This is a genomic window from Dokdonella soli (genome assembly GCF_039523175.1).
Lineage (GTDB): Bacteria > Pseudomonadota > Gammaproteobacteria > Xanthomonadales > Rhodanobacteraceae > Dokdonella_A > Dokdonella_A soli.
Genome location: NZ_BAAAEU010000006.1, coordinates 172,397 through 359,541 on the forward strand (window position 1 = coordinate 172,397; position 187,145 = coordinate 359,541).

Annotated in this window: 151 protein-coding genes, 1 tRNA gene and 5 pseudogenes (1 of these 157 cut by a window edge); 75 read left to right on the forward strand and 82 right to left on the reverse strand. The window is 66.7% G+C overall.

Annotation, left to right across the window (positions count from 1 at the left end):
- Positions 1-680: the 3' end of a DUF885 domain-containing protein gene (locus tag ABD002_RS06480; RefSeq protein WP_343788361.1), read on the forward strand. 1,060 nt of this gene lie to the left of the window's left edge; 680 of the gene's 1,740 nt are visible here — the last part of the coding sequence; its start codon lies off the left edge, out of view; its stop codon occupies positions 678-680.
- Positions 681-728: 48 nt separating this feature from the next.
- Here ABD002_RS06480 and ABD002_RS06485 read toward each other — a convergent pair whose 3' ends face one another.
- The 4 genes from ABD002_RS06485 to ABD002_RS06500 form a co-directional block, all read right to left on the reverse strand.
- Positions 729-1,139, reverse strand: coding sequence for a VOC family protein (locus tag ABD002_RS06485; RefSeq protein ID WP_343789378.1), 411 nt, complete (start codon positions 1,137-1,139; stop codon positions 729-731).
- 2 nt (positions 1,140-1,141) lie between these two features.
- Positions 1,142-1,849: a hypothetical protein gene (locus ABD002_RS06490; RefSeq protein ID WP_343788363.1), complete on the reverse strand. Its 708-nt coding sequence runs from the start codon at positions 1,847-1,849 to the stop codon at positions 1,142-1,144.
- A gap of 243 nt (positions 1,850-2,092) precedes the next feature.
- Positions 2,093-2,986 carry a phenylalanine 4-monooxygenase gene (gene phhA, locus ABD002_RS06495; RefSeq protein ID WP_343788365.1) on the reverse strand — a complete coding sequence of 298 codons (894 nt, stop codon included), beginning with the start codon at positions 2,984-2,986 and terminating at the stop codon, positions 2,093-2,095.
- Between the two features lie 294 nt (positions 2,987-3,280).
- The gene (locus tag ABD002_RS06500; protein ID WP_343788367.1) at positions 3,281-4,069 is read right to left on the reverse strand and encodes a rhomboid family intramembrane serine protease; all 789 of its coding nucleotides are present in this window, start codon (positions 4,067-4,069) and stop codon (positions 3,281-3,283) included.
- 216 nt (positions 4,070-4,285) lie between these two features.
- Between ABD002_RS06500 and ABD002_RS06505 the strand changes: the two genes are divergently transcribed.
- Positions 4,286-5,494, forward strand: coding sequence for a GGDEF domain-containing protein (locus ABD002_RS06505; protein ID WP_343788369.1), 1,209 nt, complete (start codon positions 4,286-4,288; stop codon positions 5,492-5,494).
- A 39-nt stretch (positions 5,495-5,533) separates the two neighbouring features.
- Here the strand turns inward: ABD002_RS06505 and ABD002_RS06510 are convergent, their stop codons facing one another.
- Positions 5,534-6,493: a TerC family protein gene (locus tag ABD002_RS06510; RefSeq protein WP_343788371.1), complete on the reverse strand. Its 960-nt coding sequence runs from the start codon at positions 6,491-6,493 to the stop codon at positions 5,534-5,536.
- Between the two features lie 305 nt (positions 6,494-6,798).
- Between ABD002_RS06510 and ABD002_RS06515 the strand changes: the two genes are divergently transcribed.
- Positions 6,799-7,983 (forward strand): class I SAM-dependent rRNA methyltransferase, encoded by a 1,185-nt coding sequence (locus ABD002_RS06515; protein ID WP_343788373.1) that lies wholly within the window; start codon positions 6,799-6,801, stop codon positions 7,981-7,983.
- Positions 7,984-8,053: 70 nt separating this feature from the next.
- Here ABD002_RS06515 and ABD002_RS06520 read toward each other — a convergent pair whose 3' ends face one another.
- Positions 8,054-8,530, reverse strand: a complete 477-nt coding sequence (locus ABD002_RS06520) for a CocE/NonD family hydrolase C-terminal non-catalytic domain-containing protein (protein WP_343789381.1) — start codon at positions 8,528-8,530, stop codon at positions 8,054-8,056.
- 123 nt (positions 8,531-8,653) lie between these two features.
- A complete protein-coding gene (locus ABD002_RS06525) occupies positions 8,654-10,552 on the reverse strand; it encodes an aspartyl protease family protein (protein ID WP_343788375.1) in 1,899 nt (632 codons plus the stop codon).
- Positions 10,553-10,646: 94 nt separating this feature from the next.
- Between ABD002_RS06525 and ABD002_RS06530 the strand changes: the two genes are divergently transcribed.
- Together ABD002_RS06530 and folE are read left to right on the forward strand one after the other, a co-directional pair.
- Positions 10,647-11,291: a helix-turn-helix domain-containing protein gene (locus ABD002_RS06530; protein ID WP_343788377.1), complete on the forward strand. Its 645-nt coding sequence runs from the start codon at positions 10,647-10,649 to the stop codon at positions 11,289-11,291.
- A 45-nt stretch (positions 11,292-11,336) separates the two neighbouring features.
- Positions 11,337-11,951: a GTP cyclohydrolase I FolE gene (gene folE, locus ABD002_RS06535; protein ID WP_343788379.1), complete on the forward strand. Its 615-nt coding sequence runs from the start codon at positions 11,337-11,339 to the stop codon at positions 11,949-11,951.
- Between the two features lie 233 nt (positions 11,952-12,184).
- On the opposite strand, the gene ABD002_RS06540 is transcribed toward folE, so the two are convergent.
- The gene (locus tag ABD002_RS06540) at positions 12,185-14,320 is read right to left on the reverse strand and encodes a xanthine dehydrogenase family protein molybdopterin-binding subunit (RefSeq protein WP_343788381.1); all 2,136 of its coding nucleotides are present in this window, start codon (positions 14,318-14,320) and stop codon (positions 12,185-12,187) included.
- Positions 14,317-14,781 (reverse strand): (2Fe-2S)-binding protein, encoded by a 465-nt coding sequence (locus tag ABD002_RS06545; protein ID WP_343788383.1) that lies wholly within the window; start codon positions 14,779-14,781, stop codon positions 14,317-14,319. Before ABD002_RS06545 ends, ABD002_RS06540 begins: the two co-directional genes overlap by 4 nt.
- 273 nt (positions 14,782-15,054) lie before the next feature.
- Here ABD002_RS06545 and ABD002_RS06550 point away from each other — a divergent pair, with 273 nt between their 5' ends.
- Positions 15,055-16,362, forward strand: a complete 1,308-nt coding sequence (locus ABD002_RS06550; protein WP_343788385.1) for a TCR/Tet family MFS transporter — start codon at positions 15,055-15,057, stop codon at positions 16,360-16,362.
- Between the two features lie 12 nt (positions 16,363-16,374).
- Here ABD002_RS06550 and ABD002_RS06555 read toward each other — a convergent pair whose 3' ends face one another.
- The 3 genes from ABD002_RS06555 to ABD002_RS06565 all read right to left on the reverse strand — a co-directional run bounded on the left by ABD002_RS06555 (position 16,375) and on the right by ABD002_RS06565 (position 18,621).
- Positions 16,375-16,983, reverse strand: coding sequence for a redoxin domain-containing protein (locus ABD002_RS06555; RefSeq protein WP_343788387.1), 609 nt, complete (start codon positions 16,981-16,983; stop codon positions 16,375-16,377).
- Positions 16,984-17,008: 25 nt separating this feature from the next.
- Complete coding sequence (locus ABD002_RS06560) at positions 17,009-17,914, reverse strand: protein-disulfide reductase DsbD domain-containing protein (protein WP_343788389.1); 906 nt, start codon at positions 17,912-17,914, stop codon at positions 17,009-17,011.
- Positions 17,915-18,075: 161 nt separating this feature from the next.
- On the reverse strand, positions 18,076-18,621 hold the full coding sequence (locus tag ABD002_RS06565) for a DUF488 domain-containing protein (protein ID WP_343788391.1): 546 nt from the start codon (positions 18,619-18,621) through the stop codon (positions 18,076-18,078).
- Between the two features lie 123 nt (positions 18,622-18,744).
- Here ABD002_RS06565 and ABD002_RS06570 point away from each other — a divergent pair, with 123 nt between their 5' ends.
- Entirely contained in the window at positions 18,745-18,945 is a 201-nt protein-coding gene (locus ABD002_RS06570; protein WP_343788393.1) for a hypothetical protein, read from the forward strand.
- A gap of 153 nt (positions 18,946-19,098) precedes the next feature.
- Here the strand turns inward: ABD002_RS06570 and ABD002_RS06575 are convergent, their stop codons facing one another.
- The 5 genes from ABD002_RS06575 to ABD002_RS06595 form a co-directional block, all read right to left on the reverse strand.
- Entirely contained in the window at positions 19,099-19,842 is a 744-nt protein-coding gene (locus tag ABD002_RS06575) for an RES family NAD+ phosphorylase (RefSeq protein WP_343788395.1), read from the reverse strand.
- A gap of 96 nt (positions 19,843-19,938) precedes the next feature.
- The gene (locus ABD002_RS06580; RefSeq protein WP_343788397.1) at positions 19,939-20,325 is read right to left on the reverse strand and encodes an antitoxin Xre/MbcA/ParS toxin-binding domain-containing protein; all 387 of its coding nucleotides are present in this window, start codon (positions 20,323-20,325) and stop codon (positions 19,939-19,941) included.
- Between the two features lie 69 nt (positions 20,326-20,394).
- A complete protein-coding gene (ligB, locus tag ABD002_RS06585; protein ID WP_343788399.1) occupies positions 20,395-21,981 on the reverse strand; it encodes an NAD-dependent DNA ligase LigB in 1,587 nt (528 codons plus the stop codon).
- 116 nt (positions 21,982-22,097) lie between these two features.
- Positions 22,098-23,429, reverse strand: coding sequence for a Fic family protein (locus ABD002_RS06590; RefSeq protein ID WP_343788401.1), 1,332 nt, complete (start codon positions 23,427-23,429; stop codon positions 22,098-22,100).
- 102 nt (positions 23,430-23,531) lie between these two features.
- Positions 23,532-24,761 (reverse strand): nucleoside recognition domain-containing protein, encoded by a 1,230-nt coding sequence (locus ABD002_RS06595; protein WP_343788403.1) that lies wholly within the window; start codon positions 24,759-24,761, stop codon positions 23,532-23,534.
- Positions 24,762-24,962: 201 nt separating this feature from the next.
- Between ABD002_RS06595 and ABD002_RS06600 the strand changes: the two genes are divergently transcribed.
- Together ABD002_RS06600 and ABD002_RS06605 are read left to right on the forward strand one after the other, a co-directional pair.
- Positions 24,963-25,562: a DUF938 domain-containing protein gene (locus tag ABD002_RS06600; RefSeq protein ID WP_343788405.1), complete on the forward strand. Its 600-nt coding sequence runs from the start codon at positions 24,963-24,965 to the stop codon at positions 25,560-25,562.
- Complete coding sequence (locus ABD002_RS06605) at positions 25,559-26,233, forward strand: Dph6-related ATP pyrophosphatase (protein WP_343788407.1); 675 nt, start codon at positions 25,559-25,561, stop codon at positions 26,231-26,233. Before ABD002_RS06600 ends, ABD002_RS06605 begins: the two co-directional genes overlap by 4 nt.
- A 124-nt stretch (positions 26,234-26,357) precedes the next feature.
- Here ABD002_RS06605 and ABD002_RS06610 read toward each other — a convergent pair whose 3' ends face one another.
- Complete coding sequence (locus ABD002_RS06610; protein WP_343788409.1) at positions 26,358-27,128, reverse strand: alpha/beta hydrolase; 771 nt, start codon at positions 27,126-27,128, stop codon at positions 26,358-26,360.
- A 183-nt stretch (positions 27,129-27,311) separates the two neighbouring features.
- On the opposite strand from ABD002_RS06610, the gene ABD002_RS06615 reads away from it, so the two are divergent.
- The gene (locus ABD002_RS06615) at positions 27,312-28,775 is read left to right on the forward strand and encodes an HD domain-containing phosphohydrolase (RefSeq protein WP_343788412.1); all 1,464 of its coding nucleotides are present in this window, start codon (positions 27,312-27,314) and stop codon (positions 28,773-28,775) included.
- A 61-nt stretch (positions 28,776-28,836) separates the two neighbouring features.
- Here ABD002_RS06615 and ABD002_RS06620 read toward each other — a convergent pair whose 3' ends face one another.
- The 7 genes from ABD002_RS06620 to gltB all read right to left on the reverse strand — a co-directional run bounded on the left by ABD002_RS06620 (position 28,837) and on the right by gltB (position 46,510).
- A complete protein-coding gene (locus tag ABD002_RS06620) occupies positions 28,837-32,175 on the reverse strand; it encodes a DEAD/DEAH box helicase (protein ID WP_343789384.1) in 3,339 nt (1,112 codons plus the stop codon).
- A 166-nt stretch (positions 32,176-32,341) separates the two neighbouring features.
- The gene (locus ABD002_RS06625) at positions 32,342-34,927 is read right to left on the reverse strand and encodes a heavy metal translocating P-type ATPase (protein WP_343788415.1); all 2,586 of its coding nucleotides are present in this window, start codon (positions 34,925-34,927) and stop codon (positions 32,342-32,344) included.
- Positions 34,924-35,352 carry a heavy metal-responsive transcriptional regulator gene (locus ABD002_RS06630; protein WP_343788418.1) on the reverse strand — a complete coding sequence of 143 codons (429 nt, stop codon included), beginning with the start codon at positions 35,350-35,352 and terminating at the stop codon, positions 34,924-34,926. Before ABD002_RS06630 ends, ABD002_RS06625 begins: the two co-directional genes overlap by 4 nt.
- A 125-nt stretch (positions 35,353-35,477) precedes the next feature.
- Positions 35,478-39,050, reverse strand: a complete 3,573-nt coding sequence (locus ABD002_RS06635; RefSeq protein ID WP_343788421.1) for an indolepyruvate ferredoxin oxidoreductase family protein — start codon at positions 39,048-39,050, stop codon at positions 35,478-35,480.
- A gap of 146 nt (positions 39,051-39,196) precedes the next feature.
- The gene (locus ABD002_RS06640) at positions 39,197-40,411 is read right to left on the reverse strand and encodes a sterol desaturase family protein (protein WP_343788425.1); all 1,215 of its coding nucleotides are present in this window, start codon (positions 40,409-40,411) and stop codon (positions 39,197-39,199) included.
- Between the two features lie 178 nt (positions 40,412-40,589).
- On the reverse strand, positions 40,590-42,047 hold the full coding sequence (locus tag ABD002_RS06645) for an FAD-dependent oxidoreductase (protein WP_343788427.1): 1,458 nt from the start codon (positions 42,045-42,047) through the stop codon (positions 40,590-40,592).
- Positions 42,044-46,510 carry a glutamate synthase large subunit gene (gene gltB / locus ABD002_RS06650; protein ID WP_343788430.1) on the reverse strand — a complete coding sequence of 1,489 codons (4,467 nt, stop codon included), beginning with the start codon at positions 46,508-46,510 and terminating at the stop codon, positions 42,044-42,046. Before gltB ends, ABD002_RS06645 begins: the two co-directional genes overlap by 4 nt.
- Here gltB and ABD002_RS06655 point away from each other — a divergent pair.
- The 5 genes from ABD002_RS06655 (at position 46,503) to ABD002_RS06675 (ending at position 51,546) form a co-directional block, all read left to right on the forward strand.
- Positions 46,503-46,736, forward strand: coding sequence for a hypothetical protein (locus ABD002_RS06655; RefSeq protein WP_343788433.1), 234 nt, complete (start codon positions 46,503-46,505; stop codon positions 46,734-46,736). The genes gltB and ABD002_RS06655 overlap by 8 nt on opposite strands.
- An 80-nt stretch (positions 46,737-46,816) precedes the next feature.
- The gene (locus ABD002_RS06660) at positions 46,817-48,133 is read left to right on the forward strand and encodes a NupC/NupG family nucleoside CNT transporter (protein WP_343788436.1); all 1,317 of its coding nucleotides are present in this window, start codon (positions 46,817-46,819) and stop codon (positions 48,131-48,133) included.
- Between the two features lie 34 nt (positions 48,134-48,167).
- Positions 48,168-48,536 carry a four helix bundle protein gene (locus ABD002_RS06665; RefSeq protein ID WP_343788439.1) on the forward strand — a complete coding sequence of 123 codons (369 nt, stop codon included), beginning with the start codon at positions 48,168-48,170 and terminating at the stop codon, positions 48,534-48,536.
- Positions 48,533-49,537 carry a ribokinase gene (locus ABD002_RS06670; protein ID WP_343788443.1) on the forward strand — a complete coding sequence of 335 codons (1,005 nt, stop codon included), beginning with the start codon at positions 48,533-48,535 and terminating at the stop codon, positions 49,535-49,537. The genes ABD002_RS06665 and ABD002_RS06670 overlap by 4 nt, the downstream gene beginning before the upstream one ends.
- Before the next feature lie 137 nt (positions 49,538-49,674).
- Complete coding sequence (locus ABD002_RS06675) at positions 49,675-51,546, forward strand: winged helix-turn-helix domain-containing protein (RefSeq protein WP_343788446.1); 1,872 nt, start codon at positions 49,675-49,677, stop codon at positions 51,544-51,546.
- 91 nt (positions 51,547-51,637) lie between these two features.
- Here ABD002_RS06675 and ABD002_RS06680 read toward each other — a convergent pair whose 3' ends face one another.
- Together ABD002_RS06680 and ABD002_RS06685 are read right to left on the reverse strand one after the other, a co-directional pair.
- Positions 51,638-53,068: an NHL repeat-containing protein gene (locus tag ABD002_RS06680; protein ID WP_343788449.1), complete on the reverse strand. Its 1,431-nt coding sequence runs from the start codon at positions 53,066-53,068 to the stop codon at positions 51,638-51,640.
- Between the two features lie 347 nt (positions 53,069-53,415).
- Positions 53,416-54,084 (reverse strand): DedA family protein, encoded by a 669-nt coding sequence (locus ABD002_RS06685; protein WP_343788452.1) that lies wholly within the window; start codon positions 54,082-54,084, stop codon positions 53,416-53,418.
- Positions 54,085-54,267: 183 nt separating this feature from the next.
- On the opposite strand from ABD002_RS06685, the pseudogene ABD002_RS19650 reads away from it, so the two are divergent.
- The 3 genes and pseudogenes from ABD002_RS19650 to dusB form a co-directional block, all read left to right on the forward strand.
- A pseudogene (locus ABD002_RS19650) lies at positions 54,268-54,495 on the forward strand (hypothetical protein); the annotation flags it as partial.
- 59 nt (positions 54,496-54,554) lie between these two features.
- A complete protein-coding gene (locus ABD002_RS19655; protein WP_379988721.1) occupies positions 54,555-54,680 on the forward strand; it encodes a hypothetical protein in 126 nt (41 codons plus the stop codon).
- Between the two features lie 54 nt (positions 54,681-54,734).
- Positions 54,735-55,733, forward strand: a complete 999-nt coding sequence (gene dusB, locus ABD002_RS06695; protein WP_343788457.1) for a tRNA dihydrouridine synthase DusB — start codon at positions 54,735-54,737, stop codon at positions 55,731-55,733.
- A 24-nt stretch (positions 55,734-55,757) separates the two neighbouring features.
- On the opposite strand, the gene ABD002_RS06700 is transcribed toward dusB, so the two are convergent.
- The 6 genes and pseudogenes from ABD002_RS06700 to ABD002_RS06730 all read right to left on the reverse strand — a co-directional run bounded on the left by ABD002_RS06700 (position 55,758) and on the right by ABD002_RS06730 (position 62,060).
- Positions 55,758-56,900: a tetratricopeptide repeat protein gene (locus ABD002_RS06700; RefSeq protein ID WP_343789387.1), complete on the reverse strand. Its 1,143-nt coding sequence runs from the start codon at positions 56,898-56,900 to the stop codon at positions 55,758-55,760.
- A 24-nt stretch (positions 56,901-56,924) separates the two neighbouring features.
- Positions 56,925-59,051: pseudogene (locus ABD002_RS06710) on the reverse strand (tetratricopeptide repeat protein); the annotation flags it as partial.
- A gap of 81 nt (positions 59,052-59,132) precedes the next feature.
- Positions 59,133-60,074 (reverse strand): aspartyl/asparaginyl beta-hydroxylase domain-containing protein, encoded by a 942-nt coding sequence (locus ABD002_RS06715; RefSeq protein ID WP_343788463.1) that lies wholly within the window; start codon positions 60,072-60,074, stop codon positions 59,133-59,135.
- Positions 60,075-60,124: 50 nt separating this feature from the next.
- Positions 60,125-61,483: a tryptophan--tRNA ligase gene (locus tag ABD002_RS06720; protein WP_379988718.1), complete on the reverse strand. Its 1,359-nt coding sequence runs from the start codon at positions 61,481-61,483 to the stop codon at positions 60,125-60,127.
- 24 nt (positions 61,484-61,507) lie between these two features.
- The gene (locus ABD002_RS06725; protein WP_343788466.1) at positions 61,508-61,825 is read right to left on the reverse strand and encodes a CcdB family protein; all 318 of its coding nucleotides are present in this window, start codon (positions 61,823-61,825) and stop codon (positions 61,508-61,510) included.
- A gap of 4 nt (positions 61,826-61,829) precedes the next feature.
- Complete coding sequence (locus ABD002_RS06730; RefSeq protein ID WP_343788469.1) at positions 61,830-62,060, reverse strand: type II toxin-antitoxin system CcdA family antitoxin; 231 nt, start codon at positions 62,058-62,060, stop codon at positions 61,830-61,832.
- Between the two features lie 134 nt (positions 62,061-62,194).
- On the opposite strand from ABD002_RS06730, the gene ABD002_RS06735 reads away from it, so the two are divergent.
- Together ABD002_RS06735 and ABD002_RS06740 are read left to right on the forward strand one after the other, a co-directional pair.
- Entirely contained in the window at positions 62,195-63,019 is an 825-nt protein-coding gene (locus tag ABD002_RS06735) for a hypothetical protein (RefSeq protein ID WP_343788472.1), read from the forward strand.
- A 156-nt stretch (positions 63,020-63,175) separates the two neighbouring features.
- Positions 63,176-65,395, forward strand: a complete 2,220-nt coding sequence (locus tag ABD002_RS06740) for a TonB-dependent receptor family protein (protein WP_343788475.1) — start codon at positions 63,176-63,178, stop codon at positions 65,393-65,395.
- A 119-nt stretch (positions 65,396-65,514) separates the two neighbouring features.
- On the opposite strand, the gene ABD002_RS06745 is transcribed toward ABD002_RS06740, so the two are convergent.
- Positions 65,515-66,921, reverse strand: a complete 1,407-nt coding sequence (locus ABD002_RS06745) for a serine hydrolase domain-containing protein (RefSeq protein ID WP_343788478.1) — start codon at positions 66,919-66,921, stop codon at positions 65,515-65,517.
- Between the two features lie 215 nt (positions 66,922-67,136).
- Complete coding sequence (locus tag ABD002_RS06750) at positions 67,137-67,886, reverse strand: ArsR/SmtB family transcription factor (RefSeq protein WP_343788481.1); 750 nt, start codon at positions 67,884-67,886, stop codon at positions 67,137-67,139.
- A 28-nt stretch (positions 67,887-67,914) separates the two neighbouring features.
- Between ABD002_RS06750 and ABD002_RS06755 the strand changes: the two genes are divergently transcribed.
- Together ABD002_RS06755 and ABD002_RS06760 are read left to right on the forward strand one after the other, a co-directional pair.
- Positions 67,915-68,358, forward strand: a complete 444-nt coding sequence (locus tag ABD002_RS06755) for an NIPSNAP family protein (RefSeq protein WP_343788484.1) — start codon at positions 67,915-67,917, stop codon at positions 68,356-68,358.
- Positions 68,355-69,185, forward strand: coding sequence for an isocitrate lyase/PEP mutase family protein (locus tag ABD002_RS06760; RefSeq protein WP_343788487.1), 831 nt, complete (start codon positions 68,355-68,357; stop codon positions 69,183-69,185). The genes ABD002_RS06755 and ABD002_RS06760 overlap by 4 nt, the downstream gene beginning before the upstream one ends.
- Positions 69,186-69,977: 792 nt before the next feature.
- Here ABD002_RS06760 and ABD002_RS06765 read toward each other — a convergent pair.
- On the reverse strand, positions 69,978-72,623 hold the full coding sequence (locus tag ABD002_RS06765; RefSeq protein WP_343788489.1) for a PKD domain-containing protein: 2,646 nt from the start codon (positions 72,621-72,623) through the stop codon (positions 69,978-69,980).
- Positions 72,624-73,848: 1,225 nt separating this feature from the next.
- Here ABD002_RS06765 and ABD002_RS06770 point away from each other — a divergent pair.
- Genes ABD002_RS06770 through ABD002_RS06785 form a run of 4 tightly spaced genes read left to right on the forward strand, consistent with a single transcriptional unit; the run spans position 73,849 to position 77,600 of the window.
- A complete protein-coding gene (locus tag ABD002_RS06770; protein ID WP_343788492.1) occupies positions 73,849-74,853 on the forward strand; it encodes a sulfate ABC transporter substrate-binding protein in 1,005 nt (334 codons plus the stop codon).
- A 25-nt stretch (positions 74,854-74,878) separates the two neighbouring features.
- Positions 74,879-75,715: a sulfate ABC transporter permease subunit CysT gene (gene cysT / locus ABD002_RS06775; RefSeq protein WP_343788494.1), complete on the forward strand. Its 837-nt coding sequence runs from the start codon at positions 74,879-74,881 to the stop codon at positions 75,713-75,715.
- Positions 75,712-76,569 carry a sulfate ABC transporter permease subunit CysW gene (gene cysW / locus ABD002_RS06780; protein ID WP_343788497.1) on the forward strand — a complete coding sequence of 286 codons (858 nt, stop codon included), beginning with the start codon at positions 75,712-75,714 and terminating at the stop codon, positions 76,567-76,569. The genes cysT and cysW overlap by 4 nt, the downstream gene beginning before the upstream one ends.
- Positions 76,566-77,600: a sulfate/molybdate ABC transporter ATP-binding protein gene (locus ABD002_RS06785; protein WP_379988714.1), complete on the forward strand. Its 1,035-nt coding sequence runs from the start codon at positions 76,566-76,568 to the stop codon at positions 77,598-77,600. Before cysW ends, ABD002_RS06785 begins: the two co-directional genes overlap by 4 nt.
- A gap of 29 nt (positions 77,601-77,629) precedes the next feature.
- Here ABD002_RS06785 and ABD002_RS06790 read toward each other — a convergent pair whose 3' ends face one another.
- From ABD002_RS06790 to ABD002_RS06800, 3 genes are all read right to left on the reverse strand, one after another.
- Positions 77,630-79,087 (reverse strand): PA domain-containing protein, encoded by a 1,458-nt coding sequence (locus ABD002_RS06790; RefSeq protein WP_343788500.1) that lies wholly within the window; start codon positions 79,085-79,087, stop codon positions 77,630-77,632.
- Positions 79,077-79,499, reverse strand: coding sequence for a post-PEP-CTERM-1 domain-containing protein (locus ABD002_RS06795; protein WP_343788503.1), 423 nt, complete (start codon positions 79,497-79,499; stop codon positions 79,077-79,079). The genes ABD002_RS06790 and ABD002_RS06795 overlap by 11 nt, the downstream gene beginning before the upstream one ends.
- Positions 79,500-79,584: 85 nt before the next feature.
- Positions 79,585-79,731 (reverse strand): hypothetical protein, encoded by a 147-nt coding sequence (locus ABD002_RS06800; protein WP_343788506.1) that lies wholly within the window; start codon positions 79,729-79,731, stop codon positions 79,585-79,587.
- On the opposite strand from ABD002_RS06800, the gene ABD002_RS06805 reads away from it, so the two are divergent.
- Complete coding sequence (locus tag ABD002_RS06805) at positions 79,730-81,058, forward strand: M12 family metallo-peptidase (protein ID WP_343788509.1); 1,329 nt, start codon at positions 79,730-79,732, stop codon at positions 81,056-81,058. The two genes, ABD002_RS06800 and ABD002_RS06805, sit on opposite strands and share 2 nt — an antisense overlap.
- A gap of 18 nt (positions 81,059-81,076) precedes the next feature.
- Here the strand turns inward: ABD002_RS06805 and rocF are convergent, their stop codons facing one another.
- The gene (rocF, locus tag ABD002_RS06810) at positions 81,077-81,997 is read right to left on the reverse strand and encodes an arginase (RefSeq protein WP_343788512.1); all 921 of its coding nucleotides are present in this window, start codon (positions 81,995-81,997) and stop codon (positions 81,077-81,079) included.
- Positions 81,998-82,087: 90 nt separating this feature from the next.
- Positions 82,088-82,852 (reverse strand): response regulator, encoded by a 765-nt coding sequence (locus tag ABD002_RS06815; protein ID WP_343788515.1) that lies wholly within the window; start codon positions 82,850-82,852, stop codon positions 82,088-82,090.
- Positions 82,853-83,023: 171 nt separating this feature from the next.
- On the opposite strand from ABD002_RS06815, the gene ABD002_RS06820 reads away from it, so the two are divergent.
- The gene (locus ABD002_RS06820; protein ID WP_343788518.1) at positions 83,024-83,599 is read left to right on the forward strand and encodes a DUF937 domain-containing protein; all 576 of its coding nucleotides are present in this window, start codon (positions 83,024-83,026) and stop codon (positions 83,597-83,599) included.
- Positions 83,600-83,728: 129 nt separating this feature from the next.
- Here the strand turns inward: ABD002_RS06820 and ABD002_RS06825 are convergent, their stop codons facing one another.
- The 4 genes and pseudogenes from ABD002_RS06825 to msrA all read right to left on the reverse strand — a co-directional run bounded on the left by ABD002_RS06825 (position 83,729) and on the right by msrA (position 87,260).
- The gene (locus ABD002_RS06825; RefSeq protein ID WP_379988711.1) at positions 83,729-85,891 is read right to left on the reverse strand and encodes a TonB-dependent receptor family protein; all 2,163 of its coding nucleotides are present in this window, start codon (positions 85,889-85,891) and stop codon (positions 83,729-83,731) included.
- Positions 85,892-85,893: 2 nt separating this feature from the next.
- Positions 85,894-86,005: pseudogene (locus tag ABD002_RS19660) on the reverse strand (helix-turn-helix domain-containing protein); the annotation flags it as partial.
- Between the two features lie 43 nt (positions 86,006-86,048).
- Positions 86,049-86,510 carry a peptide-methionine (R)-S-oxide reductase MsrB gene (msrB, locus tag ABD002_RS06830; protein ID WP_379988709.1) on the reverse strand — a complete coding sequence of 154 codons (462 nt, stop codon included), beginning with the start codon at positions 86,508-86,510 and terminating at the stop codon, positions 86,049-86,051.
- 111 nt (positions 86,511-86,621) lie between these two features.
- A complete protein-coding gene (gene msrA, locus ABD002_RS06835; RefSeq protein ID WP_343788523.1) occupies positions 86,622-87,260 on the reverse strand; it encodes a peptide-methionine (S)-S-oxide reductase MsrA in 639 nt (212 codons plus the stop codon).
- 286 nt (positions 87,261-87,546) lie between these two features.
- Here msrA and ABD002_RS06840 point away from each other — a divergent pair, with 286 nt between their 5' ends.
- The 3 genes from ABD002_RS06840 to ABD002_RS06850 all read left to right on the forward strand — a co-directional run bounded on the left by ABD002_RS06840 (position 87,547) and on the right by ABD002_RS06850 (position 95,797).
- Positions 87,547-88,758, forward strand: coding sequence for an efflux RND transporter periplasmic adaptor subunit (locus ABD002_RS06840; RefSeq protein ID WP_343788526.1), 1,212 nt, complete (start codon positions 87,547-87,549; stop codon positions 88,756-88,758).
- A gap of 297 nt (positions 88,759-89,055) precedes the next feature.
- The gene (locus ABD002_RS06845) at positions 89,056-92,376 is read left to right on the forward strand and encodes an efflux RND transporter permease subunit (RefSeq protein WP_343788529.1); all 3,321 of its coding nucleotides are present in this window, start codon (positions 89,056-89,058) and stop codon (positions 92,374-92,376) included.
- A 301-nt stretch (positions 92,377-92,677) separates the two neighbouring features.
- The gene (locus ABD002_RS06850) at positions 92,678-95,797 is read left to right on the forward strand and encodes an efflux RND transporter permease subunit (protein ID WP_343788532.1); all 3,120 of its coding nucleotides are present in this window, start codon (positions 92,678-92,680) and stop codon (positions 95,795-95,797) included.
- A 272-nt stretch (positions 95,798-96,069) separates the two neighbouring features.
- Here the strand turns inward: ABD002_RS06850 and ABD002_RS06855 are convergent, their stop codons facing one another.
- Positions 96,070-97,902 (reverse strand): 3-hydroxybutyrate oligomer hydrolase family protein, encoded by a 1,833-nt coding sequence (locus tag ABD002_RS06855; RefSeq protein ID WP_343788535.1) that lies wholly within the window; start codon positions 97,900-97,902, stop codon positions 96,070-96,072.
- Positions 97,903-98,076: 174 nt separating this feature from the next.
- On the opposite strand from ABD002_RS06855, the gene chaB reads away from it, so the two are divergent.
- The 5 genes from chaB to ABD002_RS06880 all read left to right on the forward strand — a co-directional run bounded on the left by chaB (position 98,077) and on the right by ABD002_RS06880 (position 99,922).
- Positions 98,077-98,298 carry a cation transport regulator gene (chaB, locus tag ABD002_RS06860; protein WP_343788538.1) on the forward strand — a complete coding sequence of 74 codons (222 nt, stop codon included), beginning with the start codon at positions 98,077-98,079 and terminating at the stop codon, positions 98,296-98,298.
- 3 nt (positions 98,299-98,301) lie between these two features.
- Entirely contained in the window at positions 98,302-98,487 is a 186-nt protein-coding gene (locus tag ABD002_RS06865; RefSeq protein WP_343788541.1) for a hypothetical protein, read from the forward strand.
- A 72-nt stretch (positions 98,488-98,559) separates the two neighbouring features.
- Entirely contained in the window at positions 98,560-99,222 is a 663-nt protein-coding gene (locus ABD002_RS06870; protein ID WP_343788544.1) for a response regulator, read from the forward strand.
- Between the two features lie 131 nt (positions 99,223-99,353).
- Entirely contained in the window at positions 99,354-99,611 is a 258-nt protein-coding gene (locus tag ABD002_RS06875) for a type II toxin-antitoxin system Phd/YefM family antitoxin (RefSeq protein WP_343788547.1), read from the forward strand.
- Positions 99,599-99,922 (forward strand): type II toxin-antitoxin system RelE/ParE family toxin, encoded by a 324-nt coding sequence (locus ABD002_RS06880; RefSeq protein WP_343788550.1) that lies wholly within the window; start codon positions 99,599-99,601, stop codon positions 99,920-99,922. Before ABD002_RS06875 ends, ABD002_RS06880 begins: the two co-directional genes overlap by 13 nt.
- A 27-nt stretch (positions 99,923-99,949) precedes the next feature.
- On the opposite strand, the gene ABD002_RS06885 is transcribed toward ABD002_RS06880, so the two are convergent.
- The 3 genes from ABD002_RS06885 to ABD002_RS06895 form a co-directional block, all read right to left on the reverse strand.
- A complete protein-coding gene (locus ABD002_RS06885) occupies positions 99,950-103,270 on the reverse strand; it encodes a hybrid sensor histidine kinase/response regulator (RefSeq protein WP_343788553.1) in 3,321 nt (1,106 codons plus the stop codon).
- Positions 103,271-103,390: 120 nt separating this feature from the next.
- Positions 103,391-104,413, reverse strand: a complete 1,023-nt coding sequence (locus ABD002_RS06890; protein WP_343788556.1) for an extracellular catalytic domain type 2 short-chain-length polyhydroxyalkanoate depolymerase — start codon at positions 104,411-104,413, stop codon at positions 103,391-103,393.
- A gap of 4 nt (positions 104,414-104,417) precedes the next feature.
- Complete coding sequence (locus ABD002_RS06895) at positions 104,418-106,682, reverse strand: TonB-dependent receptor (protein ID WP_343788559.1); 2,265 nt, start codon at positions 106,680-106,682, stop codon at positions 104,418-104,420.
- Between the two features lie 202 nt (positions 106,683-106,884).
- Here ABD002_RS06895 and ABD002_RS06900 point away from each other — a divergent pair, with 202 nt between their 5' ends.
- Entirely contained in the window at positions 106,885-108,282 is a 1,398-nt protein-coding gene (locus tag ABD002_RS06900; protein WP_343788562.1) for a GntP family permease, read from the forward strand.
- Positions 108,283-108,294: 12 nt separating this feature from the next.
- Here the strand turns inward: ABD002_RS06900 and ABD002_RS06905 are convergent, their stop codons facing one another.
- The 3 genes from ABD002_RS06905 to ABD002_RS06915 form a co-directional block, all read right to left on the reverse strand.
- Complete coding sequence (locus tag ABD002_RS06905) at positions 108,295-110,151, reverse strand: putative bifunctional diguanylate cyclase/phosphodiesterase (RefSeq protein WP_343788565.1); 1,857 nt, start codon at positions 110,149-110,151, stop codon at positions 108,295-108,297.
- A 212-nt stretch (positions 110,152-110,363) separates the two neighbouring features.
- The gene (locus tag ABD002_RS06910; protein WP_343788568.1) at positions 110,364-111,425 is read right to left on the reverse strand and encodes a sterol desaturase family protein; all 1,062 of its coding nucleotides are present in this window, start codon (positions 111,423-111,425) and stop codon (positions 110,364-110,366) included.
- 133 nt (positions 111,426-111,558) lie between these two features.
- On the reverse strand, positions 111,559-112,071 hold the full coding sequence (locus ABD002_RS06915) for a DUF1993 domain-containing protein (protein ID WP_343788571.1): 513 nt from the start codon (positions 112,069-112,071) through the stop codon (positions 111,559-111,561).
- 229 nt (positions 112,072-112,300) lie between these two features.
- Here ABD002_RS06915 and ABD002_RS06920 point away from each other — a divergent pair, with 229 nt between their 5' ends.
- From ABD002_RS06920 to ABD002_RS06930, 3 genes are all read left to right on the forward strand, one after another.
- On the forward strand, positions 112,301-113,806 hold the full coding sequence (locus ABD002_RS06920; RefSeq protein ID WP_379988701.1) for a S10 family peptidase: 1,506 nt from the start codon (positions 112,301-112,303) through the stop codon (positions 113,804-113,806).
- Positions 113,807-113,948: 142 nt separating this feature from the next.
- A complete protein-coding gene (locus ABD002_RS06925; RefSeq protein ID WP_343788574.1) occupies positions 113,949-115,154 on the forward strand; it encodes an esterase/lipase family protein in 1,206 nt (401 codons plus the stop codon).
- A 377-nt stretch (positions 115,155-115,531) separates the two neighbouring features.
- On the forward strand, positions 115,532-115,915 hold the full coding sequence (locus tag ABD002_RS06930) for a YaiI/YqxD family protein (RefSeq protein WP_343788576.1): 384 nt from the start codon (positions 115,532-115,534) through the stop codon (positions 115,913-115,915).
- Position 115,916: 1 nt separating this feature from the next.
- Here the strand turns inward: ABD002_RS06930 and ABD002_RS06935 are convergent, their stop codons facing one another.
- Positions 115,917-116,615: a glutathione S-transferase family protein gene (locus ABD002_RS06935; protein WP_343788578.1), complete on the reverse strand. Its 699-nt coding sequence runs from the start codon at positions 116,613-116,615 to the stop codon at positions 115,917-115,919.
- Positions 116,616-116,792: 177 nt separating this feature from the next.
- On the opposite strand from ABD002_RS06935, the gene ada reads away from it, so the two are divergent.
- Positions 116,793-117,863, forward strand: coding sequence for a bifunctional DNA-binding transcriptional regulator/O6-methylguanine-DNA methyltransferase Ada (gene ada, locus ABD002_RS06940; RefSeq protein WP_343788580.1), 1,071 nt, complete (start codon positions 116,793-116,795; stop codon positions 117,861-117,863).
- Positions 117,864-117,918: 55 nt separating this feature from the next.
- On the opposite strand, the gene ABD002_RS06945 is transcribed toward ada, so the two are convergent.
- The gene (locus tag ABD002_RS06945; protein WP_343788583.1) at positions 117,919-118,650 is read right to left on the reverse strand and encodes an AAA family ATPase; all 732 of its coding nucleotides are present in this window, start codon (positions 118,648-118,650) and stop codon (positions 117,919-117,921) included.
- Positions 118,651-118,899: 249 nt separating this feature from the next.
- On the opposite strand from ABD002_RS06945, the gene ABD002_RS06950 reads away from it, so the two are divergent.
- A complete protein-coding gene (locus ABD002_RS06950; RefSeq protein WP_343788586.1) occupies positions 118,900-121,563 on the forward strand; it encodes a putative peptide modification system cyclase in 2,664 nt (887 codons plus the stop codon).
- Here the strand turns inward: ABD002_RS06950 and ABD002_RS06955 are convergent.
- Positions 121,537-121,776 (reverse strand): NHLP-related RiPP peptide, encoded by a 240-nt coding sequence (locus ABD002_RS06955; protein WP_343788588.1) that lies wholly within the window; start codon positions 121,774-121,776, stop codon positions 121,537-121,539. The genes ABD002_RS06950 and ABD002_RS06955 overlap by 27 nt on opposite strands.
- Before the next feature lie 164 nt (positions 121,777-121,940).
- Between ABD002_RS06955 and ABD002_RS06960 the strand changes: the two genes are divergently transcribed.
- The 4 genes from ABD002_RS06960 to ABD002_RS06975 all read left to right on the forward strand — a co-directional run bounded on the left by ABD002_RS06960 (position 121,941) and on the right by ABD002_RS06975 (position 125,289).
- A complete protein-coding gene (locus tag ABD002_RS06960) occupies positions 121,941-123,140 on the forward strand; it encodes a putative peptide maturation dehydrogenase (RefSeq protein WP_343788591.1) in 1,200 nt (399 codons plus the stop codon).
- 168 nt (positions 123,141-123,308) lie between these two features.
- A complete protein-coding gene (locus tag ABD002_RS06965; RefSeq protein WP_343788594.1) occupies positions 123,309-123,503 on the forward strand; it encodes a hypothetical protein in 195 nt (64 codons plus the stop codon).
- A gap of 98 nt (positions 123,504-123,601) precedes the next feature.
- On the forward strand, positions 123,602-124,471 hold the full coding sequence (locus ABD002_RS06970; RefSeq protein WP_343788597.1) for a hypothetical protein: 870 nt from the start codon (positions 123,602-123,604) through the stop codon (positions 124,469-124,471).
- 8 nt (positions 124,472-124,479) lie between these two features.
- The gene (locus ABD002_RS06975; RefSeq protein WP_343788600.1) at positions 124,480-125,289 is read left to right on the forward strand and encodes a hypothetical protein; all 810 of its coding nucleotides are present in this window, start codon (positions 124,480-124,482) and stop codon (positions 125,287-125,289) included.
- A gap of 46 nt (positions 125,290-125,335) precedes the next feature.
- Here the strand turns inward: ABD002_RS06975 and ABD002_RS06980 are convergent, their stop codons facing one another.
- From ABD002_RS06980 to ubiK, 7 genes are all read right to left on the reverse strand, one after another.
- The gene (locus ABD002_RS06980) at positions 125,336-125,791 is read right to left on the reverse strand and encodes a molybdopterin cofactor-binding domain-containing protein (RefSeq protein WP_343788603.1); all 456 of its coding nucleotides are present in this window, start codon (positions 125,789-125,791) and stop codon (positions 125,336-125,338) included.
- Positions 125,781-126,182 (reverse strand): (2Fe-2S)-binding protein, encoded by a 402-nt coding sequence (locus tag ABD002_RS06985; RefSeq protein ID WP_425545124.1) that lies wholly within the window; start codon positions 126,180-126,182, stop codon positions 125,781-125,783. The genes ABD002_RS06980 and ABD002_RS06985 overlap by 11 nt, the downstream gene beginning before the upstream one ends.
- A 466-nt stretch (positions 126,183-126,648) precedes the next feature.
- Positions 126,649-127,269 carry a nucleotidyltransferase family protein gene (locus ABD002_RS06990; protein WP_343788606.1) on the reverse strand — a complete coding sequence of 207 codons (621 nt, stop codon included), beginning with the start codon at positions 127,267-127,269 and terminating at the stop codon, positions 126,649-126,651.
- Complete coding sequence (locus ABD002_RS06995; RefSeq protein ID WP_343788609.1) at positions 127,256-128,305, reverse strand: XdhC family protein; 1,050 nt, start codon at positions 128,303-128,305, stop codon at positions 127,256-127,258. The genes ABD002_RS06990 and ABD002_RS06995 overlap by 14 nt, the downstream gene beginning before the upstream one ends.
- A gap of 222 nt (positions 128,306-128,527) precedes the next feature.
- Complete coding sequence (locus ABD002_RS07000; protein ID WP_343788612.1) at positions 128,528-130,306, reverse strand: potassium/proton antiporter; 1,779 nt, start codon at positions 130,304-130,306, stop codon at positions 128,528-128,530.
- Positions 130,307-130,460: 154 nt separating this feature from the next.
- Entirely contained in the window at positions 130,461-131,963 is a 1,503-nt protein-coding gene (locus ABD002_RS07005) for a YifB family Mg chelatase-like AAA ATPase (protein WP_343788615.1), read from the reverse strand.
- Positions 131,964-132,154: 191 nt separating this feature from the next.
- A complete protein-coding gene (gene ubiK / locus ABD002_RS07010; protein WP_343788618.1) occupies positions 132,155-132,427 on the reverse strand; it encodes a ubiquinone biosynthesis accessory factor UbiK in 273 nt (90 codons plus the stop codon).
- A gap of 335 nt (positions 132,428-132,762) precedes the next feature.
- On the opposite strand from ubiK, the gene ABD002_RS07015 reads away from it, so the two are divergent.
- Positions 132,763-133,101, forward strand: coding sequence for a P-II family nitrogen regulator (locus ABD002_RS07015; RefSeq protein ID WP_343788621.1), 339 nt, complete (start codon positions 132,763-132,765; stop codon positions 133,099-133,101).
- Positions 133,102-133,171: 70 nt separating this feature from the next.
- Here ABD002_RS07015 and ABD002_RS07020 read toward each other — a convergent pair whose 3' ends face one another.
- Positions 133,172-133,657 (reverse strand): TMEM165/GDT1 family protein, encoded by a 486-nt coding sequence (locus ABD002_RS07020; RefSeq protein ID WP_343789393.1) that lies wholly within the window; start codon positions 133,655-133,657, stop codon positions 133,172-133,174.
- A gap of 151 nt (positions 133,658-133,808) precedes the next feature.
- Here ABD002_RS07020 and ABD002_RS07025 point away from each other — a divergent pair, with 151 nt between their 5' ends.
- Complete coding sequence (locus tag ABD002_RS07025) at positions 133,809-135,296, forward strand: winged helix-turn-helix domain-containing protein (protein ID WP_343788624.1); 1,488 nt, start codon at positions 133,809-133,811, stop codon at positions 135,294-135,296.
- Between the two features lie 5 nt (positions 135,297-135,301).
- Here the strand turns inward: ABD002_RS07025 and ABD002_RS07030 are convergent, their stop codons facing one another.
- Both ABD002_RS07030 and ABD002_RS07035 read right to left on the reverse strand, forming a co-directional pair.
- A complete protein-coding gene (locus ABD002_RS07030; protein ID WP_343788627.1) occupies positions 135,302-135,709 on the reverse strand; it encodes a serine hydrolase domain-containing protein in 408 nt (135 codons plus the stop codon).
- Between the two features lie 54 nt (positions 135,710-135,763).
- Positions 135,764-136,441: a serine hydrolase domain-containing protein gene (locus tag ABD002_RS07035; RefSeq protein WP_343788630.1), complete on the reverse strand. Its 678-nt coding sequence runs from the start codon at positions 136,439-136,441 to the stop codon at positions 135,764-135,766.
- Between the two features lie 278 nt (positions 136,442-136,719).
- Between ABD002_RS07035 and hemP the strand changes: the two genes are divergently transcribed.
- The 4 genes and pseudogenes from hemP to ABD002_RS19665 all read left to right on the forward strand — a co-directional run.
- The gene (gene hemP / locus ABD002_RS07040; protein ID WP_343788633.1) at positions 136,720-136,932 is read left to right on the forward strand and encodes a hemin uptake protein HemP; all 213 of its coding nucleotides are present in this window, start codon (positions 136,720-136,722) and stop codon (positions 136,930-136,932) included.
- Between the two features lie 153 nt (positions 136,933-137,085).
- Complete coding sequence (locus tag ABD002_RS07045) at positions 137,086-139,359, forward strand: TonB-dependent hemoglobin/transferrin/lactoferrin family receptor (protein ID WP_343788636.1); 2,274 nt, start codon at positions 137,086-137,088, stop codon at positions 139,357-139,359.
- Between the two features lie 20 nt (positions 139,360-139,379).
- Complete coding sequence (locus ABD002_RS07050; RefSeq protein WP_343788639.1) at positions 139,380-140,048, forward strand: ChuX/HutX family heme-like substrate-binding protein; 669 nt, start codon at positions 139,380-139,382, stop codon at positions 140,046-140,048.
- A 125-nt stretch (positions 140,049-140,173) separates the two neighbouring features.
- A pseudogene (locus ABD002_RS19665) lies at positions 140,174-141,019 on the forward strand (DUF6607 family protein); the annotation flags it as partial.
- Positions 141,020-141,057: 38 nt separating this feature from the next.
- Here the strand turns inward: ABD002_RS19665 and ABD002_RS19670 are convergent.
- Complete coding sequence (locus ABD002_RS19670; RefSeq protein ID WP_425545125.1) at positions 141,058-141,453, reverse strand: PH domain-containing protein; 396 nt, start codon at positions 141,451-141,453, stop codon at positions 141,058-141,060.
- A gap of 176 nt (positions 141,454-141,629) precedes the next feature.
- Positions 141,630-142,622, reverse strand: coding sequence for a multidrug resistance efflux transporter family protein (locus ABD002_RS07060; RefSeq protein ID WP_343788645.1), 993 nt, complete (start codon positions 142,620-142,622; stop codon positions 141,630-141,632).
- A 469-nt stretch (positions 142,623-143,091) separates the two neighbouring features.
- Here ABD002_RS07060 and ABD002_RS07065 point away from each other — a divergent pair, with 469 nt between their 5' ends.
- Together ABD002_RS07065 and ABD002_RS07070 are read left to right on the forward strand one after the other, a co-directional pair.
- Positions 143,092-143,868 (forward strand): hypothetical protein, encoded by a 777-nt coding sequence (locus ABD002_RS07065; protein ID WP_343788648.1) that lies wholly within the window; start codon positions 143,092-143,094, stop codon positions 143,866-143,868.
- A 39-nt stretch (positions 143,869-143,907) separates the two neighbouring features.
- Entirely contained in the window at positions 143,908-144,657 is a 750-nt protein-coding gene (locus ABD002_RS07070; protein ID WP_343788651.1) for an MHYT domain-containing protein, read from the forward strand.
- Positions 144,658-144,709: 52 nt separating this feature from the next.
- On the opposite strand, the gene bioC is transcribed toward ABD002_RS07070, so the two are convergent.
- From bioC to bioB, 4 genes are all read right to left on the reverse strand, one after another.
- Positions 144,710-145,642, reverse strand: a complete 933-nt coding sequence (gene bioC / locus ABD002_RS07075) for a malonyl-ACP O-methyltransferase BioC (RefSeq protein WP_343788654.1) — start codon at positions 145,640-145,642, stop codon at positions 144,710-144,712.
- Positions 145,639-146,412 carry a pimeloyl-ACP methyl ester esterase BioH gene (bioH, locus tag ABD002_RS07080; RefSeq protein WP_343788657.1) on the reverse strand — a complete coding sequence of 258 codons (774 nt, stop codon included), beginning with the start codon at positions 146,410-146,412 and terminating at the stop codon, positions 145,639-145,641. Before bioH ends, bioC begins: the two co-directional genes overlap by 4 nt.
- A gap of 210 nt (positions 146,413-146,622) precedes the next feature.
- Positions 146,623-147,852 (reverse strand): 8-amino-7-oxononanoate synthase, encoded by a 1,230-nt coding sequence (bioF, locus tag ABD002_RS07085; RefSeq protein WP_343788660.1) that lies wholly within the window; start codon positions 147,850-147,852, stop codon positions 146,623-146,625.
- A gap of 132 nt (positions 147,853-147,984) precedes the next feature.
- Positions 147,985-148,995 carry a biotin synthase BioB gene (gene bioB / locus ABD002_RS07090; RefSeq protein WP_343788663.1) on the reverse strand — a complete coding sequence of 337 codons (1,011 nt, stop codon included), beginning with the start codon at positions 148,993-148,995 and terminating at the stop codon, positions 147,985-147,987.
- A 151-nt stretch (positions 148,996-149,146) separates the two neighbouring features.
- Between bioB and ABD002_RS07095 the strand changes: the two genes are divergently transcribed.
- Positions 149,147-149,869 (forward strand): ComF family protein, encoded by a 723-nt coding sequence (locus ABD002_RS07095; protein ID WP_343788666.1) that lies wholly within the window; start codon positions 149,147-149,149, stop codon positions 149,867-149,869.
- Between the two features lie 128 nt (positions 149,870-149,997).
- On the opposite strand, the gene ubiA is transcribed toward ABD002_RS07095, so the two are convergent.
- Entirely contained in the window at positions 149,998-150,984 is a 987-nt protein-coding gene (gene ubiA / locus ABD002_RS07100; RefSeq protein WP_343789396.1) for a 4-hydroxybenzoate octaprenyltransferase, read from the reverse strand.
- Between the two features lie 1,160 nt (positions 150,985-152,144).
- Between ubiA and ABD002_RS07105 the strand changes: the two genes are divergently transcribed.
- A complete protein-coding gene (locus ABD002_RS07105; RefSeq protein ID WP_343788669.1) occupies positions 152,145-153,785 on the forward strand; it encodes an FMN-binding glutamate synthase family protein in 1,641 nt (546 codons plus the stop codon).
- A 24-nt stretch (positions 153,786-153,809) separates the two neighbouring features.
- Here the strand turns inward: ABD002_RS07105 and ABD002_RS07110 are convergent, their stop codons facing one another.
- Both ABD002_RS07110 and ABD002_RS07115 read right to left on the reverse strand, forming a co-directional pair.
- Positions 153,810-154,217, reverse strand: coding sequence for a GFA family protein (locus tag ABD002_RS07110; RefSeq protein WP_343788672.1), 408 nt, complete (start codon positions 154,215-154,217; stop codon positions 153,810-153,812).
- 650 nt (positions 154,218-154,867) lie between these two features.
- Positions 154,868-155,368, reverse strand: a complete 501-nt coding sequence (locus tag ABD002_RS07115) for a hypothetical protein (protein ID WP_343788675.1) — start codon at positions 155,366-155,368, stop codon at positions 154,868-154,870.
- A 659-nt stretch (positions 155,369-156,027) separates the two neighbouring features.
- Here ABD002_RS07115 and ABD002_RS07120 point away from each other — a divergent pair.
- The 3 genes from ABD002_RS07120 (at position 156,028) to ABD002_RS07130 (ending at position 158,386) form a co-directional block, all read left to right on the forward strand.
- The gene (locus tag ABD002_RS07120) at positions 156,028-157,461 is read left to right on the forward strand and encodes an amino acid permease (RefSeq protein ID WP_343788678.1); all 1,434 of its coding nucleotides are present in this window, start codon (positions 156,028-156,030) and stop codon (positions 157,459-157,461) included.
- 54 nt (positions 157,462-157,515) lie between these two features.
- Positions 157,516-157,592, forward strand: a tRNA-Arg gene (locus ABD002_RS07125).
- Positions 157,593-157,855: 263 nt separating this feature from the next.
- The gene (locus ABD002_RS07130; RefSeq protein WP_343788680.1) at positions 157,856-158,386 is read left to right on the forward strand and encodes a c-type cytochrome; all 531 of its coding nucleotides are present in this window, start codon (positions 157,856-157,858) and stop codon (positions 158,384-158,386) included.
- A gap of 298 nt (positions 158,387-158,684) precedes the next feature.
- Here ABD002_RS07130 and ABD002_RS07135 read toward each other — a convergent pair whose 3' ends face one another.
- The gene (locus tag ABD002_RS07135) at positions 158,685-159,287 is read right to left on the reverse strand and encodes an acyl carrier protein phosphodiesterase (RefSeq protein WP_343788682.1); all 603 of its coding nucleotides are present in this window, start codon (positions 159,285-159,287) and stop codon (positions 158,685-158,687) included.
- Between the two features lie 68 nt (positions 159,288-159,355).
- Here ABD002_RS07135 and ABD002_RS07140 point away from each other — a divergent pair, with 68 nt between their 5' ends.
- From ABD002_RS07140 to ABD002_RS07175, 8 genes are all read left to right on the forward strand, one after another.
- Positions 159,356-160,030, forward strand: coding sequence for an alpha/beta hydrolase (locus ABD002_RS07140; protein WP_343789399.1), 675 nt, complete (start codon positions 159,356-159,358; stop codon positions 160,028-160,030).
- Positions 160,027-161,139: a cell division protein ZapE gene (zapE, locus tag ABD002_RS07145; protein ID WP_343788685.1), complete on the forward strand. Its 1,113-nt coding sequence runs from the start codon at positions 160,027-160,029 to the stop codon at positions 161,137-161,139. The genes ABD002_RS07140 and zapE overlap by 4 nt, the downstream gene beginning before the upstream one ends.
- A gap of 541 nt (positions 161,140-161,680) precedes the next feature.
- Complete coding sequence (locus tag ABD002_RS07150) at positions 161,681-163,222, forward strand: efflux transporter outer membrane subunit (protein ID WP_343788688.1); 1,542 nt, start codon at positions 161,681-161,683, stop codon at positions 163,220-163,222.
- Positions 163,223-163,234: 12 nt separating this feature from the next.
- Positions 163,235-164,467 (forward strand): efflux RND transporter periplasmic adaptor subunit, encoded by a 1,233-nt coding sequence (locus ABD002_RS07155; protein WP_343788692.1) that lies wholly within the window; start codon positions 163,235-163,237, stop codon positions 164,465-164,467.
- A gap of 258 nt (positions 164,468-164,725) precedes the next feature.
- Positions 164,726-167,785 (forward strand): efflux RND transporter permease subunit, encoded by a 3,060-nt coding sequence (locus ABD002_RS07160; RefSeq protein ID WP_343788695.1) that lies wholly within the window; start codon positions 164,726-164,728, stop codon positions 167,783-167,785.
- A 67-nt stretch (positions 167,786-167,852) separates the two neighbouring features.
- Positions 167,853-168,680, forward strand: coding sequence for an NADPH-dependent 7-cyano-7-deazaguanine reductase QueF (gene queF, locus ABD002_RS07165; protein WP_343788698.1), 828 nt, complete (start codon positions 167,853-167,855; stop codon positions 168,678-168,680).
- Positions 168,681-168,808: 128 nt separating this feature from the next.
- Complete coding sequence (locus ABD002_RS07170; protein ID WP_343788701.1) at positions 168,809-169,129, forward strand: LysM peptidoglycan-binding domain-containing protein; 321 nt, start codon at positions 168,809-168,811, stop codon at positions 169,127-169,129.
- Positions 169,130-169,149: 20 nt separating this feature from the next.
- Positions 169,150-169,644: a hypothetical protein gene (locus tag ABD002_RS07175; RefSeq protein ID WP_343788704.1), complete on the forward strand. Its 495-nt coding sequence runs from the start codon at positions 169,150-169,152 to the stop codon at positions 169,642-169,644.
- A gap of 176 nt (positions 169,645-169,820) precedes the next feature.
- On the opposite strand, the gene ABD002_RS07180 is transcribed toward ABD002_RS07175, so the two are convergent.
- Positions 169,821-170,183 (reverse strand): cupredoxin domain-containing protein, encoded by a 363-nt coding sequence (locus tag ABD002_RS07180; protein WP_343788707.1) that lies wholly within the window; start codon positions 170,181-170,183, stop codon positions 169,821-169,823.
- A 37-nt stretch (positions 170,184-170,220) separates the two neighbouring features.
- Positions 170,221-171,174 (reverse strand): annotated as a pseudogene (locus ABD002_RS07185) (metallophosphoesterase family protein).
- A gap of 161 nt (positions 171,175-171,335) precedes the next feature.
- Here ABD002_RS07185 and ABD002_RS07190 point away from each other — a divergent pair.
- The gene (locus ABD002_RS07190) at positions 171,336-171,866 is read left to right on the forward strand and encodes a sigma-70 family RNA polymerase sigma factor (RefSeq protein WP_343788710.1); all 531 of its coding nucleotides are present in this window, start codon (positions 171,336-171,338) and stop codon (positions 171,864-171,866) included.
- Complete coding sequence (locus ABD002_RS07195) at positions 171,856-172,641, forward strand: anti-sigma factor family protein (RefSeq protein ID WP_343788713.1); 786 nt, start codon at positions 171,856-171,858, stop codon at positions 172,639-172,641. The genes ABD002_RS07190 and ABD002_RS07195 overlap by 11 nt, the downstream gene beginning before the upstream one ends.
- 4 nt (positions 172,642-172,645) lie before the next feature.
- Here the strand turns inward: ABD002_RS07195 and ABD002_RS07200 are convergent, their stop codons facing one another.
- The gene (locus ABD002_RS07200) at positions 172,646-173,590 is read right to left on the reverse strand and encodes a DegV family protein (protein WP_343788716.1); all 945 of its coding nucleotides are present in this window, start codon (positions 173,588-173,590) and stop codon (positions 172,646-172,648) included.
- Between the two features lie 223 nt (positions 173,591-173,813).
- Here ABD002_RS07200 and icd point away from each other — a divergent pair, with 223 nt between their 5' ends.
- From icd to ABD002_RS07230, 6 genes are all read left to right on the forward strand, one after another.
- Positions 173,814-175,073, forward strand: coding sequence for an NADP-dependent isocitrate dehydrogenase (icd, locus tag ABD002_RS07205; protein ID WP_343788719.1), 1,260 nt, complete (start codon positions 173,814-173,816; stop codon positions 175,071-175,073).
- A 121-nt stretch (positions 175,074-175,194) separates the two neighbouring features.
- Positions 175,195-176,895: a bifunctional isocitrate dehydrogenase kinase/phosphatase gene (aceK, locus tag ABD002_RS07210; protein ID WP_343788722.1), complete on the forward strand. Its 1,701-nt coding sequence runs from the start codon at positions 175,195-175,197 to the stop codon at positions 176,893-176,895.
- 91 nt (positions 176,896-176,986) lie between these two features.
- Positions 176,987-177,940, forward strand: coding sequence for a class I SAM-dependent methyltransferase (locus tag ABD002_RS07215; RefSeq protein WP_343788725.1), 954 nt, complete (start codon positions 176,987-176,989; stop codon positions 177,938-177,940).
- 95 nt (positions 177,941-178,035) lie between these two features.
- Positions 178,036-178,599, forward strand: a complete 564-nt coding sequence (locus tag ABD002_RS07220) for a pseudouridine synthase (protein ID WP_343788728.1) — start codon at positions 178,036-178,038, stop codon at positions 178,597-178,599.
- Positions 178,596-179,339: a class I SAM-dependent methyltransferase gene (locus tag ABD002_RS07225; RefSeq protein WP_343788730.1), complete on the forward strand. Its 744-nt coding sequence runs from the start codon at positions 178,596-178,598 to the stop codon at positions 179,337-179,339. Before ABD002_RS07220 ends, ABD002_RS07225 begins: the two co-directional genes overlap by 4 nt.
- A gap of 287 nt (positions 179,340-179,626) precedes the next feature.
- Positions 179,627-180,448: a DMT family transporter gene (locus tag ABD002_RS07230; protein ID WP_343789402.1), complete on the forward strand. Its 822-nt coding sequence runs from the start codon at positions 179,627-179,629 to the stop codon at positions 180,446-180,448.
- A gap of 155 nt (positions 180,449-180,603) precedes the next feature.
- Here ABD002_RS07230 and ABD002_RS07235 read toward each other — a convergent pair whose 3' ends face one another.
- The 4 genes from ABD002_RS07235 to hrpB all read right to left on the reverse strand — a co-directional run bounded on the left by ABD002_RS07235 (position 180,604) and on the right by hrpB (position 187,116).
- Complete coding sequence (locus ABD002_RS07235) at positions 180,604-181,689, reverse strand: peptidoglycan -binding protein (RefSeq protein ID WP_343788733.1); 1,086 nt, start codon at positions 181,687-181,689, stop codon at positions 180,604-180,606.
- Positions 181,686-182,780 carry a flagellar motor protein MotA gene (locus ABD002_RS07240; RefSeq protein WP_343788736.1) on the reverse strand — a complete coding sequence of 365 codons (1,095 nt, stop codon included), beginning with the start codon at positions 182,778-182,780 and terminating at the stop codon, positions 181,686-181,688. Before ABD002_RS07240 ends, ABD002_RS07235 begins: the two co-directional genes overlap by 4 nt.
- Before the next feature lie 235 nt (positions 182,781-183,015).
- On the reverse strand, positions 183,016-184,059 hold the full coding sequence (locus tag ABD002_RS07245) for a sterol desaturase family protein (protein ID WP_343788739.1): 1,044 nt from the start codon (positions 184,057-184,059) through the stop codon (positions 183,016-183,018).
- Between the two features lie 351 nt (positions 184,060-184,410).
- Complete coding sequence (hrpB, locus tag ABD002_RS07250) at positions 184,411-187,116, reverse strand: ATP-dependent helicase HrpB (RefSeq protein ID WP_343788742.1); 2,706 nt, start codon at positions 187,114-187,116, stop codon at positions 184,411-184,413.
- Positions 187,117-187,145: the final 29 nt, after the last annotated feature.

The following is a 187,145-nucleotide window of genomic DNA, read 5'->3' on the forward strand; positions in this document are numbered from 1 at the left end:
GCCTGCTGCCGCGCGGCCGCTTCGGCATCGAGCCGGTGCCGGCGGCGATCGCACCGTTCTGGACCGCCGGCCGCGGCGGCGCGCATACCTACTGGGTCAATACCTACGACTTGCCCTCGCGGCCGCTCTACAACCTGCCGGCGCTGACCCTGCACGAGTCCGCGCCGGGCCACGCGCTGCAAGGTGAGCTGTCCGAGGAGCACAAGGACCTGCCGGACTTCCGCAGCAAGAGCTACATCTCCGCGTATGGCGAAGGTTGGGCGCTGTACTGCGAGAAGCTCGGCAAGGAGATGGGCGTCTACCACACGCCCTACGAGGAATTCGGCCGCGAAACGTACGAGATGTGGCGCGCCGCGCGGCTCGTGATCGACACCGGCATCCACCACAAGGGCTGGACGCGCGAGCAGGCGATCCAGTATCTCGCTTCGCATGCAGCGCTCAGCCAGCACGAGGTCGAAACCGAAGTCGACCGCTACATCTCGTGGCCGGGCCAGGCGCTCAGCTACAAGCTCGGCGAGATCAGGATCGTCGAGCTGCGTGCGCATGCCGAGAAGGAACTCGGGCCGAAGTTCGACCTGCGCGCGTTCCACGACGCAGTGCTCGCCGAAGGCTCGGTGCCGCTGCCGCTGCTCGAGCAGCGCGTCGACGCGTGGATCGCCGCACGCAAGGCGAAAGGCTGACGACCGCTGCAACGAAGGCCTTGCGACCTTCCTGAAAGGCGATACCGGCTACGACGAGATCGCGATCTCGTCGTAGCCGCGATTCAGGAATTCGAGCAGGCAGAAACCGTGGCCGAACGGGTCGGCGAGCACGGCGATGCGACCCCAGTTCGCGGTGCGCGGTTCGCTTTCCAGTGTCGCTCCCGCCGCCAGGGCGCGAGCAAGAGCCGCATCGAGATCGCTGACGACGAAATCCAGATGCACCGGCGTCCAGTGGCGCCGGTAGTCGCGCGTCTGCATGGTCGCATCGCCGGCCGCGCTGCCGGCGGCCTTGCGCAGCAGATAGACCGGTGACGATGCACCCAGCAGCTCGACACCATCCGCGCCGAAACGCCGGCTGACGGTCAGGCCGAGCGCGCTCACGTAGAACGCTTCGGCGCGCGCGAGGTCGTCGACGTCGATGTTCGCGAGCAGGGTCAGCGTCACGGCGTGGCCGGACTATCCGGCTTCGGCGGCTTCTTCTTCGTCACAGGCCGGTGCGGCGGAGCGGATGCCTTCGACGCGTCCGCGTTCGACTGCTCCGCGCTCTTTTTCCATTCCTCGAGTATCGTCGCACGCGAGGCCGCCTGCGCGTCGGTGTTCGCCGGCGCGGTCGGCGCCTCGGGATTGCCGGTGTCGATGTAGCGCACCAGGCGCGCGACCTGCGCGCCGAGCACCTCATCGACCTTCGGCGCGAACGCGTCGAGGCCGCTGCTGCCGGCGCCGTTGACGCGGTATTCGACATCGAGCCGCGTCGCGCCATCGTCGCCACTGCGGATCCAGAAATTCAGGATGCCTTTCAACGCGAATTCCTGCAGCGGCCCGAGCGCGCTGTCCAAGCGCAGCAATTTGTCCGGCAACGCCATGATCACGTGGCCGTGTTCGACGCTGCCGCCGGGCCAGCGTTCGCAGAAGCAGCCGCCGGCCTCGGCTTTCAGGCTCAGGTTCTCGGCCTTGCCGGACCAGGTGTGCTCGCTGCTCCACCAGTGCTGGACCTGCGCGATGCCTGTCCAGGCTTTCGCCGGCGTCGCGGTGATGGGTTCAGAGAAGGTGACGAGGAAGCTGTCGGCGGCGGATTGCTTGACCTCGGCGTGAGCGTTGTCGCCAACGATCATCGCCAATAGGGCCATGCTCAATCGGAATGCTGCCATCGTCGGCTCCATCGGAGGTTTTTGAAGCCCTCTCCCCCCAAGCTCGCTTGGGGGAGGGGGTTGGGTGAGGGGGCGGGGCGGCGCACCGGAACCACGCCGTGATTCCAGCGTGGACTTCGAGCCATCGCGCTTCGCTGGTCCGAATTCGCAAGCTGCAACGTAACGTACTCGTGAAGCCCTGCCCCCTCACCCCGGCCCTCTCCCCCAACGAAGAAGCCATCGGGGGAGAGGGAGAAGAAGCCGTCAGACGTCGCCGTCCTTTGCCCAGCCCTCACCGGTGCCTCGGTTGAACACGGCATCCGTGGCGAGCACGTCGCCGGCCGGAATCGACGGCTGCTCCGCCAGCTCCGCATAGATCGGCCGGAAGTCCGGACGCGTCGCGTCCATCAGCTGGTCGAAGCTATCGATCACGAAATAGGTTTTCTGGTAGGTGTCGATGCGGTAGCGCGTCTTCATGATGCGCTTGAGGTCGAAGCCGATCCGGTTCGGCGCCGGCGATTCGAGGCAGTGGATCGACTCGCCCTTCGAGCTGACGATGCCGGAACCGTAGATGCGCAGGCCGTCGTCCTGGCGGATCAGGCCGAACTCGACCGTGTACCAGTACAGGCGCGTCAGGTTGACCAGCGCCTCGGCGCCGATGCCGTGCGCCTTCACGCCGCCCTTGCCGTAGGCTTCCATGTAGTCGGCGAACACCGGGTTCAGCAGCAGCGGCACATGGCCGAACAGGTCGTGGAACAGGTCCGGTTCGGCGAGGTAGTCGAGTTGTTCGGGCTTGCGGATCCACCAGGTCACCGGAAAGCGCCGGTTCGCGAGGTGGTCGAAGAACACGAGTTCGGGCAGCAGGCCCTCGACGCCGACCAGCTGCCAGCCGGTCGCCTTGGCCAGCACCTCGTTGAGATCGTCGAAACGCGGGATCGCGTTCGGCGCCATCTGGAAGCGTTCCTGGTTCTCGATGAATTCGCGGCAGGCGCGGCCCTTGAGGACCTCGCGCTGGCGCTGGAACAGCGTTGCCCAGGTTTGGTGGTCGGTGCGCGAATAGCTCGCCCACGGCTGCTCGACGACTGCGGTGGTGTAGACCGGCACATAGCCCTTGTCGGTCTGCTGGCGTTCGACGCGTTGGGGTTCGGAAGCGGTCATGACACGGTCTCGTGATCGATGGCGGACAGCTTAGCGCGGTTCGCGCAGCCCGCGCTTAATACCGGCTCGCCCCTCCGCGCTGCGCGCTGCGGGGCCGGCCCTGCGGCCGTCCTGAATCGCTCCCGGCGATCGGTGCTCGCCCCATCCGTGGGGCTCACCCCTCGCTGCGCTCGGGGCCGGCCCTGCGGCCGTCCTGAATCGCTCCCGGCGATCGGTGCTCGCCCCATCCATGGGGCTCACCCCTCGCTGCGCTCGGGGCCGGCCCTGCGGCCGTCCTGAATCGCTCCCGGCGATTCAGTGCACGGTCGGTGGCGGAGAGTCGCCTGGATCGCGCGGACGGAACTTGATCACGCGCCCGTGGCGGTCATCGGCCGGCGTGCGCTGCCAGAGCACCGGCACGTCGTGGGCGTGCGGCAGCTCCAGTTCGTCGTCCACCATGGCCGCCGTGGCGTCGTCGTCTTCCCAGCTGTAGCGCTTGCGCGGCGGCAGCGGATCGCGCGCATGCAGCAGGAACGCCGCGAGCACGCCGGCCAGCGCGCCAGCGAGGTGATATTCGAAGCTGACGTTCTGCTCGCGCGGCAGCACGCTGAGCAACATGCCGCCGTACAGGAAAAACACGACCAGCGAGGTGACCACGGCCAGGCGGTCGCGCCGGATCAGGCCCATCACGAACAGGAACAGCATCAGCCCGTGCGCGATCCCGCTCGCGCCGACGTGCACGGAATCGCGTGCGAACAGCCAGACGCCGAGGCCGGAAAGCACCCAGATCAGAGGCAAAGCCAGGCGCGCCGCGCGCGGGTAGCAGTACAGCGTCAGCGTCGCCAGCAGGGCCAGCGGCAGGGTGTTCGACATCAGGTGCTCGAACGAGGCATGCGCGAACGGTGCGGTCAGCACGCCGATCAGGCCGTGCAGGCGGCGCGGCTCGATGCCAAGGTCGTCCAACGACCAGCCGAGCAGCCAGGCCGCGATCCAGGCGATCCAGACCCCTGCCAGCAGCGCGGCGGCGCCGAGCACCGCATAGCGCACGCGCTGGCGATCGTGCGCCACCGCGGTGCGGGTCGGTTCCGGGATCGGGCGCGCCATGTCCATGGACGGATTGTGGGGTCGGCGCCAGCCGCCACAACCCCGCGGCAGGAACGACCGGCGCAGGGCTCGCCTACCGGTGAGCCCTGCCAAGGCTTACCATGGCAACCGCCGCGCATTCCTTGAGAGGGGGTCTGCCGCGCAGCGATCCCGAGGATGGTCCAGCAACGACTCGGCCTGGCGCACGCCAGCGTCGCAACGTCCACGCGAAACCGCATGCATTTCGATATCACCACCGCCATGATGGTCACCTCGCTGCTGACGTTCTGCGTTGGCGCGAGTCTGGCGTTTGCGTCGTCGCGCTATCCGCCGGCACTGCGCAGCGCGATGCGCGTCTGGATCGGCGGCCTGTTCCTGCAGACGCTCCCGCTGTTCGCGGTCGCGGTGCTCGGGACATCGCCCGGCGCGGGTGCGATCATCGTGCTGAACACGGTCTATGCGCTCGCCTACGCCGAAATGGGCCGCGCGCTGCATCTGTTCACCGGCCAGCGCCATCACGGCAGCCTGTCGATGCTGCTGGTCGGCGCCGTCGCGCTGATCTCGATCCTTTTCACCTACGCATGGCCGCAACCGGGCTGGCGCGTGGCGCTCACCGAGATCCCGATCGCCGCGTTGCAATTCATGGTCGCGCGCTCGATCCTGCGTCAGCCCAGGGCGTTGCGACCGGCCGATTACCTGACCGGCGGACTGTTCCTCGCCTGCACCGTGATCGCAGTGTCGCGCGGCATCGTCGAATTCCTCGGCCCCACGCTGATCGCTCCGGATTTGCGCGTCGCGATGGCGAGCATCGTGTTCGTGTTCAGCGCGATCCTGCCGACGATCGGCACGATCGGCTTCATGCTGATGTGCAGCGACCACCTCAGCGACGATCTCTCGCGCCTGGCGATGATCGATCCGCTGACCGGCGTCTACAACCGCCGCACGCTGGTCGGGCTCGCCGAGAAGGCGATCGGCGACGCACAGCGCGACGGCACGTCGTTTTCGCTGCTCGCGATCGACGTCGATCATTTCAAGAGCATCAACGACGACTACGGCCACGACACCGGCGACGAGGCGCTGTGCGGCGTGGTCACGCTGATGCGCGACGCGCTGCGCGCCGACCACGTGCTGAGCCGCATCGGCGGCGAGGAATTCGCGATCCTGCTGCCCGGATCGGGCGAAGCCGAAGCCTGCCTGACCGCGGAACGCGTGCGCCGGCATGTCGCCAACTCGCCGCTCTCGATCAACGGCTACACACTGGGCCTGCGCGTCTCGATCGGCGTGGCGACATTCGGTGCAGCCGTGCCCGATCTGTCCTCGCTGCTGCGCGCGGCGGACCGCGCGCTGTATGCCGCCAAGCGCGCCGGCCGCGACCGCACCATGGTGATGTCGCGGTTTGCCTGCGCGCCGGAATGCGTTTCGCCGCTCGATCCCCAGAAGGGGTGATCGGCGCATGCGGCAGCGCAAGCCGCCCGCGATCGCGGCTCAGGCCTGGTCGCGATCGCGCCGCGGCACATAGAGGCTGGCGCCGATCGATGCGGCGATCAGCAATGCGACCACCACCAGCGCGATGCCGATCGGAATCTTGTAGATTCCGGCGAGCAGCATCTTCGTGCCGACGAACAGCAGCACGGCTGCCAGACCATAGCCGAGCAGGTGGAAACGCTCGACCATCCCGGCGAGCAGGAAGAACAACGCGCGCAGGCCGAGCACGGCGAACACGTTCGAGGTCAGCACGACGAACGGATCCTCGGTGACCGCGAAGATCGCCGGGATCGAATCGACCGCGAAGATCACGTCGGTGACCGCGATCAGCACCATCACGACGAACAACGGCGTGTACCAGCGCCGGCCTTGTTCGACGACGCTGAGCGCGCTGCCGCGGAAGCCGTCGGTCAAGGCCAGCCGCGCACGCATCCAGCGCAGGACCGGGTTGTCGTCGAGCGCAGGCGCCTGGTTCGTCGCGAGCAGCATCTTCACGCCGGTGACGATCAGGAACAGGCCGAACACGTACAGGATCCAGTGGAACTCCGCGACCAGTTCCGCACCGACCAGGATCAGGATCGCGCGCAGCACGATCGCGCCGAGCACGCCGAGCATCAACGCACGCTGGCGCTGCTCGGCCGGCACCGCGAAGGAATTGAACACCGTCAGGAACACGAAGATGTTGTCGACCGCGAGCGCCTTCTCGACCACGTAGCCGGTCAGGAACTCGAGGCCGACCTCGTTCGCGACCGTGCGCCCCGCGTGCACGTCGAGCCACCACCACAGGCCAAGATTGAACGCGAGTGCGAGTCCGATCCAGGCGAAGCTCCAGTACAACGCCTCGCGGAATCCGACCCGATGCGCACCATTGCTCCTCAGCACGAGGAAATCGATGGCGAGTGCCACCACCACGACGGCGAGGAACGCCGCCCACATGCCGCTGGTTCCGATTGTGTGCATCGCCGTGCTCCGAAAACGCAAAACCCCGTGAGCCGAGGGCACACGGGGCCTGTGTTTTCACTGGGCACACCTTCGCCGTCGACGGCGAAGGTCTTGCTCGCGGATGCACCGAAATCGGCGATCCACCCACCGGACCGGGGCCTTGCGGCCCGTGTTGACGATCACGGCAGCGGGAGCTACTCCCCTTCTGCTGCGGTGACCATAACCGCACCCGGGCGCGCATGGCAAGGGCGCCCGCAGTGCTTCCGATGGCGCTGCGCCCGGCCTGCAGCGATCCCATGCGGCCGCTTCGCTATCATGTGCAGATGAATCGTGAACCTAAGGGCGTGCTGCCCCTGATCCAGCTCAAGACCGAACGCCGCTCGAACCACCCCTGGATCTTCCAGAAGATGGTCGAGAAGCCGGAACCGAAACCGAAACCCGGAACGGTCGTCGATATCGTCGATCGCGAAGGACACTTTGCCGGCCGCGGTTTCTACAACGGCCATTCGCGCATCGCGCTGCGCGTGCTGACCCAGGATCCTGACGAGGCGGTCGACGAGACGTTCTTCGCGCGCAAGATCGCCGAGGCGGTCGCGTTGCGCCGCGACCTGCTCAAGCTCGACGCGGTCACCGACGCGTACCGGCTGATCCATTCCGAGGGTGACGGCCTCTCGGGCCTGGTCGTGGACCGCTTCGCGAACACGCTGGTCGTCGAATACTTCTCGGCCGGCATGTTCAAGCAGCGCGACCTGATCCGACGCTGCCTGCTTGAGCACTACCCGGACGCAACGCTGTACGCGTTCGCCGAGGAACACGTGCAGAAGCAGGAAAGCTTCGATTGTGCGGTGCCGCCCTCGCCCGCGCCGACCGTGATCCACGAACACGGCGTGAAGTTCCATGCCGCGCCCGGCACCAAGCACAAGACCGGCTTCTTCGCCGACCAGCGCGACAACCGCAAGCTGCTGTCGGAGTTCTGCGCCGGCAAGCGCGTGCTCGACCTGTGCTGCAACTCCGGCGGCTTCGGCATCTACGCGAAGACGATCGGCGGCGCCGAGGAGGTCGTCGGCGTCGATCTCGACGAGGAGATCCTGGAGATCGCCGAGAAGAACGCGCGTCTGAACAAGGCGAAGATCCGTTTCGTGCAGGCCGACATCTTCCATTGGCTGCGCGACGCGGCGGCCAACAACGCGAAGCAGTTCGAGGTGGTCATCCTCGACCCGGCCAAGATGACCCGTGATCGCGAACAGGTGATCCCGGCGCTGAAGAAGTACCTCGACATGAACAAGCTCGCGCTCGGCGCGGTCAAGCCGGGCGGGATCCTGCTGACCTGTTCGTGCACGGGACTCGTCAGCGAAGACCAGTTCCTCGACATGCTGCGCCGCGCCGCGTTCTACGCGAACCGCACGGTGCAGGTGCTGAAGGTCACCGGCGCCGGTCCGGACCATCCGTGGCAGGCGCATGTGCCGGAATCGCGCTATCTCAAGGCCGCGTTCTGTCGCGTGGAATGAAGAGCGCCGACGCAGGATGAATCGCGGCGAATCCGTTCGCTGCGACCAACAGTGAATTCCGATCCGTTCTTCAGTGACTTGCGCCTGCGGGTGATACGGCAATCGGCAAATAGACGGCGCTCGGATGCGCGCTGTCGTGGTAGAGCTTCACGTTCACCGTTCGCGCGTCTTTGCCGGATTCTTCGGCAACGATGCCTCCGGCGTTGTAATTCTTCTCCATGTACTTCGAATTCGCCGGCCCGATCGCGAGCCGGAGTCGGCTGCCTTTGGCGACGCGTCGCGCGATGAAGTTGAATCCGTCGAAGTCGTAGCGCTCGACGGCGCCCGGTTTCACGAGGATCGGCTCGCGCAAGCTCTTGCGATAGCGGGCGCGCAGCATGTCCTGCGTCAACAGCGCGCTGCTGCCGCCCGCCTTGATCTCGTAGATGAACACGGCGATATCGGTGTCCGGCTGATCGAGCGCGATCCACGCCGAGAACTTGAAGAATCCGGCCAGCTCGGCGTCCTGCTTGAAAGCCGGGGTGTGATAGACGAGCAGCGCCCGGATTCCTAGACGACCGCTTCCGCAGACAAGGGCGGGCGGACACGACGGAACTCGCTCGGCGTGTGGCCGGTCATGCGCTTGAACACGGTGTTGAAGGTGGACGCAGAACGGGTCTTGGGAAAGCCGCTATTCGACGACGCCTGACTTCCACGCCGGCGCAATACGATCGGCCAGCACCAGCTCGGCCTTGCCCGCCTTGCCCGCCTTGCCCGCACGCAGGTAGCGGATCGTGAGTTTCGCGCCGACCGGCAGTTCGCGCAGGCGTTGCCGCCATTCGGGCAGGCCGCGTTTCTCGATACCTTCATCGCCTATCGCCACGATGCGGTCGTCCTTGCGCAGCCCGGCGCGCTCCGCCGTGCTCGATCCGGCGACATCGGCGACCTTGAGAGCGTCGCCGTCCCCGAGCAACCAGAGTCCGCTGCGGTCGAATCCATCCGGCTTGCCAAACCGGTCGTTCGGTGCGAGATACATGCGCTTCGCGGCATAGTCGAACGCGACCGTGAAGCGGCCCAGCACGCCGCCGCCGAGGTTGCCGGCATGATCAGGATTGGCGAACGAGCCCTTGTCGCCGGTGAATAGCTCGCCGGCAATGCCGTCGATGGAGAGATCGCCGAGCTTGAGTGTGCCCAAGCGCACGGGGCGCCCACGAGACGGGCCGCCAACACCCCAGCCGATCACGGCCTCGGGCGCTGCACGGTATTTCGTGGCGAGATGGTGTGCGTGCACGAACGGCGAATGCAGGGTCAGCGACGAGCGCGAACCGGTGTCGACGGTGATGCTCGCCGGCACGCCGTCGAGCACGCCGTTGACGATCGGGATACGGTCATCGAGTTCGAATGCAATCGCACTCGCTCCCGCCGGCGGCGCGAATTTCTTCGGGTCGCTCAACGTCAGCACGTGCGCGGCATAGTCGATCGTGATGCCGAAACGGCGGAACATCTCGTAGCCGACCAAGCCGTCGGCGACGACACCCTCGACCTTGGGCAGGTCGCCGAGATCGATCACATAGAACACCGGATTCGCAAGCGACGCGTTGCCGACGCGCACTTCCTTCGCATGAGCGAACGCGAGATCCACCGACTGGTCGCCGACGCCACGCGCCGCCAGCTTGCCCTCGCCGGTAATCCCGAGCTTGCTCGCGGCAGCGGGTGTCAGCAGGTTCAGGCCGCCGGTATCGACCAGGAAGCGAGCCTTTTTGCCATCGATCGCGCCGTCGACATAGATGTGGTTGTTGACCAGATCGAACGGAATCCGTGTGATGCCGCTCGCGTCATCGATCTTGGCCGTCGCGGCCATCGCCGGCATCGCGAAATCCGCGTCGGCCAGCGCAACGTTCGATGTGATCTTCTGCAGGCGCACTTCGTTGCGCTGGCGCGGATCGGTGCGGCCGGCTGCATCGGTGAGATCGGTGATCGAGTGGAACGGAAGACGCAGCCCATCGACGTCGCGCCAGTCGTCGAACACCGTCGTCGCCGTGTCCTGGCCCTGGCGCTGCACGGTCCGTGCGAGCAGGCTCGTCTGCGCATCGAACCACAGCGTGAGCGGGTCGCCGCCATCCGCTGTGGCTTCGACTACGGCGTAACGCCGACCCTCCAGCTCGCGCGATGCCATCTTGCCGTAGCGTGCGCCGATTCGCGCCGGATACCAGTAGCCGCGCGCATCGAGCCAGGCCTGGCTGCGCGCGCGGCGCTTCGCCTCCGGGGCATCGAGCGCGGCGACTTCGCCACCCGGATCGCGTGACCAGCCGACCTTGCCGTCATAGCCATCGGCGCCTTCGACCGGGCCCAGCTGGTAGTGGTCCGACGAGCGCCCGGTGGAAAGATCCTGGAGTGCCTCGAACGCGCCGCTGAGGCCGCCGGCCGTCAACGTGCCGGTCATGCGCTGGCTCTTCACCGAATCCCAACGTTCGCCGCCGCTTGCCGCCTTGTAGCGCGCGAACAGATCCGTCGCCTCGTCGGCATGTACTCCGCTAAATACACAGAGCGCCAGCACTGCCAGCACGGTTGCGATTGCATGCTTCGACATCGTGATCTCCTTGGGGCGCAGATGGCGGCGCGCTTGCGCGGCGCTCGTGTAGTTTGAATAATCATTGTTAATTTCAAAGCAGGCAAGCCAACCAATGGCACAGAAGAACCGCGGAATCGTCGAAGACGCCGCTGAAATCGGCTTGCTCGCCTCGCCCACGCGGGTCGAGATCGTCGACACGCTGGAGGCGCTCGGCGTTGCAGTATCGGTAGCCGAGCTCGCGGCGCAGCTCGGCCGTCCCGCGGACGGGCTCTACTACCACCTGCGCCAGCTCGCCGACGGCGGCCTGATCGAGGAGGAAGCCGTGGCGGACGGTCGCCGCTATCGCACGCGCACACGTGTCGGCGATCGCCTGCGCCTGCGCTACCGCCCCGGCGCGACCGCGAATGCGAAGGCGGTCGATCGCGCCACTGCCAGCCTGCTGCGCGTCGCGGCGCGCGACTTCACGCGCGCGCTCGCCGATCCGGAGTCCGTGGTCGAAGGTCCGCAGCGCGAACTCTGGGCCGCACGCGGCAAGGGCTGGGTCGGCGCGGTCGAGCTTGCCGAGATCAACCGCCTGCTCGCGCGCCTGATGGACTTGCTGCAGCGTCCGCGCAAGGCGCGCGATGGCAAGCTCGTTGCGCTGTCCTGGGTGCTCGCGCCGCTCGATGCGAAGCCCGCGCGACGCGCGGGCGCTGTCTCCGCTGTGGCACGCCGACCGGCCCGGCCGAAAGGCACCGCGCAGCGGCGATCACGCTAGACTGCGCATCCACGACGCAACGCCATGCCCACGAAGAACAGATCCATGAAGAAGACGCCGAAGACCGCACCGGTAGACCAGCAAACCGTTGATCAAGACCGGGCCGAAGAAGCCATCCGCACGCTGCTGCGCTGGGCCGGCGAGGATCCCACCCGCGAAGGCCTGCTGGATACGCCCAAGCGCGTCGCCGAGGCGTACCGCGACTGGTTTTCCGGCTACGCGATCGATCCGGCCGAGTACCTCGGCCGCACCTTCGAGGAGGTCGCCGGCTACGACGAGATGGTCGTGTTGCGCGACATTCCGTTCGAGTCGTTCTGCGAGCACCACATGGCGCCGATCATCGGCCGCGCGCATATCGGCTACCTGCCGACCAACAAGGTCGTCGGCATCTCCAAGCTCGCGCGCGTCGTCGATGCGTACGCGCGGCGCTTCCAGGTGCAGGAGAAGATGACCGCGCAGATCGCGCACTGCATCGGCGTGGTGCTGAAGCCGCGCGGGGTCGGCGTCGTGATCGACGCCGTACATCAATGCATGACCACGCGTGGCGTGCACAAGCGCGGCGTGTCGATGATCACCAGCCAGATGCTCGGCACGTTCCGTGAGGACGCGCGCACGCGCGCCGAGTTCCTGCGCTTCATCGATATCGACAACGGGCACTGAGCGCCGCACTGCTTCAAGCCCTCTCCCCCAGGCCCTGCCTGGGGGAGAGGGTTGGGTGAGGGGGCGGGGCCACATCTCGCGCAAAGCCGCGAGCTTTTTCGCACAAGGCCCGAGCAAGAGCGCTTCGATGACCGCGTTGGCACCTGCGAGGTTTCGCTCTGCACGCAACCCGCCCCCTCACCCCGGCCCTCTCCCCCGACGATGAAACCGTCGGGGGAGAGGGAGTGAGCGGTTCAGGCAAACGCGATTCCTCCATCCGCCAGCGGCAGCGAGCGGATGCGCCTGCCGGTCAACGCGAACACCGCGTTCGCGATCGCCGGTGCGACCAGCGGCACGCCGACCTCGCCCATGCCACCGGGCTTGTCGCCGCCTTCGAGCAACGCGACCGAGATCGCCGGCATCTCCGGCATGCGCGGGATTGTGAAGTCGTGGAAGTTCGACTGCTCGACGCGGCCGTCCTTCAGCGTGATCTTGCTGCGCAGCGCATTGATCAGGCCGCTCACCGCGCCGCCCTGCAGCTGCGCGACAACCTGGTCCGGATGCACCGCGATGCCGGGGTCGACCGCAAACGCGAGCCTCTCGAGCCTGACCTTCTGCGCGCTGCCGGACACCTCGGCGACCAGCGCCAGATGCGTGTCGTAGCATTCCATCGACGCGACGCCGAACGCATGGCCTGACGGCGGCTTGTCGCTCCAGCCCGCGTCCTTCGCCGCGCGCTCGAGCACCGCACGTTGACGCGGCAGTGCGTCGAGCATCGCGAGACGGAATTCGAGCGGATTCTTGCCGGCCGCAACGCTGAGCTCATCGATGAAACACTCGATCGCGAACGCGTTCAGTGCATTGCTGACCGAACGCCAGTAGCCGACCTTGAGGCCGACCTCCTGGATCACCGTACGCAGGTCGAGGTTCGGGATCGCATAGGTGAGGTTCACTGCGCCTTCGGTCATGAAGCCGTCGATACCGTCCTTGACAACGCCCGGGAACATGCGGTTGGTGATCGACGGCGAGATCATTTTCTGCGTGAACGCGACGACGCGGCCATCGGCGACCGCACCGCGCATCAGGTGCAGCGACGGCGGCCGGTAGACGTCGTGATGCACGTCGTCCTCGCGTGTCCAGATCAGCTTGACCGGCGTGCCAGGCATCGCCTTCGCGATCGCAACGGCCTGACCGACGTAGTCGACGTCGAGGCGCCGGCCGAAGCCGCCGCCGATGAACTGCGAATGGATGTGTACCTGTTCCGGCTTCACCCCGGCCGCCTGCGCGGCGACGCCCTGCGCGCCCTGCGGGAACTGCGTGCTGGCCCAGACCTCGACGCCCTGGTTCGACACCCGCGCGGTACAGTTCTGCGGCTCCAGTGTCATGTGCGCGAGCATCTGCGAGGTGTAGCGCGCTTCGATCGGCTTGGTCTTCGCGAACGCGGCGTCGACATCGCCGGTGTGCTTGACGACTGCGCCGGGCTGGTCGCGCGCGCCGTCCAGCAACGCGAAGATCGCGGCACTGTCGAGCTTCGCGGCAGCGCCTTCGTCCCACTGGATCTTCACGTCGGCGAGTGCGGATTTCGCGGTCCACCAATGATCCGCGATCACCGCGACGCCCTCGCCGATCGACACGACCTTGCGCACGCCGGCGCGCTTCTCGACCGCGCTCGCATCGAACGAAGCGACTTTTCCGCCGAGCACCGGACACTGCGCGAGTGCGGCGTGGAGCATACCGGGTTGCTTCACGTCGATACCGAACACGGTGCGGCCGCGCGCCTTGTCGGCACCATCCAGGCGCGGCAGCGGCTTGCCGATCACGCTGAATTCGCTGCGCGGTTTCAGCGCGACATCCTTCGGCACCGGTTGCGTCGCGGCGGCCGTGGCGAGCGCGCCGAAGGCGAGTTTCCGGTCGCCGTGCACGACGTGGCCATCGGCGACGCGGCACTCGGCCGCGGGTACCTTCCACTGCGCGGCCGCCGCGCCGACCAGCATCGTGCGCGCCGCCGCGCCGGCCTGGCGCAGCGTATCCCAGCCATCGCGCACGCTGGTGCTGCCGCCGGTGATCTGCGCGCCGAGCAGCTTGTTCACATAGACCGGATCGACCGGCGCCTGCTCGACCTTGACGGCAGCGGGCGCAACGCCGAGTTCCTCGGCGATCAGCATGGTCAGCGCGGTGTGCACGTCCTGGCCCATCTCGTTGCGCTGGCAGAACAGGGTCACGCCGCCACCGGGCGCGATCTGCACCCATGCGTTCGCGCGCACGTCGGCCGCCGCAGCGACGGGTTTCGCGTGGCCGGCACCGAGGCGGAAGCCGAGCAGCAGCCCGCTGCCGATCACCGCAGAGGTAGCGACGAAGCGGCGACGCGAGAGATCGATCGAGGCGTTCATGCCGCGCCCTCCAGCTGGGCGGCGACGGCGTGGATCGCCGCGCGAATCCGCACATAGGTGCCGCAGCGGCACAGGTTGCCGGCCATCGCGATATCGATGTCGGCATCGCTCGGCTTCGGATTCTTCGACAACAACGCGGTCGCCGACATCACCTGGCCGGACTGGCAATAGCCGCATTGCGGCACCTGGATCCGGTCCCACGCGGCCTGCACCGCGTGCGCGACCTTGCCGTCGAGACCCTCGATCGTCGTGAGCTTCTTGCCGGCCGCCCCGGACAACGGGGTGACGCAGGAGCGGATCGGCTGGCCGTCCAGATACACGGTACAGGCGCCGCACAACGCCATGCCGCAACCGAACTTGGTGCCGGTCAAGCCAAGATGATCGCGCAGCACCCAGAGCAGTGGCGTATCGGGTGCGGCGTCCACGGACACGGTCTTGCCATTCAGTTGGAGCGAAGTCATCGGGAATTCCTCGAGGTCGACGCAAGGGGACGCTCACCACGGTGACGCGGCGCGCGGATCAGTACAGGCACAAGGAAAGGGGCGGCGAAGCGCCGCACGGTTGCTGCGATGGCAGGCAGCCCGGACATCCGGCAAGGATACGCCTGCGTCCGCGAGCCCGTCACGCCATCGGCTCGTCGACCGCCAACGGCGCGTTGCCGATTCGTGCAATCCCTCGGCACACGGATCCTGTATCGTGCGCGCCGCACTCTTCGAACTATCCAGGCCCATCGCGTGAACCCTTCCGTCACGAACGCACCGCGTCGCGCCGCGGTCCTGTTCATCTTCGTCACCGTGCTGATCGACATCCTGTCGTTCGGCATCATCATTCCGGTGCTGCCGCACCTGGTCGAGCAACTCGCCGGCGGCGGCATCGCCAAGGCCGCGATGTGGGTCGGCGTGTTCGGCACCTTGTTCGCGGCGATCCAGTTCGTCTGTGCGCCGATCCAGGGCGCGCTGTCGGACCGCTTCGGACGCCGGCCGGTCGTGCTGTTGTCGAACCTCGGTATCGGTGTCGACTTCCTGTTCATGGCGCTGGTCAACACGCTGCCGCTGCTGCTGATCGGGCGCTGCGTCTCCGGCGCCACCGCGGCCAGCTTCACGACCGCGAACGCATACATCGCGGACGTGACGCCGCCGGAAAGGCGCGCCGCCAGCTTCGGCCTGCTCGGCGCCGCGTTCGGCATCGGCTTCATCATCGGGCCGGCGCTCGGCGGCCTGCTCGGCGGCATCAACGTGCGACTGCCGTTCTTCGCCGCGGCCGTGCTCGCGCTGACGAACTTCTGCTACGGATATTTCATCCTGCCCGAATCGCTGCCGCCGGAGCGGCGCAGCGCGCGCTTCGACTGGAGCCACGCCAACCCGCTCGGCTCGCTGTTCCTGCTGCGCCGTTATCGCCAGGTGTTCGGGCTCGCCGCGGTGGTGCTGCTCAGCAATCTCGCACACTTCGTGCTGCAAAGCGTGTTCGTGCTGTACGCCGACTACCGCTACGGCTGGGGCGCGCAGAAGGTCGGCTACACGCTGGCGCTGGTCGGCCTTTGCAATGCGATCGTGCAAGCCTGGCTGGTGCGCAAGCTGGTGCCGCGGATCGGTGAACGGCAGACCCTGCTGGTCGGCCTCGTGTTCGGTGGGCTCGGCTTCGCGTGCATGGCGCTGGCCGGCAGCGGTCCGGTTTTCCTGATCGGCATTCCGCTGCTCGCGCTGTGGGGACTCGCCGGCCCGTCCACGCAGGCGCTGATGACGCACCAGGTCGATGCGCACGAACAGGGCCGCCTGCAGGGCGCGGTGGCGAGCCTCGCCAGCGTCGCCGGCATCTTCGGCCCCGCATTGTTCACGCAGGTGTTCGCGCTGTTCATCAGCGACCACGCGCCGGTGCATCTGCCCGGCGCGCCGTTCCTGCTGTCGGCGAGCCTGCTGGCCGCCGGCCTGATCGTCGCCGCGCGTGTGACCGCGTCGACGCCGAAGCATATCCACGCGCCGGCGCCGGATGCGCCGCCGGTCGGTGATGTGTCGTCAACACCAGCGGCCGATACGCAGTCCTGATCGGGGCGCCCTTCAGGGACCGTATTTGACGCTGCAGCCGTACGGCTCGGACGTCGGCACGCTGACCGGCTTGCCGGCTGCAAGTTCGGCGAGCGCCTGACGCACGTACTGCGTCGCCTTCGGGATGTCGTCGACATCGGTGCTCGCGATCGAGTCGATGCCGCCGATGTAGCGCAGCACGCCATCCTTGTCGATGACGACCATCTGAGGCGTGGTCTTCGCGTCGTAGGCATGCCCGAGCATACCGTCCGCGTCGAGCAGGTACGCGGTCTCCTTGCCCTGCACCTTGCCGACGTACGCGTTCGCGGCCGCGGCATCGAGATGGCCCTGCTTGCCGAACGCGCCGGAATTGATCGTCAGCCAGACTACGCCCGCGGCGGCGGCCTCGGCCTGCTGCTTTTGCATGTTGCCCGAGCCGTAGTGCTTGCCGACGAACGGGCACAGCGGGTTGTTCCATTCGAGCACGACGATCCTGCCCTTGTACGCGGCCAGCGTCTGCGTCTTGCCGTTGCTGTCGGTCGCGCTGAAGGCCGGCGCAGGCTGGCCGATCACCGGCTTCGCGAACGACGATACGGTGAACGCAGCGACGACGCCGGCGAGCAGCAACGCGGTGGCTTTCATGATGCTCTCCTTCGAAGGTTCGGTTTCAAGGTTGCGCCGGTGTTGCAATCGGAGTGACGAGGCGCACGCGCACGCGCCAGCCGCGCATGCCAGTCGCGGTCGGTGCGGTGAGCACCAGGTCGAGATCGCGCAGTGCCGGCGCGATCGAAAAGTACTCGCTCCTGCCGGCGTCGATGAGCAGAGCGTCTCCATCGCGCCGGATCGCCGGCGGCTTGTTGTCGAACAGCTTGCGCTGCGCCACGAACGCATCGAGACGATCGGCTTCCGGCAGGCCCGGGCCGCGCAGCGCGATCTCGATGCGCTCACCGGCCAGGCGTGCCGTGCCGGTCCAAGCGGACGCCTGCGGCTGCGCACGCTCGGCGTCGGTGAACTGATGCGTCCAACGCGGATCGGGTTGAGCCGGCGCGGTGGTGATCGGCAGGTCCAGCGTCAGCTCTGCCTTGCCGGGAATGCATTCCTCGCGGCAGACCAGCCATTTCGCGAGCACCGCGAGGTGCGCAGTGGTGCCGGGCTGCACGTCGGCCGGCACGTCGAGTGGTACCGGCAGCACGACCTCGCCGTCGTAGCCGAAGTTGTAGAGACCGCCGACCGTGAAGCGCTGGGGCAGCGGCCACGCGATGTCCTGCGCGTGGAAGCCGGGCGGCAGCGTCCAGGCCAGCGTGGTCGGCAAGCCCGAATCGCCGGGGTTGATCCAGTAGGTATGCCAGTGCGCGTCGTGACGCAGGCGCAGTCCGAGTTGCGCAGTCTGGCCCGGCACCAGCGCGAGACGTGCGCTGACGAGTTCGACCTGCAGGTGGTTGTCCGCGCCGGACACCGCCGCATTCACGCATGGCGCCAGCGCAACGAACACCGCAAACAGCAGATGGCGCAACGGCCCGGCCCGCACCTGGCGGTGGGCGGTTGGCCGTGCGGTCGCGATCGGGTCGTTCATCGGCGCAACTCCGGGCGCAGGATAGGCCGCTGGCAGTTATCCGTCCGTGACAAGACCGCACACGCCGAAGCCTGCTTACACGCTGGTGCGCCTGCATAAACGCGGCGCGGATTCGGGATAGGCATGCGGACTCCTTTCACGCGTTGGGCACGGGTCAGCCATCAAAGTAGCGCCGCCTGGCCAGCGCCATAGACCGGCACGTCGCCCACCAGCCGCGCCGGCTCGCGGAACGCATGCGGTGCTGTCTTGCCGGCGTCCATGACATGGGTGACACGCCAGCCGTGCAGGACCAGATCGTCGGCGATCATCGCGCGATGGCAGCGCCACCACAGGAGCTCGGCGCACATGATCGCGCTGCGCCACGTGGTGGCCAGTGTTGTCAACGCGGCGAACGCCTCGCGATAGTCGGGGCTTGCCATGTAGTCGGCGTAGCCGCGGAACGCCGCGTTGCGCCATGCGCCATTCGGCGAATCCACATGCGGCCTACGCCGACCGCCGAGCGCCACGAGATGACGGTAGTCGATGCCGGCATCGCGCAGGATCCCGGCGAGCGCCGCGCGGCCGAACTGCGGATGACGACGCGAACCTGGGAACCGGCGCACGTCGAGCAACAGCTCGATCCGTTGTTCGCGCAGCAGGCCGATGAACGCCACCGGCTCGCGTGTTGAATGCCCGACTGTCCAGATCGTTGGTGGATCAGTTCTCATCTCGTCTTCGTCCGGCCGCCACCAGCGCGAAGCTGGGAGCACTTTCGGCACGGGCACCCCGTCCCCATATCGGCCACGATGAAACCGTCGACCTGAACAGTAGGCCCAATGCGGGAGGCATCGATGCTCACCTTTGTGCTCTGGTTGCTGCTCTTCATATTCTGCTGGCCGCTGGCGCTGCTCGCGCTGGTGCTGTATCCGCTGGTCTGGCTGATATTGCTGCCGTTCCGCCTGGTCGGTGTCGCGGTCGAAGGCGTCTTCGAACTGCTGCGCGCGCTGATCCTGCTGCCGGCACGGGTATTGCGCGGCCGCTCGCCTGCCTGAGATCGAGGCGTGGCGCGCGACAGCCGCTTTCGCCAGATCACAAATCAATTTTGGTGATCGGTGCCGCAGGTTCGCCACGGCCGCACAGGCCCAGGACGCGGCTGCCCGCGCGACGGAATCGCTCACCGTCGCGCACGCGGATCCGGCACCCCGCTACTTCCTTTCCAACGCCATCGCCGGGAGGCCGAGCGCGGCCGGCTCGAACGCGATGCGCTGCGTACCGAGGTCCGTTTCCGCGAGCACGCGCGCGCGCGTGACCTTGATCAGCCAGGCGTGCTGTTCGAGCGGTGCCGTTCGGCGGAACGCCTTCGGTGTCAGCACCGCGACGCAGGCGCGATGCTCCGGATCGCGCACCGAGCGATAGCGGATCAGCGCGATGCCGGCATCGCGCGCGACGCGCGCGAGTGCCTGCGTCGCCTCGTAGCTCGCCGGGTCCTCCCACAGGTGACGCTGTCGCGTGAACGGAGGATCGCCGAGCACGATCGCACTGCCGCCGACACTCGCACGGAACGCGGTATGCGGCACCGGCGGCAGGTCCGGCGTCGCCGGCGAATCGGCGAGGAAGCGCAGGCGCCAGTACGCGACTTCGGCCAGTGCGGTGTGCACGGCCGCGGCGCCGTACCAGACGCCGGGATCGCCGATGCCGCGAAAGCGCGAGCCGGACGGCGGTGGCGCCGGATAGCGAAACGGCGTCGCCAGCAGATAGTGCAGATGCGCAGCCCCGACCGGCAGCGGCGGCTTGCTGGCCTCGATCAGATCCTCGAGCGTGCGCTGCTCATCGAGCGTATCGACCAGCCGCATCGTCGACGCGCGATGCTGCGCCTCGACGACCCGCCATGGCTTCGCGCCGATGCGCCGTGCGGCTTTCTGCAGAATGTCCGGAGTGAGCGTCGTCATGGCATCGTCCCTACGCCGCGAACGATCGCAGCGACGCGTCGCAGATCGTGCGATGACGATCGCGTTCGAGGGCTGCGTTTGCGAATAGCGCAGCGTTCAAAGCCGCGCGCGCGCGCTGTCGAGATAGTGCAGCACGTGGATCAGACCCTCGGCGCTGCGCAGACGATCCAGCGGTTTCGCACCACCGAAGGCGGCATTCGGCGCGGTCAGCCATGCGCGCGCCGCTACGTCGTTGGAGCCGACGATCGCATCCAGCGAACGGAACACGCGCAGCCAGAGCCTGGCCAGCTCACCGGCCTTGCTCTCGGGATCGAAGGGTGCGCGCGCACTGGCTGCGCGCGAGATCGTCGATGCGCTGACGCCGATGATCTCGGCCAACGTGCGCTGCGGGACTTCGAGAATCTCGGCCGCTCGCAGCACGGCCTTGGTCAGCACGGCAGCGGGATCGGCGACGGCGGGCTTGCGCAAGGTGGTCGGAGACATGGTGGCGACCCGGCTTGAATTTCATTTGCAATCATCCTCCATAAAGATTGCATATGCAAAATCGAGTGATCAGAACCCCGCGACGCCGGCGCGATGCAGTTGCTCGACGAGTGCACGCACGTCGGCATCAGACACAGCGGCCGCGTTGATCGGCTCGCGCAGGCCGAGCGCGCGCAGCCAGAGTGCATGCGGCTGTTGCCGCGCTTGCGCAAAGCGAGCCAGCAGCGAATCCGCGCGTACCGCGCCAAGGCCTGGAACCGCGGCGAGATCATCGCGGCCGAGGTCGAGCCAGTCGACGAGGCCCTCGACCAGGCCCGCGTCGATCAGACGCTGCCAGGTGCCCGCACCGACACCGTCGAGAGCGAGCCCGCGCTTGTCGCCGAGCCAGACGAGCCGAGCGAGGAACTGGCGCTCGCAACCCGGCACCGGATGCCAGCAGCTCAGTGCATCATGTGAATGCGGATCCGGCACCGCGACCGGCACGCGCTGCTGTGCGCGCCACACGACCGAGTCGAGGCGCGGAATCGTCAGGCCCGCCAGCGCGATCGCGACCTGGTCGCCGGGACGGATATCGAGTTTGCGCCAGCGTGCAAGCGAACCGACGCTGACGCGGCGCACCGTGCGATCGTCAAGCAACACTGGCGCGAGTTCGAGCACCGGCGTGATGCGTCCGCTGCGTCCGATCGTGAAGTCCACGCCGGTGACTTCGGCCAGCGCTGTCGCCAGCGGGTATTTCCAGGCAACCGCCCACTCCGGCGGTTTCGCGCCCCATGCAGACGCGAGCGGACGCAGGCCCTGCCGGACCACGATGCCGTCGGCAGCGAACGCCTGTGACGCGTGGAACCAGTGCTCGCGCCAGTCGCGCACTTCGTCGATGTTGTCGACCGCAACCGTGTACGCAACCGCATCGGCGAATCCGAAACCGCGCAGGCCGTCCAGCCGATCCTGCATGCCGACCGGACCATCCGGCCAGTCCCAGACGAACAGGCCGATCCGCCGCGCCGTGTCGGCATCGATCTGCTCCCTCGCAAGCGCGCCAACAACCTTCGAGCGCGCGCCGACGCTTCCATGTGCGGCCTGCATGTGATCGGCGAGCCGCCAATAGATCTCGCCCTGCAGCACCACGCGCGGCGGCGCATGTGCGAGCCGTTTCGGGATCGCGTCGATGCTCCACACCTTCGCTGTCCAGTCCTCACCGCGCTCGCCGTCGCCGCGGCTGATCGCCTGGCGCAACGCGCCGTCGACATAGAGCAGCGTGACCGCGACGCCGTCGATCTTCGGCTGCATCCAGAGATCTGCATTGCCGCGTACGCGCATCCACGCCGCCAGCGCCTCCGCATCGGGCAGCTTGCCGAGGCCGGTCTGCGCGACCGGATGGCGCGCCGTTGCGCGCGCGCCTTGCAGCGGATTGGCATCGGCCGGCGCCTGTCGTGGATAGCACTTGCGCCACTGCGCATAGCGAACGCGAGCCTGGTCATACAGCGTGTCATCGATCGGCGAGACCCCGTCGCGGTGATAGGCGAGATCCCAGGCCTGCAACTGCCGATCGAGCGCGCCAAGTTCGCGCTGCGCCTGCTCGGGTGCCCACACCGGACATTCGCCCGCAAACGCGCGCAGTGCGGCGACCATCAGCAGCAATGCAGCGAGAAGACGCATGCGACGCGTCCTTGCCTGATTCGGAAAGGACAGCCTGGGTCATCGACGTACCTGACACGATCGGCGTTTGTCGCGATGGCGCGTAGGAAGTCGGCGCGCGCGGACCCGTCGCCGCTTTATCGCTGCAAGCGCTTTGCCAGATCCGGCGGCGTGACAAACGCGAAAGCCTTGCCTTGTTTGCGCTGTCGCAATAACCCCTCGGCCACCAAGCCGAGCAAGTCGGTGCGCGCGGTCTGGTAGGTGACCTGATGCGTACTCCGGTGCTCAGCAATCCGGTATATCGCGCCCGCATGGCGCACCGCATGCAGCAGCAGTTCGCGCTGGCGATGGTTCAACCGAATGGCCAGAGCCGAGTCCGGACGCAGGAGACTCGCCGCCTGACGTTGCTCGGTCGCCTTGCGCGCAAGATAGCCTTGCAGTCCTTCGACAGCCTGACAGATGACACCGAGCTGATGGCTCACGAAATAACCGAGATCACTTTCGTCGGTCTCCGTATGCAGATACGCGCGAGCGTACTTCGCAGGCGCCCTCTTCAGCACGCTTGAAATCGACAGATATTCGGTGAGCCAATAGCCCGAGCGCAGCATCGACCAGTAGAACAGCGCACGCGCCGTGCGACCGTTGCCATCGACGAACGGATGGTCGTAACCGACCTGGAAATGCAACGCGATCGCGCGCAGGACCGGGTGCAGGAAATCTTCCTTGTCGGCTTCGTTCGCGAATGCGCACAGCGCATCGAGACGCGCGGGCAGCTCATCGGCGGGTGGCGGTTGATGCAGCACCTTGCCATCCGTATTGATGACCTGAATCTGTTCATCCGCGCGGCGGAAGCGCCCGGCGGCATCCGCTTCGTCGATTGCATCCGAGGTGAGCACGCGATGCATCTCGAAGATTGACTTGGGCGTCAGCGGCTGCTCTCGCCAGCGGCGCAGCTGCTGCATCACCTGAAAATTGTTGTAGATCATGCGCTCGCTGCGATCACGCGGCTGGCGCCCACTGTCAAGCATCTCCTTGGCGACCTGCCGCGTTGTCGATGCGCCTTCGAGCTGGGATGAAGTCATCGCTTCCTCGACGAGGGAGCGAAACAGATAGCGCTCGCGATCGCCTGGGCCATCGGCGCGATCCAGTCCCTTGATCGCACCAGCGGCCTCCCGATCAATGAAATGAAGGCGTCGCAGCATCGAATCGGTGACGGCGAGCAGGATCGGCCGGCCCAAACCATCCCGCAAGGGCAGATCTCGAAAGATCGGGATGCGCGCCAACTTGATCGCCAGCCACCATTGTTCGGTCAGCAGACCGCCCGGCGGCTCAAGATGGCGCAGATGGTCCCACGGCTCGTAGACGCCATCGACTTCCGGTCCGATCCTGCGCCCCAGAATGGTGTCGAGGCTGCCACTGAATTTCTTAAGCAAATGATCGAACGCAGGCGGAGCGACTGGCAACTTCATGCAGCAACGATACTGTCAATTTACTACTAATTTCAACAAAATTAGTATGTCTTTGGTAATTCCTCATATATATCTGATCCATAAGCACTTTATGCACCTCTCTCAGCCGAAGAACCAGTAGCACACCGCGATCGAGGCGAGCACGCCGGCCAGATCCGCCGCGAGCGCGCAGCCGACCGTGTGGCGCGCGCGCTGGATGCCGACCGCGCCGAAGTAGACCGCGAGCACGTAGAACGTGGTTTCGGTGCTGCCCTGCACGGTCGCGGCAAGCAGCGCCGGGAAGCTGTCGACACCGTGCGACTTCATCGTCTCGATCAGCATCGCGCGCGCGGCGCTGCCGGAGAACGGCTTGACCAGCGCGGTCGGCAGCGCATCGACGAAGCGTGCGTCGAGACCTGCCACATCCGCGAGCCAGCGGATGCCATCCAGCGCGAGATCGAGCGCGCCGGACGCGCGCAGCACGCCGACCGCGCACAACATCGCGACCAGGTACGGCAGTACGTCGCGTGCGACCTCGAAGCCCTGCTTCGCGCCATCGACGAAACTCTCGTACACCGGCACCTTGCGGATCGCGCCGGCGATGAGAAACAGCAAGACGATCGCGAACAGGGCGAGATTGCCGGCCAGCGACGAGAACGCCGCGAGCGTGGCCGGTGTCAGCGACGCCAGCAGCGTAGTGAACGTGGCGAACAGCAGCGCGAAGCCGCCGAGCCATGCGAGCACAACGCGATTGAACAGCGGCAGCTTCTGCATGAACGCGACACTGAGCAGGCCGGTTGCTGCCGAGGCGAACGTCGCGAACAGGATCGGCAGGAACACCACGGTCGGATCGTGCGCGCCCTGCTGCAAGCGATACATGAAAATCGTGACCGGCAGCAGCACCAGCGACGACGAATGCAGCACGATGAACAGGATCTGTGCATTGCTTGCGGTCGCTGGATCCGGATTCAGCGTCTGCAGTTCGCGCATCGCGCGCAGGCCGATCGGCGTCGCCGCGTTGTCCATGCCGAGCATGTTCGCTGCGAAATTCAGCGTGATCAGGCCGATCGCCGGATGCCCGCGCGGCACGCCGGGCATCAGCCGCTCGAACAAGGGTCCCAGCGCACGCGCGAGCAGGTCGATCAGCCCGGCCTGTTCGGCGATGCGCAGGAAACCGAGCCAGAGCGTCAACGTGCCAAACAGCAGGATCATCACTTCGACCGAGAGCCTGGCCATGTCGAACAGGCTCGCCATCATCGCCGCGAACACGCCGGCATTGCCGCCGACGAGCCACTGCGCGAGTGCGGCGAGCGCCGCGGTCAGGAAGAAGCCGAGCCAGAGCCGATTGAGCATGCGCGTCCATCACAAGCGGATCGCGCAAGCATCGCACAGCACGCCTGTCAAAGCCCTCTCCCCCAAGCTCGCTTGGGGGAGAGGTTGGGTGAGGGGGCGAGGCCCCGAACTCTGACGCGGCCACATTCCTGCGCTATTCCCACGCGCCGGCATCGACGCCCACGATTCGCATGCACCTCGTGTGTGCGGCACACTTCGGCAATGAACGAGAAGCCCTTCTCCGCCGCCTGTGAACGCAATCGCGAGCCGATCCTCGCGATGCTGCGCGATTTCTTCGCCGACCGTCGACACGTGCTCGAAGTCGGCAGCGGCACCGGCCAGCACGCAGTTCATTTCGCCGCCGCGCTGCCGCGACTCATCTGGCAGACCTCGGACCACGCGGAAAATCATCCAGGCATTCGCGCCTGGCTCGACGAGGCGTCACTGCCGAACACGCCGGCGCCGTTGATCCTCGACGTCACGGGCCCGTGGCCGAACGGTCCGTTCGACGCGGTGTTCAGCGCGAACACGCTGCACATCATGGGCTGGCCCGAAGTCGAGGCCTTCTTCGCCGCGCTGCCCGCTGCGACAACCATCGATGCGAAGCTCGCGATCTACGGTCCATTCAATATCGATGGCCGCTACACCAGCGACAGCAACGCCGCATTCGACGCCTCGCTGAAAACGCGCGCGCCGCATAGGGGCATCCGCGACACGGCCGCGGTCGATGCGCTCGCGCTCGCCGCCGGCTTCAACCTCATCGACGACGTCGCGATGCCGGCCAACAACCGACTGCGGCTGTGGCAGCGGAGCGCGCGGTGAACACGCCGCTGCTGCTCGCCTGGAGCGGCGGCAAGGATTCCGCGCTCGCGCTGCAGCGTCTGCTCGACGATCCGCGCTGGCGCGTCGAAGGCTTGCTGACCACGGTCACCATGGAATACGACCGCATCAGCATCCACGGCGTGCGCCGCTCGATCCTGCAGGCGCAGGCCGAGCGCCTTCGGTTGCCGTTGATCGAAGCACGGATTCCGCCGCAAGCCTCGAACGCGATCTACGAAACCGCGTTCGCGAACGCGTTGGACGAGGCGCGTGCACGAACACCCGGCATCGACACGATCGCGTTCGGCGACCTCTTCCTCGCCGACATTCGCGCGTATCGCGAGCAGCAATTGGCGCGCCACGGCTGGCGCGGACACTTCCCGCTGTGGGGCGAGGACACGACGCGACTCGCGCGCCGCTTCATCGCCGACGGCCACCGCGCGATCCTCTGCTGCGTCGACACGCAGCAACTCGATGCCGCATTCTGCGGACGCGAGTTCGACGCCGAACTGCTCGTCGACCTGCCGCCGTCCTGCGACCCCTGTGGCGAGAACGGCGAGTTTCATACCTGCGTCTATACCAGCCCCCTGTGGCGCGAGCCATTGGTCTTGGCGCGAGGTGAACGCGTGCTACGTGATGGACGATTCCAATATGTCGACTTGCTCGGAATCTGAAAAATGATGCTTCAACGGCTCTACCGATGCGAACGACTGAAGCCGATCCGAAAAGGACATTCGAGGTGAGCGACCTCGATGCGGAAGGGGCGGAGCGCGCATGGCGCTCCGCTCAATGGTCCGATTACTTCTTCCCGTGCGCTGCCTGCTCGATGATCTTGGCTACGACCTTCGGCTTCGAGACATAGATCGCATGGCTGCCGGGTACCTCGACAACCGTTGCGCCCGCACGCTTCGCCATCATCCGCTGCGCAGGGGGCGGGATCATGTGGTCTTCCGTGGAAACCAGATACCAGCTCGGCTTCGACTTCCAGGCAGGCACGGTCACTTCACCGGCCAGCGCCTGGACGCCCCAAGGCACCTGCGAGTCGGCCATGAAGCCGGCTTCGTCGGCGGAGACGTCGCCCGCGAAAGAGGCCGCGAACTTGGCGCGATCGAGGAACAGGAAGCCGTCCTGCGGCGGGAGGATCGGCGGCTGCGGCGCACCCGGCGGCGGATTGGCGATCAGTTTCTGCACCGACTCGCCCTTGTCGGGGGCAAATGCGGCGATGTAGACCAGGCTCTGGACCTTCGGGTCGGTACCGGCTTCCGAGATGACGACACCGCCATAAGAGTGGCCGACGAGGACGACGGGGCCATCCTGCTGGGCGATCGCGCGCTGGGTGACCGCAACGTCGTCGGCCAGCGTGATCGTCGGATTCTGCACGATGCTGACGTTGTAGCCGTCCTTCTTGAGGATGCTGTAGACCTTCTGCCAACCGGAGCCGTCGACGAACCCGCCGTGCACCAGCACGACGTTCCTGGCGCCCTCGTGGGCCTTCGGCGTTGCGGCATTGACGGTAGAGGCGAGGACCATCGCAGTGGCGGCGGCGAGGCCGAGAATCTTGGTCTTCATACGAATTCTCCAGTGGCAGTTGGCGAAGCGAGTCGGGTATACATCGTGTGAGGGATGTTGCGATCGACCTCGGGACGCAGCTTGCGCGCCGTATCCTACGCGCACCATCGGTTGAATGACCGAGGCCGGGATCGAAAGGGCGGCGCTAGACTTCCCAGCCTCTGCACAGGTACTCGATCCGACATGGATGCTTCCGACGTCGCCCTGCTGGATGTGGTCCGCTCGCTCGCGTTTGTGGGCGACTTGGCCATGGGGCAGCCTACCGACCACTCACCGCGTGCCGCCTGGATGGCCGGGCAATTGGCTGCGGCCGTCGGCGCCGATGACGCCCTCTGCACGGAAGCCACGACCGTCGCACTGCTGCGTTGGTCCGGCTGCACGGCCAACGCGCCCGAATTCGCGCATTTGTTCGGTGACGATGTCAGTGGGCGAAAGGCACTGCTCGCCATCCAGTCCTCCAGCAGCGGGTTTCGTTCCGGCACTCGCCGCGCAGGATCCGCGTTTCTCTCGTTGTCGCGCATCCACTGCGAGGTCTCGGGAGACATCGCAGTGCAACTGGGCCTGGACGCGGCGACGCAGTTCGCGTTGCGTCATCTGTTTGAGAGTCACGACGGCAGCGGAGCTCCGGATGGCCTGCGCGAGGAGCAGATTCCAGCCTCGGTCTACATGGCTTCGCTCGCCGGCGATCTCGACATCTTCCATCGCCTGTATGGTCTTGAGCAGGCATGCAAGCTCATCGGTCAGCGTGCGGACGTCCTGTACCCCATGAGCCTCGCCACATCAGTCATCGCAAATGCCTCGCGATGGCTGGCTGCGCTCGAGGGCGATCCGACGTTGTCTGGCCCGTGTTCGCTCGACGCCGCGTTCACCGGCCGCACGACTTCATTGGAAATCCTGGCCCATGTCATCGACCTCAAGCTGCCATGGATGACCGGCTACTCGCGCCAGGTGGCGCAATTGGCCAGGAACGCGGCGCTCGAGCTTGGGCTGGATGTGGCTTGCCAGCAAAAGGTGTATCGCGCCGCGCTCATCCATGGCATGGGGCGCGCTGCAGTGCCCAACATGATCTGGGATACCCCCGGCAAACTGGCGGAGTCGGCGTGGGAGAGAGTGCGGCTGGTTCCCTACTGGACCGGACGCGCTGCGCGACAGATCGGCTCGCTCGCGGGCGCGGCGGAAGTCGCGTCATATGCCTATGAACGGCCAGATGGGTCCGGTTACTACCGCGAGGCCAAGGCAGGAGGCATCCCCGTGGAAGGACGCATCCTTGCGGCCGCCGGAGCACTGGCCGCGTTGCGCCTCGCGCGTCCCTGGCGCGATGCATTTCCGGAAGATGCCGCAGGCTCGTTGCTGATGGCCGAAGCCACTGCCGGACGCTACGACGTCGACGTCGTCCGTGCCCTATTGAACAAGCCTCGACCGATCAAGACCAGGGCACCTGTCGCGCCATTGACCAGTCTCCTTACGGAACGCGAGCGGGACGTGCTGCACTGGATCAGCCTTGGGGCGAGCAACAAGGCGGTAGCGCAGAAACTGTCCATCAGCCCAAGCACCGTGCGTACGCATGTCGAGAGCGTGTTTCGCAAGCTGGAGTGCTCCACGCGTGCTGCGGCTACCTTGAAAGCGACGCAACTGGGTCTGCTATAGATCGTGAATGTCCGCTTGTGGCCCGATTCTGGGCATTGATAGTTTGACATTCCGAGCGGACTCACAACGGCGCAAACAACTCCGCCAGATCCGCCTCCTCGAACTTCGCACTCTGCGTGCTGCCACCATCGAGCACCGCGCGCGCGAGTTCGGCCTTGCGCTGCTGCAGCGCCTGGATCTTTTCCTCGACCGTGCCGGCGCAGATCAGCTTGTAGACGAACACCGGCTTGTCCTGGCCGATGCGGTGCGCGCGGTCGGTCGCCTGCGCCTCGACGGCGGGATTCCACCACGGGTCGTAGTGGATCACGGTGTCGGCCGCGGTCAGGTTCAGGCCGACGCCGCCGGCCTTGAGGCTGATCAGGAACAGCGGCACTTCACCGGACTGGAAGCGGTTCACCAGGGCTGCGCGCGCGGTGCCCGGCGTGTCGCCGGTGAGTAACTGGTGGTCGAGCTTGCGCGCATCGAGCGCTTCGGCGATCAGCGCGAGCATCTCGGCGAACTGGCTGAACACGAGCACGCGACGGCCTTCGTCGACGAGGCTCGCCAGCAGGTCGAGCAGGTAATCGAGCTTGGCCGATTCCTGCACATGCCTCGCGCCATCGAGCTTGACCAGGCGTGGATCGCAGCAGGCCTGGCGCAGCTTCAGCAGGGCGTCGAGCACGATGATGCCGCTCTGCGCGAGACCGCGCTTGCGCACTTCGTCGAGCACGCGCTCGTGCTGGGTCAGGCGCAGCGTCTCGTAGAGTTCGCGCTGCGCGCCTTCGAGTTCGATGCGGCGCGCGATCTCGGTCTTCGGCGGCAGCTCGGTCAGCACATCCTCCTTGCGTCGGCGCAGCAGCAATGGCGCGATGCGGCGGCTCAAACGCTCGCGTTTCTCGACATCGCCCTGTTTCTCGATCGGCGTGCGGAAGAACTTCGTGAAGCGCTTGTCGTCGCCGAGCAGGCCGGGCTCGACTGCATCGAACTGCGCCCACAGTTCACCGAGGTGGTTCTCCAGCGGCGTGCCGGTCATCGCGATGCGCTGGCGCGCGGCGAGCTCGCGCACGATCTGTGCGGCCTGGCTCCGTGCATTCTTGATCGCCTGCGCCTCGTCGAGAACGAGCACGGAGTACTCGTGTTCGATCAGCGCGTCGCGATCGCGCAGCAGCAGCGGATAGGTGGTGATCACCAGATCGTGGCGCGGAATCGCCTCGTGCAGGCCAGCGCGCTCGGGCCCGTGCACGACCAGCACGGACAGATCCGGCACGAAGCGCGTCGCTTCGTCATGCCAGTTCGCGACCAGGCTGGTCGGTGCGATCACGAGTGCCGGCTTGTCGAGGCGGCCGCGACGCTTCTCGGCGAGCAGATGCGCGAGCACCTGCACGGTTTTGCCGAGGCCCATGTCGTCGGCGAGGATGCCGCCGAGCCCCGCATCGGCGAGGAAACCGAGCCAGGCAAGGCCCTCACGCTGGTAACCGCGCAACGTCGCGCGAAATCCCTCCGGTTCGCTCGCCGGTGCACGCGGCGCGCGCTGGCGTTCGAGCTCGGCGCGCAGGCGCTCGCCGCCGAGCCACGGTCGCTGCATGCCCTTCGTGAGTTCGTCGAGCACGCCGGCCTGCGCGCGGCGCAGGCGCAGCGCGCCGTCGTGCTCGGCAAACGGACCCTGCAGCCATTCGAGCAGCGGCGTGATCAGTTCGCGCAGTTTCGCCAGCGGTAGCGGCACGCGCCGGCGCGCATCGATCGGCACCAGCCAGACCGCGTCATCGGCCTCGCCCTTGCGCGGCGTCAGCGAAAACGCGGGGTCGGACAGCAGCCGATGCAGCACCGGCAGCAGGTCGATGCGCTCGCCGCCGATGTCGATGCCGAGGCGCAGGTCGAACCATGGGTTGCCGGATTCCTCGACCTCGGCGTACCAGGCGTCCGCATCGGGTTCGTCGAGCAGGTCGAACGGGAAGCCGTCGGCGGATTCGAGACGGAAGCCGAGATCGCGCAGGCGCGGGGTCAGTGCGAACATCTGGTCGACGCCGGCGAGCGTGCCGCGACCGTGCTCGAGCACGAAGTCGTTGTCGTCGAACGCATCCGCGGGGACGCCGGGCAGGCGCCCGAACAATTCCGCCGGGACCAGGCCGACCTCCTCGAGGCGTTCGAACGCGACGATCTCGTTGGCGCGGTCGCGCACGATCTCGATCACGCGGCCGTTCTGGCGTCGGCGCTCCCTGGCGGGCGCCGGCGACGCAGGCAGGCGCGCACCGGCGTAATCGAAGGCAAGGCGCACGCAGCCGGCCTGGTAGCGCACTCCGCCCGTGGCCAGCGCGGGGAACGCGCGCAAGGTCAGTACAGGCGATGGCTTGACCTCACGGCGCTCGATCTCGCCGGCCGCCTCGGGCTTGGGCAACGCCGCGAGCAGCGGTGCGTCGTGCCACCGCTCCATCAGCAGCGGCACCTGTTCGGGCAGCAATGACGGCGCGCGCAGCACCGCCTCGGCGAGGCGAGGCTCACCATCGATGCGGCCGATCTCGCGCGCGAACGGATCGCAATACCAGAGCCCGCCGATGCGCAGCAGCAACGTCTTCGGTGACGCCGCGTCGACACTCAGCGCGAGCTTCTGCGTGCCGTCCTCGCGTGCATCCCAGCCGATGCGCAACGCGCGCCGCGACCCCTGCGCCAGCCGGCCCGAGGAGGGCTTTTCGAAGAAGCACGGCAGAGCGGCCAGCAGTTTTTCAAGCAGGATCTCGTCCGCGCTTCCATGCAGTTCGAACCAACCGCTGGCGCCGCCATTCGCCGGCGCGCGCATGCGCAGTTCTGCGATCAGGCGGAACTCGTCGGCGCTCAGCCCCTGCCACGGATCGGGGCCGCCGTGCGAGGGCAGCAGCGGCTGTGGCGACACGAAGCCACCACGCCTGCCGCGCTTGATCCGCACCGCCTGAGCATGGAGTCGCGGCAGGATGCCTTCGCCGGCGCGCAGGACGATGCCGCAAAGCGTTCCTGCCTGTTCGGCAACCGGCTTCTGCTCGCGCGCAAGAGGAGCGGACGGCTGCAGCGCGTCGAGCCAGTGCTTCCACGCGCCGAGCTGCGGCACCGGCGGTGGAGCGAGACCCACAACCGGCCGTTGCAAGTCGCCACGCATCGCGCTCAACGCGGTCGCGGCCACGTGCTTGCAGGCGGACGCCAGTGGGCAGGTGCAGTAGCTGTCGAGCTCGACCCGCTCGCCGTCCTGCTTGAGACGCACGCCAGCGACATAGGGGTCGATCGCGCCGTCGCGGACCATGCCGATCAACGCTCCGCCGTCGTCGCCGGCCTCGTAATGCGTGCCGAGCACGCGGCCATGACGCAGGTAATCGGCGCCCTTCGCCAGCGTACGCGCATCGAGCAGCCGGGCGACATGACGGGACAGCAATTGGCGGAACGTGGCTTCGTCCACAGGCAATGCGGGTCCGAATGGAACCCGTCATGGTGCCTCTCCGACCCGTGGTGCGTCCAGCGCGGACCATCGATCCTGGTGCGCCAGTTCAACAAATGGACGGCGGTCGGCTGCAATGTTCGGGAGTCCAGGACGGATGCACCCCAATCCGATCAGTCGCCTTGCGTCAGTTTCCTGAAAGTCCGGCCTTGCGCAGCCGCAACGCGTTGCCGACCACCGACACCGAAGACAGGCTCATCGCGAGCGCGGCGAGCATCGGCGACAACGTGACGCCGAGCAGCGGATACAGCACGCCGGCGGCCAGCGGCACGCCGATCGCGTTGTAGATGAACGCGAAGAACAGGTTCTGGCGGATGTTTGCCACCGTCGCGCGCGACAACGCGCGGGCGCGCACGATCGCGGTGAGCTCGCCCTTCACCAGGGTGATCTGCGCACTCTCCATCGCCACGTCGGTACCACTGCCCATCGCAATCCCGACATCCGCGGCAGCCAGCGCCGGCGCGTCGTTGATGCCGTCGCCGGCCATCGCGACGCGGTGGCCGGCGGCCCTGAGCGCGTTCATCACGTCAGCCTTGTCCGTAGGCGACACGTCCGCGCGCACTTCATCGATGCCGAGCTCGCGCGCCGCCGCCTGCGCAGTGGTCGCATTGTCGCCGGTGAGCATGACGATACGCAGGCCATCGCGATGCAGCGCCACGATCGCCTCCTGCGTGCTCGGCTTGATGCGGTCGGCGACCGCGACCAGGCCGGCCAGCGCGCCGTCGACAGCGAGGAACATCACCGTCGCGCCATCGCCGCGCAGGCGCTCGGCCGTCGCGTCGGCTTCCGCGCCGAGGGTGACCGCGGACTCCTGCAGCAGGCGCGCGTTGCCGAGCGCGACCTCGCTGCCCTCGATGCGCCCGCGCACGCCGCGGCCGGTCAGGGCGCGGAAGTTTTCGACATGCGGCAGCGTCGTGCCAGCCGCGGCCGCGACAATCGCTTTCGCCAGCGGATGTTCGCTCGGCCGTTCCAGCGCAGCGGCCAACACGAGCAGACGCTCGCGCGACAACGTGCCCAACGACACGAGCTCCTTCAGCGAGGGCTTGCCCTCAGTCAGCGTGCCGGTCTTGTCCACGACCAGCGTATCGACCTCGCGCAGCGCCTCGATCGCGGCAGCATCCTTGAACAGCACGCCGTTCTGCGCGCCGCGCCCGCTCGCGACCATGATCGAGATCGGCGTGGCGAGTCCGAGCGCGCACGGGCAGGCGATGATCAGCACCGACACCGCCGCGATCAGCGCATGCGCGAGGCGCGGCTCCGGCCCGAGCAGCGCCCAGCCGGCGAACGCGAGCGCGGCGACTGCGACCACCGCCGGCACGAACCACGCGGCGACACGATCGGCGATCCTTTGCAACGGCGCCTTGCTGCGCTGCGCCTGCGCGACCAGCGCCACGATCTGCGCGAGCATCGTCGCGGCGCCGACCTTTTGCGCGCGCATCGTCAGCGCGCCGTCCTGGTTCACGGTACCGCCGGTCAGCGTATCGCCGTTCGTCTTCGCGACCGGCAACGGTTCGCCGGTCAGCATCGACTCGTCGACGTGGCTGGCGCCGTCCAGCGCCACGCCGTCCACCGGCACCTTTTCGCCAGGCCGCACGCGCAGCGTGTCACCGGCGCGTACTTCGTCCAAAGGCACATCGCTTTCGCTGCCGTCCGCGCCGATGCGGCGCGCAGTCTTCGGCGCGAGGCCGAGCAGCGCCTTCAGCGCGGCGCCGGTGCGGCGGCGCGCGCGCAATTCCAGGAAATCGCCGAGCGTGACCAGGGTGACGATCACCGCGGCCGATTCGAAGTACACGCCGACCCGGCCGTGCGGGTCGCGGAAGCCGGCCGGAAACAGCGCCGGCGCGAGGAATGCGACCGCGCTGTAGGCCCAGGCCACGCCGGTGCCGAGCGCGATCAGCGTGTACATGTTCGGCGACCACGGCCGGCGGACTCTCCCTTCCGTCCCGACCGGGCCGCGTTGTTCCACAACCCCGAGGGCCGGGCCGGATTCGCGGCGGAGCGGCGTCATTGCTCGGTCGCGTATCGACATACGCTCCCTCGCGCTTGCTTGCTCCACCGCGAATCCGGCTCCGGCGCGACCCAGCCAGGACGGAAGGGAGAGTCCGAGCGACCGCCAGCCGCGCGTAAAGAACGGCGCGCCGCCCCACAGCACCACGAAGCTGGACAACACCGCCTCGACCCAGCCAGCGACGCGGCCCCACGGCGCCGGCAGATGCCAGCCGAACAGATGCGGACCCATCGCGAGCACGAACACCGGAAGGGTCAACGCAGCCAGCGTCCCCATGCGGCGCGCCATCGCGCGCAACTCGCCGCCATCGTCCACGTCTGCGCTCGGCAGCATCGGCTCCAGCGCCATGCCGCACTTCGGGCAGTCGCCGGGACCGGACTGCTGCACTTCCGGGTGCATCGGACAGGTGTAGAGCGTGCCGGAAGCCGGCGTGGCCACGTCGCCATGACGCGCAGGTGTGGCGCTGCGTTCCTGCTCGCGCTGGCGGGCCTTGGCGAGGATCGCGACCGGGTCGGCCTCGAACGTGCGCCGGCAGCCATCGCTGCAGAAGTAGTACGTCGTGCCGGCATGATCGGCATGGCGATGCGTTGTGGTGGCGACGCGCATGCCGCACACCGGGTCGATCGCGAAGTCGGCCTGCGCCGAGGCGTCGGGCGCTTTGTGCGCGCAGCAGGCGTGCTCGTTCGAACGCTCGTGACCGCTCATTTCGATGCCCCGTCGTCGCCCAGCGCACGCAGGATCGGGCACTGCTCCAGCGCACCGTGGCCTGGGCACGCCGCGATCAGCTGCTTCAGACCCCTCTGCACGAGCTTCAGCTCGCGGATGCGCTGCTCGACGACATCGAGACGCTGTTCGGCGCGCTGCTTCACGCCCTTCACGCCGCGTTCGCGATCCACCGACAGCGCGAGCAGGTCGCGGATCTCGTCGAGGCTGAAGCCGAGGTCCTTGGCACGGCGGATGAAGCGCAAGCGCGCGACGGCACCGGTGTCGTAGTCGCGGTAGCCGGACTCGCGCCGGTGTGGCGCGGGCAACAGGCCCTCGCGTTCGTAGTAGCGGACCGTGTCGATGCCGACGCCGGCTGCGCGGGCGACGGCGCCGATGGCGAGATGGGTGGCGGGGGTCGTGTTCATGGCGCCATCCTAAACCCTGGAGTTCGGTCCAGAGTCAAGACCTCGCGAGCCGGCGCGATGAGGCTACCTCGCGGCCCGGCGCTTCGCCGCCGGGCACGGGATGACGCGTGCGCTACGCGTCGCGGTTACGCAGCCGCGCGATCCGCCGAAGGATTCCGCCACGCGGAGAGCAGGTCGTCCTGACGCTTCATCGCGTCGGCGTGGTGGCGTTCCTTGACGTGGCCGTAGCCTCGGATGTGCTCGGGGATCGAAGCGATGTCGACCGCGAGCGCGTGGTTGCCGTTGTCGAGGCCGGCGAGCAGTTCGTCGAGCGTCTTCGTGTAATCGACGATCTGCTGGCGCTCCATCCGGCGCTCAGCGGTGTAGCCGAACACATCGAGCGCGCCACCGCGCAGGCTGCGCAGCTTCGCGAGGACCTTGAATGCCTTGAACACCCACGGGCCGTATTCGGCTTTCTTCAGGTGGCCATCGGCATCGCGCCTGGCGAACAGCGGCGGCGCGAGGTTGAAGTGCAGCTTGAAGTCGCCGTCGAACGTCTCTCGGATGCGTTGCTCGAAATCGCCGCTGGTGTACAGGCGCGCGACCTCGTACTCGTCCTTGTAGGCCATCAGTTTGAACGCGTAGCGCGCGACGGCTTCGGTCAGCGTGGTGAAGCCCGGCGTCTTCGCGCTTTCCGCCGATCGCACCTTGTCGACCAGCGCGCGGTATTTCGCGGCGTAGGCGGCGTTCTGGTAGTCGGTCAGGAACGCGACACGACGTGCGATCTGTTCGTCGAGATTCGCGCTGAGCGTAGCGTCGTCGAGCGGTGCGGCAGCCCGGGTCGACGCCGACGTCGTGCGCCGCACCGGCAGCGCGAGCGGAATCGCGCCGGACGGTAGATGCGGATTCGGCAAGCCGGCGGCCTTGCGCACCGCGACGATGTCGTGCGCAGCGAGGCGGCCCCAGTTGAACGCGGCCTTGTTCATCTCGATCGCAGCCGCGTTGAGCTCGATCGCGCGCATCAGCGCGCCGTGCGAGAGCGGCACCCAGCCCTTCTGCCAGGCGTAGCCGAGCATGAACAGGTTCGCCGCAATGGTGTCGCCGAGCAGCGCGGTCGCGAGTTCGGTCGCGTCGACGAGTTCCGGCGATTCGCCATCAAGCGCGGTCTTCACCGCATCGATGATCTGCTGCGCCGGAAACTGCATGTCCGGCTTCATCGTGAACGTGCCCGGCATCGCCTCGTAGGTGTTCAGCACGACGTGCGCACGACCGGCGCGAATCTTCGACAGTGCCCAGTAGTCGTTGACCACGACCATGTCGCAGCCGAGCACGAGGTCGGCTTCGCCGGCCGCGATGCGCACGGCGTGGATGTCGTCCGGTGTCTTCGCGATGCGCAGGTGGCAGGTCACCGCACCACCCTTCTGGGCGAGACCGGTCTGGTCGAGCACGGTGCTGCCCTTGCCTTCCAGGTGCGCGGCCATGCCGATCAGCGCGCCGATCGTGACCACGCCGGTGCCGCCGATGCCGGTGACCAGGATGTTCCACGGCTGCGCGAGGTCGGTCGCGATCACCGGCTGCGGCAACGTGGAGAAGTCGACATCGGCCTTGCCTTTCTTCTTCTTGAGTCCGCCGCCGATCACCGACACGAAGCTCGGGCAGAAGCCCTTCACGCAGGAGAAATCCTTGTTGCAATTGCTCTGGTCAATCTCGCGCTTGCGGCCATACTCGGTTTCCTTCGGCAGCACCGAGACGCAGAACGACTTCTCGCCGCAGTCGCCGCAACCCTCGCAGACCAGCGAGTTGATGAACAGGCGCTTCTTCGGATCTTCCAGCTTGCCGCGCTTGCGGCGGCGACGCTTCTCGGTCGCACAGGTCTGGTCGTAGATGAGCGCGGATACGCCAGGCACTTCGCGCATGCGTTTCTGCACCGCGTCGAGCTCGTCGCGGTGAATGAATTCGACGCCGGTGGGGAAGATCTCGGGCTGGCTCCACTTCGCGATGTCGTCGCTCATCACGATGATCGTCTGCACGCCTTCGCTGCGCACCTGATGCGCGATATCGGGCACGGTCAGCGTGCCGTCGACCGGCTGGCCGCCGGTCATCGCGACCGCATCGTTGTAGAGGATCTTGTAGGTGATGTTGACCTTGGCCGCGATCGCCTGGCGGATCGCCAGCGAACCCGAATGGAAATAGGTGCCGTCGCCGAGGTTCTGGAACACGTGCTGGGTTTCGGTGAACGGCGCCTGGCCGCACCAGGTCACGCCTTCGCCGCCCATCTGCGTGAACGTGTCGGTGCGCCGGTCCATCCAGGTGACCATGTAGTGGCAGCCGATGCCGCCGAGCGCGCGCGAGCCTTCCGGCACCGCGGTCGAGGTGTTGTGCGGGCAGCCCGAGCAGTAGTGCGCGGCGCGCGGGAAGCTGGCGCGCGGCAAGGTGAGCTCTTTTTCCTTGGCCTCGATCCAGGCGACGCGCGAGGTGATCGCTTCACTGGTGAAGAAGCGCGCCAATCGCTTGGCGATGACCAGCGCGATCATCGCCGGGGTCAGCTCGTTCGTCGACGGCAGGATCCAGTTGCCGGCCTCGTCGTACTTGCCGACCACGTGCGGGCGGCGCGCCTCCGGCCAGTTGTACATGTATTCCTTCATCTGCGACTCGATGAAGGAACGCTTCTCCTCGACGACGACGATGTCCTCGAGACCGCGCGCGAACTCGCGGATGCCGACCGGCTCCAGCGGCCAGGTCATGCCGACCTTGTAGACGCGGATGCCGATCTCGCGCGCATCGCTCGCGCTGATGCCGAGGTATTCAAGCGCCTGCAGCACATCGAGATAGCTCTTGCCGGTGGTCACGATACCGAGACGTGCATTCGGCGAGTCGATCACGACCTTGTCGATCTTGTTCGCGCGCGCGAACGCGGTCGCCGCCTGTACCGCGTACTGGTGCAGGCGCATTTCCTGGTTCAGCGGCGGATCCGGCCAGCGGATGCTGAGGCCGCCCGGCGGCAGCGCGAAGTCTTCCGGCAGCACGATGTCGAGCTGGTGCGGATTGACGTTGACGCTGGCCGAGGACTCCACGGTTTCGGCAATCGTCTTGAAGCCGACCCAGCGTCCGGTGAAACGCGACATCGCCCAGCCGAGCAGGCCCATGTCGAGGATGTCCTGCACGCCAGCGGGATTCAGGATCGGCATCATCGCCGAGACGAATTCGAGTTCCGAACCGTGTGGCAGGGTCGACGAACGACACGCGTGGTCGTCGGCCGCGAGCGCGAGCACGCCGCCGAACTTCGCGGTGCCGGCCGCGTTGCCGTGCTTGAACACGTCGCCGCAGCGGTCGACGCCGGGACCCTTGCCGTACCACATCGAGAACACGCCGTCGTACTTGGCGCCAGGGAACAGGTTCGCCTGCTGCGTGCCCCAGACCATCGTCGCACCGAGGTCTTCGTTCAATCCCGGCTGGAATTCGATGTTCGACGCGGCGAGGTGCTTCTTCGCCTTCCACAGCTCGAGGTCGAAGCCGCCGAGCGGCGAACCGCGATAGCCCGAGATGAAGCCCGCGGTGTTGATGCCGGCCGCGCGGTCGCGCATCTGCTGCATCAGCGGCAGGCGCACCAATGCCTGTACTCCGGACAGGTAGATTCGGCCTTCGGCACGCGTGTACTTGTGTTCGAGCGTGTAGTCACGGTCGATGGAGGGCGCGAGCACAGTGGCGGGCACGGACATGACGGATACCTGACAGGGGGCGGCTGGGGCAACCGCCGATTTTAGCTGGATTCGGGGAACGCTGCCTCGAACGCGGCGCGATCCCGGCCAGCCGAGGCGGTGCTTCGACGTGCGCCGCGAGAATCCGCGCTCACCACGCGGTGACGCTAGTCCAGCGGCTTCGCCCGAAATGGAAACATCTGCTGGTTCACGAAGCCATCCGGCATGTAGTCGCCCACCACGCCGTACTTCGCCGGGAACGGCTTGGCCGCCGGAATCTTGACCGCGGTGCGGAACAGGTAGTCGAGGAAAGCGTAGTGCGCGGCGTAGTTGCGATCGATCGCCTCGTCGTCGGAGGCGTGGTGCCAGTGATGGAAGTCCGGCGTGACGATCAGGTACTTCAACGGGCCCCACGGCAGGTGCACGTTGGCATGATTCAGCACGGCCTGGAAGCCGACGACGATGATGTAGGCGTTGATCACGCCTTCACGGAAGCCGAGCACGAACAGCGGCGCGAGCACCAGCACGCGCGTCGCGATGATCTCGAACACGTGCTGGCGCGAACCTGCGAGCCAGTCCATCGTCTTCGTGCTGTGGTGCACCGCGTGGAATTTCCAGAGGAACGGCACCTCATGGTAGGCGCGATGCGTCCAGTACTGCGCGAGGTCGGCAACGAGGATGCACAGCAGCAGCTGCGGCAGGAACCAGATGCGCTGCACCGCGAGCTGGAAATCGTGGTTGACCAGCCAGCCGAACGCATGATGGATCACGAAGTTGACGGTCAGCAGGATCAGGCCGACCAGGAAATGGTTGACCGCGAAATGCTTGAGATCAGTCTGCCATTCGCGGCGGAACACCGCCTGGCCCCTGTACAGCGGAAACAGCTTCTCGAGCACGATGAAGATCAATGTCGAGCCAAACAGATCGAGGATGAACCAGTCGAGGCCGATGTACGGCGTGTGATCCGGGAAGTTGCCGACCGGCACGCGCGAGCCGCCGAGCGCGACCGCGGCGATCACGAACACGAACGCGACGACGTTGAGATTGCGCCGCACGCCGAGCACGAGGTTCGCGAGCGCAAGGCCGCCGGCAACCAGCAACGCGACGAACAGTGCCTGGCGCAGCACGTCGACCGAGTACTGGTGGCGCAGTTCCGGTGTGGTCAGGTACTCGGGGAAGTGGAACGCGAGCACGCCGAGCAGGCACAGGAAGCCGAGCGAGAACGCGACGATCGTCGCGATCATGCCCTGGCCGAACTTCAGTTCGCCGCTGCGCGCGAGCAGGTCGGTGGTGTCGTCGACGGCGGAGTTCACGAATACAGCCGGCGCCTTGATCGCGTTGCCGATCGCGTAGGGAACCCTGCTGATCGATGGTCTGGACATTGGCTTCCCGTTGCTCGGACCCGGAAACGGCCGTCCCGTTGCGCACTACGATTCGGTGCACGGGTCGGCTCCTTCGGTCGCCGAAGAATACGCCTTGATCGGGCGCGTGCGGAGCGCAATCAGCAGGAACGCCAAGGCGTCACCCGGCCATCCCTTCGGCGAGGACGCAGCGGCGCCGCTAGGACGCCGCCGCTTCCGCCTCGGCCTGCACGCGCTGCGCCACGATCGTGGCGGCTGCAAACCCCTTGATGATCGAAGCGGCCGCCTCACGCCCGTCATGCACCGCGCGCACGACCAGATCCGCGCCGCGCACATTGTCGCCGCCGGCGAACACGCGCGGGTTCGTGGTCTGGAACGGAAGCCTGCCCGCTCTGCCGACGACGACGCGGCCGCTCTCGTCCAATTCGATGCCGGCGCTCGCGCACCAGTCCGGTGGGCTCGGCCGGAAACCGAACGCGACGATGATGGCGTCGGCCGGCAGCGTCTCCTCGCTGCCCGCGATGGCTTCGGGTCGCGCGCGGCCGTTGCGGTCGGCGACGAGGCGCGTCTCGATCACGAGAAGTCCGTTCACGCGCCGCTCGCCGAGGATCGTCAACGGCTGGCGGTTGAACAGGAAGCGCACGCCTTCCTCGCGTGCGTTCTTCACCTCGCGGCGCGAGCCCGGCATGTTCGCCTCGTCACGCCGGTAGACGCAGGTGACCGAGGCCGCGCCGAGACGGATCGCGGTGCGGTTGCAATCCATGCCGGTATCGCCGCCGCCGAGCACGACGACACGCTTGCCGCGCAGGTCGAGTTGCGGATCCGCGGTTGCGCCATCAGCAAGCAGGCGACGCGCGTTCGCGATCAGAAACGGCAGCGCCGGCAGCACGCCAGGCAGGCTGTCGCCAGGCAAGTCCGCGGCGACTTCGCGATAGGCGCCGGTGCCGACGAAGACCGCGTCGTGGCGGTCCAGCAATGCGTCGAAGCCGATATCGCGCCCGACCTCGACGCCGAGGCGGAACTCGACGCCCATCGCCTCGAGTACGCGCCGGCGCAGTCGCACGATGTCCTTGTCGAGCTTGAACGGTGGAATGCCGAACGTGAGCAGGCCGCCGATTTCCTCGTAGCGGTCGAACACGGTCGCGGCGACGCCGGCGCGCGCGAGGCGATCGGCTGCGGACAAGCCGGCCGGCCCGGCGCCGACGATCGCGACGCGGCGACCCGTCGATTTCACCTTCGACAAGTCCGGCCGCCAGCCCTGCCGGAACGCAAGATCGACGATGTCCTTCTCGATCGATCCGATCGTGACCGCGCCGAAGCCGTCGTTGAGCGTGCAGTCGCCCTCGCAGAGGCGATCCTGCGGACATACGCGGCCGCAGATCTCCGGCAGCGGGTTCGTCTCGTGCATCAGCGTCGCCGCCTCGAACACGCGGCCCTCCTTCACCAGCTTCAGCCAGTTCGGGATGTAGTTGTGTACCGGGCACTTCGATTCGCAGTACGGATTGCCGCAGTCGATGCAGCGCGCGGCCTGTTCCTCGCCCTGGCCGGCGTCGAACTGTCCATAGATCTCGCCCCAGCCGAGCACGCGCACGGCGACTGGCACTTCTCGCGGCGATACGCGTGGTATCTCGATGAAAGTCGGAATCTTCTCCTTCATGCGGCGCGCCTCAGGGCGTCGATCAGCGAGTCGATGCTCGCGGCCTTCGGCTTGACCAGCCAGAACTTGCCGAGCAGGTCGCGGAAGTGATCGAGGATCTGCGCACCCCAGACGCTGCCGGTTGCCGCAACGTGCGCTGCGATCAGGCTGCTCAGATGCTGCAGGTGGTTCTCCATGCCTTCCGGCGAGATGCGATGGATGTCAATCAGCTCGTGGTTGTAGCGGTCGACGAAATCGCGCTCAGTGTCGAGTACGTAGCCGAAGCCGCCGGTCATGCCGGCGCCGAAATTGATGCCGGTCGGCCCGAGCACGACGACGATGCCACCGGTCGTGTACTCGCAGCAGTGGTCGCCGGTGCCCTCGACGACCGCGAGTGCACCGGAATTGCGCACCGCGAAACGCTCCCCGGCGCGACCGGCCGCGTACAGCTCGCCACCGGTCGCGCCATACAAACAGGTGTTGCCGATGATGACCGCCTCGCGCGCGACGAAGCCGGCATCCGCTGGCGGATGCACCACGATGCGGCCGCCGGTCATGCCCTTGCCGACGCCGTCGTTCGCCTCGCCTTCGAGCACGATATGCACGCCGCCAGCATTCCACGCGCCGAGGCTCTGGCCGGCGCTGCCGGACAGGCGCAAGGTGATCGGATGCGCATCCATGCCGCGGTCGCCATGCGCGCGCGCGACCTCGCCGGACAGACGCGCGCCGAGCGAGCGGTCGGTGTTGCGCACCGCGTAGCGGAACTCGCCGCCACGCTTGTTCGTGACCGCGAAGCGCGTGTCGCCGGCGATCCTCGCGGCGAGCGTGGCCGGATCGCGTGGCACGTTGCGCGCACCGGAACAGACCTGCGCGCCATCGACGACGAGGCCGGCCGCATTCAACAACGGCGCAAGATCGATGCGCGCATGCTTGCCGTCGACATCGCTGCGCGCCTGCAGCAAGTCGACGCGCCCGACCAGATCCTCGAGGCAGCGCACGCCGAGCTGCGCGAGATGCGCACGCACGTCGTCGGCGACGAAGCGGAAATAACGCATGACCTTTTCGGCCGTGCCGACGAAATGCTGCTTGCGCAACACGTCGAGCTGGGTCGCGACGCCGGTCGCGCAGGTGTTGAGATGGCAGATGCGCAGGTACTTGCAGCCCATCGCGATCATCGGCGCGGTACCGAAGCCGAAACTCTCGGCGCCGAGGATCGCTGCCTTGATTACGTCGAGGCCGGTCTTCAGGCCGCCATCGGTCTGCAGGCGCACGCGCTCGCGCAGGCCGTTGCGGCGCAGCGTTTCATGCGCCTCGGCGAGGCCGAGTTCCCACGGCACGCCGGCGTAGTGGATCGAACTCAGCGGACTCGCGCCGGTGCCGCCGTCGTGGCCGGAGATCGTGATCAGGTCCGCATAGGCTTTCGCGACGCCGGCCGCGATCGTGCCGACGCCCGCGTGCGCCACCAGCTTCACCGAGACCAACGCATCAGGATTGACCTCCTTCAAATCGAAGATCAGCTGGGCCAGATCCTCGATCGAATAGATGTCGTGGTGCGGCGGCGGCGAGATCAGGCCGATGCCCGGCCGCGCGTAACGCAGCCGCGCGATCAGTTCGTTGACCTTGTGGCCCGGCAGCTGGCCGCCTTCGCCGGGCTTGGCGCCCTGGGCGATCTTGATCTGCAGCACCTCGGCGTTGACCAGGTATTCCGCGGTCACGCCGAAACGCGCCGAGGCGACCTGCTTGATCTTCGAGGATTTGTCGGTGCGATAGCGCGCCGGATCCTCGCCGCCTTCGCCGGAGTTCGAACGCGCGCCGAGCCGGTTCATCGCCTGCGCCAGTGTCTCGTGCGCTTCCGGCGACAACGCGCCGAGCGACATGCCGGCCGAATCGAAGCGCTTCAGGATCGACTCGACGGATTCGACCTCATCGAGTGCGACGGACACCGTGTCGGCACGCAATTCGAGCAGGTCGCGCAGCGCGGCCGGCGCGCGATGGTCGACCAGATCGGCATAGCGTCGGTAGTCGTCCGCCTCGCCGGTAACGACTGCGCGCTGCAACGCGCCGACCACATCCGGGTTGTAGGCGTGGTATTCGCCGCCGTGGACATACTTGAGCACGCCGCCGGGCGCGAGCAGCGCTTCCTCGTCGAATGCCGTGCGCACACGCGCGCGCTGCTCGGCTTCGATATCGTCGAAGCGCGTGCCGCCGATGCGCGACGGCGTGCCCGCGAAGCAGAGATCGACGATCGCGTGATCGAGACCGACGATCTCGAACAACTGCGCGCCGCGATAGCCGGCGATCGTCGAGATGCCCATCTTCGACAGGATCTTCAACAGTCCCTTTCGGATCCCCTTGCGATAAGTGCGGCCGAGCTCGCGCGGCTCGCCGGCGTGGTCGCCAATGTGCCCGCTGCGGCCGAGGTCGAACAAGGTCTGGTAGGCGAGATACGGATATACCGCCGATGCGCCGAAACCGATCAGGCAGGCGAAGTGATGCGCGTCGCGTGCGGTGCCGGTCTCGACGATCAGGTTGCAGTCGCAGCGCAGCTGCGCCGTGACCAGCGCCTGATGGATCGCACCGGTCGCGAGCAGCGCGTGCACTGGCAGCTTGTCCGGTTGCTGCGGCGGATAGCGGTCGCTGAGGAACACCAGTTTCGCGCCGCCGCGCACGGCAGTGGTCGCCGCGATGCAGAGGCGCTGCAGCGCGGCCTCGAGACCCTCGTTCTCGTGGTAGTAGAGATCGACGAAGCACTGCGCGTTGGTGAACTGCGGCAGCGCGAGCAATTGCCGCAGCTTGCGCTGCGAGAGTACCGGCGAGGTCAGCAGCACCTGCTTCGCGTTCGCCGCCGAGAGTTCGAAGATGTTGCCCTCGGCGCCGATCTGCGTGACCAGTGACATCACCGCAGTCTCGCGCAAGGGATCGATCGGCGGGTTGGTGACCTGCGCGAAGGCCTGGCGAAAATAATCGTAGAGCGGGCGTGCCGCGCCGGACATCGCCGCGACCGGCGTGTCGTCGCCCATCGAGCCGGTCGCCTCGACGCCGTCCTCGGCGAGTGCCGTCAGCACGGTGTCGCGCTCCTCGCGCGACAAGCCGAACAGCTTCTGGAAGCGGGCCAGCGTCTCGGCCGGGAACGGTTCGGCAGCGAGACCCGGGTCGATCATGTGCGATTCGAGATAGGTGACGCCCTCGCGCAGCCAGCGTTTGAACGGGGCGAGGCCGCGGTTCAGCGCGTCGACATCCGCGTTCTGCACCAGCCGATGTTCGACGAGGTCGACCGCGATCATCTCGCCGGGACCGAGACGGCCCTTCGCGGTGATCGCGGCAGCCGGCACGTCCCAGATGCCAGCCTCGGAGGCGACGATCAGGTGGCGATCCGCGGACAGCGCCCAGCGCGCGGGCCGCAGGCCGTTGCGATCGAGCGCGCAGGCCGCGTAGCGGCCATCGCACATCACGAGTCCGGCCGGTCCGTCCCAGGGCTCGGTATGCAGCGCGTAGTACTCGTAGAACGCGGCGAGGTCGGCGTCGATGTCCTCGCGCGCGGACCAGGCCGGAGGCACCAGGATGCGCATCGCGGTCGGCAACGCGATGCCGCCGATCAGCAGAAGTTCGAGCGCATTGTCGAGGCTCTGCGAATCCGAGCCGTCCATCGCGATGAGTTCGCCGAGTTCGGAGAAGTCGATCAGCGGCGAAGTCAGCTTCGGACTGCGTGCCTGCATCCAAGTGCGGTTCGCACGGATCGTGTTGATCTCGCCGTTGTGGGCGAGATAGCGGAACGGCTGCGCGAGCCGCCACTGCGGCGAGGTGTTCGTCGAGAAGCGGTTGTGGAACACGACGGCGGAACTTTCGAGTTCGGCGCGCGCGAGATCGGGATAGAACCGGCGCAGCGCGCCCGGCAGCACCATCGCCTTGTAGCCGATCGTCGCCGCGGACAAGGTGACCACGTAGAAGTGCGCATCGTCCGCCAACGCGTTCGTCGCCAACCGGCGCGCGCGGAACAGCGCGCGCTCGAACGCGCCTTCGTCGAGCCCCTGCGGTGCATTCACGAACAGCTGTGCGATCTGCGGTCGGCTCGCTGCGGCCTGTTCGCCGCAGACTGACGTATCGAGCGGCACCTCGCGCCAGCCGGCAACCTCGAGGCCTTGCGCAAGCAGGCGCGCCTCGAGTTCGCCGGTCGCGCGCGCGCGATCGGCCGCTTGCGGCGACAGGAACACGAGGCCGGCGGCGAAGCGTTCGCCGAGCGCGATGCCGGCCTCTGCGGCGAGCGCGCGCAGCCAGGCGATCGGACGGTACATCAGCACACCGCAACCATCGCCGGACAGTCCGTCGGCGCCGACCGCGCCGCGGTGCGCGAGCCGCTCCAGCGCGGAAAACGCGCTGTCGACGAGATGCGTGCTCGCGCGCGCATCGAGCTGCGCGATCAGGCCGAAGCCGCAGCTGTCGTGTTCGTAGCGCGGGTCGTACAACCCGACATGCCGGTTGGCCATCGTGCACACCTTCGCGTGGGGCCGCCTGCAGGCCACGCACCCGGCGCTTCCGGTCGAATGGACGTCTAGGTGTCCATTCCGGAACGCGACCCGCAAGCTGCTGTTCGCGGTCGAGTGGAACACATTTGCTGCGCTGCGTCAAAAACGAACGAAGCCATCGCGCGACCGCCGCCAGCGGCCCCCGAAAACTTGCGTGGATCGCGTGTGGAACGCGGTGGACGCGTGAAGCCGCCTTGCGCGCGGCTTTGCCGCTGCTCTACGCTCCGTCGATTGGGCGGCGCCCGGGGTGCCGTTGGGGAGATCTCGATGATGCAGGCGCTGGGCCAGATCGCATTCGGGCTGTTCGGCCTCGCCGTTCTCATCGGCATCGCATTCCTGTTCTCGAACAACAAGCGCGCGGTCAGCTGGCGGCTGGTGCTGACCGGTGTCGCGCTGCAGATCGTGTTCGCGAGCCTGGTGCTGAAACTGCCGCTCGGCCGCGATGTGTTCAACGCGATCGCGACCGGCTTCGTCAAGCTGCTCGACTTCGTGCGCGTCGGTTCCACCTTCATCTTCGGCAGCTTCATGGACACCTCGAAGTTCGGCTTCGTGTTCGCGGTGCAGGTGCTGCCGACGATCATCTTCTTCGCCTCGCTGACCGGCGTGCTCTACCACCTCGGCGTGATGCAGCGGATTGTCAGAGGCATGGCCTGGGTGATCACCAAGGTCATGAACGTGTCCGGCGCGGAGACCACCAGCGTCTGCGCCAGCGTGTTCATCGGGCAGACCGAGGCGCCGCTGACGATCAAGCCGTACATCGAGCGCATGACGCAGTCCGAGCTGATGACCGTGATGATCGGCGGCATGGCGCATATCGCCGGCTCGGTGATGGCCGCCTATGTCGGCCTGCTCGGCGGCGACGACCCGATGCAGCGCCAGTTCTTCGCCAAGCACCTGCTGACCGCAAGCATCATGGCCGCACCGGCAACGCTGATGCTGGCGAAGATCCTGGTACCCGAGACGCAGGAACCGTTGACCCGCGGCACCATCAAGCTCGATGTCGAGAAGACCACCGCGAACGTGATCGACGCGGCCGCGACCGGCGCCGGTGACGGCCTGCGCCTCGCGCTCAACGTCGGCGCGATGCTGCTCGCGTTCATCGCGCTGATCGCGCTGGTCAACGGCCCGATCCAGTGGCTCGGCACGCATGCCTGGGGCGCCGACGCCGCCTCGTCGATCAACAGCTGGCTGTCCGCCAGCGCCGGGCGCCCGATCGAACTCTCGCTGCAGACCCTGTTCGGCTGGGTGCTCGCGCCGCTGGCCTGGCTGATCGGCGTACCGTGGCACGACGCGAACCTGGTCGGCAGCTTCATCGGCGAGAAAGTCGTGATCAACGAATTCGTTGCCTATGTCGACATGTCGAAGCACCTGCCGCAGCTGAGCAAGGAAAGCCAGCTGATCGCGACCTACGCACTGTGCGGCTTCGCGAACTTCTCGTCGATCGCGATCCAGATCGGCGGCATCGGCGGCCTCGCGCCGAACCGACGCGCGGATCTCGCCCGGCTCGGTATGCGCGCGGTGCTGGGCGGCTCGATCGCGACGTTCATGACGGCGACGATCGCGGGGGTGCTGGAGCAGCTGTGAGACGAGAGACGTGAGAGGTGAGACGAGCGGAAGCGTGACGCGCAAGCACCGGCGTCTTGATGTCTGGAAAGACGCCGTCGATCTGGTTGAACTGGTCTACCGAACCTCCGCGTCTTTGCCCGCGGAAGAGCGCTATGGCTTGTGCAGCCAGTTGCGCCGCGCGGCAATCTCGGTTCCGACCAACATCGCGGAAGGTTCTGCACGCCGCTCGACGCGCGATTGCCTGCGCTTCCTCGATATCGCCCGCGGTTCACTCGTGGAGATCGAAACCCTGTTGGTCATTGCGCGAAGGCTAGGGATGATTGAGGGTGATCGAAACCTCGACGAATTGACCGAGCGTACGTTCGCGCGTTTGAGCGCCCTTATCCGGAGTCTGTCTCGGAAGGATCATCAACCCCAATGAGTTCGCCCGTCTCACGTCCCTCGTCTCACGTCTCACCCATCGTCATCGTCGTCGGCAGCTACGTGCAGGACCACGCCTGGCTGACCGATCGCTTCCCGCAGACCGGCGAGACGCGCCGTGCGCTCGGCTTCAACACGGGGCCCGGCGGCAAGGGCTTCAACCAGGCGGTGGCCTGTGCGCGCCAGGACGTGGCGACGCTGTTCGTCGGCGCGATCGGCAACGACCATCTCGGCGCGATCGCGCAACGCTTCGCCGATGAGGAGGAGTTGCCGTGCCGCTGGCAGGTGCGCGATGACGTGCCGACTGCGGCATCCAGCATCGTCATCGACCGCAGCGGATCGAACCTGATCGTGGTCAACCTCGCCGCAAACGAACATCTCGATCCGGCGTTCGTCGAGGCACAAGCCGACGCGTTCGAGGGCGCGGCCGTCCTGCTGCTGCAACTGGAAAACAATCTCGACGCGATCGCCGCCGCGCTTGCACTCGGCGCGCGCCACGCTCTCCTGCGTGTGCTGAATCCGGCGCCGGTGCATCCGGCGCTCGACGCGATGCTGCTCGCGCAGTGCGACCTGATCACACCGAACGAAACCGAGTTCGCGCTGCTGCTCGAACGCATTGCCGGCGAACACATCGACGCGGCGACACTGGCCGCGCGCGCCGACACGGACCTGCACCTGCTCGCGCGCAAGCTCGGTGTCGAAACCGTGGTGATCACGCTCGGTGCGCACGGCTGCTTCGTCTCGCACGGCGAGCACGAACGCCGGGGCGACACGCAGGCGTTCTACCGGCTCGCGCCCGAGCGCGTGAAGACAGTCGACTCGACCGGTGCCGGCGATGCGTTCTCCGGTACGCTGGTCGCGGCTCTGGTGCGCTTCGCGGGCCGCCCGTTCCGCGAGGCCGTCGTGCACGCGAACCGCGCCGCCGCGATGTCGACCGAGATCGTTGGCACCGCGCCGGCGATGCCGCGCTTCGAGGCGGTGTCCGCGCGCTTCGGCACATAGTTCGCAGCACTCGGAAAACGGCGAATCGGTCTCACCGCGCGGCGTTTGCCGCAGAATCCATACAATGCCGGACTGCCCGCTTCGAAGCGGTCGTGCATTCCATCCGCCGGACAACAGCCATCGCGTCATCGCCCTCCATGTCGACGCTGCTTCGTTTTCCCACATTGCACGACCATGCGGCCGTCTATCGAGTCGGGCGGGCGGAACTGCATGTCGGGGCTGAGCGCCTGTTGGTCGATGGCATCGAAGTACCGCTGTCGCCGATGGCCTACCGCCTGCTGCTCGGCCTTTGTCATCTGCGCGGCGCCCTGCTGACGCGCACCGACGCGTTCAACCTGCTCTGGCCCGGCGGCGGTAGCGGCAGTGACGAGGCGCTGGCGCAAATCGTGCTCAAGGTTCGCCAGGCCCTGGGCTCCGAGGGCCGTCATCTGGTCACCGTGCGCGGTCGCGGTTTTCGACTCGACCTGCCGATCGAGCCCGTGCAATCCGGGCCGGCCGAGGGGCGGCGCCTGGCCGCGCCCGCAGCGACGAAAACCGATGCGGCGACTCGCGATGACTCCCTGCTTTCGGCCGAGACGCCGAGTGACGACCACGGGCCGGCCACACCCCATGCATCCCGGCGCTGGCGTCCTGCGGTCGCAGCCGCGGTTGTCGCTGCGCTCGCACTGATCGCCATGGCGTATTGGCTCCCGGCACGCGCTCCCACCATGGAGCTTCCCGGCTTTGCCGTGCCGGCCGAGGCATTCGGACCGATCAGCGCAGCGGGCGTGAATGCCCTGCGCACCGCGATGATCCGCGAGGATGAGGGCGATCGCGGCTCTGCCGCACGCCTTCTCGAAGCCATGTTCGATACCGAGCCCCGCAGCGCCGCGCCGGCTTTTTTTCTGGTGTTGTGGGCGACCGGCAACGAGCGAATCCAGGAGAGCACGCTTCGGCGGCGTCTGCTGGAGGAGCGCCTGCCACGCGACGCGACGCCCTATGTGCTGCTGCTGTCGCGCTGGTTGCTCTCGGACGATACGCCCGGCACCGAGATCGAAGTACTCAACGCCGCTCTCAAGCTGCAGCCGTCGGCATGGCGCCTGCGATTCGCGCGCGCGCACGTGCTGCTGCGTATGTCCCGCTTCGACGACGCGCTGGCCGACATGCGCCAGGTCCCGCTCGAAGCGGTGCCGCCGCGACAATCCATGTTCGTGCTCGGCGATCGCGCCGCGCTGGGCGATGCCGACCAGATGGAGCGGCAACTGCCTCGGCTCGCACTACGCTCGCCCGCCGTCGCCGACTACGTGCGCGGCCGCATCGCCGCGGCGCGCGGCCGTTGGGACGCAGCGCAGGCGGCCTACGAATCCGCTGGCGCGCGCGCCGAGCGGGACGCGCTGATCGGGTCATTGAGCAGCTCGTGGCTTCTGGCTGCCGCTGCTGCGGGAATGCGCGACCGCTGGGGTGAAACCGCGGCCGACGCCGACCGCGCCCGCCGCATCGGCATGGAACATGATCTGCCTGCGCTGGTGGCCGATGCCGATCCGGTGTTCGGCTACGCACAACACCGGCTCGAGCAGGCTGCGCAGCGCGATGCAAGCTGGGGTCGCTCCGACGCCGGCCTCCGGAAAGTCCACGACGACACCCGCGGCGCGCGCCTGTGGCTGCAGCGCGCACGTATCGATCCCGCCTGGGGCAGTGCGCACGCGCCTGCCACGCCACGCGATGCGCCGGATGCGCTTGGCATGAACGCGCTGGTGTCCGCGCGTGTCGCCTGGCTCGCCTGCGATATGCACGAAGCGGCACATCAGCTCGGCATGGCCGAAAACGCCGGCATCGATGCAGGCTACTTCGGCGACGAAGCGGACCTGTTGCGACAGGATCTGGACTTGCCGCGTCATGCATCCGCTGCGCCCCCGCGCCTGCCGTACCCGTGGCTGACGCGCTGGATAACCTACTGGCAAAGCACGCAAGGTGCCGGCCAGCGCCCCTGCGCCCATGCCGCCGCCGCTGCGGCGACTTCCGCTGGCTGAGAAAACCCGCTCGAGATCCTGCGCTCTGCGAATGGCTGCCCGCGGCGACGTCGATGCGGTATCCGACCGATGACCCCGCACCGAAGTGGGCTCATTCGAAGCCCGAGTTGAAGATGTCATCGCCGAGAACGCGCATCACCGCGAGGTCGCCGTTCGTGGTGCCGTCCGCTCGTCGCGAAACGCCTCCGACGATCATCGAACCGGTGTTCGGCAACACGGCACTGATGCTCAAGCCGGAATCGTAGAGCGGTCGCGTCGAGGACAACGGACGCAGGAAGTCGAGCACCGCGCCGGGATAGGCGAGCGTGTAGAAGACGCCCGGTACCGCAGAGGCGCCTCCGAAACCCGCGTCGGGCGTGCCGTCGGGCAGCAGGCGATAGAGCGTGACCGCCCGCGCCGGCGCATTCGGGACAGGATCCGTGAACGCGTAGGAACCCACCATGTTCAGCGCGCCGTCGCGCCCGAGCTGGCAGCCGTTGATCGAATAGTTGCCATTGCCCCTTCCCAGTTCGGGGTCGGCGATGAGATGAACCTCCTTGCCGCCCGTGCCGTAAGTGGAGTCCAGCGGATCGCCAGGGGACAGCAGCATCTTGGCGCTGCCCCATTCGATGCCGTCATAGCCGCTGTCCACCGCAACGCCGATAAGCAAACCGTAGTCGGGCGTGACCACGATGCAACGGCCGACGTCCGCCAGGGTGCCCCCGACGTCGAACGCAATGATATTGAGCAACTGGTACGTGAACTGGTTGCCGGTGCCGTGGATGTAACCGATGACGGCGTCGGTGTTGTTGCTTGCGGTCGTGTAGCCGCCGGTGAAGTACAGCGAGCCGAGACGATCCATCGTACCGGCGACGGCGTCGATGTTGGCACCCATCACCGGAAACGTCGCCGTCCGGATCACGTCGAATGTCACATCAAACTCGGCGACGGCCGGTTCGTAGAGATGGCTGCTGGGGTCCTGCGCGGTGCCAAGCACCCATACATTGCCGTCGCTTGGGCTGATCAGCAGATCGTGCGCCACTGCGCCGTTGGCGGGCGATGCGCCGGCGCAACCGCCGAAGAAACTGGAATCGAAACTGCCGTTCGCCGCGATCCGGCATACGTACCAGGAGGCATAGGCTCCATTGCCTTGCGAGTAGGCTACGTAGGCTTTCCCGTCGGCGCCAATGCGCAGGCCAATCAGCGAAAACGAGCTGAGCGACGGAGCCGGTACGAAGACCCGCCCGGCGGTACCAAAACTGCCATCGAGTTGACCGTCGCGCGTCAGGCGCGCCAGCCCCAATCCGCTGTTGGTGGCCCCGACCACGGTGACCGCTGCCCAGGTGCGGCCCGTGGCGTCGACCGTGGTGGATGCGTTGTAGGTGTTGCCGGGCGCGCCGGTCAGCACCGTGAAATCCACGAGTGCGATGCCTCCCGCGCCGAATTGCGGGTCGGCGTCTCCGCTCGCGGCGCCGACGAGACTGCATGACAGCACCGCTGAGATGACGGCGAAACAGCGGCCCCAGTGAATGATCTGCATCATGATGCTCTCCGTGCGTGAAGGCTGGCCGTCACCATGGAGCACCGTGCGATCGAGATACTTGAGCGTTGCGTGAGCGAACCTTGAGCATCGGCTATTCATGCGCTTTTTCATGCAGTTGCGGCCGGGCTGGCATGCATGCCCGGCAGGCGGTCAGCCCGCCGGGTCCGACATGACCACGGCCGATCCGTGTCTGCGCAACGAGCCACTCAAGAGACGACGGAACCCGATCCGGTCAACGGTTGATCGGCGATGTCGCGCTTCGAGGCGGGATACGCGCTTCGGACAGCGACCGGACTATCGCCCGCGAAACCGGCACGGCGGAGATCGCCAGGAAAGTGGTATCCGGGTCAGCCCTGCGCTGAACCGGCATCGCGTGCCGCGCGCTGCGCCCGATACTCGCGAAGGCGAGCACGGCGCCCGCTCGCGCGGCGCCAGAACACCCAGCCGACGCTGAGGACAAGCAAGGCCAGCGCGAAGGAGATGCCGCCTTGGCCGCGTTTCACCCAGGCCAGCACCCATTCGCGGTTCTCTGCGCCGTAGTAGCCGAGCCAGACCCAGATCGGCACCGAGATCAGTGCCGCGCAGCCATCGAGCAGGATGAAGCGCAGGAACGTTACGCGACGGCTCATGCCGGCGGTCAGGAACACGGCGGTACGCAGGCCCGGCAGGAAGCGTGCGATGAACATCAGCCGGTTGCCATAGCACTCGAACTTCGACTGCACCTGCGAGTAGCGGCGCGGCGTCAGCAGGTGCGCAATCCAACGCAGCCTGAGCGCGCGGGCGCCGAAATGGCGGCCGATCAGGAACACCACCATGTCGCCGACCAGCACGCCGGCCAGGCCGACCGCGCACATCGCGTTGACGTCCGCGTAGCCCAAGCCCGCGATGATGCCGCCGGCGACCAGCGAGATGTCCTCCGGGATCGGCGCGCCGAAGCCGCAGACCAGCAGCACGACGAACACGGCCAGATAGCCGTGTACGGCGAACAATTGGATCAGGTGGTCGAGAAAGGCCATCGGGGAGATTCGTAGGGTCCGGTACGCGCTGCGAAGCGACCGGTCGGCATGCCGCCAGAGACGTGGAAGGCCCGAAGTCTAACCGCGCGGACGCCGCCGGGTGCACGCGAAGTCCGCTCCGCGGCGTCGCGACATGACAACAGTCACTGGTACGCGCCGCGTCGATGCCGGATCCTGCGCCGCATGCGCCGCCTTGCACTGCTTGTTCCGCTGATCGCAACGAACGTCCCCGCAGCGACGCTCGACGTCGCCATTGACGGATTCAAGAGTTCACGAGGCCGCCTGCACGTCGCCGTCATCGCCGATCAGGCCGGCTGGGATCATGCGAAGGCACCGGCGGCGGAGCGCGATATCGATCTTGCTTCGGCGACGATGCCAGTGCACGTCCGTTTCGATGGTCTCGCGCCGGGAAACTACGCGGTCGAGCGTACCAGGACGTCAACGCGAACGGCAAGCTTGATTTCAACTTCATGCACATCCCAAGCGAACCGGTCGGCTCCAGCCGCAATCCGGATGTCTGGCGCCGCCCGCATTTCGACGAATGCGTGTTTCCGCTGCCGGCCGATGGAACCGTGATCACGATAACGCTGAAGTAGGCCGCAACCGGTCGCGACGCGCGACGGAACGCCATCACCGCTAGAATTGCGCGGATGCGCATCGGTTCCCACTTCATCAATCCGCCGGTCGTGCTCGCGCCGATGGCCGGCGTGACCGACAAGCCGTTCCGCCAGCTGTGCAAGCGGCTCGGCGCCGGATTGGCCGTGTCCGAGATGACCACGGCCGACCCACGCCTGTGGATGACGCGCAAGTCGCTGCACCGCATGGACCACACAGGCGAGCCCGATCCGGTCAGTGTGCAGATCGCCGGCTACGACCCGACGATGCTCGCCGAGGCCGCGCGCTACAACGTCGACCACGGCGCGCAGATCGTCGACATCAACATGGGCTGCCCGGCCAAGAAGGTCTGCAACGTCTGGTCCGGCAGCGCGCTGCTGCAGGACGAGGCGCTGGTTGCGCGCATCCTTGCCGCGGTCGTGAACGCGGTCGAAGTGCCAGTCACGCTCAAGATCCGCACCGGCTGGAATCGCGAGAACCGCAACGGCGTGCGCATCGCGCGGGTCGCCGAGGACGCCGGCATTACCGCGCTCGCGGTGCATGGACGTACGCGTGCGGATCTCTACGAAGGCGAGGCCGAATACGACACGATCGCGGCGATCAAGGCCGCGATCCGCATTCCGGTGTTCGCGAACGGCGACATCGACACGCCCGAGCGAGCGCGCCACGTGCTCGACTACACGAAGGCCGACGCGGTGATGATCGGCCGCGCCGCGCAGGGGCGGCCGTGGATCTTCCGCGAGATTGCGCACTATCTGGCGACGGGTGGAAAGCTCGCCGCGCCGGACCCGATTGAAGTGCGCGACATCCTGCTCGGCCATCTCGACGACCTCTACGCGTTCTACGGCGAGCCGCAAGGCGTGCGTATCGCGCGCAAGCATCTGGGCTGGTATGCGAAGGATCGGCCCGAGAACGCGGCGTTCCGCGCGGTGGTCAATCGTGCCGAGAGTGCGGGCGAGCAGGTTCGATTGACCCGCGAGTATTTCGACGCGCTGGCGGCGGATGCGGCAGGCGAGTTCGCCGCGGCGGCGTGAACATGGGCCAATACGGTGACAACGCTAGTACGGCAACTCCCACGGCTTGCCCGTTTGGTAGGTTTGCAGCATTGCCTCTGGCGCGCCATCGCTACTCGCTGACTGCTTGTTGGCAGCGCGCTGCATTTCGTTCGCGCGCTTCTGCGTGGTGATCGCACGCGGAATGTCGCCGCTGCGCGCATAGGCTGCGGCGAGAGTTCCAACCCACTTCCAGCTCGCATCTCGCTTTGCCGTGTACGGCTCGATCAACCGCGCCGCATAGACACCGTCAGCGCTATCGGCCGTCGGGAACACCGCAAGAAACCATGCGACGTTGTTCTTCTTATTCGGCTCCAGAAGCAGCGGGGCGTCGAACAACGCTTGCGCTTGCGCGCGGTTCATGCTGCAAACCATTTGCTCTAGGCACAGGCGGCCATAGACATGTTTCCCTAGTGAGGACATGCCATCGACGTTCTTGCCCAGCAAGTCTGCGGCACGCTTGAAATCGCCGCGATGCATGTACAAGCGCGCGAGCTCCACGTTGTAGTCCTCGGTGCCTGCGGTAGCCTTTTCAAGCCAGTTGGCAGCAGCATCGAAGTCCCGGTTCACGCCCATGCCATAGGCATAGAACATCCCGAGCTCGCCTTGCGCGTCGGAAATTCCGTGGGCGGCCGCGCGTTCGTACCATTTGCGTGCGGATACCGCATCTCTTCTGCCCAAGCGGCCGACCTCATAGGCGAAACCGAGCCGGAACTCACTCTCGGCATCACCCGCGTTCGCAAGATCTTCCAGAAGACGGCGGCCGCGTTCTGCATCCCGCTCTGCATAATCAGGGCTCATCAGAATCATCGCGCTGACAACCTTGGCGTGAGTCGACCCCTGCTGCGCTGCGCGGTCCAGATATAAATACGCCTGTTTGAGGTCGATTTCGATGCCAATACCTTCAGCCAGACGTTCACCCATATGGACCTGGCAGACCATGTTGCCGAGATCCGCCGATTTCGTGAACAACGCAACGGCTCTCTTTTCATCCTTCGCGACACCCTGGCCCGCAAGGTACATCTCGCCGAGATTGCACGGAGCGTAGGGAGAACTGGCAGCAGTCGCGCGCTCGAACAGATCGCGCGCCTTTGCATAGTCTTGCTTGACACCCTCGCCAGCGAGATAGAGCAAACCTAGGTTGTTCATGGCGTCGATCTGACCGAGCGAAACGCCGCGTTCGTACCAAGCGGCTGCCTGTAGCAGGTCCCGCTGCACATCCTTGCCCTGCTGGTAGGCGAAGCCAACGGAGTTAGCTGAGTCGCCATCACCTTGCTCCGCGGCGCGCTTCAACCATTTCAGGCCGAGTTCCGGCTGTCGCTCGCCGAGCAGCCCATTTCTCAAGGCGAGTCCGAGGTTCGCCTGCGCCTGCCGGCTACCGCCTTCGGCACCTTTGCTATACTAATCGACCGCCTGCTTTGGGTCTTTGACTACACCCTCGCCTTTCTCGTATGCGTAGCCGAGGCCACTCATCGCATCGGCATTTCCCTGTTCGGCCGCAAGCCTGCACCAGTGCGCCGCACGGGTTAGGTCTTTAGCGACGCCGCGGCCTTCGGTATAGAACGCGCATAATTGATATTGCGCGCGGTCGTAGCCGCGAACAGCGGCATAGGCGTAGAGCGCAGCCGCTGTCTGGTCATTGTGATCAACACCGCGCCCAGTTTCGTACAGGTAGGCTAGTCCTGATGCTCCGCGTGGATAGCCCTGTATCGCCGCGCGCCGGGTCCACTTCAAGGCCTCCGCATCGTTGCGTTCAATCCCTTCACCGTCTCTGTACACAATAGCGAGATTGTTCTGCGCAACCGCTTCCCCCCACTCAGCGCCCATCTCGTAGTACCGCAGCGCGCTCGCGTAGTCGCGCTGAACGCCGTCGCCACGGTAGTAGAGGTTGCCGAGCTTCGCGTCGCAAGCCACATTGCCGCCAGCCACCGAGCGCTCATAGAGTGTCTTGGCTTTGGCGAAATCCACGGTCACGCCACGGCCGGACTGGTAAAGATCACCGAGATTGCACATCGCTACTACATTGCCTTTTGCGATGGATCGCGTGTACCAGTCCACGTCACAGCTGGGTTTCTTGGCATCGCCCTCTTGGGCGCATAGCGTTCCGTAGTCGTTCTGCGCCGGTGCATAGCCATGTTCCGCGGATCGCCGCAGCCAGCGCATGCCCTCCGCGGGATTGGCGACGTGCAGATCGTCGTCTCGCAACACGTTAGCGTACTCGTACTCCATGCGCGGCGTACCCAGATGCTTCGCGGCGCGATCCAGCTGCTGATCGCGGCGAGTGTTGCTGGTTTCAACACCGAATCCGCCCGCGTACATCGCGGCGAGCAGAACCTGCGCCTCGTTCATCCCCTCGGCTGCGGCGGCCTCCAGATATTCGCGCGCCTTGGCAAAGTCCGCGTCACCCTGCGATTTCAACAGCAGACGGCGGCCCACGGCGTACTTCGGGTAAGGATCATCGGACTGCAGCGCGCGCCGCAACAGCTCCAGCGAGCGCTCCTTGGTGATGAGGTCATGCAACATGCCTTCATGAAAGTCGGCGAGGCCCGTCAGCGCGGCGGCGCGCGGCATTGGCGCAGCGCTGAAAAGAAAAGCCATGTAGAGCGCGGGAGCCTCCATTGCGCCCTTGGATTGGTCGGAAGGAAACTGCGTGGAAGCCGCCGCGACCATGTCGTGCGCATAGTCGGTCAGGTCGAAGCGCAGCACGACATCGTGATCGTCGCCCAAGCGGCGCGCGGTGACCTTGTCGTAGAGCCGCCAGCCGCCATTGCGGATCTCGAACGTCTCGCTGACCACGTCCCAATGACCGATCGCGATGTAAGCGATGCAGTCGACGAATGATCTGGCCGCAATCAGTCTGTCTTCGCCAAAGGCGCCGCTCGGACGCTTCATTTCTTCCATCAGCACTGGCAACTGAGCGGCATGCTTGTCCGCTTCGGCCTTCTGTCCCTGCGTGGCCTTGCAGCGCGACAGCACGTAGTGGGCCATCAGGGACCGCGCGTCGCGATCCACCTGTCGCTGCGCGAGGGAAACCAGCTGCGTGCAAGCGCCTTCCTCGTACAGCTTGCCGATATTGGCGATCGCGGCCGCATCGAACTCGAACGACGTCGTCTGCGCCAGCGCAGTCCGCATGACTGATGCGCTCAAATCCTCAGCTCGCGGAAGCGCCATGTCCTCGACTGGACTCGCCAGCGGCCGCGTGCTCGCGCGTGCCTGCGGTGTTGCGCCGAAGACGGCGAGCAGCAGGAGCATCAGTGGATACGAGTACCAGACCCCGCCGCGTTCAAACTGCCCCTTCATCCTTGGCTCCTCAGGGTCATATCCAAATCGATCTAATCGTTACCGGCTTGACAGGTTCACGATCGCGTCCAGGAAATACGTTCACACGCGCAGCGGAATCCACGGCAGCAGCAGCCAGCCGAGCACGAGTGCGATCAGCGCGATCCGCGCCAAGCGGTAACCGAACGGCGAGGCCCGCTTGAAGCGCTTGCGCTGCTTGCCGACGCGATGCGCGAATGCATTGAGGCGATTGACGACGCCGACCTTCTCGGTCGTGACGTTCTGCGCCGCAGTCGCCTGTCCCAGCACGCGACTGACGAAACGGTTGATCCCGCGCATCAGCGGCGTGCGCAGCGGGCGTTCGACGTCGCAGAACAGGATCACGCGGGTCTGGTCGGTGCGGTTCTCGGCCCAGTGCACGAAGGTCTCGTCGAACACGATGTCCTCGCCGTCGCGCCACGAATATTTCTCGCCGTCGACGAAGATCAGGCAGTCGTCCGAGTTCGGCGTGATCAGGCCGAGGTGATAGCGCAGCGAGCCCGCGAACGGATCGCGGTGCGGATTGAGCTTGCTGCCGGGTGGCAGCAACGCGAACATCGCGGCCTTCACCTGCGGAATCGTCTCGAGCAACGCAACCGTGTTCGGGCACAGCGCGTGTGCGGACGGCAGCGGCTCGCCGTACCACTTCAGGTAAAAGCGCTTCCAGCCTTCCTTGAAGAACGAACCGAAGCTCGCGTCGCTGTGCTTCTCGGCGGCGCGGATGTAGCCCTCGTCGAACAGGTGCAGCGCCTCCTCGCGGATCGCGCGCCAGCCGTCACGCATCGGATCGAGCTGCGGGAAGGCCGGCCGATCGAGAATGGGTTTTGCACGCACCGCGGAGAATGCGTACATCAGCACGTTGTACGGCGCGAACAAACCCGAGTGGTCAAGCAGCTGGCGCCGGAAACGCAGGCGCACGCGTCCGCGCAGGTGCACGTAGAGCACGCTGGCGACGTAGAGCGCGACAAGCGCGAGCAGGATCAGGCGTAGCGAGAAATGCGGCACGTGACTGGCGAAAGAGCGCGGGCGGAGAGGCGAAGGATACGCCGTCGGCGTCAGCCCGACTTCGCACGCTCCTTCGCAAGCTTGTCGGCTTTAAGTGCGGCCAGCGCGGCGAGGATCCCATCGATCTGCTGCGCAGCCATGTCGGTCGCCGCGCTTTCGCGTATCAAGGTCTGTGCATCGCCGCCGGCTTCCACGAGCGCTGAAGCGATGCGCCCGGCGTCCTTCGGCGCATCGAAGGCGCGGCTCTGCAGCAACAGTCCGCCGTCTGCATCGGTCAGCTTGAAATAGAACTTGTTGTCGCTTTCACGATAGCTCTTGAGTTGCGGTAGCGACGTCGCAGCGGGCACTGCTTTTCCAGATGCCGGCTCCGCGGAGGTGGACGAGGCGCGATCACCGAGATCGCGCACACCGACGGCCCAGCGCAGCTTTTCAGTCAGCTCGCGGCTGCGCTCGCGTGCTTTGCGTGCACCCGCGAGCAACTGCTGCTCAATGACTTTAGGTTTCGCAACCAGCGCTTCGTAGCGCGCGCGCGGCGCGGCGAGTTCCGCATCGACGCGCTCGAACAGCTTGTGCTTCGCATCACCCCAGCCGATGCCGTCGGCGAAAGCCTGACGCATCGCGGCGGTTTCCTCCGCGCTCGCGAAGGCCTGGTAGATCGCGAAGATGTTTGACGTGTCCGGATCCTTCGCTTCGCCCGGTGCGCGTGAATCGGTCACGATGCCGAGGATCGCTTTCTTCAGATCCTTCGCCGGCAACCAGAGCGGAATCGTGTTGTCGTAGCTCTTCGACATCTTGCGCCCGTCGGTGCCGGGCAAGGTCGCGACGTTGTCCTCGATTTTCGCTTCCGGCAGCGCGAAGAATTTCTCGCCCTCGCCGCCGTAGAGATGATTGAAGCGTTGCCCGATATCACGCGCCATCTCGATGTGCTGGATCTGGTCGCGCCCGACTGGCACTTCGTGCGCGTTGAAGATCAGGATATCCGCGGCCATCAGTACCGGGTACATGTAGAGCCCGGCGGTGACACCGGCATCGGCGTCCTCGCCGGTCGCGGTGTTCGCGTCGACCGCGGCCTTGTACGCATGCGCGCGATTGAGCAGACCCTTCGCGGTCACGCAAGTCAGCAGCCAGGTCAGTTCCGGGATTTCCGGAATATCCGATTGGCGGTAGAAGAACACCTTGTCCGGATCGAGGCCGCAGGCGAGCCAGCTAGCCGCGATTTCGAGCGTGGACTGCTGCACGCGCGCGGGTTCGCCGGTCTTGATCAGCGCGTGGTAATCGGCCAGGAAGTAGAACGATTCGGCATCGTCGCGGCGGCTGGCCGCGATCGCCGGTCGGATCGCACCGACGTAGTTGCCGAGGTGCGGCGTGCCGCTCGTCGTGATGCCGGTGAGGATGCGTCGCTTCTGCATGGGATAAGGATGGATGGCGCGGATTCAGATGCCGCTGAACAGGAAATCGAGCGCACGCAGGATCGCGCCGCGCTGACCTTCGAGGTTGCCGACGCGTTTGCGCAGCACCGTTGCATGAACTGCCGCGAGTTCCGGCGTGTACATCACCAGCGCTTCCCCGTCGACATCCAGTGCCGGAGTCAACGTCTGTGCAAGCCGTCCGCCGACGACGCCGGGCTTGCCGAGCGGCACCACGACCGTGGTCGACAGGCCATCGAGCAAGTCCGATTGCACGACGAGGAAATACGGAAAGCGTTTCGCGCTCTGCGCGCTCTCGTTGCGGTAGACGTCGAAGCGGGCCATCCGGTCAGAACGTCCTGAGGCCGTCGCTCCACAGCCCGTCGCGCTCGATGTGCCGGTTGTAGGCCTCGATCGCCGCGCGGTTGTCCTTCAGCCACTGCTCGGCGCGGCGCTGGCGGATCACTTCGATCAGATGTTTCTCCATCTCGGCCGAGAGATTGATGTCGAGCGCGCGCGCTTCCTCGAGAAGGTCACTGCGGATGCTCAGATTGGTCGGCTTCTTGGCGGGAGACGGCATGGACAGTCGATGCGCATGGGGCATGCGCAATCGTAATACGCGGTCCGTATGGAGGCAACCACACCGTACGCGCACGCAACCCCGCCCGCTGTACCGCCGCGTTGCATGCCCTCGCCCACCCAAGGAGATGCGTCATGCGTACCCTGCTCTGCGCCGCCCTGCTGGCCGCCGCGATCGCCACACCCGCGCGTGCCGGCAACCTGCTCGACCTCACCATCATCGACCGCGACACCGGCACCACGCTGCCGACCTGGGCCGACCGCGGCAAGCTGTATGTCGCCGGCACGCCGGGGCATCGCTATTCGGTGCGCCTCTCCAACCGCAGCGGCGGCCGCCTGCTGGCCGTGCTCAGCGTCGACGGCGTCAACGCGGTCAGCGGCCAGACCGCGAGCCCGGACCAGACCGGCTATGTGCTCGCGCCTTTCGAGTCGACCGAGATCAGCGGCTGGCGCAAGAATCTCGACGAGGTCGCGCAGTTCAATTTCACCGCACTGTCCGACAGCTACGCGGCACGCACCGGCCGGCCGGCGAATGTCGGCGTGATCGGTGTCGCGGTGTTCACCGAGCGCGTGCCGGTGTGGCGCTATCGCGACGAAATCGCGCGCGAGGCACCCTCGCCTGCGCCGACCCCGGCGCCCATGGATGCAGAAGCGCAGCGCGCGCAAGCGCCGGCTGCGGCCGCCGGCGCGGCGCGTCCGATGCCCGCCCAGCCGGAGGCGCAGCAGAAAGCGCTCGCGCGCAGCACAGAACGTCTTGGCACCGGCCACGGCGAACGCGAATACGCGCATGTCGATACGACGAGCTTCGAGCGTGCGTCGCGCCGACCCGCGGAAACCGTCGCGGTCTGGTACGACAGCTACGCGAACCTGGTCGCGCAGGGCATCATCCAACGGCCGATTGCGCGCGGCGAGCCGCGACCGTTTCCAAGCGAATTCGTGCCTGATCCGCCGGCGCACTAAGCGCCGTCTCGCAAGCTCTTCTGGTCTAGTGGCGGATTGAATATCCGCCACTAGACTTAGGCCTGTACGCTCTGTCTCATCCGGCACAAGCCTGCGATAAAAGACGTTCGCGCGCGTTCAGAGGGGAACGCCGCGCAATTCCTGAGGAAATGCCCAATGAGAACGATAGCCATCGTGCCGGGCGTGCTTGCGCTCGCGATCGCGAATTGCCTGGCCTCGCCCGCGTATGCACAGGACACGCAGCCGTCGAAGGACGACACGCCGGCCAATGCATTGCCGAAGATCAGCGTCCGCGAGCATCGCCCGCAGGACGATACACGCCCGAAGTTGCAGCACATCATGCGCGAGGTCGATGGTCCGCTGATTACGGTGACCAAGAAGACGTCGATCACGAAAACGGACAGCATCCCGACCGTCGTCGACAACAACCTGCGCGACCTGTTCGCGCAGACGCCGGGCCTGTTCTACTCCGAGCAGCAGACCCCGGGTCAGTTGAACCTTTCCTATCGCGGCATCGGCAATCCGCAGGAATCCGAGTTCGTCACCGTGATGCTGGACGGCATCCCGCTCGAGGCCGACTGGATCGGCTATCCGACGATCTACACGTTCCCGATGCCGCAGCAGATCTCCGAGGTGCAGCTGATCCGCGGCGGCAGCTCGCTGCTGTACGGACCCGAGCCGCCGCCGGTCGTGAACATGATCAGCCGCAAGCCGGTCGCCGATCGTGAACTCGCCGGTTACACCGAAAACGTCGTCGGCAGCAACGGAATGTTCGCGACGTTCAACCAGGTCTCCGGCACGTCGGGCGAATGGGACTACCTCGCCGACGCGCACTACCGCCGCAACGATGGCCAGCGCGACAACGGCGATTCCAGGCTCAAGGGCGCCGACCTGCATGTCGGTTACCGACCGGACGACATGGCGTACTACGGGCTGGACCTCCACGCCTACAGCCTGAATACCGGCGATCCGGGCAAACTGAACTATTCGCAATTCGTCGCGAACGAGGACCTGACCACGACGCCGTACAACCGCGTGTGGACGGATCGTTATGTGCTCAGCCTGACCCACGAGCGCCATTTCGATCCGGAAACCGAACTCGTCGCGAAGCTCTGGGGCGGTTACCAGGACAACGCCTCGCGTTCGCAGGACCGCGGCAATCCGCCAACGACGGCGACCGTGCAGGACGACCAGTTCCGCTTCGCCGGACTCGATGCGCGACTCGTGCATCACTGGGGCCGCGGCAATGCGTTCACGGTCGGCACCACGTTGTATCACTCCGATGCGCCATTCCGGCAGTGGACCGAAAACACGCTGTTCCCCCAGCGCTATGACCGTTCCGGCCGCCCCTGTGTTGATGTGAAAGACAAGAACTGCGCGCGCCTGCGCCAGGCCCGCTCGACCGACTACGGCGCGATCTTCGCCGAGAACGTGTTCCGCTTCGCTCCCGACTGGCACCTGGTGCCGTCGGTGCGCATCGAGCGCGAGAACGTCGATATCAACGAGACGGTCAAGCCGGTGACGCTGAGTCGCGATCTCGTCAACCGCAGCGTCACGCACAACGTGCCGCTGTTCGGCCTCGGTGTCGGCAACGACTTTGGTCACGCCAACGAAACGTACTTCAACGTCTCGCAGGGCTGGCGTCCGGTGCGGTACTTCGACATCGGCTCGCCGTTCGGCAACACCGCGGCCGGCGCGATCAACGATCCGAGCCCGACCCACGTGCTGTCGTGGGAAGCCGGCGTGCACGGCACGCCGGTCGACGGCCTGTTCTACGACGCCAGCCTGTTCTGGGTGAACGTGAAGGACCGCATCGAGTCGCTGCAGATTCCCGGCGCGGCGCCTGGCAACACGATCAACGTGAACACCGGCAACACGCGCCATCGCGGCTTCGAGGGTCAGATCGACTATGACTTCCTCGCCGCGCAGGATCCGAAGACGACGCGGCACCTGTCCGTGTTCGCGAACCTGAGCCTGCTCAACGCGGAGTTCACCCAATCGATCAAGGGCAACACGGGCAAGAAACCGGCGTTCTCGCCGAACTACCTCGCACGCGTTGGCGTGGCCTACCGCGAAGACAAGAAGCTCAAGCTCGCGTTGTCCGTTGTCTCGGTCGCGAGCCAGTACTGGCAGGACTCGAATCTGCCGGCGCCAATCGCCACAGCGACTCCCGCCACGACCGGCTACATCCCGGCCAAGGTGCCTTCGTACACGATCGCAGATTTCTCGGGCGACTGGTGGGTGCTGCCCCAGGTGCGCGTGCTCGGCGGCGTGTCGAACCTGACCGACCGCAAGTACTACGCGCGTGTGTTCGGCGGCGGCCTCGAACCCGGTCTCGGCCGCACGTTCTACGTCGGCGCGGCCTACGAGTTCTGATTCACGAAGCAATCGCGGAGTTGTTCCGGCACACGGATGTGCCACCGCCACGCCGGCAGGGTGCCACGTTGCCGAGTGCGCAGATCGGGCTGCTCACCAGGCATCGGCGAGCAGGCTTGCTATCCGAGGGATAGACTCGCGATTTTGCCCTCGACGTCAAGCCCTACGGCAAATTTGAGTGAGCTGCCCGGGCCGAAGGTGACCAGGTAGTCGAGCCACCTCAGCTTCGCGTCCGATCGCTGCCCTTTGAAGACGAATTGCTCCGGGGCGCCATAAGGCCCCAGCTGCCTGGCAAAACGTTCCGCGAGACCGGCTTTCATTTTCGCTTCCAGCTTGGGGCCCAGGCGGGAGGAATCTTCGGTTCCGTGCTGGAGCTGGACAAAGAACGCCTTGGCGTCCGCCGTCGCACGCTTGTCCTCGTCGGCAGCCGGACGAACAGCAGCCGCGGCGATATCCGGAAACAACACATTGAATACGGCCGAGGTAATCATCTCGCCCGGTTCCGGATTGTCTCCGTTGTTGGTGAACGCAATGATCTGGACGCCCTGTTTCGGAAAGTATTCGTTCGCGGTCGTGAAGCCGAACGATCCGCCGGTGTGTCCGACGCGCGGCTGTTCGCCGACGGAATCGACGAACAGGCCGAAACCGTAGCCGGCATCCCCTTGCTTGGTCGTTTTCACTGAAGTGCTCATTGACGCGTAATCAGCCGGCGTCACGATTCTGCCGTTCATCAGCGCGTCGTTCCATTTTTCGAGGTCGCTCACCGTCGACACGAGGAACCCCGCCGACCATCCGAACGTATCGCTGATCGTCGGCGCGCGCTCGATCCGCTCATTCTTGTGGCGGTAGCCGATCGCCATGTTCGGCAGGTGCGTCTCGTCGCCGCCCGTGAAGGTGTGTGTCATTCCGGCGGGGCCGAGCAAATGGGTCTGCACATAGTGGCGATAGGACTCATGCGAGAGGACCTCAATGACGCGACCCAAGAGGATGTAGCCCGTGTTCGAGTACGACCACCGACTGCCCGGCTCGAAGTCGAGTGGCTTGCCTGCGATGCGCGCCATGACCTGATCGAACGTGGCCGGCTTGGTGGCATCCTGCTCGATATCCGGCCCATCGAGGTACTCCGGCAGGCCACTGGTGTGCGAGAGCAGTTGCCGCAGCGTGACCTCGTTGGCATGCGGTGCGGCGGGCAGGAAGGCTGCAAGTTTGTCGTCAATGTGCAGCTTGCCGGCCTCCTGCAACTGCAGGATCGCCGCGGCGGTGAATTGCTTGGTGATCGAACCAATTTCGTAATAGGTGCCTACCGTGGCCGGCAGGTGCCGTTCGCGATCGCGCAATCCATAGGCGTTGCTGTAGACGATATGACCGTGCTCGGCGATAGCGACCGTAGCACCAGGCGTCGCGGTGCGATGGAGGATGATTTCGACGTCCGCGTCGATTCGCTTTGCCTGCTCCGGCCCGACGGTATCGGTCGCGATAGCGAAGGAAGCGTAGAGCAGGGGAAAGGCGAGAGCGGCACGTATCATGGGACGGCTCCTGTTTCGGAATGAACTTTCGCAGAGGCGAAAAGCGTTCCGAGCCATATCGCAAAGCCCGTGCCAGCGAGAATCCGCAAGGGGTTACTTTCCCATCAGTCACTTACGCCGAAGGCGTCGCCCACAAAAGACTGTCCGCGGACATATTCCGCGGACGTCCGGACTGAAGGCGCTCCCGATTCTCCCGTTCGTGCATGATCCGGCTCTCAGTCCTGAAGACCGAATCGCGCACGCATTTCGCGCGCGCCAAGTCGGGTAACGCTCAAGGCGCGGCTGTCGAGATCCTGGACTACCCAACGGTGTTTCAATGCGACCGTCAGAAGAGCAGCACCGAGCGCCCCGCCCATATGGGGTCGGCGCTCGCTCCAATCGATGCAGGCGCAAGCGAAGCGACGACGCAGCTTCCGAGTGGCTTCGATGTCGATGCCAAGCCGTGCAAATGCCTTCGCACCCTCTTCGGTGAGATCGTACGCATCGTCGTCCACCGAACTGACGGACAACCATTCCAATTCACTGAAACGATCGTGCAGGGAAACGGCCACTGCACCGGCCATGTGGTCGTAGCACGTGCGTGCGGCACGCAGTCGGCCTGGGGTGTTCGGCACGAACCTGTCGCGCGATCCGCCCGCGACGACCATCAACGCCTCGAGCGCTGCGGCGACGCTGCCGTCGTGCAAACTGTAGTAGCGATGTTTCCCTTGGGCGAGCACCTTCACCAGTTGGTGCTCCTTCAGCCGAGCAAGGTGCACGCTGGCCGTTGAAGGACTCACGTCCGCGACGATCGCCAGTTCGGTGCCGGTTCGCGCGTGACCGTCCAACAAGCAATAGAGCATGCGCGCTCGCGCGGGCTCGCCGATCGATGCCGCTATTCTGGCGACCGCATTGTCCGCGTCGACATCCATATTTTGATCGTAGACGAATTGTTCATGCCGAACAATCGGCACACTGCGGGCCATGCATCCGACACAGCCCTCGACTTCACAGATGAATCGCCGCGAAGCCATCGCGAGCATCGCGGCGATCTATGCCGCGCTGACCCTTGGCCGCACTGCACAGGCCAAACCCGCCGCGGAAAAGGCACCCATGACGATAACCTGCTTCATCCGCTACCAGATCGATCCGTTCCAGCGAGAGGGCTTCAAGAAGTACGCCGAGAATTGGCGTCATATCATCCCTCGATGCGGTGGCCACCTGGTCGGATATTTTCTTCCGCATGAAGGCACGAACGACATCGCTTGGGGCCTGATTGCTTTCAGTAATCTCGCAGCCTATGAGACCTACAGAACACGTTTGAAGGCAGATCCCCAAGCGCGTGAAAATCTCGCCATGGCGCATGACATGCGCCTCATTCTCCGCGAAGAGAGAAATTTCGTGGAGGTCGTCGATGGAACGTTCAACCTGCCCTCGACGTTCGCAGGGTCGACGTGATCGCCCCCGTGACCCAGGCTGAAAAGGGCCGGGCCTTTCGTGAGCTTCATGAACGTGCCGGCGCATTCATCATTCCCAATCCGTGGGATGTCGGCACTGCGCGGATGCTGGCGCATCTGGGCTTTGAGGCTCTGGCCACCACGAGCGCCGGATATGCGTTTTCTCTTGGGCGGCGGGATAACACGATAGCTCGTGACGACATGATGGCGCACGTCGCGGCGATTGCCTCGGCCAGCGACCTGCCTGTCAGCGCCGATCTTGAGAATGGCTACGGCGACGCCCCCCAAACCGTCGCAAAGACGATCCAGCTTGCGGCAGCAGCGGGTGTCGTCGGCGGCTCGATCGAAGATGCAAGCGGACACGCGAATCATCCGATCTATGAACGTGCACACGCGGTCGAGCGAATCCGCGCAGCGGCGGAGGCCGCGCGTGCTCTGCCTTTCACATTCACGCTGACCGCGAGGGCGGAGAACTATCTGGTCGGCAAGCCCGATCTTGAGGACACGATCGAGCGGCTGCAGGCGTATCAGGAGGCGGGTGCGGATGTTCTCTACGCGCCCGGCCTGACCCGCAAGGACGACATCGCCGCGGTGGTCAGGTCAGTCGATCGCCCGGTGAATGTCGTGATGGGGCTGCAGGGGACGCAACTCGATCTCGCGACCCTGTCGGCCATGGGCGTCAAGCGCGTCAGCGTCGGCAGCGCACTGTCTCGCGCCGCGCTGGGCGCATTTCTTCGCGCTGCGCTGGAAATGCGGGAACACGGCACCTTCACCTTTGCCAATGACGTCGTGAGCTACAAGGACATCAGCGCCATGTTCGCGGCATGACATGCGCAAGAGCATTCGCCCGTCACGCCACAGGGAGCTGGGCCACGATGAGGAGGATCGTTACTTCGGCAGCCCTCTCCGATCGGCAGATGCGCGTAGCAGTCGCGAATCTTGCGATCGAAGAGCTTATCGGGGGCCCAGACACCGCGTGCGCGAAGGCAAGGCCCGATCCTGTCGGCCGAGGAAGCCAATCGCCTGTTCGCGCATTTGATCCGGCCAGCTGTCGGGTTTCGTTCCTATTGTCGCCGTGCGTCCGCCTGCTTCGCCCACGCCGGTCGTCATGCAGCTTAAGCCGGACACTTCGATGCAGGCGAAGTTTGGCAATTTATGAAAGGATGCTCAGAGACTTCACCGACCTGCGGGCAAACGTTGGCAGCTGCTGTCTATGCTTGGTCCGCTGCAGGTGACCAGTCGGAGGTCACCCGTCCATCGCGTTTCGTACAGCCACAAACGGCTATCCGAGGACGACTATTCGTCTTCGTCAGACTCTTCAATTTCGGCGGTTAGAAGCGTAAGGCCCCAGCCATCGGCTTGAATGAGCACCTGCCCGTAGAGTTCCAGCCCGCGCCTTTCGCGGAGACACCATCCGCTCGGATCCGTTTCATCGACATTGGAAATCGCACCTGGCGATTCCTTGAAGGTCCGGATGAACTCGCGTTGCTAGTCCCCAGACTCTCGCCGGCAATGCGGACCGGCACACTGCAATCCAAAAAAAAGAGGGCCGCTCAATGCGGCCCTCTCCAAATAACCATCGAACGAAAGCGGCCGCGTCCCGCGGCCGCTTTCGCCGCCTTATTGCACGGTCAACGTGACGTCATCGAGCACGAAAGACGTCTGCAGCGACGCATCCTCGGTGCCGGTGAACTTGATCGTCACAGTCTGGCCGATATAGGCGCTCACGTCATTCGAGTGGACCGTGTAGCCCGACGCCGCATTCAGGTTGGAATACGTCGCCAACGTCTTCAGCAGCGTGCCCGAACTGTTGTAGACCCCAACCGTCAGCTTGTCGTAGGCCGTCGTGGTCGTCGTTTCCGCGGTGTCGATGTGCAGGTAGTACTGCAACGTCGCCTTGGACTTGCCGGCCGTGATCGCGACCTTCTGCGAGACGGTATCCGTATGCGTCGAGCCGTAACCGTTCAGCCACACAAACCCTGCGCCCGCGTGTGCGCTCTCGCCGCTGCAACCCGTCGAGCAATCCACACCCGACGTGGCTGTCCAAGGCGAGATCGAGCTCTCGAAACCCGGATTGACGAGCAGCTGTGTCGAGCCGCCACCGCCGCTGACCGTCACCGAGGCAGTCTTCGAGCTGGTCGTGCTATTCACGCTGTCGGTCACTGTTTCGGTCACGCTGTAGGTGCCTGCAGCCGCATAGGTGTGGCTCGGGTTGGTCGCGGTCGAAGTGCCGCCGTCGCCGAAGGTCCACGCATGCGTACCGATCGTGCCGCCGCTGTCGGTGGACGAGTCCGTGAACGTTGCGGTCAGGCCATTCGTCGTGAAGGCGAAGTTGGCCGTCGGTGTACCGCCCGCGCTGGCGACCGTCACCGACTGCGTCTTCGCGTTGGTCGCACCGCTGACGCTGTCCTTCACCGTTTCGGTCACGCTGTAGGTGCCCGCGGCCGCATAGGTGTGGCTGGGGCTGGTTGCGGTCGAGGTGCCGCCATCGCCGAAGGTCCACGCATGCGAGCTGATCGTGCCGCCCGAATCGGTGGAACTGTCGGTGAAGGTTGCCGTCAATCCGCTGGTCGTGAAGCTGAAGTTCGCGGTTGGTGTACCGCCGACAACGCCACCGATATGGTTGATCGCGCTGCTCAGGATCACGCTGCCACGGCCGCTCGCGAAGTCATAGCCAGGCCCCGCGCTAAAGCCGCCGTTGTTGCCGGAGACGATGTCGTGGAAGTCGGACGCCGGGAGCTGGTACAGCAACGGCGCCGCGAAACCGACGCTGGTGCCCTTCACCGCGATCACGCGCGCCCACATGCCGGCGAAGATCGGCGCGGACAGGCTGGTGCCGCCGATCTGCTGGCTCGCGCCATTGACGATCACCTTTGCGCCAGAGAACGGGCTGGCGTCGAACGCAACGTCGGCCACGCCGCGCGTGGTGCCGGAGACGAGAGCGTTCTGCCAGCTCGGCTTCGGTTCGAAGGTACTCGGACTACCGCCGGTGGCGCCGTTGCTGGGCAGATCGTTCCAGACCACCTCGCTGTTCCAGGTCGTCGTCGAAGCGTCCAGCTTGGTGCCGGCGACTGCGACCACGTACTGCGAGGCGGCGGGCCAACTCGGTGTGATGCCGCCGTTGGCACACTCGTCCGCGCCGGAGTCACCGGTCGAGATCGAGAACGTCTGGCCTTGCGCGACCGCCTGCTGGAAGCTCTGGTCCTGTGCCGCCGCCGAGCCATCGCCCTGCGCGGAGGTTTCGCACTCGCCGAGCGAGACGTTGATGATCTTCGCCGCGTTGGCGGTGACGACCGTGTTGATGTCAGCCGTCAGATCCGCATTCGACAACGTCGGAATGTTGTAGAAGATGATCTTGCCAACCTGGCCGCCACCCATGCCGACGATGTCCTGGCTGTCCAGGTTCCATTCGCCGACGCCGCTGGCGTCGGTGCTGGTGCCGTTGGTGTTGACCGTCTGGGTCGTCACAGTCGGCAAGCCGTTGTTGGATGTGAACGTGTTGAGGTCGGTGATCGTCTGCCCGATCGCGCCCTGCGTGATGATGCCGACGGTTACACCCGCCGCGGTCGCCACGCCGGTGCCGCTGTAGATCGACGAAAACTCGGTCGGGTTGTGTCCGGTCACCGCGAAGATACCCGCTCCGCTTTGCGGCACGACCTGGTTCATCGTGTGCGCCTGGTGCACAGTCTGCAGGCCGATCACCGCAAGCACGCTGCTCTGCAGCACCGTCGGGATATGCACATCCGCAGTGTTCGCGAACGCGTCACGGCCGTCCTTGGTACGCACGCGCGCGAACGAGGTCTGGAACGCCGCCTGGGCGACGTCCGCGGTGCCATCCGCCGATACCAGCAGGCGATTCGGCGCGACCACGACATTCTTGAACCCTGCCTGGGTCAGGAAGGCCACAACCGCATTCGCCTGATCCACGGTCGGCGAATGATTGGCGACAAACTCGTCAGGTGACATGACCGCGTGCACACCCATTACGCTGGGCTGGGCCGCAGCTCTCAGAAAACTCATGAGTTGGGTGTTGTTGCGCAACTTGAGCGCGACCTGGATATGGATCGGCTGCGTGAACGGCAGCAGGCCATTGACCACATCGCCCTGCCCCAAGTTGGTTGCAGACCCGATGGCGACCGGTGAATCGGCACCGATCTGCACGCCCGATGGCGGGACGATGGCCTGAGCCGGCCCGATTGCCCAACAACTGATGGCGATTGCCGCCGTGAGTGCGGCACGCCGCGAGATATTCGTCGATCTGAGCATTACTGATCTCCCTCAATATGCAAGCATCGAAATATCGGATGGTTTTTTTGCGCGGCCGCGCCTGTTCGGCCTTCGGGCAATGGGCGTCCTGCCTACACGCACGAAGGCTGAATAATGGTTTGAACACGGGGGAAACCCACTGCACAGCGGCGCGACGGCCACGCGTGATCTTCGACCAGCGAGCACGTGGCACGATCTCTTGCACCCCCTCTCTTGAGCGCAAGAAATCAATCGAACCAGAGGCAGTCCGCTTGGGAGTAATAGCACTGAAACACTGTCGTAAATCTGACGAATTAGCAGCGTTTATCACAGTCGGTCGCAAGGCGGATGGTGCTAACCTGCGCAAGGACGAGCCGGTGTCGATCCATGGTGCCAGCCGTATTCAATAATCCATTTGAATATTGAACAAACGAGTCATTTCAGTGCAACTGCGCGCTTCCAATGCTTATTCCTTTCCCATATCAAAGACAAGCCCCTCAAATAGCTTGAAACTATTCTTGTGACAACCGTAACGAGGTCGATATGGAGGCTGTCGTGCGTATAAAACGGACTTGGAATCTCTATTCCAGATCAGCAATTTATTGAATTGGAATAAAACTTCAAAACGGAGAATTAATACTTAAAAAAAATCATAGCGAGTGGCTTACCATGTCGGCAATAAACACTCCAAAGATGACGGCGCCTCATTTGCACTGGTGTGCGTGAGGGCACAAAGTCGGCCTCAGGGCGCAGGTATGAGTTGACCAGAGCACGCAGAAGTCGCCCAGACGCGGATCGTTGATTGAACATAGTCGGCGATCGAAGTCGACAGCACGTGGCCGAGTTGCCCCGTTGGGACGGCCCCACGCCGGTGCGTGAGCGCCACCTATCGCAACGAGATATGTACGAGGCACATGACTTGGCCGACACTAAAGTGCTCCGGCGTTTGACGGAGCGCCGGCGCAGCCTCGTCGGCCCAGCGGGGATCGTAGCTGCTACTTAGCCGCCTGAGTCTTCGCGATTCGCGTCAGCACGCCAACTGGCAGGCTACTGGGGTCTCCAGCGCGCAGATCCCTCGCACGCACAGACGCAACCTCGCGCGAGGCATAGGTTGGCAACATCGCCAAGCTTTGCCAGCAGTGCCACCGGCATGACGAGATGACCACTCGCCATATCCAGGTAACACCTCCCTAACGAATTCGCTGCCAGACTGGTCTCCTCGTATCGACTCGAAGGGGAAGCCGCCATGCGACGCGTGCTCGTTGCGATTTTCGTGTTCGCCGCATTCGGCCTCGCCGCTCGCGCGCAGGCCGATGCGACCCTGCTCAACGTCTCCTACGATCCGACCCGCGAGTTGTATCGCGACGTCGACGCCGCGTTCGCGGCCGATTGGAAGCAGCGCACCGGCGAGAGCGTGACGATCAAGCAATCCCACGGCGGTTCCGGCAAGCAGAGCCGCAGCGTGATCGATGGCCTGCAGGCCGACGTGGTCACGCTCGCACTCGCGTACGACATCGATGCGCTGCACGCGCATGGCGATCTCGTGCCGGCCGACTGGCAGCAGCGCCTGCCGGACAACAGTTCGCCATACACCTCGACGATCGTGTTCCTGGTGCGCAAGGGCAACCCGAAAAGCATCAAGGACTGGGACGACCTGATCAGGCCCGGCATCGGCGTGATCACGCCGAATCCGAAGACCAGCGGCGGCGCACGCTGGAACTACCTCGCCGCCTGGGGCTACGCCGCGAAGAAGCAGGGCGGCGACGCGGGCGCGAAGGCGTTCGTCGCGAAGCTGTTCAAGAACGTGCCGGTGCTCGACACCGGCGCGCGCGGCGCGACCACGACGTTCGTCGAACGCGGCCAGGGCGACGTGCTGCTGGCCTGGGAGAACGAGGCACTGCTCGCGCTCGGCGAAGCCGGCAGCAAGGACAAGTTCGAGATCGTCGTACCCTCGATCAGTATCCTCGCCGAACCGCCGGTGGCGATCGTCGACAAGGTGGTCGACAAGCGCGGCTCGCGCAAGCTCGCCGAGGCCTATCTCAAGTATCTGTACACGCCGCAGGGCCAGGAGATCGCGGCGAAGAACGGCTATCGTCCGCGCGATGCCGCGGTCGCGGCGAAACATGCGGACAAGTTCCCGAAGCTGCCGCTGTTCACCGTCGACGACACCTTCGGTGGCTGGCAGAAGGCGCAGGCGGCACATTTCGCGGAAGGCGGCACATTCGACCAGATCTACACGCCCGGCAGGTAAGCGGGGCTTGGCAGAAGGAGTTCCCATGCGCCGACGGCGCCGACACGCGCTGCCCGGATTCGGTCTGACGCTCGGGCTGTGCCTGAGCTATCTCGGCTTGATCGTGCTGCTGCCGCTGGCCGCGCTCGCGCTGAAATCGGCGGCGCTCGGTCCGATGCAGTTCTGGGATGCGGTAACCACCCCACGCGCGCTGGCTGCATACCGCGTCACGTTCGGCTGCGCCGCGCTCGCCGGGTCGATCAACCTCGTGTTCGGACCCTTGCTGGCGTGGGTGCTGGTGCGCTACCGCTTTCCCGGCAGGAAGCTCGTCGATGCGCTGGTCGACCTGCCGTTCGCGCTGCCGACCGCGGTGGCCGGCATCACGCTGACCGCGCTGTATGCGTCGAACGGCCCGCTCGGCCGCTGGATCGAGGCGGCCGGCTGGAAGGTCGCCTACACGCCGACCGGCATCACGGTCGCGCTGACCTTCGTCAGCCTGCCGTTCCTCGTGCGCAGTGTGCAACCGGTGCTGGAGCAGCTCGAGCCCGATGTCGAGGAAGCCGCGGCGACGCTCGGCGCGAGCCGCCTGATCACGCTGTGGCGCGTCGTGCTGCCGACCTTGTGGCCGGCGATCCTCTCCGGCTTCGCGCTCGCGTTCGCGCGTGCGCTCGGCGAATACGGCTCGGTGATCTTCATCGCCGGCAACATGCCGATGGTTTCGGAGATCGCGCCGCTGCTGATCGTCAGCAAGCTCGATCAGTACGACTACGCCGGCGCGACCGCGATCGCGGTCGTGCTGCTGCTGGCGTCGTTCGCCGCGCTGTTCGCGATCAACCTGCTGCAGCTGTGGACCGTGCGACAGCGCTCGGCAGGTGCTGCATGACCAACCTGCGCAAGTCGTCGTCCGCGCTGCGCGATCCGCGCTGGCTGCGCTGGGGCCTGCTGACGGTCGCGCTGGTGTTCGTCGGCCTGTTCCTCGTGCTGCCGCTGCTCGCCGTGTTCGGCTACGCGTTCGAGAAAGGCCTCGCCGTCTATCTCGCCAGCCTGGTCGACGAGGACGCGCGCGCGGCGATCGAGCTGACCCTGCTGGTCGCCGCGATCGCGGTGCCGGTGAACACCGTGTTCGGCGTCGCCGCGGCGTGGCTGGTCACGCGCTTCGCGTTCCGCGGCAAGAACCTGCTGCTCAGCCTGATCGACCTGCCGTTCGCGGTGTCGCCGGTGATCGCTGGCCTGGTCTACGTGCTGCTGTTCGGCGCGCAGGGCTGGCTCGGACCGTGGCTGGCCGCGCACGACATCCGCATCATTTTCGCGGTGCCCGGCATCGTGCTCGCGACCACGTTCGTCACGTTCCCGTTCGTTGCGCGCGAGCTGATCCCGCTGATGCAGGCGCAGGGCAGTGAGCAGGAACAGGCCGCGCTGACGCTCGGCGCGGGTGGCTGGTCGATGTTCTGGCGTGTGGTGCTGCCGAAGATCGGCTGGGGACTCGCGTACGGCGTGATCCTCTGCAACGCGCGCGCGATCGGCGAGTTCGGCGCCGTATCGGTCGTGTCTGGTCATATCCGCGGCCTCACCGACACGATGCCGCTGCACGTCGAGATCCTCTACAACGAGTACAACCGCACCGCCGCGTTCGCGGTTGCCTCGCTGCTCGCGCTGCTCGCGCTGGCGACCTTGGCGCTGAAACAGATCATCGGCTGGCGCATGCGTCACGCCATGCCGGAACAGGATGTTGCATGAGTATCGAACTCTCGGATATCCGCTACCGCTACGGCGAAGCGCCCGCGCTGAACGGCATCGACCTGTCCATCGAGTCCGGCGAGCTGCTCGCGCTGCTCGGTCCGTCCGGCTGCGGCAAGACCACGCTGCTGCGCGTGACCGCCGGCCTCGAATTTCCCGACAGCGGCACGGTGCGTTTCGAGGGGCGCGACGTGACCTCAATCAGCGCGCGCAATCGGCATGTCGGTTTCGTGTTCCAGCACTACGCGCTGTTCAATCACCTGAGCGTATTCGAGAACGTCGCATTCGGCCTTCGCGTGCGCGGCTGGCGCTTGCGTCCGCGCCGCGCCGAACTGAAGCGTCGCGTGCACGATCTGCTCGAACTGGTGCAACTCGGCGAGCTCGCCCAACGTTATCCGGCGCAACTTTCCGGTGGTCAGCGCCAACGCGTCGCGCTCGCGCGCGCGCTCGCGGTCGAACCGGAGATCCTGCTGCTCGACGAGCCGTTCGGCGCGCTCGACGCACGAGTGCGCGGCGACCTGCGGCGCTGGTTGCGCGGCCTGCACGACCGCATCCACGTGACCAGCGTGTTCGTGACCCATGACCAGGAGGAAGCGTTCGAACTCGCCGACCGCATCGCGGTGATGAACAAGGGCCGCATCGAGCAGCTGGCCGACCCGCAGACCTTGTACACGCAGCCGGCCAGTCCGTTCGTGTGCCGCTTCCTCGGCGAAGTGAACGAATTGCCGACGGCGCTGCACGCACGCTGGACCGGTGTCGATGCGGCCGACGTGACCGCGTTCGTGCGCCCGCACGATCTTGATCTCGATGCCGATGAAACCGCGATCGCGCCGGCCAGGATCAGCGCGATCCGCGACCTTGGTCCGTTGATCCGCGTCGAAGCCGAGCACCCGCTGTTGAGCGCCCCGATCGTCGCGGTCTACGAACGCAGCCGTTTCCCGATCGGCAGACTCGCTGCCGGTGCCACGGTGACGCCGGTGCCACGGCGCTGGCTGCTGTTCCGCGGCGAGCAGCGTATCGACGCGACATGATGCTCGACCACCTCGGGTGAAATGGCGCGTCAAGGTTGCACGACCGCGCACGGATTGCCGTCGAAGCCGTCGTAGAACAGAAGGTCGTCGATGTTCGTGCTCCAGCCGATGTCCTTGAACAGCGGCAGGGTCAGATCGACGTGGTTGAAGATCGTCTCGTTCAACACCGGCCCCATCAGCAACCCCGGATAAGCGTCGGAGTGGAAATGGGATACCGATGAGCCCTGCTCGAGAACCGGTGGCGCGTACTGGCGCACGCAGCCCTGCTTGGTCGCCGCGGCCTGGTTGCCGGTGCTGAGTGTCGCGCTGACCGTGCCCGATCCGAGCGCGGTCTTGATCAACGAGCCGAGCTCCTGCGTAACCAGCAACGACGCAATCGTGATGCTGGGGTCCGAGCCGGTCATGGTGAAGAGCCCCGGTGCATTGTTCGCGATCAGCGCCGCCGCCGCGCCCGCATTCTGCGCATTCTTCACTTTGATGGTGAAGCTGCAGGTGCCGCGATCGATCAGCGCAAGCTTGCCGCTGACGCTCGACGTGATGGCGGTGCAGCCATCGGTGGCGCTGCCGTTCATCGCGAGCACGACGTTGCCGGCGATGCCGGCCGAGGTCAGCGCCGGCCCGAACTGCGCGGCACCGGCCGGATAGGGCGCGGCGAGACGGGTCGGTGCGGTCAGCAGCACCTGCTGCGGAGTCGGCTTCATGAACGCCGGCGCTTGCGCGTTGGTCGCCTTGCCGGCCCAGATCAGGTTCGGGTCGTTCAATGCCGAGGCCGCGCGCTGCGCATCGCTCATGCCGGCCCAGGTGCTGCCGGTCTGCAGGTCGTACTGGTAGTAGGCCCAGATGTCCGGGATGCCGGCCGGCAACGCGCCCGTGGCGGGATTGGTGAGCGAGATGAAACCGAGGCCGTGGCCCAGTTCATGGAAGATCACCGGCATCAGCGGAACCGTGCCGCTCGGCACCGGATTCGCCGGATTCGTGCCGTAGTACCAGCCGGTGGTGCCGTTCAGGCAGGTGCCGCTGTCGAGCGTGACGTTGAAACTCGCGTCGATGTCGTCGGCCGCCGGGTCCTGATCCGAACCGGCCAGTGCGTTGGCCTCGGCGACCGCATAAAACGTGTTGCCTTTCGGCGCGCTGGGAAAATTGGCGAACGCCGTATGCGGCCCGGCGCTGCCCAGGGTCGCGGTTGTGCCGTTGCAGGTCAGGCCGACCATTTTCGCCAGCACGCGGATCGTGACGGCGGAATTGATCAGGTTGCCCCACTGGTTCGCTGCGGTCTGGAACACATAGAGGCGCTGCGCGCCCAGCGTGGTGCCGGGATTGTCCGGCAGCGCCGTCCTCGGGGTCGGGTCGGTGAAACCGGTGTTGGCCGGTTCGGTGGGATCGATATCGATCACGACCGAGGTGGCCTGCGCGGTCATGCAGGCCAGTGACAACACGACGGTGACGACACGGCGGGCCTGCCGCCGGGCAACGGGCTCACTTGTCATGGGCGTCACCTGCGGCGGAAGCGGGAGCCGGCGTGAGCCCGGGTAGCGCCGCATCGGCGCCGCAGTCATAGCCGAGACTGCCGTCGGCATTCCGATGCGCCGTGAACACGGCATTCCGTTGCCCGTTGATGTTGAGCTTGATCACGCCGTTCGGCAGCCGCTCGACGCTCATCAAGCTGTCGTCCCAGCGCGGCGCCGATGCATCGGGCGGCGCCGGAAAGAGCTTGCCGGTGACCGGATCGCGGTAGACGCGCATGGCTGCCGTGCCATTGCCATTCGGCGCAGCGCTGGTCGTCGCTTTCGATTCCGCAGCAGCCTGGACCGGCTGGCCGGTGCGCGGCTGCGGAGGCCCATCGGACCGGGCCGGTCCAGCCAAGGGCAGGAACGCCATCAATGCCAGCAGTGCGCGCATGGTCGCCTCCGCTCGTCATGAGACAGCGCGAGGCTACGCCTGCTCCGGTTAGGTTCGCGTTACGAAGCCGGCGGGGCGCGCGAAATCACGCGCCATATTCGAGCGCGGGGTCGAGTTTCATGCCGCTGAGCGAGCGAGCCGGCCGCGGATCGTTTTTTTGCTGCCCCGTCCACGGAACCTGAGCGGGCGTTCTGCAATTGTCGATCCCTCTGCTATCGATGGGATCGACCATGCGTTCAATTCTTGCAGCAGCGCTGTTCGGGGTCGCGACACAAGCCGGGGCGGCGACGCTGGCATTGGAGCGCGCGCAGATCGATCGGCTCGCTGCGCTGCCGGTTGGCGCGGACATGGTCATCGACAACTTTCCAGATGGTTTCGGCGGCAGCACGAGCCTGCGTTTCAAGCGTATCGACGTCTACGCAACCGGTGCGCGCATCATCGCGATGGCTGCCGACGGCGAACACGAGTTGCCGCGCAGTCGACGCATCGAACTGATCGGTACGAACGCAGCCGGCGATGTGCGCGCCAGTCTCGCGTTCGATCCCGGATTCGCGCAGTTGCGCGGCGCAGGTTCGTCGCCAGGGGGCGCGTTCGCAATCACTGCAAGCAACGGCGCCAAGGGCATGCTGTTCAGCGTGATACCGGCCAAGGAGGCGCTGCCACCCGGCGTCGTTCCGGAAATAATTCCCAACGAGGACGGGCTTCCGAGCAGTCAGCCGATGCCTGATGCGCTCACGCTCTCCCTCGTCGGCAAGACCGCGACCGCGAACCCACGCGCTGCGATCGTGGCAGTCGATGTCGATCGTGAGCTGCTGGTCAACCGGTTCGGCGGGACTGGCAACGCGAATGTCAGCGCCGCAACCAGCTGGATCGCGGACCTGTTCGCGACGATGAACGTGATGTATCAACGCGACCTCAACGTCACGCTGGAGCAAGGGACGACGATCTTCCGGGTCAGCGGCACGCCGTATTCCATCAGCACCAATATGTCGGCCAACTCGACCGACCTGGGCAATTTCGGCACCTACTGGCAGGATAACGAAGCCTCCGTGCAACGCGATTTCACCGTGCTGCTGTCGGGTCAGTTGACCGGCGGTTTTTCCGCATCGGGCATCGCCTGGATCAACGCGTATTGCATCACGTCGAGCAACGGGGGCAGCTACAGCGTCAACAAGGTGTTCACCAGTTCCAGCGTCGGCGTCGACCTTTCGGCGCGCCTGGTCGGCCATGAGCTCGGCCACAATTTCGGTGCTGCGCATACGCACTGCACCGATGTCACGACCGGCGCGTATTCGGTCGCGACGAACACGATCGACCAGTGTTACAAGGGCGAAAGCAGCAGCGGCTGCTACGGCGGCGCAGTGAGCTGTCCGGCCGGCGGTGCCGGCACCTTGATGAGCTACTGCAATGTCGGCGGCTCGAACGGCGCAAACTGTGGACAGAACGCACTGCAGTTCCATTCGACGCAGATTACGACGCTGTCGGCACTGATCGCTTCGAACACGCCGTCATGCCTCAGCGCGACCACGGATCTGATCTTCGCGAACGGCTTCGACTGACGCGGCGCTGTTGTCGCGTCAGTCGCGCATCAAGGTCGACTTGCCGAACAGGCTCTCGACCAGATCGACCGTCAGCAGCGCGGTCTGGTTGCGCACGTCGAGCGCGGGATTGAGCTCCATGATGTCGAGCGAGCCGAGCCGGCCGCTGTCGGCGATCATCTCCATGCACAGCTGCGCCTCACGGTAGGTCGGGCCGCCCGGGATCGTGGTGCCGACGCCGGGCGCGATCGCAGGATCCAGGAAGTCGATGTCGAAGCTGACGTGCAGGTGGTCGTCCGCGCCGAGGTTCAGCAGCGCTTCCTCCATCACGCGGCGCATGCCGACTTCGTCGATGTAGCGCATGTCGTAGATGTCGAGGCCGACGTCGTGCACGAGTTTTTTCTCGCCGGCATCGACCGAACGGATGCCGATCTGGCGGATGCGGTCCGGCGTGAGCGTCGGCGCGCTGCCACCGAGTTCGGTCAACTCGTGCGGGCCGAAGCCACACAGGCAGGCGACCGGCATGCCGTGGATGTTGCCCGATGGCGTGACCGTGCTGGTGTTGAAGTCCGCGTGCGCGTCGAGCCAGAGCACGGTCAGGCGTTTGCCCTGCTCGCGGCAGTGGCGCGCGACCGCGGTGATCGAGCCGATCGCGAGGCAATGGTCGCCGCCCAGCAGGATCGGCACGCGTCCGTGCGCAAGCTCGGTGCCGACCGCCTGCATGACCGTGCGGTTCCACGCGACCACCGCCGGCAGATGGCGGTAGCCGTCGACCGGCGGCTGCCACGGATTGAACGGACCGTTGAGGTTGCCGCGATCGACCACGTCGAGGCCGCGCGCGGCGAGCGCTTCGCCGATGCCGGCGACGCGCAGCGCCTCCGGCCCCATGGACGCACCGCGATGGCCAGCGCCGATGTCGGTCGGCACGCCGACCAGTGAAATCGGAGGAAGCTTCTGCATGAGCGAGACCGAAAACTTGCGGGGGCGCGCATGATCGGCGAAATCCGGCCCGGCGTCACGACACGGCGCGGCGCGGACCAGCCGGCGGCGTCACGGCGGCGGATGGAACTCGAGACCCGAACGATCCGGCCGCGCGACGCAGGCACGCACCACCTCGAGCAGACGTCCCGCCCCCTCGGCCTTGCCGAGCGCGGCATCGCAGCCTGCTTCGAGCGCGGCGCGCAGTACCTGCGGCTCGTGCTCGACGCTGAAGCAGACCAGCGCGGTGCGGGCACAACCGGGTTCGCGGCGCAGCATCGCGGCGATCTCGGCCGCGGTCTCGCCACGCAACCAGTAGTCGAGCACGATCGCGTGACAGGGCCACTGTTGCAGGATCTGCCACAGCGTCTCGGCACTGCTCGCCAGGCGTACCAAGCATCCGCGTGCCTCGAGCTCGGCGCCGATCAGCACGGCCTGGCTCGGGTCGTCCTCGACCAGCACGATGCACAACGACGTGGCGTCGGTATCCGCGCCCGGTGCGCCGGTCCGGTCGAGCTCGTCGAGCACGGCGCGGACCGGCGCCGCGAGACGTGCAGCCAGGTCGGCCGGCGCGGCACGCTGCGGCGGCGGCAGTGCCTCCCATTCGCGCATCAGCTCATCGGCCACGCGCGCTTGGTCACCCAGGCGTTCGTAACCGTAGGCGGGTGCAGAGCCGCACAGGCGATGGATCTGCGTGAACAGATCGCGCCGCACCGCGCCCTCGTGTGGATTGACGGCGAACGCGCTCCACGCCCGCGCCAACGAACGGCGTTTGTGCGCGAGCGAACCGGCGTAGTTCTCGCGCAGACGCTCGAAATGTCGGCGTGATTCACTCATCGACTTGAACGGCATCGGCAGGCCATCGATGGCTATGGTGCGCCCGCCGCGCCGCGCCGCCTATCCATGACGCGCGAGGTTCACGATCTTTTACGACGCGCATGACGCGGTCATGCTTCCATGCCAAGGTGCGCGGGCTGTCGCCCGAACCTTTTCTTCCCGGAGATTTCCATGAGCGATTTGACCAGCCAGGTACTCAGCCATCTCGACCCGTCCAGCATCAACGCGATCGCCGCGCGGCTCGGCGTCGACCCGGCGCAGGCCGAGGCCGCGATCCAGCAGGCGGTACCGCTGGTCGTCGGCGGTCTTGCGCACAGCGCATCGACCGACGCCGGTGCTGACGCGCTGCACAGCGCGGCCGCCGATCACGCCGGAACCGACATCGGTTCGGTGCTCGGCAGCGTGCTCGGCGGTGGCGGCGCCGGCGGCGCGATCCTCGGCCATGTGTTCGGCGGCCAGCAGGGTCAGGCCGCGCAGGGCCTCGGCCAGGCCAGCGGCCTCGGCGCCCAGAACGCCGGCCAGCTGCTGGCCATGCTCGCGCCGGTCGTGATGAGCGTGCTCGGCAACATGAGCCAGAAGCAGGGCATGAGCCCCGGCGGTCTCGGCGGCATGCTCGGCCAGGAGCTGCAGAATCTCGGCCAGAGCAGCAACGGCGGCCTGCTCGGATCGGTACTCGGCCAGGCCGGCGGTCTCGGCGGCCTGCTCAAGATGGGCGAGGACCTGCTCGCGTCGCGCGGCCGCGTATAGCGCGCCTCTCAGCTTCGTAGGAGCGGCTTCAGCCGCGATGCTTTTTTGTTTGGCGTGATCGAAAGGCGCAAGAGCATCGCGGCTGAAGCCGCTCCTACCCAGTTCCTATCGTGCGCAATTCCCTGCGCGTCAACGCAGCCATTGCCACTGCACGCCGAGCATCACGGTGCGACCGGGCGCCGGCTCGAAGTAGCGGCCGTTGGCGTCGTTGACGATCACCGAGCCGGCGTACTGGCGATCGAACAGGTTGTCGAGCCGCGCGAACGCGCGCAGCCGTCCGGACGCCAGCGCGAACCCGTAGCCGACATCGACGCCGGTGACGAAATACGAGGGCGCCGCGTCGCTGCCGAGGTCGTTGATTGGCACGGCGCTCACGTAGTCGCCCTGCAGCGCGGCACGCCAGCCGAGGTCGCCACCCCAGTGCAGCGCAGCGTGCAGGTCGGTTTTCGGAATGCCCGGAATACGCGTGCCGGCCGCGACCGGTGTATTCGGCTTCGTGCAGGTCGGACTCGCGCCGCAGGCCAGGAACGGCGAGCGGAACGTCGCGTCGAGCCAGGTCCAGGCGAACTGCAGCTTCCAGTCGTCGCTGAAGCGCCATGACAAGGCCGCCTCGGCGCCGTCGCGGCGCGCCTTGCCGATGTTCTGATAGGTGGTGCGGCCGCCGGCACTGGTTGCGACCGCCAGCTCGTTGCGCGTGTCGGCGCGGAACACCGCGAGCGTCGCCTCGACGGCGCTCGCCGGACGCAGCTTGATGCCGAGCTCGGCATTGCGGCTGCGCGCGGGCGCCAGATCGAACGCGAGCCCGGCGCCGCCATTGGCACGGTAGGCGAGCTCGTTGAAGGTCGACGTCTCGAAGCCCCGGCCCCAGGATGCGTACAGGTTCGCCCAGTCCGCCGCACGCCAGAGCAGGCCGGCAACCGGTGTGGTCGCGCCGTAATCGACGCGGCCGCTGTCGTTGGGGTTCTTCGCGGTCACGTAGTGGTCGACCGAATCGAACTTCACCTGGCTGTGGCGCAGGCCCGCGGTCAGCGACCACGCGTCGGCGAACTGCCAGGTCGCCTGCGCATACTGGTCGAAGTCGCGGACCGTATCGTCTTCGTTGCGACGCAACGCGCCACGCACGCCGAGCGTGCTGCCGACGAAGTTCTCGTAGCCGCGCCGCAATTGCTGTTGGCGATCCCAGGCGAGTCCGGCCGCGATCTCGAACGGCCGCCCGGCGAGGTCCCCGTGCCAGATCCAGCGCGCGTCCGCGCCGCCATAGTCGCTGCCGAGATCGACGACGCCGCCCGAGTGCAGCGGATTGGCCTGCGCGGTCACCGGCACTGCAAGGTACTGCGTGACATCGCGATGGCCGACGTAGCCGAGCATGCGCAGGCTGTTGCCGGCGCCGAGATCCTGCTCGTAGATCGCGCCGCCCTGGCTCTGGTGCACGCTCTTGCGCGTGTTGAACTGCGCGGCGACAGGCGCCTGGGTCGGATCGGCAATGAACTGCGCATGGGTCAGGCCGAGCGGATCCTGCGCGCCGGGCAGCGCCAGCGTGTTCGCGAGCAGGGTCAGCTTGCCGCCGCCGCCGATCTTCCAGCTCAGCCTTGCATTGCCGGAATCGCGTTTCGCGGCGCTGTGGTCGCGGTAGCCATCGGTCTCGAAATGGGTCACGTCAAGGTTGTAACCGAACCCGCCCGCGGTGCCGCGTGCGTTCGCGCTGGCGCGAACCGTGCCGTGGCTCGCACCGATCAGGCCGAGATCGACCTGTGACGGATCGCTGCCGTCGGCGGTAAAGAGCTGGATCACGCCGCCGGAGGAATTGCCGTACAGCGCCGAGAACGGGCCGCGCAGCACCTCGATGCGCTCGGCCGAGTCGAGATTGAAGTGCGAGACCTGACCCTGCCCGTCCGGCATCGTCGCCGGGATGCCGTCGATGTACAGGCGCACGCCGCGCACGCCGAACGTCGATCGCGCGCCGAAGCCACGGATCGAGATCTGCTCGTCCTGCGCATAGTTCTGGCGGTCGCGCGCGAGCAGGCCCGGGATCGCGGAGAGATATTCGGAGGGATTCACGCCGAGCGTGTCGGGGTTGTCGTCGATGCGCACCGCGTCGATCGACGCGGCCACGTCAAATGCCGGCTGTTCGGTGCGCGTCGCGGTGACGACCACGGCCGGCAGGTCGGTGCCGCGCTCGGACGCGTCGGTCGCGCCGAGCGACGCGCACGCGCCCAGCGCCAAGGCGACGAGCACGGACCGGCCCGCTCCCGCGGTCGTTCCACGGGAGGTGTTCCGCTGCTTGCAGGGCATGGCTACTCGGCGAGTGGGATCTGAGGCTTGCGGATCTTACGGCACAAACGTATTGCGGCTGACGCCGAGCGCGTCGGCGGTGTGCGTGATGTGCCAGCGGTTGCGCTCGAGCTCGGGTCGGCGTGCGCGGAGCGCATGCGCTGTATTCCTCAGCGCTTTACGAGCCGCCGGTTCCGGCAAATTCCAGCGCCGCCCCGTTCATGCAGTAGCGGTTGCCGGTCGGCGGCGGCCCGTCCGGGAACACGTGGCCGAGATGGCTATCGCAGCGCGCGCAGCGGATCTCGGTGCGCAGCATGCCGTGGCTGGTGTCACGGATCTCGCGCACATGGGCCGGATCGAACGGGGTGAAGAAGCTCGGCCAGCCGGTGCCGGAATCGAACTTGGCGCCGGAACGAAACAGCGGCAGCCCGCACAGGCGACATGCGAACACGCCCTCGCCATGCTCGTCGAGCAGACCGCCACAGAATGGGCGTTCGGTACCGTGATCGATCATCACGCGACGCTCTTCCGGCGTGAGGCGCGCAGCCAGGCGATCGCGTTCCTCGGTCGTCAGCGGGGTGAGGTCGTAGCCGGATGTGGAGAGGTGCGACGCACGATCCGTTGTGGACGGGTTGTTCATCGGCGTATTTCCTTTTGAGCGTTGGTCGCCGGGGTTCACTGCGCTCTCCCCGGCCTGCGAGGTCCGCGAAGATCAGGGCATCGCGGCTAAAGCCGCTCCTACGGGCGACGATCAGGCCTTCTGCTTGAGGATCTCGCCGAACTGCTTGCGCAACTTCGCGACCTTCGGCGCCGCGACCGCGGCGATGTACGGCTGCTCGGGGTGCAATGCCGCGTAGTTCTGGTGGTAGCGCTCGGCGTCGTGGAAGGCCTCGAGCGGCACGACCCCGGTCGCGATCGGCGCGTCGAACACCTTCGCCGCGTCGAGCTGGTGGATATAGGCCGCGGCGATCTCGCGCTGCGCAGCGTCCGCATGGAAGATCGCCGAGCGGTACTGGCGGCCTCGGTCGGCGCCCTGGCGGTCGACCTGGGTCGGATCGTGCGCGACCGCGAAGAAGACCTTGAGCAGTTGGCCATAGCTGATCCTGTGCGGATCGAAGCGGATCGCGATCGCCTCGGCGTGGTCGGTGCCGCCGCTGCAGACCTGCTCGTAGGTCGCGTTGTCGGCGCTGTCACCGCTGTAGCCGGAGGTCACGCCGAGCACGCCATCGAGTTCGCGGAACACGGCCTCGGTGCACCAGAAACATCCGCCCGCCAGCACCGCGGTCTGTTCATGCACGGTCGCGGCGGCCGCCGGATCGAACGCGGGATCGGGAAAATGCGAACGCTCGATGGCGAGGCTGGCACCGGGGATGTCGCAAACGGCAGTCATGGTGGGCTCCTTCTGGCGGGCGGCGGATCGCGCGGTGCGCGTTTCCGGCACGTATCGGACAGGCGGTCCGGGAATGTTCTTTCAGATGGCGGTCGCCGGCGCCGACGCAAGGGCGACCGGCATGCGGAACCTGCCGCGCGCCGCGCCCGTCCAATCCTGCCCGCGAGCGGCATGCAATGCATGTAAAGATGCGTTTACGCGCCGGAAACTCCGCCGTATATGCGCTGCTGCTAGCCTTCGCAGGCTGCCGCGGATGCGGCTGTCGTCTCGATCGAAGGAAGTTCTCATGTCGCGCTGGAAACTCGCGCTCGCGGTTGTCGCTGTGGTGATCCTCGCAATCCTGGGCTGGCGCCTGCTGCAACAGGCACCACAAGCCGGCGGTGGCAAACCCGGCGGTGCGGGAACCGATACGCCGATTCCGGTCACCGTAGTGCCCGCCGCCACCCAGGATGTACCGGTTTACCTGACCGCGCTCGGCACCGTGCAGGCGCTGAACACGGTCACCGTGAACGCGCAGGTCAGCGGCCAGCTCAAGGCGATCCACTTCGCCGAGGGGCAGGAGATCCGGCAGGGCGACCTGATCGCGGAGATCGATCCGCGCACGTTCCAGGCTGCGCTCGAGCAGGCCGAAGCCAAGAAGAAGCAGGATGCGGCCCAGCTCGTCGCCTCCAGAAGCACGCTCGCGCGCTTCGAGGAGTTGATGAAGAGGAACTTCGTTTCCGGGCAGGATCTGGAAAACCAGCGCCAGACCGTGCGCCAGCAGGAAGCGCTGGTCGCCGCCGACGAGGCCGCCGCGTCGAACGCGCGCACCCAACTGGGATACACCCGGATCGTGGCGCCAATCACCGGCGTCGCCGGCATCCGCCAGATCGACGTCGGCAACCTCGTGCAGGCGAACGGCGGCACCGGCATCGTCGTGCTGACCCAGGTGCATCCGATCAACGTGATCTTCACGCTGCCGCAGCAGAACCTCGGCGACGTGCGCACCGCGAATTCCGACCCGTTGCCGGTGACCGCGCTGAACCGCGCCGACAGCCACGCGATCGCGCAGGGCGTGCTCAAGGTCATCGACAACACGATCGACACGCAGACCGGCACGTTCAAGCTGAAGAGCGAATTTTCGAATGAGAAATCCGAACTCTGGCCCGGCCAGTTCGTCAACGTGAAGCTGCAGACGAAGACCGTGCATGGCGGCCTGGTGATTCCGGTGCAGGCGGTGCAACGCGGCCCGGATTCGAGCTACGTCTATCTGCTGCAGGGCGACAGCACGGTCGCGATGCAGACCATCGAGACCGGCGGCGACGCCGGCGACGGCGGCATGCTGGTCGCATCGGGCCTGAAAGCCGGCGACAAGGTCGTCACCGAAGGCCAGTTCCGTCTCAAGCCCGGCGCCAAGGTGCTGCCGCTCGCGCCGGGCGAGAACGCACCGGCGCTGACCGCAGAGGAACTGAAGAAGGCGGCGACGCCCGGCAAGGGCGGCGCTCGCCGCGGCGGGTGACACGGTGCGTCTCGGATTCCCGACCTGTAGTCCGCGGCGCCCGATTGCGTCGGCGGTGTTTCGAGCCCTCTCCTCCAAGCTTGCTTGGGGGGAGAGGGTTGGGAGAGGGGGCGAGGCCACGCGCCGGCGTAGCGCCACATCTTTCGCGAAGAGCAAGGGCTTTCACACACTGCGATCCCTTGCTTCGCATGCAGCCCCGCCCCCTCACCCCACCCTCTCCCCCAACGATGAGGCCGTCGGGGGAGAGGGAGCACGGTAGCCGCTTTCCCCAATCCCGAATCCCTAATCCTCGCTCCCATGGGCTTCTCCTCGATCTTCATCCGCCGCCCGATCGCGACCTCGCTGCTGATGGCCGCGGTGCTGCTGCTCGGCATCCTCGGCTACCGCATGTTGCCGGTATCGGCCTTGCCCGACATCGAAGCGCCGAGCCTGCAGGTAACCACGCAGTATCCAGGTGCGAGCGCCTCGACGATGGCGGTGCTGGTGACCACGCCGCTGGAACGCCAGTTCGGCCAGATCTCCGGCCTGACGATGATGACCTCGGATTCGTCGGCCGGCCTGTCGACGATCAACCTGACCTTCGCGATCGGCCGCGACATCGACGCGGCCGCGCAGGACGTGCAGTCCGCGATCAACGCCGCGCGCGGCACGCTGCCCGGCAGCCTGCCGTACCCGCCGGTCTACAACAAGGTCAATCCGGCCGACGCGCCGGTGCTGACCCTGATGCTGACCTCGGACACCCTGCCGCTGCGCGAGGTGACCAATTACGCCGATTCGATCCTCGCGCAGAAGCTCTCGCAGATTTCCGGCGTCGGCCAGGTCTCGATCGCCGGCAACGTGCGCCCGGCCGTGCGCGTGCAGGTGAACCCGGCCGCGCTGGCCAACCTCGGGCTCACGATGGAGGACGTGCGCAGTGCGCTGACCGGCGCCAACGTGAACGCGCCGAAGGGCCAGATCAACGGCGCGCAGCAGTCCTTCAGCATCGGCGCCAACGACCAGCTCGGCAACGCCGACGACTACCGCTCGACGATCATCAGCTACACGAACAACGCGCCGGTGCGCCTCGCCGACATCGCGACGGTGATCGACGGCGTCGAGAACGACCAGCTCGCCGCGTGGGCGAACGGCAAGCCGGCGGTGCTGCTCGATGTGCGCCGCCAGCCCGAGGCGAACATCGTCGCGACCGTCGACAAGCTGAAGACGATCCTGCCGGAGCTGCGCGCAGTGCTGCCGGCCGGGGTCAAGCTCGAGGTGTTTTCCGACCGCACGGTGACGATCCGCGCCTCGGTCGCCGACGTGCAGTTCACGCTGATCCTGTCGATCCTGCTCGTGGTCGCGGTGATCTTCGTGTTCCTGCGCCGGCTCTGGGCGACCTTGATCCCGAGCATCGCGGTGCCGCTGTCGCTGCTCGGCACGTTCGGCGTGATGGCGTTCGCCGGCTTCTCGCTCGACAACCTGTCGCTGATGGCGCTCGCGGTCGCGACCGGCTTCGTCGTCGACGACGCGATCGTGATGATCGAGAACATCGTGCGCTATCTGGAAGGCGGTCGCGATGGCCGCGAGGCCGCCGAGATCGGTGCGAAGGAGATCGGCTTCACGGTGCTGTCGCTGACCGTCTCGCTGATCGCGGTGTTCCTGCCGCTGCTGCTGATGCCGGGCGTGGTCGGACGCCTGTTCCACGAGTTCGCCTGGGTGCTCTCGATCGCGGTCGCGATCTCGCTGCTGGTGTCGCTGACCCTGACGCCGATGATGTGCGCGTACCTGCTCAAGCCCGGCGACGTCACGGTCGAAGGCGATGACGATCACGATCACACCGCGCACCGCGGGCCAATAGAAGATCATGGCGATCTTCCTGCCCCCGCGCAGCGGGGGAAGGTGCCCGGAGGGCGGAAGGGGGAAGCGCCGAAGGCGCGCGGCTTCTATGCGCGCATGTTGGGCGGCTACGAGAAGAGCCTCGACTGGGTGTTCGCGCACCAGCCGCTGATCATGCTGATCGCGACCGCGGCGATCGCATTGACCGTGCTGCTCTACATCGTGATTCCGAAGGGCCTGCTGCCGGAACAGGACACGGGGCTGATCACCGCGGTGGTAGAGGCCGACCAGAACATCGCGTTTCCGGCGATGCAGCAACGCACCGAAGCCGCCGCGGCGGCGCTGCGCAAGGATCCCGCGGTCGCCGGCGTCGCCGCCTTCATCGGTGCCGGCTCGATCAACCCGACCTTGAGTCAGGGCCAGCTCAGCCTCGTGCTGAAACCGCGCGGCGAGCGCGATGGCCTCGGCGTGATCCTGCCGCGCCTGTATCACGCGGTCGCGGCGATTCCCGGCATCGCGCTGTACCTGAAGCCGGTGCAGGACGTCACGCTCGACACGCGCATCGCCGCGACCGAATACCAGTACTCACTGGAGAGCGTGGACACCAAGGCGCTCGGCGACGTCGCGGCGAAGATGACGCAGAAGCTGCGCGAACGGCCGGAACTCGCAGACGTCGACAACAACCTCGCCGCGACCGGCCTGCAGTACAAGCTGACCATCGATCGCGACCAGGCGAGCCGCCTCGGCGTGCCGGTGCAGGCGATCGACGACACGCTCTACGACGCATTCGGCCAGCGCCAGATCTCGACGATCTTCACCGAGCTGAATCAGTTCCGCGTCGTGCTCGAGGTCGCGCCCGAATTCCGCACCCGCATCGACCTGCTCAACAAGCTGACCGTGCGCGGCGCCGGCAACGGAGCGCTGACCGGCAGCAACGCCACCAGCTTCGGCACGCCGACCTCGAGCAACGCGGCAACGCCGAGCGGCATCGGTTCACAGGGCAACACCGGCATCCTGATCGGCGCCGGCGGCTCGATCCCGCTGGCCTCGGTCGCGACGGCCGAAGTCACCAACGCGCCGCTGGTGGTCAGCCACCAGAACCAGCTGCCCGCGGTCACGCTGTCGTTCAACACCGCGCCGGGTTACTCGCTGTCGCAGGCGGTCGCCGCGATCCACGCGGTCGAGGCCTCGACGCAGATGCCGCCGCAGGTGCGCGGCCAGTTCGTCGGCAAGGCCGCCGAGTTCTCCGCCTCGCAGACCAGCGAAGTGCTGCTGATCCTCGCCGCGCTGGTGGTGATCTACATCGTGCTCGGCGTGCTGTACGAGAGCTACATCCATCCGCTCACGATCCTGTCGACCCTGCCGCCGGCCGGCGTCGGCGCGCTGCTCGCGCTGATGGTCTGCGGAATGAGCCTGTCGATCGACGGCATCATCGGCATCATCCTGCTGATCGGCATCGTCAAGAAGAACGCGATCATGATGATCGACTTCGCGATCGAGGCGCAGCGCAAGGGCATGGACGCGCACGCCGCGATCCATCGCGCCTGCCTGTTGCGCTTCCGCCCGATCATGATGACTACCGCCGCCGCGCTGCTCAGCGCGCTGCCGCTCGCACTCGGCACCGGCATCGGCGCGGAGCTGCGCCGCCCGCTCGGCGTGTCGATCGTCGGCGGCCTGCTGCTGTCGCAGCTGGTCACGCTGTACACGACGCCGGTGATCTACCTGTACTTCGAGCGGTTTTCGGAGTGGGTGAAAGCCCGGCGCGAGGAGCGTGTGCGTGTACGTGCGCAGGAGCGGCCGGCGTGATCCTGCGAGCGCATGCGCGGATAGCCCTCTCCCCCGAGCCTGCTCGGGGGAGAGGGTTGGGTGAGGGGGTCGCGGTCGGCGCGTTTACGCGATGCCTTGAATGGCATCGCGTGCGCGGACTGCGGGTGAGGCATGGATGCCGATCGGAAAGCACTCCATGGATGGCTGCTTGCGAGACGCCGAGCCCCCGCCCCCTCGCCCCAACCCTCTCCCCCAACGATGAAACTGTTGGGGGAGAGGGGGTGACAGCGATGCTGCACCCCTCCTGCAATGAAGCCGCTCGGGGAGAGGAGGCGAACGCATGAACCTCTCCGGCCCCTTCATCCGCAGACCCATAGGCACCTCGCTGCTCGCGCTGGGGCTGTTCGTCGGCGGCATGATCGCGTACTTCCTGCTCGGGGTGGCGCCGCTGCCAAACCTCGAGTTTCCGGCGATCTTCGTGTCCGCGAGCGAACCCGGCGCGGACGCGCGCACGATGGCCTCGACGGTCGCCTCGCCGCTGGAGCGCCACCTCGGCCAGATCGCCGGTGTCGACCAGATGAATTCGCGAAGTGCGGAGGGGTCGAGTTCGGTGATCCTGATGTTCAACATCGGCGTCAATGTCGACGATGCCGCGCGCGACGTGCAGGCCGCGATCAACGCGGCCGCGCCGGACCTGCCATCGGGGCTGAAGACCGCGCCGGTCTACCGCAAGGCGAACCCGAACAACGCACCGGTACTGATCCTGGCGTTGACCTCGAAGATCCGCCCGCTCTCGGACCTGTACAACATGGCCGATTCGCTGCTCTCGCCGCGCATCGCGCAGCAGGCCGGCGTGGCCTCGGTCGACATCGCCGGCGGCGCGACGCCGGCGGTACGCGTGGACGTGAACCTGCGCGCGCTGTCCGCGATGGGGCTGTCCGCCGACCAGCTGCGCAACGCGCTGGTCGCCGCCAACGTGACCTCGCCGCAGGGCTTCCTGTCCGATGGCAAGACCACGATGGCGGTGTCCGCGAACGATGCCCTGCACAGCGCCGAGGATTTCGCCGATCTGGTGATCGCGGTGCGCATGGGCACGCCGGTGCGGCTCAAGGATGTCGCGCATGTCTATGCCGGCCAGGAAGACGCCTACCAGGGCGCCTGGTTCAACGGCCAGCGCGCGATCCTGATGGTGATCACCAAGCGCGCCGACTCAAACGTGATCGGCACGGTCGATTCGATCAAGGCGCTGATCCCGGAGATGCAGAGCTGGGTGCCGGCCGACGTGCAGATCATTCCGTTCTCGGATCGCACGCCGACGATCCGCGCCTCGGTCGACGAGGTGCAGATCAGCCTGCTGATCAGCATCGCGATGGTGATTGTCACGATGCTGCTGTTCCTGCGCCGTGGCGCACCGACCGTGATCGCCGGCATCGCCGTGCCGCTGTCGCTGGCCGGCGCGTTCGCGACGATGTACGTCCTCGGCTTCACCCTGAACAACCTGTCGCTGATGGCGTTGGTCGTCGCGATCGGCTTTGTCGTCGACGACGCGATCGTGGTGATCGAGAACATCGTGCGCCATCTCGATCAGGGCCAGTCGCGCCTCGAGGCCACGCTCGCCGGCGCGAAGGAGATCGGCTTCACCGTGGTCTCGATCACGCTGTCGCTGCTCGCGGTGTTCACGCCGCTGATCTTCATGGGCGGCTTCATGGGCATGATCTTCCGCGAGTTCGCGGTCACGCTCGCGGCCGCGGTCGCGATTTCGGCGGTCGTCTCGCTGACGGTCACGCCGGCGCTGTGCGGACGTTTTCTCGGCGCGCACGCCGACGAGGCGCATCCGTCCGGTTTCGGCGCGCGCCTCGACGCGTTCCACGCCGGCATGCGCGACGTCTACCGGCGCGCGCTCGACTTCGCGCTGCGCCATCCGCGGCTGATGGCGCTGCAGCCGCTGATCCTGGTCGGCGTCACCGTCGTGCTGTCGCTGTATGTGCAGACCGGCTTCTTCCCGCAGCAGGATACCGGTCAGCTGCAGGGCTCGACGCGCGGCAGCCCGGATGTTTCCTACGAGGCGATGTCAGCACGCCATGAGCAGGTTGCCGAGCTGATCCGCAAGGATCCCGCGGTCGAGAGCGTCGGTTCGACGATCGGCGGCGGCCGGTTCAGCGGCCACGGCAATTCGGGCACGCTCTACATCAACCTGAAACCGCTCGGCCAAGGCCGCTCGGATTCGACGTTCGCGGTCATGAACCGGCTCGGCGTCGAGGCCGATCGCGTGCCCGGCATCCGGCTGCGTCTGCGGCCGGTGCAGGATCTCGGCGGCGGCGGAGGTGGCGGCGGCGCGCAGTACGACTACACGCTCAAGGGCGACAACCTCGACGAACTCTCCGAATGGACGCCAAAGCTGGTTGCCGAACTCCGGAAGCAACCGCAGTTGAAGGATGTCGACGTCGACATCGACAGCGCCGGCCTGCGCGAAAACCTGGTGATCAATCGCGACGAGGCCGCGCGACTCAAGGTCAGTGCGGGCGCGATCGACAGCGCGCTGTACGACGCGTTCGGCCAGCGCCAGATCTCGACGATCTATTCCGACATCAACCAGTACAAGGTCGTCGTCAACGCGTTGCCCGGACAGGCCGTGTCACCGGAATCGCTGAAGCGCATCTATGTGCGCTCGAGCAGCGGCGCGATGGTGCCGATCACCGCGGTCGCGCACCTCCAGCGCGGCGTCGCACCGACCGAGGTCGAGCACGAAGGCCAGTTCCCGGTGGCCAGCATCAGCTTCAATCTCGCACCGGGCGTGTCGATGGGCGAAGCGACTGCGGTGATCGCGCGCACGATGTCGGGCATGCGCATGCCGGGCGACATCAGCGGCGCGTTCAGCGGCGACTTCCGTCGCTTCCAGCAATCGCAGGGCAGCCAGAGCACACTGATCCTCGCCGCGATCCTCGCGATCTACATCGTGCTGGGTGTTCTCTACGAAAGCCTGATCCACCCGATCACGATCCTGTCCACGCTGCCCTCGGCCGGGGTCGGAGCGCTGCTGGCGATGCTGGTCACCGGCACCGAACTGTCGATCGTCTCGATGATCGCGATCGTGCTGCTGATCGGCATCGTCAAGAAGAACGCAATCATGATGATCGACTTCGCGCTGGCGGCGCAGCGCGAACGCGGCCTCGCGCCGTTCGATGCGATCCGCGAGGCCTGCCTGGTGCGCTTCCGCCCGATCATGATGACCTCGATGGTCGCGATCTTCGGCGCGCTGCCGCTGGCGATCGGCTTCGGCGCCGGCGCCGAGATGCGCCGCCCGCTCGGCATCGCGATGATCGGCGGCCTGCTCGTCTCGCAGAGCCTGACCCTGCTGTCGACGCCGGCGATCTACCTCGTGTTCGCGCGCATCAGCGAACGCCGCCGGCAACGCAAGGCCGACAAGCGCGCGCGGATGGCGTTGGGGGCTGGGGGCTGACAGGCACGACACGGCGACAACGCGCTCGCGCCCCCTCTCCCCCAACAGCTCCATCGTTGGGGGAGAGGGTTGGGGTGAGGGGGCGGGGGCTCGGCGTCTCGCAAGCAGCCATCCATGGAGCGCTTTCCGATCGGCATCCATGCCTCACCCGCAGTCCGCGCACGCGATGCCATTCAAGGCATCGCGTAAACGCGCCGACCGCGACCCCTCACCCAACCCTCTCCCCCGAGCCAGCTCGGGGGAGAGGGCTTTGTCACTCGTTCCGCGTCGCCTCAACGCGCGTCAAGAGCGAGCGCCGCCTTCTCCAACACACCCGCACCGCGCGGTTGCGTGGTGAAGCGTCGCGACGGCGGCAGCGGCGCCCCCTCGGCGAGATGCGCCCACATCTTGTCCAGCGCAGCGTAACCATACGGCAGCAGTGGCACGTAACGGTCGCCGAAGGCGGGCAGCGCGAGGAACGCGTCGAAGTGCTGCGCATGCGGAACACGCCAGAACACCGGCCTGCGACCGGCCGCTTCGAGCGAGGCGACATAGGGACGCGACGAGAACGCGATCGGCAGCAGGCCGTCGTCCTCGCCGTGCGCGACGATGATCGGCAGGTCTGCGCGCGGCAGTTTCGCTGCGGTGGCCGCGACCGATGCGCGCAGCGTACGCGCGTCCGCCGTGTCGCCGCTCCACAGCGCGCGCAGGCAATCGATCGCGGCCCCGGCCGGATCCGCCGAAGCGTCCGTGCCGCCGAGCAGCGCGACGCCGGCACCGGGCGGGATGCCGGACGCGTCGGACCACCACGCCGCGCGTGTCGCCGCGTCGGCGGCGATCGGCGCGCCGTGTGCATCGATCGCTCCGAAGCGGAACCCGCACGGCATCGCATCGGGCGCCGCGCGCAGGTAGGAGGAGGCGTACGTCGCCGCGACCGCGCGCCACAGATCGAACGTGGTCGAACTCGCCGCGGTCGCGAGCGCAGTGTCCTCCCAGCCGCCCGCACGCAGGCGATCCAATGCCGAGTGCGCCTGTGCGGCTGCGTCCGTGCCTTCGAGCAACCCGGCTTCGTGCAGGCGCGCGCAGCGCGCGAGCCCGGCGGACGGCGCCGCGCCGTGCACGCGCGCGAATGGCACCCGGTCGAAACGCGGGTCGGCCAGCGCGCACGGCAGCAGCAGCGCGGCCTCGCTCGCATAGTCGTACAGCGCGCGACCGCGTCCTTCGACATGTACGTTCGGTGCGAGCGCGACGACGCCGGCGATCAGATGCGCCTGGTCGAGCCCGGCCGCCTGCAGCGCGGCGCCAGCGCCGTTCGACACGCCGGTCACGATCACGCGCGTGTTTGCGTGCGTGAACGGCGCCTGCTGCGGATACGCGCGGTCGAGCATCGCCAGACCGAACTGCGCGGCCTGCAGCACGTGGCGGCCCCAGTCGGCTTCCGGGTTGTCGCCGGAATGCGCGTGCTTGATCGCGGTGCCGTGAGCGCTGTCCACCGCATCGGGTGCGAATTCGAGCGGCGCACTGCCCCGCGCGGCGCGCGTGCCATCGAGCGCGACACCGGTTTGGCTGTCGAGATCGTAGTAGCCGGTGCCGGTGCCCTTGTCGGTGTACGCGACCGCGCAGCCGCGCGGCAGGCCCCAGGCGCCGGCGAGCGCGATCGCGCCGTACACGCCGCGCGAACCGGACGACGCCGCGACGACCAGGCAGCGCGCGCGCGCATCGAACGCATCCGGCACCTGTACCAGCACGCGATGCGGCGATTTCGCGCCGGACACGCGCGCGAACGCGCTGAACTCGCGGCCCGGCACGTCCGGCACCGCGCCGTAGAGGCTGCCATAGCCGCCGAGCGGGCCGAAATCGGCGATGCCGGTCCAGTTCGTATGGATCGCGCGCCGGCGCAATTCGGCGGGCGTCGGCGCGATCGTATCGGCGAACGCGGGTGCCTTCGCGCGCAAGCCCGCAAGGCCGAGGCCCGCGCTGAGCAGGTCGTCGTGTCCGCGATACGCGGTTTCGCGCACGTCGCCGACAAGGATGTTGTCGATCATCGAACCCTCCGGCGGCGACGGGCGCGGCGCGCAGGCCGCGAGCAGAACAAGGGCGAACAGTAGCAGGGCGAGTCGGCGCATCCGGTCAGCCTACTGCACGCCGGCGGCGCGGGTCATCGTACGAACGTCCAGTGGAGGACGCTACGGGGAGCCGGTCATCGCGTCCACCGGATCCGGCTCAACGCCTCGACGAGGGACGCGTTTGCGGCTCGTTCATGCGCGCGGTTTAGCATCGAAAGCCCTTTCGGGCGGTCCATGCCTTACGAACGCACCCGCGATCTGCCGGTTTCGGTCCGCAACACCATGCGTGGAACGAATACGGCGATGCCAGCAGGCGGCGTGGCGACGAGTCGCGCGAGGAGGGTCTCGCGCAAGGTCGCCTGGTCGGCGGTGAAGGAGAAGTACGCGAAGGGCGCGGACAAGAAGTGGCACGCGAAGCAGCCGGACGCCCGCGGCTCGACCCAGGAGATGAGGTGACCCATGCAGATCGAACAGCACAAATGCAGCCATCGACCCTGCCAGTGCGTCGTCGGTTCGGACACCGCCTATTGCTCCCCGCAATGCGAAGAGCAGGCGGCGCTCGGAACCGCGGCGGCGGTGTGCGAATGCGGCCATGCCGACTGCGAGCAGAACGCGGGCATCGGTGCCGAACCTACCATCACCTGAGTGCATCCCGGCCTGGACAGGCGGACGCGGAGCCGCTGCGGGCGCGAGGCGCTTCGCTGCTAAAGTGCGGCGATGCGCATCCTGCACGCCGACGACCACCCGCTGTTCCGCCTCGCGCTCGCGCAGGCGGTGCGCGCGGTCGCGCCGGACGCGGCGCTGGCCGAAGCCGCGACGTTCGACGAGGCGCGCGCGGACCTCGCGGCGCATCCGCACACCGACCTCGTGCTGCTCGACCTCAACATGCCCGGCAGCCACGGCCTGATCGGCCTGGCGACGCTGCGCGCGGAGCATCCGGCCACCGCGGTCGCGATGGTCTCCGCGCAGGACGATGCGGCGACGATCCGCCGTGCGCTCGCCTGCGGCGCGGCCGGCTACATCTCCAAGCGCGCCGGTCTCGACGAACTCGGCGAAGCGCTGCACGCAGTGCTCGACTGCCGCACCTGGCTGCCGCCGCACGTGCGCGACCGCGTCGACGCCACGGCACCGGACCCGCACGACCGCGCGCTCGCGGCGCGCCTCGCATCCTTGAGTCCGCAGCAGATGCGGGTACTCGCGCTCGTCGCCGACGGCCTGCTCAACAAGCAGATCGCCGACCGCCTCGACGTGCAGGAACGCACGGTGAAGGCGCACCTGACCGCGGTCTTCGAGCGGCTCGGCGTGCGCAATCGAACGCGGGCGGGGGTATTGCTGAGGTCGCTGGAGATGGTTGATCCGGCGAACGTAGTCGAAGCTTGAGCGTTGTCTCGGCATGAAATGCAAGCCGATCAGGTCGATGGCGCACAAATGTCAGGTGGCGCGACGCCTGACCATTGCAATCGATCATGCCGTCGCTTGCCTTGAAACGAGTGATACTCTAGTGTCACCGCATGCGCACCGAACTCGTCACCACACTCAAGCGCCAGGCCACCGAATTGCTGGCGGATGTCGAGCGTGATCGTGAGCCGATCCTGATCACGCAGCACGGCCTGCCGAGCGCGTACCTCGTCGATGTCGAGAGCTATGAACTGCAGCAGCAGCGCATGGCCGTGCTGGAAGGCATCGCGCGCGGCGAGCTGGCGGTCGCTGAAGGTCGTGTCGCGACCCATGCGCAGGCGAAGGCGCGTCTGGCGCGATGGCTCAAATAATCTGGACCGAGCCAGCGCTAGGCGATCTCGAAGCGATCGCCGATTTCATCGCACTCGAGAATCCGGTCGCGGCCGCCGCGCTGGTGCGGCGCGTCTTCGACCATATCGGCCAGCTCGCCGATCACCCCGAAAGCGGCAGTCGACCACGCGAACTGAAGCGATCACGCTACCGTCAGATCGTGGAGCCGCCCTGCCGGGTGTTCTACCGCCATGACGGCAGCACCGTATTCATCCTGCATGTGATGCGCACGGAACGCCTGCTGCGTCCTGCCCGGCTCGGACCTGACGCGAAATCCCGGAGCTCGCGCTAGAGCGGATCGACACCGACGGCCATGCGCTCAGGCGTACGCACCGTTTCCTGCCGCGACCAGCAAGCGTCCCATCAACGACTTCAGCGCGAGCGGCTTCAGCGGCTTGTGCAGCAAATGGCAGCCGGCCGCGGCAACCGCGCGGCGCACGTCCTCGCCGTGGTCGGCGGTGACGATGATGCACGGCAGCTCAGTGAGACTGTCGCCGAGCCGCGCGCGCAGCTCGAGCCCAGTCGCGCCGCCGTCGAGGTGGTAGTCGAGCACGAGCAGTTGCGGCCGCGCGCGCAGGCATAGCGCGCGGGCTGCGTCGAGATCGGCCGCCGCGAGCACGTCGAGGTTCCAGCCTTCGAGCAGGATGCGTGTCGCAGCGAGCACCGCGGCGTCGTTGTCGACCACGAGCACGCGGTGCGAGGGCGCCACGATGGACTCGACGTCCTCGCTCGCGACGACATTGACTGGCGGCGCACGCGGCACCTCGATCGCGAACACGCTGCCGCGGCCGGGCCACGAGCGCAAGGTCAGCGCGTGGCCGAGCAGGCGCGCGATGCGTTCGGCGATCGCGAGGCCGAGGCCGAGCCCGGCGCCGCCGCGGTCGAGGCGGCGGAACTCCTCGAAGATCAGCGTGCGGTCGCCTTCGGCGATGCCGGTGCCGCTGTCCCAGACCTCGATGCGCAGGTTCGCGCCGGAACGCCGGCACCCCAGCAGCACGCGGCCGCGCTGCGTGTACTTGATCGCGTTCGAGAGGAAGTTCTGCAGCACGCGGCGCAGCAGCTGCGGATCGCAGCGCAACCACGCGCGCGTCGGCAGGCAGCGCAGTTGCAGCCCTTTCGCGTCCGCAAGCACGCGGAACTCGGCGGCAAGATTCCGCAGCAGTTCGTCCGCGGCGAACGCGCGCGGCTCCGCGCGCATGCCGCCGGCATCGAGCCGCGAGATGTCGAGCAGTCCACCGAGCAGCGTCTCGGCCGAACCCAATGCGCTATCGATATGCGCGACGGTCTCACGTTCGGGCGCGTTGCCGACGCGCTGCGCCAGCGCATGCGTGAACAGGTGCGCCGCGTGCAGCGGCTGCGCGAGATCGTGGCTGACCGCGGCAAGGAAGCGCGTCTTCGCGCGGTTCGCGCGCTCGGCCGCGGCGCTGGCGCGTGCGAGTTCGGCGGTGCGCGCGGCGACGCGCTGTTCCAGCGTCTCGTTCGCGCGCGTCAATGCGCGCTCGGTCTGGCGGAATGCGGTCACGTCGGTGAAGGTCGCGACGAAGCCGCCGCCCGGCATCGGGTTGCCGCGGATCTCGACCACGGTGCCATCCGGGAACGTGCGTTCGGCCAGATGCGCCGTGCCTGAGCGCATCTGTGCGAGACGGCGTTCGACGCGCGCGTCGAGTTCGCCGGCGCCGATCAGCCCGCGCGCGATGTTGTGGCGCGTGAGGTCGGCGATCGGCCGGCCGATCGCGAGCAGGCCGGGTGGGTACGCGAACAGTTCCTCGTAGCGGCGGTTCCACGCGACGACGTTCAGCGACGCATCGACGACGCAGATGCCCTGGCTCATGTTCTCGAGCGCAGCCTCGAGCACGCGCTGGTTGAAGCGCAGGTCCTGGCTCGCCTCGCCGACGATCGCGGCGACCGCATCAAGCTGGCCGCTGCGCTCGCGCCGTGCGACCTCGATCAGCAGGCGCGCCGACGAGGCGCCGATCACCGCAGCGAGTTCGTGCTCGACCGCGGCGACGACCTGTGCGTCAGCCCGACCGCTGCGGCCGCCGACCAGTGCCGTGACGCGCTCGGCCGGCAGGAAGCGCTTGCCGAGCGCGGCGAGTTCACCGACCGCCAGGTCGGCGGCCTGCGCCCTGCCGCCGCCGCGCGCCCAGCGCGTGCGTGCGGCGAGCACGAGCACGCCGAGGTTGACCGCGAGGCTCGCGGTCAGCGCGCGTGCAAGATCACTCCAGGCGCCGAGGCCGAACAGGGTTTGCGGTGCGAGCACGTCGACGCCGAACGGACCCGGCCGCAACGCCGGCGCCAACGTCGGCAGCAGGTTCGGCAGCAGCGCGTAGAGCCAGACCAGGCTGCCGGCAACGAGGCCGAGCGCGACCGCGCGCGCGCCGATCACGGGCCGGTACAGCGCGATCAACACGGCCGGCATCAGACCCGCCAGCGCCGAGAACGACAGCGCGCCGAGGTCGGCCAGTGCATTGCTGCCGGCAAGCGCGCGCGAATAGCCCCAGGCGAGCAGCACGACGGCGAGGATCGCGAAGCGACGCTGGCGCAGCACTGACGGACGCAGGTCGCCGCGGTCGCCAAGGCCCCAGCCGCCGCGCACGCGCAGCGGGGCGATCCAGTGGTTGCCGATCATCAGGCTGAGCGCGAGCGTCGCGACGATGACCATGCTGGTCGCGGCGCTCAAGCCACCGAGGAACGCGAGCACCGCGAGCGAGCGCTGGCCCTGCGCGAGCGGCAGCGCGAGCACGTACAGGTCGGATGGCACGCCGAGCGGCGCGAGCCGTGCCGCGCCGGCCTGCGCGAGCGGCAGCACCGGCAACGCGATCGCGCCGAGATACAGCGGAAACAGCCAGCGCGCGGTGCGCACGTGCGCGGCGTCGCGGCATTCGACGACGCCCGCATGGAACTGGTGCGGCAGGGTGAACGCGGCGAGTGCGCCGAGCAGGATCAGCGCCGGGAAGCCGCTGCTGTCGCGCGGCGCCGTACGCGCGGCGGCCTCGACATCCGGAAGCTGCAGCACCAGCGCGCCGATCGCGAGCATCGCGATGAGCTTGAACACCGATTCGAATGCAAGCGCGAGCACGAGACCGCGATTGTGCGCCGCAGCCGGCGCGCGCCGCGTGCCGAACAGCATCGCGAACAACGCCATCGCGAACGCGACATACAGCGCACTGTCCTGCCATGCCGGCGCGGCCGGATCGTTGCCGCGCGTGAACAGCGCGTAGCTCATCGCGACCGCCTTCAGCTGCAGCGCGATGTACGGCACGATGCCGAGCACGGTCACCGCGGTGATCAGTGCGGCGAGCCCAGCGTGACGGCCGAGCCGGGCGGCGACGAGGTCGGCGAGCGAACTCGCGTTGTGCTCGCGCGCGAGCCGCACGAGGCGCACCAGCACCCCGGCCGCGACGACATAGAGCAGGATCAGTCCGACGAAGGTCGGCGGCAGCCACCAGCCAGAGCGTTCGGCTTGGGTAACCGTGCCGTAGAACGTCCACGAGGTGCAGTGCACGCCGAGCGAGAGCGCATAGACGACGCTCCAGTGCCGCGCAAGCACCTGCGGATGGCGCTCGCCGTACAGCGCGACACCGAACAGCACGGCGAGCCATGCCACGCCCGACAGCGCGACGAGCAGTTCAGGGAACATCACGCTTCATGACCGATGCGGCATGCTCGCGCGGGAGCGGCGGAAGCCGCGATGCTCTCAGTGCCCAAGGAGGCGAAAGCATCGCCCCTGCCGGAGCTCCCACAATGCGTGGCGACGCGCTCAGCGCAGCGGCGCACCCAACGCGGCGCTCGCGCGCCCGAGCCAGCGCATCTGGACGCCATCGCGAGTGTCGTAGCCGTCGCCGCTGTAGCCCCACCAGTCCCAGCAACCCTTTGGATTGAGCGGCGCCATGCTCGCCCGCACCTGAGGATACAGGACGACCACGCCGTAGACGTCCGCCCAGCGGTTGTAGCCGGCATCGCGCACGAACGCCTCGCCGACCGTGTCCACGTTTTGCTGGCAGCCGTGGAACGCGATGTGCAGCGCGCAACGCTTGGCTTCGGCACACGCCTTGGGCACATAGAGATAACCCTTGGCGGCCATCAGCGCATCGGCTTCCGGGTCGCGATAGGCGTCCTGGTCGAACGTGCGCAATTCGCCGCCGGCCTTCGCCGCCACCGGATGCGGCGGCTTGCCATACAGCTCGGTGAAGATCGCGCCGGCCGCGTCGAAGCCGCACTTGCCGACGTACGGCGCGGTCGCGACATCGCAGGCGGCGCCGGCCTCGACGGTCGGGAACGTATGAGTGAATTCCCGCGCGAGATCTTCGCGGAGCTGCAGCGGCTTCGCTCCGGTACCGGCCAAGGTCCGATACAGGGACGCGGTGTCCGCGCTCAACGATTCGGCGACGGTCTTGTCGGCGCGACCGTGCAGGATCAGCACGCGGTCGCCGGCCAGGCCGGACAACGGCGCGATCTTGCCGGCCTTGGCCTGCGCGGTTGCGTGCTGCGCCAGCGCCGCGACATCCGGCCCCTTGCCATCGGCCGGTGTCATGCACGTTGCGAGCGCGGTCTGCAGCGAACCTTCGGCGCAGTGGTAGGGGCCGCCCGCGATCAGCGCGGCGCCGGCGACATGGTCGGAGAACGCGAGGTGGACCTGATGCGCCATGTAGGCGCCCGAGGACAGCCCCGACACCGTCGTGTGCGCCGGGTCCAGCGTGAGCTTCGGCAGCGGCGCTTCGGCCGCGTGCGCGCCGAGCGCGACGACGAACGTCAGTGCGAGCGGGAGGTGGCGGCGATTCATGGTCTCAGAAGCGCCAGGTGGCGCTGACCGCGACCTGGCGCGGCGCACCGTAGAACCCGGTCAGGATGCCGAGCGCCGGAATGTTGTAGCCGGTCGTGCGATAGGACTTGTCGGTCAGGTTCTTGCCTTCCAGCGCGAAGCTCCAATGACCGGCGGTGCGCCAGATCAGGCCGGCGTCGAGAACGCCGTACGAGTCCTGCGCGATCGCCTCGCTGAGATCGGTCGTGGGATAGACCTTGCTCTGGTAGCGGTAGCCGACGCGCCCTTCCAGCGTATCGCCGTCGTTGCCGATGGGATGCGTGTAGAGCACGTTGAATCCGCCCTGGAAATGCGGCGCGTTGGTGAACTTCTGCTTGCTTGCCACGTTGACGCCGCTGCTGAAGTACTCGGTGTACTTGGGATCGAGCCAGGCCAGGTTGCCGGTGACGGTCCAGTACTCGGCCGGCTTGACCGAGAATTCGACCTCGGCGCCCTTCACGTTCGCCTTGCCCGCGTTGGTGAAATCGCCGAAGAAGCCTTGCGTGCCGTTCGGCAGCGTGTACGAGGAGAACACCGAGAGCTGGATGTTGTGGTAGCGGTTGTAGAACAGCGCGGTGTTGATGAACAGGCGGTCGTCGAGGAACGCCATCTTGCTGCCAATCTCGTAGGCGTCGACTTTCTCGTCCTTGAACGGATGCGCGGAGTCGGGCACGGCCAGCGTATTCGCGCGGATGTTGTAGCCGCCCGATTTGAAGCCGCGGCTCACCGAGGCATACAGCAGGATGCTTGGATCGAGGTGGTAGTCGAGCGACAGGCGCGGCGAGACGTTGTTCGCGGTCAGCGACTTGTCGAAGTTCGCGAGTGTGGCGACCGGCTTTGTGAATGTCGCATCCGTGTAGCTCCGGTTGAACACATCGGCGGTCTTTTCTTCGTGCGTATAGCGCAGGCCGCCGCTCAGGCTCAAGCGGTCGTTGAACGCCCAGGTGCCATCCGCATAGGCGGCCACGCTTTCGGTGCCGACGGTGCCGGAGGTGGTGCCGAAGCTCGCATTGAGGAAGTTGTTGCGCACCAGACCCGACGCCGAGCCATTGAAATAGTACAAGCCGGTGACCGCGTGGAACTGGCCGCCGGCGTCGTAGTTGCCCTGGAATTCCTGGGTGAACTGGTGGTCGCGGTAGGTCGCCCGCACGTCGGTGATCGCCTGCGGCAGCGTGTCGAAGTCGATGTTGGTGTTCGTGTACGAGCGCCGGTAGGCGGTGGTCGATTTGAACTGCCAGCTGTCGAACGGCAGCCAGTTCGCGGTCAGCGCCGCGCCGCTCATGTGCGTCCCGTTCTTGTTCGGCATGCCGTTCTGAACGTCGAAATCGCTTGCGTTCGGCGGCGTCTTGTTCGGATCGAACTTGTTGATCGCGAGGCGCTTGGCGCCGCGTACACTGGAGTTGTCGTTCGAGGCATCCACCGACAGCTGCGCGTTGAACGTGGCGTTCGGGAAGAAGCCGAACGTGCCGCGCGCGGCCTGGGTGTTCTTGTCGCTGACGTCGTCGCCAGTGATCAGGTTCTTGCCGAAGCCGTCGTGCTGCACCGAAGCGGCCGCGACTCGCGCGCGCCAGACGCCATCAGCGCTGGCGCCGCCAAAGCCGGCCTTGACGTCGCGCTCGGCGTAGTTGCCGAGCGCAACCGTCGCGAAGGCCTCGGTGCTGGTCGGCAGCGGGTTCGAGATGTACTTCACCGCGCCGCCGATGGTGTTCTTGCCGTACAGCGTTCCCTGCGGTCCGCGCAACACCTCGATGCGCGAGACGTCGAACACGTCGAGCAGCGCGCCCTGCGGCCGCGCGATGTAGACGTCGTCGAGATAGATGCCCACGCCCGGCTCGAAGCCCCACAGCGGATCGGACTGGCCGATGCCGCGGATATAGGCGGTCAGGGTCGAGTTCGAACCGCGTGCGGCATAGATACTGAGGTTCGGCACCTGGCCCTGCAGGTCGCCGATGTCACGCACGTTGAGGCTGTCGAGCGTGCGCGCGGTGAACGCGGACACCGACACCGGCACGTCCTGCAGGGTTTCTTCGCGCTTGCGCGCGGTCACGGTGATGCCTTCGAGCCTGGTCGGGTCGGTCGCGGCCTTGGCCGACCCGTCGCGCACGTCTTGGTCGGCGTCGCTGCCCGCGGTTGCCCCGTCCGCATGCTCCGCCTCGCCCGGCGTGGCCGGCAGGTCGGACGCGGCATTCACATTCGCGGTGCACGTGGCGAGTACGCACAGGATCGCGACGAACAACTTCTGGCGTTGCATGGGGTCCCCTCCGACGTCGAGCCGGCCCGATGGCCAGTCTGCGAGCGGAGGCTAGTGGACCCTGCACCCGTCGGCACTTGTACCTTCGTACAGTGGGCCGCGCACGCGGCGAACACCTACGCTGCGTCGGCATCGTCCGGATCGTGTGCGCGAACGCGCCGCCGCGACGATGGCGTTTCGCGCGAACGAGGGATCTCCGGCCATGTCATTTCTGATCGTGCTCGCCGCGCTGGCGTTCCTGATGCTGGCGGCGTATCGCGGCTACAGCGTGATCCTGTTCGCTCCGGTCGCGGCGCTCGGCGCGGTGCTGCTGACCGACCCGACGCTGGTCGCGCCGATGTTCACCGGCCTGTTCATGGACAGGATGGTCGGCTTCCTGAAGCTGTACTTCCCGGTGTTCCTGCTCGGTGCGGTGTTCGGCAAGCTGATCGAGATCTCGGGCTTCTCGAGGGCGATCGTCTCGGCGACCATCAGCCTGGTCGGGAAGAGTCGCGCGATCCTGTCGATCGTGCTGGTCTGCGCGCTGCTGACCTACGGCGGCGTGTCGCTGTTCGTGGTCGTGTTCGCGGTCTATCCGTTCGCGGCCGAACTGTTCCGCCAGAGCGATATTCCGAAGCGGCTGATTCCCGGCACGATCGCGCTCGGCGCGTTCACGTTCACGATGGACGCACTGCCGGGCACGCCGCAGATCCAGAACATCATCCCGACCACGTTCTTCAACACCAGTGCATGGGCGGCGCCTTGGCTGGGCACGCTCGGCGCGCTGTTCGTGCTGTGCCTGGGCGTTGCCTATCTCGAATCACGCCGGCGGCGCGCAGCCACTGCCGGCGAGGGCTATGGCGATGCGCTCGTCAACGAACCCGCGCCGTTCCGCGGCGAACGCTTCGCGCATCCGCTGGTCGCGCTGCTGCCCTTGATTCTGGTCGGCGTTGCGAACTTCGCGCTGACGCGCTGCATTCCGCACTGGTACGGCGCGACGCAGAGTTTCGTGCCGGCGGTGGTCGGCGATGCCAAACCGGTGGTGCAGGAAGTCGCCAAGCTTGCCGCGATCTGGGCCGTCGAAGGCGCGCTGCTGGCCGGCATCCTGTGCGTGCTGGTGACAGCCTGGCGGCCGGTGTCGCAGGCGTTCGCGGACGGCAGCAGGAGTGCGGTCGCCGGCGCCCTGCTCGCCTCGATGAACACCGCCTCCGAATACGGCTTCGGCGCTGTGATCGCGGCGCTGCCGGGCTTCCGTGTCGTCGCCGACGCGCTGCAGACGATCCCGAGCCCGCTCGTCAACGAAGCCGTGTCGGTGACTGTATTGGCCGGCGTCACCGGTTCGGCCTCCGGCGGCATGAGCATCGCGCTGGCGGCGATGGCCGACACCTTCATCCACAACGCTCAGGCGGCCGGTATCCCGATGGAAGTGCTGCATCGCATCGCCGCGATGGCCTCCGGCGGCATGGACACGCTGCCGCACAACGGCGCCGTGATCACCCTGCTCGCGGTGACCGGGCTCACGCACCGGCAGTCCTACCGGGACATCTTCGCGGTCACGATCATCAAGACCCTCGCCGTGTTCTTCGTGATCGCGCTGTTCCACCTGACCGGTCTGGTCTGAATCCAGTGGCGATCAGGCAGGCGGCTGCATCAGCGCCTGAGTCGGGTAAATCGGCTCGTCCGCGCGGCGCGGCTGCGCAAGCAGCGTGTGGAGTTCGGCGGCGCTGATCGGCTTGCTGAACCAGTAGCCCTGCCCCTCCGTGCAGCCTTGCCTGGCCAGCCAGTCGCGTTGGGCCCGTGTCTCGACGCCTTCGGCCGCGGTCTTCATGCCGAGGTCGCGCGCGAGGCGGATCACCGCGCGGATGATCGCGGCCGAATCCGCATCCATGCTGATGTCGCGCACGAACGACATGTCGATCTTGATCTTGTCGAACGGAAACGAACGCAGCGACTGCAACGAGGAGTAACCGGTGCCGAAGTCGTCGAGCGACAGCCGGATGCCGAGGTCGTGCAGCTCGTGCAGGGCCACGCGGGTCGCGACATCGCGCGCGAGCAGTGCGCTCTCGGTGACTTCGAGATCGAGCCGGTTCGCGGGCAGGCCGGCGTGACGCAGCGCGTTGACCACATCAAGCACGAAACCATGCTTGCGAAACTGCAGCGGCGACAGGTTCACGCCGAGTGTGATCGCACGCGGCCAGCCGGCCGCCGTCGCACAGGCCTCGCGCAACACCCATTCGCCGAGCGTACCGATCAGGCCCATTTCCTCGACGATCGGAATGAACACCGACGGCGGGATCTCGCCGCGACCCGCGCGCCACCAGCGCAGCAGCGCCTCGACCGCGACCGGCTCGTTCGTCTCCAGCGCGATGATCGGCTGGTAGACCAGCGAGAATTCGCCCGCATCGACCGCGTTGCGCAGGTCCTGCTTCAGGCTGCGGCGCGACTGCACCGCGGCCTCCATCGCCGGCGCGAAGAAGCGATGGGTGCGACGCCCGGCGTTCTTCGCCTCGTAGAGCGCCATGTCGGCGCGCCGCGAAAGTTCGGCCAGATCGACGTCGGCCGAAGTCGCCTGCGCGATGCCGATGCTCGCGCCGATCGTGACGCGCTGTTCCTCGATCTCGATCGGCTCGTCGAGCACCGCATTGATCCTGCGCGCGAGCAGGCGGCCTTCCTCCTGGCCTGACCCGGCCTGCTGGATGATCGCGAATTCGTCGCCGCCGAGGCGCGCGACGAACGCGCCATCGCTGATGCACGCGGAGAGGCGCCGCGCGACCGCCTCGAGCAGCAAATCACCCATGCGATGCCCGAGCGTGTCGTTGACGCCCTTGAAGTCATCCAGGTCGATATAGAGGATGTTTGCCGAGCGCCCCACGCCCAACGTCGTCAGCACCTGGGTCGCGTGATCCTGGAAATACGCGCGATTCGGCACCCCGGTCACCGGGTCGTAGTACGCGAGTTGCTGGATGCGCGAGTGCACCGCGTCGTGCTCGATCGCGATCGCACACAAGTCCACGCACTGACCGACAATCCAACGTTCCAGCGCGGACGGCCCGCGTTTGGAACCGTAGTAGAACGCGAACGTGCCGACCACGCGCCCGTCGCGCGCCTTGATCGGGCTCGACCAGCACGCACGCAGGCCGAGCGGCAGCGCGAGCTGCCGGTAGTCCTGCCACAACGGGTCCGTCGCGATATCGGTGACCTCGACCGCTTCGCCACGAAACGCGGCGGTGCCGCAGGAACCCGCGCCGGGTCCGATCGGAACGCCTTCGAGCGCAGCTGAGTACTGTTCGGGAATGCTCGGCGCCGCGAGCGGATGCAGGCGGCCCTGTTCGTCGACGGCGAGGATCGAGCTGTGGACGTCGGGCGCGAGGACTTCGATGCCGCGGCAGATGCGCTCGGCGACCGTGCGCAGCGCTTCGCCGCGCGCGACGGCCTCCAGGGCCTCGCCCTGGAGACGCTGCAGAGCCTCGCTCGAACCGAAATCGATCATTGCCGATCCCGCCGCGCGCCCCTTCGGGCTCGCCTCACGACCCGCACGCACCGTACGCGCGGAAACGCAGAACCCCTCTCGTCACCGTCCGGCCCCGGACAGCGCGATTCGCAGCTTCTCTGTACCCCAACGGGATCCATCATACGCCGAGTTTGCGGCCCGCCAACATGCCACGCGCCGACACCGCCAGCGTGTGGCCGGGCGGATTCGACTCAGCCGGCGGAAGCTCCTTGCACGGACTCGCGCGCGAACTGGTGCAGGTCCATGTGGCTGGTCGGGACCGGCGTGTAGTTCTCGTCGAACGCGACATCGCCGGGTGTCCAGCCGGCGCGCGTCCATACCGCGCCCCAGAAGCGCCGGAATGCGCCCCATTGCATCGCGACCAGACCGCGTCCGTTGTCGGCGTCGACCATCGGGTCGCCGACGCCGGTCGGGCGCGGCGGCTCGCCGTACAGCGCGGTGCCGAACAGCACGTCCCAGATCGAGAACACCTGGCCGTAGTTGCAGTCGTGCAGGCGCGGACGCTCGGGGTCGACGATCATGTGGTGCAGGCGATGGAACTTCGGGTCGACGAAGATCTTCTCGAACCCGCGGCCGAAGCCGAAACGCACGTTGGTGTGCGAGAAGTTCTGCACCAGCTCGCCGACGAACATCAGCAGCGCGAACTGGTCCGGCTCGACGCCGATGGCGAGGCCGGCCGTGGCCAGCACGATCGACTGCAGGAAGCCGTCGACGTAGCTGCCGCGGTCGTTGGTCCAGCAGTTCATCTGGCGCTGGCTGTGATGCATGCTGTGCAGCGCCCACCACCACGGGATCGCGTGCTGGGTGCGGTGCATCCAGTAGTAGACGAAGTCGTAGAGCAGGTAATAGGCAAGGAACAGCGCGAGTGGGTGCTGCTGGAACCACGGCAGCCAGTGCGCGAGACCGCTCACCGTTTCGCTGCCGCCGGCCGCAGCCGCGCCGCCGCCGAACCCGTTCGCGAGCGGGGTCAGCAGCAGGTACGCGAACAGCGGATTCAAGCCGAGCAGCATGACCAGCGTGTAGGTGCGGTCGATCCGCGTGTAACGGCGGCCGCTCCATTTTTCCGCGGGCGCGAGCGTTTCGAGCGGCCGGAACACGCAGCCGATCACCAGCACCTGCGCGAACGCGATCAACAGCGCCGCAGCGATCTCGTTGGGATCGCCGGCGAGGCCGTTGAGGTGCACCAATGCGAGGAATGGCGTGACCGCGTGAACGTTCAGCCAGCTGACGAGAAAGGACCAGAATTCATGCATCGGCGTATTCTACCGTCGGCGCTACGGCATCGATTGAAGGCGCCGCCGCAATCGGAAATCACGCCGGCCGTTCGTCGCGCCTTCGCGGGAACAGGTGCGCGCACATTTCACGCACCCGGCACCGTTGTCGCACTCAGACCGGCAGCGAGCCGAGGAAATCCATCTTGCCGATCTCGACACCGCAATGGCGCAGGATCGCGTACGCGGTCGTCGTGTGGAAATAGAAGTTCGGCTGGGCGAAGCCGAGCAGGTACGGCGCGCCCTTGAACTCGATGTTGTTGCCGCGCACAGGAACGATGATCGTGCGCTCCTCGCTGCCGTCGATCTGTTCGGGCTTGAAGGTCTCGATGAATGCGATCGTCTTCGCGATGCGCGCCTGCAGTTCGTCGAACGTGGCCTCGGTATCCGGATAGGACGGCCGCGTGATACCGGCCAGGCGCGCCGGCGCGCCGCGCGCATGATCGGTCGCGATCTGGATCTGGCGGGCCAGCGGGAACATGTCCGGATACAGGCGTGCATTGACCAGCACGGATGGGTCGATCTTGTGTGCCTGTGCGTGCGCGGCGGCCTTGTGCAGGATCGCGGCGAGCTGGTTCAGGCCGCGGATGAATACCGGGGCTGAAGCGTCATACATTGAAAGCGTCATGCGGAACTCCTGGCGGGCGTACTGGGCGGGAGGGTCCCGGCGCTGCGGATGCGGCCCGCGACGCCGGCGGCCTGCCCGAGGTTGAGGCGCGGTGGCGATTCACAAGCGTGCCGCGTTCACGACCGCCGCGCCGCCGATCCGGTCGCCTCCCCCTTTTGGCACATCGCCGCAACGGCAACCGGGTCTAGGCTTGGCGGCTTCATCTGTTCCCGTCCCCAGGTCTTCGCCCATGTTCAAGCGCCCCGCTGTCGCCTTGCTGTCGATTCTCCTGCTGGCCGCTGCGCTGGCGCCAGGCCTCGCCTTGGCCGACGACGCCGGCAAGGAGGCGCCGAAGGACGCCAAGGGCGAGGACTTCAAGCTGCCGCCGTTCCCCGCCGACAAGACCGTGCGCCAGAGCACCGAGGTCGGCGGCCGGAAGCTCGGCTACGACGCGACCGTCGGCTCGCTGCCGGTGCTCGATGAGAAAGGCAAGACGATCGCCGACGTGATGTTCATCGCGTACACGATGCCGGGCAAGGATCGCCCGGTCACATTCGCGCTGAACGGCGGACCCGGCGCCTCGTCGGTCTACCTCAATCTCGGCGCGCTCGGTCCGAAGCGCGTGCAGTTCGGCGCCGAAGGCAACAGCCCGTCGGACCCGGCCACCGCGGTCGACAATCCGGGCACCTGGCTCGACTTCACCGACCTCGTCTTCATCGATCCGGTCGGCACCGGCTTCAGCCGCGCGCGCATTGCCGAGGACGAGGCGAAGAAGAAGTTCTACAACACCAAGACCGACATCGAATACCTGTCGCGGATCATCTACGACTGGCTGGTCAAGAACGGCCGGCTCACCTCGAAGAAGTACCTGGTCGGTGAGAGCTACGGCGGCTTCCGCGGTCCGCGCATCACGCACTTCCTGCAGACGCGGCTCGGCGTCGCCATGAACGGGCTGGTGCTGGTCTCGCCGTATCTCGACCCGACCGCATCGGACAACGGCGACCTCTCCCCGCTGCCGTGGATGTTGACCCTGCCGACGATCTCCGCGGCGAACCTCGAGCGCCAGGGCAAGCTCAGCGACGCGACGATGGCCAAGGTCATCGACTACACGCGCGGCGACTACGTGACCGATCTGCTCAAGGGCCGCTCCGATCCGCAAGCCTTGGATCGCATCGTCAAGCGCGTGACCGAACTCTCGGGACTGGAACCGGAATTCGTGCGCCGGTCCGGCGGGCGCCTCGAGACGCAGGCGTATCTGCGCGAGGTGTTCCGCGCCGAAGGCAAGCTCGGCAGCCGCTACGATTCCAACGTGACCGCCTGGGATCCGTTCCCGTTCGCGCCCGAACAGCGGACCAACGATCCGCTCCTCGACGCGATCATCGCGCCGACCACGACCGCGATGGTCGACTTCATCACGCGCACCGCCGGCTGGAAGTACGACGGCCGCTACAACGCGCTGAGCTACGAGGTGAACCGCCTCTGGGACGGCGGCGACGAGATGCGGCGAGGCTCGGTGCAGGAGCTGCGCCAGTCGGTCGCGGTCGATTCGAAACTGCAGGTGCTGATCGTGCATGGCTGGGGCGACCTGTCCTGCCCGTTCATGGCCTCGCAGCTGATCGTCGACCAGATGCCGATCATGGGCGACCCGAACCGCGTGCAGGTCAAGGAATACCCGGGCGGCCACATGTTCTACAGCCGCGGCGACAGCCAGGCTGCGCTGAAGCGCGACGTGTCCAGGGTCTACACGACGCATTGATCGTCGCGTTCCGAGGCAGGCGCGCACTTGCGCGCCTGTGCCGGCGGCCGCACAGTGCGGGGACTTACGGACTGCAGGTACGCCCATTCTTTCTTCCGACCTCAGGGGAACCGCTCGGCTGGCGATCGACGCGACCGTCGCGGTGACCGATGTGGTGGAGGCGATGCATCGCAGCATCGCGCGGCTGCCGTGGGCACCCGATGCAAGCTCGACCCGCACCCGCGGCCTGACCGGCCTCGTCTATCGGAGCATTCGTTCGATCACCGGCTGGGTCGGTTCGGGCGCGGATGTCGCGCTCACGCAGCTGCAACCGCTGCTCGACAAGCTCACTGCGCAAGCGGAAGGACCGGCGCGCGATGCGCTGGTCGCCGCGCTCAACGGCGTGCTCGGCGACCATCTGGCGGCGACCGGAAATCCGCTCGCGCTACCGATGGAAATCCGTTGCCAAGGTCGTGTCTTGCCGCATGCCGAAGGCGAACGCGTGCTGCTGCTGATCCACGGCCTGTGCATGGACGATGCACAGTGGCAACGGCGCGGTCACGACCATGGCGCGGCGCTCGCGCGCGATCTCGGCTATCGGCGAGCCTATTTGCGCTACAACTCCGGTTTGCACGTCTCGACGAACGGTCGCGAACTGGCGCAACAGCTCGAACGCTGGATTGCCGATGCGCCGCAGGAAGTGACCGAGCTCGCGATTGTCGGCTACAGCCTCGGCGGCCTCGTCGCGCGCAGCGCCTGCCACTACGCGGCGACGGCTGGATATCGCTGGCCGCGCGCGCTGAAACATCTGGTGTTCCTCGGCACGCCGCATCTCGGCGCACCGCTGGAGCGCGGCGGCAACTGGCTGGATCTGGCCCTGGGCATGACCCGCTACAGCGCGCCGCTCGCCACGCTCGGGCGGATGCGCAGCGCCGGCATCACCGATCTGCGCCATGGCAGCCTGCTCGACGAGGACTGGCACGGCATCGATCGTTTTGAACGCAACGCGCGCCTGCCGCAACCGATTCCGCTGCCGAGCGCCGTGTCCTGCGCGGCGATCGCCGCGAGCACCGGGCAGCGGGCCGACGACCTCGGCGATCGTCTGCTCGGCGACGGCCTGGTACCGGTCGCCAGCGCACTCGGCCAACACGCCGATCCCGCACGTGCGCTGACATTCGCGCCGGAGCGGCAATGGATCGGCTACGGCATGAACCATCTGGATCTGCTGGACCATGCGGACGTCCGTGCCACGCTGCATCGCCTGCTCGCGCCGAGCGGCGGGCATACCCGACGCGACCTCGGCAGCACCAAAGCCCCGATCCCACCGGGAGAGGGCTTGGCCTGTCCTGAGCTTGTCGAAGAAGGGTGAGGGTCCGGCGAAGCCGACAACGCCCCGCTCCGCGCAGACCCTCACACGCCTGTCGGACACCCTACCCAGCTCCGCCAAGCAGGCTTGGGAGATGCGGTTCGAAGCGGCCGCGCTGCTTTTGCTCCCTCTCTCCCAACGGATTTATCGTTGGGGGAGAGGGCTGGGGTGAGGGGGCTAACCTGCATGTGGAGCGCGGCTGCGCAAGATGCCGATGCTGTCATCGAAGCGCGCTTGCCCGGGCTAAAATCGCTGCCTTGCGCGACGTGCGGCGCCGCCCCCTCACCCGACCCTCTCCCCCAGGAAAAGCCCTGGGGGGAGAGGGCTTGAAGCGCCGCCACGATTCCAAGGCAAAGCCTCTCCAGAACACCGCACCAATAATGAAGATCTGGGTCGACGCGGACGCCTGTCCGAACCAGCCGCTCGCGGTGCCGCGCTCGGCCTTCATCAGCAGCCGCACCGTTGCGCAGGGCTTCGATGTCGCCGACAGCGCCATCATCGGGTGGGCCGAACCCGGCGATCTGGTCGTGACCGCCGACATTCCGCTCGCGGCGGCAGTCGTCGACAAGGGCGTGACCGCGATCAATCCACGCGGCGAGCTTTACACGACCGAGAACGTGCGCCAACAGCTGTCGATGCGCGATTTCATGGCCGAGTTGCGCGGCGCCGGCGTGCAGACTGGCGGTCCGCCTGCGTTCGACCAGCGCGACCGGCAGGCGTTCGCGAACCAGCTCGATCGCCTGCTCGCGCGCGTCACGTCCTGACTCAGACGGCGGCCAGCCTCGCCTCGTCCGTATCAACGACCGTGCGCGCTACGACCGCCTGCGGCAGTTCCCGCACCGAATGCGGATCCTCGGCATACAGGTGCACGACATCGAGGAAGCCCGGCTGCGCCTTCACGCGCGCAGTCCATGCCCGAAATGCCGGATACGGAGCCAGCGACAGGCCTGCCTCCTCCGCGCGGCTCGCGTACGCGAACACCGCGATGTCCGCGATCGTGTACGCATCGCCGACCAGAAACGGCCGCGTCGCCAGTTCCGCATCGAGGATGCCGAGCGCGCGCAGCGCGCCGCTGCGTTTCGACTCGATGATGTCCGGCGAACGCCGCGCAAGCTTGCCGGTCAGGGTCCAATGACGCAGTGCGCCGATCGTCATCTCGACGCGCTCCTGCTCGAACGACATCCACTGCTGCACCTTGGCGCGCCCGAACGCATCGGCCGGCAGATAGCGCGTGCCGTCGGCGAGATAAATGAGGATCGCATTCGATTCCGCGAGCACGCGGCCATCGTCGAGCCGGATCGCGGGCACGGTGCCGGTCGGATTGATGCGCCGGTAGTCCGCGCTTTGGCCGGCGCCCTGGAAGATGCTGACCAGCTCGGTGCGATACGGCATACCGAGATGGTTGAGCAGCAGGCGCACCTTGTACGCGTTCTGCGAGGGAAGATAGTCGAACAGGGTCAGCATGCGTGCACTCCGCCGTCATGGAAGAGCTGCAGGATCGTCCCCATCTCGTTCGTGCGATATCCGAATCCTGCGCCGAATGCGGATCATGCATGGCATCGCGCATGCGACGCAGGATCCGGATGGTTCCGCCATTGCCGCGGCGGCAACATGCGACCATCGAAACCGATGGAGAAGATCATGCGTGACGAAGAGATGTGGCAGGCCGTGCAGCGCCGCGACCATGGCGCGGATCGCCGTTTCGTGTACGGCGTCGTTACCACCGGCGTGTACTGCCGCCCGTCCTGCGCGGCGCGACAGCCGCTGCGCGATAACGTGCGCTTCTTCGCGACACCGGCGCAGGCCGGCGAGGCGGGTCTCAGACCCTGCAAGCGCTGCCGCCCGCTCGAGCACTGGCAGAACGATCCCGAGGTCGCGCTGCTGCTCGATCTGTGCCGGTTCGTCGACGCGCAAGCGGAGCTGCCCGGCGTCGCCGCGCTCAGCGAGCGTTCCGGCAAGGATGCGTTCCAGCTGAACCGCCTGTTCCAGCGCTATCTCACGATCACGCCCGGTGACTACATCGAGAGCGTGCGCCTGCGCCGCATCAAGCACGCGCTGCGCGATTCAACGTCGGTGACCGACGCGGTCTACGACGCCGGACTCGGTTCCAGCCGCGGCCTCTACGAACGCGCGCCGCGTTCGCTCGGCATGACGCCGCGACAGTACCGGCGCGGCGGCGAGGGGCTCGACATCTCGTACGCGATCGGCGACACGCCGCTCGGCCCGGTCTGCATCGGCGCGACCGACCGCGGCATCTGCTACCTGCAGTTCGGCGAGGATCGCGAGGCACTGCTCGCGCAGCTCGCGGCCGAGTATCCGCAGGCTCGGCTCGCGCCGATGACCGCGCAGGCACAGCCCGCGTTCGACGCCTGGATGCAGGCGCTCAACGCGCATCTGGACGGCCGCCAACCGAGCCTGGACCTGCCGCTGGACATCCGCGGCACCGCGTTCCAGGTACGTGTCTGGAACTACCTGCGCTCGATCCCGTATGGTGAAGTCGTGTCCTACGGCGAAGCCGCGGCGGCGATCGACGCGCCACGCGCGACCCGCGCGCTCGCTTCCGCCTGTGCGAAGAACCGCATCGCGGTGCTGGTGCCCTGCCACCGCGTGATCCGCGGCGACGGCGACCTCGGCGGCTACCGCTGGGGCATTCCGCGCAAGCGTGCATTGATCGATGTGGAGCGGCGCGCGACGCGGCAGCGCGATCGATGAGATGAATCCGGCGACCCGGAAAACGTCGCCATCGCTATCAAAACGACGCCGCGCGTCAGTCCGTCAGGAGTTCGGAAAGCATCCGCTCGTGCCGGTTCAGGAAATCCCTGGTGACGTTGTAGTGCTCGGTGTCGACGTATGCGACTTCCTCGATACCGCCAGCGTCGATCCTCATGATTTTCGCGTTTGGATAGCTCATGAGGATCGGCGAATGCGTGGCAATGATGAACTGCGACTGCGCCTGCACCAGACGATGGATCTCGACAAGCGCCGACATTTGCCGGGTTGGCGATAGCGCTGCCTCGGGCTCGTCGAGAATGTACAAGCCCTGCCCGTGGAGTTTGTTCGCCAGCACCGCCATGAACGATTCGCCGTGCGATTGACGATGAAGCGACACGCCACCGTACCCCTGCACTTCCGGCGGCATGAGGCCGTCCATGTATGAGGCGACGTTGTAGAAACTTTCCGCCCGCAGAAAATACCATTCCCGTGGACGCTTGAAGCTCTTGACCGGCTTCAGGTGGCGCCACAAGTCGGAGTGGGTCGCCTCCGTATTGAATCGCGTATTGCGGTTCCCGCCCTCCGGATTGATTCCGAGGACGACTGCCAACGCTTCGAGCAATGTCGATTTTCCCGAGCCGTTCTCTCCCACGAAGAACGTCACGGCCGGATGGAACGTCAACGAGGTCAATCCGGCTATGGCCGGCAGGGAGAACGGGTACAGCGCAGGATTGGAAACGTCCTCTCGCCTGAAGCTTATCTGGCGCAAATACGGCAACGCGTCCATGGAGGGGATGGCCGGACATACGATGGCCGCACAGGGTGCCTCGCTCGTGGTGCGCGCGCAATCCAACGGCGACAGGCTTGGAATGCCTTCATAGCACGCGCCCAATTGCCCCCGGGTCAACCCGGATCCGGCTCGCGCCGCATTCCGGCCATGAAAGCAGACCGACCAAGCCCCACCGCACCGCAACACTGGCAACTGGCGCCCATACCGCGCAGAATCGCGCCCGGCTAACAGGGGGTACCGTCGGCCATGACTGCCGTGACGCCGTCCGAGATCGAAGCGAACACGATCAGCGCGACCTCTGTGCTGCGCACGCTGGTGCTGTGCGACCTGGTCGACTCGACCGCGCTGGTCGAGCGCCTCGGCGACCAGCAGGCGGCCGACCTGTTCCGCAAGCATGACCGCCTCGCGCGTGCGCTGGTGCAGCAATACGGCGGCAAGGAGATCGACAAGACCGACGGCTTCCTGCTGGTGTTCGAACGGCCGATCCAGGCCGTCGCCTTCGCGCTGACCTACCAGCATGAACTGGCCGCGCTCGGCACCCAGCAGAACGCGAAGCTCGCCGCGCGCATCGGCATCCATATCGGCGATATCGTGGTCTGGGACAATGCGCAGGATGACGTCGACCGTGGCGCCAAGCGCACCGAAGTCGAAGGCCTGGTCAAGCCGGTCACCGCGCGCCTGATGCAACTCGCGCTGCCGGGCCAGATCCTGCTCTCCGGCGTCGCCTACGACATCGCCCACCGCGCGCAGGGCGAACTCGGCGAGAAGCTCAGGCGGGTGCGCTGGCGCACACACGGCCGCTATCGCTTCAAGGGCGTGCCGGACTTCGTGCCAGTGTTCGAGGTTGGCGAGGAAGGCGTCGCGCCGCTGAAGGCGCCGCCATGGTCGGGCAAGGCGCATCGCGAGACGCCGATCTGGCGTCGCCCGCTTGCGGTCGGTATCGAGCTCGTCGCGCTCGTGCTGCTGGTCGCGGTCCCGGTCTTCTACCTCACGCGCCCCGCACCAGCGATCGCGTTCGCGAACCGCGACTGGGTTGTGGTCGGTGATCTCAAGAACCTGACCGGCGAGAAGGTGTTCGACGACTCCCTGCAGACCGCGTTCCGCGTTGGCCTCGAGCAGTCTCGCTACGTCAACGTCGTACCTGAACTGCAGGTACGCGATGCGCTGAAGCGCATGGAGCGCGACCCGGCGACGACCAAGGTCGACCGTGGTATCGGTTCCGAGATCGCAACGCGGGAGGGCGCGCGAGCGTTGATCCTTCCAACCGTTGCCGAGATCGGCGGCCGCGTGCGCATCACTGCAGAAGTCATCGACCCAAATACGCAGACTTCGGTCTACAGCGACTCGGTCGATGGTAGCGGCGAGGATTCCGTGCTACCGGCGATGGACGATCTGCTCAAGAAGATGCGCGGCCGGCTCGGTGAGTCGATGGCGAGCATCGGCGAGACGAGCGCGCCGCTGGCGCAGGCGACCACGACCAACCTCGACGCGTTGAAGGCGTTCTCACTCGGTCAACAGGCGCTTGATGCCGCGAAAGGTGCGGAGGCGATGACGCTGTACTCGCAAGCCGTCGCACTCGATCCCAATTTCGCGTTGGCCTATCTGGGGCTAGCCAATGTCACCTACACGATCGGCCAGCGCGCCAAGGCGCACGAATACGCCCTCAAGGCAACGCGCAATCTCGATCGACTGAGCGCGCGCGAGCGACTGCTCGCGGAAGGTTATGCGTCGTTATTCGAAACGCCTGCGAAGATGCGCGAGAAGTGGGCACTGGTCGCAAAGTTGTATCCCGACATCATGTCGGGTCAACAGAACCTCGGCTACGCCCTTTGGTGGTTCGACAACAACCTGTCTGGGGCGATGGAGCAGTTCCACACCGTCGCCGAGAGTCATCATCCGCGGCGGGGTTATTCGTGGTTGGCACTGGCCGACATTCAGCTCGCGATGGGCCAGGTCGACAATGCGCGCAGCAGTTTCGCGCATGCGCGGGAGATGGGATCACCGCAGCTTTTTCTCGATCCGATCAACCTGTTCCTTGCGACGAATGATCAGGCCGGTGGCGCAGCGGCATTAGGCAAGGAAGACACGCACCACTTCCCGTTCTTCGAGGTCGAGAAACAATTGCGTACGGCAGCGCTCGAAGTCAGTCGTGGTCACTTCGAGGCGGCTCGCACGGCTGCAGTGGAGGCACAGCGCATTGCCGATCAAGGCAAATTGGCAGCGTCCCAGCAGCGAGCGCGGCTGATCCAGGTCGCTTCGGAACTCGGCGGTGGCAGACGCGATGCGGCAAGCGATCTCGATGCCTACGTGGCTGATGAATTGCGACGCGCGCAGTCGGCCATCAGCGATTTCGACTACAGCAGCTATACCCATCTGACGCTCGCCGCTCAGTTGGCTATGCGTAGTGGGCAGCGCGCGCTTGCGGAGCGAATCCTCGCCAAAATAGGACCGACGATCGAGGCGAGCGGCTTTTTCAACCTCGGACAACCTTATCACGCTGCAGTCTGCGAGCTTGAGATCGAGCGCGATGCCAAAAAAGCGGTCGCGTGTCTTGAAGGCGTGCGTTCGGAGCGCGCCTACTACCAGACTTCGGTCGCGCTGCTGCGAGCATATGGGGCGACCGGAGAATCGGCGAAGGCGCTTGCCACGGCGCGCTGGCTGGTCGACCACCGAAGCATGGCGGCGGCCGAACGACTCGGCGAGTTTGCTTCCCAGGCTCCCAACCTGATCGCTTGCGACGACGCACTGCTCACCGCAGCGGAACAGGAAGCCAAGGCTGGTAAGGTGGACGCAGCGCGCAACCTTGCTGGCAAGTTGCTGCAGTCATGGGATGCAGACGCTGACGGCGCGCTGCTGCAGCGCGCGCGTCAGCTGGCCGGTGATTCAGGCGTTAAGCAGAAACAGGAATAGCTGCGCCCTGCCGTCCACTTTCGTCATAAGCGCCGCACGCTGACTCTTGATCGCATCCTTGGACGGCAGCGTACGAACGTGCGGGACCGTCGATGGGTCCACATTTACACCATGCTCGGCGAGTGCCGCAACCGGGTTACCGAGCATCCTCTCGCGAAACTGATCGTCGGATCCCAAACGCTCGAGAATCTGATCAAGCTGGTCAACGGTCATGTGTTTTCCTCTATCGTGGTTGGCGCGAGCGTCGGGAAGTGTAGGGTTCTGCCAGTTACAAGGCCAGCGGTCGCTCGCCAGGTCGCCCACGACCGAACAACCCGGCGACACCTGCCAACCTCATCTGCGACACTGACGAGTCGAACGCAAGCCCCGGATCGTCCATGTTCCATCACACTCAGGTTCGCCGTTGCGCCATCTTGATGATCGAGCCGCGCGAACAGTTGACGCTCGACCTCGCCGGGCTTTTTGCGGGTGGCAACGTACTCGCCGCAAACATCGAGTGGATCGCGCTCGCTCCGCATCTCGACGCGGAGATCAAGATCGATGCGAGTGAACTCACCGCACTCGGGACCATGGGTGAGACCTCATGGACGTCGATCGGTCTGCTTGCGCAACGTGTTGCCAGCGCAGTTATCGAGTCCCTGCTGAGGAAAGGTCTGCTGATCGGCGATGGCCCGCACCATATGGGTATTCGCGAACGCGACGAAGCCGTGCGGGCAGGACATTGGCGACCGCTGTCTGCGGTTGCACACTACTTCAGTCGCTGGAGTGACGCTGGTTCCGGTGAGGATGTTCACGTCACCCGCCACCGTACGTTGACCGACCTCGTCCGCGAACACGGAGCTCCGCCCTCACACCTGACTGAGCGCGTGGAGAAAGACCAACGGCAGACACTGTCGCAGCCGCGTAGATCGGCACTAGATACGCTGTTCCGTCGTCGCGCAACTTGCCGCAACTTCGACACCGGCAGTCTCCTCGGTGAAGCAGACTTCAGCGATCTGCTCCACCGCGTGCTCGGCTGCCACGACGTGGTGGAAGTGATTCCCGGCGCCATGGGACTGAAGAAATCCAACCCGTCCGGCGGCGGCCTGCATCCGCTCGAAGCGTATCTGCTGGTACGCGGCGTCGAAGGTTTTGCGTCAGGTCTCTACCACTATCACGTCGCCGAGCATGCACTGGAACCGCTGACGCCGCTCGATGCCGACGCCGCGTACGAATTGGCCAACCGCTTCGTCGCTGGTCAGGATTTCTTTTCCAACGCGCATGTGCTGGTGGTCCTGACGGCGCGGTTCCGCCGCACGTTCTGGAAATACCGCAATCATCCGAAGGCCTATCGCGCGATCGTGCTCGAAGCCGGCCACGTCTCGCAGAACCTCTATCTGGCTGCAACCGAACTCGGGCTTGGCGCCTACGTCACCGCAGCAATCAACGAGATCGACATCGAAAAGGCGCTAGGCCTCGATCCGTTGCAGGAAAGTCCGATCGTCGTCTGTGGCTTCGGACCGCGTGCAGATCGGAGAACTATGCTCGAATTCGACCCGCTCGGCACGGTGTGGGACGAGAACGGGCGACGCCGCTAACGTCCACGCCAGTCGCAAATTCTCTCTTTAGTTTGTATCGAACGGTCAACTGCGCCGAGGGCTGACGTCGACGTTCAAAGTGGGATTGTTGCACAATGTGAGCCTCGTGCGAGCCAAGCGGTCGCTTGAGAGTGATCTACAACCGCAAGTCCACCAAGGAGAAGTTACATGCATAAATTGCCTGACCTCCCCAATTCAGTACAGCTCGCTTCCGAAGCACCGGATAGCAAAGCGGTGTTTGCGTTCGAGTCGCTGAAGGTCGGAAAGTTGCCTGATCTTCCGGGCGCGATGCAGCTTGCCTCCGAGGTGCCTGACAGCAAGAGCACGATAGCTGTATTCGCCGCAGCTGAAGTCGTTGGGTGATTCCTACCCTGATCGCGTTCGAGGCGCTGCGCCTCGGACGTGATTTTGCATCGTGATCGCGCTTCCCAACGATCGTCTTCAGAAGCTCCTACCAAGCCATGATCTACTCGAGAGCGGTTACGCTAGGCGCCGATGCCGACCACAAGCAGCAGCTCGTGTGGTTGGCCGCCGCTGGCAGAGCCTGGTTAAACCGTTCGTACCAAGAGGCGCTCCTGCAATTCGCGAGTGCCGTAGAGGACACTCATCGCTCCGGGACTCTCCAGGCATTGGTGTCATCAGAAATTGAGAGACTGGGCGACGACATCAGCTACACGCCGGATCGAGTGGTTCCCGGGCGCGTTGCACTCTATGAAGATCGGGAGTGTCGCCTGGATCTATGTGCATTGCCCGCTGGCGATGCGGAGACAACAACGCTTCTGTACTCGGACGCTAGTAGCGTCATTTATGTTGTGCTGGATAGGGAAGCTGAAATTCTTGTTTCCTCCTATGACGCACCAACCGTCGAACGCAACGACGTATTCATGCCGGGGGCGCGACTCGATCAGCTCGAATGCCGTCGAGTCGAAAGCTTTCACACAGTGCGTGCCAACAGCGAGCGGTTGACTGCTCATGAATATCGCAGTGACCGGCCAACTGTCCTGGCCCGCATCTCGTTGAAAAAGGCGCTTCCATTCGTGTGGGGCTTCGAACGAGCCACTCTTGAGGCAAAACTGCTGTATCCAAGCGATGTCAGCGCATCCCGGACTTCGCTTGCGATGGATTTCCTGAAGGTCAGCGATCATCCGCGACTGCCTGAACTGTGCACCAACCTATTGGACAGCCCGTGGCATTTCCTGCGCTGGAAAGCGATCCAGTTTATGGCAGAGCTGGATACCGAATCGCTCGATTCGCTGTTGGCTCGCGCAATAGACGACGAGCACCTGGATATCAGAACCACCGCATCGCGTGTGCTTGCCGGCCGGACCTGAGCGATTGCATGCCTATCAAGATCGCACGGGTCGAGTGCAGCCCGATATCGCTGCCTGAGTACATCGAGCACATCGAGGCGACGATCGATTTTCGCGACAACGAATCAATCATCGCGTCGGCACCTGCCTTGCAGCGGTTGGCGGCGAACAAATACTTCCTTGGTGATTGGCTGGTAGATGCGTTGTTGAATCGCGCCCAGGAATTCCAGCAAGGCAATGCCTACAACTACCAATCGATGGTTATCCGGGTTACGGACAACTATCTGCTGCGTGTCAATTTCTGGGTGCCTCAGCACCAGCTATCCAAACTTAGCGACCGCGAGGCCATGGCATTCGGCTATGACGCCTATCACAACCACAACTTCAACTTATTGACGGTCGGATATACGGGATCCGGTTATGACACAGATCTCTATCGCATGCGCGAACCGTATCGTCCATATGAGCTCGGTGATGTTCCGGCACTTGATCCGTTAGGCAGGTGGCACCTGGGATGCGAAGAAGTGATGTTCTACGAGGCATTCGCAGACGTGCATGCGCAGGTCGCGCCACCGGACCTCTCGGTGTCCATCAACTTGATGACACATTCGACTCGCAATACGTGGCCTCAATTCATGTTTGACTCTCGATCCCGGGCAATTTCCGCAATCGTCGGTTCGCCACTCGACGCACGTATCCATTTGCTCACCATGGCGCGATCGCTTGTTCCAGAACGGGCCAACCAGGCACTCGCAAGGCTGGCGAATAGCGATCCTTCACCACGCTTGCAAAAGCTAGCCAAAGACGCAATTGCCGGACGTTTCACGGACTGGCGCTGATCCATATACGTGAGCGGCGTTGACCTGAGACGAAACGTGTAGCCAGCTAGCGGATGGCGCCGCCGGTCATCTGGATGCCGAACGCGGTGTGCGCGTATTCCGGCGCAGCGGGAGCATGCTCGACCTTGATCGTTTTCCAGTCGCAACCGAGTTCCTCGGCGACGACCATCGGGATCGAGGTCCACACGCCCTGGCCCATCTCCGAATGCTTGAGCAGCACGGTCACGCTGTTGTCCGGTGCGATGTGGATGAACGCATTCGGCGAGACCGGCGGCTTCGCGGCCGGCGCGGCTTCGGCGAGCGCCTTGCGCATCGCGGTCGGAATGAAGCACGCCACAACAAGTCCGGCCGAGATGCTCCCCGCGGACTTCAAGAACGCACGCCTGCTCGCTTTATGGTGAGCGCTGCTCTCAAAGCCCTCCCCTTCAAGGGGAGGGTTGGGTGGGGATGGTGTTCCCGCGCGCTGCACGAGATCGGAAAGATTCATGTCTTCACGCCACATGACCGCTCTCCTTTGACAGCTCCGCCGCGCGATGCACTGCCAAGCGAATACGCTGGTAGGTTCCGCAGCGGCACAGGTTGCCGGCCATCGCGGCGTCGATGTCGGCGTCGCTCGGCTCGGGCTTCCGCTTGATCAGCGCGGCCGCGGCCATGACCTGACCGGACTGGCAATAGCCGCACTGCACGACATCGACTTCCTGCCAGGCGCGCTGCACCGGGTGGGTGCCGTCCTTCGACAGGCCTTCGATGGTCGTGATCGCCTTGCCGGCGACCGATGAGGCCGGCGTCACGCAGGAACGGATCGGCTGGCCGTCGACATGCACGGTGCAGGCGCCGCGCAGCGCCATGCCGCAACCGAACTTGGTGCCGGTCAGTCCGACCAGATCGCGCAATACCTACAGCAGGGGCATGTCGGCCGGCGCGTCGACTTCATGCGGCTGGCCGTTGACGACGGAGACTCGGCTTTGGCCCCCTCACCCCCAACGGCTTCATCGTTGGGGGTGAGTCGGGCTTTCGCGCGGCACTGCCGCGCGCCAGCGAACGGCCGCACAGGGATGTGCGGACCGGACTTCGCGAGCGCAGGGACGCGTGAGGAGGGCTGGGGTGGGGGGGGCGGCGCTACATGTGGAATGAGACCCTGCAAAGTTGCAGACGCCGTCATCGAAGCGCGCTTGCTTGGGATGTGTCGCGAAAATCGCAGCCTTGCACGACGTGCGGCCCCGCCCCCTCACCCAACCCTCTCCCCCAAGGAAAAGCCTTGGGGGAGAGGGCTTGAAGCGCCACCACGGCTGCGGGCACGGTCTCTCCCCGACACCTGGTCGGGGAGGATAATTCGGAGCTTCTTGGGTAACGCAGTGGTCAGCGCAGATCGGTGGGCGTGTCGAGATCGCGTTCGAGCGCAGGTGCGGCGATCGCGACGACATCTCCTTCGCGTGCGCGCAGCAGCTCGCGCGCACCGACATCACCGTGCAGTTTCGCGATCTCCGCAAACCATGCGCGCGGCAGCAACGCAGGCACACCGAGCACGTCCGCATACGCGCTCGCGACCGCGTGCTCAGGTGCCGCGCGCCATGCATCGCACAGCACGAGAAGATGCGTCGCGTCGAGTGCAGGCTGGTCGGTCAACGCGATCAGTGCGCCAGCGCAGTGCGGGTCAAGCGCGGCGACACCGGCGCGCAGCGAGGCTGAGAGGCCGCTGGCGTGATCGTCGGCGACGATCGTTCGCAATGGCAAGCCCATCAGCGCGTCGCGCATGCGGTCCGCGTCATGACCGAGCACGATGACAAGTTCCCGCGGTGCCGTCGCAAGCAGCGCGCGCGCGACTCGCCGCAACAGCGGCTCGCCGTCGATCTCGACCAGCTGCTTGGCGTGACCCAGCCGCGTTGACGCGCCCGCGGCAAGCAGGATAGCCGCATGCTCCGGGTGATCGCGTGCAACGTCGTGCTGCGCGCCCGGCGCTCCGGCGTCAGGCGCGCGCATCACGTGAGAACTCACCCTGCAACTGCGCCGCGATCGCCAACGCGATCGCCTCCGCGCCCTCGCCACCGAGTGGCAGGCCGACCGGCGCATGCAGGCGTGGACGCAGCGACGCGGCGACGTCGGCGCCGATCTCCGCCAGCAGATCGTCGCGGCGCGCGGCCGGTCCGAGCAGGCCGACGTAGCCGATGCCGCTCGCAGCGAGATGACTCAGGCAGCGCGCGTCGAGATGGTAGTTGTGGTTCATCACCAGCGCGGCGTCGAAGCGCACGCGTTTCAGCAATGCCGGCAACGCATCCTGACCATCGTCATGCAGGCAGTCGATGCCGCTGCCGTCGGCGAAGCGCGCCCAGCGTTCGCGGTGCTCGGCCAGTTCGACCTGCCAGCCGAGCAGGCGCGTCAGCCTTAGCAGCGGCCGCGTTTCCGGTCCCGCGCCGAGCAGCAGCAGACGCGCGCACGGACGGATCGTCAGCTCGATCGGCGCGTCGAGTTCGGCCGCGCCATCGAGTGGTGAACCGTCGCGATCAAAGCGATAGCGCTCCTTGCCGACACACGCCTCGCCGGCACCGAGGTTGTCCGTGCCAGTCGCCAGCGCAAGAGTCGCCGTGAGACCGTGTGTGTCCGCCTCGATCAACGCATCACGCAACGGCGACGCCACAGCCGGCAGCGGCAGCAGCAGCAGGCGCGTGGAGCCGCCACAGCCGGTGCCGGAACCGAACACGCGGTCCTCGTCGCCGCTGGTGTCGAAATGCGCATCGGCCGCGATGCCGGTCATGAGCACCGCGCGTGCGCGCGTTTCGAGTTCGGCTTCAAGACAGCCACCGGACAACGCGCCGATCCGCGTGCCGTCAGCATCGAGCAGGATCAGTGCGCCAGGTTTGCGATAGGTGGAGCCGCCCGTTTCGACGACCACGCCGAGCACGCCGGGCCGGCCGCGGACGGCCATTGCGCGCAGGCGCTCCGCGATCGCGCGGTTTCCACCGAGCGGCGGTACAAGGACCGGATCAGACGGCTTGGGTTCGGCGAGGCGAGCGTGCATGGGCAGCGGTCTGTCGAGAATAATAGGAACTCAAAAAAGCTCGTCATTCCGGCGAAAGCCGGAATCCAGTTTTTCAATGAGAGGCTGTCGAGCTGGATCCCGGCTTTCGCCGGGATGACAGCTGCTCAAAGGTTCCTCTGGTGAAACGCAGCGGACATCATGCCGCATACGCGCAGCGCTGGTTTCCTCATCGGTGCAGCGTGATGGCGCGACGCGCCAGTTTCAACGGCGCGCGAACAGTTTCGCAAGGCCGCCCGCGAACCAAGCGCGTCGCGCCAGCGCGCCGCCGATGCGCTCGAGCTTGAGCCCGACCTTGGCCACGCCGTCGTCGGAGAGTTCGCGCGCGACCAGCGTGACCGGCCCGAGACGCACGCGGTCGCCGACCTCGATCGTGTGCTCGAACTTGCGCGCGAAATGCTCGGCCAGGGTCAACGGCGCGTCCTTCGCGCGAATCGGCAGATCATAGAAGCTGGCTACATCGGCAAGCCGCACGTGCGCGTCGAAGCTGAACTCGCCGAACATCTCACGCTCGGCCTCACGGGCCTCGTCCGGCGGCGCGAACAGCCAGTCGAGTCGGTACACGCGGCCTGGCGGCGCGAGCAGGTAGGCGTAATCGCCGACCGCAAGAGCGCCGGCCGTTTCGGGCATCAGGATCGCGCCGCCACGCACGATCATCGTGAGCTGCGCCCAGCCCGGCGCGGCGGCGCCGCCGAGGATCGAGGCGCCGGGTGCGACCTGGTAGCCGACCAGCTCGCGCTCCAGCGAACCGGGAAGATCGAGTTCGACGCGGCGGATCGCGCGGTCACGGCGCGGCAGCGCGACGTCGAGCAGGCGCGCGGCGAGGCCGAGCGTCCAGCCCTGCACGAGCAGCGACGCGAGCACGACGATGAATGCGACGTTGAAGATCAACGTCGCATGCGGCAGGCGCATCAGCATCGGGATCGAGGCGAGGAAGATGCCGACCGCGCCGCGCAGGCCGACCCAGGCGACGAAACCGACCTCGCGCTTGCCATACCGGAACGGCGCGAGGCACGCAGTCACCGCGAGCGGTCGGCCGACCAGCATCAGGAACGCGGCGACGCCGAGCGCGGGCCACAACGCATCGCCGAGCGTGTGCGGTGTCGCCAGGAGACCCAGCACGAGGAACATCACGATCTGGCACAACCAGGTCCCCGCATCGAGTACTGACAGCAGGTTCGCAAGGCCCGGCACGTTGCGGTTGCCGACGATCACGCCAGCAATATAGACGGCCAGGAACGCGCTGCCATGCAGCGTGCCGGTGACACCGAACACGAGCAGCGCGGCGGCGAGCAGGAACAGCGCGGCGAGTCCCCCCGACAGCGGCAGCGTGCGCAGCGCGAACGCGATCGCGAAGCCAGCCGCCACGCCGGCCAGCGCACCGACGCCGAACTGCGCGATGAGTTCCAGAGCGAATGCGCCCGGCCCAAGCGCCTGTGGCGCGGCCAGATAGCCTGCCAGAAGCGTGGTCAGCAGCACCGCGACCGGATCGTTCGCGCTGGATTCGATCTCGAGCGTCGCGCCGACGCGCGAACGCAGCTGCAGGCCGCCGGCGCGCAGCAGGAAGAACACCGCGGCCGCATCGGTCGAGGCGACGACCGCACCGAGCAGCAGCGCCTCGACCGCGCCGAGATCGAGCAGCCAGCGTGCGGCGAGCCCGGTCAGCGCGGCGGTGATCACGACACCCACCGTCGCCAGCAACAGGGTCGGCGCGAGCACGCCGCGGAAACTTTCGCGGCGCGTGCGCAGACCGCCGTCGAACAGGATGATCGCGAGCGCGAACAAGCCGATCCGGTAGGTCGCTGTGTAGTCCTCGAAATGGATGCCGCCGGGCCCGTCGATGCCGGCGAGCATGCCGAGCACGAGGAACACCAGCAGCAAGGGCGCGCCGAAGCGCCGCGCGATCAGGCTGGAGCCGATGCCGGCCAGCACCAGCGCCGCGGCGCCGGCGAGCAGCCAGTAGGTGTGGTGGATCGCGTTCATGGCATCGGGCTCCGGCTTGGATCATAGCCGGTGAAGGGCTGAGGGCTGAGAGGCGGCTCGCCCAACCTGTTGCGGGAGAACGGCAGGCGCGATCTTGCAGGGGGAGGAATATCGCGACGGAGCGGGAGTGCGGGCAGTCCGCGCCTCTCAGCCCTCAGCCTTCAAAACGCCGGTACTGGATCGCCTCGGACAGATGCGCCGCATCGATGCGCGCGCTGTCGGCAAGATCGGCGATCGTGCGCGCGACGCGCAGCACGCGGTGGTAGGCGCGCGCGGACAGGCCAAGGCGCTCGACCGCGCGATCGAGCAGCGTATGCAGGCGCGCGTCGAGCACGCAGTCGCGTTCGACCTCGCGGTTGCCGAGCCACGCATTCGGCTTGCCGGCGCGAGCGATCTGGTGCGCACGCGCGGCGATCACCCGCGCGCGCACGACGGCGCTGCTCTCTCCGCTCGCAGTACCGCGCAGTTCGGCATGCGGCACGCGCGGCATCTCGAGCTTGAGGTCGATGCGATCGAGCAGCGGGCCGGACAGCCGCGACCGATAGCGCGCGATCACATCCGGCGTGCAGCGGCAGCGCCCGCCCGGATCGCCGGCGTAGCCGCAAGGACACGGGTTCATCGTCGCGACCAGCTGGAAGCGCGCCGGGAACTCGGCCTGGCGCGCCGCGCGCGAGATCGCGATGCGGCCGGACTCGAGCGGTTCGCGCAGCACCTCGAGCACGTGGCGGTCGAATTCGGGCAGTTCGTCGAGGAACAGCACGCCGTGGTGCGCAAGCGAGACCTCACCGGGCCGCGGAACCGAGCCGCCGCCGACCAGTGCGACCGCCGAAGCGGTGTGATGCGGCGCGCGGAACGCGCGTCGTTTCCAGGAAGCGATATCGGTGTCGTGGCCCGCAACCGAGCGCACCGCCGCGAGCTCGAGCGCCTCGTGTTCGGCGAGCGGCGGCAGGATGCCGGGCAGGCGGCTGGCGAGCATGGTCTTGCCGGTGCCGGGCGGCCCGACCAGCAGCAGATTGTGGGTCCCCGCCGCGGCGATCTCGAGTGCGCGCCGCGCCTGCTGCTGGCCGCGCACCTCGGCGAGATCGGACAGCGGCGCAACGGCCTCGGCACTGGGCTCGGCATCCGTCTGCGCGGCCGGAAGGTCGGCGCGGCCGGCCAGATGCGCGCAGACCTCGAGCAGCGAACCGGCCACGCGCACGTCGGCGCCGCCAACCAGCGCGGCCTCGCCGCCGTTGCCGCGCGGCACTACGACCCGGCGACCACGCTGCATCGCTTGCAACACGGCGGGCAGCACGCCATGCACCGCACGCAACTCACCGGACAGCGCGAGTTCGCCGATGAACTCGTAGTCATCCAACGCCTCGCGTGGCACGCCGCCATTCGCGGCGAGGATGCCGAGTGCGATCGGCAGATCGAAGCGGCCGCCGTCCTTGGGCAGGTCGGCAGGCGCCAGATTGACCGTGACGCGCCGCTGTGGGTAATCCATCTGCGCATTGAGGATCGCCGCGCGCACGCGGTCGCGCGCCTCCTTCACCGCAGTTTCCGGCAGGCCCACGATCGAGGTGCCAGGCAAGCCGCCGGACAGATGCACCTCGCAGGCGACCAGCGGCGCGCCGATGCCGTCCTGCGCGCGGCTGTAGACGACGGCGAGGCTCATGCGCCGCGCGCGCCGGGAGGAAAAGAGCCCACTGCCCCCGCCTTGGGGTGAGCTGCGCAAGGCAGCGGGCGTCCCGGGAAATCATTGGATGAGGCGTTGCGCATGTCTCGCGATCCGGTTGCGGCGGACGCGCGCGCCAGCACGCCGCGCGACGCGGCGCATTGGTGGAAGACGAAGCGGGTCCCGCGCGCTCAGTGCTTCGGCGGCAGTTCCGGACCACCGCCGAGGCTGCGTTCGAGCGCGAAGATCTTCTGCTCGAGCTCCTCGATCTTCTCGCGCGTGCGCAACAGCACACAGCGCTGCACGTCGAACTCCTCGCGCGTGACCAGGTCGAGCCCGCGCAGGCCCGATTGCAGCGCGCTGCGGAACGTTGCGGCCATATCGTCACGCGCCTGCGCGAGGTCCGGTGGAACCAGTGCGGCGAGCCGCTGCGCGAGTTCGTCGATCGAATGCACGTTGATCATTGCTTACCCTGTAGCGTGGAAAGAATCCGGCGTGGATCGGAACGTCGCGCGACCTTGTGCCGGCCCTCGCGACGGCGCTTCCTGCGTGCCCCGGCGCCGCGGACCGCGCTGCGCGGGCCGCATCCGTGGGGTCGGCCGGTGGCGCACGCGTCGCGTTCGCCACCGGCCGGAGCTTCCCTGCCGCATCGTTCCCTCGATGCATCTCCCCGCCCAGCCAGTCTAGCCGGTGCGCGGTGCAGCGCCAGCCGCGGAATTCGGAACCCACTGTAAGAGAATTCCTACGCGGAACGATCCGCTATGATCGCCTGAACGCATGCAGCAGCAGGGAGACGACCATGCAGATGGTCATGGCGATCATCAAGCCGTTCAAGCTCGACGAGGTCCGGGAAGCGCTCGCCGAGGTCGGCGTTGCCGGCATCACGGTCACCGAGGTCAAGGGCTTCGGCCGCCAGAAGGGCCACACCGAGTTGTACCGCGGCGCCGAATACGTGGTCGACTTCCTGCCAAAGATCAAGCTCGAGGTCGCGGTCGCCGACGATCAGCTCGAGCGCGTGGTCGAAGCGATCACGCATGCGGCTAACACCGGCAAGATCGGCGACGGCAAGATCTTCGTCTGGCAACTCGACCGCGTCGTGCGCATCCGCACCGGCGAGCTCGACGCGGACGCGTTGTAAACAGCGCGGCGACCGCCGCGAATGCCTCTCCGATGCCCGAGAACCTGCTTCGCGGCTGTCGCAGCGCGGCCTAAGTCAGCACGATCCACAGTCCCAATGCCGCAAACAGCGCGGCCGCGCTGATCCGCGCGGACCTGAGCGGCAGCTTCGCGGCCGAACGCGTTCCAAGCCAGACCACCGGCAGGTTCACCAGCAGCATGCCGGCCGTGGTGCCGACGATCACTTGCCAGAGCGGGTGGTATTGCGCCGCGAGCACGACGGTCGCGACCTGGGTCTTGTCGCCCATCTCGGCGAGAAAGTACGCGATCGTCGTGGCGACCAGCACGCCGTGGCCCGAACCGCGGACGGCACTGCTTGCGTCCGCCTGGTCGGGCACCAGTGTCCATGCGGCGACCGCGAAGAAGCCCACCGCGACGATCCGCTTGAGCTGCAGCGGTGTCAGCCATTGCGCGACCAGCGCGCCGACCGAGCCCGCGATCGCGTGATTGACCAGGATCGCGCAGAGGATGCCGATGCAGATCGGCCAGGGCCGGCGGTATTTCGCAGCGAGGATCAGCGACCGCGACCGCGGCGGTCGAAATGAGCAGAGTTTGCATGAACACTCCCGGCGGCCTCATCGTGCCGGTTCCACGGCTTCGCGTCTTGCCACGCGCGCCGGAAGCCGCACGCCGACCGTGCCGCGTGTGCTTTCGCTACGATGCGGCCCGATGCAACACGCGAACGACATCGGGGCTGCCATCTACGTGCTGGACGACCTGCACGTCGACGTCGCGCGGCAACGGGTCGAGCGTGACGGAGTGCTGATCGAGGTCAGCGGTCTGAGTTTCCGGCTGCTGTGCCATCTGATGGCGCAGGGTGACCGCGTCGTGGGTTTCGACGCGCTGATCGAGCACGTCTGGGCACCGGCACTCGTCAACGAGGAAACCGTGACGCAGCGCGTGAAGCTGCTGCGGCAGGCGCTCGGCGACGACGGTCGGAATCCGCGCTACATCCGCTCGGTGCGCGGGCGCGGCTATCAACTGTGCAGCCCGCCGCGCAGGCTGGAGGCCGAGACCGTCCCGCCGAAGCCGCCCGCTTCCGTTTCCGGATGGCCGCGTGCCGCACTCCTCGCAGGCGCGATGCTGGCGTTGGTCGCACTCGTGGCGACCGCGTGGTGGCAGGTACGCCGCCATGCTTCGCCGGCACCGGTCTCCACCACCGCGGCGGCGGACGAACTGATCCAACGCGCGCGCTACTACGCCGACATCGGCCAGGCCGACAACAACGACCGTGCGATCGGCCTGTACGAGCAGGCGCTCGCCGCCGACGCGGGCAACGCGGGTGCGCGCGTCGGCCTGAGCCGTGCCCTGAGCGCGCGCATGTGCCTGTACAACGGCAGCCCGGCCTCCGCCGAGCGCGCACAGCAGCTCGCCGAGAGCGTGCTCGCGCGCACGCCCGACGACAGCGCCGCGCATGCCGCGCTCGCGTATTCGTTCGACTGCCGGGGCGACGTCGACACGGCGATCCGCGAGTACGAACGCGCGGTCGCGCTGGATCCGGGCGCGCGCAGCGAAAGCCTGGCCTCGGTCGCGAATCTCTACGTGGTCAAGGGGCGGCTCGCCGACGCGCTGCGGGCGAACCTCGCGGTCGCGAGGACCGGCGTGAAGCTGCGCTTCCTGGATCTGCAGATCGCGCGCAACCTCGAGCTGCTCGGCTTCATCGCCGAGGCCGAGCAGCGCTACGCGAAACTGTTCCGGTTGTATCCCGACAACGTATTCGGCAACGTCGCCTATCCACGCTTCCTGTTCGCGCAGGGTCGCTACGCCGAAGCGGAAACCCCGCTGGCCGAAGCGCAGCGTCGGCCTTCGCATCCGGAGCTGTTCCTGCTCGCCGGCGAACTCGCGTTGCTGCACGGCGATCGCGCGGGCGCGGCGCGGGCCTTCGCGAAGGCGTCCGCGCTGCGCCCGCACCAGAGCCTGCCGCAGACGCTCGTGCACCTGTTTGCGACGCCGCCTGCCAGCGTCGACTGGATCACCGCACGTGCCGCCGAAACCGCGCGCGCGGGCGACCGCAACGCGGGACGACTGGCTCGAAGTCGCGTTGCTGCGACAACGCATCGACAACCGTGCCGGCGCCATCGACGCATTGCGCCAGGCTGTCGCCGGCGGCTTCCGCGAGCGCGAACGCGTGCTCGTTGCGGAATGGCTGCCGGCTGATTTCGTCACCGCGAAGCGGGCAGTGCCATCAGGATGAAATCGCGGAAAATCTCCTGCGATTGCGGATGCGCGTAACGCTGGTTGTAGGCGGTGCTCGTCACCACCGCGACCAGCTGTTGTTCGGGCAGCATGAACACGTAGTTGCCGCCGTTGCCGCTCATTGCCCACACCGGCGTGTCGCGGCCATGCAACGGGAAATGCAGGCGCCACAGCAGATAACCGTATTCCGCATCATCGCGCGCCTTCGCATGCGGTGTGGTCGCCGCTGCTATCCACGCCTTCGAGATCAGCTGCCGGTCGTGCCAGCGGCCGCCGTCGACAACCAGCTCGCCGAGCTTGGCCAGGTCGCGGCTGCGGTAGCGCGTGCCGCCGCCGCCCATCGCGATGCCGTCGGGCGCGAAATTCCATTTCACCTGCGTGATGCCTAGTGGTCGCTCCAGCACATCGGCGGCGAACGCATCGAGATGCTAGCGCGTCGCGCGCTCGACGATCGCGCCGGCGACGAACGCGCCGGCCGTGCAGTACGCAAAGGATCGACCGTAGGGGCTGTCGCCCGGCCTGGTCATCCACGGCGCGAAACCCTTGATCGGCAGGTCGAGCGCGAACTGCAGCCAGTCCTCGGTCACGTACATGCGTTCCTCGTTGCCGGACGAGAATTCGTTCTCGTCGTTGCATTCCCACAACGAACTCATCGTCAGCAGGTCTTCGAGCGTGAACAGGCCCTTGCGCTGGTCCGGATGCTGCACGGGCTGCTTGTCCTGAAAGTACGCATAGACCTTCGCCTGCACGGTCGGGATCAGCCCGCGGTCGATCGCCGCGCCGGCCAGCAAGGTGGTGATGCTCTTGGTCGCCGAACGCATGTCGTTCAGCGTGTCGCGTGCGCCCGCGTTGAAATAATTCTCGTAGACAAGCTTGCCGTGCTGCGCGATGACGACACTGGTGACGCCTTTCCAGGTCTGGTCGGCGACGCGGCCTTCGAGCGCGGCGAACTTCACGGTGTCCCAGCCCGCCTTGCCGGCGTCGAGGACCGGCCAGCCGTCGTTGAGCGCTTCGGGTGCCCGGTAGGAAGACGCTGCGGCGATCGCCGATAGCGGAGCCATCAGGAAGCCGGCCAGCAAGCCGATCGCGGCAAGAGGGTTGCGCATGGGAAGTCTCCGGTCGTGGCGAGGGAACGCCAGTGCAGCGCATCCGCGAATGAAGTGTCGGAATCGCGAATGAAGAATTGTGAAGGCCGCGTGGCGGCCGCCACCTCGGCACACTTCGAGTTGAAGCGTCTGTTTATCGGGTACCGCTCCGGCTCCGGAATCCATGAGGCCCTGCTGCTGCCTGATCCCTCCCCTCGGAACGCGTCCCACATCGTGCCGATTGACAGTCAAATGAGAATGATTATCATCTGCACGCGACCACACTGCGGGAGAATCTAATGTTCGATCACCACCACACGACCACTGACAGCCCGATCAGCGCGGCCGATATTACTGCGCAGGCTGGAACGGGCACCGTACGCATGAGCACCGGCCAGCGCATCGACAGCCGCCGGTTGCTGTCGGGAGGGAACGAGTTGGTCATCGAGCACGCTGGCCAGGAATACCGTCTGCGCTTGACACGCAACGACAAGCTGATCCTGACCAAGTAGGCATCGACACGCGGCGCAGACCGCGATCCGGACCGGGCGCCGCCGCCACACACCGGCGCTTGCGATTTCCTACGACGCCAGCCCGAACCGGCCGCCATCCCGGTTCCCCGCCAGCCAGTTGTTCTTCGACGAACTGGAACCCTGGGGAACCCCATGCAGAAAGAAATCCATGCCGGGATCGCGGTGATGCTGCTCGCCACCGGCGCGCACGCGGACGAACCGAATCCGCTCGACCTGCCGATCTTTGACGAACTGGACCGCATCGTCGTCACCGCGACGCTCAACGAGCGTGCGCAGAAAGATGTCGCCAGCGAAGTCAGCGTCATCGATGCGGCCGAAATCGATCAGCGCCAGGTCCAGGGTATCGGCGATCTCGTGCGCTACGAGCCCGGCGTATCGGCGACCGGCAGCGATGTCGGCGGCGGCCGTTTCGGCACCAGCGGGATTTCCATCCGCGGCCTCGGCGGCAATCGCGTGCGCATCGAACTCGACGGTATCGCCATCCCGGATTCGTTCGGGATTGGCAGCTTCTCCAGCGCGGGCCGCGATGTGGTCGATGTTGATGCGTTGAAACGCGTCGAGATCGTGCGTGGCGCCGCATCGTCGCTGTACGGCTCCGATGCGCTCGGCGGCGTGGTGAGCTACGTGACCAAGGACCCTGCCGACTATCTGGGCAAGGAGGGTGGCCAATTCGCCTCGGGCAAGCTGCTTTACGACAGCACGAACCGCGGTAGCGCGGTCACCGGCACCTGGGCCGGCGGCGATGCGCGCAACGGAGTGGTGCTCGTCGCGACACGCCGCGACGGCGCCGCGACCAACAACAAAGGCGACGTCGACAGCGCCGACTCGACGCGCACGCGGCCCAATCCACAGGACACCACCAGCGATGCACTGCTCGCCAAGTACGTGCATACCGCCACCTCCGGCCGGGTCGATCACGTCACCATCGACGGCGACCGCGGCGATGTCGACACCAACGTATTGACCGGCCGATCGTACAGCCCACTCACTCGCGCGCGGACGACCTCGCTGCGCGGCGACGACAACCGCCAGCGCGTGCGGTTTTCCTTCGATCAGAGCATCCCGCTCACGAACTCGTTCGCCGACGGCCTCGACTGGAAGGCCTATGTGCAACACAGCGAGATCGACCAGGACACGTTCGAGGATCGCATGACGATCGGCAACGCCGGTCCGGTCAATCCAAAACAGCGCTTCCGTCGCTTCACATTCGACCAGCGTGTATTCGGCGCCGAAGCCATCGCGCGCAAGGCCACTACAACGGGCGCGATCGAGCACGCCCTCACGTATGGCGTGGACCTCTCGCGCACGCACACGGCTGAGCAGCGCGACGGCTGGCAGCGCGACGTGACGACGGGCGCGATCACCCACGTCGTCCCGCCGGATGCGTTTCCGGTGCGCGACTTCCCCGTAACCGGCACGACCACCGCGGCTGCGTTCGGCCAGGACGAGCTACGCCTGGCCGGCGGCAAGCTCAGCCTGATCCCGGCGCTGCGTGTGGACTACTACAAGCTCGATCCGAAATCCGATGCGATCTTCGAAGCGGGCAATCCCGGCGTTACGCCGGCCGGTCTCGACAGCACGAGCTGGTCGCCCAAGTTCGGCGCGATCTGGCGCTTCAACGACGCCGTTTCCGCCTTCGCGCAATATGCGCATGGTTTCCGCGCGCCGCCCTACAGCGACGTCAACATAGGTTTCACCAATCTCGCGTTCGGCTATACCTCGCTACCCAATCCGCATCTGAAGCCCGAGACCAGCAACGGCCTCGAGATTGGCCTGCGCGCGAATGGAGCGCTCGGCTGGTTCAGCGTATCGGCCTACGAGAACCGTTATCGCGACTTCATCGAATCGCAATCCTTCGTCGGCGTCGATCCGCAATCGGGCCTGATGCTGTTCCAGTCGATCAATCTGGGGCGCGTGAAGATACGCGGCACCGAGGCGCGCTACGGCCTGAACCTCGGTGCGCTCGCGCCGGCGCTGGACGGCTGGAGCCTCAAGGGCAGTCTCGCCATCGCGCGCGGCGACGACGAGATCGTACACACGTCCCTGACCCGCATCGATCCTTCGCGTGCGGTGGCAGGGCTCGCATTCGATCGCGAACGCTGGGGCGCCGAACTCGTCGGCAGCTTCGTGGCGTGCAAGGACCGCCTGCCGGCGCCGGCAGTGTCGCAAGATCCGTCCGCGCCGCCGCCGACGCCGCTGTTCAAGGCACCGGGTTATTCGACGTTCGACCTGTATGCGCACTGGCAGCCACTGCCGAAACTTGAGGTGTTCGGCGCCCTGACCAATCTCGGCGACCGCCGCTACTGGAACTGGGGCGCAGTCGGTGGCTTTGCCGAAAGCCGCACGGTCGACCTGTACAGCGCGCCCGGTCGCGCGGTCCGCGTCGGCGTGCGCGCCACGTTCTGACCGACGGGAGGCGGACACCCATGAGCGACTTCCAGCGCGACGGCGACTCCGCTTCGCCATATTCGCCGGCGTCCGGCGATATGTGGCGCGACGAAATACGCGAACCGCCGGCGGCGCACGAAACGACGTCCCCCACGCCATTCAACCTGCGCCACCTCGCCGATTCTCTGCCCAAACTCGGCGCGGTGCTGTGGCTTGACCGGCGCGCATGGCGCGCGAGGCCATCGAGAGCGACGATCAGCGCACGCGGCGTGCTGCTGCTCGATCATCCGGCGCTTGCCGTGCTGAGCCGATGCTGCGCAGTGACCGCGCACACGGCAATCACACCGCAGGGTCCTCGCGAATGGTTGTGCTTTCGCGATGCGGCTGGCGATGCGCAAGGCAAATTGTTCCTGCTCCCGGACACCGACTACCTGGCCTGGGACGAGATGGCCGCGGCGAGCCGGATCGCGCCGCCCTCCACACCGCCGCGCCGGCAGGCGCACAACGCGTTCCTGCGCGGCGCGCTGACCCGGCTCGGCGGCGGCTGGCGTGCGCGTCTGCTGATGTTCGACCTGAAGCGCCTGCCATGGCTGCGCACGCTCGGAGCGCGTCCGCCGCTGCGCATTTCATTGCTCGGCCTGGAGCTTGCGCGCGTGATCGCGCGCGCCGAAGGTGCCGAACTCATTTCGCCTCTGCACACTGCCTGATGGAGATTGCCATGCGTATCGTGCCGGCGCTGCCGCTCGCCTCGCTGTTCGTGCTCGCCGGGTGTTCCGGTTACACGACGCGACCCGCGGCGAAGTCCGCGAAGCCTCTCGCGGAAACGGCGCCAATGAACTACGTGCGCCCCTGCACGCAGACACCGACGACGCCCTCGTCCGCTTTCGACTGCGACCGGAGAAGCATCCTCGCGATGTCCGGCGAATTCCGCGTACGTTTCGCGTTCGACGAAACCGCTGCGCTCGCGCCCGGCTATGCGCCGCACAACGCGCAGCGGTCAGGCGGCACCGAACTCGTCGAGGTCATCGCCGACACCGGCGATCGCATCTCGCTGCAGCACATTCTCGTGCTCGGCAAGGAGCACACAGTGGTCAAGCACTGGCGACAGGACTGGCAGTACCAACCCGGACAGATCCTGCGCTACCGCGGCAAAGGCCGCTTCGAGATACAAGCGCTCGCCGGCTCCGAGACGCACGGCGCCTGGTCTCAGACCGTGTACGAAGTCGACGACGCACCGCGCTACGCCGGCCTCGGCCGTTGGACGCACGAGGCCGGGGAGGACTCGTGGGAATCCGATCGAACGCTGCGGCCACTGCCGCGCCGCGAGTACACCAAGCGCAGCGACTACCAGGTGCTCGACGTGGTCAATCGCCATACCTTGACGCCGGCCGGCTGGGTGCACGAACAGGACAACACCAAGCGGGTGCTGAAGTCCGACGGCAGCGGGCAGGCGCTCGCGCGCGAGCACGGCATCAACAGCTACACGCGCATCGGCGACTACGACTTCGGCGCCGGGCGCGAGTACTGGGCCAGGACGGCGACGTTCTGGAGTGCCGTCCGTACCGTATGGGATCGCAGGACCGCCGCGCGTCCAGGCTTCACGACCAGTCCCGAGCCGGACGGCGAGCCCCGCATCGACGAATTCTTCAAGCTCGCCGAGCGCGCACGAAAAGGCGAAGCGGTGAGCGAAAACGAAATCAGCACGATCTTGGACCGCTATGTCCGACCCGATGCCGCAAGCGGCATGGCGCTCGTGACGCCCGCCGAAGGACGTGCGCCGCGCCGATCTCCATCCGTACCCAAGCGCACGCGGTGGAGTGCCCGCCACGCTTCCAGTTCACGCATGAATGTGGTCCGGTCCCTTGGTGAAATCATCAGGGAACGCTCCGCTCCACAATCGATCCGTAAGCGGTCGAGCGAAAGCGCGGGGGCTCGACAACGGATTGCGCGTGGGCATAACGGAGTGGATCTCGCGTATCGGTACCTGCCACGCTGCGGACGTCCAGCGTCGTTGCGGTCAGTCCCCAGCAGCAGCCATAGCCATACGGGGACGCTGACGCCGAACGCAAGGACGAGTGCGACAGCGGCCAATAAGAGCGTGCCGCCCGACAAGCAGGCGCCGGATGGGCGCGAAAACGGCCGAACCGGCCACCACCGATGGCCGCACGCGCGCGATGTCGGCCGCCTGCCAGTTCGTGGTCAGCGCCGTACGCAGGCGTACCCAGTCGGTCGGTCGCTCACGTAGCCCGCCAGGACGATGAAGGGCGTCTCGCGACGGCATTCGCGCGTCAGGCGCCGCGATCAGTGCGCAACGTCTGTGTCGCGCGGCGGTCACCCGCCGAGTCGCGACCGACCAGCAATCCGAGGCCGACGATGCCGAGCACGACCAGTACCGCGCCGGCCGCGGCGGAGCCGCTCGGCGCGTGTTCGCCGAGGAAGGCGACACCGAGCGCGGTCGAGAACAGCAACTCCGCGGCCTGCATCGCCTCGACCGCGCCGAGTGCGGCCGGATCGTTGCGCACCATGCCGGTCGCCTGGAAGAACAGGATCGTCGCAATGGTGCCGGCGAACAGCGCGACACCGGCCGCGAGCAGAACCTGCATCGGTGCGGGCGCGCCGGCTACGCTGCCCGCATACGCGGCAACGAGCCACCAGAACGGCTGGCTCGCGAGCGTCATGCCGAACACGCGCTGGGCCGCGTTCAGATCCTCGCCACTGCGTTCCAGATGCAGCAGGATCGCGCGATTGCCGAGCGGATACAGGAATGCGGCGACCGTGACGCTGGCCAGCGCGAGCCAGGCGTCGGCATTGAGCCGGCCATGGAAATGGCCGGCCTGCATGATCGCGACGCCGAGCACGATCACGCCGCCGAGCGCGAGTGCGCGGCGCGGCAGACGCGAGCGCGCGTCGCGATAGAGCAGTGGCGCGAGCAGCATGCCCGCGATCACGGTCAGCTGGAATGTACCGGCGACCAGCCACGACGGCGCGAACGCCGCGGCCCAGGTCAGGCACACGCAGAACAAGGCGAAACCGATGCCGCTCCACGCGAGCCAGATCCACGGATGCGCGCGCAACGCGCGCCACACCGGCGCTAAGCCTCCTTGCCACGGCATCACCAGCGCGAGCATGGGCAGCGTCAACAGGTAGCGCAGCGCGGCTGACCACGCCCAATGGCCGCCAGCGCTGGCCATCGCGCGGTTCAGCACGTAGGTGGCGGTGAAAAAAAGTGCTGAGGCGAGCGCGATCGCGACGGCGGCGAAAGCGGTTCGGTGCATCGTCATCGGCGCGACCGGTTTTCGCGCTCAGGCTCAACCCGCGCGCGCCCAGCGCCGAAAGGACCTGCTCGATCGTGCAGGTAGATGCATCCGGTGCGAGCTGTTCCAATCCATCCGGAGAGTACAGCCGCGCGAGTGCGGGAAGTTCGGACGTCGTCGAACGCTGTTTGCACGTCTGCCACTTCAGCCGTTCCGGAAAGACAGCCTAACAACAACCGCACGGTGCGGCATTCGCATGGGCAGACCATCGCACCTCGATATCGCCTATCGACGTCACTCGCAAAGTGTGACGCACGTCGCAAAGAAACGGGGCGTACATCGGTGCGCCGGGCGGGAACGCGACGGACACAGCGATATACTTTTTTGTGAATTGCATTCGTCCCATCAAGTGAAATTCATGCAGAGCAACTGATGCGTGGGCTGGCTGCTGATGCCAGCGCGTCCCGATCGACATGGAACGCTGCAGGGGGTTGCAATGGCGGACGTCGAATTCCGGATCGTTTCCGATCGGCGGGAAGGTCTTTTGCTCGAACTTGGCCGACTCGTCATGGCCAGCGGATTCACGCTGCAGCGCCAGCGCATGACGCGAAGCGAAGAGGGCGTCGTGCTGACGATGCTCGTGCGTGGGCCCGAAACGAATCTGCTGATGCTCGAGGATCGCCTCGGCAGCCATCCTCTGGTGCAGAGTTTTGAGGCGGGCGTACCGGATGCCGTGCGACCCGCCACGACCACCACCGCCGCGCCGGTCGAGCCCTTGCGGGCACGGATACCGGAACACACCGGCGACGCCGCTTCGACGGCTCCCGACCATGCCCGCGTCGAAGTACTGCTGCCGGCCCTGGCGCGTGCGTACCCGGACGTCTTCAGTCGCGTGCTTGCGTTCGAGCACGAACTGACTGTCGCGCAGCGGGAAGCGACCACGCGTTACGCCGGTATGCGTCTGGGCGCCTGGATCTACAAGCGCGACTACGCGCTCGGCGCACGGCTGAACCTCGGCGAATCCGTCAAGCACATCGCGTTGCCGGCGATGCGCAACCTGCTGCGCCATGTAGAGCTGAACGACGATGGCCTGCGCATCAAGAACAGCCCTTTCACCGGCATCGGCTTGCATCGCGGTTCGAGTTGCCATTTCCTGCGCGGTTGCCTGGAGGGACTGCTCAACGAACCCGGACACCTCGGCCGCCCGCGCATTCTCGAAACGTTTTGCCGCAACTCCGGTGCCGATTCGTGCACCTTCACGTTCGCCGCCTGATTGCAGCCCGTTCGCACGACAACCGAAGGGGGATTTCCGATGCACGACCACGCGATCCAATGCACGCACGATCCGCTGCTCGCGGCGCTTTCCTACCTGGTGGCGGTGCTGGGTTCGTATACCGCCTTGCAATTGGCCATCGGCATCCCGGCCGCTACCGATTCACGCGAGCGAACCCAGGCCGTAGTTGCCGCAGGAGCCGCGATGGGCGGCGCGATCTGGGCCATGCACTTCATTGCGATGCTGGCATGCCGGATGGATATCGAGGTGACCTATGGGGTCTTCCTGACCGCCGCGTCGGCATTGATCGGGATGATCTCCTGCATGGCCGGGCTCGCGATCACAGGCAGCGGCATGTTCACCTGGATCAAGCTGGCGATCGGCGGCGTGTTCATGGGTGTCGGCGTCGCCGGCATGCACTACACCGGCATGGCAGCGATGCAGATGGCCGCGGCGACCTACTACGACACCGGCATCGTCGGCCTGTCGGTGCTGATCGCGGTGGTCGCGTCGAGCGCCGCGCTCTGGCTCGCGTTCAACATGCGCGGTGCCGCGCAGATGCTGGGCAGCGCGCTGGTCATGGGCGTTGCGGTCTGCGGCATGCACTACACCGGCATGTTCGCGGTCAGTTTCGACCCGAATGGCGAAGACCCCGCGCGCGCGACCGCCGGTGGCATCAGCGGCCCCTACCTCGGTGCAACGATCTTCGCGATCACCACGTTGATGCTGGCGACCGTGCTCGCGATCAGCCTGATACGCCAGCAGCGCCGCTCCCTGATCAAGATCTGATCCGCCATTCACGCCGGCGGCACGCCGCCGGCGCATGGCCCGCATCGCGACTTCAGCGCCTGCGGCTGCCGCGCAGGCGTTCGATCGGAAAACTCGCGACGTCACCACCGCCGCCGCGACGCGGCTGGCCCGGTTCCGGTGCGCGTGCATGCGCATAGACGACCTCGTAGGTCGCCGGCAGCACGCCGTCGCGGCGGAATACTTCATAGGCCGCGATGACCGCACGCAGATGCGCCTTGCCGGTCAACGCACGCTGGCGCTTCGCGTCCGCGTTGGTCGCGCCGATCGCACGCAGTTCGTGCATCAGGTCACGCGCGTCGGCGTAGGTCAGCGTGAAGTCCTCGCGTTCGAGCACCGGGTCGCGGAAGCCGGTCGTGAGCAGTGCGTCGCCGATGTCGTGCATGTCGATGAAACGGCTCACGTGCGGCGTCGCATCGACACGCGCGAACGCGGTGCGCAGTTCCTTCAACGTGTCCGGCCCGAACGTGCTGAACAGCAGCATGCCGCCGGGCCGCAGCACGCGGCGGAATTCGTCGAGCGCGAGACCGGGATCCTCGCACCATTGCAGACACAGGTTCGAATGCACGAGGTCGACGCTGGCGTCGGCGAGCGGCAGCGCCTGCGCATCGGCGCAGACAAGTGAAAATGGGGTCGGAGTCCATTTCCCCTGAGGCGCAGGCGCAGTCGGCTGCGCAGTTCGGGAAATGGACTCTGACCCCATTTTCCCGCGCGCCGCTTCGAGCATCGGCAGCGCGAGATCGAGCGCGATGACTTCGGCGTCTCCGAAACGCGCTAGCAGCGCGGCGGCGCCGCCGCCCGGTCCGCAGCCGACATCGAGCACGCGCGCCGGTACGGTCGTGACGTCGTCAAGACGTTCGCGCAGGCGCGTGCCGACTTCGGCCTGCAGCACCGCGTGCGCTTCGTAGCTTGCCGCGGCGCGACCAAATGCGCGGCGGATGTGTCCGCGGTCGAGACCGGCGCTCATGCCGGCAGCTCCGCGGCGAACGCCGCGATCGCATCGCTGATCGCATCGCTGATCGCACCAGCATGTTCCAGGAACGGCGCGTGGCCGCTGTTGAATTCGAGAGTGCGTCCGTGCGGCGCCTGTGCGGCCGCCCATTCCATCGCAGCCGGCGGCACCAGTCGGTCGCGGCGTCCGGCGATCCACAGGCTGGGCATCGCGAGCCGCGCCAGATCCGCGCGCAGGTCGCTCGCCTCGAGCGCACGCAGGCCGCCGGCGAGCGCGTCGAGCGACGGCTCGCCACGTTCGAAAACGATCTTCCTGAGCGCGCGCAGATCCGCCTGCGCATGCGACGACCCCATCGTCTCGAGTGCGAGGAAGCGCTCGATCGCGTGCCGGTAGCGACCCTGCAACTCGGTTGCAAACTCGCCGAACACGCTGGCCGCGACGCCGCATGGCCAGTCCGGCGCGCTGACGAAGCGCGGGCTCGACGCGATCAGGCCCAGGCCGCGCACGTTCGCCGGATGATCCAGCGCGGCACGCAGCGCGACAAGGCCGCCGAGCGACCAGCCGACCCAGAGCGCGCGCGGCGTTGTGGCGACGATGCGCCGTGCGCAGTCGCCGATCTCGAACTGCGCGTCGTCACGACTGTAGCCGTGGCCCGGCAGGTCGACGACATGCACGCGAAAACGCGTCGTCAGCTCCCCGGCAAATGCGCCGAAAATGCCGCCGTGCATCGCCCAGCCGTGAATCAGCACGAGGTCGGGGCCGCTTCCTTGTATGTCGATATGCATTGCGTTCCGTTGATCCCGAAAAATGCGTTGGTCCGGCGTTTTCAACAGCCGAAGGGCTGGTTCATCCAGTGCCTTGTCCGGCAAGGGTCGCAACGCCAAGGCAAAAGACACTGGATGCCCGCTGAAAGCGCGCGGGAATGACGAGCCGAACGTCGTGAAGCGCTTCCAGCCTCCTCCGGGGTGACGGGAGAAGGCGGCAGGTGTATCGCATCACGGTAGACAATCCGCCAGCGCATCCAGCAAGCGCTCGACATCGCTCTCTGCATGCAGCGCCGACAGCGCGACGCGCAGGCGCGCCTGGCCGGCCGGCACGGTCGGCGGCCGGATCGCTGGCACGTAGAGCCCGGCCTCTTCGAGCTGCGCGGAAACCGCTAGCGCAGCCGCACTGTCGCCGATCGAGACCGGCTGGATCGGCGTGCGCGACGCGAGCAGCGCGATGCCGCGCTCCGCCGCGCCGCTGCGGAAATGCGCGATCAGCCGCGTGAGCCGATCGCGCCGCCAACCCTCGAAGCGCGCAATCTCGATCGCGGCGCTCGTCGCGGCCGCGAGCGAGGGCGGCAGCGCGGTGGTGTAGATGAAGCTGCGTGCGTTCTGCACGAGGCCGTCGATCAACGTCGCGCTGCCGGCGACGAACGCGCCGGCGACGCCGAGCGCCTTGCCGAGCGTCGCCATCAGGATCGGCGCATCGTCCTGCGACAGCTTTGCCTCGGCGACGCTGCCGGCGCCTTCCGGACCGAGCACGCCGAGGCCGTGCGCGTCGTCGACCATCAATGTCGCGCGCTGCGCTCTGCACAGCGCCGCCAGTTCCGCCAGCGGCGCGACATCGCCGTCCATGCTGAACACGCCGTCGCTCGCGAGCAGCGCGGGCGCGCTGGGATGCGTGTCGAGCTGGCGCGCTGCACTCGCGACGTCGGCGTGCACGTAACGCTTCAACACGCAGCCAGCGAGGCGCGCACCGTCGAGCAGGCTCGCGTGGTTGAGCTTGTCCTGCACGCACAAGTCTTCCGCGCCGAGCAGTGCCGACAACACACCGAGGTTGGCCATGTAGCCGGTCGAGAACAGCAGTGCGCGCTCGCGGCCGGTCCAGCGTGCGAGCGCGTCTTCGAGTTTCGCGTGTTCGTCGCGGTGGCCACCGAGCAGATGCGCCGCGCTCGCGCCGACGCCCCAACGCGCCACCGCCTTCGCCAACGCTTCCCGCAACGCCGGATGCTGGGCGAGGCCGAGATAGTCGTTGCTCGCGAAGTTCAGCAGCTGCTTGCCGGCGATCTGGATATGCGCGCCATCGACCGCCTCGACGGTGCGCAGGCGGCGCAGTAGCGCTTGCCGCGCGCGTTCGGACTGTGCAGCGGCGAGGCGTTCGAGCAGGCCGAGCCTTACTCCCTCTCCCCCAATGGTTTTCTCATTGGGGGAGAGGGTGGGGGTGAGGGGGCGGGGCTTCATGCGAGCGTGAGGCCGGGTTTGCGATCAGGGAAAACGAAGTGAAGCCTGTTGGCAAGCGGTAGGGCCGCAACCTTTCCGACCCCTCGCCCCCTCACCCAACCCTCTCCCCCGGCATTGCCGGGGGAGAGGGCTTCAAGCGACTTCCACGGCGCAGGGTTCGACGATATCGGCATGCACCGTGTTCGACTCGACCTCAATCGGCATCGCATGGATACCCAGGCGCGCGAATAGCGCCTGGTCGCGTTCGGTGTCCGGGTTGCCGGTGGTCAGCAGTTTCTCGCCGTAGAAGATCGAGTTCGCGCCGGCGAAGAAGCACAGCGCCTGCAGCTCGTCGCTCATCTCGGCGCGGCCGGCCGACAGACGCACCATCGAGCGCGGCATCGTGATGCGCGCGACCGCGATCGTGCGCACGAACTCGAACGGGTCGAGCAACGCAGTGCCGGCCAGCGGCGTGCCTTCGACCTGCACGAGGCGATTGATCGGCACCGATTCCGGATGCGCCGGCAACGTCGCCAGCGTATGCAGCAAACCGGCACGCTGCGCGCGCGACTCACCCATGCCGACGATTCCGCCGCAGCAGGTCTTGAGGCCGGCGTCGCGCACGTGCTCGAGCGTGTCGAGGCGATCCTGGATCTCGCGCGTATGGATGATCTCGCCGTAGAACTCCGGCGCGGTGTCGATGTTGTGGTTGTAGTAGTCGAGGCCGGCGTCCTTCAACGCGTCGGCCTGCGGCTGCGACAGCATGCCGAGCGTCGCGCAGGTTTCCATGCCGAGCGCCTTGACCGCGCTGACCATGGCAGCGACTTTCGGGATGTCGCGATCCTTCGGCGAGCGCCAGGCCGCGCCCATGCAAAAGCGCGTCGCGCCGGCGGACCTGGCCTGCTTCGCCTTCGCGAGCACCGCCTCGAGGCTCATCAGCTTCTCGGCCTCGACGCCGGTCGCATAGCGCGCGGCCTGCGGGCAGTACGCGCAGTCCTCGGGGCAGCCGCCGGTCTTGATCGAGAGCAGCGTCGACACCTGCACCGCGTTCGGATCGTGGTGCGCCCGATGTACGGCATGCGCGCGCTGCAGCAGGTCGGCAAAGGGCAGGTCGAGCAGCGCGAGGATTTCGGCGCGGGTCCAGTCGTGGCGAAGGGCGGTCATGCGGTTCCGGTTTCGTTAGAGTGCTGGTCGTAGGAGCGGCTTCAGCCGCGATGCTCTTTATGCTTGCGGCGAACGACGAAAAAGCATCGCGGCTGAAGCCGCTCCTACAGCGAACGCGTGAAGTCTCAAGGCGTGGAAGGAGGCTGTCAACTTGAAACGGATCGGCACAGTTGACGGCTTTGCGGACCGCCTGCTGCGCGTCGTGCTGCCGCCGCGTTGCCTGCTCTGTGGCGCGGCTGGCGCGAATGGTCGCGATCTTTGCGCCGGCTGTGCCGCGGATCTCACGCGCAACACGCCCTGTTGCCCGCGCTGCGCGCTGCCGCTGGAAACGCCGGCGCCGCTGTGCGGCGGATGCCTCAAGCGTGAGCCGCCGTTCGCGGCCGCCTGGGCGCCGTTCCGCTACGGCCACCCGCTCGACCTGCTCGAAGCGCGCTTCAAGTTCCACGCCGACCTCGCCGCCGGGCGCGTGCTCGCCGAACTGATGGCCGAGCGCGCGATCGACGCTGCACCGAAGCGCGCGGACCTGATCATCCCGGTGCCGTTGCATCCGGCCCGCCTGCGCGAGCGCGGCTACAACCAGGCGCTCGAACTGGCCCGGCCGCTGGCAAAGGCGCTCGGGATTCCGTTGCGGCACGATGTGCTGCTACGCAACAAGGCGACGCCGCCGCAGACCGGCCTCGACGCCAAGGCACGCCGGCGCAACGTGCGCGGCGCGTTCATCGTGGCGCCGGGCGCGGAGTTCCCGGCCCGCGTCGTGCTGTTCGACGACGTGATGACGACCGGCGCGACCTTGCGCGAGGGCGCGCTCGCGTTGCGCCGGGCCGGCGCGGCGCACGTGGAGGTCTGGGCCTTGGCGCGGGCGCCACATCGCTGACCCGGACGCGCAGCGCCGTGGGCATCATCACACCGCATGGAATCGCGCGCAGCGGCCACGATCCGCGCATCATCAACGGCGGCATGCAATGAGAGCACGACGGGCCGCGCGGCAACGCGCGCGCCGCGTCAGCGGATCGCCAGCGCGAGCACCAGCCCGACCCACAGCGCGAGGCCGACCCAGTTGTTGTTGCGGAATGCGGTGAAGCAGTGCGCGCGGTCGCGGTCGCGGATCAGCCATTGCTGGTACGCGAACAAGCCGGTCGCGCCCGCGAGGCCGATGAAGTACGGCCAGTGCAGGTGCGCGCGCGTGCCGGCCAGCAGCATCGCGAACAGGAACGTCGCCATCAGTATGCCGATGATCACGCGGTCGGCGTCGCCGAACAGGATCGCGGTCGACTTCGCGCCGACGCGCAGGTCATCGTCGCGATCGACCATCGCATACTCGGTGTCGTAGATCGTCGAGAACAGCACGTTGGCGAGGAACAGCAGCCAGCACAGCGGCGGCAATGAATTCGTGACCGCCGCGAACGCCATCGGGATCGACCAGCCGAACGCGGCGCCGAGCACGACCTGGGCCAGATGCGTGACGCGCTTGGTGAACGGATAGATGGCGGCGAGCGCGGCGCCGACGAAGGACAGCTTGATCGTCAGCGCGTTCGTGAACAGCACCAGCACGAACGCGAAGGTCAGCAGGCCGCCGAACAGCAGCAGCGCCTCCTTCTTCGAGACGCGGCCCGCGGCCATCGGCCGGCCGCGCGTGCGCTCGACGTTCGCGTCGAGCCAATCGTGGTCCGCGTAGTCGTTGATCACGCAGCCGGCGCTGCGCATCGCGAACACGCCGAGCGTGAAGATCAGCAAGGGACCGATCGGCGGAAAATCATTCGCGGCGAACCACAGCGCCCACCAGGTCGGCCACAGCAGCAGCAAGGCGCCGACCGGGCGATCCATGCGCATCAGCACCAGGTATTCGCGGATGCGCGCACGGTGCTTCGCCGGCAGATGGCCGAGCAGCCAGTCGATGACCTTGGCCGAGCGCGCCGAGGTATCGGCGGGCCGTGCAACCGCGGCCGCACGTGGCGCCGGCGCCGGTTTGCGCGCGAACGACGGGACCATCGTAGGTGTTTCCGGCGCTTCCGGTGTCACTTGGTGCAAGACCTCGCGCGGCGGTGGCATGGCTGCCGGTGATGGTTGAGGCGTGGAAGTCGGTACGCGGGCGGGCGGCGGCACGGCAGCTGCGGTGGCATGCGGCGGCGCTGCGCTCGCGACGGTTGCCGCAGGCGTGGCGGCTGCAATTGGCACGGAGGCAGCAGGCTTCGCCGGCATGCTCGATGGCGGAGTCGGGATCACCGCTTCGGGCTGATCACGCGCCGGCATCGTCGATGCGAGGACCGGCGCGCGCGCTGGCTCCGTTGCCGACATCACAGGCGCTGGCGGCACCATCGGGACCGACGGTCTCGGCGCAGCGGCGCTCGACTGTGCGTTCGCCGGTATCGCCGCTGCAGCACCGGCGTTCGACGCGATTGCGGGGGGCGCGACTGGCGCTGCGGTCGGTGATGGTCGAGGGGGCGGCGCGAAAGGCCGCGCCGGAGTCGCAGCCTGCCTCGACTCCGCCTCACCCCATGAGGGTGATCGCGTCGTGCCAGCCGCGCTGTCGGCTGCCTGCGCATCCGGAACCGGTGCCGCGCGTGGCGGCTGCACGCGCATATCCGCGACCGGCGCGGCCGCGCTCGCATGGATTTCGTTCGCGGCTGTGTTGTCCGGCGTATCAGGCATCGGTGATGGGTCGCGCGGCTGCTCGGATGGCGCCGGTATGAGTGGCGCCTGCACGACCTCATGCGATTCCCGTGCCGACGCTGCGTCCTCGTCCGCCACAGCGACCTTGCGCGTGCGGCGCGGTGCCGCCGGTTGGTCGACCGCCGCCGCCTTCGGCTTCGCTGGTGCGCGCTTCGGCTTCGCCGGCGCTGACACCATCGGACCCGCGTCGTTCTTCAGCGCCGCGCGCCGCCGAGCCGGTTTCGCCGATGGCGCGGCATCACCCGGCGGCGGCGAATCGCCGTTCGCATCGGTCGACTTGCGCCGGCGCGGCGGCTTCGGGCAATGGGATTCTTCCATGCTTCGAGTTTAGCCCGCAATGTTGAAAAGTGCGGCCAAGGATGGCTGCTTTTTGCCCTTGCGATCGGGATGGTCGCAGCACAACACGCGACGAAACGTCGGCTATGCTGCCGCTTTCGCCATGCACTGCGATGCACGGCACGATCCGACAGGAGTTGTCGATGGACAAGTGGTTGCCATCCCGCTACCTCGCCTTCGCGCTCTGCGTGCTGGTCTTCGTGCTCGCGCTCCTGGCGTGGGACGACGGCCGCAGCGTGAAGGTGCTCGCGATCGCGTCCGGCCTGCTCGTTGCGCTCGGCGTCGCCGACCTCGCGCAGAAACGTTCGACCTTGCGGCGCAATTATCCGGTGATCTCGCACATCCGCTTCTTCTTCGAGGACGTGCGGCCGATGCTGCGCCAGTACATCGTCGAGTCGGACACCGAGGAAGCGCCGTTCTCGCACGTGCAGCGCGCGGTGGTCTACCAGCGCGCGAAACAGGCGCTCGACGTGCGCCCGTTCGGTACCGAGCTGAACGTCTATGAAGAGCGCTACGAATGGCTGAACCATTCGATCGCGCCGAGCCTGATCGACAGCCACGACTTCCGCATCACGGTCGGCGGCCCGCAATGCACGCAACCGTACTCGGCCAGCGTGTTCAACATCTCGGCGATGAGCTTCGGCGCGATCTCGCCGAACGCGATCCGTGCGCTCAACGAGGGCGCGCGCCGCGGCGGCTTCTACCACGACACCGGCGAAGGCTCGCTGTCCGCGTACCACCGCGAGAACGGCGGCGACATCTGCTGGGAGCTTGGTTCGGGGTATTTCGGCGCCTGCGAGCGCGCCGGCGTGTTCAGCGAGGCGAAGTTCGCCGAGAAGGCGGTGCTCGCGCAGGTGAAGATGATCGAGATCAAGCTGTCGCAGGGCGCCAAGCCCGGCCACGGCGGCGTGCTGCCGGCGGCGAAGGTCAGCGCCGAGATCGCGGCGACGCGCGGCGTGCCGATGGGCCAGGACTGCGTCTCGCCGGCGCGGCATTCCGCGTTCGACACGCCCGAGGGCCTGCTGCATTTCGTCGCGCGCCTGCGCGAGCTCTCCGGCGGCAAGCCGACCGGCTTCAAGCTCGCGATCGGTCATCCGTGGGAATGGTTCGGCATCGCCAAGGCAATGGGCACGACCGGCATCCTGCCGGATTTCATCGTCGTCGACGGCGGCGAAGGCGGCACCGGCGCCGCGCCCCTGGAGTTCACCGACCATGTCGGCGCGCCGCTGCGCGAGGCGCTGATGCTGGTGCACAACACACTGGTCGGCCTGAACCTGCGCGACAGGATCCGCATCGGCGCGAGCGCCAAGGTGATCACCGCGATCGACCTTGCGCGCACGCTCAGCATAGGCGCGGACTGGTGCAACGCCGCGCGCGGTTTCATGTTCGCGCTCGGCTGCCTCCAGTCGCAGAGCTGCCACACCGACCGCTGCCCGACCGGCGTGGCCACACAGGACCCGCGCCGCTGGAAGCAACTCGACGTGCCCGACAAGGCCAGCCGCGTCGCGAACTTCCACGACAACACGCTGCGCGCGCTGAAGGAACTGATCCAGGCCTCGGGCCTGCAGCACCCGAGCGACCTCGGCCCCGAGCACGTGATCCGCCGCGTGTCCTCGAACGAGGTGCGCTCGCTGGCCACGCTGTACCGCTTCCTCGAACCCGGCGAACTGCTGACCGGCGTGCCCGAGCACGCGGTGTTCCAGCGCTTCTGGGCCATCGCGCGTCCCGACACGTTCGCGGCGCCGGAGGAACTCAGTGCGCGCAGGATGACGAAGTTGCGCTGAGGCGCGTGCTGATGCGGCTCGCGATCAGGTCGGGTCCTTGTCGTACGACCGGATGCCATCCGGGAGCCTGACCCACGAGTGTCTGCGGCAGTCGTAGACCGAATCCTGCGGCGCCGGGAAGCTTGGGTCCGCAAAGGCGCCTACCGCGACGCTCACGGATGACTGCTCGCACCCCTCTTCCGTGTGGAACACGGTTGTTCCGCAAACCGGACAGAAGCGGAATCTGAACTTCGCGCCCTGGTCGCCCGTGCGGACGTACTCGGTTGCCGTACCCAGGACCTTACACGGCGCAGCGAAGCTGGCCAATGCAGCGAAGACGCTCCCCGTCCGGCGCTGACAGGCGAGGCAGTGGCAGAGACCGACTCCGAGAGGTTCACCCTGAACCTCGATGCGCAGTTGACCGCAGGTGCAAGAGGCTGCTCGAGAATCCATTGGGTACCTCGTGGGTTGTACTCGTGCCACTCAATGTTGCTCAGCCGCGTGCCGAGAAAGCGCACTCTGACCCGGGTTTCGTAGCTTTCATCAAAAGAATTGTTTTTCTTGACACCTAGCCTATTTCCCAGTGGCCGGGTCTTTGGTGCCTTCTTTGCCGGTATATGGGTTCACATTGCCTTTGGTTGACCAGTTGTCGTTCCTGGACTTGTTTGGGTCAGTGGCGTGCGCAGGTGCAACGTACGTTCCGTCCTTCTTCACATAGCCCTTGATGCTGTGGCTCCCACCGCTAGAACTGTGGGCGCCGTTTGAGTGAGTTCCGCCAGAATGAGCACCGCCACCTCGAGCAAAGGCCGGCGCGCACGCACAGGTAACTACCATAGAAATGGTGATGACTAATGCTTTCACGGATTTCTCCTTTGGTGGAAATAGTTGGCGTATCTAGGGAAGCTCTGAAGAAGTCGTCATTCCCGCGGAAGCGGGAATCCAAGTGGCTGTTTTCAATGGATGCCCGCTTTCGCTGGCATGACGTCGAAGAACTTATTCAGACCTCCCCTAGGTGTGAAGCCCAACGACGTGCTAAGCCGCCGCCGGCCGACAGTGGTCGGTTTGAGCGGAGTCCGGTCCCGGCGGTCGGCATAAGCACATAGTTAGCCGAACAACACACTGGGGAAGGAGCTTCTAGACACAATTACAGGCTTTCCAAGTATTGTGGCTTTCGTTCCCGGATGGTTCATATAGACCCTCAAGCCCTTTCCTTTTGGAGCTGTTACCAAAACGGTGTATTGGTCTTCAGTTCCCCCTTTTGCCTTCTGGCGGGCAGCTATCATTGAGGCGAGTTGATCTGCAATGATTGCGCAAATCTCTCTTGCCTCAACGCACACCAGTGCAACGAAAGTCCGCTCATTGGTTGCAGCGATCGCGCGGATTGTCTTGATGTGGTCGGAGTGAAACGTGAACACAAATTCGTCGCTGGCTCCGTGGGCTGCGCCCGCATACTTGAAGTACACGGCTATCTGATCGTTGATCTTGTAGGCAGAGCTGACAATTTGGTTCTTGATGCGCAGTGAGTTTATGGCTGTAAATTGCTCATCTTCCGCAATCTGGATCAATGCCGCTCCGTGGTACAGATGATCATCGCGAACCTTCATGGAGAATCTCCTTTCGACGTGTGAAAGACGTGAACCGGTCGGCCAACGCGCGGCGCGCAGCTTTTCACGCGCCCGCTTGGACTAATGGTTAGGCGTGACCTGCGCAGGCCTCACTTGGGTACACACCGAAAAGTGATATCAACTCTAGGAAAATTCCCCAACAGATATGGAGGCTTTGACTCATTGGTATCCGTCACTTCAACGGATTTCCCAGTCTTGCTGCATTGTCCGTACGCCTCCCGCATAGCGTCTCCACGCAAGGTCCCCAAGCCCGTGAAGCCAGTTGCTGCCTGTTTGGAGATGAAGTAAGTGTCGCCCCCCATCTGGACCACGCCGGAATTTGATGCGCACGCGCTAACCAGAACGGCGATGACTGCGGCTGCGAGAGAGCTTTTCACCATGCATCCCCTAATTTGCAAGAACGTCTAACTACTATTCGGTTTCAAAGTGGAACCTAATCCCGCAACCTTTTCCCCAAGGCGCGACGGCGACGAGGTGATCGTCCCATCCGAATCAGGCATCGGCAAGTCGTGTTGCAGCAGATGCACGTCCAATCCGAGCGGCTCCCGGCGGCATCGCCGCGCCGCGTGCTGCACTGCCGCTCGTCTGGCAGGAGCGAGCGGCTATGATCGAGGCTTTAGCCCAAGGGAAACCGCCGCATGAGCCTGCTCGCGCAACTGACGCGCCACAAGTCGGTCGAACAACTGCAGGCCGAAATCGGCACGCGTCGCGATTTCCGCCGCGTGCTCGGCGTCTGGCAGCTCACCGCGATCGGCATCGGCGGCATCATCGGCGTCGGTGTGTTCGTGCTCGCGGGCCAGCAGGCCGCGCTCAACGCGGGGCCGGCGGTCGCGCTCGCGTTCATCATCGCCGGCATCGCCAGCGCGGCGGCCGCACTGTGCTACGCCGAGTTCGCCGGTCTGATCCCGGTCACCGGCAGCGCCTACACCTACAGCTATGCGACGCTGGGCGAGCTGGTGGCCTGGCTGATCGGCTGGGACCTGCTGCTTGAATATGCGCTGATCGTCGCGGTCGTCGCGATCGGATGGTCCGGCTACGTGCAGTCGGCGCTGGCCAGCGCCGGTCTCAGCCTGCCCGTGTGGGCGCAAGGCGCGATCGGCACCGGCGAGGGCCGTGTATTCAATCTGATCGCCGCGCTGGTCACGCTCGCCGTCGCGACCTTGCTGGTCATGCGCACCGAATGGGGCGCGCGCTTCAACACGGTGGTCGTCGCGGTCAAGGTCGCTGCGGTCGCTCTGGTGATCGGCGTCGGCGTGTTCTACGTGAATCCGGCGAACTGGCATCCGTTCGTCCCGGAGCGCGTGATCGGGCCTGACGGCATCGGCCACTTCGGTTTGAAAGGCGTCGCGACCGCCGCCGCGGTCGTGTTCTTCGCGGTGTTCGGCTACGACACGCTGACCACCGCAGCGGAGGAGTCGAAGAATCCGCAACGCGACCTGCCGCGCGCAGTGCTGCTGTCACTGGGCATCTCGATGGCGATGTATCTGGCCGTGTCGATGGTGCTGACCGGCATCGCGCACTACGACACGCTCAACACCGAAGCGCCGGTGGCCGACGCGTTCAAGGGCCTCGGCCTGCACTGGGTCGCGGTGACGATCTCGGTCTCGGCGGTGTTCGGTCTGATCAGCGTGCTGTTCGCGTTCATGCTCGGCGCCGCGCGCATCTGGTTCGCGCTATCACGCGACGGCCTGTTGCCGGGCTGGTTCGCCAAGGTGCATCCGACGTACGGCACCCCGCATCGGCCGACCATCGCGCTCGGCGTGTTCACCGCGCTGGTCGCCGGATTCTTCCCGCTGGGCGAGGTCGCCAAGCTGGTCAACATCGGCGTGCTGTCCGCGTTCATCGTGATCTGCGGCTCGGTGATCCTGCTGCGCATCCGAAAGCCCGACTTGCCGCGCGCGTTCCGCACGCCGTGGGTGCCGCTGATCCCGCTGATCGGCATCGGATTCTCGATCTGGCTGCTGTCCGAATTGGCCGCGATCACCTGGATGGTGTTCGTCGTGTGGGTCAGCCTGGGATTCATCATCTACTTCAGCTACGGCATCCGTCACAGCAAGCTCGCGCAACGCTGAATCGCGCGGCGGCAAGACGACGTTCCGCGCGGATCATGCGACAATGCGCGCCACGCGCTCGTAGCTCAGCTGGATAGAGTACCGCCCTCCGAAGGCGGTGGTCGGAGGTTCGAATCCTCTCGAGCGCGCCATCATTCAAGTGATTCCAATTTCTGGGTTCGACCCAGAGGCAGGAGCCGCTGGGCACGGCGTAGCCGCCCGCAGGGCGAGGCACAGGATGTGCCGAGTGAATCCCGCCGAGCGCGCCACTCATGCACTGTGGCGATTTGCCGCGCCGGCGCCGTGTGGCGCGGCTAGCCGCCTTCCGCGCTCCGGGCGCGGCCGCTATACTCCTCCGACTTTTTTGTGCGTCCGGCGGGCATTCCCGTCCGGGCGCTTTCGCAGAGGTGGTTCTGTGAGCAATCCCGTTACCCGGACCGACGCGGTCTTCCTCAAGCATTTCGCGATGCTGATCGGCTTCCTGATGATCGTCGCGGTGCTGCTGATCGCGCTGGCAGTGCATATCTACAGCAAGAACCCGCCGCCGGAGAATCCGGACAAGCAGAAGCTCGTCGAGCAGCGCATCGCGCCGGTTGGCGGCGTGTATGCCGGCGACACCGGCCGCGCCGCGATGCAGGCGGCGCAGGAAGCTGCGGCGAAGGCCGCTGCTTCGCAAGTGGCCTACGGCGGCACGACCGACGGCAAGGCGATCTTCGGCAATCTCTGCCACAGCTGCCACGAAACCGGCGCAGGCGGCGCACCGAAGATCAGCGACAAGGCGGTGTGGGCGCCGCGCGTCGCCGCGGGCATCGAGACGCTGATCAAGCACGCGACCGACGGCTACACCGGCAAGAGCGGCGTGATGCCGGCCAAGGGCGGCAACCCGGCCTTGAACGACGCGCAGATCAAAGCGACCGTCGAGTGGATGGTGAGCCAGGTGAAGTGATCCGCGCTTGCGCGATGCCATCCGGCATCGCGCGCGGATCACTTCGGTCGGGCATGGATGCCCGACGGCAGACGCTTCAGGGACGAATCGGAGTCGCCGAAAAACGCCGCCCGCGGGCGGCGTTTTCGTTTGTCCGAAACGGTAAGCCGCGAACTGCGTAGCGCTTGCACGATGCTCCCCGGCATCGTGCGCGTCATTGGGGTCGACCATGGAAGGTAGACGGCAGAAGCTTCAGGGACGAATCCGTGCCGCTCCGTCTTCAACGCCGCCTCTTGGCGGCGTTTTCGTTTGCGGCGAATCAGCCCGGCAAGGTCGCCGCGAGCCGCCCGCGTTCGCGCACCGCATGCTCGATGAGATCAGGGAAGAACGCATCGAAATGCCGATCGAGCGGAGCCGCGCGCGCCTCGATCACCGGCAGCGCGCCCGCGAGCGGATTCGCGCGCGACAGGCGTTGCGAGAGTCCGCGCAGTACATCTTCGATCATCGGGATTTCGCGATAGCGCCCGGGAAGGTCATGCGCGCGCAGGTAGCGCGCGAAGCCGTGCATGCGCGGTGGCAGTTCCGCGCTGCGCAGATCGAGCAGATCCTGCACCGACCGCGAGAACGCCTGCAGCGATCCGCTGCCATGACGCGACCAGTCGCGCGCGAGCAGATGGTCGAACCAGACATCGAGCAGGATCCCGGCATAGCGCCGATACGGCGGTTCGAACAACGCACGCGCGGCGGCGACTTCGGGATGCGCGTCTGTGTAGGCATCGACCGCGCGATGCAGCGCAATGCCGATGCGAACGCCGCGCGGCAGCGCCGGATCGATCGCGCCGCGCAGGAAATCCGCGATCAGGCTGCCGAACATCACGTCCGCGTCCGGCGCGGCGAGCCACGCATGCGCGAGATGGTTCATGCCGGTGTCGCTGAGTCGTTCATCGCATCACGCTATCATGCGCGCCGATGAATCCCCGTGACCACGACATGTCCTCGCCGCCGTTTCCGGACGGCGGCGGCGCACTGCTGCTGCCCGGGCCGGCCGGCGCGATCGAACTCGCCTGCGCGATGCCGGAGACGGGCCTCGCGCGTGCCGGCGTCGCGATCATCAGCCATCCGCATCCGCTGCAGGGCGGCACGATGCACAACAAGGTCGTCACCATCCTCGAGCGCGCGCTGCTCGAACTCGGGCTGGCGACCGTGCGCTTCAATTTCCGCGGCGTCGGCCAGTCCGAAGGCGTGCATGACCACAGCGTCGGCGAGACCGACGATCTGGTCGCGATCGCGGCCTGGCTGCGCGCGGTGCGCGCCGGCGATGCGCTCTGGCTGGCCGGATTCTCGTTCGGCAGCTACGTCACCTTGCGCGCGGCCGGTCGCCTCGATCCGGCGCAACTGATCCTGGTCGCGCCGCCGGTCGGGCGCTGGGATTTCGGCGACATCGCGGCGCCGGGCTGCCCGTGGCTGATCGTGCAGGGCGAAGACGACGAGGTCGTCGACGCGAAGGCGGTGTTCGCCTGGGCCGAAACCCTCGAGCCCGCGCCGCAACTCGTGCGCATGCCGGAGACCGGGCATTTCTTCCATCGCCGGCTGATGGACCTGCGCGGCGCTTTGAAGAATGCGCTGGCGGCGAACCTGCCGCCGTTGCGTAGCAGCGAGGCATGAGCGCAACGCTGGATGCGCCGGCGCACGCGCAGTCGCCGGGAGAGCGCTATCGCGCCGGCGTCGCGGCCGGTGATTGGCAGTCTGACCCGGCGCAGCTCGCCGCGCTGGTTCCGCTCGATCGACTCTGGAATGAACTGACCGAGGCACGGCCCGCTTCACTCTGGCAGCGCCTGCGCGGACGGGATGCCGATGCGCCGCGCGGCCTCTACCTTTGGGGCCGGGTCGGTCGCGGCAAGACGTTTCTCTGCGACCTGCTGTTCGACGCTGTGCCGACAGCGCGCAAGCGCCGCGTGCATTTCCACCGTTTCATGCAGGACGTGCATGCCGAGCTGCGCACGCTGGTGGGGCACAGCGATCCGCTGGTAACGGTCGCCGCGCGGATCGCCGCGGAGGTGCGCCTGCTCGTGCTCGACGAATTCTTTGTCGGCGACATCGGCGACGCGATGATTCTCGGCAACCTGCTGCGTGCGCTGTTCGAGCGCGGCGTCGTGCTGGTCACCACCTCGAACGCGGCACCGCAGGCGCTCTACAAGGACGGCCTGCAGCGTGAGCGATTCCTGCCCGCGATCGCGCTGATCGAACGCCACTGTGAAATCGTCGAGCTGGCCTCGCCGCACGACTGGCGGCTGCGCGCGCTGAAGCAGGCGCCGATCTACTACACGCCGCCCGGCGTCGAGGCCGAGCGCGCGCTGCAGGCCGCGTTCGGCCGCGTCGCGCACGGCGCGCCGCGCCGCGACTTCGAGTTCACGCTGAACGACCGCCCGATCGCGGTGCACTGCGAGCTGGACGGCGCGATCTGGTTCGAGTTCGCGGCGCTCTGCGAGGGCCCGCGCGCGGTCGCCGACTACATCGAACTGGCGAAGGCGTATCACACGATCCTGGTCTCGAATGTCCCCGAGTTCACGCCGCAGACCGACGATGCCGCGCGCCGCTTCATCGAGCTCGTCGACGAGGTCTATGATCGCGGCGTGAAGCTGGTGCTGTCCGCCGCGGTGCCGATCGTCGAGCTCTACGACGGCGAGCGCCTGCGCGCGGAGTTCGCGCGCACCGAATCGCGCCTGATCGAGATGCAGAGCGAGGACTACCTCGCGCGCGAGCATCGTCCCTGAACGCGGCCGCCCTGGTCGCGCGCGGCGGGCAGCCCGTCGCCCAAACCGACATGTTGCGGATCTGCGACAGCGGCGGCGAAGCGCAGCCTGCCGTACGAAACGCTTGAAGTGGCGCGCTATCGTCACCATGCCATGCGATGGCCACGGCGGGGCTGCCGCCGTAGATCTCATGCGGGCCATGACGTTTGTCCATTGTCCACAATGTTGACGCTGGCTATCGTGCGCATCCCGCTTGCGGGCTGCGCCATGACTTCCGGCACATCTTGATTGGAACCCCGCGGCTCACTAATATTGAACTATTAAGTTCACTTAAATTCTGAATTACTCGTCATCCTTGGCGACTGCGCGCGCAGGAACGCGCGAACAGCGGAGCTGGCCCGAAGGGCGAGCGCCAGGAAGGCGTGAGTCACGCCGAGATCCATCTTGATCTTGCTTCCACAGCAGAATGGATACCGGCTTGAAACAGCCCAGCGGCTGTTGAAAGCCGCCGGAACGACAGCGAAAGGTGAATTGTTCAGACCTTCCCTAACGGATGCGCTTCATGATCGGGAATAGACACCGCAGGCGCCCCCGCGCCGCGTCCACCGGATCGATATCGCGCCCGCAGGTGCGGTTGGCGGCGTTGGCGGTTGCGCTCGCGCTCGCCGGTTGCGCGGCCGGTCCGGAATTCCGCGAACCGCCCGCTCCCGCGGTCAAGGCCTACCGCGCGGATGCACTGCCGGCGGCGACCGTCGCGACCCAGGCGCCCACAGGCGACGCGCAGCGTTTCCTCGAGGGCGCGGACGTACCGGCGCGCTGGTGGACCACGTTCTCCAGCGACGAACTCGATCGCCGCGTCGACCAGGCGCTCGCGCACAGTCCGACGATCGCGGCGGCGCAGGCCGCGTTGCGTCAGGCGCAGGAGAACACGAACGCCGCGCGCGGTTCGCTGTTCCCGAGCGTCGATGCGAAAGTCGGCGCAACGCGCGGCAATTCGAACGGTGCCGCCGGCGCCACCGCGGGCGCGTCGACGTTCTCGATCTACAACGCCGGCGTCAGCGTGGGCTACACGCTGGACCTGTTCGGCGGCGTGCGCCGCGGCATCGAGGCGCAGTCGGCGCTGACGGATTTCCAGCAGTTCCAGCTGCGCGGCACCTATCTCAGCCTCGCCACGAATGTCGCGACCACGAGCTTCCGCGAGGCTTCGCTGCGCGGGCAGATCCATGCGATCGAGGAGATCGTCGACGCCTACCAGAAGCAGCTCGGCCTGGTCGAGGCGCAGCACGAGATCGGCGCGAAGTCGCTGTCCGACGTGCTGGTGATCCGCACCCAGGTCGCGACCACGCGCGCGCAGTTGCCAGCGCTGCGTCAGGCGCTGGCGCAGACGCAGACCCAGCTCGCGGTCTATCTCGGCCACTTTCCGTCGGAAGCGGAGCTCGCCTCGGTCGAGCTCGACGCGCTGGCGCTGCCGCGCGACGTCCCGGTCAGCCTGCCGTCGGTGCTGGTGCGGCAGCGTCCGGACGTCCGCGCCGCGGAAGCCCAGCTGCATCAGGCGACCGCCGCGGTCGGCGTCGCGACCGCGAACCTGTTTCCGCAGATCACGCTGAACGGCAGCCTCGGCTCGCAGGCGCTGAACGCCGATGACCTGTTCTCCAGCGGCACCAAGGCCTGGAGCATCGGCGCGAACCTGCTGCAGCCGATCTTCCATGGCGGCTCGCTGCGCGCGCAGAAGCGCGCAGCGGAGGCCGGGCTCGACAAGGCCGCGGCCGACTACCAGACCACGGTGCTGACCGCGTTCCAGAACGTCGCCGACTCGCTGCGCGCGCTCGAACTGGATGCGGAGAACCTGAAGGCGCAGGCTGAGGCCGAACAGTCGGCCGAACACAGCCTCGAGCTGGTGCGCACGCAGTACAAGGACGGCGCGGCGAGCTATCTGCAGGTGCTCGATGCGACGCGCCAGTACCAGCAGGCACGCATCGGCCTGATCCAAGCGCGCGCGGCTCGCCTGTCCGACACCGCCGCGCTGTATGCGGCGCTCGGCGGCGGCTGGCAGGGCGACGCCCGCAAGGTTGCTGCCGTGAACCCCACCACCGAATCGCGATAAGAGAGCTCCAGCATGCAAACGCGTGTCGAGAAGAAACCGAGCACGACCAAGCGCATGATCATCATGGTGCTGCTCGTGCTGTTGTTGATCGGCGTCATCGTCGGCGTCAAGGCGACGATGATCATGCAGATGATGGCCGGCATGAAGCCGCCGCCGCCGTCCGTCGTCAGCACGGCGAAGGTCGCCTACCAGGACTGGCAGCCGTCGCTCGGCGCGGTCGGCACGCTGCGCGCGGTGCGCGGCGCCGATCTCGCGTTCGACATCGCCGGGCTGGTCACCAAGGTCAACCTGAAGTCCGGCGACGAGGTCAAGGAAGGCCAGGTGCTGGTGCAGATGCGCGACAGCGAGGACGTGGCCCAGTTGCACCAGCTCGAGGCCGCGGCAGCGCTGGCCGAGGTTACGTTCGGCCGTGCCAAGCAGCAGCTTGCGGTGCAGGCGATCAGCAAGGCCGACTACGACACCGCGGCCGCCGATCTCAAGGCCAAGCAGGCCGCTGTGCAGCAGCAGCAGGTGAATGTCGCGAAGAAGCAGCTGCGCGCGCCGTTCGCGGGACGCGCCGGCATCATCACGGTCAACCCGGGCGCCTACATCAACGCCGGCACGGCGATCGTGACCGTGCAGCAGCTCGACCCGGTGTTCGTGGACCTGCACCTGCCGCAACGCAATCTCAATGCGTTGCGCGCCGGCCAGAATGTCTCGCTGAGCCTGGACTCGTACCCGGGCAAGCACTTCGAAGGCAAGGTCAGCGCAATCAGCCCAAAGGTCGACAACGACACGCGCAACGTGCAGATCGAGGCAAGCGTGCCGAATCCGGATCGCCTGCTCACACCGGGCATGTTCGCCAACATCTCGATCGACGTCGGCGACAAGCAGCGCCAGCTGACCTTGCCGCAGACCGCGGTCGTATACAACCCGTACGGCGATACGGTCTACGTCGTCAAGCATCGCAGCGAGATGAAGGATCCGCCTGCTGACGCGAAGGGCGCAGATCCGAAGCCGGCCAAGCCGGCCGCGAAGGACGCCGGCAAGGACAAGGGCGCCTCGGGCAGCGATCTCGTCGTGCAGCAGACGTTCGTGACCACCGGCGGTACGCGCGGCGACCAGGTCGCGATCGTCAAGGGGCTCGACGAGGGCGTCGAGGTCGTCACCAGCGGCCAGATCAAGCTGAAGAACGGTGCGCCGATCACGATCGACAACAAGGTGCAGCCGTCGGACAACCCGAATCCGACGCCGCAGGAAAATTGATTGAAAAGTGCGGCCAGGATGGCCGCTTTTGCCGGGCAGGACGCCCGTGAGAAGCCATTGAATCCTGAACTCCCTCCCGCCGGGAGAGAGTGGCGCGAACGCGCTGGTGAGAGTTCGTGCGAAGCCGGATGTCCCGGCTTTGCCGAACCCTCACCCCAACCCCTTTCCCGACGGGAGAAGGGCTCAATTGAGAAGCGCGGACAGGAGTCCGCTTTTTGACTCTCGCGATCATGGACGATCGCAAAGGTAGGCGAAGCCATGAATTTCACCGACACCTTCATCAAGAACCCCGTGCTGGCGATCGTCGTCAGCGCACTGATCCTCGTGCTCGGCCTGCGCGCAGTCAGCGACCTCTCGGTCCGGCAGTACCCGAAGACCGAGAACGCGGTGGTCACCGTGACGACGGCCTACTTCGGAGCCGACGCGCAGACCATCGCCGGCTTCATCACGCAGCCGCTGGAGCAGGCCATCTCGCAGGCGCAGGGCATCGACTACCTGACCTCGTCGAGCGTCAGCGGCGTGTCGACGATCACCGCGACGTTGCGGCTGAACTACGACGCGAACAAGGCGCTGACGCAGATCCAGACCCAGGTCACCTCGGTGCGCAACCAGCTGCCGCCGCAGGCGCAGCAGCCGGTGCTGAATGTGCAGGTCGGCCAGACCATCGATGCGATGTACCTCGGCTTCCGCAGCGACGTGCTGCCGTCCAACAGCATCACCGACTATCTGGTGCGCGTGGTCAAGCCCAAGCTCGACGCGCTCGAAGGCGTGCAGACCGCCGAGATCCTCGGCGGCCGCCAGTTCGCGCTGCGCGCGTGGCTCGACCCGTCCCGCCTCGCCGCGCACGGCGTCACCGCCGCCGACGTCTACCAGGCACTGTCGTCGAACAACTACCTCGCCGCGGTCGGCACGACCAAGGGCCAGATGGTCAGCGTGGATCTCACCGCCGCGACCGACCTGCACTCGGTCGACGAGTTCAAGAAGCTCAGCGTCAAGCAGAAGAACGGCGCGATCGTGCGCCTCGAGGATGTCGCCACCGTCACCCTCGGCGCCGAGGACTACGATTTCAACGTCGCATTCAGCGGCAAGCAGGCGGTGTTCGTCGGCATCAAGGTGGCGCCGGATGCGAACGTGCTCGACGTGGCCCAGCGCGTGCGCAACGCGATGCCGGACATCAAGTCGCAGCTGCCGACCGGACTCGACGGCGAGATCGTCTACGACGGCACCGAGTTCGTCACGTCGTCGATCCACGAGGTCGTGAAGACCCTGGTCGAGGCACTGCTGATCGTCACGCTGGTGATCTTCCTGTTCCTCGGCAGTCCGCGCGCGGTGGTCATCCCGGTGGTCGCGATGCCGCTGTCGCTGATCGGCACGTTCTTCGTGATGCTCGCGCTGGGCTACTCGATCAACCTGCTGACCCTGCTCGCGCTGGTGCTCGCGATCGGCCTCGTCGTCGACGATGCGATCATCGTCGTCGAGAATGTCGACCGTCACATGAAGGAAGGCAAGACCCCGTTCCAGTCCGCGCTGATCGCCGCGCGCGAACTCGGTGGACCGATCCTCGCGATGACCGTCGTACTGATCGCGGTGTATGTGCCGATCGGCTTCCAGAAAGGCCTGACCGGTGCGCTGTTCACCGAATTCGCATTCACGCTCGCCGGTGCGGTCACCGTCTCGGCCATCGTCGCGCTGACCTTGTCGCCGATGATGTGCGCGAAATTCTTCAAGGAAGATCAGGAGAGCGGCCGCTTCGTGCAGTGGCTCGATCGGCAGTTCGAGCGCGTGCACGACGGCTACCTGCGCGTATTGAGCAACGTGCTGCGGACCTGGAGCGTGATCGTGGTCATGGGCGCGCTACTGCTCGGCGCCACCGTCCTGCTCGGCATGACGGCGCAGTCCGAGCTGGCACCGGAGGAGGACCAGGGCTTCCTGTTCTATCAGCTCAATGGCGCGCCGAACGCGACCGCCGCGCAGATGCTCGGCTACTCGCACCAGATGTTCGGCGTCGGCAGCAAGATCCCCGAATACGCACAGATGTTCCAGATCGTCACGCCCGGCACCGGTTTCGGCGGCATGCTGTTCAAGCCGTGGGCCGAGCGCAGCAAGAACGCCAAGCAGCTGCAGCAGGAGCTGCAGGGCATCTGGAGCTCGATCGCCGGCGGCCAGATCTTCGTGTTCGCGCTGCCGGCGCTGCCCGGCGCGCAGGGCGCGCCGATCCAGTTGGTGATCAACACCACCGAGCCGTTCCAGAACCTCAACGAGGTCACGAATGCGGTCCTGCAGAAGGCGAAGGACAGCGGCAAGTTCTGGTTCGTCGACGCCGACCTCAAGATCGACAAGCCGCAGTCCACTGTGGTCGTCGACCGCGACCTGGTCTCGACGCTCGGCATGACCCAGCAGGACGTCGGCAGCTCGCTCGGCGCGGCGCTCGGCGGCGGCTACGTCAACTACTTCTCGATCGCCGGCCGCTCGTACAAGGTGATCCCGCAGGTGCTGCAGTCCGAGCGTCTGAATCCGAGCCAAGTGCTCGACTACTACCTGCGCGCGCCGGATGGTTCGGTGATCTCGGCGGCGACCGTCGCGTCGCTGAAGAACGAGATCGTGCCGCGCTCGATCAACCGCTTCCAGCAGCTCAATTCGGCGACGATCTCCGGCGCGAGCGGCATGTCGCAGGGCGAGGCGCTGCAGTTCCTGCGTGACGCGCTGCATGAGGTCGCGCCGACCGGCTACTCAATCGACTACGGCGGCCAGTCGCGCCAGTTCATGCAGGAATCGGGCGGTTTCGCCGTCACCCTGCTGTTCGCGATCATCATCGTGTTCCTGGCGCTGGCGGCGCAGTTCAACAGCCTGCGCGACCCGATCGTGATCCTGGTCTCGGTGCCGATGGCACTGTTCGGCGCGCTGATCTTCGTCAACCTGATCGCGAGCCTGAACATCTACACCCAGGTCGGCCTGGTCACGCTGATGGGTCTGGTCTCCAAGCACGGCATCCTGATCGTGCAGTTCGCCAACGAGATGCAGCGCGGCGGCATGCGCAAGCTCGAGGCGATCGAACACGCCGCCGCGGTGCGCCTGCGCCCGATCCTGATGACGACCGCCGCGATGGTGCTCGGCGTGATTCCGCTGGTGATCGCCTCGGGCGCCGGCGCGGCGGGCCGCTTCAGCATGGGCCTGGTGATCTCGACCGGCCTCTCGATCGGTACGCTGTTCACGCTGTTCGTGGTGCCGGCGTTCTACATGCTGCTGGCGCAGGACCACCACGCCGAGGCGGCGCGGCAGACGGAAGCCGGACTCGACGAAGCCGTGCCGCAACACTGAATTTGTAGCCGCGCCGTCGCATTCGCGGCGGCGCGGCTACGGCGGCACAGTTAGAATCGGCTGCGCCATGAATGCTCCGCACGACTCACTGCTCGGCCGCGCCTCGGCCTACCCGGATCGCTACGATCCCGCCCTGCTCTTTCCGATTCCGCGCGCCGCGAATCGTGCTGCCCTCGGCATGGGTGCCGAGTTGCCGTTCCATGGCGTCGATATCTGGAACGCGTACGAGCTGTCCTGGCTCGATGCGCGCGGCAAGCCCGAGGTCGCGCTGGCCGAATTCCGGATTCCGGCGACGTCGCCCAACATCGTCGAATCAAAATCGTTCAAGCTCTATCTAAACAGCTTCAATCGCGAGCGCGTCGGCGACGCCGAGGACCTGCGCGCGCGATTGATGAGCGATCTTTCCGCTGCGGCCGGCTCCGAGGTGACGGTCACGCTGACCCTCCCGGGCCGCTTCGCCGAGGCGCACCTTGCCGAACTCGACGGCGAACTGATCGACCGGCTCGCGATCGATATCGACGACTACGGCCCGCCGAACGCGGCGCATCTGGTGCTCGCCGCGGACGTGCGCGCGATCGAGGAAAGCCTGGTCTCGAACCTGCTGAAATCGAACTGCCCGGTCACCGGCCAGCCGGACTGGGCCAGCGTGCAGATCCGCTACACCGGCCCACGCATCGACCGCACCGGGCTGCTGCGCTACCTGGTCTCGTTCCGCGAACACGCGGAATTCCACGAACACTGCGTCGAGCGCATCTACGTCGACCTGATGCGCCGCTGCGCGCCGACGCAACTCAGCGTGTATGCGCGGTATACGCGCCGCGGCGGACTCGACATCAATCCCTGGCGCCGGAACGTCGCCGGCAATCCGCTAAATCTGCGCGGCGCGCGCCAATAGGTTTCGCCGACCTCCGCCGCTCACGCGGACGATGCAATTTGTAACACCGGTCCGCGAGGCTGCACTCACTCGCCGTTAAGCGCGGGTAAGTGTAATGTGCGATTCCCGTAGCGGAGAGGAGACCGGACGTGGGCAACGAGCCGAACAAACCGAACTTTTCGAACGTACAGAGTGGTTCCGACACCACTGCGCCGCCGCCACCCAAGGCGGATTTCAGCAATGTGCAATCCGGTGTCGCCTCGACCGCACCGGTTGTCGACGCACCAGCCGCACAGACCTACACCGTCGTCAGCGGCGACAGCCTTTCCAAGATCGCCAAGAAGGTCTACGGCAACGCAAGCCGCTGGCAGGACATCTTCAAGGCGAATCGCGACCAGCTCGACAATCCCGACCTGATCAAACCCGGCCAGGTCCTGAAGATTCCCGCGGATGCGGGTTCCAACGGCTGAACACAACGGAGGGTACGACGATGAAGAACCAACACAGCCAACACCTCACCCTGATCGTCGCAATGGCCGGTGCGCTCGCGCTCTCCGCCTGCGGCAAGAAGGAAGAACCCGCGCCGGCGCCTGCGCCGCCTCCGGCAGCCGCCGCCCCGGCACCTGCTCCGGTCACTCCGCCGGCCCCTGCGCCCGCACCGGTCGCCGTCGCGTCGGTCGACCTCGGCACCGCGGTCGGTCCGGACCAGAAGGTGACCACCGCGACGACAGCCTTCATGCCAAAGGACACGATCTATGCCGCGGTTTCCACCACCGGTACGGCGCCGAACGCAGTGCTGAACGCGAAGTGGACCTATCAGGACGGCCAGACCGTGAACGACTCGAGCCAGACCATCGCGCCGAACGGCGCCGCGGTCACCAGCTTCCACATCAGCAAGCCGGACGGCTGGCCGGCCGGCAACTACAAGGTGGAAATATCGCTGGACGGCAAGATGGTTGCGACCAAGGACTTCAGCGTCAAGTAAGTCCAGGATGGACTTATCCCGTGCAGGCCATGGAGGGCCGATGACACGGGATCCAGCATCAGGAAGATGTGCTCATCCCGTGCAGCATAGGGATGTGCGAAGACACGAGATCCAGTTCCACCGAAAACGACAAGGGCGCGGAGCGATCCGCGCCCTTTTTGTTTGCGCGCTGGCGATTACCGGACCACCACGGAGCCGGTCATCTGCGGATGGATTGTGCAGAAGTACACGTAGGTGCCCGCGCTCTGGAACACCGTGGTGTACGCGGCATCGGTGTCGAGCGCCGGCGACGGACCGAAGTGATTGCCGACGCTGACCACGATATGCGGCTCTTCGTCGTGGTTGGTCCAGGTCACCCGCGCACCGATCGGCACTAGGAGCTGCGCAGGCTGGAAGCTGAAGTTCCTGACGTCGATGCGGTAGTCGCCGCCGCCGACGCTCGGCGCGGATGCGGCGGCAGATTCCGGAGAGGCAACCGGCGACGCGCTCGCGAACAGCAGCAGCGCGAACAGCAGCGGAAGAGGGTGATGAGCGATCATAAGTGTTGGCTCCGGTGGAGATCGGGCGGCTGTCGCCTCACGCGACCAGCGCGATATCGGTGATTGCGGGAGTCGGTACGCCCTTGACGTGACGCACGTTGCGCAAGCCGATGGCGTGGCCTAGTTGCCCGGGCGCCAGGTCCTTCAGCGCCCCCGGCGCCGGACCGACCCCGGGCGCCGGTTGCGGATACGCGGTCGAACGCGCGGTGTAGAACCGTACATGGCCCTCGACGGTCTGCTGGAGCTGGTGGATATGACCGTTCAGCACGGTCACCGAACCGAAGCGCTGCAGGTAGGACAGAGCCTCCGCCGCGTCGTCGGTGCCCCAGCCCCAGGCCGGATACAGCGCCCACAACGGCATGTGTGCGAACACCACGATCGGCGTGCTGGCCGAACGCGCGGCGAGATCCTGCTTCAGCCACGCAAGCTGGTCGGCGCCGAGAAAGCCGAGACCGCCGGCCTTTAGATTCAGCACATTGATCAGTGCGACGAAATGCGTGCCGTGATGGTCGAAGCTGTACCAGCCGCCGGGCGTGCCGGCGCCGAACCGCCGGAAGAATTCCTTGCCATTGTCGCCGATCACGTCGTGCTCGCCGGGGATGTACAGCACATGGCCGGTGCGCGCTTCCTGCAGCACCTACGCGACGGTGTCGAACTCCTCGGGCCTCGACAGATGGCTGAGATCGCCGGTGTGAATGATGAAATCCGGGCGCTCGGGCAATGCGTTGATGTGGGCAATGGATTGCCTGAGCGAACCGACGACATCGGCATTCGGCGCCTTGTTGAAGCCGATATGCGAGTCGCTGATCTGCACGAAACTGAAGCTGGCATCGCGCGCGGTAGCCTTCGATTCCGGCCCGAGCACATCCAGCGCGTGCGCCGCGGGAATGCCGCTGCGCATCATCCAGAACGCGCCGGTGCCGGCCCAGGCCATGCACTCAAGGAAATGGCGGCGATCGATGGCGTGGTCGTGGTGGCTGTCGTCGTTCATGGTGTGATCCTCATCGTTGCTCGGCAGGACGCCGTTCCTCGTGCACTACCGGCGCAGCGGCGCAAATATTCCTGCCCCTCCCGTCACGGGAATAAACTGGCCGCCGCGCCGGTCTACATGACGGCGCGCCGCGGAAGCGCGGTACTCCGGACGCGTCACGAATGGACAAGACGACCCGCTTCAATGACGAGGTGATGCGGCATCTCGATGCCGCGTACAACCTCGCGCGCTGGTTGGCCCACGACGCGCACGAAGCCGAGGACGTCGTGCAGGAGGCTGTGCTGCGCGCGTTCAAGTTCTTCGACGGATTCCGCGGCAGCGATGCGAAGGTCTGGTTGCTGGCGATCGTGCGCAACACCTTCTACACGCAACGCGCCAGCGCATCGGCGCATGGACTCACCGACGAATTCGACGAGTCCGTGCACGGCGGCATCGACGACGCTGCGCTGCCCGAGGCGGTTGTCGCGCGGGCGGCGGATGCCGAATGCCTGCTGGCCGCGATGCAGCGATTGCCGCCGGAATTCCGCGAGGTCCTGATCCTGCGCGAACTGGAGGAATGCTCCTACAAGGAGATCGCGGCGATCACCAAAGTCAATATCGGCACCGTCATGTCGCGCCTCGCGCGCGCGCGCGACCGCCTGCACCGCGACTTGACCGACACCACGAAGGAGGCGCGCAACCATGCTCTGTAAAGAGGCGCAGGGTCTCGTCCATGCCTGGCTCGACGACGAACTCGATCCGGCGCGCAGCCTCGAGATGGCGCGCCATCTGGACGGCTGCACGGCGTGCGATCAGGACCTGCAGCGCCATGCCGCGCTCAAGCAGGCGCTGAAGAGCACGCTGCCCTATCACGCGGCACCGGCCGCACTGCGCACGCGCCTTGCGGCGCAGTTGCCGCGTGAAGCGCAGCAACGCGCGCGCCGGATCGCCTGGAACTGGGCCGCGACCAGCGCCGCGCTCGCTGCAATGCTGGTCATTGCGATCGGGGTCGCCGGCCTGCTCGCGTCCAGGATGCAGGTCTTGCGCGCCGACCGGCTGGTGGCCGATGCGGTGTCCAGCCATGTCCGCTCGCTGATCGCCGATCACCTGATCGATGTGCGCAGCACGGACCAGCACACGGTCAAACCGTGGTTCGACGGCAAGCTCGACTTCTCGCCCGAGGTCAGGGATCTGGGCGCGCAGCAGTTCGAGCTGGTCGGCGGCCGCCTCGACGTGTTCGACGGCGCGCGCGTCGCCGCGCTGGTTTACCGGCGGCGCCTGCATGTGGTCAGCCTGTTCGAATGGCCGGCTGCGCCATCGACCAACTCCGGCCTCATCGAGGATGTCCGCGACGGCTACTTCATGCTGCGCTGGACCGACGCCGGCATGCACTATGCGGCGGTATCGAACCTCAATCGCGACGAGCTCAATGTGTTCGCGCATGCATTCCGCAACGCCGCGCCGGCGCGTCCCGCGGGCGAAGACTGAGCCGTCAAAACGCCGCCGCGTGTTCCTCGGCGGCGAAGCCGAGTGTGACCGCGCCGGTGCCGACGTTGATCATGCCGGTCATGCTCATCGGGCTTTCGAACAGCTCGATCGCGTGCTCGGCGCAGGTCGCCTTCAGGTCGGTGTAGCCCGGCAGCGTCTCGAGTTCGGCCAAGTCGCCGCCATAGCTGACGCACACTGTCGGCGTCAGCAGCCCCGCGCGCACGCGCTTGACCGCATAGCCGAACAGGATTTCCGCGCCGTGTTCGAAGCCGCGCACCTTGGCGACCGGTGCGGTTTCGCCGCGGTAGCCGCGCAGCAACGGCTTGATGTCGAGCGCGGTGCCGAGCGCGGCGCTGAACCAGCCGACGCTGCGGTCGCCCTTCTTCTGCGCTCTCGCCCGCAGGTAATACAGATCACGTGGGAGCATGTAACCGTAGGTGTTGTGCGCGAGCAGTTCCAGGCGCTCGCGGATCTGGCCCGGGTTCTGGCCGGCGTCGCGCAGGCGCACCGCCTCGACCGCAGTCACGCCCTGCGCCGCGAACAGATTCTCGGTGTCGATCACGCGCATCAGGAACGGGCCGGGCACGTTCGCATCGCGGCGGATCGGCCGGTAGTCCTTGAGGATCGCGAAACTCGCCTGGCTCGCATTCGCATGGATCGGACTGCGCGTCGCGGTGATGGTCAGGCAGAACACGCAGTCGTAGTCGATGACGAGCCGACCGAGGAACAGGTCGCGGACCTGCTCGACGCTGTAGGGCTCGGTCTCGGCCGCGTGTCCGCGTGCACCGAGGTTCTCGTCGAGGAAACGCCGCGCCACTTCCGGATCACGGTCGTCGACCAGGGTCTCGTCACCTATGCGCACGCTGATCGGCAGCACCGTGATCCGGTGCTGGCGCAGGTACTCGGCGGGGAGGTCGCAGGCCGAGTCCACCACGATACCGATGCGCATACGAATCCCCCCAAGAGGATGCTGCAAGCAGCGCGAACTTAGCACGCAGACCGCCGCGAGGAATCGTGCGGCGCAGCGAATGGCGGTCTCGCCCCGGCGGTGGCGACGGCATCGAAACACGGGCGTCGCTTCATTGATCGGCGCGAACGCGCGACAATGGGCAGTTGCTTCCCGCCGCGCGCCGATCCGATCCGCGCGGCGCCGTACCCTCCCGGAGAATTCAATGACGGAATCCGCCCCCACGCCGCCCGCCGGCGGCGCCAAGATCAGCATCGCCAACGGCGTCCTCAACGTACCCGACCAGCCGATCGTCCCGTTCATCGAGGGCGACGGCACCGGTCCGGACATCTGGCGCGCCTCGGTGCGCGTGCTCGACGCCGCGGTCGCCAAGGCCTACGGCGGCACGCGCCGGATCCACTGGATGGAAGTCCTCGCCGGCGAGAAGGCGTTCAACCAGACCGGCAATTGGCTGCCCGACGCGACCGTCGCGGCCTGCCGCGAATACCTGGTCTCGATCAAGGGTCCGCTGACCACCCCGGTCGGCGGCGGCATCCGCTCGCTGAACGTCGCGCTGCGCCAGATGCTCGACCTCTACACCTGCCTGCGCCCGGTGCGCTGGTTCAAGGGCGTGCCCTCGCCGGTGCGCGACCCGTCGAAGGTCGACATGACGATCTTCCGCGAGAACACCGAGGACATCTACGCCGGCATCGAATTCCAGGAAGGCACGGACGACGCGAGGAAGTTCGCCGCGTTGCTGAAGGAGCACTTCCCGGACCGCTACAAGAAGGTGCGCTTCCCGGACACCTCCGGCTTCGGCATCAAGCCGGTCTCGAAGGACGGCACCGAACGCCTGGTGCGCGCGGCGCTGAAGTACGCAGTCGACAACGACCGTTCCTCGGTGACCCTGGTGCACAAGGGCAACATCATGAAGTTCACCGAGGGCGCGTTCCGCGACTGGGGCTACGCGCTCGCGCAGAAGGAATTCGGCGCGGTCGAGCTCGACGGCGGTCCGTGGATGACGTTCAAGAATCCGAAGACCGGCAAGACGATCACGGTCAAGGACGCGATCGCCGATGCGTTCCTGCAGCAGATCCTGCTGCGCCCGGCCGAATACGACGTCGTCGCGACGCTGAACCTCAACGGCGACTATCTCTCCGACGCGCTCGCCGCGCAGGTTGGCGGCATCGGCATCGCGCCCGGCGGCAACATCAACTACGTGACCGGCCACGCGGTGTTCGAAGCGACCCACGGCACCGCGCCGAAGTACGCGGGCCTGGACAAGGTCAACCCGGGCTCGGTGATCCTCTCCGGCGAGATGATGCTGCGTTACATGGGCTGGACCGAGGCCGCCGACGCGATCATCACCGCGATGGACAAGGCGATCGGCGCCAAGCGCGTGACCTACGACTTCGCGCGCCTGATGGAAGGGGCCACAGAGGTCAAGTGCTCCGAGTTCGGCGACGCGCTGATTGCGGCGATGTAACTCGCACTGATTGGCAGGTCTTGCGAAGGGGCGCCATGGCGCCCCTTCCTTTTGCGCGCAACGGTCGCGCTACACTGCGGTGATGGTGCAGCCCGCATCCGCCTCGCCAGCGTCGCTCCCGATGCATGCACGCGCGGCCGCGCTGATCCTCGACGCGTTCCTCGACTACAACGGGCGCTTCGCCGACATCACGCGCCGCGCGAAGCGGCACTTCGAGCGGCGCGACTGGCGCCAGGCACAACTCGATGCGGTTGCACGCATCGACCTGTACGACGTCTGCATCCGCGAGACGCTGGCCCGACTCGAACTGCTGCTCGACGACCGCGTGCGTTCGCGGCCGCTGTGGGCAGCGATGCGGCATGAATACGCCGCGCTGATCGAACCGCTGCTCGACAGGGAACTGACCAAGACGTTCTTCAACACGTTGTCGCGGCGCTTCTTCAGGACATCCGGCGTCGATGCCGGGATTGAATTCGTCGCGCTCGATCTCGAACCGACCGCGGGCATCGCCGAACCGGCCGCGCTGGACTGCTACGCCGTCGACGGTGAACTCGCCGCAACCTGCGAGCGGATGCTCGCCGACCATCCCTTCGCGACCGGCTACATCGACCGCGCAAGCTGCGCGCACGCGATCGCGCGCGAGATCGCCGAGCGCACGCTCGAGGACGGCGTGGCGCCGCGTGCAATCGAACTGCTGCAAACGGTGTTCTATCGCGAGCGCCGCGCCTACCTGGTCGGACGCATCGTCATCGGTGACGGCGCCACACCGCTGGTGATCGCGTTGGTCAGCGCGCCGAACGGCGTGCGTGCGGATGCGGTGCTGACCAACCTCAATCAGGTCTCGCTGCTGTTCGGCTACGCACGCAACGCGTTCCACGCCGACCTGCCGACGGTCGGCGACACCGTGATGTTTCTCGAGACGCTGATGCCGCACAAGCCGGTCGGCGAGATCTACACCGTGCTCGGCCGCATCAAGCAGGGCAAGACCGAACGCTACCGGCACCTGTTCCGGCATCTCGCCGCGCATCCGGACGAGCGCCTCGTACGCGCCGATGGCGAGCGCGGCATGGTCATGGCGGTGTTCACGCCACGCGACTATGCCGTCGTGATCAAGGTGCTGCGTGATCACTTCGCGTATCCGAAGGACGTCACGCGGCGCCAGGTCATCGCGAAGTATCGGCTGGTGTCGCGCTACGACCGCGTCGGTCGGCTCGTCGATGCGCAGGAGTTCCACCATCTGCGCTTTCCGCTGCGCCAGATCGATGCAGACACGCTCGCCGAGCTGACCGGCGACTGCGCCGAAAGCGTCGCGGTCGAAGGCGACGAGCTCGTCGTCAAGCATTGCTACGTCGAACGCCGGTTGCGCCCGCTGAACCTGTACGCGCGCGAAGCAGCGCCGGACGACGCGCGACGCGCAGTGCTCGACTACGGCCAGGCGGTCAAGGATCTCGCACGCAGCAACATCTTCCCGGGCGACCTGCTGCTGAAGAACTTCGGCGTCTCGCGCATCGGCCGCGCGATCTTCTACGACTACGACGAGCTCTGCCTGGTCGAGCAGTGCCGCTTCCGCGAGCTGCCGCTGGCGCGTGAAGGTGATGAAACGCGTCCGCTGGAAGACTGGCTCAGCCTGCGCGAGAACGATGTATTTCCGGAACAGTTCGCGCGATTCCTCGGCCTGCCGGATACCCTGCGCGACGCGTTGCTGCAGGTGCATCCGGAACTCTTCGACGCGACCTGGTGGCAGACTTTGCGCGATCGCTTCGCCGCGGGCGACTACGGCGACGTGCCGCCGTATCCGGCGTCGTCGCGACTGCCCGAATGAGCGCGCATCGCGGTGGATCGGGAACGCCGGCCGCGCGGCGCTGTGCTAGGCTCGCGACCCGCGCTGCACGTACTGATCGAGGACAAACGTCATGAAGAAACTCGCCTGTCTGCTGCCACTCGCGCTGGCGCTCGCTGCCTGTGGTTCACCCGAATCCCCATCGCCGACCGCGGCCACGCCGAGCGCGCCGGCGCCTGCCGACCAGCCCGCCACGCCACCGCCGCCGCAGAGCGCGAACGACCTGTTCGCCGCGAAGCTCGACCAGGTGCTCGCCGGCGATTGGCGTTCGCCCGCGAACAAGGCGCGCGATCCGTATCGCCACCCGAAGCAGACGCTCGAGTTCTTCGGCGTCAAGCTCGGCGATACGCTGATCGAGATCACGCCCGGCGGCGGCTGGTATGCCGAGGTCCTCGCGCCGCTGCTGAAGGGCAGCGGCACTTACATCGCTGCGGTCACCAAGCCAAACAAGCCGGAAGGCGAAGCGGCGCAGGACAAGAGTGCGCTGCAGAAGAAGTTCGAGGGCGATGCTGCCCACTACGCCGAGACGAAGACCGTCGAATTCGATCCGAAGGCACCGGCACTCGGTGCGCCGGACTCGGCCGACACCGTGGTCACGTTCCGCAACGTGCACAACTGGGTCATGGCCGACACCGCACCGCTGATGTTCAAGGCGTTCTTCGACGTGCTGAAGCCGGGTGGCACGCTCGGCGTGGTCGATCATCGCGCCGCGGCCGGCGCCGATCTCGAGAAGATCAAGAACTCGGGCTACCTGCCGCAGGACTACGTGATCAAGCTCGCCACCGACGCCGGCTTCAAACTGGTTGCGCAGAGCGAGATCAACGCGAACCCGAAGGACACCAAGGACTACGAGAAGGGCGTGTGGACACTGCCGCCGACGCTGCAGCTCGGCGACAAGGACAAGGACAAGTACCTCGCGATCGGTGAGTCCGACCGCATGACGCTGAAGTTCGAGAAGCCGAAGGCCGATCAGATCTTCCAGCAGGACGCCGACAAGGCGGCTGCCGGCGACGCCGACAAGCACTGAAGCATCGCGACACCGTTCGCCCTTCGATACGTCGGGCGAACGGTTGCGGAATGAATCCAGGCGGCCGCGCAAGCGGCCGTGTTCCGTTCAGGCCCATGCTGATCCTGTTCAACAAGCCATTCGGCGTGCTTTGCCAGTTCACCGACCGCAGCGTGCCGCCGCGGCGCACGCTGGCCGAATTCATTCGCGAAGTGAACGTCTATCCGGCTGGGCGGCTCGATTTCGATTCGGAAGGCCTGCTTCTGCTGACCGACGACGGCGCGCTCGCGCACCGGCTGACCGATCCGCGCCACAAGCAGACGAAGACCTATCTCGCGCAGGTCGAAGGCGAGCCGACCGCAGCGGCGCTCGATGCGCTGCGTCGCGGCGTCTTGCTCAACGACGGCCCGACGTTGCCGGCCGAAGCCGAAGCGCTCGACGCCGCGCCGGACTGGCTGTGGCCACGTGACCCGCCCGTGCGCTTCCGCAAGAGCGTGCCGGACCGCTGGATCCGGCTGACGATCCGCGAGGGTCGCAACCGCCAGGTGCGGCGCATGACCGCCGCGGTCGGGCTGCCTACGCTGCGCCTGATTCGCACCCATGTCGGCGAGCACGCGCTGGGCGATCTGGCGCCCGGCGCGAGCCGCCGCATCGAAACCCTGCCACGGAGCTCGCGATGACCTTCAAGGATCATTTCTCCGGCCATGCCGGCGCCTACCACGAGGCGCGGCCGACCTACCCCGATGCGCTGTTCGACTGGCTCGCGGCACAAGCGCCGGCGCGCGGACTGGCCTGGGACGCCGGCTGTGGCAACGGCCAGGCCAGCGTCGCGCTGGCGTCGCGTTTCGCTCGCGTGCACGCGAGCGATCCGAGCGCGCCGCAGATCGCGAACGCGGAGGCGCGGCCGAACATCGACTATCGCGTCGAGCCGGCCGAACAGTGCTCATTGCCCGATGCGAGCACGGATCTCGTCACGGTCGCCCAGGCCCTGCACTGGTTCGATCATGCGCGCTTCTACGCGGAAGTGCGCCGCGTGCTGAAGCCGCGTGGTGTGTTCGCGGCATGGAGCTATTCGAAGTGCCGCGTCGACGCGGCCGTCGACGTCGTCAACGATCGTCTCTATGTCGATCTCACCGGACCGTACTGGCCTCCCGAGCGTGTGCATGTCGACGCCGGCTATCGCACCCTGCCTTTTCCGTTCGATGCGATCACGACGCCCGCGTTCGTGATGAGCGTCGCCTGGACTATCGACCAGTTCCTCGCCTACCTGCGCTCGTGGTCGGCGACGCAGCGTTACCTGAAGGCGCAAGGCGTGGATCCGGTCACGCTGGTCGAGGCGGATCTGCGCCAGGCCTGGGGTGATCCGCACCGGCCGCGCGAGGTGCACTGGGACTTCCACCTGCGCGCTGGGCGCGTCTGAAGCCACGCGCCGATCTCGGCGAGCTGCAATCGGGTGACCGATCCGGATGCTGCGCTGACCGGGACTGGCGTGCCGCCGCCGCGGATATTTCGTCGCCGGACGAAGCGACGCAGGGTTGGAAACACCGACAATCGTCGCCATCTCGCCGCGACCAACCGCTTCGCGGCACGCAAGTCCCCCGGTCAGCCGGAAGGACATACCGGAGGAACACCGTGACCCAGCTGCAACAGGATTCGCTTGCGACAACCGTGGCGACGCGCGACTGGTGGACGCCGCTCGAACTGCTCATGCTCGGCGCGATCTGGGGCGGATCGTTTTTGTTCATGCGCGTCGCCGCGGCTGACTTCGGACCGTTCGCGCTGGTCGAGGTGCGGATCGTGCTCGGCGCGCTGATCCTGCTGCCGTTCCTGTGGCGCGTGCGCGAACGCCTGACGCGCGCGCACTGGACGCGATTCGCGATCGTCGGCGCGCTGAACTCGGCGATCCCGTTCTCGCTGTTTGCCTGGGGCGCCGAGCGCGCACCGGCCGGTATCGGCGCGATCGCCAACAGCCTGACCGTGCTGTTCGCCGCGCTGGTCGCGTTCGCGCTCTACCGCGAGCGCATCGGCACGCGACGCGCGCTCGCGATGCTGGCCGGTTTCGTCGGCGTGGTCGTGCTGATGAGCGGTCGGACGGAAGGCGACAACATTGCCGCGGCCGCATTGGCCGGCACCGCCGCGTCGTTGTGCTATGGCTTTGCCGCTAACTTCACCAAACGCTGGTTCGCCGATGTGCCGCCGCTCGCCGCGGTCGCCGGCACCTTGAGCTGCGCCGCGCTGATGTTGGCGCCGTTCGCCGTCGCGACCTGGCCGGTCGCGCCGGTACCGCGAGCCTCCTGGCTCAGCGCAATCGCGCTCGGCGTGCTCTGCACCGGCATCGCGTACGCGTTCTTCTTCCGCCTGATCCAGCGCGTCGGCGCCGCGCGCGCGACGACCTGTACCTACCTCGTGCCGCTGTTCGGCGTGGCCTGGGGCTGGCTGCTGCTCGGCGAGACGCCGACCCTGACGATGCTGGTCGCCGGCACGCTGATTCTCGGCAGCGTGATCGTCAGCCAGAGGAAGCCGGGATAGGGATTCGAGATTCGGGAATGGCCCGGAGACTCGTCGCCCCGGCGCAGGCCGGGGCTCAGCGTCTGCTCACGAACAGGACAAAGGACCGGGGTCCCGGCCTGCGTCTTGCGGAACCGGAATCGCCTCAGCGCCCAAGCCGCGAACCCTTCTCTACCTCACCGGTTTGTCAGCTGGATCTCGATGCGCCGGTTCTTCGCATACGCATCCGGTGTATCCGCACTGTCGAGGGGCTGAAACGAACCAAAGCCGTTCGCTGACAGCCGGTTCGCCGGGATGCCCTGCACGACGAGGTATTTCACGATCGCGACCGCGCGCGCGGTCGAAAGCTCCCAGTTCGACGGGAATTGAGGCGTGTGGATCGGCCGCCGGTCGGTATGGCCGTCGATGCGCAACACCCAATCGATGCTCGACGGGATTTCGGCGGAGACCTCCTTGACCGTTTCCGCCAACGTCGTCAGACGTGTCTGTGCATCCGGCCCGAGTTCGGCCGAGCCGGAGTCGAACAGGATGTCGGTCGGCACCACGAAGCGGTCGCCGACCACGCGCACGTCGCTGCGGTCGCCCAGTGCGGCACGCAGCTTGCCGAAGAATTCCGAGCGGTAGCGCTCCAGCTCGCCGACCCGGTTCGCGAGCGCGATGTTGAGCTGCTTGCCGAGGTCCGCGATCTTCGCGTCCTTCGCTTTCACGTCCTTGTTCGCGATGTCGAGCGCTGCCTGGATCTTGCCGAGCTGATCATTCAGTGCGGCAAGCTGACGGTTCAGCAACTCCACCTGCGCGGATGCGGCCGAGGTCAGTTCGGTCTGCTTGACCAGGTTCTGCTTCGAGCCGTCGAGTTCGGCCGCGAGACTCGCGACCTGCGCTTCCAGCTGCTGCTTGAGCGTGGTCAGCGCCGCGATGTCCGCATTCAGCTTTGCCGCTTCGCTGCTGGCCGCGTCGAGCCGCGTCTTGAGCACGTCGCGTTCGCCGCTGGCCTGGCCGAGCGATGCGGACAGCTCCGCGACTTTCGCATCGAGCGCGCGCTTGCTGTCCTCGGCCAGCGACAGCGTCTTCGCGAGCTCGGCGACCCTCGAGTTCAACGCATCCAGCGCGCGGTTCTTGCCGGCCAGCGTGTCAGACAGCACGAACTGGCCGATCGCGAAGATCAGCAGCACGAAGATCATGACCATGATCAACGAGGTCAACGCGTCGACGAAGCCCGGCCAGATATCGAACGTGCGCCGGCGGCGCAGCGACATGCTCATCGGCGCGGCTCGCGCTCGGCGATCATCGGCGCGGATGCCGCGCGCGGACGCTGGCCGTCCATGGCCGCGGCGATCGTGCGCGAGAGCAGGCGCAGTTCGCCACGCAGGTCCTCGGACAGCTGCGTGGCCGGCTGACCTTGGTTCGCGAGCTGGCGCAGCACGCTCTTGAGCTCGTCCTGCACCTCGGCCGCGGCCTGGCGCTCGCGCACGTCACGGCCGAGCAGGTCGGCGAGGCGGCTGAGCTGCGCGCCGAGTTCGCCAAGCTGCTGATGGGTGCCATGCCGTTCGCGCTCGTTCTCGACGATCGCGCGCTGCATGCGGTCGAGTCCGTCCGCGGTCTGCTCGAGCAATGCCTGCACGTAGGCCGGCACCGAAGCATCGCCTTCGAGCGCGGAACCGGACGACAGCCGCGTCATTCCGGACAGCCATTCCTCGAGTTCGTTGTGGAAGCGGTTCTGCGCGTGCCCGGCCTGCAGGTCGAGGAAGCCGATCACCAGGGAGCTCGCGAGGCCGAACAGCGAGGTCGAGAAACTCGTCGACATGCCGCCGAGCGGTTCCTTCAGGTTCTCCTTGAGCGTGCCGAACATCGTCACTGCGTCGTTGCCGACATTCAGCGTGCCGATGATGTCGGACACCGAGCGGATCGTGACCAGCAGGCCCCAGAACGTGCCGAGCAGGCCGAGGAAGATCGCGAGGCCGATCAGGTAGCGCGAGAGGTCGCGCGATTCCTCGAGGCGCAGTTGCACGCTGTCGAGGATCGTGCGCATCGACGGCGCCGACAGCGCGGCGCGACCGCGTTCGCGGCCGTCGAGCATGCGCGCCATCGGCGCGAGCAGGCGCGTCTTGCCGGGCGGCTTCTGTTCCGGATTCGAGCGTCGGAACGCGTCGATCCAGGCCACCTCGCGCGACAGCACGAACACCTGACGCAGGTTCACGACGATCCCGGCCGCGAGCACCGCGAGGATCACGCCGTTGAAGAATGGATTCGCCGAGAAGATCGCCACGAGGCGCGGCGCAAGCAGCAGGCCGAGCGCGCCGACCGCGATCAGGAAAGCGAGCATCCAGGGCAGCACGCGTTGGGGATTGCTCATGTCCGGCTTCGCACGGTGGGTTCTCCAGGGGGTGATGCGATCGGGTTGCGACCACAGGCGAGCGTGCATGGTTCCGTTGTCCGCCTGCAAGGGCTGCGGCAGCCGCGGTCGCCGCCGCCGTTCATGGTTCGATACGCCGCAGGCGTACCCGGTGCTGAGCCTGCCGAAGCATCACCACAAACGGCTAAATAACCTCAGAACAAGCCGTCATCCCGGCGAAAGCCGGGATCCAGCTCTATGGCAACTCGTTGAAAACTGGATTCCGGCCTTCGCCGGAATGACGAGTGACAGGTGGCGCTGCGACATCGCGCGATGCACGCATCCCGATCGCGTTCAGGAAACGGCGCAGCGCGGCGCCCTGTTGCGCGACGAGGCCGAGCTCGTTGTCCGCATCGATGCCCGCATCCGCGACTCCGCACGGCCGCGCCGGCTCACCGTACAACGCCGTGCCGAACACGATGTCCCACACCGGAAACACGAACGAGAAGTTGCAGTTCTGCAGGCCCGGTCGCGCCGGATCACCGACCATGTGGTGCAGCCGATGATAAGGCGGATCGACGAGCAGCTTGTCGATCACGCGGCCGAAGCGCAGGCGCACATTCGCGTGCGAAAAATTCTGCAGCAGTTCGCCGAGCAGGATCAGCAGCGCGTACTGCACCGGTGCGACACCGATCAGTTGCGCGACGCCGGCGATGATCGTCGCCTCGAGGAAATCGTCCGGTATGGAATCGCGGTCGTTCGACCAGCAGCTGAGCTGGCGCTGGCTGTGGTGCAGGCTGTGCAGCGCCCACCACCATGGCAGCGCGTGCTGCAGGCGATGGACCAGGTAATAGACGAAGTCGGAGATCGTGAAGTACGCGACGAAGAGCGCGACCGGATGCGAGCGGAACCACGGCACCCGCACATCAAGCTGCAGCGGTGACACGCCGCCTTCCATGCGCGGTGTGCCGGTCAGCATCCCGACCGCCGTGCCGAGCAGCGGCAGGAACACATAGGCGAACAGCGGGATCAGGCCGAACAGCTTGAGGAACGTGTAGGCGCGATCGATCCGCGTCAGTCGCCGGTCGGCCCAACGCTCGACCGGCACCAGACTCTCCAGCGGCCGGAACACCAGCGCGATGACCGCGATCTGCACGACACAGATCAGCAGATATTGAGCGATCTCGAGCGCATCGTCGCCTGCGCGGTCGAGATGCACGAACGCCAGCACCGGCGTCACGCCGTAAACGGCGATGAAACGCGCCGCCGCCGTCCACACCGTTGCAAGCCAATCGAACATGCGCCTGTCCGGATCAGTCGCGACCGCATTGCCTCGTGTACGCGCCCGGCAACCGGCACGGTCCGCGCACACCGGATCCCGCGGGTCCAACCCCGCAGGGATCGCCGGACAGTCTGATGCCCGATCGACAACGGACGCTGAAGCGGCGAGCCCGTCAGCGCCGCGGCTTGGCGCGATGCGTCGGGGTTGCGGTCCACGGGTCGTCGGGCCAGGGGCGAGGCGGCGCGTTTGCGCGCGTCCTTCGGGACGCGCGCGCGACGACGAGCGCCCTGAGCATGGAATGCGCAGGGCCGGAGCAACACGACGAGGCACGATGCCGAGTCGATGTTGCCTGCATCCCCTCCAGCTTCGTCAGCGCCGCGGCTTGGCGCGATGCGTCGGCGTTGCGGTCCACGGGTCATCGGGCCAGGGATGCTTCGGGTAGCGCCCCTTGAGTTCCTTCCTTACCTCGGGATAGGTGCGCTCCCAGAAACTCTTCAGGTCCTGGGTGACCTGGATCGGGCGTCCGCCCGGCGAGAGCAGGTGCAGGGTCAGCGGCACGCGGCCGTTCGCGATGCGCGGCGTGTCGGCGAGCCCGAACAATTCCTGCAGCTTGACCGCAAGCACCGGCGGTGCGTCCGGCGCGTAAGCAATGCGCCGGTCGAGGCCGCTCGGCACCTTGATCGCGATCGGCGCCTGTTCGTCGAGCGCGCGGCGCAGTGCGAAGTCGAGCCGCGCCGCGAGCGCGTCGGACAATTCCGCCGGCTGCAACGCGTCGAGGCGGCGCTTGTTCGCGAGATACGGCGCGAGCCAATCCTCCAGCGAAGCCAGCAGCGCCGCGTCGGAGAAATCCGGCAGGCCGAGTTCGGGACACCAGCCGCGCAGCGCCTCGACGCGCATGCGCAGCTCGCGCGCATGATCGCTCCACGGCAAGGCGTCGAGGCCGAGATCGCGCACCGCAGCAAGCAGCGCCGGCACCGCGTCTTCCGGACGCGCCGGCACCGCGCGGCGTTCCAGCACGATCGCATCGAAGCGACGTTCCTCGAACGCATCGACCGCTCGCGTGTCGCGATTCCAGCGCACCACGCGTTCTCGCGCGAAACGTTGCGGGAAATCGCGTTCGAGCAGATCGGCGTCGAACGGCGCGGCGGCGAGGATCAGGCTGTCGCGCTCGTCGTAGCGCAGGTCGACGACAACGAGCCACGGCTCGCCGATCAGTGCACTCTCATCGAGCAGGCGCGCGCCGCGGCCATTCGAGAGCTGATAGCGGCGCGGATTGTTCGGATCCTGCTTCGCGATGCGATCGGGAAATGCGTGGATCAGTACATCGCCGACCGCCAACATCGAACGCGTTGTAGGAGCGGCTTCAGCCGCGATGCTCCCGCTTCTGACCGGCTGCGAAGAAGAAGCATCGCGGCTGAAGCCGCTCCTACGATCTCCATCGGAGCCGCTGCGCCGTCGCCAGGCGTCGGCCGCCTGCGCGATCGCGGCCAGCGCACCGACATCCGCACCGAGGTCGCGCACGGCACTGCGTTCGCGTGAACGCCATGCGTGAAGTGCGTTGGCGCGCGTGCGGAAATCGTCATTGCGGCCGGCCTCGCCGCGCAACGGATTGCGCGCTTCGATCAATGCGGCGAGTTCGCAGGCGAGTGCTTGCTGGCCGGCGGGCGCACGCAGCACTGCCGCGGCGAGGCGCGGATGCGCGCCGAGCGCTAGCATGCGGCGTCCCAGCGGGGAGATACGGCCGTCGGCATCGAGCGCGCCGAGCCGGCGCAGCAGATCGCGCGCCTGCGCGAACGCGCCGGAGGGCGGCGCGTCGAGCCAGCGCAGCGCATCCGAACCCCAAGCCGCGAGTTCCAGCGCGAGTTGGGACAACTCCACCTGTGCGATCTCGGGCGTGCGCTCGGCCTCCAGACGCCGGCTCTGCGGCCACAGCCGGTAGCACGCGCCCGGACCGAGGCGGCCGGCGCGGCCGGCGCGCTGGTCCGCGGAGGCCAGCGCGATGTTCACGGTGTCCAGCCGCGTGAAGCCGGAGTTCGGATCGAAACGCGGCTCGCGCGCGAGACCGAGATCGACGACCGCGCGCACGCCGGGCAGGGTCAGGCTCGATTCGGCGACATTCGTTGCGAGTACGACGCGGCGCGTGCCCGGTGCGGCGGGTGCGAGCGCGGCGTGCTGGTCGGCGAGCGACAGTTCGCCGTGCAGCGGCACGATGTTTACTCCCTCTCCCCCAAGCGCAGCTTGGGGGAGAGGGCTGGGATGAGGGGGCGGGGCTGCGGCAGGTTGCGACGCAGGATTCCCGCCGAACGCTCGCCCCTTCACCCTACCCTCTCCCCCGACGGCGTCGGGGGAGAGGGATGAAAGTGCAGCGCGTGCGCGCTCGATCTCGCGTTTCCCGGGCAGAAACACCAGCACGTCGCCGTCGTTCTCGGCGAGCGCGAGTTCGATCGCGCGGCGCAGGTGGAATGGCCAACCGCGCTCGGGCCAGGCCTCGCCGGCGCGCGCGGAAGGATGCGCGATGCGCACCGGGAAACTGCGCCCGGCGCTGACCAGCTGCGGTGCTTCGAACCAACGCGCGATGCGTTCGCCATCGAGCGTCGCGGACATGATCACGAGGCGCAGGTCCGGGCGCAGGTTCGCCTGCACGTCGAGCGCCAGCGCGGCGCCGAGGTCGCCGTGCAGGTGGCGCTCGTGAAATTCGTCGAACAGGATCGCGCCGACGCCGGTGAGTTCCGGATCGTCCTGGATCATCCGGGTCAGGATGCCCTCGGTGACCACTTCGATGCGCGTCGCCGCTGACACTTTCGACTCGAAGCGGATGCGGTAGCCGACCGTCTCGCCGACGCGCTCGCCGCGTTGCGCGGCCATGAACTCGGCCGCCGCGCGAGCGGCGATGCGGCGCGGTTCCAGCATCAGGATCTTGCGTCCGCCGAGCCATTGCACATCGAGCAGTGCCAGCGGCACGCGCGTGGTCTTGCCGGCGCCGGGCGGCGCCTCGAGCACGACGCGCGTGTCGGAAGCGAGGATCGCCAGCAGATCCGGCAGGATCGCATCGATGGGCAAAGTGGTGCGAGACATGCCCTAGTGTAGGGTTTCGCTCGGCGAAG

What these genes read in the sequence shown, in the direction of transcription:
- ABD002_RS07220 (WP_343788728.1), top strand. Translation starts at nt 178,036, where the DNA reads ATGCTGATCCTGTTCAACAAGCCATTCGGCGTGCTTTGCCAGTTCACC.
- ABD002_RS06845 (WP_343788529.1), top strand. Translation starts at nt 89,056, where the DNA reads ATGGGCTTCTCCTCGATCTTCATCCGCCGCCCGATCGCGACCTCGCTG.
- bioF (WP_343788660.1), bottom strand. Translation starts at nt 147,852, where the DNA reads ATGAAGCCCCGCCCCCTCACCCCCACCCTCTCCCCCAATGAGAAAACC.
- icd (WP_343788719.1), top strand. Translation starts at nt 173,814, where the DNA reads ATGACGGAATCCGCCCCCACGCCGCCCGCCGGCGGCGCCAAGATCAGC.
- ABD002_RS06730 (WP_343788469.1), bottom strand. Translation starts at nt 62,060, where the DNA reads ATGCCGTCTCCCGCCAAGAAGCCGACCAATCTGAGCATCCGCAGTGAC.
- ABD002_RS07135 (WP_343788682.1), bottom strand. Translation starts at nt 159,287, where the DNA reads ATGAACCATCTCGCGCATGCGTGGCTCGCCGCGCCGGACGCGGACGTG.
- ABD002_RS06885 (WP_343788553.1), bottom strand. Translation starts at nt 103,270, where the DNA reads ATGTTCCCTGAACTGCTCGTCGCGCTGTCGGGCGTGGCATGGCTCGCC.
- ABD002_RS06970 (WP_343788597.1), top strand. Translation starts at nt 123,602, where the DNA reads ATGATCTACTCGAGAGCGGTTACGCTAGGCGCCGATGCCGACCACAAG.
- folE (WP_343788379.1), top strand. Translation starts at nt 11,337, where the DNA reads ATGAAGAAGACGCCGAAGACCGCACCGGTAGACCAGCAAACCGTTGAT.
- ABD002_RS06980 (WP_343788603.1), bottom strand. Translation starts at nt 125,791, where the DNA reads ATGTGGCGTGAAGACATGAATCTTTCCGATCTCGTGCAGCGCGCGGGA.
- ABD002_RS06765 (WP_343788489.1), bottom strand. Translation starts at nt 72,623, where the DNA reads ATGCTCAGATCGACGAATATCTCGCGGCGTGCCGCACTCACGGCGGCA.
- ABD002_RS07000 (WP_343788612.1), bottom strand. Translation starts at nt 130,306, where the DNA reads ATGAACGCGATCCACCACACCTACTGGCTGCTCGCCGGCGCCGCGGCG.
- ABD002_RS06490 (WP_343788363.1), bottom strand. Translation starts at nt 1,849, where the DNA reads ATGGCAGCATTCCGATTGAGCATGGCCCTATTGGCGATGATCGTTGGC.
- ABD002_RS06675 (WP_343788446.1), top strand. Translation starts at nt 49,675, where the DNA reads ATGTCGACGCTGCTTCGTTTTCCCACATTGCACGACCATGCGGCCGTC.
- ABD002_RS07175 (WP_343788704.1), top strand. Translation starts at nt 169,150, where the DNA reads ATGAAGAACCAACACAGCCAACACCTCACCCTGATCGTCGCAATGGCC.
- ABD002_RS07140 (WP_343789399.1), top strand. Translation starts at nt 159,356, where the DNA reads ATGTCCTCGCCGCCGTTTCCGGACGGCGGCGGCGCACTGCTGCTGCCC.
- ABD002_RS07160 (WP_343788695.1), top strand. Translation starts at nt 164,726, where the DNA reads ATGAATTTCACCGACACCTTCATCAAGAACCCCGTGCTGGCGATCGTC.
- ABD002_RS07240 (WP_343788736.1), bottom strand. Translation starts at nt 182,780, where the DNA reads ATGAGCAATCCCCAACGCGTGCTGCCCTGGATGCTCGCTTTCCTGATC.
- aceK (WP_343788722.1), top strand. Translation starts at nt 175,195, where the DNA reads ATGCATGCACGCGCGGCCGCGCTGATCCTCGACGCGTTCCTCGACTAC.
- ABD002_RS06645 (WP_343788427.1), bottom strand. Translation starts at nt 42,047, where the DNA reads ATGAAGGAGAAGATTCCGACTTTCATCGAGATACCACGCGTATCGCCG.
- ABD002_RS06560 (WP_343788389.1), bottom strand. Translation starts at nt 17,914, where the DNA reads ATGAACGACCCGATCGCGACCGCACGGCCAACCGCCCACCGCCAGGTG.
- ABD002_RS06785 (WP_379988714.1), top strand. Translation starts at nt 76,566, where the DNA reads ATGAGTATCGAACTCTCGGATATCCGCTACCGCTACGGCGAAGCGCCC.
- ABD002_RS07180 (WP_343788707.1), bottom strand. Translation starts at nt 170,183, where the DNA reads ATGATCGCTCATCACCCTCTTCCGCTGCTGTTCGCGCTGCTGCTGTTC.
- ABD002_RS07120 (WP_343788678.1), top strand. Translation starts at nt 156,028, where the DNA reads ATGAGCCTGCTCGCGCAACTGACGCGCCACAAGTCGGTCGAACAACTG.
- ada (WP_343788580.1), top strand. Translation starts at nt 116,793, where the DNA reads ATGCGTGACGAAGAGATGTGGCAGGCCGTGCAGCGCCGCGACCATGGC.
- ABD002_RS07235 (WP_343788733.1), bottom strand. Translation starts at nt 181,689, where the DNA reads ATGAGCATGTCGCTGCGCCGCCGGCGCACGTTCGATATCTGGCCGGGC.
- ABD002_RS06515 (WP_343788373.1), top strand. Translation starts at nt 6,799, where the DNA reads ATGAATCGTGAACCTAAGGGCGTGCTGCCCCTGATCCAGCTCAAGACC.
- ABD002_RS06750 (WP_343788481.1), bottom strand. Translation starts at nt 67,886, where the DNA reads ATGGCCCGCAGTGTGCCGATTGTTCGGCATGAACAATTCGTCTACGAT.
- ABD002_RS07190 (WP_343788710.1), top strand. Translation starts at nt 171,336, where the DNA reads ATGGACAAGACGACCCGCTTCAATGACGAGGTGATGCGGCATCTCGAT.
- ABD002_RS06920 (WP_379988701.1), top strand. Translation starts at nt 112,301, where the DNA reads ATGTTCAAGCGCCCCGCTGTCGCCTTGCTGTCGATTCTCCTGCTGGCC.
- ABD002_RS07015 (WP_343788621.1), top strand. Translation starts at nt 132,763, where the DNA reads ATGCAGATGGTCATGGCGATCATCAAGCCGTTCAAGCTCGACGAGGTC.
- ABD002_RS06880 (WP_343788550.1), top strand. Translation starts at nt 99,599, where the DNA reads ATGGCTCAAATAATCTGGACCGAGCCAGCGCTAGGCGATCTCGAAGCG.
- ABD002_RS06875 (WP_343788547.1), top strand. Translation starts at nt 99,354, where the DNA reads ATGCGCACCGAACTCGTCACCACACTCAAGCGCCAGGCCACCGAATTG.
- ABD002_RS06510 (WP_343788371.1), bottom strand. Translation starts at nt 6,493, where the DNA reads ATGCACACAATCGGAACCAGCGGCATGTGGGCGGCGTTCCTCGCCGTC.
- ABD002_RS06680 (WP_343788449.1), bottom strand. Translation starts at nt 53,068, where the DNA reads ATGATGCAGATCATTCACTGGGGCCGCTGTTTCGCCGTCATCTCAGCG.
- ABD002_RS06570 (WP_343788393.1), top strand. Translation starts at nt 18,745, where the DNA reads ATGCTCACCTTTGTGCTCTGGTTGCTGCTCTTCATATTCTGCTGGCCG.
- ABD002_RS06865 (WP_343788541.1), top strand. Translation starts at nt 98,302, where the DNA reads ATGCAGATCGAACAGCACAAATGCAGCCATCGACCCTGCCAGTGCGTC.
- ABD002_RS06995 (WP_343788609.1), bottom strand. Translation starts at nt 128,305, where the DNA reads ATGCACGCTCGCCTCGCCGAACCCAAGCCGTCTGATCCGGTCCTTGTA.
- ligB (WP_343788399.1), bottom strand. Translation starts at nt 21,981, where the DNA reads ATGCGTCTTCTCGCTGCATTGCTGCTGATGGTCGCCGCACTGCGCGCG.
- ABD002_RS06945 (WP_343788583.1), bottom strand. Translation starts at nt 118,650, where the DNA reads ATGGACGCGTTGCCGTATTTGCGCCAGATAAGCTTCAGGCGAGAGGAC.
- ABD002_RS06530 (WP_343788377.1), top strand. Translation starts at nt 10,647, where the DNA reads ATGGCACAGAAGAACCGCGGAATCGTCGAAGACGCCGCTGAAATCGGC.
- ABD002_RS06700 (WP_343789387.1), bottom strand. Translation starts at nt 56,900, where the DNA reads ATGAACAACCTAGGTTTGCTCTATCTCGCTGGCGAGGGTGTCAAGCAA.
- ABD002_RS06800 (WP_343788506.1), bottom strand. Translation starts at nt 79,731, where the DNA reads ATGGTCGATCCCATCGATAGCAGAGGGATCGACAATTGCAGAACGCCC.
- ABD002_RS06825 (WP_379988711.1), bottom strand. Translation starts at nt 85,891, where the DNA reads ATGCCCTGCAAGCAGCGGAACACCTCCCGTGGAACGACCGCGGGAGCG.
- hemP (WP_343788633.1), top strand. Translation starts at nt 136,720, where the DNA reads ATGTTCGATCACCACCACACGACCACTGACAGCCCGATCAGCGCGGCC.
- phhA (WP_343788365.1), bottom strand. Translation starts at nt 2,986, where the DNA reads ATGACCGCTTCCGAACCCCAACGCGTCGAACGCCAGCAGACCGACAAG.
- ABD002_RS07200 (WP_343788716.1), bottom strand. Translation starts at nt 173,590, where the DNA reads ATGCGCATCGGTATCGTGGTGGACTCGGCCTGCGACCTCCCCGCCGAG.
- ABD002_RS06505 (WP_343788369.1), top strand. Translation starts at nt 4,286, where the DNA reads ATGCATTTCGATATCACCACCGCCATGATGGTCACCTCGCTGCTGACG.
- ABD002_RS06555 (WP_343788387.1), bottom strand. Translation starts at nt 16,983, where the DNA reads ATGAAAGCCACCGCGTTGCTGCTCGCCGGCGTCGTCGCTGCGTTCACC.
- ABD002_RS06930 (WP_343788576.1), top strand. Translation starts at nt 115,532, where the DNA reads ATGAAGATCTGGGTCGACGCGGACGCCTGTCCGAACCAGCCGCTCGCG.
- ABD002_RS07005 (WP_343788615.1), bottom strand. Translation starts at nt 131,963, where the DNA reads ATGAGCCTCGCCGTCGTCTACAGCCGCGCGCAGGACGGCATCGGCGCG.
- ABD002_RS07025 (WP_343788624.1), top strand. Translation starts at nt 133,809, where the DNA reads ATGCAACACGCGAACGACATCGGGGCTGCCATCTACGTGCTGGACGAC.
- ABD002_RS06815 (WP_343788515.1), bottom strand. Translation starts at nt 82,852, where the DNA reads ATGAGTGAATCACGCCGACATTTCGAGCGTCTGCGCGAGAACTACGCC.
- ABD002_RS06500 (WP_343788367.1), bottom strand. Translation starts at nt 4,069, where the DNA reads ATGGCGCGCCCGATCCCGGAACCGACCCGCACCGCGGTGGCGCACGAT.
- chaB (WP_343788538.1), top strand. Translation starts at nt 98,077, where the DNA reads ATGCCTTACGAACGCACCCGCGATCTGCCGGTTTCGGTCCGCAACACC.
- ABD002_RS06725 (WP_343788466.1), bottom strand. Translation starts at nt 61,825, where the DNA reads ATGGCCCGCTTCGACGTCTACCGCAACGAGAGCGCGCAGAGCGCGAAA.
- ABD002_RS06870 (WP_343788544.1), top strand. Translation starts at nt 98,560, where the DNA reads ATGCGCATCCTGCACGCCGACGACCACCCGCTGTTCCGCCTCGCGCTC.
- ABD002_RS06615 (WP_343788412.1), top strand. Translation starts at nt 27,312, where the DNA reads ATGGATGCTTCCGACGTCGCCCTGCTGGATGTGGTCCGCTCGCTCGCG.
- ABD002_RS07225 (WP_343788730.1), top strand. Translation starts at nt 178,596, where the DNA reads ATGACCTTCAAGGATCATTTCTCCGGCCATGCCGGCGCCTACCACGAG.
- cysT (WP_343788494.1), top strand. Translation starts at nt 74,879, where the DNA reads ATGCGCCGACGGCGCCGACACGCGCTGCCCGGATTCGGTCTGACGCTC.
- ABD002_RS06915 (WP_343788571.1), bottom strand. Translation starts at nt 112,071, where the DNA reads ATGACGCTTTCAATGTATGACGCTTCAGCCCCGGTATTCATCCGCGGC.
- ABD002_RS07155 (WP_343788692.1), top strand. Translation starts at nt 163,235, where the DNA reads ATGCAAACGCGTGTCGAGAAGAAACCGAGCACGACCAAGCGCATGATC.
- ABD002_RS06565 (WP_343788391.1), bottom strand. Translation starts at nt 18,621, where the DNA reads ATGAGAACTGATCCACCAACGATCTGGACAGTCGGGCATTCAACACGC.
- ubiA (WP_343789396.1), bottom strand. Translation starts at nt 150,984, where the DNA reads ATGGTCCCGTCGTTCGCGCGCAAACCGGCGCCGGCGCCACGTGCGGCC.
- ABD002_RS07230 (WP_343789402.1), top strand. Translation starts at nt 179,627, where the DNA reads ATGCTCGGCGCGATCTGGGGCGGATCGTTTTTGTTCATGCGCGTCGCC.
- ABD002_RS06640 (WP_343788425.1), bottom strand. Translation starts at nt 40,411, where the DNA reads ATGTCCAGACCATCGATCAGCAGGGTTCCCTACGCGATCGGCAACGCG.
- ABD002_RS07115 (WP_343788675.1), bottom strand. Translation starts at nt 155,368, where the DNA reads ATGAAGGTTCGCGATGATCATCTGTACCACGGAGCGGCATTGATCCAG.
- rocF (WP_343788512.1), bottom strand. Translation starts at nt 81,997, where the DNA reads ATGCAGAAGCTTCCTCCGATTTCACTGGTCGGCGTGCCGACCGACATC.
- ABD002_RS06755 (WP_343788484.1), top strand. Translation starts at nt 67,915, where the DNA reads ATGAATCGCCGCGAAGCCATCGCGAGCATCGCGGCGATCTATGCCGCG.
- msrB (WP_379988709.1), bottom strand. Translation starts at nt 86,510, where the DNA reads ATGAACAACCCGTCCACAACGGATCGTGCGTCGCACCTCTCCACATCC.
- ABD002_RS06685 (WP_343788452.1), bottom strand. Translation starts at nt 54,084, where the DNA reads ATGGCCTTTCTCGACCACCTGATCCAATTGTTCGCCGTACACGGCTAT.
- ABD002_RS06595 (WP_343788403.1), bottom strand. Translation starts at nt 24,761, where the DNA reads ATGCTCAATCGGCTCTGGCTCGGCTTCTTCCTGACCGCGGCGCTCGCC.
- ABD002_RS06635 (WP_343788421.1), bottom strand. Translation starts at nt 39,050, where the DNA reads ATGTCCGTGCCCGCCACTGTGCTCGCGCCCTCCATCGACCGTGACTAC.
- ABD002_RS07035 (WP_343788630.1), bottom strand. Translation starts at nt 136,441, where the DNA reads ATGCGCAACCCTCTTGCCGCGATCGGCTTGCTGGCCGGCTTCCTGATG.
- ABD002_RS06795 (WP_343788503.1), bottom strand. Translation starts at nt 79,499, where the DNA reads ATGCGCGCACTGCTGGCATTGATGGCGTTCCTGCCCTTGGCTGGACCG.
- ABD002_RS06745 (WP_343788478.1), bottom strand. Translation starts at nt 66,921, where the DNA reads ATGATACGTGCCGCTCTCGCCTTTCCCCTGCTCTACGCTTCCTTCGCT.
- ABD002_RS06580 (WP_343788397.1), bottom strand. Translation starts at nt 20,325, where the DNA reads ATGTCTCCGACCACCTTGCGCAAGCCCGCCGTCGCCGATCCCGCTGCC.
- ubiK (WP_343788618.1), bottom strand. Translation starts at nt 132,427, where the DNA reads ATGATCAACGTGCATTCGATCGACGAACTCGCGCAGCGGCTCGCCGCA.
- ABD002_RS06900 (WP_343788562.1), top strand. Translation starts at nt 106,885, where the DNA reads ATGTCATTTCTGATCGTGCTCGCCGCGCTGGCGTTCCTGATGCTGGCG.
- ABD002_RS06965 (WP_343788594.1), top strand. Translation starts at nt 123,309, where the DNA reads ATGCATAAATTGCCTGACCTCCCCAATTCAGTACAGCTCGCTTCCGAA.
- ABD002_RS06855 (WP_343788535.1), bottom strand. Translation starts at nt 97,902, where the DNA reads ATGCGCCGACTCGCCCTGCTACTGTTCGCCCTTGTTCTGCTCGCGGCC.
- ABD002_RS06770 (WP_343788492.1), top strand. Translation starts at nt 73,849, where the DNA reads ATGCGACGCGTGCTCGTTGCGATTTTCGTGTTCGCCGCATTCGGCCTC.
- ABD002_RS06840 (WP_343788526.1), top strand. Translation starts at nt 87,547, where the DNA reads ATGTCGCGCTGGAAACTCGCGCTCGCGGTTGTCGCTGTGGTGATCCTC.
- zapE (WP_343788685.1), top strand. Translation starts at nt 160,027, where the DNA reads ATGAGCGCAACGCTGGATGCGCCGGCGCACGCGCAGTCGCCGGGAGAG.
- bioB (WP_343788663.1), bottom strand. Translation starts at nt 148,995, where the DNA reads ATGACCGCCCTTCGCCACGACTGGACCCGCGCCGAAATCCTCGCGCTG.
- ABD002_RS07050 (WP_343788639.1), top strand. Translation starts at nt 139,380, where the DNA reads ATGAGCGACTTCCAGCGCGACGGCGACTCCGCTTCGCCATATTCGCCG.
- ABD002_RS06740 (WP_343788475.1), top strand. Translation starts at nt 63,176, where the DNA reads ATGAGAACGATAGCCATCGTGCCGGGCGTGCTTGCGCTCGCGATCGCG.
- ABD002_RS07150 (WP_343788688.1), top strand. Translation starts at nt 161,681, where the DNA reads ATGATCGGGAATAGACACCGCAGGCGCCCCCGCGCCGCGTCCACCGGA.
- ABD002_RS06975 (WP_343788600.1), top strand. Translation starts at nt 124,480, where the DNA reads ATGCCTATCAAGATCGCACGGGTCGAGTGCAGCCCGATATCGCTGCCT.
- ABD002_RS07195 (WP_343788713.1), top strand. Translation starts at nt 171,856, where the DNA reads ATGCTCTGTAAAGAGGCGCAGGGTCTCGTCCATGCCTGGCTCGACGAC.
- ABD002_RS06625 (WP_343788415.1), bottom strand. Translation starts at nt 34,927, where the DNA reads ATGAGCGGTCACGAGCGTTCGAACGAGCACGCCTGCTGCGCGCACAAA.
- ABD002_RS07215 (WP_343788725.1), top strand. Translation starts at nt 176,987, where the DNA reads ATGAAGAAACTCGCCTGTCTGCTGCCACTCGCGCTGGCGCTCGCTGCC.
- ABD002_RS06895 (WP_343788559.1), bottom strand. Translation starts at nt 106,682, where the DNA reads ATGCAACGCCAGAAGTTGTTCGTCGCGATCCTGTGCGTACTCGCCACG.
- ABD002_RS06890 (WP_343788556.1), bottom strand. Translation starts at nt 104,413, where the DNA reads ATGAATCGCCGCCACCTCCCGCTCGCACTGACGTTCGTCGTCGCGCTC.
- bioH (WP_343788657.1), bottom strand. Translation starts at nt 146,412, where the DNA reads ATGCATATCGACATACAAGGAAGCGGCCCCGACCTCGTGCTGATTCAC.
- ABD002_RS06790 (WP_343788500.1), bottom strand. Translation starts at nt 79,087, where the DNA reads ATGACAAGTGAGCCCGTTGCCCGGCGGCAGGCCCGCCGTGTCGTCACC.
- bioC (WP_343788654.1), bottom strand. Translation starts at nt 145,642, where the DNA reads ATGAGCGCCGGTCTCGACCGCGGACACATCCGCCGCGCATTTGGTCGC.
- dusB (WP_343788457.1), top strand. Translation starts at nt 54,735, where the DNA reads ATGCGCATCGGTTCCCACTTCATCAATCCGCCGGTCGTGCTCGCGCCG.
- ABD002_RS06540 (WP_343788381.1), bottom strand. Translation starts at nt 14,320, where the DNA reads ATGAACGCCTCGATCGATCTCTCGCGTCGCCGCTTCGTCGCTACCTCT.
- ABD002_RS06805 (WP_343788509.1), top strand. Translation starts at nt 79,730, where the DNA reads ATGCGTTCAATTCTTGCAGCAGCGCTGTTCGGGGTCGCGACACAAGCC.
- ABD002_RS06600 (WP_343788405.1), top strand. Translation starts at nt 24,963, where the DNA reads ATGAACGAGAAGCCCTTCTCCGCCGCCTGTGAACGCAATCGCGAGCCG.
- ABD002_RS06905 (WP_343788565.1), bottom strand. Translation starts at nt 110,151, where the DNA reads ATGATCGATTTCGGTTCGAGCGAGGCTCTGCAGCGTCTCCAGGGCGAG.
- ABD002_RS06950 (WP_343788586.1), top strand. Translation starts at nt 118,900, where the DNA reads ATGACTGCCGTGACGCCGTCCGAGATCGAAGCGAACACGATCAGCGCG.
- hrpB (WP_343788742.1), bottom strand. Translation starts at nt 187,116, where the DNA reads ATGTCTCGCACCACTTTGCCCATCGATGCGATCCTGCCGGATCTGCTG.
- ABD002_RS06630 (WP_343788418.1), bottom strand. Translation starts at nt 35,352, where the DNA reads ATGAACACGACCCCCGCCACCCATCTCGCCATCGGCGCCGTCGCCCGC.
- ABD002_RS06660 (WP_343788436.1), top strand. Translation starts at nt 46,817, where the DNA reads ATGATGCAGGCGCTGGGCCAGATCGCATTCGGGCTGTTCGGCCTCGCC.
- ABD002_RS06850 (WP_343788532.1), top strand. Translation starts at nt 92,678, where the DNA reads ATGAACCTCTCCGGCCCCTTCATCCGCAGACCCATAGGCACCTCGCTG.
- ABD002_RS06910 (WP_343788568.1), bottom strand. Translation starts at nt 111,425, where the DNA reads ATGCATGAATTCTGGTCCTTTCTCGTCAGCTGGCTGAACGTTCACGCG.
- ABD002_RS06990 (WP_343788606.1), bottom strand. Translation starts at nt 127,269, where the DNA reads ATGCGCGCGCCTGACGCCGGAGCGCCGGGCGCGCAGCACGACGTTGCA.
- ABD002_RS07245 (WP_343788739.1), bottom strand. Translation starts at nt 184,059, where the DNA reads ATGTTCGATTGGCTTGCAACGGTGTGGACGGCGGCGGCGCGTTTCATC.
- ABD002_RS06545 (WP_343788383.1), bottom strand. Translation starts at nt 14,781, where the DNA reads ATGACTTCGCTCCAACTGAATGGCAAGACCGTGTCCGTGGACGCCGCA.
- ABD002_RS06960 (WP_343788591.1), top strand. Translation starts at nt 121,941, where the DNA reads ATGTTCCATCACACTCAGGTTCGCCGTTGCGCCATCTTGATGATCGAG.
- gltB (WP_343788430.1), bottom strand. Translation starts at nt 46,510, where the DNA reads ATGGCCAACCGGCATGTCGGGTTGTACGACCCGCGCTACGAACACGAC.
- queF (WP_343788698.1), top strand. Translation starts at nt 167,853, where the DNA reads ATGAATGCTCCGCACGACTCACTGCTCGGCCGCGCCTCGGCCTACCCG.
- ABD002_RS06525 (WP_343788375.1), bottom strand. Translation starts at nt 10,552, where the DNA reads ATGTCGAAGCATGCAATCGCAACCGTGCTGGCAGTGCTGGCGCTCTGT.
- cysW (WP_343788497.1), top strand. Translation starts at nt 75,712, where the DNA reads ATGACCAACCTGCGCAAGTCGTCGTCCGCGCTGCGCGATCCGCGCTGG.
- ABD002_RS06670 (WP_343788443.1), top strand. Translation starts at nt 48,533, where the DNA reads ATGAGTTCGCCCGTCTCACGTCCCTCGTCTCACGTCTCACCCATCGTC.
- ABD002_RS06590 (WP_343788401.1), bottom strand. Translation starts at nt 23,429, where the DNA reads ATGAAGTTGCCAGTCGCTCCGCCTGCGTTCGATCATTTGCTTAAGAAA.
- ABD002_RS06720 (WP_379988718.1), bottom strand. Translation starts at nt 61,483, where the DNA reads ATGCAGAAGCGACGCATCCTCACCGGCATCACGACGAGCGGCACGCCG.
- msrA (WP_343788523.1), bottom strand. Translation starts at nt 87,260, where the DNA reads ATGACTGCCGTTTGCGACATCCCCGGTGCCAGCCTCGCCATCGAGCGT.
- ABD002_RS07045 (WP_343788636.1), top strand. Translation starts at nt 137,086, where the DNA reads ATGCAGAAAGAAATCCATGCCGGGATCGCGGTGATGCTGCTCGCCACC.
- ABD002_RS06935 (WP_343788578.1), bottom strand. Translation starts at nt 116,615, where the DNA reads ATGCTGACCCTGTTCGACTATCTTCCCTCGCAGAACGCGTACAAGGTG.
- ABD002_RS07060 (WP_343788645.1), bottom strand. Translation starts at nt 142,622, where the DNA reads ATGACGATGCACCGAACCGCTTTCGCCGCCGTCGCGATCGCGCTCGCC.
- ABD002_RS19655 (WP_379988721.1), top strand. Translation starts at nt 54,555, where the DNA reads ATGCACATCCCAAGCGAACCGGTCGGCTCCAGCCGCAATCCGGATGTC.
- ABD002_RS06955 (WP_343788588.1), bottom strand. Translation starts at nt 121,776, where the DNA reads ATGACCGTTGACCAGCTTGATCAGATTCTCGAGCGTTTGGGATCCGAC.
- ABD002_RS07110 (WP_343788672.1), bottom strand. Translation starts at nt 154,217, where the DNA reads ATGGATTCTCGAGCAGCCTCTTGCACCTGCGGTCAACTGCGCATCGAG.
- ABD002_RS07070 (WP_343788651.1), top strand. Translation starts at nt 143,908, where the DNA reads ATGCACGACCACGCGATCCAATGCACGCACGATCCGCTGCTCGCGGCG.
- ABD002_RS06735 (WP_343788472.1), top strand. Translation starts at nt 62,195, where the DNA reads ATGCGTACCCTGCTCTGCGCCGCCCTGCTGGCCGCCGCGATCGCCACA.
- ABD002_RS06575 (WP_343788395.1), bottom strand. Translation starts at nt 19,842, where the DNA reads ATGACGACGCTCACTCCGGACATTCTGCAGAAAGCCGCACGGCGCATC.
- ABD002_RS07065 (WP_343788648.1), top strand. Translation starts at nt 143,092, where the DNA reads ATGGCGGACGTCGAATTCCGGATCGTTTCCGATCGGCGGGAAGGTCTT.
- ABD002_RS06610 (WP_343788409.1), bottom strand. Translation starts at nt 27,128, where the DNA reads ATGAAGACCAAGATTCTCGGCCTCGCCGCCGCCACTGCGATGGTCCTC.
- ABD002_RS07105 (WP_343788669.1), top strand. Translation starts at nt 152,145, where the DNA reads ATGGACAAGTGGTTGCCATCCCGCTACCTCGCCTTCGCGCTCTGCGTG.
- ABD002_RS06820 (WP_343788518.1), top strand. Translation starts at nt 83,024, where the DNA reads ATGAGCGATTTGACCAGCCAGGTACTCAGCCATCTCGACCCGTCCAGC.